Origin of the sequence: Pseudarthrobacter sp. AG30, assembly GCF_003116525.1 — a bacterium.
Taxonomy (GTDB): Bacteria; Actinomycetota; Actinomycetes; order Actinomycetales; family Micrococcaceae; genus Arthrobacter.
This window is the reverse complement of sequence record NZ_QEHL01000002.1, coordinates 54,935-285,620: the sequence shown is the minus strand read 5'-3', so window position 1 is coordinate 285,620 and position 230,686 is coordinate 54,935. Positions and strand designations below refer to the sequence as shown.

214 protein-coding genes, 4 tRNA genes and 2 pseudogenes are annotated in these 230,686 nt (G+C 65.6%); 89 read left to right on the top strand and 131 right to left on the bottom strand.

Annotated elements, in window-relative coordinates; genetic code table 11:
- The first annotated feature begins 763 nt into the window (after positions 1-763).
- Positions 764-1,087 carry a hypothetical protein gene (locus tag DC347_RS22155; RefSeq protein ID WP_368665737.1) on the top strand — a complete coding sequence of 108 codons (324 nt, stop codon included), beginning with the start codon at positions 764-766 and terminating at the stop codon, positions 1,085-1,087.
- Between the two features lie 184 nt (positions 1,088-1,271).
- On the opposite strand, the gene DC347_RS03055 is transcribed toward DC347_RS22155, so the two are convergent.
- The 8 genes from DC347_RS03055 to glmS all read right to left on the bottom strand — a co-directional run bounded on the left by DC347_RS03055 (position 1,272) and on the right by glmS (position 14,149).
- Positions 1,272-2,357, bottom strand: coding sequence for an inositol-3-phosphate synthase (locus DC347_RS03055; RefSeq protein ID WP_109044392.1), 1,086 nt, complete (start codon positions 2,355-2,357; stop codon positions 1,272-1,274).
- A 184-nt stretch (positions 2,358-2,541) separates the two neighbouring features.
- Positions 2,542-3,582, bottom strand: a complete 1,041-nt coding sequence (mgrA, locus tag DC347_RS03050; protein WP_109044391.1) for an L-glyceraldehyde 3-phosphate reductase — start codon at positions 3,580-3,582, stop codon at positions 2,542-2,544.
- A gap of 96 nt (positions 3,583-3,678) precedes the next feature.
- Entirely contained in the window at positions 3,679-5,445 is a 1,767-nt protein-coding gene (gene treZ / locus DC347_RS03045) for a malto-oligosyltrehalose trehalohydrolase (RefSeq protein ID WP_109044390.1), read from the bottom strand.
- The gene (gene treY / locus DC347_RS03040) at positions 5,442-7,769 is read right to left on the bottom strand and encodes a malto-oligosyltrehalose synthase (protein ID WP_109044389.1); all 2,328 of its coding nucleotides are present in this window, start codon (positions 7,767-7,769) and stop codon (positions 5,442-5,444) included. The genes treZ and treY overlap by 4 nt, the downstream gene beginning before the upstream one ends.
- The gene (glgX, locus tag DC347_RS03035; RefSeq protein WP_109044388.1) at positions 7,766-10,072 is read right to left on the bottom strand and encodes a glycogen debranching protein GlgX; all 2,307 of its coding nucleotides are present in this window, start codon (positions 10,070-10,072) and stop codon (positions 7,766-7,768) included. Before glgX ends, treY begins: the two co-directional genes overlap by 4 nt.
- Before the next feature lie 69 nt (positions 10,073-10,141).
- A complete protein-coding gene (locus DC347_RS03030) occupies positions 10,142-11,737 on the bottom strand; it encodes an NAD(P)H-hydrate dehydratase (RefSeq protein ID WP_109044387.1) in 1,596 nt (531 codons plus the stop codon).
- Between the two features lie 15 nt (positions 11,738-11,752).
- The gene (locus DC347_RS03025; protein WP_018760400.1) at positions 11,753-12,100 is read right to left on the bottom strand and encodes a holo-ACP synthase; all 348 of its coding nucleotides are present in this window, start codon (positions 12,098-12,100) and stop codon (positions 11,753-11,755) included.
- A 156-nt stretch (positions 12,101-12,256) separates the two neighbouring features.
- Positions 12,257-14,149, bottom strand: coding sequence for a glutamine--fructose-6-phosphate transaminase (isomerizing) (gene glmS, locus DC347_RS03020; RefSeq protein ID WP_109044386.1), 1,893 nt, complete (start codon positions 14,147-14,149; stop codon positions 12,257-12,259).
- A gap of 105 nt (positions 14,150-14,254) precedes the next feature.
- Here glmS and coaA point away from each other — a divergent pair, with 105 nt between their 5' ends.
- The 4 genes from coaA to DC347_RS03000 all read left to right on the top strand — a co-directional run bounded on the left by coaA (position 14,255) and on the right by DC347_RS03000 (position 17,893).
- The gene (coaA, locus tag DC347_RS03015; RefSeq protein ID WP_196803302.1) at positions 14,255-15,250 is read left to right on the top strand and encodes a type I pantothenate kinase; all 996 of its coding nucleotides are present in this window, start codon (positions 14,255-14,257) and stop codon (positions 15,248-15,250) included.
- A gap of 5 nt (positions 15,251-15,255) precedes the next feature.
- A complete protein-coding gene (locus tag DC347_RS03010) occupies positions 15,256-16,116 on the top strand; it encodes a D-alanyl-D-alanine carboxypeptidase family protein (protein WP_109044385.1) in 861 nt (286 codons plus the stop codon).
- A 93-nt stretch (positions 16,117-16,209) separates the two neighbouring features.
- Entirely contained in the window at positions 16,210-16,614 is a 405-nt protein-coding gene (gene mscL / locus DC347_RS03005) for a large conductance mechanosensitive channel protein MscL (protein WP_018760404.1), read from the top strand.
- Positions 16,615-16,723: 109 nt separating this feature from the next.
- Entirely contained in the window at positions 16,724-17,893 is a 1,170-nt protein-coding gene (locus DC347_RS03000) for a glycosyltransferase 87 family protein (RefSeq protein WP_109044384.1), read from the top strand.
- Here the strand turns inward: DC347_RS03000 and glmM are convergent.
- Both glmM and DC347_RS02990 read right to left on the bottom strand, forming a co-directional pair.
- Positions 17,883-19,244 carry a phosphoglucosamine mutase gene (gene glmM / locus DC347_RS02995; protein ID WP_109044383.1) on the bottom strand — a complete coding sequence of 454 codons (1,362 nt, stop codon included), beginning with the start codon at positions 19,242-19,244 and terminating at the stop codon, positions 17,883-17,885. The two genes, DC347_RS03000 and glmM, sit on opposite strands and share 11 nt — an antisense overlap.
- 64 nt (positions 19,245-19,308) lie before the next feature.
- On the bottom strand, positions 19,309-20,445 hold the full coding sequence (locus DC347_RS02990; protein ID WP_109044382.1) for an acyltransferase: 1,137 nt from the start codon (positions 20,443-20,445) through the stop codon (positions 19,309-19,311).
- 158 nt (positions 20,446-20,603) lie between these two features.
- Here DC347_RS02990 and DC347_RS02985 point away from each other — a divergent pair, with 158 nt between their 5' ends.
- The 3 genes from DC347_RS02985 to DC347_RS02975 all read left to right on the top strand — a co-directional run bounded on the left by DC347_RS02985 (position 20,604) and on the right by DC347_RS02975 (position 25,619).
- Entirely contained in the window at positions 20,604-21,842 is a 1,239-nt protein-coding gene (locus tag DC347_RS02985) for a bifunctional glycosyltransferase family 2/GtrA family protein (protein WP_109044381.1), read from the top strand.
- Entirely contained in the window at positions 21,839-23,725 is a 1,887-nt protein-coding gene (locus tag DC347_RS02980; protein ID WP_240617677.1) for a glycosyltransferase family 39 protein, read from the top strand. The genes DC347_RS02985 and DC347_RS02980 overlap by 4 nt, the downstream gene beginning before the upstream one ends.
- A gap of 79 nt (positions 23,726-23,804) precedes the next feature.
- Positions 23,805-25,619, top strand: coding sequence for a glycosyltransferase family 39 protein (locus tag DC347_RS02975; RefSeq protein ID WP_133247068.1), 1,815 nt, complete (start codon positions 23,805-23,807; stop codon positions 25,617-25,619).
- A 130-nt stretch (positions 25,620-25,749) separates the two neighbouring features.
- Here the strand turns inward: DC347_RS02975 and rpsI are convergent, their stop codons facing one another.
- Positions 25,750-26,253, bottom strand: coding sequence for a 30S ribosomal protein S9 (rpsI, locus tag DC347_RS02970; protein WP_018760410.1), 504 nt, complete (start codon positions 26,251-26,253; stop codon positions 25,750-25,752).
- Positions 26,254-26,291: 38 nt separating this feature from the next.
- Positions 26,292-26,735: a 50S ribosomal protein L13 gene (gene rplM, locus DC347_RS02965; RefSeq protein ID WP_015937805.1), complete on the bottom strand. Its 444-nt coding sequence runs from the start codon at positions 26,733-26,735 to the stop codon at positions 26,292-26,294.
- Between the two features lie 293 nt (positions 26,736-27,028).
- Here rplM and DC347_RS02960 point away from each other — a divergent pair, with 293 nt between their 5' ends.
- The 20 genes from DC347_RS02960 to DC347_RS02865 all read left to right on the top strand — a co-directional run bounded on the left by DC347_RS02960 (position 27,029) and on the right by DC347_RS02865 (position 43,434).
- Positions 27,029-27,694, top strand: a complete 666-nt coding sequence (locus DC347_RS02960; RefSeq protein WP_109044379.1) for an A24 family peptidase — start codon at positions 27,029-27,031, stop codon at positions 27,692-27,694.
- A gap of 278 nt (positions 27,695-27,972) precedes the next feature.
- Positions 27,973-28,173, top strand: coding sequence for a Flp family type IVb pilin (locus tag DC347_RS02955; RefSeq protein ID WP_109044378.1), 201 nt, complete (start codon positions 27,973-27,975; stop codon positions 28,171-28,173).
- Positions 28,174-28,330: 157 nt separating this feature from the next.
- A complete protein-coding gene (locus DC347_RS02950) occupies positions 28,331-28,531 on the top strand; it encodes a Flp family type IVb pilin (RefSeq protein ID WP_109044377.1) in 201 nt (66 codons plus the stop codon).
- A gap of 127 nt (positions 28,532-28,658) precedes the next feature.
- Positions 28,659-28,997 (top strand): TadE family protein, encoded by a 339-nt coding sequence (locus DC347_RS02945; protein ID WP_255414760.1) that lies wholly within the window; start codon positions 28,659-28,661, stop codon positions 28,995-28,997.
- A complete protein-coding gene (locus DC347_RS02940; protein ID WP_018760415.1) occupies positions 28,985-30,001 on the top strand; it encodes a pilus assembly protein TadG-related protein in 1,017 nt (338 codons plus the stop codon). Before DC347_RS02945 ends, DC347_RS02940 begins: the two co-directional genes overlap by 13 nt.
- A 22-nt stretch (positions 30,002-30,023) precedes the next feature.
- A complete protein-coding gene (locus tag DC347_RS02935; RefSeq protein ID WP_240617676.1) occupies positions 30,024-30,803 on the top strand; it encodes a Flp pilus assembly protein CpaB in 780 nt (259 codons plus the stop codon).
- Positions 30,800-32,005, top strand: coding sequence for an AAA family ATPase (locus DC347_RS02930; protein ID WP_109044375.1), 1,206 nt, complete (start codon positions 30,800-30,802; stop codon positions 32,003-32,005). Before DC347_RS02935 ends, DC347_RS02930 begins: the two co-directional genes overlap by 4 nt.
- Entirely contained in the window at positions 32,002-33,483 is a 1,482-nt protein-coding gene (locus tag DC347_RS02925; RefSeq protein WP_109044374.1) for a CpaF family protein, read from the top strand. Before DC347_RS02930 ends, DC347_RS02925 begins: the two co-directional genes overlap by 4 nt.
- 2 nt (positions 33,484-33,485) lie before the next feature.
- Complete coding sequence (locus DC347_RS02920) at positions 33,486-34,436, top strand: type II secretion system F family protein (protein WP_109044373.1); 951 nt, start codon at positions 33,486-33,488, stop codon at positions 34,434-34,436.
- A gap of 9 nt (positions 34,437-34,445) precedes the next feature.
- Positions 34,446-35,321 (top strand): type II secretion system F family protein, encoded by an 876-nt coding sequence (locus tag DC347_RS02915; protein WP_109044372.1) that lies wholly within the window; start codon positions 34,446-34,448, stop codon positions 35,319-35,321.
- A 9-nt stretch (positions 35,322-35,330) separates the two neighbouring features.
- The gene (locus DC347_RS02910) at positions 35,331-35,546 is read left to right on the top strand and encodes a Flp family type IVb pilin (RefSeq protein ID WP_109044371.1); all 216 of its coding nucleotides are present in this window, start codon (positions 35,331-35,333) and stop codon (positions 35,544-35,546) included.
- A gap of 165 nt (positions 35,547-35,711) precedes the next feature.
- On the top strand, positions 35,712-36,041 hold the full coding sequence (locus DC347_RS02905; RefSeq protein ID WP_240617675.1) for a Flp family type IVb pilin: 330 nt from the start codon (positions 35,712-35,714) through the stop codon (positions 36,039-36,041).
- Positions 36,042-36,084: 43 nt separating this feature from the next.
- Entirely contained in the window at positions 36,085-36,537 is a 453-nt protein-coding gene (locus tag DC347_RS02900; RefSeq protein ID WP_368665736.1) for a TadE/TadG family type IV pilus assembly protein, read from the top strand.
- The gene (locus DC347_RS02895) at positions 36,525-37,556 is read left to right on the top strand and encodes a pilus assembly protein TadG-related protein (protein WP_109044368.1); all 1,032 of its coding nucleotides are present in this window, start codon (positions 36,525-36,527) and stop codon (positions 37,554-37,556) included. The genes DC347_RS02900 and DC347_RS02895 overlap by 13 nt, the downstream gene beginning before the upstream one ends.
- A gap of 42 nt (positions 37,557-37,598) precedes the next feature.
- Positions 37,599-38,348, top strand: coding sequence for a Flp pilus assembly protein CpaB (gene cpaB, locus DC347_RS02890; protein ID WP_240617674.1), 750 nt, complete (start codon positions 37,599-37,601; stop codon positions 38,346-38,348).
- Positions 38,345-39,538 (top strand): AAA family ATPase, encoded by a 1,194-nt coding sequence (locus DC347_RS02885; protein ID WP_109044366.1) that lies wholly within the window; start codon positions 38,345-38,347, stop codon positions 39,536-39,538. The genes cpaB and DC347_RS02885 overlap by 4 nt, the downstream gene beginning before the upstream one ends.
- On the top strand, positions 39,538-41,040 hold the full coding sequence (locus DC347_RS02880) for a CpaF family protein (RefSeq protein ID WP_109044365.1): 1,503 nt from the start codon (positions 39,538-39,540) through the stop codon (positions 41,038-41,040). Before DC347_RS02885 ends, DC347_RS02880 begins: the two co-directional genes overlap by 1 nt.
- Positions 41,037-41,969: a type II secretion system F family protein gene (locus tag DC347_RS02875; RefSeq protein ID WP_109044364.1), complete on the top strand. Its 933-nt coding sequence runs from the start codon at positions 41,037-41,039 to the stop codon at positions 41,967-41,969. The genes DC347_RS02880 and DC347_RS02875 overlap by 4 nt, the downstream gene beginning before the upstream one ends.
- A 7-nt stretch (positions 41,970-41,976) precedes the next feature.
- Positions 41,977-42,864, top strand: a complete 888-nt coding sequence (locus DC347_RS02870; RefSeq protein ID WP_109044363.1) for a type II secretion system F family protein — start codon at positions 41,977-41,979, stop codon at positions 42,862-42,864.
- A gap of 93 nt (positions 42,865-42,957) precedes the next feature.
- A complete protein-coding gene (locus DC347_RS02865; RefSeq protein ID WP_109044362.1) occupies positions 42,958-43,434 on the top strand; it encodes an Hpt domain-containing protein in 477 nt (158 codons plus the stop codon).
- 8 nt (positions 43,435-43,442) lie between these two features.
- Here DC347_RS02865 and DC347_RS02860 read toward each other — a convergent pair whose 3' ends face one another.
- Positions 43,443-44,228, bottom strand: a complete 786-nt coding sequence (locus DC347_RS02860; RefSeq protein ID WP_109044361.1) for a response regulator transcription factor — start codon at positions 44,226-44,228, stop codon at positions 43,443-43,445.
- 252 nt (positions 44,229-44,480) lie between these two features.
- Between DC347_RS02860 and DC347_RS02855 the strand changes: the two genes are divergently transcribed.
- Entirely contained in the window at positions 44,481-46,148 is a 1,668-nt protein-coding gene (locus DC347_RS02855; protein ID WP_109044360.1) for a cell wall metabolism sensor histidine kinase WalK, read from the top strand.
- On the opposite strand, the gene DC347_RS02850 is transcribed toward DC347_RS02855, so the two are convergent.
- The 8 genes from DC347_RS02850 to DC347_RS02815 all read right to left on the bottom strand — a co-directional run bounded on the left by DC347_RS02850 (position 46,145) and on the right by DC347_RS02815 (position 51,417).
- On the bottom strand, positions 46,145-47,038 hold the full coding sequence (locus DC347_RS02850) for a tRNA pseudouridine(38-40) synthase TruA (protein ID WP_109044359.1): 894 nt from the start codon (positions 47,036-47,038) through the stop codon (positions 46,145-46,147). The two genes, DC347_RS02855 and DC347_RS02850, sit on opposite strands and share 4 nt — an antisense overlap.
- Positions 47,039-47,070: 32 nt before the next feature.
- Positions 47,071-47,646 carry a 50S ribosomal protein L17 gene (gene rplQ / locus DC347_RS02845; protein WP_109044358.1) on the bottom strand — a complete coding sequence of 192 codons (576 nt, stop codon included), beginning with the start codon at positions 47,644-47,646 and terminating at the stop codon, positions 47,071-47,073.
- Positions 47,647-47,713: 67 nt separating this feature from the next.
- Positions 47,714-48,724, bottom strand: coding sequence for a DNA-directed RNA polymerase subunit alpha (locus DC347_RS02840; protein WP_013601812.1), 1,011 nt, complete (start codon positions 48,722-48,724; stop codon positions 47,714-47,716).
- Positions 48,725-48,854: 130 nt separating this feature from the next.
- Positions 48,855-49,256, bottom strand: coding sequence for a 30S ribosomal protein S11 (gene rpsK, locus DC347_RS02835; RefSeq protein WP_018760435.1), 402 nt, complete (start codon positions 49,254-49,256; stop codon positions 48,855-48,857).
- 54 nt (positions 49,257-49,310) lie between these two features.
- Positions 49,311-49,685, bottom strand: coding sequence for a 30S ribosomal protein S13 (gene rpsM, locus DC347_RS02830; RefSeq protein WP_003803743.1), 375 nt, complete (start codon positions 49,683-49,685; stop codon positions 49,311-49,313).
- A gap of 184 nt (positions 49,686-49,869) precedes the next feature.
- Complete coding sequence (gene rpmJ, locus DC347_RS02825; protein WP_009358722.1) at positions 49,870-49,983, bottom strand: 50S ribosomal protein L36; 114 nt, start codon at positions 49,981-49,983, stop codon at positions 49,870-49,872.
- A 70-nt stretch (positions 49,984-50,053) separates the two neighbouring features.
- Positions 50,054-50,275, bottom strand: coding sequence for a translation initiation factor IF-1 (gene infA / locus DC347_RS02820; protein ID WP_009358723.1), 222 nt, complete (start codon positions 50,273-50,275; stop codon positions 50,054-50,056).
- Between the two features lie 167 nt (positions 50,276-50,442).
- Positions 50,443-51,417: a P1 family peptidase gene (locus DC347_RS02815; protein WP_206073874.1), complete on the bottom strand. Its 975-nt coding sequence runs from the start codon at positions 51,415-51,417 to the stop codon at positions 50,443-50,445.
- Between the two features lie 216 nt (positions 51,418-51,633).
- On the opposite strand from DC347_RS02815, the gene DC347_RS02810 reads away from it, so the two are divergent.
- The 3 genes from DC347_RS02810 to DC347_RS02800 are packed head-to-tail and all read left to right on the top strand — an operon-like array spanning position 51,634 to position 54,918.
- Complete coding sequence (locus DC347_RS02810) at positions 51,634-52,593, top strand: carbohydrate ABC transporter permease (RefSeq protein WP_026264298.1); 960 nt, start codon at positions 51,634-51,636, stop codon at positions 52,591-52,593.
- Complete coding sequence (locus DC347_RS02805; protein WP_109044357.1) at positions 52,590-53,510, top strand: carbohydrate ABC transporter permease; 921 nt, start codon at positions 52,590-52,592, stop codon at positions 53,508-53,510. Before DC347_RS02810 ends, DC347_RS02805 begins: the two co-directional genes overlap by 4 nt.
- 58 nt (positions 53,511-53,568) lie before the next feature.
- Entirely contained in the window at positions 53,569-54,918 is a 1,350-nt protein-coding gene (locus DC347_RS02800; protein WP_109044356.1) for an ABC transporter substrate-binding protein, read from the top strand.
- Between the two features lie 105 nt (positions 54,919-55,023).
- On the opposite strand, the gene map is transcribed toward DC347_RS02800, so the two are convergent.
- From map to rpsJ, 23 genes are all read right to left on the bottom strand, one after another.
- Complete coding sequence (map, locus tag DC347_RS02795) at positions 55,024-55,851, bottom strand: type I methionyl aminopeptidase (RefSeq protein ID WP_018760441.1); 828 nt, start codon at positions 55,849-55,851, stop codon at positions 55,024-55,026.
- A gap of 72 nt (positions 55,852-55,923) precedes the next feature.
- Positions 55,924-56,493 (bottom strand): adenylate kinase, encoded by a 570-nt coding sequence (locus DC347_RS02790; protein WP_018760442.1) that lies wholly within the window; start codon positions 56,491-56,493, stop codon positions 55,924-55,926.
- Between the two features lie 5 nt (positions 56,494-56,498).
- Entirely contained in the window at positions 56,499-57,809 is a 1,311-nt protein-coding gene (secY, locus tag DC347_RS02785; protein WP_026264301.1) for a preprotein translocase subunit SecY, read from the bottom strand.
- Positions 57,810-58,020: 211 nt separating this feature from the next.
- Positions 58,021-58,506 carry a 50S ribosomal protein L15 gene (rplO, locus tag DC347_RS02780; protein WP_013601817.1) on the bottom strand — a complete coding sequence of 162 codons (486 nt, stop codon included), beginning with the start codon at positions 58,504-58,506 and terminating at the stop codon, positions 58,021-58,023.
- Entirely contained in the window at positions 58,507-58,713 is a 207-nt protein-coding gene (gene rpmD / locus DC347_RS02775; RefSeq protein ID WP_018760444.1) for a 50S ribosomal protein L30, read from the bottom strand.
- Positions 58,714-58,715: 2 nt separating this feature from the next.
- Positions 58,716-59,402 carry a 30S ribosomal protein S5 gene (gene rpsE, locus DC347_RS02770; RefSeq protein ID WP_231369818.1) on the bottom strand — a complete coding sequence of 229 codons (687 nt, stop codon included), beginning with the start codon at positions 59,400-59,402 and terminating at the stop codon, positions 58,716-58,718.
- Positions 59,403-59,428: 26 nt separating this feature from the next.
- Positions 59,429-59,812 (bottom strand): 50S ribosomal protein L18, encoded by a 384-nt coding sequence (rplR, locus tag DC347_RS02765; protein WP_018760446.1) that lies wholly within the window; start codon positions 59,810-59,812, stop codon positions 59,429-59,431.
- Positions 59,813-59,814: 2 nt separating this feature from the next.
- On the bottom strand, positions 59,815-60,351 hold the full coding sequence (gene rplF, locus DC347_RS02760; protein WP_018760447.1) for a 50S ribosomal protein L6: 537 nt from the start codon (positions 60,349-60,351) through the stop codon (positions 59,815-59,817).
- An 18-nt stretch (positions 60,352-60,369) separates the two neighbouring features.
- A complete protein-coding gene (rpsH, locus tag DC347_RS02755; protein WP_018760448.1) occupies positions 60,370-60,768 on the bottom strand; it encodes a 30S ribosomal protein S8 in 399 nt (132 codons plus the stop codon).
- Between the two features lie 82 nt (positions 60,769-60,850).
- On the bottom strand, positions 60,851-61,432 hold the full coding sequence (rplE, locus tag DC347_RS02750) for a 50S ribosomal protein L5 (protein WP_018760449.1): 582 nt from the start codon (positions 61,430-61,432) through the stop codon (positions 60,851-60,853).
- Positions 61,432-61,794, bottom strand: coding sequence for a 50S ribosomal protein L24 (gene rplX, locus DC347_RS02745; RefSeq protein ID WP_018760450.1), 363 nt, complete (start codon positions 61,792-61,794; stop codon positions 61,432-61,434). The genes rplE and rplX overlap by 1 nt, the downstream gene beginning before the upstream one ends.
- Positions 61,795-61,797: 3 nt before the next feature.
- On the bottom strand, positions 61,798-62,166 hold the full coding sequence (gene rplN, locus DC347_RS02740) for a 50S ribosomal protein L14 (protein WP_003803789.1): 369 nt from the start codon (positions 62,164-62,166) through the stop codon (positions 61,798-61,800).
- Positions 62,167-62,649: 483 nt separating this feature from the next.
- Entirely contained in the window at positions 62,650-62,955 is a 306-nt protein-coding gene (gene rpsQ, locus DC347_RS02735) for a 30S ribosomal protein S17 (protein WP_018760451.1), read from the bottom strand.
- Entirely contained in the window at positions 62,952-63,281 is a 330-nt protein-coding gene (gene rpmC / locus DC347_RS22125) for a 50S ribosomal protein L29 (protein ID WP_018760452.1), read from the bottom strand. Before rpmC ends, rpsQ begins: the two co-directional genes overlap by 4 nt.
- Positions 63,282-63,283: 2 nt before the next feature.
- Positions 63,284-63,700, bottom strand: coding sequence for a 50S ribosomal protein L16 (gene rplP, locus DC347_RS02725; RefSeq protein WP_015937848.1), 417 nt, complete (start codon positions 63,698-63,700; stop codon positions 63,284-63,286).
- Entirely contained in the window at positions 63,701-64,531 is an 831-nt protein-coding gene (gene rpsC, locus DC347_RS02720; protein WP_018760453.1) for a 30S ribosomal protein S3, read from the bottom strand.
- The gene (gene rplV, locus DC347_RS02715; protein ID WP_009358304.1) at positions 64,532-64,897 is read right to left on the bottom strand and encodes a 50S ribosomal protein L22; all 366 of its coding nucleotides are present in this window, start codon (positions 64,895-64,897) and stop codon (positions 64,532-64,534) included. It lies immediately after the preceding gene.
- 38 nt (positions 64,898-64,935) lie between these two features.
- Positions 64,936-65,217, bottom strand: a complete 282-nt coding sequence (gene rpsS, locus DC347_RS02710; RefSeq protein ID WP_003803803.1) for a 30S ribosomal protein S19 — start codon at positions 65,215-65,217, stop codon at positions 64,936-64,938.
- Positions 65,218-65,229: 12 nt separating this feature from the next.
- Positions 65,230-66,069: a 50S ribosomal protein L2 gene (gene rplB, locus DC347_RS02705; RefSeq protein WP_026264302.1), complete on the bottom strand. Its 840-nt coding sequence runs from the start codon at positions 66,067-66,069 to the stop codon at positions 65,230-65,232.
- Positions 66,070-66,098: 29 nt separating this feature from the next.
- Positions 66,099-66,404 (bottom strand): 50S ribosomal protein L23, encoded by a 306-nt coding sequence (gene rplW / locus DC347_RS02700; RefSeq protein ID WP_011692807.1) that lies wholly within the window; start codon positions 66,402-66,404, stop codon positions 66,099-66,101.
- Entirely contained in the window at positions 66,401-67,021 is a 621-nt protein-coding gene (rplD, locus tag DC347_RS02695; protein ID WP_018760455.1) for a 50S ribosomal protein L4, read from the bottom strand. The genes rplW and rplD overlap by 4 nt, the downstream gene beginning before the upstream one ends.
- A 4-nt stretch (positions 67,022-67,025) precedes the next feature.
- Complete coding sequence (gene rplC / locus DC347_RS02690) at positions 67,026-67,676, bottom strand: 50S ribosomal protein L3 (protein ID WP_013601833.1); 651 nt, start codon at positions 67,674-67,676, stop codon at positions 67,026-67,028.
- A 17-nt stretch (positions 67,677-67,693) separates the two neighbouring features.
- Positions 67,694-68,002 carry a 30S ribosomal protein S10 gene (gene rpsJ / locus DC347_RS02685; RefSeq protein ID WP_003803825.1) on the bottom strand — a complete coding sequence of 103 codons (309 nt, stop codon included), beginning with the start codon at positions 68,000-68,002 and terminating at the stop codon, positions 67,694-67,696.
- Positions 68,003-68,397: 395 nt separating this feature from the next.
- Here rpsJ and DC347_RS02680 point away from each other — a divergent pair, with 395 nt between their 5' ends.
- Positions 68,398-69,834, top strand: coding sequence for a GH1 family beta-glucosidase (locus DC347_RS02680; protein WP_018760456.1), 1,437 nt, complete (start codon positions 68,398-68,400; stop codon positions 69,832-69,834).
- A 21-nt stretch (positions 69,835-69,855) separates the two neighbouring features.
- Here the strand turns inward: DC347_RS02680 and DC347_RS02675 are convergent, their stop codons facing one another.
- From DC347_RS02675 to DC347_RS02635, 10 genes are all read right to left on the bottom strand, one after another.
- A complete protein-coding gene (locus DC347_RS02675) occupies positions 69,856-71,106 on the bottom strand; it encodes an Nramp family divalent metal transporter (protein WP_109044355.1) in 1,251 nt (416 codons plus the stop codon).
- 105 nt (positions 71,107-71,211) lie between these two features.
- On the bottom strand, positions 71,212-71,337 hold the full coding sequence (locus DC347_RS22090) for a hypothetical protein (protein ID WP_255414757.1): 126 nt from the start codon (positions 71,335-71,337) through the stop codon (positions 71,212-71,214).
- A 29-nt stretch (positions 71,338-71,366) separates the two neighbouring features.
- The gene (locus DC347_RS02670) at positions 71,367-75,569 is read right to left on the bottom strand and encodes a hypothetical protein (RefSeq protein ID WP_240617673.1); all 4,203 of its coding nucleotides are present in this window, start codon (positions 75,567-75,569) and stop codon (positions 71,367-71,369) included.
- Positions 75,570-75,718: 149 nt separating this feature from the next.
- Complete coding sequence (tuf, locus tag DC347_RS02665) at positions 75,719-76,909, bottom strand: elongation factor Tu (protein ID WP_018760460.1); 1,191 nt, start codon at positions 76,907-76,909, stop codon at positions 75,719-75,721.
- 264 nt (positions 76,910-77,173) lie between these two features.
- Positions 77,174-79,288: an elongation factor G gene (gene fusA / locus DC347_RS02660; RefSeq protein WP_018760461.1), complete on the bottom strand. Its 2,115-nt coding sequence runs from the start codon at positions 79,286-79,288 to the stop codon at positions 77,174-77,176.
- A 69-nt stretch (positions 79,289-79,357) separates the two neighbouring features.
- Positions 79,358-79,828 carry a 30S ribosomal protein S7 gene (gene rpsG, locus DC347_RS02655; RefSeq protein ID WP_003803829.1) on the bottom strand — a complete coding sequence of 157 codons (471 nt, stop codon included), beginning with the start codon at positions 79,826-79,828 and terminating at the stop codon, positions 79,358-79,360.
- A 1-nt stretch (position 79,829) separates the two neighbouring features.
- Positions 79,830-80,204, bottom strand: a complete 375-nt coding sequence (gene rpsL / locus DC347_RS02650) for a 30S ribosomal protein S12 (RefSeq protein ID WP_009358312.1) — start codon at positions 80,202-80,204, stop codon at positions 79,830-79,832.
- 388 nt (positions 80,205-80,592) lie between these two features.
- A complete protein-coding gene (locus tag DC347_RS02645; protein ID WP_018760462.1) occupies positions 80,593-84,492 on the bottom strand; it encodes a DNA-directed RNA polymerase subunit beta' in 3,900 nt (1,299 codons plus the stop codon).
- Between the two features lie 145 nt (positions 84,493-84,637).
- Positions 84,638-88,147: a DNA-directed RNA polymerase subunit beta gene (rpoB, locus tag DC347_RS02640; protein WP_018760463.1), complete on the bottom strand. Its 3,510-nt coding sequence runs from the start codon at positions 88,145-88,147 to the stop codon at positions 84,638-84,640.
- A 297-nt stretch (positions 88,148-88,444) separates the two neighbouring features.
- Positions 88,445-88,918: a hypothetical protein gene (locus DC347_RS02635; RefSeq protein ID WP_018760464.1), complete on the bottom strand. Its 474-nt coding sequence runs from the start codon at positions 88,916-88,918 to the stop codon at positions 88,445-88,447.
- Positions 88,919-89,184: 266 nt separating this feature from the next.
- On the opposite strand from DC347_RS02635, the gene DC347_RS02630 reads away from it, so the two are divergent.
- Together DC347_RS02630 and DC347_RS02625 are read left to right on the top strand one after the other, a co-directional pair.
- The gene (locus tag DC347_RS02630; protein WP_026264303.1) at positions 89,185-90,384 is read left to right on the top strand and encodes an acetyl-CoA C-acetyltransferase; all 1,200 of its coding nucleotides are present in this window, start codon (positions 89,185-89,187) and stop codon (positions 90,382-90,384) included.
- A complete protein-coding gene (locus DC347_RS02625; protein ID WP_109044353.1) occupies positions 90,384-90,881 on the top strand; it encodes an aminoacyl-tRNA deacylase in 498 nt (165 codons plus the stop codon). Before DC347_RS02630 ends, DC347_RS02625 begins: the two co-directional genes overlap by 1 nt.
- Positions 90,882-90,960: 79 nt before the next feature.
- Here DC347_RS02625 and rplL read toward each other — a convergent pair whose 3' ends face one another.
- From rplL to DC347_RS02580, 9 genes are all read right to left on the bottom strand, one after another.
- On the bottom strand, positions 90,961-91,338 hold the full coding sequence (rplL, locus tag DC347_RS02620) for a 50S ribosomal protein L7/L12 (RefSeq protein WP_018760467.1): 378 nt from the start codon (positions 91,336-91,338) through the stop codon (positions 90,961-90,963).
- Between the two features lie 78 nt (positions 91,339-91,416).
- Positions 91,417-92,010 (bottom strand): 50S ribosomal protein L10, encoded by a 594-nt coding sequence (gene rplJ / locus DC347_RS02615; protein WP_018760468.1) that lies wholly within the window; start codon positions 92,008-92,010, stop codon positions 91,417-91,419.
- A gap of 296 nt (positions 92,011-92,306) precedes the next feature.
- Positions 92,307-93,425: a GNAT family N-acetyltransferase gene (locus tag DC347_RS02610; protein WP_018760469.1), complete on the bottom strand. Its 1,119-nt coding sequence runs from the start codon at positions 93,423-93,425 to the stop codon at positions 92,307-92,309.
- A 7-nt stretch (positions 93,426-93,432) separates the two neighbouring features.
- A complete protein-coding gene (locus DC347_RS02605; RefSeq protein ID WP_018760470.1) occupies positions 93,433-94,572 on the bottom strand; it encodes a GNAT family N-acetyltransferase in 1,140 nt (379 codons plus the stop codon).
- Between the two features lie 115 nt (positions 94,573-94,687).
- The gene (rplA, locus tag DC347_RS02600; protein ID WP_018760471.1) at positions 94,688-95,395 is read right to left on the bottom strand and encodes a 50S ribosomal protein L1; all 708 of its coding nucleotides are present in this window, start codon (positions 95,393-95,395) and stop codon (positions 94,688-94,690) included.
- A gap of 179 nt (positions 95,396-95,574) precedes the next feature.
- Positions 95,575-96,006, bottom strand: a complete 432-nt coding sequence (gene rplK, locus DC347_RS02595; RefSeq protein WP_018760472.1) for a 50S ribosomal protein L11 — start codon at positions 96,004-96,006, stop codon at positions 95,575-95,577.
- Between the two features lie 128 nt (positions 96,007-96,134).
- Entirely contained in the window at positions 96,135-96,968 is an 834-nt protein-coding gene (nusG, locus tag DC347_RS02590) for a transcription termination/antitermination protein NusG (protein WP_109044352.1), read from the bottom strand.
- A gap of 115 nt (positions 96,969-97,083) precedes the next feature.
- Complete coding sequence (gene secE / locus DC347_RS02585; protein ID WP_018760474.1) at positions 97,084-97,368, bottom strand: preprotein translocase subunit SecE; 285 nt, start codon at positions 97,366-97,368, stop codon at positions 97,084-97,086.
- Positions 97,369-97,451: 83 nt separating this feature from the next.
- Positions 97,452-97,524, bottom strand: a tRNA-Trp gene (locus DC347_RS02580).
- 277 nt (positions 97,525-97,801) lie between these two features.
- On the opposite strand from DC347_RS02580, the gene DC347_RS02575 reads away from it, so the two are divergent.
- Positions 97,802-99,019, top strand: coding sequence for a pyridoxal phosphate-dependent aminotransferase (locus DC347_RS02575; RefSeq protein ID WP_109044351.1), 1,218 nt, complete (start codon positions 97,802-97,804; stop codon positions 99,017-99,019).
- Positions 99,020-99,154: 135 nt separating this feature from the next.
- Here the strand turns inward: DC347_RS02575 and DC347_RS02570 are convergent, their stop codons facing one another.
- Positions 99,155-99,844 (bottom strand): response regulator transcription factor, encoded by a 690-nt coding sequence (locus tag DC347_RS02570; RefSeq protein ID WP_206073873.1) that lies wholly within the window; start codon positions 99,842-99,844, stop codon positions 99,155-99,157.
- Positions 99,841-101,175 (bottom strand): ATP-binding protein, encoded by a 1,335-nt coding sequence (locus tag DC347_RS02565; RefSeq protein ID WP_018760477.1) that lies wholly within the window; start codon positions 101,173-101,175, stop codon positions 99,841-99,843. Before DC347_RS02565 ends, DC347_RS02570 begins: the two co-directional genes overlap by 4 nt.
- 125 nt (positions 101,176-101,300) lie before the next feature.
- On the opposite strand from DC347_RS02565, the gene DC347_RS02560 reads away from it, so the two are divergent.
- From DC347_RS02560 to DC347_RS02540, 5 genes are all read left to right on the top strand, one after another.
- On the top strand, positions 101,301-102,839 hold the full coding sequence (locus tag DC347_RS02560; RefSeq protein ID WP_109044350.1) for a PspC domain-containing protein: 1,539 nt from the start codon (positions 101,301-101,303) through the stop codon (positions 102,837-102,839).
- A gap of 1 nt (position 102,840) precedes the next feature.
- On the top strand, positions 102,841-103,095 hold the full coding sequence (locus DC347_RS02555) for a hypothetical protein (RefSeq protein ID WP_018760479.1): 255 nt from the start codon (positions 102,841-102,843) through the stop codon (positions 103,093-103,095).
- A gap of 3 nt (positions 103,096-103,098) precedes the next feature.
- A complete protein-coding gene (locus DC347_RS02550; protein ID WP_018760480.1) occupies positions 103,099-103,362 on the top strand; it encodes a PspC domain-containing protein in 264 nt (87 codons plus the stop codon).
- 212 nt (positions 103,363-103,574) lie between these two features.
- Positions 103,575-104,600 carry an ATP-dependent 6-phosphofructokinase gene (locus DC347_RS02545; RefSeq protein WP_018760481.1) on the top strand — a complete coding sequence of 342 codons (1,026 nt, stop codon included), beginning with the start codon at positions 103,575-103,577 and terminating at the stop codon, positions 104,598-104,600.
- Between the two features lie 27 nt (positions 104,601-104,627).
- Positions 104,628-105,344, top strand: a complete 717-nt coding sequence (locus DC347_RS02540) for a GNAT family N-acetyltransferase (protein WP_109044349.1) — start codon at positions 104,628-104,630, stop codon at positions 105,342-105,344.
- Here the strand turns inward: DC347_RS02540 and DC347_RS02535 are convergent.
- The 6 genes from DC347_RS02535 to DC347_RS02510 form a co-directional block, all read right to left on the bottom strand.
- Complete coding sequence (locus tag DC347_RS02535) at positions 105,306-106,829, bottom strand: DHA2 family efflux MFS transporter permease subunit (RefSeq protein WP_109044348.1); 1,524 nt, start codon at positions 106,827-106,829, stop codon at positions 105,306-105,308. The two genes, DC347_RS02540 and DC347_RS02535, sit on opposite strands and share 39 nt — an antisense overlap.
- Before the next feature lie 53 nt (positions 106,830-106,882).
- Positions 106,883-107,302 (bottom strand): ankyrin repeat domain-containing protein, encoded by a 420-nt coding sequence (locus tag DC347_RS02530; protein WP_109044347.1) that lies wholly within the window; start codon positions 107,300-107,302, stop codon positions 106,883-106,885.
- Positions 107,302-108,384 (bottom strand): folate-binding protein YgfZ, encoded by a 1,083-nt coding sequence (locus tag DC347_RS02525; RefSeq protein WP_165837970.1) that lies wholly within the window; start codon positions 108,382-108,384, stop codon positions 107,302-107,304. The genes DC347_RS02530 and DC347_RS02525 overlap by 1 nt, the downstream gene beginning before the upstream one ends.
- Before the next feature lie 58 nt (positions 108,385-108,442).
- Positions 108,443-109,177, bottom strand: a complete 735-nt coding sequence (locus DC347_RS02520) for a flavodoxin family protein (protein WP_109044346.1) — start codon at positions 109,175-109,177, stop codon at positions 108,443-108,445.
- 17 nt (positions 109,178-109,194) lie between these two features.
- Positions 109,195-109,803, bottom strand: coding sequence for an FABP family protein (locus DC347_RS02515; RefSeq protein ID WP_018760487.1), 609 nt, complete (start codon positions 109,801-109,803; stop codon positions 109,195-109,197).
- A 171-nt stretch (positions 109,804-109,974) separates the two neighbouring features.
- Positions 109,975-110,742 carry a hypothetical protein gene (locus tag DC347_RS02510; RefSeq protein WP_018760489.1) on the bottom strand — a complete coding sequence of 256 codons (768 nt, stop codon included), beginning with the start codon at positions 110,740-110,742 and terminating at the stop codon, positions 109,975-109,977.
- Between the two features lie 340 nt (positions 110,743-111,082).
- Between DC347_RS02510 and DC347_RS02505 the strand changes: the two genes are divergently transcribed.
- The 11 genes from DC347_RS02505 (at position 111,083) to DC347_RS02455 (ending at position 122,486) form a co-directional block, all read left to right on the top strand.
- Positions 111,083-111,781 carry a response regulator transcription factor gene (locus DC347_RS02505; RefSeq protein WP_043456042.1) on the top strand — a complete coding sequence of 233 codons (699 nt, stop codon included), beginning with the start codon at positions 111,083-111,085 and terminating at the stop codon, positions 111,779-111,781.
- Between the two features lie 33 nt (positions 111,782-111,814).
- Positions 111,815-112,783: a mycothiol synthase gene (gene mshD, locus DC347_RS02500; protein ID WP_109044345.1), complete on the top strand. Its 969-nt coding sequence runs from the start codon at positions 111,815-111,817 to the stop codon at positions 112,781-112,783.
- A 132-nt stretch (positions 112,784-112,915) separates the two neighbouring features.
- Positions 112,916-115,165: an RNA degradosome polyphosphate kinase gene (locus tag DC347_RS02495; RefSeq protein WP_018760491.1), complete on the top strand. Its 2,250-nt coding sequence runs from the start codon at positions 112,916-112,918 to the stop codon at positions 115,163-115,165.
- Positions 115,166-115,173: 8 nt separating this feature from the next.
- Positions 115,174-116,142, top strand: a complete 969-nt coding sequence (locus DC347_RS02490) for an NUDIX hydrolase (RefSeq protein ID WP_026264307.1) — start codon at positions 115,174-115,176, stop codon at positions 116,140-116,142.
- 72 nt (positions 116,143-116,214) lie between these two features.
- Positions 116,215-117,597, top strand: coding sequence for a hypothetical protein (locus tag DC347_RS02485; RefSeq protein WP_206073872.1), 1,383 nt, complete (start codon positions 116,215-116,217; stop codon positions 117,595-117,597).
- 228 nt (positions 117,598-117,825) lie between these two features.
- Positions 117,826-118,629 carry a thymidylate synthase gene (locus DC347_RS02480; protein WP_109044344.1) on the top strand — a complete coding sequence of 268 codons (804 nt, stop codon included), beginning with the start codon at positions 117,826-117,828 and terminating at the stop codon, positions 118,627-118,629.
- Positions 118,626-119,210 carry a dihydrofolate reductase gene (locus DC347_RS02475; RefSeq protein WP_018760495.1) on the top strand — a complete coding sequence of 195 codons (585 nt, stop codon included), beginning with the start codon at positions 118,626-118,628 and terminating at the stop codon, positions 119,208-119,210. Before DC347_RS02480 ends, DC347_RS02475 begins: the two co-directional genes overlap by 4 nt.
- 4 nt (positions 119,211-119,214) lie before the next feature.
- Positions 119,215-119,433: an NF038396 family protein gene (locus tag DC347_RS02470; protein ID WP_018760496.1), complete on the top strand. Its 219-nt coding sequence runs from the start codon at positions 119,215-119,217 to the stop codon at positions 119,431-119,433.
- A 199-nt stretch (positions 119,434-119,632) separates the two neighbouring features.
- Positions 119,633-120,049, top strand: coding sequence for a hypothetical protein (locus tag DC347_RS02465; protein WP_109044343.1), 417 nt, complete (start codon positions 119,633-119,635; stop codon positions 120,047-120,049).
- 103 nt (positions 120,050-120,152) lie between these two features.
- On the top strand, positions 120,153-121,295 hold the full coding sequence (asd, locus tag DC347_RS02460; protein WP_109044342.1) for an aspartate-semialdehyde dehydrogenase: 1,143 nt from the start codon (positions 120,153-120,155) through the stop codon (positions 121,293-121,295).
- Between the two features lie 30 nt (positions 121,296-121,325).
- Positions 121,326-122,486 carry a cation:proton antiporter gene (locus tag DC347_RS02455; protein WP_018760501.1) on the top strand — a complete coding sequence of 387 codons (1,161 nt, stop codon included), beginning with the start codon at positions 121,326-121,328 and terminating at the stop codon, positions 122,484-122,486.
- On the opposite strand, the gene DC347_RS02450 is transcribed toward DC347_RS02455, so the two are convergent.
- Both DC347_RS02450 and DC347_RS02445 read right to left on the bottom strand, forming a co-directional pair.
- A complete protein-coding gene (locus tag DC347_RS02450) occupies positions 122,483-123,583 on the bottom strand; it encodes a winged helix DNA-binding domain-containing protein (protein ID WP_109044341.1) in 1,101 nt (366 codons plus the stop codon). The two genes, DC347_RS02455 and DC347_RS02450, sit on opposite strands and share 4 nt — an antisense overlap.
- Positions 123,584-123,631: 48 nt before the next feature.
- Positions 123,632-124,699, bottom strand: a complete 1,068-nt coding sequence (locus DC347_RS02445) for a UDP-N-acetylmuramate dehydrogenase (RefSeq protein ID WP_109044340.1) — start codon at positions 124,697-124,699, stop codon at positions 123,632-123,634.
- A gap of 185 nt (positions 124,700-124,884) precedes the next feature.
- On the opposite strand from DC347_RS02445, the gene DC347_RS02440 reads away from it, so the two are divergent.
- Positions 124,885-125,865, top strand: a complete 981-nt coding sequence (locus tag DC347_RS02440; RefSeq protein WP_109044339.1) for a serine protease — start codon at positions 124,885-124,887, stop codon at positions 125,863-125,865.
- 108 nt (positions 125,866-125,973) lie between these two features.
- On the opposite strand, the gene DC347_RS02435 is transcribed toward DC347_RS02440, so the two are convergent.
- The 7 genes from DC347_RS02435 to DC347_RS02405 all read right to left on the bottom strand — a co-directional run bounded on the left by DC347_RS02435 (position 125,974) and on the right by DC347_RS02405 (position 131,888).
- On the bottom strand, positions 125,974-126,411 hold the full coding sequence (locus DC347_RS02435) for a MaoC family dehydratase (RefSeq protein WP_109044338.1): 438 nt from the start codon (positions 126,409-126,411) through the stop codon (positions 125,974-125,976).
- Positions 126,412-126,413: 2 nt separating this feature from the next.
- Entirely contained in the window at positions 126,414-126,875 is a 462-nt protein-coding gene (locus DC347_RS02430; RefSeq protein WP_018760506.1) for a MaoC family dehydratase N-terminal domain-containing protein, read from the bottom strand.
- A 52-nt stretch (positions 126,876-126,927) separates the two neighbouring features.
- Positions 126,928-127,152: a DUF3188 domain-containing protein gene (locus tag DC347_RS02425; protein ID WP_018760507.1), complete on the bottom strand. Its 225-nt coding sequence runs from the start codon at positions 127,150-127,152 to the stop codon at positions 126,928-126,930.
- Positions 127,153-127,195: 43 nt separating this feature from the next.
- Entirely contained in the window at positions 127,196-128,155 is a 960-nt protein-coding gene (locus DC347_RS02420; protein WP_109044337.1) for a DUF2797 domain-containing protein, read from the bottom strand.
- A gap of 28 nt (positions 128,156-128,183) precedes the next feature.
- Positions 128,184-129,047: a CoA ester lyase gene (locus DC347_RS02415; RefSeq protein WP_018760509.1), complete on the bottom strand. Its 864-nt coding sequence runs from the start codon at positions 129,045-129,047 to the stop codon at positions 128,184-128,186.
- A 155-nt stretch (positions 129,048-129,202) separates the two neighbouring features.
- Positions 129,203-130,144: an aldo/keto reductase family oxidoreductase gene (locus DC347_RS02410; RefSeq protein WP_109044336.1), complete on the bottom strand. Its 942-nt coding sequence runs from the start codon at positions 130,142-130,144 to the stop codon at positions 129,203-129,205.
- 31 nt (positions 130,145-130,175) lie between these two features.
- Entirely contained in the window at positions 130,176-131,888 is a 1,713-nt protein-coding gene (locus DC347_RS02405) for a glycoside hydrolase family 13 protein (protein WP_109044335.1), read from the bottom strand.
- Positions 131,889-131,984: 96 nt separating this feature from the next.
- Between DC347_RS02405 and DC347_RS02400 the strand changes: the two genes are divergently transcribed.
- Positions 131,985-133,193 (top strand): ROK family transcriptional regulator, encoded by a 1,209-nt coding sequence (locus DC347_RS02400; protein ID WP_109044334.1) that lies wholly within the window; start codon positions 131,985-131,987, stop codon positions 133,191-133,193.
- Here DC347_RS02400 and DC347_RS02395 read toward each other — a convergent pair.
- From DC347_RS02395 to DC347_RS02360, 8 genes and pseudogenes are all read right to left on the bottom strand, one after another.
- Positions 133,194-134,766 (bottom strand): annotated as a pseudogene (locus DC347_RS02395) (Na+/H+ antiporter).
- Positions 134,767-134,784: 18 nt separating this feature from the next.
- Positions 134,785-135,441 carry an SDR family oxidoreductase gene (locus DC347_RS02390; protein WP_018760514.1) on the bottom strand — a complete coding sequence of 219 codons (657 nt, stop codon included), beginning with the start codon at positions 135,439-135,441 and terminating at the stop codon, positions 134,785-134,787.
- Positions 135,442-135,457: 16 nt separating this feature from the next.
- Entirely contained in the window at positions 135,458-136,015 is a 558-nt protein-coding gene (locus tag DC347_RS02385; RefSeq protein WP_109044333.1) for a dihydrofolate reductase family protein, read from the bottom strand.
- Positions 136,016-136,037: 22 nt separating this feature from the next.
- On the bottom strand, positions 136,038-136,847 hold the full coding sequence (gene yidC / locus DC347_RS02380; RefSeq protein WP_109044332.1) for a membrane protein insertase YidC: 810 nt from the start codon (positions 136,845-136,847) through the stop codon (positions 136,038-136,040).
- A gap of 81 nt (positions 136,848-136,928) precedes the next feature.
- A tRNA-Met gene (locus DC347_RS02375) sits at positions 136,929-137,002 on the bottom strand.
- A gap of 61 nt (positions 137,003-137,063) precedes the next feature.
- Positions 137,064-137,135: transfer RNA gene (locus DC347_RS02370), tRNA-Thr, on the bottom strand.
- Positions 137,136-137,430: 295 nt separating this feature from the next.
- Positions 137,431-139,524: a DEAD/DEAH box helicase gene (locus tag DC347_RS02365; RefSeq protein WP_109044331.1), complete on the bottom strand. Its 2,094-nt coding sequence runs from the start codon at positions 139,522-139,524 to the stop codon at positions 137,431-137,433.
- Positions 139,525-139,933: 409 nt separating this feature from the next.
- Entirely contained in the window at positions 139,934-140,587 is a 654-nt protein-coding gene (locus tag DC347_RS02360) for an MOSC domain-containing protein (protein WP_109044330.1), read from the bottom strand.
- A 134-nt stretch (positions 140,588-140,721) separates the two neighbouring features.
- Here DC347_RS02360 and DC347_RS02355 point away from each other — a divergent pair, with 134 nt between their 5' ends.
- Genes DC347_RS02355 through DC347_RS02340 form a run of 4 tightly spaced genes read left to right on the top strand, consistent with a single transcriptional unit; the run spans position 140,722 to position 145,209 of the window.
- Entirely contained in the window at positions 140,722-141,315 is a 594-nt protein-coding gene (locus DC347_RS02355) for a Tat pathway signal protein (protein ID WP_109044329.1), read from the top strand.
- 3 nt (positions 141,316-141,318) lie between these two features.
- The gene (locus tag DC347_RS02350; protein ID WP_109044328.1) at positions 141,319-142,530 is read left to right on the top strand and encodes a glutathionylspermidine synthase family protein; all 1,212 of its coding nucleotides are present in this window, start codon (positions 141,319-141,321) and stop codon (positions 142,528-142,530) included.
- 13 nt (positions 142,531-142,543) lie between these two features.
- Entirely contained in the window at positions 142,544-144,037 is a 1,494-nt protein-coding gene (locus DC347_RS02345) for an APC family permease (protein ID WP_109044327.1), read from the top strand.
- A gap of 38 nt (positions 144,038-144,075) precedes the next feature.
- Positions 144,076-145,209 carry an acyl-CoA dehydrogenase family protein gene (locus DC347_RS02340; RefSeq protein WP_240617681.1) on the top strand — a complete coding sequence of 378 codons (1,134 nt, stop codon included), beginning with the start codon at positions 144,076-144,078 and terminating at the stop codon, positions 145,207-145,209.
- Between the two features lie 105 nt (positions 145,210-145,314).
- Here the strand turns inward: DC347_RS02340 and DC347_RS02335 are convergent, their stop codons facing one another.
- The 5 genes from DC347_RS02335 to DC347_RS02315 are packed head-to-tail and all read right to left on the bottom strand — an operon-like array spanning position 145,315 to position 150,605.
- Complete coding sequence (locus tag DC347_RS02335; RefSeq protein ID WP_109044325.1) at positions 145,315-146,085, bottom strand: SDR family oxidoreductase; 771 nt, start codon at positions 146,083-146,085, stop codon at positions 145,315-145,317.
- A 35-nt stretch (positions 146,086-146,120) separates the two neighbouring features.
- Positions 146,121-147,482, bottom strand: coding sequence for an MFS transporter (locus DC347_RS02330; RefSeq protein WP_240617680.1), 1,362 nt, complete (start codon positions 147,480-147,482; stop codon positions 146,121-146,123).
- Between the two features lie 5 nt (positions 147,483-147,487).
- Positions 147,488-147,994, bottom strand: a complete 507-nt coding sequence (locus DC347_RS02325; RefSeq protein ID WP_026264312.1) for a helix-turn-helix domain-containing protein — start codon at positions 147,992-147,994, stop codon at positions 147,488-147,490.
- Positions 147,995-148,045: 51 nt separating this feature from the next.
- Positions 148,046-149,209 (bottom strand): cystathionine gamma-synthase, encoded by a 1,164-nt coding sequence (locus tag DC347_RS02320; RefSeq protein ID WP_018760526.1) that lies wholly within the window; start codon positions 149,207-149,209, stop codon positions 148,046-148,048.
- Between the two features lie 10 nt (positions 149,210-149,219).
- Positions 149,220-150,605, bottom strand: coding sequence for a cystathionine beta-synthase (locus tag DC347_RS02315; RefSeq protein ID WP_109044323.1), 1,386 nt, complete (start codon positions 150,603-150,605; stop codon positions 149,220-149,222).
- Between the two features lie 62 nt (positions 150,606-150,667).
- Here DC347_RS02315 and DC347_RS02310 point away from each other — a divergent pair, with 62 nt between their 5' ends.
- A complete protein-coding gene (locus tag DC347_RS02310; RefSeq protein ID WP_109044322.1) occupies positions 150,668-151,852 on the top strand; it encodes an SLC13 family permease in 1,185 nt (394 codons plus the stop codon).
- A gap of 21 nt (positions 151,853-151,873) precedes the next feature.
- Here DC347_RS02310 and DC347_RS02305 read toward each other — a convergent pair whose 3' ends face one another.
- Positions 151,874-152,287, bottom strand: coding sequence for a VOC family protein (locus DC347_RS02305; protein ID WP_018760529.1), 414 nt, complete (start codon positions 152,285-152,287; stop codon positions 151,874-151,876).
- 136 nt (positions 152,288-152,423) lie between these two features.
- On the opposite strand from DC347_RS02305, the gene DC347_RS02300 reads away from it, so the two are divergent.
- From DC347_RS02300 to DC347_RS02285, 4 genes are all read left to right on the top strand, one after another.
- Entirely contained in the window at positions 152,424-153,407 is a 984-nt protein-coding gene (locus tag DC347_RS02300; RefSeq protein ID WP_109044418.1) for a DNA-3-methyladenine glycosylase, read from the top strand.
- Between the two features lie 105 nt (positions 153,408-153,512).
- Positions 153,513-154,103, top strand: a complete 591-nt coding sequence (locus DC347_RS02295) for a hypothetical protein (protein WP_109044321.1) — start codon at positions 153,513-153,515, stop codon at positions 154,101-154,103.
- Positions 154,104-154,171: 68 nt separating this feature from the next.
- Positions 154,172-155,665 carry a hypothetical protein gene (locus DC347_RS02290; protein WP_109044320.1) on the top strand — a complete coding sequence of 498 codons (1,494 nt, stop codon included), beginning with the start codon at positions 154,172-154,174 and terminating at the stop codon, positions 155,663-155,665.
- Between the two features lie 137 nt (positions 155,666-155,802).
- Entirely contained in the window at positions 155,803-156,120 is a 318-nt protein-coding gene (locus tag DC347_RS02285) for a hypothetical protein (protein WP_109044319.1), read from the top strand.
- On the opposite strand, the gene DC347_RS02280 is transcribed toward DC347_RS02285, so the two are convergent.
- Positions 156,121-157,797, bottom strand: coding sequence for an AMP-binding protein (locus DC347_RS02280; protein WP_109044318.1), 1,677 nt, complete (start codon positions 157,795-157,797; stop codon positions 156,121-156,123).
- 102 nt (positions 157,798-157,899) lie between these two features.
- Here DC347_RS02280 and DC347_RS02275 point away from each other — a divergent pair, with 102 nt between their 5' ends.
- A complete protein-coding gene (locus DC347_RS02275) occupies positions 157,900-158,178 on the top strand; it encodes a putative quinol monooxygenase (protein WP_018760535.1) in 279 nt (92 codons plus the stop codon).
- 62 nt (positions 158,179-158,240) lie between these two features.
- On the opposite strand, the gene trxA is transcribed toward DC347_RS02275, so the two are convergent.
- Positions 158,241-158,678: a thioredoxin gene (trxA, locus tag DC347_RS02270; RefSeq protein WP_018760536.1), complete on the bottom strand. Its 438-nt coding sequence runs from the start codon at positions 158,676-158,678 to the stop codon at positions 158,241-158,243.
- 93 nt (positions 158,679-158,771) lie between these two features.
- Positions 158,772-159,326, bottom strand: coding sequence for an acyl-CoA thioesterase (locus DC347_RS02265; protein ID WP_018760537.1), 555 nt, complete (start codon positions 159,324-159,326; stop codon positions 158,772-158,774).
- Positions 159,327-159,398: 72 nt separating this feature from the next.
- Here DC347_RS02265 and DC347_RS02260 point away from each other — a divergent pair, with 72 nt between their 5' ends.
- Positions 159,399-160,133, top strand: coding sequence for a potassium channel family protein (locus DC347_RS02260; RefSeq protein WP_018760538.1), 735 nt, complete (start codon positions 159,399-159,401; stop codon positions 160,131-160,133).
- Positions 160,134-160,474: 341 nt separating this feature from the next.
- Complete coding sequence (locus DC347_RS02255; protein WP_109044317.1) at positions 160,475-161,506, top strand: LysM domain-containing protein; 1,032 nt, start codon at positions 160,475-160,477, stop codon at positions 161,504-161,506.
- A 255-nt stretch (positions 161,507-161,761) separates the two neighbouring features.
- Here DC347_RS02255 and DC347_RS02250 read toward each other — a convergent pair.
- Both DC347_RS02250 and DC347_RS02245 read right to left on the bottom strand, forming a co-directional pair.
- Positions 161,762-161,843: transfer RNA gene (locus DC347_RS02250), tRNA-Tyr, on the bottom strand.
- A gap of 171 nt (positions 161,844-162,014) precedes the next feature.
- Entirely contained in the window at positions 162,015-162,269 is a 255-nt protein-coding gene (locus DC347_RS02245; protein ID WP_026264315.1) for a hypothetical protein, read from the bottom strand.
- 185 nt (positions 162,270-162,454) lie between these two features.
- Between DC347_RS02245 and DC347_RS02240 the strand changes: the two genes are divergently transcribed.
- On the top strand, positions 162,455-162,946 hold the full coding sequence (locus DC347_RS02240; RefSeq protein WP_018760541.1) for a YajQ family cyclic di-GMP-binding protein: 492 nt from the start codon (positions 162,455-162,457) through the stop codon (positions 162,944-162,946).
- A gap of 47 nt (positions 162,947-162,993) precedes the next feature.
- Here the strand turns inward: DC347_RS02240 and htpX are convergent, their stop codons facing one another.
- The gene (htpX, locus tag DC347_RS02235; protein ID WP_109044316.1) at positions 162,994-163,860 is read right to left on the bottom strand and encodes a zinc metalloprotease HtpX; all 867 of its coding nucleotides are present in this window, start codon (positions 163,858-163,860) and stop codon (positions 162,994-162,996) included.
- A gap of 28 nt (positions 163,861-163,888) precedes the next feature.
- Positions 163,889-165,160 carry an MFS transporter gene (locus DC347_RS02230; RefSeq protein ID WP_109044315.1) on the bottom strand — a complete coding sequence of 424 codons (1,272 nt, stop codon included), beginning with the start codon at positions 165,158-165,160 and terminating at the stop codon, positions 163,889-163,891.
- 106 nt (positions 165,161-165,266) lie between these two features.
- On the opposite strand from DC347_RS02230, the gene DC347_RS02225 reads away from it, so the two are divergent.
- From DC347_RS02225 to DC347_RS02215, 3 genes and pseudogenes are all read left to right on the top strand, one after another.
- Complete coding sequence (locus tag DC347_RS02225; RefSeq protein ID WP_018760544.1) at positions 165,267-165,752, top strand: Fur family transcriptional regulator; 486 nt, start codon at positions 165,267-165,269, stop codon at positions 165,750-165,752.
- Between the two features lie 7 nt (positions 165,753-165,759).
- The gene (locus DC347_RS02220) at positions 165,760-167,256 is read left to right on the top strand and encodes a catalase (protein WP_018760545.1); all 1,497 of its coding nucleotides are present in this window, start codon (positions 165,760-165,762) and stop codon (positions 167,254-167,256) included.
- A gap of 140 nt (positions 167,257-167,396) precedes the next feature.
- Positions 167,397-168,032 (top strand): annotated as a pseudogene (locus DC347_RS02215) (DUF2461 domain-containing protein).
- 11 nt (positions 168,033-168,043) lie between these two features.
- Here DC347_RS02215 and DC347_RS02210 read toward each other — a convergent pair.
- From DC347_RS02210 to DC347_RS02175, 8 genes are all read right to left on the bottom strand, one after another.
- Complete coding sequence (locus DC347_RS02210; RefSeq protein WP_109044314.1) at positions 168,044-168,688, bottom strand: TetR/AcrR family transcriptional regulator; 645 nt, start codon at positions 168,686-168,688, stop codon at positions 168,044-168,046.
- Between the two features lie 78 nt (positions 168,689-168,766).
- Positions 168,767-170,326, bottom strand: coding sequence for an amino acid permease (locus tag DC347_RS02205; RefSeq protein WP_109044313.1), 1,560 nt, complete (start codon positions 170,324-170,326; stop codon positions 168,767-168,769).
- 173 nt (positions 170,327-170,499) lie between these two features.
- Positions 170,500-170,907 carry a DUF779 domain-containing protein gene (locus DC347_RS02200; RefSeq protein WP_018760549.1) on the bottom strand — a complete coding sequence of 136 codons (408 nt, stop codon included), beginning with the start codon at positions 170,905-170,907 and terminating at the stop codon, positions 170,500-170,502.
- On the bottom strand, positions 170,907-171,929 hold the full coding sequence (gene adhP / locus DC347_RS02195) for an alcohol dehydrogenase AdhP (protein ID WP_026264317.1): 1,023 nt from the start codon (positions 171,927-171,929) through the stop codon (positions 170,907-170,909). Before adhP ends, DC347_RS02200 begins: the two co-directional genes overlap by 1 nt.
- A gap of 45 nt (positions 171,930-171,974) precedes the next feature.
- Positions 171,975-173,498: an aldehyde dehydrogenase family protein gene (locus DC347_RS02190; protein ID WP_109044312.1), complete on the bottom strand. Its 1,524-nt coding sequence runs from the start codon at positions 173,496-173,498 to the stop codon at positions 171,975-171,977.
- A gap of 151 nt (positions 173,499-173,649) precedes the next feature.
- Positions 173,650-174,993, bottom strand: a complete 1,344-nt coding sequence (locus DC347_RS02185; RefSeq protein ID WP_109044311.1) for a helix-turn-helix domain-containing protein — start codon at positions 174,991-174,993, stop codon at positions 173,650-173,652.
- 57 nt (positions 174,994-175,050) lie between these two features.
- Complete coding sequence (locus tag DC347_RS02180; RefSeq protein ID WP_109044417.1) at positions 175,051-176,481, bottom strand: FAD-dependent oxidoreductase; 1,431 nt, start codon at positions 176,479-176,481, stop codon at positions 175,051-175,053.
- Positions 176,482-176,550: 69 nt separating this feature from the next.
- Positions 176,551-177,546, bottom strand: a complete 996-nt coding sequence (locus DC347_RS02175) for a DNA topoisomerase IB (RefSeq protein ID WP_018760554.1) — start codon at positions 177,544-177,546, stop codon at positions 176,551-176,553.
- A 104-nt stretch (positions 177,547-177,650) separates the two neighbouring features.
- Between DC347_RS02175 and rarD the strand changes: the two genes are divergently transcribed.
- Positions 177,651-178,676 carry an EamA family transporter RarD gene (gene rarD, locus DC347_RS02170; protein WP_109044310.1) on the top strand — a complete coding sequence of 342 codons (1,026 nt, stop codon included), beginning with the start codon at positions 177,651-177,653 and terminating at the stop codon, positions 178,674-178,676.
- Between the two features lie 81 nt (positions 178,677-178,757).
- Here rarD and gabT read toward each other — a convergent pair whose 3' ends face one another.
- On the bottom strand, positions 178,758-180,128 hold the full coding sequence (gene gabT / locus DC347_RS02165; protein ID WP_018760556.1) for a 4-aminobutyrate--2-oxoglutarate transaminase: 1,371 nt from the start codon (positions 180,126-180,128) through the stop codon (positions 178,758-178,760).
- Positions 180,129-180,202: 74 nt separating this feature from the next.
- Positions 180,203-181,633, bottom strand: coding sequence for an aminobutyraldehyde dehydrogenase (locus DC347_RS02160; RefSeq protein WP_109044309.1), 1,431 nt, complete (start codon positions 181,631-181,633; stop codon positions 180,203-180,205).
- A 168-nt stretch (positions 181,634-181,801) separates the two neighbouring features.
- On the opposite strand from DC347_RS02160, the gene DC347_RS02155 reads away from it, so the two are divergent.
- The 7 genes from DC347_RS02155 to DC347_RS02125 all read left to right on the top strand — a co-directional run bounded on the left by DC347_RS02155 (position 181,802) and on the right by DC347_RS02125 (position 197,061).
- Positions 181,802-183,238, top strand: a complete 1,437-nt coding sequence (locus DC347_RS02155; protein ID WP_018760558.1) for a PucR family transcriptional regulator — start codon at positions 181,802-181,804, stop codon at positions 183,236-183,238.
- A 127-nt stretch (positions 183,239-183,365) separates the two neighbouring features.
- Complete coding sequence (locus tag DC347_RS02150) at positions 183,366-183,656, top strand: hypothetical protein (protein ID WP_133247067.1); 291 nt, start codon at positions 183,366-183,368, stop codon at positions 183,654-183,656.
- Positions 183,657-183,770: 114 nt separating this feature from the next.
- Positions 183,771-194,267: a non-ribosomal peptide synthetase gene (locus tag DC347_RS02145; RefSeq protein WP_109044307.1), complete on the top strand. Its 10,497-nt coding sequence runs from the start codon at positions 183,771-183,773 to the stop codon at positions 194,265-194,267.
- Between the two features lie 64 nt (positions 194,268-194,331).
- Positions 194,332-194,544 (top strand): MbtH family protein, encoded by a 213-nt coding sequence (locus DC347_RS02140; protein WP_109044306.1) that lies wholly within the window; start codon positions 194,332-194,334, stop codon positions 194,542-194,544.
- The gene (locus DC347_RS02135) at positions 194,541-195,518 is read left to right on the top strand and encodes an ATP-binding cassette domain-containing protein (protein ID WP_206073871.1); all 978 of its coding nucleotides are present in this window, start codon (positions 194,541-194,543) and stop codon (positions 195,516-195,518) included. The genes DC347_RS02140 and DC347_RS02135 overlap by 4 nt, the downstream gene beginning before the upstream one ends.
- Entirely contained in the window at positions 195,515-196,315 is an 801-nt protein-coding gene (locus tag DC347_RS02130; RefSeq protein ID WP_109044304.1) for an ABC transporter permease, read from the top strand. Before DC347_RS02135 ends, DC347_RS02130 begins: the two co-directional genes overlap by 4 nt.
- A complete protein-coding gene (locus tag DC347_RS02125; protein ID WP_109044303.1) occupies positions 196,312-197,061 on the top strand; it encodes a 4'-phosphopantetheinyl transferase superfamily protein in 750 nt (249 codons plus the stop codon). The genes DC347_RS02130 and DC347_RS02125 overlap by 4 nt, the downstream gene beginning before the upstream one ends.
- A gap of 21 nt (positions 197,062-197,082) precedes the next feature.
- Here the strand turns inward: DC347_RS02125 and DC347_RS02120 are convergent, their stop codons facing one another.
- A complete protein-coding gene (locus DC347_RS02120; protein ID WP_109044302.1) occupies positions 197,083-198,687 on the bottom strand; it encodes a CYTH and CHAD domain-containing protein in 1,605 nt (534 codons plus the stop codon).
- Positions 198,688-198,822: 135 nt separating this feature from the next.
- Between DC347_RS02120 and DC347_RS02115 the strand changes: the two genes are divergently transcribed.
- Together DC347_RS02115 and DC347_RS02110 are read left to right on the top strand one after the other, a co-directional pair.
- A complete protein-coding gene (locus tag DC347_RS02115; protein WP_109044301.1) occupies positions 198,823-200,088 on the top strand; it encodes a CynX/NimT family MFS transporter in 1,266 nt (421 codons plus the stop codon).
- A gap of 4 nt (positions 200,089-200,092) precedes the next feature.
- A complete protein-coding gene (locus DC347_RS02110; RefSeq protein ID WP_026264320.1) occupies positions 200,093-200,773 on the top strand; it encodes a FadR/GntR family transcriptional regulator in 681 nt (226 codons plus the stop codon).
- Between the two features lie 74 nt (positions 200,774-200,847).
- Here the strand turns inward: DC347_RS02110 and DC347_RS02105 are convergent, their stop codons facing one another.
- Positions 200,848-201,387, bottom strand: a complete 540-nt coding sequence (locus tag DC347_RS02105) for a hypothetical protein (protein WP_026264321.1) — start codon at positions 201,385-201,387, stop codon at positions 200,848-200,850.
- A gap of 160 nt (positions 201,388-201,547) precedes the next feature.
- On the opposite strand from DC347_RS02105, the gene DC347_RS02100 reads away from it, so the two are divergent.
- Genes DC347_RS02100 through DC347_RS02090 form a run of 3 tightly spaced genes read left to right on the top strand, consistent with a single transcriptional unit; the run spans position 201,548 to position 203,145 of the window.
- Complete coding sequence (locus tag DC347_RS02100; RefSeq protein WP_026264322.1) at positions 201,548-201,838, top strand: hypothetical protein; 291 nt, start codon at positions 201,548-201,550, stop codon at positions 201,836-201,838.
- A gap of 3 nt (positions 201,839-201,841) precedes the next feature.
- Complete coding sequence (locus DC347_RS02095; protein WP_109044300.1) at positions 201,842-202,669, top strand: DUF1206 domain-containing protein; 828 nt, start codon at positions 201,842-201,844, stop codon at positions 202,667-202,669.
- A gap of 35 nt (positions 202,670-202,704) precedes the next feature.
- Positions 202,705-203,145 (top strand): SRPBCC family protein, encoded by a 441-nt coding sequence (locus DC347_RS02090; protein WP_018760565.1) that lies wholly within the window; start codon positions 202,705-202,707, stop codon positions 203,143-203,145.
- Between the two features lie 65 nt (positions 203,146-203,210).
- Here DC347_RS02090 and DC347_RS02085 read toward each other — a convergent pair whose 3' ends face one another.
- From DC347_RS02085 to DC347_RS02030, 12 genes are all read right to left on the bottom strand, one after another.
- Positions 203,211-204,677, bottom strand: a complete 1,467-nt coding sequence (locus DC347_RS02085) for an FAD-dependent oxidoreductase (RefSeq protein WP_018760566.1) — start codon at positions 204,675-204,677, stop codon at positions 203,211-203,213.
- A gap of 97 nt (positions 204,678-204,774) precedes the next feature.
- The gene (cobA, locus tag DC347_RS02080; protein ID WP_109044299.1) at positions 204,775-206,037 is read right to left on the bottom strand and encodes a uroporphyrinogen-III C-methyltransferase; all 1,263 of its coding nucleotides are present in this window, start codon (positions 206,035-206,037) and stop codon (positions 204,775-204,777) included.
- 87 nt (positions 206,038-206,124) lie between these two features.
- Positions 206,125-206,571 (bottom strand): SRPBCC family protein, encoded by a 447-nt coding sequence (locus DC347_RS02075; protein WP_109044298.1) that lies wholly within the window; start codon positions 206,569-206,571, stop codon positions 206,125-206,127.
- A gap of 105 nt (positions 206,572-206,676) precedes the next feature.
- On the bottom strand, positions 206,677-207,642 hold the full coding sequence (locus DC347_RS02070) for an ABC transporter permease (protein ID WP_109044297.1): 966 nt from the start codon (positions 207,640-207,642) through the stop codon (positions 206,677-206,679).
- Positions 207,632-208,357, bottom strand: coding sequence for an ABC transporter ATP-binding protein (locus DC347_RS02065; protein ID WP_109044296.1), 726 nt, complete (start codon positions 208,355-208,357; stop codon positions 207,632-207,634). The genes DC347_RS02070 and DC347_RS02065 overlap by 11 nt, the downstream gene beginning before the upstream one ends.
- A 26-nt stretch (positions 208,358-208,383) precedes the next feature.
- Positions 208,384-209,514 carry an ABC transporter substrate-binding protein gene (locus DC347_RS02060; protein WP_109044295.1) on the bottom strand — a complete coding sequence of 377 codons (1,131 nt, stop codon included), beginning with the start codon at positions 209,512-209,514 and terminating at the stop codon, positions 208,384-208,386.
- 130 nt (positions 209,515-209,644) lie between these two features.
- Positions 209,645-210,445, bottom strand: coding sequence for a hypothetical protein (locus tag DC347_RS02055; protein ID WP_109044294.1), 801 nt, complete (start codon positions 210,443-210,445; stop codon positions 209,645-209,647).
- 213 nt (positions 210,446-210,658) lie between these two features.
- The gene (locus DC347_RS02050; RefSeq protein WP_109044293.1) at positions 210,659-212,068 is read right to left on the bottom strand and encodes a sulfate adenylyltransferase subunit 1; all 1,410 of its coding nucleotides are present in this window, start codon (positions 212,066-212,068) and stop codon (positions 210,659-210,661) included.
- Complete coding sequence (gene cysD, locus DC347_RS02045) at positions 212,068-213,012, bottom strand: sulfate adenylyltransferase subunit CysD (protein ID WP_109044292.1); 945 nt, start codon at positions 213,010-213,012, stop codon at positions 212,068-212,070. Before cysD ends, DC347_RS02050 begins: the two co-directional genes overlap by 1 nt.
- Entirely contained in the window at positions 213,009-213,737 is a 729-nt protein-coding gene (locus tag DC347_RS02040) for a phosphoadenylyl-sulfate reductase (RefSeq protein WP_018760575.1), read from the bottom strand. The genes cysD and DC347_RS02040 overlap by 4 nt, the downstream gene beginning before the upstream one ends.
- Positions 213,737-215,482: a nitrite/sulfite reductase gene (locus DC347_RS02035; protein WP_109044291.1), complete on the bottom strand. Its 1,746-nt coding sequence runs from the start codon at positions 215,480-215,482 to the stop codon at positions 213,737-213,739. Before DC347_RS02035 ends, DC347_RS02040 begins: the two co-directional genes overlap by 1 nt.
- A 54-nt stretch (positions 215,483-215,536) precedes the next feature.
- Positions 215,537-216,406, bottom strand: a complete 870-nt coding sequence (locus DC347_RS02030) for a sirohydrochlorin chelatase (RefSeq protein ID WP_109044290.1) — start codon at positions 216,404-216,406, stop codon at positions 215,537-215,539.
- A gap of 60 nt (positions 216,407-216,466) precedes the next feature.
- Between DC347_RS02030 and DC347_RS02025 the strand changes: the two genes are divergently transcribed.
- The gene (locus DC347_RS02025) at positions 216,467-217,120 is read left to right on the top strand and encodes a trimeric intracellular cation channel family protein (protein WP_018760578.1); all 654 of its coding nucleotides are present in this window, start codon (positions 216,467-216,469) and stop codon (positions 217,118-217,120) included.
- Positions 217,121-217,170: 50 nt separating this feature from the next.
- Positions 217,171-217,602: a hypothetical protein gene (locus DC347_RS02020; RefSeq protein WP_018760579.1), complete on the top strand. Its 432-nt coding sequence runs from the start codon at positions 217,171-217,173 to the stop codon at positions 217,600-217,602.
- Positions 217,603-217,725: 123 nt separating this feature from the next.
- Here DC347_RS02020 and DC347_RS02015 read toward each other — a convergent pair whose 3' ends face one another.
- From DC347_RS02015 to DC347_RS02000, 4 genes are all read right to left on the bottom strand, one after another.
- Positions 217,726-218,268: an endonuclease domain-containing protein gene (locus DC347_RS02015; protein ID WP_240617672.1), complete on the bottom strand. Its 543-nt coding sequence runs from the start codon at positions 218,266-218,268 to the stop codon at positions 217,726-217,728.
- 436 nt (positions 218,269-218,704) lie between these two features.
- Positions 218,705-219,805 carry a polyprenyl synthetase family protein gene (locus DC347_RS02010; RefSeq protein ID WP_018760581.1) on the bottom strand — a complete coding sequence of 367 codons (1,101 nt, stop codon included), beginning with the start codon at positions 219,803-219,805 and terminating at the stop codon, positions 218,705-218,707.
- A complete protein-coding gene (locus DC347_RS02005; protein ID WP_109044288.1) occupies positions 219,802-221,133 on the bottom strand; it encodes a geranylgeranyl reductase family protein in 1,332 nt (443 codons plus the stop codon). The genes DC347_RS02010 and DC347_RS02005 overlap by 4 nt, the downstream gene beginning before the upstream one ends.
- A 3-nt stretch (positions 221,134-221,136) precedes the next feature.
- On the bottom strand, positions 221,137-221,910 hold the full coding sequence (locus DC347_RS02000) for a demethylmenaquinone methyltransferase (protein ID WP_231369820.1): 774 nt from the start codon (positions 221,908-221,910) through the stop codon (positions 221,137-221,139).
- A gap of 114 nt (positions 221,911-222,024) precedes the next feature.
- On the opposite strand from DC347_RS02000, the gene DC347_RS01995 reads away from it, so the two are divergent.
- From DC347_RS01995 to DC347_RS01980, 4 genes are all read left to right on the top strand, one after another.
- Positions 222,025-223,422 (top strand): isochorismate synthase MenF, encoded by a 1,398-nt coding sequence (locus tag DC347_RS01995; protein ID WP_109044287.1) that lies wholly within the window; start codon positions 222,025-222,027, stop codon positions 223,420-223,422.
- Between the two features lie 189 nt (positions 223,423-223,611).
- Positions 223,612-224,565 carry an ABC transporter substrate-binding protein gene (locus tag DC347_RS01990; RefSeq protein WP_109044286.1) on the top strand — a complete coding sequence of 318 codons (954 nt, stop codon included), beginning with the start codon at positions 223,612-223,614 and terminating at the stop codon, positions 224,563-224,565.
- Between the two features lie 35 nt (positions 224,566-224,600).
- Positions 224,601-225,560 carry an amino acid ABC transporter permease gene (locus DC347_RS01985; protein ID WP_109044285.1) on the top strand — a complete coding sequence of 320 codons (960 nt, stop codon included), beginning with the start codon at positions 224,601-224,603 and terminating at the stop codon, positions 225,558-225,560.
- Entirely contained in the window at positions 225,557-226,333 is a 777-nt protein-coding gene (locus tag DC347_RS01980) for an amino acid ABC transporter ATP-binding protein (RefSeq protein WP_018760587.1), read from the top strand. The genes DC347_RS01985 and DC347_RS01980 overlap by 4 nt, the downstream gene beginning before the upstream one ends.
- A gap of 124 nt (positions 226,334-226,457) precedes the next feature.
- Here DC347_RS01980 and menD read toward each other — a convergent pair whose 3' ends face one another.
- Together menD and DC347_RS01970 are read right to left on the bottom strand one after the other, a co-directional pair.
- The gene (gene menD / locus DC347_RS01975; RefSeq protein WP_109044416.1) at positions 226,458-228,149 is read right to left on the bottom strand and encodes a 2-succinyl-5-enolpyruvyl-6-hydroxy-3-cyclohexene-1-carboxylic-acid synthase; all 1,692 of its coding nucleotides are present in this window, start codon (positions 228,147-228,149) and stop codon (positions 226,458-226,460) included.
- A gap of 293 nt (positions 228,150-228,442) precedes the next feature.
- The gene (locus DC347_RS01970; protein WP_109044284.1) at positions 228,443-230,509 is read right to left on the bottom strand and encodes a PhoX family phosphatase; all 2,067 of its coding nucleotides are present in this window, start codon (positions 230,507-230,509) and stop codon (positions 228,443-228,445) included.
- Positions 230,510-230,686 lie beyond the last annotated feature (177 nt).

Genomic DNA, 230,686 nt, shown 5'->3' with positions numbered 1-230,686 from the left:
GCCCCTCTCCAACAAACCCCCGCTCACTTCTTACCCCTCTCCAACAAACCCCCGCTCACTTTCGACCAAACCGAATGAGCACCTGTGGATAACTTCCGACGGGCTCCGGCTGCTTGAATAAGAATGCAGTATGCGATCCCAGCCGCCCCTGCCCTCCCACTTGGCAAGCAGTCCGTTCACCCTCGAAAGTTCCAGGCGCGCAGGGCTGCACTACAGCCGCTTACGGCGCGCAGATGTTGAGCATGTAAGCCGTGGGCTTTACCGTCCGGCCGGTTGGGATTTCTGTCTGGAGGAGGCCGCCCGCAGCCTGTCGGAGGCTTCGCCTGGCGCGTGGATTTCCCATGTCACCGCGGCTCGACTCCGGAGTTTCCTCCTTCCGCCTTGGCTGTCAGACTCCAACGAGCTGCACCTCAGTAAACCCAGCGCCCTTCCCGGCGCACGCAGGAGGGGAATCCACGGCCATCGGCTCATTGTGAAGCCTGGCGAGATTGAGTGCGTTGAAGGGATGTGGCTCAGCACCCGTGCCCGGACGTGGCTGGATTTGGCACGGCTACTCCCATTGAACGATTTGGTGGCTGCGGGAGACCAGCTCATCCGGAGACCACGGCCTGACCTCGAAGGCAGAGAGGGCGCGTACTCAACACTTGGGGAACTAAAGGCTTTGGTCGGCCGACATCCAAATCTTCAAGGCGTTGTCCGCGCCCGGCAAGCACTGGACCTTATGCGGGTAGGGGCGGACTCTGCGCCGGAGACATTCCTTCGATTGTCCATGCTGGACGCCGGTCTTCCTGAACCGGAGCTGCAGATAGAACTTCGTCCGGGGGACCCCCGCTCGCCATCGGCCGACCTCGGCTTTCGTCTGCCCAGAGTTGCTATTCAGTACGACGGCGGCCATCACCTTTTTGAACCGCAGCAACAGATCGATCGGCGCAGGAACAAGGCCTTCGAACGAGCCGGCTGGACCGTCATCATCGTCGTAAAGCCCGATCAGGAGGACGGTTTTGCGGGAGCGCTCAAGAGAATCAGGCATGCCCTAAGGAATTCCGCCGCCAATCCTGTGGCCGCCTCGGGCTTCGCCAACGAGTGAAACCCGCTGGATAGAGGATCGCACCCTCAGCTAATCGCGGAAAACACGTCAAACGTGAGCGGGCGTTTCAGGAAAACACGTCAAACGTGAGCGGGCGTTTCAGGAAAACACGTCAAAGGTGAGCGGGCGTGGTTAAGCAGGAACGCTCCCCCACCTGTACGGGTGAGGGAGCGTTCGAGGGGTGCTAGCGTTCGAGGTCGCCGCGGATGAAGGCTTCGACCTTTTCGCGGGCGAGGTCGTCGTTGAACTGCTCCGGCGGGGACTTCATGAAGTAGCTCGACGCCGACAGCAGCGGACCGCCGATGCCACGGTCCAGGCCGATCTTCGCCGCACGGATCGCGTCGATGATCACACCGGCCGAGTTCGGCGAGTCCCAGACCTCGAGCTTGTACTCCAGCGAGACGGGGGCGTCACCGAAGTTCCGGCCCTCCAGGCGCACGAACGCCCACTTGCGGTCATCGAGCCACTGCACGTAGTCCGACGGGCCGATGTGCACGTCCTTCGCAGCCAGTTCCGCCTCAACGTTCGAGGTCACCGCCTGGGTCTTGGAGATCTTCTTCGACTCAAGCCGGTCGCGCTCAAGCATGTTCTTGAAGTCCATGTTCCCGCCGACGTTCAGCTGGTACGTCCGGTCCAGGGTCACGCCGCGGTCCTCGAACAGCTTGGCCATGACGCGGTGCGTGATGGTCGCACCGATCTGGCTCTTGATGTCGTCGCCCACGATCGGCACGCCCGCGGCGGTGAACTTGTCGGCCCACGCCTTGGTGCCGGCGATGAAGACCGGCAGCGCATTGACGAAGGCCACGCCGGCGTCAATGGCGGCCTGCGCGTAGAACTCTGCCGCCTTCTGCGAACCCACGGGCAGGTAGCAGACCAGGACATCCACCTTGGCATCCTTGAGCGCCTGGACAACGTCCACGGGTTCTTCGGTGGATTCCTCGATGGTCTCGAGGTAGTACTTGCCCAGCCCGTCCAGGGTGTGGCCGCGCTGGACCGTCACACCCGTGGGCGGAACGTCAGCGATTTTGATGGTGTTGTTCTCGCTGGCCAGGATGGCGTCGGAGAGGTCAACGCCGACCTTCTTGCCGTCGACGTCAAACGCGGCAACAAATTCAACGTCGCCCACGTGGTAATGGCCAAACTCAACGTGCATCAGGCCCGGAATGGTCTCCGCGGGATCGGCATCCTTGTAGTACTGGACGCCCTGCACCAGCGAAGCGGCGCAGTTGCCCACGCCAACGATTGCAACACGGATCGGATGTGAAGACACAAAACTCCTTTGGGAACAAACGTCAGCCGGCCGGGTATGGCTCCGCAGGAAGTCCGACGGCGGCCGGCTGGCACGGCGCCGCACGGCGCCTTTTCATACTACCCAACGCAGCGGGACCCGGCGCTGCTGCGCCGGGTCCCGCTGCGTAAGAAAGCTTCGTCAGCGCTGTCCGTCGAAGCGGACGTTACGACTCCTGCTTCCAGAGGTTGATATCGGACTCCACGGCGAACTCGTCGATGGCGGTGAGTTCGTCGGCGGAAAACTCGAGGTTGTTGATGGCGGAGAGTGTGTCCTCGAGTTGGCTGACGCTGGAGGCGCCCACCAGGGCAGAGGTGACCGGTGAGCCCTTCGGCTGGTCGCGCAGGATCCAGGCGATGGCCATTTGGGCCAGTGACTGTCCGCGGCCCTCTGCAATTCGCCGCAGCCCGCGGACCCGGTCCAGCTTCTCTTCAGTGATGGAGTCCTCGGAAAGGAACCGGGCCTTGGCGGCACGGGAATCTTCCGGGATGCCATGGAGGTAGCGGTCGGTGAGCATCCCCTGGGCGAGGGGCGAGAATGCGATGGACCCGGCGCCCACCTGGTCCAGCGCCTCGTACAGGTTGGGCGATCCGTCCTCGGTCCAGCGGTTCAGCATGGAGTAGCTGGGCTGGTGGATGAGCAGCGGCGTTCCCATCTCTTTCAGGATCCGGGCTGCCTCAAGCGTCTGCTCAGGAGTGTAGGAGGAGATGCCGGCATAGAGTGCCTTGCCGGACCGGACCGCGTAGTCCAGGGCGCCCATGGTCTCTTCCAGCGGCGTCTCGGGATCGGGCCGGTGGCTGTAGAAGATGTCCACGTAATCAAGGCCCATGCGTTGCAGCGACTGGTCGAGGCTGGAGATCAGGTACTTGCGGGATCCCCATTCGCCGTACGGGCCGGGCCACATGTAATAGCCGGCCTTGGTGGAGATCACCAGTTCGTCCCGGTAGGGCTTGAAGTCGTCCTTGAGGTGGCGGCCGAAGTTGGTTTCGGCGGAGCCGTCAGGCGGCCCGTAGTTGTTGGCGAGGTCGAAGTGGTTCACGCCGAGGTCGAAGGCCCGGCGCAGGATGTCCCGTTGCTCTTCAAAGCGCTTGTCGTCGCCGAAGTTGTGCCAGAGGCCCAGGGAGATGGCAGGGAGTTTGAGTCCGCTGCGGCCGACACGGCGGTAAGGCATGGAGTCGTAGCGGTCGTCCGCTGCTGAATAAGTCATGGGTTCCATCCTGCCAGTTGTGACGCGCTGCACATCATGTGTTAGCGCTCAGCAGAAAAGTTACGCCGCGGATGCCCGCGGCGTAACTTCTCCTTCCTAGGACGCGAGGATGGCCGCGCTCCACGGAGCCAAGGCCAGGTAGCCGCCGTCCAGGCCGGTCCCGTCATCCGTGGCCAGCAGGACGTTCCCCGAAGCGTCGAGGCGTACCTTCGCGTCGGTGAAATTCACCAGCACCTCAACGGAACCGCGGCGGAACCGCAGCCAGCCGGCGTCGTCGTCAAACTTCACCTGCGTGCCGTCAAAGCCAAGGCCTGCCAGCTCCGGATGGGAGCGGCGCAGCGCCGTCAGCGACCGGTACAGCTCCAGCAACCGGGCGTGCTCGCCCGTGGTGGCCTCGGCCCAGTCCAGCGTGGACCGGCGGAAGGTTTCCGGGTCCTGCGGATCGGGCACGACGGCGGGATCCCACCCCATGCGCTCGAACTCCCTGATGCGCCCTTCCGCGGTGGCTTTCCCAAGCTCCGGTTCCGGGTGGGAGGTGAAGAACTGCCACGGCGTGGTGGCACCGTATTCCTCGCCCATGAACAGCATGGGCGTGAATGGCGAGGTCAGGGTGAGCACCGCGGCCACAGCCAGTTGACCGTAGGACAGGGACTGCGAGAGCCTGTCCCCCGTTGCCCGGTTGCCGATCTGGTCGTGGTTCTGGTTGCAGACCACCAGTGCCTCCGGGTGCACCAGGGCACCGTTGATAGGCCGCCCGTGGTGCCGGCCTCGGAAGCTGGAGTAGCTGCCGTCGTGCAGGAACCCGTCCTTCAGCACCTTGGCCAGCACGGCCAAGGACTCGAAGTCGGAGTAGTAGCCGGTGGTCTCGCCACTGACATTGACGTGTACCGCGTGGTGGAAGTCGTCGCTCCACTGGCCGGCCAGGCCGTACCCGTTGGCGTCCCGGGGGTAGATCAGGCGCGGATTGTTCAGGTCCGATTCGGCAATGAGGGTCTTGGGCAGCCCGGTTTCAGCCGAGACAGCGTCGCCCAAAGCGCCCAATTCCTCAAGGATGTGGACTGCGCGCTCATCCCGCAGCGCGTGCACGGCATCGAGGCGGAGTCCGTCCACGTGGTAGTCGCGCAGCCACAGGGCCGCGTTGTCCAGGATGTATTCGCGCACCACATCCGAACCTGGCCCGTCCAGGTTCACCGAGTCGCCCCACGTGTTGGCATCGCCCTGCTTCAGGTACGGGCCGAACTTGGGCAGGTAGTTGCCGCTGGGTCCCAGGTGGTTGTACACCACGTCCTGGATGACGCCGAGCCCGGCGGCATGGGCGGCATCCACGAACCGCTGGTACGCGGCCGGCCCGCCGTAGCCCTCGTGCACCGCGTACCACTGGACGCCGTCGTAGCCCCAGTTGTGCGTTCCGTTGAACCCGTTGACCGGCAACAGCTCCACGAAGTCGATGCCCAGGTCCACCAGGTAGCCCAGCTTGTCCACCGCGGCATCCAGGGTTCCTTCGGGAGTAAAGGTGCCCACGTGGAGTTCGTAGATCACGGAACCCTGCAGGTCCTTGCCGCGCCACCTCGTGTCCTGCCACGCGAAGGAGGCAGGATCGTAGGTGCGGGACAGCTTGTGCACACCGGCGGGCAGGCGGCGCGACCTTGGATCCGGGACGGGAGTGGAGTCCCCGTCCAGCAGGTAGCCGTAGTCCACCTCGCCGCCGGCCGGGGCGTCAGGTGCGGTCCACCATCCCTCGGATCCGGGAGCCGTGTCCATTTTCTGCATGGGGTATGCACGGCCATCGGCCTGCAGGACCACCGATGAAGCGTCCGGCGCCCACACATCGAACCGCCCGGGGCCAGCGTTGACGAGCGTCATTCGTTCCCTCCATCCACGGGGACCAGCAGGGCCACCGGGTAGGTGCCCAGCAGCTCGGCCACGGCAACCGGGCCCGGTCCGTAGCCGGCTCCCGTCAGTTCGTCGCGCATGGCGGTGGAAAGGTCGACGGCGGTGTCCCGCCAGCCGCCGCCGGCTTCCAGTCCGGCCGGGAGCCGGGTAGCAAGCGCCAGCACACCGGAGGAGGCCTCGGTTCCGCGGGAGAACGCGAGCAGGTGATCTGCTGCGGCCCCGGTGGCGGCCACGGGAGCGTAGTCCTGGAACAGCTCGGGCCGGTCCCGCCGCAGGCGCAACGCCCGCGAGGTGACCAGAAGCTTGCTGGCTTCCGTGCCCGCGGCCGGCAACTGTCCGGCGTCGAGCTTTGCCAGCTCCGCCTGCCGGACAGCAAAGTCCACCGGCCGGCGGTTGTCCGGGTCCGTGAGTGACCGTTCCCAGAACTCGCTGCCCTGGTATACATCCGGCACACCCGGCATGGTCAGCTGGACCAGCTTTGCCGACACCGAATTGGCTGCGGAAAAGGCGTCGATGCGGGCCACGAAGTCCGCGACCACCTTGGCAACCTTCGCGTCGTCGAACACCGTATCCACGGCGGCCTTCACCTTGGACTCGAAGTCCTCGTTGGGATCGGTCCACGTGGTGGAGTTGCCCGCCTCCCGGGCGGCCTTTTCCGCATACCCCTGCAACCGCTCACGGCTGGCGGGCCAGGCGCCGATGATTGCCTGCCACAGCAGGTTCTCGTACGGGCCGTCGGGGATCGGCGCCAGGCCACGCAGCGTGTCCAGCGTTTCCGCCCACTCCCGCGGTAGTTCGGCGATGACCGAGATCCGGGCCCTAGCGTCCTCGCTGCGCTTGGTGTCGTGGGTGGACAGGGTGGTCATGGACAGCGGCAGGTCCTGCTGGCGCCGCTGCATCCGCCGGTGGAATTCCTCCGGGGCCACGGCGAATTCGGTGGGTTCGGCGCCCACCTCGGTCAGGGTGCCCAGCCGGGTGTAGCGGTAGAACGCGGTATCCTCCACGCCCTTGGCCATAACCATGCCGGAGGTCTGCTGGAACCGGATGGCGATGGGGTTGGCAGGGTCCAGGAGCAGCGGGAGGAGGGTGCCCACCGCGACGTCCAGCTCCGGCCGGTGCGCTGCGGCGGATTCGCAGGCTTCCTTGAGGACGTCGGCGCCTACCGGCAGGTAGGACCGGTACACCGGGAAGGATGCGATGATCTCGGCGATGGCGTCGGCTGCCTGGTCCACGCTGAGCCCGTACGACCCGGGAACCAGCCGGGCCAGCCGCAGCACCTCCGAACGCAGGATGCCATCGGCAATCATGCGCTTGGTACCGCGGATCATGGCTGCATAGTCCGCCGGTTCCGCGGTACCACGCAGACCGGAATCCAGGGCGTCGAGGCCCTGTTGGCCTGCCGGGTCCACGAAGACCCTGTCCACGTCGGCCAGCGCGTCATAACCGGTGGTGCCCTCGCAGGCGAACTCCTGGGGCAGGACTTCACCCGGTTCCAGGATCTTTTCCACCAGGACGTAGGCACCGCCGCTGAGGTCCTTGAGCCACCGGAGGTAGCCGGCGGGATCCGCGAGGCCGTCCGGATGGTCCACACGGAGCCCGTCCACCAGGCCCTCGGTGAACCAGCGGCCTACCTCCGCATGCGCCTGTTCGAAGACGGAAGGTACCTCGACCCGGATCCCGGCGAGGGTGGTCACCGCGAAGAAGCGCCGATAGTTCAGCTCGGCATCGGCACGGCGCCAGTCCATCAGATGGTAGTGCTGGCGGGCGTGGACGTCCTGCGGGGAGTCCCCTTCGGTGTACGTGCCCTCGGCCAGCGGAAACCGGTGGTCGTAGTAGCGGAGTTCGCCGTCTTTGACCTCAAGTTTGTCCAGGTCGGCGTCCGATCCCAGCATGGGAAGCCGGACTTTTCCGCCGCCCAGTTCCCAGTCGACGTCGAAGGCTTCGGCGTAAGGGGACTCGCGGCCCTCCTTCAGCAGCGACCACCACCACGGGTTCTGTGGCGGTGAGGCCACGCCCACGTGGTTCGGCACAATGTCCACCAGGACGCCCATGCCGTGCTCGCGGGCCGCCATGGAGAGGGCCAGGAGGCCTTCGGGGCCGCCGCGTTCAGGGTCGACGGCAGAGGGGTCGGTTACGTCGTAGCCGTGGTCCGAGCCCTCCTCCGCCGTAAGGATGGGAGACAGGTACACCCAGTCCACGCCGAGGTCCTTCAGGTACGGGACCTTCTCTGCGGCGTCGAAGAGGGTGAAGCTGCTCCGGATTTGGAGCCGGTAGGTGGAAGTCGGCGTCCTCATTTGTCGGTTGCCTTTGTGGCACCCGTTTCGGTTGCCTTTTCGTCAGCTGCGTCGGCGGCTTCGGTGGCTTCGGTTGCCCGCGCCTCGCTCGCCTCCGCTGCCTTGGTCTGGGCCTCCACCATCTCCCCCTGGGCCTCTTCGTGTTCTGCCATGGAGGCCAGGGACGCGGCTGCCGAGGTATCCACTTCAGTCTCGGGGCCTGAGTAGGCGCGCAGTACCACCATCGACTTGGCATCCAGCGCCAGGGTTGCGCCGGCTTTGAGCGGTTCGTAGGCTTCGGCCTGCGCTGCCGTATCGATCAGGACTTCCCAGTACTGGGAGTATTCGTCCGAGGGCAGGCAGAAGTCCACGACGTCGTCGTGGGCGTTGAACGCCATGATGAAGCTGTCGTCGGTGATGCGGCGGCCGCGTGAATCCTGCTCCTGGATGCCGTCGCCGTTGTAGAACACGCCGATGGTCCGGCCGAAGCCGCTTCCCCAGTCTTCGGGCCGCATCTCGGTGCCGTCGGTCTTCAGCCAGACGATGTCCGGGAGCTTTTCGCCCTCACCACGGACTACCGGGCGGCCGTCGAAGAAGCGGCTGCGCCGGAACGTGGGGTGGTCGTGCCGGAGCTTGTTGACGAACGCGGTGAATTCCACCAGCGGCTGGTCCATGGCTTCCCAGTGGACCCAGCTGAGCTCGGAGTCCTGGCAGTAGGTGTTGTTGTTGCCCTGCTGCGTGCGGCCCAGTTCGTCGCCGTGCAGCAGCATGGGCACGCCCTGCGAGAGCATCAGGGTGGCGATGAAGTTCCGCTGCTGCCGGGCCCGCAGGGTCAGGACCTTGTCGTCGTCCGTGTCGCCTTCAACGCCGCAGTTCCAGGACCTGTTGTGCGATTCGCCGTCGTTGTTGCCTTCGCCGTTGGCCTCGTTGTGCTTTTCGTTGTAGGAAACGAGGTCTCGCATGGTGAAGCCGTCGTGGGCGGTGACGAAGTTGATCGACGCCACCGGGCGGCGGGCGGAGCTTTCGTAGAGGTCTGCGGAACCGGTCAGGCGGGATGCGAATTCGCCCAGGGTGGCCGGTTCGCCGCGCCAGAAGTCGCGGACGGTGTCGCGGTACTTACCGTTCCACTCCGTCCACTGCGGCGGGAAGTTGCCCACCTGGTAGCCGCCGGGGCCAACGTCCCACGGCTCGGCGATGAGCTTGACCTGGGAAACGATCGGATCCTGCTGGATGAGTTCGAAGAACGTTGAGAGCTTGTCCACGTCGTAGAACTCGCGGGCCAGGGTGGAGGCGAGGTCGAACCGGAATCCGTCCACGTGCATCTCGGTGACCCAGTAGCGAAGGGAGTCCATCAGCAGCTGGAGGGAGTGCGGGTGGCGTACGTTCAGCGAGTTGCCCGTGCCGGTGTAGTCCATGTAGTGCTTGAGGTCGTTGTCCACCAGGCGGTAGTAGGCCTGGTTGTCGATGCCCTTGAAGGACAGCGTGGGGCCAAGGTGGTTGCCTTCGGCGGTGTGGTTGTAGACGACGTCGAGGATCACTTCGATGCCGGCCCGGTGCAGGTCGCGGACCATGGCCTTGAACTCCTGGACCTGGTGCCCGACGTCGCCGGTGGCGCTGTAGGTGTTCTGCGGGGCGAAGAACCCGATGGTGTTGTAGCCCCAGTAATTGTTCAGCCCCTTCTCCACCAGGGTTCCGTCATTGACGAACTGGTGGACCGGCATGAGCTCAATGGCGGTGACGCCAAGCTTCTTCAGGTGCTCAATCACGGCCGGATGCGCCACGCCGGCGTAGGTGCCGCGCTGCTCTTCGGGAATCTCCGGGTGGAGTTCGGTCAGGCCCTTGACGTGGGCTTCGTAGATCACGGACTGGTGGTAGGGAATCCGCAGCTGGCGGTCGCCGTCCCATTCGAAGAACGGGTTGATGACCACGCCGTGCATGGTGTGCGGGGCGGAGTCGGCGTCGTTGCGGGAGTCCGGGTCGCCAAACTCGTAGGAGAACAGGGCCGGGTCCCAGTCGATCTGGCCCTGGATGGCCTTGGCGTAAGGATCCATCAGCAGTTTGTTCGGGTTGAAACGGTTTCCGCTTGCGGGGTCGTACGGACCATGGACGCGGTAGCCGTACTTCTGGCCGGGCTGGATGTGCGGCAGGTAGCAGTGCCAAACATAGCCGTCCACCTCGGTCAGTTCGATCCGGGTCTCGGTCAGGTCATCAGCCAGGAGGCAGAGTTCGACCCGCTCGGCCCGCTCGCTGAACAGGGCGAAATTGGTGCCGGTGCCATCAAAGGTCGCTCCCAGCGGATAGGCAGTTCCAGGCCAGACTTCCATCGTGCTCCTCATTTTGTGGTCAGCAGCAGAGGGCATCGGAACGCCCCTGCTGCTGGTGCGAACTAATGCCTACCGTAGTGGTTGGCTGTGACTATTACGTTTCCAGGCTCCATATTTACTAAGCATGCTGACTTTACCCCAAATTTCAGGTATACCCTCCGCGATGCGGGCCGCCGTGACGGGTCCGCCCGCCACGGACTCCGACGCGGCCGTCCCGGCGCGCCCATGCAGCGCGGCTCCGAGTGCGGCCAGGGCTGCCCAGCGGTCGTCGTCGTCCAGGCCCAGCTGGCGGAAAGGTTCGACGGCGGACCCCGCCTGGGCGAGCAGCGCGCCGATGACACCGGCCAGGACGTCCCCGCTCCCGGCGGTGGCCAGCCAAGGGGTGCCGTCCGCCTGGCTGAAGGTCTGGCCGGATGGCGAAGCCACCAGCGTGGTGGCGCCCTTGAGCAGGACGGTGGCACCGGTACGGTCGGCAGCGCGGCGGACAGCGTCGAGGGTACCCGCTTCCACGGCCTCCCGGTCTTCGCCGCCACCGAGCCGCTGGAACAGTGAGGCAAGCTCCCCGGCATGCGGGGTCAGCACCACATGCGGCGCCAGCGTGTCCGGGAGGGCAGGCAAGGCGCCGGCGTCAGCCACGACCGGCAGGCCGGACGTGACGGCATCGCCGGCGCGGGCCAGTTGGTCATGGTCCTTTGGGCCCATGCCGGAGCCCACCAGCCAGGCCTGCACGCGGTTTTCCGCGACGCTCCCCGTGCTGCACACGACCTCGGGGCAGGATTGGCGGACCAGGTGGGCCACTGACGGCGGACCCAGGTACCGGACCATGCCCGCGCCTGCGGCCAGCGCCCCACGGCAGGCGAGGACGGCGGCACCGGGATAGTCTTCAGAGCCGGCCACCACTCCCAGCACACCCCGGGAGTACTTGTGGGCGCGCCGGGCGGGGTGCGGCAGCAGGCCTGCCATCTCGGCACCTTCAAGTCTGCGCAGGGACGGCTGCGGAAAGTGCTCTTCAATCCCGATCGGTACCACCAGGACGCGGCCTGCATAGTCGGCTCCGGGATCGGCCATAAGCCCGGACTTCGCTCCCCCGAACGTCACCGTCAGGTCCGCCATGAGCACCTCGCCGGCGGTCTCTCCGCTGTCCGCGTCGACGCCGCTGGGGAGGTCGCAGGCCACCACCAGGCCTTGGGCGCGGCCGGCTGTCCGCGCGCCCGCAAGGGCCTGGACAAAGTCTGCGGCGAGTCCCCGAAGGCCGCCCTTGGCGCCGGTTCCCAGAACGGCGTCTATGACGACGTCGGCGCGCGCGGCTTCCGCCGCCAGCTCCGGAAGTGCCTCTTCAGTGAGGCGGTTCACCCGGCCGCCGGCCCGCTCGAATGCACCGAGCCCACCCGGATGGGCGGCATCCCCGGTGAGTACCGCCGTCGTACGCATTCCCCGGGCGGCGAGGAAGGCAGCAGCGTAGAGCCCGTCTCCACCGTTGTTGCCCGTTCCCGCCAGCACCACCACGCTGGCGCCGTACAGGCGGGCACCGCGTGAACGAAGCTCATGGACGACGCCGGTGGCCAGGCCGTGCGCGGCGCGGAGCATGAGTTCCTCTCCGCGCCCGGCGGCGAGGAGGGGTTCTTCGGCTGCGCGGACCTGGGTTCCGGTATAGGCGGTGATCATGCGGCGGCCGCCGGGTCAGCCTTCGGCCAGTACCGTTGCGGTGGCGATGCCGCCGTCGTGGCTGATGGACAGGTGCCAGCGTTTGACGCCCTTGGCCTCGGCAACCGCCAGAACGGTGCCCTTCACCTGGACAGTGGGCCCGTTCTGGTCCAGGCCGATCCAGCAGTCCTGCCAGTTCATTCCGGCGGGCGCGCCGAGGACCTTGGCCACGGCTTCCTTGGCCGCGAACCGGGCAGCCAGGGACCGGGTGTTCAGTTCCCGCTCCGCGGGGACGAACAAGCGGTCCCTCAGCCCGGGTGTGCGCTCCAGCTGGCGGCCGAACCGCTCAATGTCTACTACGTCTACCCCAATGCCAACGATCATGGGCTCATTCTACGGTGGGACCATCCCCCGCACGCCCGGGTGCAGCACCGTTGGCGCGGGTTCTTTCCGTTGTCCGCCGATAGCGCAATTGCGTGGCTTAACGCTGGAAGCCCCGGGCTTGTGGGCCCGGGGCTTCCAGCGGTTAGGGAGTCACCGCTACTCGACAGTGACGCTCTTGGCCAGGTTGCGGGGCTGGTCCACGTCGTATCCCTTGGCTGCGGCCAGCTCCGCCGCGAAGATCTGCAGCGGAACCGTGGTCAGCAGCGGCATGAGCAAGGTGGGGGTCTCCGGTACGTAGAAGACATACTCGGCGTAGGCCTTGACGGCTTCGTCGCCTTCCTCGGCGATGACCAGGGTGCGGGCGCCGCGGGCACGGACTTCCTGGATGTTGGAGACCACCTTGGCGTGCAACGAATCGCGTCCGCGCGGGGACGGAACCACGACGAACACCGGCTGGCCTTCGTCGATCAGGGCGATGGGGCCGTGCTTGAGCTCACCGGCGGCGAAGCCCTCGGCGTGGATGTAGGCGATCTCCTTGAGCTTCAGCGCACCTTCAAGGGCCACCGGGTAACCCACGTGGCGGCCCAGGAACAGCACGGACTTCTCGTTGGCCATGCTGCGGGCCAGTTCGCGCAGCGGCCCGGCGTTGTCCAGGATCTTTTGGATCTTGGCGGGGATCTTGTTCAGGTCCGCCAGGACGTCCTTGATTTGGCCGGAGAAGATGTTGCCGCGCAGCTGTGCGAGGTACAGGCCCAGCAGGTAGGCGGCGGTGATCTGCGCCAGGAAGGCCTTGGTGGAGGCGACGGCGATTTCCGGCCCGGCGTGCGTGTACAGGACGGCGTCGGATTCACGCGGGATGGTGGAGCCGTTGGTGTTGCAGATGGAGATGGTCTTGGCGCCCTGTTCGCGGGCGTAACGGACCGCCATCAGGGTGTCCATGGTCTCGCCGGACTGGCTGATGGACACCACCAGGGTGTTTTCGTCCAGGATGGGATCGCGGTATCGGAACTCGTGCGCCAGTTCCACCTCGGTGGGAATCCGGCACCAGTTCTCGATGGCGTACTTGGCCACCATCCCCGCATAGGCGGCGGTGCCGCAGGCCAGGACAATGATCTTGTTGACCTGCTTCAACAGCTCCGGGTCGATCCGGAGTTCGTCCAGGGTCAGCTTGCCCTTGATATCCGAGCGTCCCAGCAGGGTCTGGGCCACGGCGTCGGGCTGGTCGTTGATCTCTTTCTCCATGAAGGAGGAGAAGCCGCCTTTTTCCGCCGAGGCCGGGTCCCAGTCGACGTGGTATTCCTTGCCGGAGGCCGGGTTGCCGTAGAAGTCGGTGATGTCCACCGAGTCCGCCGTGATGGTGACGATCTGGTCCTGGCCCAGCTCTACGGCCCGGCGGGTGTAGTCGATGAACCCGGACACGTCCGAGCCCAGGAAGTTCTCGCCGTCGCCCAGGCCCACCACCAGCGGTGAGTTGCGGCGGGCGGCCACGACGACGTCGGGCTGGTCCGCGTGCACGGCCAGCAAGGTGAAGGCGCCTTCGAGGCGCTGGCAGGCCAGCTCCATGGCGTGGGTCAGTCCGCCGTTCGCGGTGTCCCCGCCCAGCTTGTTCCGGAGAATGTCGGCCAGGAGTGCAGCGGCCACCTCGGTGTCCGTTTCGGAGAGGAAGGTGACGCCCTTTTCCAGCAACTCGAGCTTGAGCTCAGCGAAGTTCTCGATGATGCCGTTGTGGATCACGGCCAGCTTGCCGCCATCCGCCAGGTGCGGGTGCGCGTTGCGGTCCGTGGGACCGCCGTGCGTCGCCCAGCGGGTGTGCCCGATCCCGGTCACCGTCTCGGGCAGCGGGCGCGCCTCCAGCTCGGCGATCAGGTTGCTCAGCTTTCCGGACTTCTTCCGCGACTCGATGGCGCCCTCGGACACCACTGCCACACCGGCAGAGTCATAACCGCGGTACTCCAGGCGGCGGAGCCCCTCAAGGACAACGTCCAACGCGCTGTGACCATCAATTGCACCGTCGGTCGAACGGCCTACGTAACCCACGATTCCACACATAGGCACAAGACTATCGGCAGCGTGCCGGTTGCTCTAAACCGGTAAGCGCCGCCGCGCGGCCCAAGTGACGCAGCTCGCCGCGCTGAGCAGGGGCGTCATTTCGCGATGCGCCGGGCGGGGGGCAGAATCTTTAGCGTGACTTCGCAACGCAATGAAGCGAACGGGGAGGGTGCCTCGCCGTTCGTGGAGCTGGACCGGCATACCTGGTCCCGGCTCGCAGCCCAGATGGAACAGCCCCTTAACGAAGAGGATGTGCTGCGCCTTCGCGGGCTCGGCGACCCCTTGGACATGAACGAAGTCCGCGACGTCTACCTGCCCCTCTCGCGGCTCCTGCACCTGTATGTGGAGGCAGCCGGGCAGCTGCATGCCGCCACCACCACCTTCCTGGGTGAGCAGACCCAGCGCACGCCGTTCGTGATCGGGGTGGCCGGTTCAGTGGCGGTAGGCAAGTCCACCATCGCCCGCGTGCTGCGCGAGATGCTGCGCCGCTGGCCCGGTACCCCCAACGTGGAACTGATCACCACCGACGGTTTCCTGTATCCGCTGGCTGAGCTCAAGCGCCGGCAACTGCTGGACCGGAAGGGGTTCCCCGAGTCCTACGACCGCCGGGCGCTCCTCCGCTTCGTGAGCGAAATCAAAGGCGGGGCCGAGGAAGTGCGGGCACCCTGGTACTCGCACGTCACCTACGACATCGTGCCGGAAAAGGAAGTGGTGGTGCGCCGGCCGGACGTGCTGATCGTGGAGGGCCTGAACGTGCTGGCCCCGGCCCGGCCGCGGCATGACGGACGCCAGGGGCTGGCGCTGAGCGACTTCTTCGACTTCTCCATCTATGTCGATGCCAAGACCTCCTACATCGAGGAGTGGTACGTGGACCGGTTCCGGAAGCTGCGGAGCACCGCGTTCGCGCAGCCGGAGTCCTACTTCCACCGTTACGCCACCCTCTCCGATGAGGAAGCCGAGAACACCGCGCGGGACATCTGGAAGCGGATCAACGAGCCCAACCTGGAGGAAAACGTCCTGCCCACAAGGGGCCGGGCGCAACTGGTGCTGACCAAAGAGGCTGACCATTCCATCCGCCGCATGCTCCTGAGGAAGGTCTAGCACACGTGTGCTACGAATGCGGACCGGCCACGCGCCGCAGCTTTGCCCGCTTCCTCGCGGCGGGGGCAGGGCTGACGGTCCTGGCAGCCTGCACGCCGGCGGCACCTCCGGCTGCGCCGGCGTCGTCCGCTGCTCCTTCTGCCGCGCCGCCCTCCCCTGCTGCGGTAACCGCTTCAGCGGGCCCGACGGCGGAAACCGCCACGGTGGGCCAGTCGCCGGAAGCGCAGTCCCCCACACCGTCGCCCTCGGCCACGCTGGCGCGGCAGTTCTCGCTCGACGACCCCGCAAGCCAGTGGGTCATCGTAAACAAGCACCGGCCGCTGGCGCCCGCGGACTATGCGCCGGCTGACTTGGTGCGTCCCGCCGTCGCCATTTCCGCCGCGGGTGAAGGTGCCCTGCTGAACAGCACGACGGCGGCAGCGGCCGAGGCGATGTTCGCGGCTGCGGCGCGGGATGGCGTGGCGATGGTCCTGGCCAGCGGCTACCGCTCGTACAGCACCCAGGTGACCACCTACAACGGGTACGTCGCCGCGCGGGGACAGGCCGACGCCGATACCGCCAGTGCGCGGCCCGGCCACTCGGAGCACCAGACGGGATGGGCCTTCGACATCGGGGACGGCGGCGGGGCCTGCAGCTTCGAGCCATGTTTCGCAGACCAGCCGGCGGCCACCTGGGCGAAAGCGAACGCCTACCGGTACGGCTTCGTCGTGCGGTATCCGTGGATGCTGCACCCCATCACGGGCTACTACTACGAGCCCTGGTACCTTCGGTTCGTAGGGGTTGAGGCTGCCACTGACATGGCGAAGCGCGGCATCGGCACCTTGGAGGAATACTTCGGCCTGGAAGCGGCGCCCGCCTACCCGTGAGGGACGCACCAGGCTCTTGCCGGGCCTGACACGCAGCGGGAATTTACCTCGGCGTCATCCGGAGGCCTGCGGCTGTGGGCTAGCGTGGTTCCCATGCTGACAGGATTCAAGAATTTCATCATGAAAGGCAACGTCGTTGACCTTGCCGTCGCGGTTGTCATGGGTACTGCCTTCGGTGCAGTGGTGACGGCGATGGTGAACAAGGTGCTCATGCCATTCATTTCCGGCCTGGTGGGTGCGCCGAACTTTGACAGCTTTGCGAGGGTTGAACTGAATGGCAACGCGATCGAGTTCGGTGTGCTGCTGACCGCGATCGTCAACTTCCTGCTGATTGCGGGCGCCATCTACTTTGTGGTGGTCATGCCCATGAACCACATGATCGAGCGCCGCAACCGCCGGCTGGGCATCGACAAGAACGTCAAGGAGGAGGCTGCTGAGGATCCGCAGGTTGCGCTCCTGACCGAAATCCGTGACGCACTGAAGGACCGCACCGTCTAGGTCCTTCCTTAAAAGCCAGTGGCCCGCTTCCCTTCCGGGAGGCGGGCCACATTTGGTTGGTTTCCTAATAGCGTTGACATATCGGCGTTCCTCACCAAATGATGGCGCAATGGGGGACGCCATAACCAAGCAAACGGAAGTGCCATCAAAAACTCTGCGCCGGACAACTCCGCCGGCGGTTACGGTCCTGCTCGTCGTCATGGCGCTGGTTGCCCGTGTTCTCTTAGTTCCGTATGAAAGTGAAGATGCCGCCACTTTTCTCCTACCTTGGATGGAACAGTTTCGAGACCACGGCGTCTGGGCTCTCGGCGGGGACTTCTCGAATTACAACTTCCCGTACTTGTTCCTACTGTTCTTGGTCAGCTTCCTTCCAATTGACCCGCTCATCGCGATAAAAATTGTGTCCATCGCGGGCGATGTTTCACTCGCCTTGGCGGTGGCGGCATTGGCAAAGGAGCTCGGTCCATCACGGCTGGCACCGCGCACAGTAGCGGTGATATCGCTTTTGGCACCCACGGTGCTCGTCAACGGCGCGATGTGGGGACAGTGCGACTCCATCTATACCGCGTTCCTTTTGTTGTCGGCACGGAGCCTGCTTCGGAACAACTACAACTGTGCCTGGTCCTTTTGGGGGGTCGCTGTCGCGTTCAAACTCCAGTCTGTATTCTTTCTTCCAGCCTTGGCGGCAATCTCGCTACGCGGGCGCTTCAATATTCGAGGCGTGTTCATGGCTGGCTTCGTTTGGTTGGCGCTGAGCCTGCCGCCTGTGATCTTTGGGCGGTCTTGGGAAAGTACGCTCACTATCTATGTCAGACAAACACAGGACAACCGATTGGTATCCGGGGCAGCCAACATTTTTGCTATGTTCCCAAACCTGGGCATCGCTGAAGGAAGATGGTGGGGCATCATGCTCTGCGCCGTCGCCATCGGGATCGCAGTGTTCGCCTACTGGCGTGGTGAAGACGTTTCGGAGCGTCGCCTTCTCTTATGCATCACGACGGTCGCCGTGTGCCCCCTGCTGCTGCCCCAAATGCATGACCGTTACTTCTTTGCGGCTGAAGTTATGTCGTTGCTTCTCTTGAACTGGTCACGGCTACGTTTGGTTCCTTGCCTACTGGCCACCACAGGAGCGTTTGTCTATTTCTTGTACTTTGCAAAGAACAGCTACGCGTTGCCTCTTTCGATCGCCTTCCTCGTCCAAACCGTAGCCGTCATCCTCCTGTACCGGGCTCTCATGAGGCACAGCGAGAACGCATATAGGGGCTCAGTCATTCACTAACAAGTTCCAGGGCGAGTTCTGCCCGGACAACTTGCGCCAAGTGCTCGGCGATTGACTGGGCAGTTTCCTCGTCGGCGGCCTCGACCATCACCCGGACAACGGGTTCGGTTCCGGAGGGCCGGAGGAGGACGCGGCCGGTATCGCCGAGCGCCGCTTCCGCAGCCCCCACCGCTTGGGCCAGCACGTCGTTGCTGCCAACCTTGCTGCGGTCCACACCCTTGACGTTGATGAGGACCTGCGGGAGCTTGGTCATCACGGTGGCCAACTCCTTGAGCGGCTTCCCGGTGAGGGCCACCTGTGCGGCGAGCTGCAGGCCGGTGAGGAGGCCGTCACCGGTGGTGGCGTAGTCGGAGAAGATCACGTGGCCGGACTGTTCGCCGCCGAGGTTGTAGCCGCCGTCGCGCATGCCTTCGAGGACGTAGCGGTCCCCCACTGCCGTTTCCATGATGGTGATTCCGGCATCGCGGAGTGCGAGCTTGAGTCCCAGGTTGCTCATCACCGTGGCCACCAGGACGTCGTCCTTGAGCTTCCCGGACTTCTTGAGCGCCACCGCGAGGATGGCCATGATCTGGTCGCCGTCCACTTCGTTGCCTTCGTGGTCAACGGCCAGGCAGCGGTCGGCGTCGCCGTCGTGGGCGATTCCCAGGTCTGCCCCGTGCTTGATCACGGCTTCCTTGAGGGGACCCAAGTGGGTGGAGCCGACGCCGTCGTTGATGTTCAGTCCGTCTGGATCGGCGCCGATGACGATGAGGCGCGCGCCGGCGTCCTTGAAAAGCTGGGGTGAGCATCCGCTGGCGGCGCCGTTGGCGCAGTCAAGGACCACCGTGAGGCCGTCCAGGCGGTGCGGCAGCGTACGCAGGAGGTGGACGATGTAGCGGTCCTCCGCGTCGGAGAAGCGCTGGATGCGGCCCACGTCGGCTCCGGTGGGCCGGACAGCTTCCTTGCCCATCTGGGCTTCAATGGCGTCCTCGACCTCGTCCGGCAGCTTTTGCCCGCCGCGGGCGAAGAACTTGATTCCGTTGTCCGGCGCCGGGTTGTGGGACGCGGAAATCATGACGCCGAAGTCCGCATCGAGGTCCGCTACGAGGTAGGCCGCCGCCGGGGTGGGCAGCACACCGGCGTCGTAGACGTCGATGCCCGAGCTGGAAAGTCCGGCTTCCACTGCAGCGGCGATAAATTCGCCGCTGGCGCGCGGGTCGCGTGCCAGCACCGCGCGCGGGCGGGAGCCGTTGGAGTTGCGGTCATGGCCGAGCACGACGGCGGCCGCCTGGGCCAGCTGCAGGGCCAGCTCAGCTGTCAGCAAGCCGTTGGCCAACCCCCGGACACCATCAGTTCCAAATAATCTAGACACCGGTCAAGTGTAGAGGATGGGGCGCGGGGCTATGGGGGCGGGTCCTCCACGGGTGGCGAACTGCCTAGGGCCCGGGCGTCAGAAGCTGCGGCACTCGGCGAACCTTGCTGCCCACAAGATGGCCGACGCGTCCGGCAAGTATGCGGCCCGGCCGTTCGGCGCACCGAAAGAATAATTCGGTCGCAGCCAATGAGGGTGGAACGGCCAAGGCGGTAACGAGCAACGGGTTCGAAATATGGGTGACGAAGCCGATCGAAACCACGATCGGCTCGTGCACCAAATACAGGCTGAAAGATCGGGTGCCAAGCCACTGCAAGGTCCGGTGGTTGCCCGCACTGGCTAGGGGCGGGCAGGCAATGAAAGCGAACACCAATAGTGCACCACCGATGCACGCCATGCATATCACCGTGGGAAGTTGCGGGAACAACCACCGCGACGAAAGCAGCAGCAATGAGGACGCAATGAGGCCACCCCACTTGACTCGACTGAGAGTGCGTCCGAATTGTTCCAACCTGTTTTTCCGCACAGCCATGAGAACACCGATGCCGAACATGGACATGTAAACGATTGCCGGGAGATAGGTAACCGTTCCGACAGCGATCAACGAAAAAAGCGTCAGAAGGCACGGCAGCCAAGCATTCCTAATCCGCAGCGCCAATACCACATAAAGAGGGAGCGCTAAGGAGAACAATATTTCCCATTGCAGTGACCAGAGCGGCGAATTGAGAGAGTCTGCACCACCAAGGAGCACCCCGTCAGCAAGCACATTCGGAGACTCATCATGGATGAGCAGCCACGCGCTAAGATCCGGGCTCCCCGTGCGCGGGACGATCCATGCCAAGAGCAACGCAACGGCCAGAGACGCCCAGACTGGAAGATAGATCCGGACACATCGCTTTGCGTAATAAGCCCGCCAAGTTGGCCGTGAAACTCCCAGGAAGGGAAGCGTGAGAACAAATCCGGAGAGAATAAAAAAGACGTAAACCGCCTCGGTGCCCGCCCATAGCAAATGCGCGGGCGTGAAGGTGGTCCACCATACCCAGGGTTCCGCGTTGCCAGTGTCAACGCGGGCAACGGCAAGGGCCAAGCTCGGGGAAACCAGGAAGCAATGGTGAATCACCACCACTGCGGCGGCCAGTCCCCTTAGACCGTCAAGTGCGCCGTATCTGGTGGTCCCCAGGTTTGCCTTCTCATCCCCCATGCGCACCGACAGTAATGATTCGGTGTGGGCGGGTCCCCAGTAGTAACTACCTGCTTCCGAGCACGGCCGGCCAGGTGTAGTACTTGATTTCTCTGTCGTGTACGTGTCTTTGCCAAAAGCCCTCGCGGCCGCCACAGGCCGGCCCTAATCTCTGATGCATGACACCTAGCTATGGGGGCTTGGCGCTCGAAATTGTAGTACCGGTTTTCAATGAGGAAGCCGTACTCGAACACAGCATCTCAAGACTCTCCGAATATCTCTCACGGGAAATGCCGTCGACATGGAAGATAACCATTGCCGACAATGCGAGCACCGACAGGACTCCGGCTATTGCTGCCCGGCTCAGCGAGCAACTGCCAAATGTCGAGTATCGCCGCCTCGAGGTCAAAGGGCGTGGTTTCGCGCTTCGCGATGCTTGGAGCGCTTCTGAGGCAAAGGTCTTGGCCTACCTGGATGTAGACCTTTCCACGGATCTTGCCGCTCTCCCGCCGCTTATAGCGCCTCTGCTGTCCGGGCATTCGGACATATCCATCGGTACAAGGCTGGGTCAGAGCTCACGCGTCAGCCGCGGTCCGAAACGGGAATTTATCTCCCGCTCCTATAACTTCCTGCTCCGCCGGACGATGCAGGTCCGGTTCTCCGATGCGCAATGCGGATTCAAGGCAATACGGGCCGACGTCGCCAAGCGTTTGCTCCCGCATGTGGAGGACAACGGCTGGTTCTTCGATACTGAGTTGTTGATCATCGCAGAACGTTCGGGGCTGCGGATCCACGAAATCCCGGTCGACTGGATTGATGATCCCGACAGTCGGGTCGACATCAAACAAACAGCCCTGGATGACCTTCGCGGGATGGTTCGAGTGGCTGGTTCCCTGGTGAGAGGTTCGATTCCCGTCCAGGCAATATATGCAGAACTCGGCCGCGGGCCGATAGTCCCACCGGGCCGTCCCAGCTTTTTCGGGCAGGTGGTCCGGTTCGGGCTCGTTGGCGTTATTTCAACCCTCGCTTTCGCATTGTTGTATTTGGTTCTCCAAGGACCCTTTGGCGCACAACAGGCCAACTTCCTTGCCCTGTTGCTGACGGCCGTTGGCAACACTGCCGCGAACAGGCGGTTTACCTTCGGCATCAGCGGCCCGGCGAAACTGTTTACCCAACAATTCCAGGGGCTTGTGGTCTTCATGCTGGCGTGGGCTATAACGTCCTCGGCACTGCTGGTCCTGCATACGGTGAATTTGGACCCAGCCCCAAGCACCGAACTTTTGGTCCTCACCGCCGCCAACGTCTTCGCCACATTGCTGCGGTTCGTGCTTCTTCGCCTCTGGGTGTTCAGGTTTCGCCGTGCTGACGAGCGTTCAGCCATTCTCGCCTTCCGGCCCGTTGGACAGTCAGTTCGTTGAGCATCAAAGAGGCGAACCGGGTTCCTGCCCCCGCCGGCCCGATTGCCCAGAATCACGCGAGGTGGGAGCGGATCGCCTTGGTCGGGTTGTTGGCTGCGACCGCGGCGTCGTTCCTCTGGGGCTTGGACCGCAATGGATGGGCCAATCCTTACTATTCCGCTGCAGCGCTGGCCGGATCCCAAGACTGGAAGGCCTTCTTCTTCGGTTCCCTCGACGCGGGAAACCTCATCACCGTTGACAAGCCGCCGCTGAGCATCTGGATCATGGCGTTGTCGGTCCGGCTTTTTGGCCTCAATTCATGGTCCCTTCTAGTGCCCCAAGCACTGATGGGCATAGCCACCACATGGCTTATCTACAAGATCATCCGCCGAAACCTCGCGGCCGCGCCGGCACTGCTGGGCGGCCTCATTTATGCGACCACGCCGGTAGTCGTCCTCATGTCCAGGTACAACAACCCAGAACCCCTCATGGGCCTGCTGACAGTAGCCACAACGTACTTTGTAGTCCGCGCCATCGAAAGCAACCGCTGGTCATGGTTTCTCCTGTCAGGAGCGGCTCTGGGGCTTGGATTCATGGCGAAACAGATCCAAGCCTTCCTGCCAATTCCTGCCTTTGCCCTGGCGATTGTCCTCTGCGGCGCGGGAACAATCGGATCACGGATACGGCGGCTCCTGGGTTCGCTCGGCGCTCTCATCGTCAGCGGCGGCTGGTGGCTCGTCGTGGTCGACCTCATCCCTGCGGGAAACAGGCCGTACATTGGGGGTTCTGCTACGAACAGCATGCTCGAGCTCACCATCGACTACAACGGACTGGCCAGGTTCCTTCGTTTCAGCACAAATCCTGCAACGGGCGCCGCACCGACTTCTGAAGACCTCTCACCGAGTTCCTATGACGGCGGACTCAGCCGGCTGTTCAATGCAAACTTTGCCCCGGAGGGGGCGTGGCTGCTGTTTACAGCGCTGACGTGCACGCTCGCCTTGGTGATGTTGTGGCGACAGTCGGGCAACGTTTCGAAGTCAAAGACGGGGTTAATGACGATCTCCGTCACCTGGCTGGCAACCACCTATATCGTGTTGAGCTTCATGGGCACCATGACACATACTTACTACGTATTCTCCCTGGCCGCCCCGATAGCGCTGGTCATCCCGATGGGCGTCGCCCTGTTGTGGAAACTCCGTGGGCGGTTGATCCCTCGGACGATGGGCGTTGTCCTGTTGTTGGGAACAGGCTACGTGGCGACTCGGATTTTTGAATACAGTAACGGTTGGGGCAGCTGGCCACTCGGCGCCATCGCGCTAACGCTCTTGGCAGCGGCAGGCTGGCTGTTGGCTGCATCGAGGTTTCAAGTCCGGCTCACGCTGGTGCTCGTCGGGATCGTATTGATTTGGGGTCCGCTGGCAACGGATACGATCACGCTTTCCACGCCCCATTCTGGGACAAATCCCTTGTCCGGGCCTGTGGGCAACAATCCTGGAACCCTCTCAGCACACCTTGACGCCGCCCGCCGTGGCGATCCGCCCCTTGCCCGCCAACTTGGGTTTGGTGCAGAACCATCGCCGGAAGTGACTGCGCTGCTGCAGAACGCGACGGAGTCCGAATGGGCCGCAGCCACCTACACAGCCCAGAACGCAGCGCAATATCAATTGTCTTCGCAGCGCCCGGTAATCGCGCTGGGAGGTTGGCTGGGCACCGACCCCGCTCCGACTCTTGACCAGTTCAAGTCCATGGTATCGAGTAAGCGCATCGCCTATTTCATCTGGCAGCAAGCGATCGTTGACGGGATCCCTCTCGGCAAGGACGCCGCCGCTATCACGGAGTGGGTTCGGTCAAACTTCAAGGGGGAGAACGTTGACGGCGTCACTATCTACAACCTTCGGGGCTGACTATATAGGCGGGGCCACACGGTTTGTTCGTGGAGTGATAAGGGGGCGTCCCCAAGATCCAGTGTGGGAGCGGCCGGCGTTGCTGCTTATTTTGGTGTTGAACGGGATTCTCAACTTTTGGAACCTGGGGATCAACGGCTGGGCTAACTACTTCTATAGTTCTGCAGTCCAGTCCGGCACGCAGGACTTGGGTTCCGCATTTTTCGGATCCTCGGACTGGGGAAATTCCATTACCGTTGACAAGCCACCACTCAGCTTGTGGGTCATGGAGATTTCCACGAAGATGTTCGGATTTACGCCCATCGGAATATTGGCTCCGCAAGCAATTATGGGCGTTATTTCTACATTGCTTATTTACGTTATCATTCGCAAGAATTTCTCGGCGATACCCGCACTTTTTGCTGCCGCCGTATTCTTCACTACGCCCATCGTGGTCTTGATGTCTCGGTATAACAACCCGGACCCTCTCATGCTTCTGCTAATGCTTGTCTCCGTGCATGCGGTCCAGCATGCAATTGAGTCCAACCGGTTGAGGTATCTCATCCTCACAGGAGTCGCGGTGGGTCTGGCTTTCATGACCAAACAACTTCAAGGGCTCTTGGTCCTCCCGAGCGTAAGTGCTGCGTATCTGTTTTGGGGCAACGCGGCCTGGTCAACAAGGCTGAAAAATTCTGCCATTTCAGGTGCTGTGATGGTCTTTACCGGTGGTTTTTGGATGACGGTAGTAGACCTGATCCCTGCGGGAGTACGGCCTTACGTCGGAGGCTCACAGTCCAACAGCATGCTGGAACTGACCTTGGCCTACAACGGGTTGGACCGCATAGTGGGAACCGACGCTAATCCAGTCGCAAACCTAATACCCGAACAGTTCAGGCAGGTGGACTCGGACGCTGGGCTTACGCGGCTTCTTAATGCGAACTACGGCCAAGAAATCGGATGGATGCTGCCCGCGGCGATCATCGGCGCACTTTTGACAGCATTCGGCTGGAAATTGCTGCCCCGGAAAGGAGGGGCGAGGACCTTGGCCTTCATGGCCATCACTTGGTTCCTTGGCACCTACCTCGTCCTGAGCTTTATGGGAAATCAAATCCACACCTACTACACGGAGGCTCTTTCGGCGCCCCTGGCCCTGACCCTCGGCGTTGCCAGCGCAATCTATGTGCAGCACCACCAATTGTTTGTTGTCAGAGCTGTAGCAGCGGCCGGCATCCTGGCCACGGCGATGTGTACTTGGCTCATCTTGAGCAGCGTGGTTGGCTGGCCGGAGTGGCTTGGCAACGGAATCATGCTACTGGGAGCTCTCGGCGCAGCGCTGTCGGTTGTTCGGCCCCCGGCCCGCTGGCTTGAGGTGGGGGCGGCAAGCGTAGCAGTGGTCGCAATGTTGGCGGGCCCCCTCCTCACTTCCGCCCTCAATACAGCACTCCCACAGAACGGTTCCAACCCCGTTTCCGGGCAACTGACCAAGAGCCCTACGAGCATCAATCGGTTCTTGGATGACATGAAACATGGGAACCCCGCATGGGCGTATGACGTTGCCTTTGGCCAAAAGCCAAACACCGCCATTCTCGACAGACTCACGACCGCTTCGAGAACATGTCTTTGGGCGGCTGCCACTTCGGCCTCGCAGACAGCCGCACGACTCCAGCTTGAGGTTGCCCGGCCCGTCATGCCGCTTGGTGGGTTCGCTGGTTCCGACCCGTCCCCCACCCTCCAAGCCTTCAAAGACAAGGTCGCTGGCGGACAGATTTGCTATTTTCTTCCCCAGGATGAGTTTCTGGCAACCCAGCCAAAGGCAAGCACCGTCGCTGAAATTTCCGACTGGGTGAAGACGCACTTTCAGCTCGAGATGGTAGGTGGGCAAGGCATCTACGACTTATCAAAACCGATTGCGTGAGCCTGGGGGCCACTGTGGACACTCGTGTAGCGGCTATTGGAGGCGTGTCCGACGATTCCCCTTTAGGGAATTCCTGCACGCAAAAAGCCCGCCCCGCCAAAAGGCGGGACGGGCTTCTGTGCAAGCGGGTTTAGCGCTTGGAGTACTGCTGGGCCTTGCGGGCCTTCTTGAGACCGGCCTTCTTACGCTCGATGACACGGGCGTCGCGGGACAGGTAACCGGCCTTCTTCAGGGTCGGGCGGTTGTTTTCGACGTCGATCTCGTTCAGCGAACGGGCGATGCCGAGGCGCAGGGCGCCTGCCTGGCCGGAGATGCCGCCACCGTGGATACGGGCGATGACGTCGTAGGCGCCTTCCAGATCAAGGATCTTGAAGGGCTCGTTGACGTCCTGCTGGTGCAGCTTGTTGGGGAAGTAGTTCGCCAGCTCGCGGCCGTTGATGGTCCACTTGCCGGAGCCGGGCACAACGCGCACGCGTGCAACGGCTTCCTTGCGGCGGCCAACAGCTGCGCCGGCAACCGTCAGGGCCGGGCGTTCCTTCTTGGGAGCAGCTTCGGAAGCTGAGCTCTCAGAGGTGTAGCTGGTCAGGTTTTCCTCGGCCTCGACGGCCTCGGTGGTCTCTTCGTTCTGAGCCACGATTCTCCTTGTATAGATAAGTTGTTTGGTGGCCAGGACTACTGGGCGACCTGGGTGATTTCGAAAGTCTTGGGCTGCTGGGCGGCGTGCGGGTGCTCAGCACCGCGGTACACCTTCAGCTTGCCCAGCTGCTGTGCAGCGAGGGAGTTCTTGGGGAGCATGCCCTTGATGGCCTTCTCAACGGCGCGGACCGGGTTGGATTCCAGCAGTTCCGCGTAGTTGACGGAGGTCAGGCCGCCCGGGTAGCCGGAGTGGCGGTATGCGCGCTTCTGCTCCAGCTTGGCGCCGGTGAGGGCAACCTTTTCAGCGTTGATGATGATGACGAAGTCGCCCATGTCCATGTGGGACGCGAAAGTGGCCTTGTGCTTGCCGCGCAGCAGGATTGCGGTCTGGCTTGCAAGACGACCAAGGACAACGTCGGTGGCGTCAATGACGTGCCACTGGCGGTTGATATCGCCGGGCTTCGGGGTGTACGTACGCACGGTGTTTGCCTCGTTCTTGTTCTGGCGTTCTTGTTTAGGTGTCGCTAGCTCGCGCACCTACTGTCTGCGCGCTACCGGAACAGAGGTGAGGGCTCCATGTAACCAGTCATCCTGAAGTTCCGAATGTGCACGTTGAGTAGTTATCCTGCAACCGGATTCTCAAGCGGGCACGCACCATCGGAATAGGACACGCACAACGACTACCTAGATTAGCGCGTCAGGTGGTTCAGGGTCAAAATGGGGTAGCGGAGGTTGGCTCGTCATGCGCCAACCCAACCAATGCAGGGGGCGCAGTGGTATCAGCAGAGGGCGGAGGGTCGGCCGGTTGGCTCCTTGTCGTTGTCATAGGCCTGCTGGGATGTTTCCTCTCCCCCACGACTGAGATCCTGATTGCGCGGACGCTGCCGCGGCTGGGTGCCCTGCCGGCGCCGCGGGTTCGGATGACGACGGCGGCCGTCACCGGCGCCGCGTGCGCCGCCTTCGTCTTGCGCTTTGGCAATATGCCGGGCCTGCCGGCCCTAATCCTCCTGGCAGTGCTAGGCGTTCAACTTTCAAGGGTGGACATCGCCATGCATTTATTGCCCAACCAGCTCGTATTTATTCTCTTAGTCGCCGGCATTGTCCTGTTGGCAGCTCCGCTGATATTTGGTCAGCAAGCTGACGATTTCATCAGAGCTCTCGTTGGCGCGGTCATTTTGTTCGCTGCCTACCTTATTTTGGCGTTGATTTCGCCTGGCGGCATCGGAATGGGCGATGTGAAGCTGGCCGCGCCCGTCGGCCTTTACCTGGGGTACCTAGGTTGGAGCCAGCTGCTCTACGGTGGCCTCCTGGGCTTTATCGTGAATGGAATCACAACAGCAGTGCTCCTCGGTGGAAAACGCCGGAATATGGCCAAGGAAGTGCCACACGGCCCCGCCATGCTTGGCGCTTTGGCCCTCACTGCACTGCTCATCCAGTAGCGCGAACTGCAGCCGAGAGACTCCTTGCGCTCGGGTTGAAGCGCGCCCATCCAAGTAGTCGCTGGAGCGGGCTGATCGCGCCCTAGGTACCTTTCCGAGTATTCGAGTACGTCCTTTCAGCGCGCCGCCTAAAAGTCGAGTACCACTACGCATTGTTGCCCATCGGCGTAAATGACAATCTCTTCTTAGCGAAGTCCAGCCGCTAAGGATTTATGGGGGCAGCTGGAAATTCGTTGAAATAAACATCAATTCAATTTCACCGAATTAAGGAAAATACAATGACTTCTCTCATGGTCTCGATGATGGCATTCGTTGCCGGCGTCAAGGATCGCTTCTCTTCCGAAAAGGGCGCCACTGCCACTGAGTACTCGCTTCTCGTGGCCTTCATCGCCCTGCTTATCATCGTCGGCGTCACGGCCTTCGGCGGCGCTCTTAACACCTGGTTCTCCAGCCTCGGCTCCCGGGTCGGCACCTGGTAGGTGACAGTCTCCCGAGTGCGCCGCGTCCTTGCAGTCCAGCAGGCGCGGCGCACTTCGTGGCAGCGACAGACCATTCAAAGCTGCCAGTCAGTGATCGCCTGGGGCGACCAGCCGGCGCATGAGCGACCGTGCCAAATCAAAAAAATTAGGGACAGAAATGACTTCATTCATGGTCTCCGTGCTCGCCTTTGTGGCGGGCTGCAAGGAGCGCATCTCCTCGGAAAAGGGTGCAACCGCGACAGAGTACTCGCTCCTCGTGGCCTTCATCGCACTCCTGATCATCATCGGCGTCACTGCCTTCGGCACGGCGCTGAACACCTGGTTCTCCAGCCTGGGCTCGACAGTCGGCACCTGGTAGCCAACCCACTTTCGGTTGTGCCGCGCACCAACCGCGGCACAACCGAAAAACGCAATCAACCTCGGGGGATCCGTTGAAAAAGATCCGCAAAGCAAACACGGAACACAAGAGCCGCGGCGCAGTAGCTGTGGAGTTTGCACTGGTGGCTCCCATCCTTCTGTCCGTAGTCGTAGGAATCGTCGAGTTCGCGAACGCCTACAACGCCCAAATTTCCGTGACCCAGGCAGCCAGGGAGGCCGCTCGGACCATGGCCGTCAAGAACAGCCAGACCGATGCGAAAGCCGCAGCAGTCGCCGGTGCCCCCGGAGTCAACTCCGCAGCTTTCGCCTACACCTTCAGCCCCGCGGCTTGCGCGCCAGACACCACGGAAAAGGTAACCATCACCTATTCCGCGACGACTCTGACAGGGCTTTTTGGTAGTTCCGTAACCGTCACCGGAGTGGGAGCAATGCGATGCAACGGCTGACGCGGCGAACCACCGACCGCGACCGCGAGCGCGGGGCCGCTGGCGTCATGGTTGCCGTCATGATGGTGGTGCTCATCGGTGCAGGCGCCCTGGCTGTCGATACCGGACAAATCTACGCAGAGCGGGCCCAGTTGCAGAATGCTGCAGACGCGGGAGCACTTGCAGGCGCGGACATGTGCTCCGCTACCGGCGGCTGCACCCAGGCCGCCGTGAATAGCGTTGCCTCGACCCTGGCGAACAACAACTCCAACGACAACAAATCCACGGTTGAGTCAGTCGATCTCTCGGTCCCGGGCCAAGTGTCTGTGACTACGTCCACGAAGGACGGTGTCACCAACGCCGGTTTCCTGACCAAGATGTTCGCCAGCGCCTTGAACGCACCGCCGGCCAAAGTGGGTGCTACGGCCACGGCGAAGTGGTTGTACCCCACGAAGGGAGTTACCGTTCTCCCGCTGACTTTTGCCCCCTGTGAATTCAAGGATGACGGTCTGCCTCACAAAATCCTCATCCAGGGTGGCGCGCAGGACTGCAATGGGCAGAATCCTTCAAATCAGATCATCCCCGGCGGCTTCGCCTGGCTCAAGCCAGACGGAAACACTGGCTGCAAGGTTACAGCCGAAGTTGGACAGTGGAGCATGACGAGCACAGGTGCCTCAGTCCCAACGGGATGCATCGATCTCTTCAACCCGACACTCAATCCATCACTGCCGAATTCCACGGTGGCGCTTCCGGTTTACAAGTACACGTGCGCCGGGATGTCAACGGCACAATTCGGTTCATGCAGCGGCAGTTCCGTGCAGTACTTCATCGAAAAGTGGGCCGGCTTCAAGATTCAGGCATGGAACCTCGGCGGCCAGGCCAAATACGACCCAACCAACGTGTTCACGTCAAGCGAGAAGGGCCTGTACGGAACCTTCGTCGGTTATTCCGCAGATCCCAGCCTCTTCACCGGAGGCACAACAACGTCCACAGGCAACGTCGTTGTCCTTGGGCTGATCAAATAAAAATCACCTAAAGGGGAAGAAAGTGAAAGCACGCCTACTGGGAGGCATCGCCGCGCTAGTCATCGCGATAACCGGCACCGTCCTTCTTATTACATACGTACAGAGCGCGGATGCCCGTGCCATGGCCGGAACCGAAACATCGGAAGTTTTTGTGGTTCAGTCCGCCGTTCCAGCGGGGACAGCAGTCAGCGATTTGGGAGGGTCGGTAGCCAAGAAGCCGCTCCCCAAGTCAGCGCTCACCGCTGACAGCGTGACCGACCTGAACTCCCTGGGGTCTAAGGTCACAGCCGTTGCCCTGGTTCCCGGTGAGCAGCTGCTGTCGAGCCGACTGGTGGAAAAGGAATCGTTCCTTGGACCGTCACGAGTCGCCGTTCCCGATGGAATGCAGGAGATCTCCCTCAAGCTCCCCATCGAACGCGTAGTTGGCGGAAAGATCTCCGCCGGCGACACGGTGGGCATCTTCATCTCCCTCACCGAGTCATCCACCAACGGGGCAGGGCAGACGGCTACGCAGTCTGCGGGCACCCAGCTGACCTTCCACAAAGTACTTGTCACCGCCACCCAGTTGAGCAACGGCAGCCCGGCCCAGCAGGATTCGACCCAAAAGTCGGATGGATCTCTCAGCTCCGGCAGCAATGCACAGAGCGACGGGAACTACCTGATCACAGTGGCCCGGAACTCGGTTGACGCCGAACGCCTGGTTTACGCAGCGGAATTCGGCAAGATCTACATGTCGAAAGAGCCCACCGGGGCTACGGAAGGCACCACTGGTGTCGTGGACAAGACGAAGGTATTCCGATGAGCCGCTTTGTCCTGATCACTCCAATCACGGAGTTCGAGCGCAAAGTTCGTCTGGCCACGGCCGCCATGCCGGGGACCCTTCAATACTTCCAGGCTGACTATCTTCCCCAGGGTCCCGAGGAAGTCCTGACGCAGCTCCTCGGCGAACCGCCGGAAGTTTTCGTCCTCGGGCCCGGGCTCCCGGCCGACGAGACACTGAAGTTCGCCGCGGTCATGGATCTGCAGTATCCGGAGATCAGCATGATCCTGGTGACCGATGAATCTTCCGAAGTGGCAATCCAGGCCATGCGGGCGGGCATCCGGGATCTCTTGGATCCGGCCGCAGAAGTTGACCACATCCGCATCATCGTCGAGCGGGCAAGCCTTGCCTCCGCCGGACGGCGGCGCGGCCTGTCCCCAAGCAGCTCCGAACATCATGAGCACGCCGCGGGGGGCCGGATCATCGCCGTCATCTCACCCAAGGGAGGAGTAGGCAAGACTACCGTGGCGACGAACCTGGCCGTGGGGCTGGGAAAGATCGCCCCAATGGGGGTGGTCATCGTGGACCTGGACCTGCAGTTTGGAGACGTCGCCAGCGGGCTGATGCTGGAACCTGACCACACCATCACGGACGCCGTTGTGGGTGCCGCGAGCCAGGACTCCATGGTCCTCAAGACGTATTTGACCGTGCACCCTGCCGGCATTTATGCCCTGTGCGCCCCAAAGAACCCGGTGGAAATGGACCGGATCACGGGAGAAAACGTCAGCCACCTGCTTACCCAGCTGCGGCAGGAGTTCCAGTACGTCGTCGTGGATACGGCGCCGGGGCTCGGCGAACATGTACTGGCGACTCTTGACCTGGCTTCGGACGCCGTTTGGATCTGCGGCATGGATGTTCCGAGCATCCGGGGCCTTCGCTCCGGAAACCAGATTCTCTCCGAACTGAACCTCTTGCCAGAAGTCCGCCACGTGGTCCTCAACATGGCGGACCGCCGCAGCGGGCTGACGCTCCAGGATGTTGAAGCCACCATCGGGGCCCCGGTGGATGTGGTGCTCCCCCGCTCGCGGACCCTTCCGTTCTCAACCAATAAGGGGATCCCGCTCCTGCAGGACGGCAGCCGGGATCCCGCGCAAAAAGGTCTCCGACAACTGGTGAAGCGGTTCGAACCCAACTGGGAAGCAAGACCCCACAAGAAGTTGCACAGAAGGGCGGTAGTCCAGTGAACCTCTCACGCAGGCTTGAAAAGGCACGCGGCACCGAGCCGAGCTTGGCAGTCGTCGAAGAAAAGCACGATCCGTTCGTGTTGGCCAAGGATGCTGCTGAACCAGCCACGTTGGGCCGCATCCACGACGTCAAGACCGCCGAAACAGCGCAAGCGGCCGAAGTCATCGAGCTGAGCCCCACTGCGGCTGCGGCGAGTGGCGCGCTGAGCGCACTCAAAGAGCGCGCCAGTACGGCCCTCTACGAGCGGCTTGGTGCCCGCATCACTGACTCTTCCCTCGAAGAGACCGAGCTCCACCAATTCGTCAAGGACGAGTTGAAGCTCGTCGTCGACGAGGAACAGGTTCCGCTGACTTCGTCCGAGCGCCAACGCCTTATCCGCGAAATCATTGATGACGTCCTTGGCCATGGTCCAATCCAGCGGTTCCTGGACGATCCGTCCGTCACCGAAGTGATGGTCAATCGTTTCGACCAGGTTTATGTGGAACGGGCTGGCAAGTTGACGTTGACAGACACCAAGTTCGCCTCCGACGACGCACTGAGGAGGGTGATCGAGCGCATCGTGTCGAAGGTTGGACGCCGCATCGACGAGTCCTCTCCTCTCGTGGATGCACGTCTCGCGGACGGATCGCGCGTTAACGCCATCATCCCGCCGCTTGCTGTCAACGGCCCCGCGCTGACTATCCGAAAGTTCGGCGGTGATGCCCTCACGGTACAAAAGCTCATTGCCTTCGGCAGCCTCTCCCCCGAGATGGCCGAATTGCTTCAAGCCTGCGTCCTGGCCAGGATGAACATCATCGTTTCCGGCGGTACAGGCACCGGCAAGACGACGCTTCTCAATGCCTTGTCTTCCTTCATTCCCGCATCGGACCGCATCGTCACGATTGAGGACGCGGTGGAACTCCAGCTTCAGCAGGACCATGTGGTGAGGCTGGAAAGTCGGCCGGCGAACATTGAAGGAAAAGGCGAGATCGCCATTCGCGACCTCGTGCGAAACTCGCTCCGCATGCGGCCCGATCGCATAGTAGTCGGCGAAGTCCGCGGCGGCGAATGCCTTGACATGTTGCAGGCCATGAACACCGGCCACGACGGCTCCCTCTCCACAGTCCACGCCAATTCCCCCCGCGATGCCATAGCCCGCCTTGAGACCCTGGTATTGATGGCCGGGATGGATCTGCCGCTCCGCGCTGTACGCGAGCAGGTGGCCTCCGCGGTGAACCTTATTGTTCATATCTCCAGGCTGAGGGACGGCACCCGACGCGTGACGCACATCACCGAGGTTCAGGGCATGGAGGGCGATATCGTCACCCTCCAGGATGCGTTTATCTTCGATTTTGCTGCGGGAGTCGACTCGAACGGAAGGTTCCTTGGTAAGCCAGTGCCAACTGGTGTTCGGCCACGGTTCACGGACCGGTTCGCGGACCTTGGCATCCACGTTTCGCCGCACATCTTTGGCGCTGAAACGGGCCGAGGTAGATAGCCATGACGCCGTCTGTGCCAGTCGCCCTCTTCATGACGGGCCTGTTCCTGGTCTACACGTCGCTCGCGCTACTTTTCGTATTCGTTTGGAAGGGACGCCCAGGCGTCCCCCTTTCCAGGCGACGCCCCGAGATCGCGCAACAATCCTCCAACCTGACACGCCTGACCAATCAAGCCGTCGGCGCCCTGAACCGCGGCCTGAAGAAGCGCCCCACGTCGATCTTCAACCGCGAAAAGTTGGAGCAGGCAGGCCTTAACAAGGAGCCTGGGGATTACCTCCTGATCGCCGGAACAGTCACTTTGGTGGCAACGGTGGCGGCATTCCTCCTCGGCGGCCTCGGCATGAGCATCCTGGCCCTGGTTGTCACGCCTTTCCTCCTTTATCTGGGCCTAAACTTCCTTATCTCCCGGCGCAGAAAGGCCTTCGACGCACAGGTTCCGGACACGCTGCAAATGTTCTCCGGCGGTCTCCGGGCGGGCCACAGCCTCTTGAGGGCTATCGACGCAGCAGCGCAGGAAAATGATGGACCGATGGCGGCGGAGCTCACCCGAATCGTCAACGAAACCAGGATCGGGCGCGATTTGGGTGAATCGATGGCGGATGTCTCCCGGAGGACAGCAAGCGAGGACTTTTACTGGATAGCACAAGCCATTGAGATCCACCGCGAAGTTGGTGGGGACCTGGCAGAAGTCCTGGACCACGTGGGTGAGACCATCCGCGACCGAAACCAAGTTAAAGGCCAGGTCAGGGCACTCAGCGCAGAAGGGCGTATCTCGGCATTGGTCCTCATGGCCCTGCCGATCCTGATGTTCATCGGCCTCGTGCTGTTCAACCCAACCTACTCGCGGGTGTTTACCACGACATTCGTCGGATTCGCGATGTTGGGTGCGGCGATCATCCTCTTGTCCGTTGGCGGGCTCTGGCTCAGCCGCATCATCAAACCGAAGTACTAGGGGGATGACATGCAACCCATCGCATTAGCAGCAATATTGGCCATCGTCGTGCCGACTTCGGGCATGGTTTGGTTGTCGTTCACAGGCGACCGGGCTGCCCTGCGTCGCATCAAGGCCAACCTGGGCGGCCGTTCCGCGCAGGCATCACAGTCACTCAACATCAGCCAACAATTCTCGAGCCTGTCCAAGCGGATTACACCCCGCGGCTACGAGGGCTGGCTTGACAAACAATTGTCGGGCGCGGGTCGACCAAAACAATGGCCGCTGTCCCGGATCCTTATGATCAAGCCAATGCTGGCTTTCGGCGGCGCCCTCCTGGGCCTTCTGGTCTTCATGGGCGCACCCTCGGCTGGGAGGTTCTTCATTGCCTTTGTGATTGTCGCACTGGCCTATTTCCTTCCAGACATCCTCTTGCGGAACTTTGCCCAAAAGCGCCGGGAAGCAATCAGGTTGGAGCTCCCGAATGCCTTGGACCAAATGCTGATTTCGGTTCAGGCGGGCCTCGGATTCGAAACCGCCATGGGACGTGCCGGTGAGAATGGCAGGGGGCCTCTTGCGGATGAACTAATCAGGACTCTTCAAGACATTCAGGTAGGACGCTCCCGCAAGGAGGCGTACCTGGCTCTCTCGGAACGAGTTGACGTTCCCGCAGTGCGGACGTTCGTTCGGGCCGTGGTACAGGCCGATACCTACGGCATTGCCATCGCCGGAGTGTTGAAGGCACAGGCGAAAGACATGCGCATCAAACGCAGGCAGATGGCCGAAGAACACGCCATGAAGATGCCGGTCAAGATGCTCTTCCCGCTGATCTTCTTCATCCTGCCGACGCTCTTCATCATTTTGCTGGGGCCTGCTGTCCTTCAGATCATGGCAGTTTTCTCTTAGGGGGCAGCCATGTTGAATTGGTTCCCTGGTTTTATAACCCGACGCGCCGAAGCTCTGCGTACGTTGATGATGGACCAGCGCGGAGCGACAGCCACCGAATACGGGATATTGGTCGCATTCCTTGCAATGGCTCTGGTTATCGGCATCACCGCTTTTGGCCAGGCCCTGAACCTCCACTACCAGAACCTCGCGACAACATTGAGCTCGGCTCTGGGAATCCCCTGATCCCTCCACCAACAGCGCAGCTTGCGCCCATAGTCCGGACCCCCTCGGCACCCAGAACCGAGGGGGTCCGTTTTTGTGTGTTGACGTCCCTGAATCCCACCGCCAACCGAGTAAAAGCCCAGCATTTGCGCAGGACGCAGGCATCAGGGAAAGGCTTTGCGCAGGATGTTGCAAGATCCGGTCAAGACGGCAAAACCCGTTGCTAACTTCAATTCAGTGCTGGTGCAGGGCCAGCCAATCCGTCTCGCTCAGGAGTCAAAAATGCTTTCTCTCTACACCAACCTCATGATTCGCGTTCGCAGCGAAGAGAAGGGCGCAACTGCCGTCGAGTACGGCATCATGGTCGCCCTTATTGCCGTCGTCATCATCGCCGCTGTCACGCTTCTGGGCGGAACACTGAGCGACACCTTCAACAACATCAAGTGCAACGTTTCCGGCGCTGGCAACTACGTTCCCGGTACAGGTGGCGCTGCAGGGGCTTGCGTGAAGCCCTAGGGGATTCCTCGTCAACGAACGCGCTCAGTACGACAGACGTGACATGGGTGGTGACGGCGCGAAGACCGTCATCGCTCATGTCACGCACCAACTGAAAGGCACAGTCATGGGTCGGGAATCCGAGGGTGGCGCTGCTGCCGTCGAGTTCGCGATCGTGGTGCCTCTCCTCGTCATGTTGCTGCTGGGGATTATGGAGTTCAGCCGGGTTTACAACGCCCAGGCTGAGCTTTCGGCAGCTGCACGCGAGGGCGTGCGTGTACTGGCAGTGACCGGCAATCAAACAACGGCGCGGTCCGCAGCGAAGAACACCGCGGTTTCCATGAATCCGGCCTTGCAGGACACCAACATCAGCTTTGGCACACCATGCCCTTCAACGGTCAGCGCTGGAACCAGTCCCCAAGCCACGGTCACGATCACCTACTCCTTGTCCACCTTGACGGGAATAGCGGGACCATTCACGATGACCGGCAAGGGAACAATGCTATGCGGCGGCTGAAGCCGACCATGGGAAAGAACGACGGCGAGCGCGGCGCCGTGAGCGTCATCGTGGCGCTGACGCTGGTGGTCTTGCTTGGCTTTGGCGCCATGGCCGTGGACGTCGCGATGATGTTCTCGGAACGAACCCAACTTCGCAACGGAGCGGATGCAGCGGCCCTTGCCATCGCCCAGAAATGCGCCAAGAATCCCAGTGACGCGGACTGTTCCAGCACGTCGTCCCTGGCAAAAACATTGGCGAACAACAACGCCAATGACGGTCTCAGTAACCTCAAGTCCGTAGTCCTGGACAAGACCAACCGCAAGGTGACAGTGACTGTGGGTTCGCAGGAAGCAGGCCACACGGCAAACCAAGTGTCCCTCTTCTTCGCCCGCGCCCTGGGTATAAATACCGCCGAGGTCAATGCCCCGGCTGCCGTCCAGTGGGGCAGTCCAACCAAGGGTTTGGCAGCCTTCCCGATCACTATTTCAATCTGCCAGGTCCGCGGACAATACGGGGTTATGCAACTCCTGCAGATGCATGGAAGCGGAGCCAACCCCGGGTGTAACTATGGGCCGTCTGGCGCCGCCGTGGAAGGCGGTTTTGGCGGTCTCAAGCAGGACCCCTCTGTTTGTGGCGCCACCATCGACATCTCGAAAAGCACCGCTGGCGGTGACACCGGCAACAACCCCCCGTCCTACTGCGACAGTCTTCTGAATTCATGGGCGGCCGACATAACGGCTGGAAAGGACGTCATTGTGCTGATCCCCATCTTCAACGCAGTCACCGGTACCGGCAATAATGCCGTTTTCGGTCTGACAACCTTCGCCGCTTTCAAGGTTGCGGGCTGGAAGTTTGGGCCCACCGGCCTGCCCTACACCTTCCACAACAGGACGCCGGACGTACCGGCTGCGCTGCAATGCCGCGAACCATGCAAAGGAATCATCGGCACGTTCGTCAAATACGTGTCGCTGGCCAACGGCTACACCCTGGGCCCGGTGAATCCGGACGGCGCTACCATCGTCGCCCTCAGCAGCTAGCCTCCACCATCTAGTGGTTCGTGAAAGCAACAGGAGCAGTCAGTGAAGTCACGTATGTTGGCCGGTGTATCAGCAGTGGTGCTGGCCATCATCGGAGCGGTCCTCATCATCACGTACGCGCAGGGCGCCGATGCCCGCGCCATGAAGGACATGGATCCCACCGGGGTTCTCGTGGTGACCAAGGCGGTACCGGCCGGCTCCTCCTTCGACATTGTGCAGGCGTCAGTCGCGGTGCAGCAGGTTCCAGCAACGGCCGTTTCGAAGACTGCCCTGAAGAACCTCGACGATTCGGCCGGCAAGGTCGCCGCCGTAGACCTCGTTCCCGGCGAGCAGTTGCTCGCCGAACGGCTCGTTGACCCGGTAGATGCAAAGTCCAGCGGCTCCGTTAAGGTGCCCGCAGGCATGCAGGAAGTCACCTTCGAACTGGAAGCCAAACGCGTGGTGGGCGGCCGGATCCAAGCCGGAGACCACGTTGGCATTGGATTCAGCTTCGCCGCAGGCGCCGACAAGACCAAGACAGGCGAAGCCACAACCCAACTCACCCTCCGCAAAATCCTGGTGACCGCCGTCCAGCGTGCCCCGCAACCAAGTGCAAAGCCCACGGACGGCGACAACCCGCAGGACACCACCCTCCCGCAGGGATCGTTCATGGTCACCGTTGCGGTCAGCGACATCGACGCCACCAAGATCATCTATTCCTCAAACAACGGCGATCTCTGGCTCACCAAGGAACCCCTCGACGCCCAGGACAATGGCGGCTTCATCGCCAGGAAGGACACGGTGTACAAGTGAGCCGCTTCGTCCTCCTCTCCCCCAACGGCGACTTCGACCAGAAGCTGCGCGCCGCCGTCGCCAACGGCCTGCGCGGCACCGTCCAGACCATCTCGAGCGATATCCTCCCGGCGGGCCCGGCGGAACTGTTCGCCCTCCTCAACCAGGAGCAGCCCGAGGTGCTCATCATCGGCCCGGATGTCCCGTACGAGGAAGCACTCCGGTTCGCCAAGGTCTTCGACGTCCAGCTGCCCGGCCTCAGCCTGGTCCTCGTCAGCGACGTTGACCCTGCCGGCCTGCTGCACGCCATGCGGGCGGGTATCCGCGACATCCTCAGCCCCTTGGCGGACGCCGCCGAAATCCGGGTACTGCTGGAACGCGCCTGCCAGTCGTTCGCCACCCGCCACCGCGGCCCCGAGGCGCAGCAGCCGGGAGACGGCAAGGGCCTGGTCATCGGCGTCTTCTCCCCCAAGGGCGGCGTCGGCAAGACCACCCTGGCCACCAACATTGCCATCGGCCTGGGCCAGGTGGCACCCATGAGCGTGGTCATCGTGGACCTTGACCTGCAGTTCGGCGACGTCGCCTCCGGCCTCTACCTCAACCCCGAACACACCGTCACGGACGCCGTCACCCCGGCCGCCGCCCAGGACTCCCTGGTCCTCAAGGCCTTCCTCACCGTGCACCCGGCCGGCATCTACGCCCTGTGCGCCCCACCCAACCCGGTGGACGCGGACCATATCACCCCGGACCAAGTCAGCCACCTGCTGGACCAGCTGGCCCAGGAATTCCAGTACGTGGTGCTGGACACCGCCCCCGGCATGCCGGAAATCGGGCTGGCCGCCATGGAAAAATGCACTGACGTGGTCTGGGTCAGCGCCATGGACATCCCCAGCCTGCGCGGCCTCCGTTCCGGCCTGGAAGTCCTCCGCCAACTGGACATCATGCCCGAATCCCGCCACGTGGTCCTGAACATGGCCGACGCCAAAGCAGGCCTGAACGTCCGCGACGTCGAATCCACCATCGGCGCCCCCGTGGACGTCAGCGTCCCCCGCTCCCGGGCAGTGGCACTGTCCACCAACCGCGGCATCCCCGTCCTCCAGGACTCCAAGAAGGACCCGGCCGTCAAAAGCCTCCGCCAACTCGTCCAGCGCTTCAACCCGGCATGGCGCACGCAGGCCCAGCGGAAGCTTCACCGAAGAGTGGTTATCTGATGAAACTCTCCGAACGCATCAACGCGGCCCAGGGCCGTCCCCCGGCACCGGCCGGCACCGCGCTGCTGGAGCCTCCAAACCCTGCCCCCGCGCCCGCCCCGGCCGCCCCCGACGGTACGGACAAACGCCTTCCCGCCCACGCCGCCGTCGTGCCTTCAACGCACGACGCCGGCACCTCCTTTGTGCCCAAGGCACCTGGCGTGGACGTCTTCGCAGCCATGAAGGACAGGGCGGCCACCGCCCTGTTCGAACGCATGGGAGCCCGCTTCAACGACGCCGCCGTCACCGAGCAGGAACTGCGGAGCACCGCCAAGGATGAGCTCACCCGCATCATCGATGCAGAGCAGGTTCCGCTCAGCGCGGAGGAACGCGCCCGCCTGGTCCGCGACGTGGCCGACGACGTGCTGGGCTACGGCCCCCTGCAGCGACTGCTGGACGACCCCGCCGTCACCGAAATCATGGTCAACCGGATGGACCAGATCTACGTCGAGCGAAAGGGCAAGCTGACACTTACCGAATCCCGCTTCAGCTCCGAGGAACACCTCCGCAAGGTCATCGAACGGATCGTATCCAAGGTGGGCCGCCGCATCGACGAGTCTTCCCCCCTTGTGGACGCACGCCTGGAAGACGGCTCCCGCGTCAACGCCGTCATCCCCCCGCTGGCCGTGGGCGGCTCCTCGCTGACCATCCGGAAGTTCTCCAAGACCCCGTTGACGGTCCGCAACCTCATTGACTTCGGCACGCTCACCCCGGAAATGGCCGAGCTGCTCAACGCTTGCGTCAAAGCCAAGCTCAATATCATCGTTTCGGGCGGCACGGGTACGGGCAAAACCACCCTCCTGAACGTGTTGTCCTCCTTCCTGCCGCACGATGAACGGATCGTCACCATCGAGGACGCCGTGGAACTGCAGATCCAGCAGGACCACGTGGTCCGGCTGGAAAGCCGGCCGCCCAATACCGAAGGCAAGGGCGAGGTGACCATCCGTGAGCTCCTCCGCAACTCGCTCCGTATGCGTCCGGACCGGATCGTGGTGGGCGAGGTCCGTGGCGGCGAATCGCTGGACATGCTGCAGGCAATGAACACCGGCCACGACGGTTCACTGTCCACGGTGCACTCCAACTCGCCCCGCGACGCCGTTGCCCGCCTCGAAACCCTGGTGCTGATGGCCGGCATGGACCTTCCGTTGCGGGCCATCCGTGAACAGATCGCCTCCGCCGTTAACCTGATCGTGCAGATCTCCAGGCTCCGCGACGGGTCCCGCCGCATTACCCATGTCACCGAGGTCCAGGGGATGGAAGGCGACATCGTCACCCTCCAGGACGCGTTCGTCTTCGACTACTCCGCAGGCGTGGACGCCCAGGGCAGCTTCATGGGCAAGCCCGTAGCCACCGGCATCCGTCCCCGGTTCATCGACCGGTTCGAGGACCTTGGCATCCATGTCTCGCCGGGAGTTTTCGCCGGTCCGCTGTCACCGGGCGCGAAGCAGGGGCAACACTCATGATCATCGGCATTGGAGCCGTCATCCTGCTGGCGGCCATCTGCCTGCTCGGCGTCGCAGTCCTCCTGCCGGGCGCCCCCTCGGTGCCGCTGGACCGCCGTCGCCCCTTTGAACCCCAGCCGCCGTCCTCCCTGACGCGGCTGGCCCTCTCCGGGGTCAAGTCCTTCGAACGGCTGCTCGCCGGCAGGAACGTGAAACTCTTCTCCCGGGCAGAACTGGAGAACGCGGGGCTGCGGCTGAGCCAGGCGGAATTCTTCCTGCTGGTGGGGATCGGCGCCTGCGTGGGAATGCTGGTGGGCATCGTCACCGTGGGACCCCTGGCAGGGCTGCTCCTTGCGCTCCTGGCACCGTTCGTCGGTAAGCTTGTCCTCGGGTTCCTGGCCGGAAAGCGACGCGCTGCGTTCGACGGCCAGCTCGGCGACACCCTTCAACTTCTCTCCGGCGGCCTGCGCGCCGGACACAGCATCCTGCGCGCCATCGACGCCGCGGCCATGGAATCGCAAAAACCCACCTCGGAAGAGATGCGCCGCGTGATCACCGAGACAAGCCTGGGCCGCGACCTTTTGGCAGCACTGAACGACACCGCCGAACGGATGAAGAACGAGGACTTTGTGTGGATCTCGCAAGCCATCCAGATCAACCGTGAGGTGGGCGGCAACCTGGCCGAAGTGCTGGACCAGGTGAACGAGACCATCCGCGAGCGCGCGGAGATCAAGGGCCACATCAAGGCATTGGCCGCCGAAGGCAAGTTCTCGGCCTACATCCTCATCGCCATGCCGTTCGGCATCGTGGCGATGCTGCTGGCCGTCAGCCCCAACTACATGAATTCAATGTTCACCCACCCCCTGGGCTGGGTGATGATCGGTGCCTCGTTCGTCCTGATGACCATCGGCGCGCTGTGGATGCGCAAGATTATCGACCTGAAGTTCTGAGGAAGCCATGAACCTGACCGTCGTACTCTCGATCCTGCTGATCTGCCTGCCCCTGGGCGCATTAACCTGGTCCGTCCTGACCGTGGACAAGCAGGGCCGGATCGCCGCCGCCGAACTGCTCTCGCGTGGCGCACCGCCCCCAGCCGCCGCCCCCGCCGGAACAGGGCCGGGACTCCTCGAGGTGTTGGGCAGGCGCCTGACTCCCCCCGCTTACGTTGCCTTCCTTGACCGGCTCCTGGCCTTGGCCGGCCGGCCCACCTCCATGCCGCCCGGAAAGGTGCTGGGGTCCAAGCTCGGACTTGGCGTGGCCGGCGCGGCCGTTGGCCTGTACCTGACCTCGATCGGCAGCTCACCGATCATGAAGCTTGCCGGCCTCTTCATCCTGGTTCTTGGCTACTTCATCCCGGACCTCATGCTCTACAGCAAAGGGTCGGAACGGCAGAAGGCCATGCAGCTGGAACTTGCCAACACCCTGGACCAGATGCTCATTTCGGTGGAAGCCGGGCTGGGCTTCGAGGGCGCCATGGCACGGGCCGGTGAGAACGGCAAGGGCCCCCTTGCCGAGGAACTGGTGCGCACCCTGCAGGACATGCAGGTGGGGCGCAGCCGTCGGGAGTCCTACATCGCCCTGGCGGAGCGGACCAGCATTCCCGAACTGCGCAGCTTCGTGCAGGCCGTGGTGCAGGCCGACACGTATGGAATCGCCATCAGCCGGGTACTGCGTGTCCAGGCCAAGGTCATGCGCGTCAAGCGGCGCCAGCGGGCCGAGGAAAAGGCCATGAAACTGCCCGTAATGATCCTTTTCCCGCTGTTGTTCTTTATATTTCCGGTGCTCTTTATTGCCATTTTGGGACCGGCGGTCATTAATACCATCGCCACCTTTACTGGCCAGTAGGGTTGCTCAGCATGGCGGCAAGGTTGCCTCAAGGTTTACACAGAATCATCCGAAACAGGTCACTGAAGGATTTCCAGGAAGTAGCCTTGGACAATGCACAATCCCGATCCCGGCTCCAGCGGAAACAGCCCCGCTGCGGATGTGCCGCCGGCCGGGATCGCGCCGCCGTCCATTCCAGCCGCAGGTGCGGCCCATTCGCTGAAGGCGGCCTCTCTCTTGCCTCTCATTGATGCATCCGTGCTGGATGAACTCGACGACGAACTCGCAGGGTCCGGGCTGGCCCGGCGCTTCGCACGGGACTACGCCGCCATGTGGGACACGCGCCTGGCCCGGCTGGGAACAGCCGTGGACAGCCAGGACGAGGCCTCAGCCCTTGACGCGGTAATCAGCCTCAAAATCAGTTCCGCAATGGTGGGCGGTATCCGGCTGGCCAAGCTCGCCGAGGTCCTCGAAGCCCTGATCCGGCAAGGCGACTTCGTCCAGGGGCAGGCCATGATGGCCGGCGTTGCCCATGACGGCGCGCGGACGGTGTCCGAGCTCCAGTCAACCTTCATCCTCGATCAGGGGTAGCGGTCCGGTCAGGCGTCGTCGGGCCGCCGCGGCGCGAGCCTGTACCCCACCCCGCGGACCGTCTGCAGCCAGCGTGGCGCCAGCTGGTCCTCCTTGAGCTTGCGCCTCAGGTTTCCCACATGGACTTCGACGGCCCGCTCGTCCGCTTCGCTGATGTAGGTGTCATGGTCGTAGAACTCCCCGCGGACCGCCCGCACCAGGTCAGCCCTGGTACACACGGCGCCGCCACCTTTCAGCAGCACATGGAGCAGGTCGAATTCGCTGCGCGTCAGGCCCAGCGGCTCCCCCCTGACTTCCACGGTGCGCGTCCGGTGGTTCAGGCGAAGCCCGTTGTGCTGCAGGATTCCGGACTCGGCGGGCGCGGCGGCAGGAGCCGCTGCTTGGCCCCACGCGGCAGGTGACGGGCGCGGCCCGTTGACCTCCTGGCGTGGCCTGCGCATCATTGCCGCCACCCGGGCACGGAGCTCCCTGGGCCTGAACGGCTTGGCTATGTAGTCATCAGCCCCGGTGTTCAGGGCTGACAAGAGGTCCGGTTCCTCAGTCCTCCCCGTCAGCATCACCACGTAGGCGTTGCTGAAGGTCCGGATCCGCCGCAAGACCTCGAACCCGTCAATGTCCGGCAGCCCAATATCGAGAGTCACAACGTTGGCCTGCTTGCTGCGGACCACCTCTACCCCGGACCGCCCATCATCAGCTGTATGCACTTCAAAGCCCGCCTGGGTCAAAACACCTTCAAGGAGGTTCCGCACATCGGCGTCATCTTCGATGACCACAGCTACACCAAGATCGTCCATTGCTATCCCTGCGCCAGGCGGAGATGGCCCCCCATTGGCCCAGCGCCAATGCCATACCCGCTCCAACCATTTATACGCTACTAGTAAGCCCTGCTGATGACATCCGCAACAGCCCTAAAAATTGAAAAGTCAATTATTATGACAAGACATGTGCAATATGGGCGGAAAGGGGTACCTGCCCGGTATGGGAGCCGTAAAGAAAGCCTCCCTCGCACTTTGCTTTCCACAGGTAAAGGGGTACGAGTCAGAAACATGGCTGAGCCATTGTTCCACCGGGGACCCGGCCGTATCTTCCGCAGGCTGGGAACCCGCGCCCAAGTGGCGCTGTGCCAACTCCCCATCACGGTCATTGTGGCCATCATTGCCATAGCCACACCCTTCGCCTGGCCATCGCTCACGCACAGCACCCTGTACCTGGCCGGCATTGCGTTGCACGGGATCCTCTTCCTTGCCTGTTTCCTGGTCCCTTGGGAACGCCTGGCGCACCGGGCCTACCTGCTCATCCCCGTCCTGGACTTCGCGGCCATCGGGTTCCTTCGCAACGGTGCCGCACCGCTGCTCCCTGGCCTGGCCGTGCTGGTGGTCTTCCCGGTGATCTGGCTGTCCGCCTCAGGAATGCTGACCCGGACCAGCCTGGTGCTCAGCTTTGTGGGCCCTTTCCTGATCATGGTCCCGCCAACCGTGACCCACCTCCCGTCCGTCACAGCCTCGGACCTCACCACCGTGGTCCTCTTCCCCCTCATGATGCTCGCCGTTTCCCTGGCCATCCGCTTCGCGAGCGTGAACCTGCGGCTGCAGCAACGCGAACTCGCCGAAAAGGACCGGGAACTCCGTGAGCTGCTGGCCGCAAGCCGGGAACGGGAGAAGCTGCTGGAAACGGTGCTGGACGCCACCGACGTCGGCATAGCCGCCGTCGACCGCTCAGGCCACTTCCTGGTCTCCAACAGCCGGCAGCGCAACTTCCGCCGGGTCACAGGCGCCGACGACGAAGTCCCCGGCCAGGGTCACCAGCTGATCTACGGCCAGGACCGGCGGACCCTGCTTCCCCCGGACCGGCGTCCCATCAGCCGGGCGATGGCCGGGGAATCATTTGCCGACTACCTGGTGTGGGCGGGCGAGGGCCCGGAACAGCGGGCAGTCTCCACCGCGGCCCGTCCCTTGGTAAGCGAAGACGGCAAGCTCACCGGCGCCGTGGTGGTGTACAGCGATGTGACGGGCTGGGTCGAGTCGCTGGCGGCAAACCAGGACCTGGTGTCCAACGTGTCGCATGAATTCAAGAACCCGCTGAACTCGATCATCGGCAACGTGGACCTGGTGCTCGACGACGTCGCCGACCTGCCGCCGCACGCAGCCAAACGCCTGCTGGTGGTGCAGCGCAACGCGGAGCGGATGATCGACCTCGTGGCTGACCTGACGGCCTCCGCATCCACCACCATGAACGTCCACCCGAAACGGACCGACCTCGCCAGCCTGGTGGAGACCAGCCTCGGTTCGGCGCAGGCGTCGGCGCAGCGGTCCCACGTGGAGTTCGCCGCGGACGTCCCTTCACCGCTCTGGGCCTACGCGGATCCGCTCCGGATCGGCCAGGTACTGGACAACCTGGTGTCCAACGCCATCAAATACTCGCCCGACGGCGGCACGGTGAGCATCAGCGCCGAAGCGGACGCCCAGTGGGTCTCACTCAGCGTCAAGGACACCGGCATGGGGATGTCAGCGGAGGACGCCGCCAGGGTGTTCAACAGATTCTTCCGCGCCGAATCCGCGCGTCAGGCAGCCATACCCGGTGCCGGGCTCGGCCTGTCCATCACCCGAATGATCGTGGAGCGGCATGGCGGCACCATCACGTGCCAGAGCGGCGAAGGCCAAGGCAGCACCTTCACGGTGACGTTGCCGGCCGAGGGCCCACCGCCGTCGTTCTAATGTTGGCGCAGGGCCCGTGTCTGTTCGGCGCGGGCCAGCAAATCATCGTCGGACGGGTACGCCACTTCCTCCAGCACCAGCGGGTGCGGCGCGGCCAAAACTGACTTGGCGTCCCGTTTCTGCAGGAGCAACCGTTCGTGCAGCCAGCCCGGTTCCACGGTGCCCTCCCCCACGTAAAGGGCCGAACCCACCAAGGCCCGGACCATGTTGTGGCAGAACGCATCGGCCTGCACGGTGGCCACGATGACGCCGTCGTCACCGCGGGCGAACTCGAAGCGCTGCAGCTCCCTGATGGTGGTGGCACCTTCGCGCGGCTTGCAGAACGACAGGAAATTTTGCAGGCCCAGCAGCTGCGAGGCACCCTGGTTGAGCAGGCCAACATCCAGCGGATTCTTGTGCCACAGCGTGAAGTAGCGTGCCAGCGGATCCCAGAGGGCTGGTCCGTCCGCGATCCGGTAGCTGTAGCGCCGCCAGAGGGCCGAGAAGCGGGCGTCGAAGCCCACAGGCGCCAGGGCGATGTCATGGACTTCGACGGCGCCGTGGAGATCGCCCAGGGCACGGTTCAGCGCGCCACGGAGCCGGCGCAGCAGGGCGACGGCGGGATCGAGCTCGTGCCCGCGCGGCAGTGCCAGCCATTCAGCTTCAGTGAGGTCCAGGTGGACCACCTGGCCGCGGGCGTGAACGCCGGCATCGGTACGGCCGGCCACGGTGACCCGGACCGCGCGGCGCACCACCAGCTCGATCGCTTCCTCAACGACTCCCTGGACAGTCCGCAGGCCCGGCTGCAGCGCCCACCCGCTGAAGGGACCGCCGTCGTACGAAAGATCGAGCCGGAGACGCAAAAACCCGCCGCCCCCTAAGACGGGGGCCGCGGGTTTTTGGTGGTTCACAGACCTAAGTCTATGCGAAGCAGGTCAGCGAATTACTTCGCGTCCTTCTCCTCGGCAGCCGGAGCTTCCTCAGCGGCCGGAGCCTCTTCGGTTGCGGCGTCCTCGGCAGCAGGTGCTTCTTCGGTTGCGGCAGCTTCCTCAGCGGCGGGAGCCTCTTCGGCAGCCGGAGCGGCAGCGGCAGCTTCCTTCTTGTCGGCGTCGCGCTTGGCGGCAGAGGTAGCCTCGGCTACTACGGCCTGCTTGGCGGAAACCGGCTCCAGGACCAGTTCGATGACAGCCATGGGAGCGTTGTCGCCCTTGCGGTTGCCGATCTTGGTGATGCGGGTGTAGCCGCCGTCACGGTTCTCCACTGCCTGGGCGATGTCGGTGAACAGCTCGTGGACGACGCCCTTGTTGCTGATCAGGCCGAGAACGCGGCGGCGGGAAGCGAGGTCGCCACGCTTGGCGAAGGTCACCAGGCGCTCTGCGTAGGGCTTCAGGCGCTTGGCCTTGGTCACCGTGGTGGTGATCCGCTTGTGCTCGAACAGGGATGCTGCCAGGTTCGCGAGCATGAGGCGCTCGTGAGCCGGGCCGCCTCCGAGGCGCGGACCCTTAGTGGGGGTAGGCATAATTGTTTCTCCTCATGTGGAAGCCGTGGGCGGCACACCATGGTGCTGCCCGCGGCCAAGATCTGGTTTAGAGTTCGTCGTCGCCGAAGGCGGCGTCGTCCTCTTCGATTGCTGCGGCGCGTGCTGCGAGGTCAAAACCGGGAGGCGAGTCCTTGAGGGACAGGCCCAGTTCAACCAGCTTTGCCTTGACCTCGTCAATGGACTTTGCACCGAAGTTGCGGATGTCCATCAGGTCGGCCTCGGAGCGGGCAACGAGTTCACCCACGGTGTGGATGCCCTCACGCTTGAGGCAGTTGTAGGAACGGACGGTGAGGTCCAGATCCTCGATCGGCAGTGCCATGTCGGCTGCCAGGGCAGCGTCGGTGGGCGACGGGCCGATCTCGATACCTTCAGCTGCGGTGTTCAGCTCACGGGCCAAACCGAACAGTTCCACCAGGGTGGTGCCTGCGGAAGCGACGGCATCGCGCGGGGCGATGGCCTGCTTGGTCTCGACGTCGACAATCAGCTTGTCGAAGTCGGTGCGCTGCTCAACACGGGTTGCTTCCACGCGGAAAGTAACCTTCAGGACCGGCGAGTAGATGGAGTCGACCGGGATACGGCCGATCTCTGCGTCGCCGGACTTGTTCTGAGCTGCCGAAACGTAGCCGCGGCCGCGCTCGATGGTCAGTTCGAGTTCGAACTTGCCCTTCGAGTTCAGCGTGGCGATGTGCAGATCCGGGTTGTGGAATTCGACGCCGGCCGGCGGAGCGATGTCCGCGGCGGTGACGACTCCGGGGCCCTGCTTGCGCAGGTAAGCCACGACGGGCTCGTCGTGCTCGGAGGAAACCGACAGGCTCTTGATGTTGAGGATGATCTCGGTGACATCTTCCTTGACACCCGGAACCGTGGTGAACTCGTGCAGCACACCATCGATCCGGATGCTGGTTACGGCAGCACCGGGGATGGAGGAGAGCAGGGTACGGCGGAGGGAGTTTCCGAGGGTGTAGCCGAAGCCCGGTTCCAGCGGTTCGATGATGAACCGCGAACGGTTTTCGGAGACTACCTCTTCGGAGAGGGTGGGGCGCTGTGCAATGAGCACTTAGGTTTCCTTTCGGCGAGCATCCGCTATATGACGCAACACAGGTGGTGGAAATTCGGTCTGAAGACTTAACGCGCTGGGCTTGCCCGGGCCATCACTGGTCCGGGCAAGCTCCTGCTGCGGAAAAGAATTAGACGCGGCGGCGCTTCGGCGGGCGGCAGCCGTTGTGCGCTGCGGGGGTGACGTCCTGGATGGAGCCAACCTCGAGGCCTGCGGCCTGCAGCGAACGGATTGCGGTTTCGCGCCCGGAACCCGGTCCCTTGACGAAAACGTCAACCTTGCGCATGCCGTGCTCCTGCGCACGCTTGGCAGCGGCTTCGGCAGCCATCTGGGCAGCGAACGGGGTGGACTTGCGCGAGCCCTTGAAGCCAACCTCGCCAGAGGAAGCCCAGGAAATAACAGCACCGGAGGGATCCGTGATGGAAACGATGGTGTTGTTAAAGGTGCTCTTGATGTGCGCCTGGCCAAGCGCGATATTCTTCTTGTCCTTCTTACGCGGCTTGCGAACCGCGCCACGAGTCTTCGGGGGCATTTTTTCTCCTACAGAAAGTTATTGGGGAAAGTCCGTAAATCCCGAGCGGGGATTTTAACGGGCCTTCTTCTTGCCGGCGACGGTACGCTTCGGGCCCTTGCGGGTACGTGCGTTGGTCTTCGTACGCTGACCGCGTACGGGCAGGCCCTTGCGGTGGCGCAGGCCTTCGTAGCTGCCGATTTCAACCTTGCGGCGGATATCTGCTGCTACTTCGCGGCGAAGGTCACCCTCAACCTTGTAGTTGCCTTCAATGTAGTCACGCAGCTCAACCAGCTGGGCGTCAGTCAAGTCCTTGACGCGAACGTCAGCGCTGATGCCCGTGGCAGCCAGGGTTTCGTGTGCACGGGTCTTGCCCACGCCGTAGATGTAAGTAAGCGCAATTTCCAGCCGCTTTTCGCGGGGAATGTCTACGCCAGCGAGACGAGCCATAGTGGCAGTACTCCTTGATAAACCGGAGGTCGTAGGCAGTACACCCGCACATTCCGTACGGCCCCAGCCTCCGACCGGGGGTTAGCTGTCCGGACTCTTTCGAGCTCAATGTTCCAGATCAGCTTGTGCTGCCTTTATTTACTTGCGTGGGTTAGCAACCCAGGATTTCCTTCAGGGAAGGAAATTAGCCCTGGCGCTGCTTGTGGCGCGGGTTCTCGCAGATCACCATGACCCGGCCGTTACGGCGGATCACTTTGCACTTTTCGCAGATCTGCTTGACGCTCGGCTTGACCTTCATGGCGTTCCTTTGCGTGTAACAGTTGGTCAGCTGGAGCAGCAGTCAGCATGCGCTGCAGCTGCCCAGCAATTTACTTGTAGCGGTAGACGATACGACCACGGGTGAGGTCGTACGGGCTCAGCTCCACCACTACGCGGTCCTCGGGGAGGATCCGGATGTAGTGCTGACGCATCTTTCCAGAGATGTGTGCCAGAACGATGTGCTTGTTGGTGAGCTCAACGCGAAACATCGCGTTAGGCAGCGCCTCGGTCACAACGCCTTCGATCTCAATGACCCCGTCCTTCTTGGCCATACCCTCCGCTAACTGTTGTTGCCGCAGCCCCGCCGGATTGCACCGGACATGACTACGAACGTTTTTGTTGGATCGATTGCCATCTCCAAGCCCAAAAGGGCGCGGCAGTCCAGACAACCAACAGACAACATTACGCCATCTGGCGGCGAAAGTTAAATCCAGCCATGCTAGCGCATCCGGTCGCCGTATGCACCATACGCACCCGCAGGAGTGGTCACGGCCTCCGCGCTGGCCACGCCGTCCAGAACGGCCAGGCGGACGACGTCGGCTGCCGCGCTTTGCAGCGAAATGAGGCTGGTTTGCCGGGCGGCTTCGTCCGTGCGGTCCAGCGCCAGGGCGCCGGACGCGAGGCAGAATACGGTATCCCCGTCGGCGAGGGTGTGGCTCGGATTCAGGGCCCGGGCAATCCCGGCGTGTGAGGCAGATGCCGTGCGCTTGCACTCCGCCGCATCCAGCACGGCATTGGTGGCCACGACGACCAGGGTGGTGTTCAACGGCGCCGGACGTCCCGGCTTGTCCTCCCGGTGATGGAGCCTGTCGGAATCCAGGGTTCGGTTCTCGACAAGCCCACCCACGGGGAGCCCGAGTGCGTTGACTATGGCCAGCGCACCCACAACTACGCCGTTCTCCAGCATGACCGATGCTGTTCCCACGCCACCTTTGAACTGTCCCCTGCCGATGAGGGCTCCGGTGCCGGCACCGACGTTGCCGCGCTCGACGTCGTGCCCCTCCGGTTGTGCCGACGCGGCGGCGGCTGCCGCGAAGCCCATGTCCGGCGTCGGCCGTGCGGCGAAGTCGCCACCCCTGCCAAGGTCGAAGATCGCGGCTGCCGGAACGATGGGCACGACTCCCCCGGGCACGGCGAACCCGCGGCCGTTGGCCTCGCACCAGGCTTGGGCGCCGGCGGCGGCGGCAAGCCCGTAGGCGCTGCCACCGGCCAAGACCACCGCATCCACGGTGCTGACCAGCGTGGTGGGGTCGAGCGCATCCGTTTCGTGGGTGGCGGGGCCGCCGCCCTGGACGTCCACCGACCCCTTGGTGCCCGGCGGCGGCAGGACCACCGTGACTCCGGTCAGCCAGCCATCGCCGGTCCGCTGGTAGTGGCCTACCCGGACGCCCGGGACGTCTGCAATGGTTCCCATGCCCCTATTCTCCACGTCGCGGGCGCGCCCCTGCCGCAAGGGCAAACTTTATGCGAGACTGCATCCAACACAGCGTTAACGGGCGACGAAGCCTCGGATAACAGTCCTTCGAGAAGGGCAAATGCGGGCTTCAGCCCACTGACGGTCTGGTGTAGTTAGTCCCTAGATTCAGCCAGTGCCCGCCACGAGCAGGCTCCCGACCCGGGAGAGACACGCATGACCCGTCAACTCGCCCCGCATCCGTCCGCCAAGCCCAAGCGGCCGCCAGGACCCGCAGCGAAAATTCCGCACCGGCGGTGGACCGCAAGGAACCGCCGGGACTTCTTTGTTTTCCTTGCCATGGCGCTGCCCAACCTGGTGCTGATTGCCGTCTTCACCTACCGTCCGCTGATCAGCAACATGTACTACTCCACGCTGGACTGGACGCTGGGTTCCCCCACCGCCACCGTCGTGGGCCTGGCCAACTACGCCACCTTCTTCACCAGCAATGACGCCCCCAAGGTCCTGGGGACCACCGCCGTGTTCACCGTGGTGACGGTGGGCGGATCCATGCTGCTGGGCCTGCTGGTGGCGGTGGCGCTGAACGGGAAGATCCGTGGCACCACGTTTGCCCGGTCCGCCGTGTTTGCGCCCTACGTGCTCTCCGGCGTGGGCGTAGGCCTGGTGTGGCTGTTCATCTTCGACCCCGGCTACGGCGTCCTCGCCTGGCTGCTGCGCGGCATCGGCCAGCAGAGCCCACAGTGGATCAACGACCCCCAGTTGTCGCTGGTCATGGTGATCCTGGTGTACGTCTGGAAGAACCTTGGCTATTGCGCCGTGGTGTACCTTGCCGGGCTGCAGTCCCTGCCGAAGGACGTCATGGAAGCTGCATCCCTCGACGGTGCGAACGGGTTCCGGCGTTTCCTGAGCATCTCGCTGCCGCTGTTGTCCCCCACCACGTTCTTCCTCCTCATCACCACCATGCTCAGCTCGTTGCAGGCCTTTGACCTCATCCGCATCATGACGCCGCTGGGCACCGGCACCAGCACCCTGATCTACGAGGCTTACCTCCAAGCGTTCGGGGCGTACAACCGGGCCGGCTATTCGGCAGCCATTTCCGTGGTGCTGTTTGCCATCCTCCTGGTGATCACCGTGCTGCAGCTGCGCTTCGTGGAACGAAAGGTGCACTACTCGTGACGTCCCTATCACCGGTCAACCCGGACCCGGCGGCCCCGGCGGTGTCGACGCCGGATCCGGCCCTCCGCCCCGACCGCCCTTTTTCGCGCCGAAACCTTGTCCAGACGATTGTTGGCGGCTACCTGCCGCTGCTCATTGCCACGCTGGTGGTGTTCCTGCCCCTGCTCTGGATGGTCCTCAGCTCCTTCAAGTCCTCCGGCGAGATTGTCACCACGGACCTGAAGATCCTCCCGGAGAGCCTGAACCTGGAGAACTATCGGACCGCCATGACCACCGTCCCGTTTGGACAGTTCTTCGTGAACAGCACCATCGTTACCCTGGCGGGGGCCACCATCAAGGTGCTGCTCGCGATCCTGACGGCGTACGCGCTGGTCTTTGTCCGCTTCCCGTTCCGGAACTTCATCTTCCTGTTGATCCTGGTGGCCCTCATGGTGCCGCCGCAGGTCTCCATCCTGCCCAACTTCATCCTGATCGCCGGGATAGGCGGAAAGAACACCCTGTGGGGCATCATCCTGCCGGGCCTCGGCACCGCGTTCGGTACCTTCCTGCTGCGCCAACACTTCCGGACCCTGCCCGCCTCCATCCTGGAATCGGCGGAAATGGACGGGGCCGGGCACTGGCGCCGGCTGTGGCAGATCGTGGTTCCGGTCTCGGTCCCCTCCATTGCCACGGTGGCACTGGTGACCATCGTGACCGAATGGAACGACTACATCTGGCCGCTGATCATCACAGACCGGCCGGAGACCATGACCCTCCCGGTGGGCCTGACGCTGTTGCAAAACAGTGAGAGCAACGCCGCCGGCTGGGGCGTGCTCATGGCCGGCGCCGTCTTGGTCATCGTGCCCATCCTGATCATCTTCGCGGCCCTGCAGCGCTACATCGTGGCGGGCCTCACCCAAGGCAGCGTGACCGGCTAAGCTGCCGGCCGCCGTCGAACTTCCACCTTCCACAAGGCAACAACCGAAAGGAACTCTCATGGCATTGCATCTGGACCGGAGGCATTTCCTGGGCCTGGCAGGGGCTACCGCCTCCGCGGCCGCCCTGGCAGCATGCGGCGGCCCCTCAACCACCGGCGGCGGCCAGGCCACGTCCCAAGCGGCCGACATCGACTTCAGCGGGTTAAAGCCTGCGGCCAAGATCGACTTCTGGTCCAGCCACCCTGGCCAGTCCCAGGACGTCGAAAAGAGCCTGATCGACAAATTCCACGCCCAGAACCCGGACATCACGGTCAACCTGGTTACGGCCGGCGCCAACTATGAGGAGATCGCCCAGAAATTCCAGACCGCGCAGGCGGCCAAGTCGGGCCTCCCCGGCGTCGTGGTCCTGTCCGACGTCTGGTGGTTCCGCTATTACACCAACGGCAGCATCATCCCCGTCGACAGCCTCACCAAGCAGCTGGACATGAAGATGGACGATTTCCAGAAGTCCTTGGTGGACGACTACAAATACGACGGCAAGCAGTGGGCCCTCCCCTACGGCCGCTCAACGCCCCTGTTCTACTACAACAAGGATCACTTCGCCGCCGCGGGCCTGCCCGACCGCGCCCCCAAGACCTGGGACGAGTTCGGGGAATGGGCACCCAAGCTGAAGGCGAGCTCCGGCGCCCAGTACGCCTACATCTACCCGGCCCTGGCCGGCTATGCGGGGTGGACGCTGCAGAACATGCTGTGGGGCTGGGGCGGCGGCTGGTCCAACGAATGGGACATCACGTGCGACTCAACCGAGTCCGTGGCGGCGCTGCAGTGGGCCCAGGACTCGATCTACAAGGACAAGTGGGCGGGCGTCTCCTCCAAGGAAGCCGCTGACGATTTCTCCGCCGGCCTGACCTCCACCACTATTTCCTCCACCGGCTCGCTGCTGGGAATCCTTAAGTCCGCCAAGTTCAATGTGGGCGTAGGCTTCCTGCCGGGCGGCCCGAAGGCGCAGTCCAACGTATGCCCCACCGGCGGCGCCGGCCTGGGCATTCCGAGCGGGATCACCAAGGAGGAACAGCTGGCCGCGGGTACGTTCCTGAAGTTCATCACGCAGCCGGAGAGCACCGCGGAGTTCTCTGCCGCCACCGGCTACATGCCCACCCGCAAGTCTGCCGACATGACGGCGGTCCTGGCCAAGACGCCGCAGATCAAGACGGCCATGGACCAACTGGCCGTCACGAAGGTCCAGGACAACGCCCGGGTGTTCCTGCCGGGCGCAGACCAGGAGATGGCCAAGGCTGCCGCGAAAATCCTCACCCAGCAGGGCGACGTCAAGTCCTCCATGACGGACCTGAAGAGCACCCTGCAGGGAATCTACGACCGGGATGTGAAGCCGAAGCTGAAGGCTTAACGCTTTTCGACACGCCAAAGCCCTGGCGAACCCCGTTTTGGGTTCGCCAGGGCTTTTGCGTGTCGCTGAGGAAGACACGCGTCGTACCGCTCTTGGCGGGTCGGGCTAAGGGATGGGGACGGGTGTGACGCCCAGCGGCACCAGGTGCTCCGCGCCGCCGTCGGGGGCCGAAAGCACCCAGATGCCCTTCTCATGCACAGCAACCGAATGCTCCCACTGGCAGGACCGCTTGCCGTCGGTGGTGACCACGGTCCAGTCGTCCTCAAGAACCGCGGTGTCGATGCCGCCACGGACCAGCATGGGTTCGATGGCAAGGCACAGGCCTGGCTTGATCTTCGGTCCCCGGTGGTTGGTGCGGTAGTTCAGCACGTCCGGGGCCATGTGCATCTCGGAGCCAATGCCGTGGCCCACGTAGTCCTCCAGGATGCCCAGGGGCTTGCCCGGAACGGAAGAGACATAATCGTCGATGGCGGCACCGATATCGCCCACATGGCTTCCCGTGGCCAGCGCCGCGATGCCACGCCACATGGCCGCCTCGGTGACATCGGAGAGCCGCTGGTCTTCCGGATCCGCTGTGCCCACGATCACGGACCGCGCGGAATCGGAGTGCCAGCCGTCGACGATGGCCCCGCCGTCGATGGAAATGATGTCACCGTCCTGCAGGACCCGGCTGCCCGGGATACCGTGGACCACTTCCTCGTTCACGGACGTGCAGATGGTGGCCGGGAAGCCGTGGTAGCCCAGGAAGTTGGATTTCGCGCCCGCTTCGTTGAGGACCGCTGCGAAGACGTCGTCCAGGTGCTTGGTGGTGACGCCGGGCACGGCGGCGGCGACGGCGGCATCCAGCGCCCGGCTGAGGACCAGTCCTGCTTCATGCATGGTGCGCATCTGGGCGTTGTTCTTGAATTCGATGCGGGGTTGGCCGAAGGCCATGGTGTGTCCTTTCAAATGGCTGAGGCTCCTCCCGGATTCCGGGAGGAGCCTCGATAACCGTGGCGCCTTGGGTCAGGCTGCCTGTGCGGCCTTGATGGCCTGCATCACGCGGTTGGTTACTTCGTCGATGGGACCGATCCCGTCCACCTGGGTCAGGATGCCACGCTCGGCATACTTCGCCACCACTGCCTCCGTCTGCTCGTGGTAGAGGTCAAGGCGGTGGCGGATGACGGCTTCGTTGTCGTCGCTCCGGCCCGTTTCCTTGGCCCGGCCCAGGAGGCGGTGAACCAGTTCCTCGTCGTCGGCCGTCAGCTGCAGCACCACGTCGAGCTTCTCGTCGCCGTCGGCGAGGATCTCGTCAAGGTAGTCCACCTGCGCGGTGGTGCGCGGGTAGCCGTCCAGCAGGAAGCCGTTTTCGACGTCGGATTCGCCCAGGCGGTCGCGGACCATCTTGTTGGTCACGCTGTCCGGAACGAAGTCACCGTTGTCCATGTACTTCTTCGCCTCGATGCCGAGCGGGGTTTCGCCCTTCACGTTGGCACGGAAGATATCGCCGGTGGAGATGGCCACAACGCCAAGGCGTTCTGAAATCCGCTCCGCCTGCGTTCCTTTTCCGGAACCGGGAGGTCCAATAATCAGCATTCTCGTCATCGCAAAAGCCCTTCGTAGTGACGTTGTTGTAGCTGCGCATCAATCTGCTTGACGGTCTCCAGGCCAACGCCCACCATGATCAGGATCGAGGTGCCACCGAACGGGAAGTTCTGGTTTGCGTTGATCAGTACCAGTGCCACCAGTGGAATCAGTGCCACGAAACCCAGGTAGAGGGCGCCGGGCAGCGTGATCCGCGAGAGCACGTACTGCAGGTAGTCCGCGGTCGGCCGGCCGGCGCGGATACCTGGAATGAAGCCGCCGTACTTCTTCATGTTGTCCGAGACTTCTTCAGGGTTGAAGGTAATCGCGACGTAGAAGTAGGTGAAGAACACGATCAGGAGGAAGTAAACCGCCATGTAGATCGGGTGGTCACCGCGGGTCAGGTTGTTGTTGATCCATTCAACCCACGGCTGGAGCTGCTCGCCGTTCCGAGGCTGGTTGAACTGTGCGATCAGCCCTGGAATGTAAAGCATGGAGGAAGCGAAGATCACCGGAATGACGCCGGCCATGTTCACTTTGATGGGAATGTAGGTGCTGGTTCCGCCCACGGTCCGGCGGCCGATCATCCGCTTGGCGTACTGGACCGGAACGCGCCGCTGGGACTGTTCCACGAAGACCACCAGGGCAACCGTGAGAAGGCCCACCACCAGGACGAGGAAGAAAGTCCCCGGTCCCTGGGAGGTCCAGATCGCGCCGAGCGAGGTGGGGAACTGCGCTGCGATGGAGGTGAAGATCAGCAGCGACATGCCGTTGCCCACACCCTTTTCGGTGACGAGCTCGCCCATCCACATGATCAGGCCGGTGCCGGCCGTGAGGGTGATGATGATCAGGATGGTGGTGATGATGCTCGTGTCCGGGATCACCGGGAGCTGGCAGCCCGGCAGAAGCTGGCCGGAGCGGGCCAGGGACACCAAAGTGGTGGCGTTGAGCAGGCCCAGGGCGATGGTGAGGTAGCGGGTGTACTGGGTCAGCTTGGACTGGCCCGATGCGCCCTCGTCGTAGAGCTGCTGGAACCGGGGAATGACCACCCGGAGCAGCTGGACGATGATGCTGGCCGTGATGTACGGCATGATGCCCAGGGCGAAGATGGACACCTGGAGCAACGCGCCGCCGCTGAAAAGGTTGACGAGCTGGTACAGCCCGCCGGCAGTCTGACCGTTATGCAAGCATTGCTGGACATTCTGGTAGTTCACACCGGGCGAGGGAATGAAAGCACCCAAGCGGAAGATGGTGATGATTCCCAGCGTGAACAACAACTTGCGTCGCAGATCAGGCGTGCGAAAGGCCCGGCCAAATGCGCTAAGCAAGCGTCCTCCTGTGGTGTCAATAAGAGTGGGGTTGCGGAACTTGATAAATCCCGACAACCGAGTCTAACGGTTGGATGCGCGATGCGAACAATCCATCCCCGCCGGGGTGCGCCGGAAGGCAGGAAAAATTCGCCCGGCGGATATGGAAAACTCCCGGTATCCGGGGCCAAAGCCCGCGGATACCGGGAGTTCAACAGCTGGCGCCGTCCCTTTAGAGGGCGGTGGTGCTTCCGCCTGCTGCGGCAATCTTTTCTGCGGCACTGGCCGAGAATGCGTGGGCGGTGACGTCAACCTTGACGGTGATGTCGCCGGTGCCCAGCACCTTGACGGGCTGGTTCTTGCGAACGGCACCCTTTTCGACCAGGTTCTCCACGGTGACTGCGCCACCTTCCGGGAACAGCTCGTTGAGCTTGTCCAGGTTTACAACCTGGAACTCAACCCGGAACGGGTTCTTGAAGCCGCGCAGCTTCGGCAGGCGCATGTGCAGCGGCAACTGGCCGCCGGCAAAGCCAGCCTTCACCTGGTAGCGGGCAGCCGTACCCTTGGTACCGCGGCCGGCGGTCTTACCCTTGGATGCCTCACCACGACCAACACGGGTCTTGGCGGTCTTGGCACCCGGAGCGGGACGCAGGTGGTGAACCTTCAGGGCGTTCTGCTTCTCAGCAGCCTGTGCCTTATCAGCAGTGTTCTCTGCCATTTACTTCGCCTCCTCTACCTTTACCAGGTGCGGAACCGTGTTGATCATCCCGACGGTCACGGCGTCGGCGGTGCGGACAACGGTGTGTCCGATCCGCTTCAGGCCGAGCGACCGCAGGGTGTCGCGCTGGTTCTGCTTGCCGCCAATGGCGGACTTGATCTGAGTGATCTCCAACTGAGCGTCGGAGGGGACCAGGTTCTTAGCCATGACTAGGCACCTGCCTTCGGGGCGAGAAGGGCCTTCACCAGTGCCTGGGGAGCAACCTCGTCCAGCGGCAGGCCGCGGCGTGCTGCCACGGATGCCGGCTCTTCGAGGCGCTTCAGGGCATCAACGGTCGCGTGAACGATGTTGATGGCGTTGGAGGAACCGAGCGACTTGGAGAGGATGTCGTGGATACCCACGCACTCCAGTACTGCACGGACCGGACCACCGGCGATAACACCGGTACCGGCGGAGGCCGGACGCAGCATTACGACGCCGGCAGCGGCTTCACCCTGAACACGGTGCGGGATGGTGCTGCCGACGCGGGGAACGCGGAAGAAGGACTTCTTGGCCTCTTCAACGCCCTTGGCGATAGCAGCGGGAACTTCCTTGGCCTTGCCGTAGCCGACGCCGACCATGCCGTTACCGTCACCAACGACCACCAGGGCGGTGAAGCTGAAGCGACGACCACCCTTGACGACCTTGGAAACGCGGTTGATGGTGACAACGCGCTCTACGAACTGGTTCTTTTCGGCTTCACGGCCACCGTCGCGGCCGCCACGGCCACCGCGGTCGCCGCGGCCCTGGCCACGGTCTCCACGCTCGCCGCGACGGGCGCCACCACGGCGGTCCTCGGCAGCGGGGGCAGTGGTCTCAGCAGCTGCGGCTTCGGGCGCCTTCTGATCTGCAGACACAGTGTCCTTTTCCTTGTTTGCTTCGGTCACAGTGACAGCCCACCTTCGCGTGCACCGTCGGCGACGGCGGCGATCCGGCCGTGGTACTTGTTACCACCACGGTCGAATACGACAGCCTCGACACCGGCAGCCTTGGCACGTTCGGCAACGAGCTCGCCGACGCGCTTGGCCTTGGCAGTCTTGTCACCGTCGAATGCACGAAGGTCAGCTTCCAGAGTGGACGCGCTTGCTACGGTCTGGCCAATGCTGTCATCGACAACCTGGACAAATACGTGGCGTGCGGAGCGGTTAACCACCAAACGGGGGCGGGCAGCCGTACCGGCAATGCGCTTGCGGATACGAAGCTGGCGGCGGCTGCGTGCAGCTGCCTTGCTCTTGTTCGTACGCTTCTTGTTAATGGCGATGGCCATGGTTACTTACCAGCCTTTCCGACCTTGCGGCGGATGACTTCGCCGGCGTAACGGATGCCCTTGCCCTTGTAGGGGTCAGGCTTGCGCAGCTTGCGAATGTTGGCAGCAACTTCGCCGACCTGCTGCTTGTTGATGCCTGAGACAGAGAGCTTGGTCGGACCCTCTACTGCAAAGGTGATGCCGGCCGGAGCGGAAACGCTGACCGGGTGGCTGAAGCCGAGAGCGAACTCAAGGTCAGATCCCTTGGCCTGAACGCGGTAACCGGTACCGACGATTTCAAGCTTCTTCTCGTAGCCTGCGGTGACGCCCTGGATCATGTTGGCGATCAGGGTGCGGGTCAGGCCGTGGAGTGAACGGGAGGCGCGCTCATCGTTCGGGCGGGTAACGGTCAGGGTGTTCTCGTCCAGGGCAACCTCGATGGGGCTGGCCACAGTGTGGCTAAGCTCCCCCTTGGAACCCTTGACGCTGACGACAGAGCCGTCAACCTTGACCTCAACGCCGGCAGGAACGGTGATGGGGAGACGTCCAATACGTGACATTATTCTCTTCCTTTCCCGTTACCAGACGTACGCGAGGACTTCGCCGCCCACGCCCTTCTTGCCGGCCTGCTTGTCAGTCAGGAGGCCGGAAGAGGTGGACAGGATTGCGATACCCAGGCCACCGAGCACGTGCGGGAGGTTGGTGGACTTCGCGTAAACGCGGAGACCCGGCTTGGAGATCCGGCGTACACCGGCGATGGAACGCTCGCGGTTCGGACCGAACTTGAGTTCGAGGGTCAGCTTCTTGCCAACCTCTGCGTCCTCTTCCTTCCAGCCGGCGATGAAACCTTCGGCCTTGAGGATGTCGGCAACGCGTGCCTTGAGCTTGCTGTACGGCATAGTCACGGAGTCGTGGTACGCCGAGTTTGCGTTACGCAGGCGCGTAAGCATATCTGCGACAGGATCTGTCATTGTCATGTGGGCTCATGCCCTTCCTCATAACGGTTTCCGCCGTTCCGTCCCCTGGGGAGCGGAGCAGCCGGACCTTTTACGTAGTTAATTAAGCTTCGGTTTTGAACGGGAAACCAAGCGCCTTGAGCAGCGCACGGCCTTCGTCGTCGGTCTTCGCAGTGGTGACAACCGTGATGTCCATACCGCGGACGCGGTCGATCTTGTCCTGGTCGATTTCGTGGAACATAACCTGCTCGGTAAGACCGAAGGTGTAGTTGCCATTGCCATCGAACTGCTTGCCACTGAGGCCGCGGAAGTCGCGGATACGGGGCAGGGCCAGGCTGACCAGGCGGTCCACGAATTCCCACATGCGGTCGCCACGCAGGGTTGCGTGTGCACCGATGGGCATGCCTTCGCGCAGCTTGAACTGTGCGATCGACTTGCGGGCCTTGGTAACCTGCGGCTTCTGGCCGGTGATCTGGGTGAGGTCGCGGACAGCGCCGTCGATCAGCTTGGAGTCCTTGGCGGCATCTCCAACACCCATGTTCACAACAACCTTCACCAGACGGGGTACCTGGTTCACGTTCGAGTACTTGAATTCATCCTGCAGCGCAGCCTTGATGGATTCGGCGTACTTGGTCTTCAGACGAGGAACGATCTTCGTTGCCGGGGTCTCGATAGTCTCGGTCATTAGATGTCCTTCCCGGTGCTCTTGGACACGCGGATGCGGACGGTCTTCTTGACGCCGTTCTTCTCCACAGTGTCGAGGCGGAAGCCCACGCGGGTCGGCTTCTTGGTCGACGGGTCAACCAGGGCCACGTTGGAAACGTGAATCGGGGCCTCTACAACCTCGATGCCGCCGGTCTTGGTGCCGCGCTGCGACTGTCCAACCCGAGTGTGCTTGGTGACGCGGTTAACGCCCTCAACCAGCACGCGGTTGGTGTCGGTGAAAACGCGCAGAACCTTGCCCTGCTTGCCACGGTCGCCGCCGCGCTCAGCCTTGGCGCCAGTGATGACCTGAACCAGGTCACCCTTCTTGATCTTTGCAGCCATGGACTAGAGCACCTCCGGAGCCAGAGAAACGATCTTCATGAACTTCTTGTCACGCAGTTCACGACCAACCGGTCCGAAGATACGGGTACCGCGGGGGTCACCGTCGTTCTTCAGGATCACAGCTGCGTTCTCGTCAAACTTGATGTAGGAACCATCCGCACGGCGGCGTTCCTTCTTGGTACGGACGATGACGGCCTTGACCACATCGCCCTTCTTTACGTTGCCGCCCGGGATTGCATCCTTGACGGTGGCGACGATGACGTCGCCGATGCCTGCGTAGCGACGGCCGGATCCACCGAGAACGCGAATGGTAAGGATTTCCTTAGCACCCGTGTTGTCGGCGACCTTCAGTCGCGACTCCTGCTGAATCACTATTTACTCCTTGCGTCGCGCCGGTTCTCAGGCCGTGGTCTTGCTACGGAATGAGCCTTGCGGAACGGTTGATCGGGGTGTCTCTTGACCTGCCTGGATTTTGCCAGACCAGGCCTAAACGCCCGTGCCAGAAGCAGTTGCTCCCATCCGGTCCGGGACGGATCCCGGGCGCACAGGGGCACTATGCTGTGGCACGCTTGTTTACGAGGTTGATGACGGCGCACAGAAGGCGCCATACAAACTCAATATCCTAGCACGTTTTCCGCCAGTCCCCATATCACCCCTCGCATCCGCACCGCAAGACGGACGACGGCGTCACGCACGGCAGCCTTTCGGCCCACCCATGGTGCCTGTCCCCCGCCGGCCCAGGCGCCGGCGTCGTCCGCGGCGTCCGAAGGGTGCCTGGCGTGACACTGCCGGCCCTTTAAACGAGGAAGCCCCCACTCCCGGAAGGGAGCAGGGGCAACAGCTAAGCAGCAGGTGCTACTTGGCCTTCTCGAGGATTTCCACGAGCCGCCAGTTCTTGGTGGCGGACAGCGGACGGGTCTCGGCGATGACAACGAGGTCGCCGATACCGGCGGTGTTCTCTTCGTCGTGTGCCTTGACCTTGGAGGTACGGCGGATAACCTTGCCGTACAGGGCGTGCTTTACGCGGTCCTCAACCTCAACAACGATGGTCTTTTCCATCTTGTCGGAGACCACGTAGCCGCGACGCGTCTTGCGGTAACCGCGCTCCCCAGCCTTGGCGGCGGTAGCAGTTTCCGTCACGTTCTCGTCCTTTTCACTCACTTGGCATCCTCCTCGGTCTCAACCGTTTCAGCCTTTTCGGCCTTCTTGGTTGCAGCCTTCTTGGACTTCTTTTCTTCCTTGGCTTCCACAACCGGTGCGGCAACCTCGGCACGAATGCCCAGCTCGCGTTCGCGGAGAACGGTGTAGATGCGGGCAATGTCCTTCTTTACTGCACGCAGGCGACCGTGGTTCTCCAGCTGTCCGGTGGCGGACTGGAAGCGCAGGTTGAACAGCTCTTCCTTGGCCTTGCGGAGTTCTTCAACGAGACGCTCGTTGTCGAAACCGTCCAGCTGTGCGGGAGCCAGATCCTTGGATCCTACTGCCATTTCTACTCACCACCTTCGCGACGCACAATGCGTGCCTTCAACGGCAGCTTGTGGATTGCCAGGCGCAGGGCCTCGCGAGCTACCTCTTCATTGACACCGGAGAGTTCGAACAGAACCCGGCCCGGCTTGACGTTGGCGACCCACCATTCCGGCGAACCCTTACCGGAACCCATGCGGGTTTCGGCAGGCTTCTTGGTCAGGGGACGGTCCGGGTAGATGTTGATCCAGACCTTACCGCCACGCTTGATGTGGCGGGTCATCGCGATACGGGCAGATTCGATCTGGCGGTTGGTGACGTATGCCGGGCTCAGAGCCTGGATACCCCACTCACCGAACGAGACCTCGGTGCCGCCCGTTGCAGCGCCGGAACGACCCGGGTGGTGCTGCTTACGGTGCTTGACTCGACGTGGGATAAGCATTTAAGCCTGTCCTCCTTCTGCTGCTGCAGGTGCAGCTTCAGCTGCCGGAGCTTCAGCAGCAGGAGCTGCGTCAGCGGCCGGGCGGTCGTTGCGACGGCGGCGGTCACCGCGGTCGGCGCCACCCGGACGGCCGGGACGGTCGCCACGGTTGCCGCGGGACGGTGCCGAGGCAGCCTGGGCGGCCAGTTCCTTGGCAGTGACGTCGCCCTTGTAGATCCAGACCTTCACACCAATGCGGCCGAAGGTGGTCTTGGCTTCGTAGAAGCCGTAGTCGATGTTCGCGCGGAGGGTATGCAGGGGCACACGGCCTTCGCGGTAGAACTCCGAGCGGGACATTTCAGCGCCACCGAGGCGGCCCGAGCAGGCGATACGGATGCCCTTGGCACCTGCACGCTGTGCGGACTGCATGGCCTTCTTCATCGCACGGCGGAATGCCACGCGGGAAGTCAGCTGCTCTGCAACGCCCTGGGCCACAAGCTGGGCTTCCATCTCGGGGTTCTTGACCTCGAGGATGTTCAGCTGGACCTGCTTGCCGGTGAGCTTTTCGAGCTCGCCGCGGATGCGGTCTGCTTCTGCTCCACGGCGGCCGATGACGATGCCGGGACGGGCCGTGTGGATATCCACGCGGACACGGTCACGGGTGCGCTCGATCTCGACCTTGGCGATACCGGCGCGCTCCATGCCCGTGGACATGAGCTGGCGGATGCGGATGTCTTCGCGAACGAAGTCCTTGTACCGCTGGCCGGCCTTGGTGCTGTCAGCGAACCAGTGCGATACGTGATCGGTGGTGATGCCGAGTCGGAACCCGTGCGGGTTTACTTTCTGTCCCACTTAGCGAGCCTCCTCTTTCTCCGGGGTAGCGACTACCACGGTGATGTGGCTGGTGCGCTTCTTGATCTGAAATGCACGACCCTGGGCACGCGGCTGGAACCGCTTCATGGTCGGGCCTTCATCAACAAACGCTTCGCTGATGATGAGGTCACCTTCGTCAAACGCCACGCCGTCGCGGTCCGCGAGGACCCGGGCGTTGGAGATTGCCGACTGAACTACCTTGAATACCGGCTCCGAAGCTGCCTGGGGGGCAAACTTCAGAATTGCCAGAGCCTCATTCGCTTGCAATCCACGAACAAGGTTGACGACGCGCCGGGCCTTCATAGGCGTTACGCGGATGTGGCGCGCAATTGCCTTGGCTTCCATTGCTTTCCTTCTCTCGTCTTTGACGTAAACGCAGGCGCCTAGCGGCGCTTGCCCTTACGGTCGTCCTTGACATGGCCGCGGAATGTCCGCGTGGGAGCGAATTCGCCGAGCTTGTGCCCGACCATCGACTCAGTGACAAACACCGGGATGTGCTTGCGTCCGTCGTGTACGGCGATCGTGTGCCCGAGCATGTCGGGGATGATCATCGAACGGCGGGACCAGGTCTTGATGACGTTCTTGGTGCCCTTTTCGTTTTCCCTGGCGACCTTCACAAAGAGGTGCTGGTCAACGAAAGGACCTTTTTTCAGGCTGCGTGGCATGTGTCCAGGCTCCTATCGCTTGTTCTTGCCAGTACGACGGCGACGCACAATAAGCTTGTCGCTCTCTTTGTTCGGGCGGCGGGTGCGGCCTTCACGCTTACCGTTCGGGTTGACGGGGTTACGTCCACCGGACGTCTTACCCTCACCACCACCGTGCGGGTGGTCAACCGGGTTCATGGCGACACCACGGACGGTCGGGCGGACGCCCTTCCACCGCATACGGCCGGCCTTGCCCCAGTTGATGTTCGACTGCTCGGCGTTGCCGACCTCGCCGACGGTTGCGCGGCAGCGCACGTCAACGTTGCGGATTTCGCCGGAAGGCAGGCGCAGCTGGGCGAAACGGCCTTCTTTGGCAACGAGCTGGATGGATGCACCGGCGGAGCGGCCCATCTTGGCGCCGCCGCCCGGGCGCAGTTCAACTGCGTGGATGACGGTACCCACCGGGATGTTGAGCAGGGGCAGGTTGTTACCGGGCTTGATGTCTGCACCGGCACCTGCCTCCACAACGTCACCCTGGGAGAGCTTGTTGGGGGCGATGATGTAACGCTTGGTGCCATCAACGTAGTGCAGGAGGGCGATGCGAGCCGTGCGGTTCGGATCGTACTCGATTTCGGCAACGCGGGCGTTGACGCCGTCCTTGTCGTGGCGACGGAAGTCGATCAGACGGTACTGGCGCTTGTGTCCACCACCCTTGTGGCGGGTGGTGATCTTACCGGTGTTGTTACGGCCGCCCTTCTTGGGCAGCGGACGTACCAACGACTTTTCCGGCGTCGACCGCGTGATTTCGATAAAGTCCGCTACGCTCGAGCCACGACGGCCCGGGGTAGTCGGCTTGTACTTACGGATTCCCATAATTTATTTCCTCGTTAAAGTGGTCTCCGCTACGCGAGCGGACCGCCGAAGATGTCGATGGTGCCTTCTTTGAGGGTGACAATCGCACGCTTGGTGTTCTTGCGGGTACCCCATCCGAATTTGGTGCGCTTGCGCTTACCGGCACGGTTGATGGTGTTGATCGATTCGACCTTGACGGAGAAGATCTTCTCCACGGCCAGCTTGATCTCGGTCTTGTTCGAACGGGGGTCCACCAGGAAGGTGTACTTGCCCTCGTCGATCAGGCCGTAGCTCTTTTCCGACACGACGGGTGCAAGCACGACGTCGCGGGGATCCTTGATGGTGGCTGCACTCACTTGGCATCCTCCTCGTTCTTAGCTGCCTTGGCGGCTACGAATGCTTCGTAGGCTGCCTTGGTGAAGACAACGTCATCGGAGACGAGAACGTCGTAGGTGTTCAGCTGGTCTGCGTACAGAACGTGAACGCCGGCGAGGTTGCGCACGGACAGTGCGGCAACGTCGTTGTCGCGCTCGATGACGACCAGCAGGTTCTTGCGGTCGGAAACACCGCGGAGCGTTGCCAGTGCGGTCTTGGCGGAAGGCTTGGTGCCTTCAACCAGTTCAGCGACAACGTGGATGCGTCCGTTGCGGGCCCGGTCGGAGAGTGCGCCGCGCAGTGCAGCAGCAATCATCTTCTTGGGGGTCCGCTGGCTGTAGTCACGCGGGGTGGGACCGTGGACAACGCCACCGCCGGTCATGTGGGGAGCACGGATGGAACCCTGACGGGCGCGGCCGGTGCCCTTCTGCTTGAACGGCTTGCGTCCTGCACCGGAAACTTCAGCGCGGGTCTTGGTCTTGTGGGTTCCCTGGCGGGCAGCAGCGAGCTGGGCAACGACAACCTGGTGCAGCAGCGGCACGTTGGTCTGAACGTCGAAGATCTCTGCAGGCAGGTCAACCTGGACAGTGTTAGCCATTGAACTAGGCTCCCTTCACGGCGGTACGTACGAGGACGACCTGGCCGCGGGCACCGGGAACGGCACCCTTGATCAGGAGCAGCGACTTCTCGACGTCAACCGCGTGAACGGTGAGGTTCAGCGTGGTGTGACGAACGGCGCCCATGCGGCCGGCCATTTTCATGCCCTTGAAGACGCGGCTCGGGGTGGATGCGCCACCGATTGAACCGGGCTTACGGTGGTTCTTGTGGGCACCGTGGGAAGCTCCAACGCCGTGGAAGCCGTGACGCTTCATAACACCGGCGAAGCCCTTACCCTTGGTGGTGCCGATGACGTCGATCTTCTGGCCGGCTTCGAAGACCTCTACGGAGAGCTCCTGGCCCAGCTCGTACTCGGCAGCATCTGCGGTACGGAGTTCGACGACGTGGCGGCGAGGCGTGACGCCTGCCTTTTCAAAGTGACCAGCCAGCGGCTTGGTGACCTTGCGGGGATCGATCTGGCCGTAGCCGATCTGGACGGCGACGTAGCCATCGGCCTCAGCGTTGCGCAGCTGGGTGATGACGTTCGAATCTGCCTGGACCACAGTGACGGGGATGAGCTTGTTGTTCTCGTCCCAGACCTGGGTCATGCCGAGCTTCGTGCCCAGCAGGCCCTTTACGTTACGGGTTGCGGTCATAGTTTCTCAGCACCTCCCTACAGCTTGATTTCGATGTTCACGTCAGCCGGCAGGTCGAGACGCATGAGCGAGTCGACGGCCTTCGGCGTGGGATCGATGATGTCGATAAGACGCTTGTGCGTGCGCATTTCAAAGTGCTCGCGGCTGTCCTTGTACTTGTGCGGAGAGCGAATCACGCAGTACACGTTCTTCTCCGTCGGCAGCGGCACGGGGCCGACTACCGTTGCGCCTGCGCGCGTGACCGTCTCAACGATCTTCCGTGCTGAAACGTCAATGACCTCGTGGTCGTATGACTTCAGCCGGATGCGGATTTTTTGTCCCGCCATGTCGCCTGACTCTCTTTCAGTCTGTGCTTCCCCGGTTTAGGGCTGCCCTGTTCACTTACCTGTTGTATGGCTGCCGAAGCATTTGAGGTCGTAACCACCATCCGCCGCACAAACTGAATCCGGATAAATCCGGGTTCCTCACCTTGCCGGCGTAACCGACCCCCGCGGTCGGGCGTGTCGCGCTGGGCGCGCATATGAATCCGCAGTTCCATGGGGGTGGGTTATGTTTGGTCTTCAGCTTGGACCCTGCACCCGGCATTATCCGGATCGGGACGCGAAGAAGCGCTTGAACAACTCATCTAGTATGCCGGAAAACCCTGCCAGATGCGAATCGCCGCTTTTCAGCCCCATGAACTGCCATTGCCGTGGACCGGAAGCCACTGGATGATAGGGGCATGACCATGGAAGGCACGGAATCGGTGACCGAACTGGCCGGGCGGGTGCCGCCGTCGTTCACCCTGGGTGTTGCGGCTGCGGCGTTCCAGATCGAAGGCTCCCTCAAGGCGGATGGCCGGGGACCCTCCGGGTGGGACGCCTTCGCCGAAAAGCCCGGGGCAATCCTGGACGGCCACTCCCCCGCCGTCGCCTGCGACCACTACAACAGGTTGCCCGAAGATGTGGCGCTGCTCAAGGAGCTCGGCGTTGGCTCGTACCGCTTCTCGCTCTCCTGGCCCCGCATCCAGCCCGACGGCCAGGGCAGCTTCAACGCCCAGGGACTGGATTTCTACGACCGGCTGATCGACGAACTCCTCGAGGCCGGCATCTCCCCCATGGCCACTCTCTACCACTGGGACACTCCTTTGCCGCTCGAGCACAGGGGCGGCTGGCTGAACCGGGACACGGCGCATCGCTTCGCCGAGTACGCCAGGGCGGCCGGCGAGCGGTTCGGGGACCGGGTGCCGCAGTGGGTCACCCTCAATGAGCCCGTATCGGTAACCCTGAACGGCTATGCCTTAGGGGTGCATGCACCTGGACGCCGCCTGATGTTCGATGCCTTGCCCGCCATCCACAACCAGCTCCTGGCGCACGGGTTGGGGGTCCAGGCGCTGCGGGCCGCCGGAGTTGTTGGCGGCATCGGCCTGACGAACCTGCACTCACCGGTCAGGCCAGCGTCCCGGAAGATCGGCGACCGGATGGTCGCCCACCTGTACGACCTGCTGATGAACCGGCTGTATGCCGACCCCGTCCTGCTGGGCCGCTACCCGTCCCTGCCGTTGTATGCCAGGCCGTGGTTGCGTTCCATCGGCAGGATCTCCGACGCAGACCTGAAGACCATCCACCAGCCGCTGGATTTCTATGGGCTCAACTACTATTTCCCGGTCAAGGTGGCGCTGGGGCCCGGCATTACGCCCCTGCCGGCGGACATGCACCAGGAACTGGCGAAGCTTCCCTTCCACGAAGTGGGGTATCCGGAGTACGGCAGCACCGGTTTCGGCTGGCCGGTGGCACCACACCACTTGGGGATCCTGCTGCAGGAAATGCGGGACCGTTACGGTGACGCCCTGCCGCCGGTGTACATCACCGAGGGCGGGGCCAGCTTCCCCGAGCCCGACCGCGTGTCCGAGACTTTGGACGACGCCGACCGGGTGGACTACTTGGCGACGCACCTGGGAACTGCGCTGGAGGCCACGGCGCCCGGCGGTATTGCGGAGGGCGTGGACCTGCGCGGCTACTACGTGTGGACCCTGATGGACAACTTCGAGTGGGCAGCCGGCTACTCGCAGCGCTTCGGCCTGGTTCATGTGGACTTTGAGACCCTTGAACGGACCCCCAAGAAGTCCTTCTACTGGTACCAGGCCCTCTCGCGGGCCCGGGCACGCCGGGACAGCTAGCGCAGGGCTGCCGGCGCCGGCTCAGCTATGTCCGGACACCGTGAGGACGATCAGGACACAGTTCAGTCCGACGATCAGCGCGGCACTGGTCCAACCGGCAAGCCGCAGCGGCTTGGAATCCACATGGATGCCCATCACTTCGCGGCTGCCGGTGAGCCGGATCAGGGGGATCAGCGCGAATGGAATCCCGAAGCTGAGGAGCACCTGGCTCAAGACGAGGGCAAGCGTCGGCTCTATCCCGGCACCCAGGACCACCAGCGCAGGGATCAAGGTGATGATCCGCCGGACCAGGAGGGGCACCCTCACCTTCAGGAGGCCGCCCATGATCGTGGCTCCGGCGTAGCAGCCAACCGAGGTGGAGGCCAGGCCGGAGGCAAGGAGGCCTACGGCAAAGACGACGCCGATCACCGGCCCGAGTGCCGACGTCACAGCAGCATGCGCCCCGGCAATGGTATCGGTTCCTTCCACCCCCCGGAGGCTGGTGGCGGCCAGCAGCAGCATGGCGATATTGACGATTCCGGCAAGAAGCAGGGCACCGGCGACGTCAACGCGCGTTGCCCGGATGAGCCTGGACCGGACCCCGGGATCAGGCGAGAAGCCATGGCGGTCCCGCGCCAGGGCCGAGTGCAGGTAGATCGCGTGCGGCATGACCGTTGCCCCGAGCATGCTGGCGGCCAGCAGAACCGTGTCTGTCCCCTCGAACCGCGGGACAAGGCCGGCCAGCGCACCGCCCGCGTCAGGCGGGCTGACGAACAGGCCCGAGACGAACCCCACCGCTATCACGCCCAGGAGCGTCAGGATGGCGATCTCGAAGGACTTCTGGCTGCGGTGCGATTGAAGGGCCAGCAACAGCATGGAGGCAACACCAATGATGAATCCACCGGCCAGCAGGGGCACTCCGAAAAGGAGGTTCAGCGCCACAGCGCCACCGATCACTTCGGCCATGTCCGTAGCCCCGGCCACAAGCTCTGCCTGGGCCCAGTAGGCGCGGCGGCGCCGGGTACCCAGGCGCTTGCCCAGGATTTCCGGCAGGCTCATGCCGGTGGCGAGACCAAGCTTCGCGGATTGGTACTGGATCAGCACCGCCATGGCGTTGGCGGCCACGAGCACCCACACCAGCAGGTACCCAAAGTTGGCCCCGGCCGTCAGGTTTGCGGCCACATTGCCCGGGTCCACGTACGCGATGGCCGCCACAAAGGCGGGTCCGAGCAGCAGGAGCCGGGACCAGGCCTTGGGGCCTACAGGTCCGGCCGTCAGTGTGGGAGCAGCCATTACGTGTCCTCATCGTTGCGGGCATCTACAAGACGAGGATAGCGCGAATTTAGGTATACCGAAAAGAAGGACTACGGTGTACCAGCGAATCTGCTCAGCACGGTGTTACTGGTTCTTGTTGGACCTGTTGATCCGTTTGGCGCGATCGATCTCGTGCCGGAAATACCTTTTGGCCCAATACGCCCCGGCGACGACGACAACCGCGATGATCAGGAAAATAAGCCACCCCATGATGGACTCCTTTCAGTGCTGAAACAGTATCAGGGCGCGTTCCCGGCCTTGTCCGCACCAGCGTTGCCACGGTTGAGGCGCCAGACCGCAAAAGCAATAAGGCCGACGGCCACCACGGTCAGGAGCGCAAACGTGTACTGCCGCATTGCCCAAAGGACGCAGACGGCAATCCCCGCGGCGCCCCACCTGACAAAGAGCCTGTCACCAAGGACCAGCCCGGCGACCAGAAGCACGGCGAGCCAGACCAGTACCCACAACTGCTGTGACGCTTCACCCCCGAACACCGTGCCCGCCCCTGACAGGCTGAGCAGCGCCGCGGCGGCACACACATAGCGCCGGCCGATGGTGCGACTGTTCGCCAGGTATCGCAGGCCAGCCAGCACGGAGGCCAGCAGCATGTACCACTGCGCCACCCAGAAGGGGTCCGCGTGGGAATCGGCTGGCCACGGCAGGAGTCCTTGGACCGCGCTGAACTCGAACAGGGCGGCCCGCTGGACAGCAGCCACGATCGCGAATGCCGCCAGCTCCGCTGCAGGCCGGCGCATGCGGGGTGTCGCTTCGGCGACAGCAACAGCGGCGGCGGCAACGAGGACGCCCACACCGGTCCAGGAAGTTCCATCACGGTAGAGGCCCGCAAGCGCTGCCAGGAGAAGGCCGGCAAAAGCGCCGCCGGCCAAGGACCAGCGCCGGAACGGATCATCCGTTAGGGCCCTGGACCGTGCCCGGCGCACGGCGTAGAGCCCCGCTGCCGCCACGCCTGGCCCTGCCAGCCATGGCAGGTACTGTGCCCACTCCCCCGGGCGATTGCCCTCGGATTCTCCCAGCCAGGCGGCCGCCAGCATGAAGGCTCCGCCGAGCACGGCGGCCGCAGCCGGCGGATAGAGGAGCGGCCTCGCTTCCACATGGGACGCCGTCAGCAGGACCGTTGCAACGGCAAGCACGGAAGCGCCCGGAACCCAGTGGGAAGCCTGGGGCGACACAGCCAACGCCGCAGCGGTGAACGTTCCTGCTGCGGCGAGCCACAGGCGGCGCTCCGGGCCCGTAGAGACACTGCGGCGCTGCCACTCCGGACCGGCGGCGGCTGCCGCAAGGCCCAGGAGCAGAAGCACAACGGCTGTCCCGGTGAAGCTGAAGGCAGCCACGTCCCGGAAAGCAACCACCGGGCTGAGGGACAATACGCCGAAGAGCAGCCCGTAAACGCCGAAGTACAGCGCACCCCGGGCAACGAACAGCCTGCGGGCCACGGCGGCCGACACCACCAGCAGCCCGAGCTCTAGAAGCAACACCCAACGGCCGGCGCCGTCCACCCCGGTTCCACCGCCCGGCAGCGGAGCACCAAGGGTCGGGCCAAGCCGCAACGCCCCGTGCTGCACGGCGTACACCAAGGGCAGCAGAGCCTGGCCTGCAAGGGTGATCCACACGGCGGCCTGCTGGAAGGGCACGGCAGCGAGCCGGAAACGCATCAACCAGCGAATGACATGCTGGGCAGCAAGGACGAGCGCAAACGTTACGGAAACAGCGGTGGGTGACGCCGTCACGTCGTCGCTGAGCACCAAGGCAAGGACGGCAGTCAGGACGCGCGCGGCAACGAAGTACCACCCTTTGCTCCGAGGCCGGGGCACCGCTGCCACCATGACGCCGGCAAACACCGCGAAGACACCCAGCAGAACCTCCATTGCCCGGGCATTTCCGAGCGACAGGCCCGCGAGAACAATGAAGGACACAGGGGCAAAGACTCCAGCGGCCGGCTCCGTCCGCAGGACGTAGGCAGTCAGTGCGGCGGAAACTGCAGCTCCGGACACGGCAGCAAGGTGCTGCCAGCTCCCGGATGCCTGGAGCGCCAGGACAGCACAGGCGGCGAGCTGCAGCACGATGACACCGGCAGCGTCGAAAACTACGCCCGACGGGGCCCGTCGCAGGATCTTCGCGCCCAACGGCAGGGACATCTGGGCAAAGAGGGCGGCGACGAGAACGGTGGCCGGATGCAGCGCCTCCCCTCCGACAACGAGGCTGCCGGTGCTGTGCTGCAACTGGGAGGACGCCGTCAACACCAAAACGGTTCCTGTCGCCCGGGCGGCCCACCAATAAGCCCACCTGTGCCCCAGCGCCGGGAGCCTGGACGCAGAAGCCACCAGGTACGCCAGCAACAGCAAGAGGACCACGTTCCCGGCCCCCTCCGTCAGCCTGCCAAACGCGAACGCCGCAAGCATCGCGCCCACCACCGGCGCCAGTACCTCTCCGGCGCCGGGCCGCCAGTTGCGCCAGTCCGCAGGTTTGCCGGTCAGCAAGAAGCCGGTCACGAGAGCAGCCGTGAGCAGGATCAGCGCTGACGCCCACACCAGCCCCTGGGACCCGAGGCCCGCGACTGACGAGAGGCTGGCGATGCTCCCGAGGCCGAGGAGCGTGAAGCCGACCAGGCTCATGCTGGGCGCCAGGGCCCTTATTCCGAAACGCTGCATCGCCGCAGAGAGAAGTTGCTGCACAGCCGCCGCGATCAGCAACGTGAACCACACGGCCCGGTTCTGCCCGGCGCCTTCGGTCAGGGCTGCTGCCAGCGCAGGAGCCAGCACCGTGCAGGCCAGGCGCGCGTTGAGCACCATGCGGTGCCGCAGTGCCCCGTCCGCCACGTAGGCCCGGACTGCCCAAAAGACGCAGGCCAGGAACAGCATCAGCGCAAACACGCCCTCACCGAGGTGATGGCTGACGAGGGCTGCCAGCAACAGTGCCGGGAGTGGCGCGATCTCCGCGCGGCCGCGAAGCCTGGCAGCCAGCGCGAAGCCTGTGACAAGGCTCAGCAGGACTGGAAGCCACAGTGGCACAGGACTTGCAGATATCCGGGCCGGCAGGAAGTAGCCCGCGACGACGACGGCCAGCGCGTAGCCGGCCGTGGCCGCGAACTGGATGCCGAACGTGACGAACGCGTCACGCCGCCAGCGTGCCGTGCCCGCCTGCGGGCCGGCGTCGACCGTCCGTTGGTGCCCGCCGGACCCGCTTGCTGCCCGCGTGATCCAGCCTTCAAGGTGTCCGCCCATGAATGCCACTGCCACTGCCTGGGCGCCGACCACAACGGCAAGGGTGAACAGGGCGACCGTCCCGCGTCCTGACACGTGCCAGATCCCCACCGTGGCCGCGATTGTCAGAGCCACTCTCGCGGCCCTGAAATACGCCACCCGCAGACCAGCCGTCGTCACTGCAAACACGGCGAAGTATGCCCCGCAGGCGCCGACGACCAGCGCATACTCGGCCTTGGTCAATCCCGGGCCACCGGGCAGGAACGGCGATAACGTGGCCGCAACCGCGACACCTGGCACCACATAGGGGTGCAGTGCGGCAAGCGGCCCGGCGAAAATAGGCGGCAGCCAAGACGGGCGCCGATGCGACAACAACGTGAAGGCTACGGCCACGCTGATCATGGCCGCGAAATAACAAACGAGTGCTCCTCCGAGGACAGCAACCCCCGACCACGCCGTCGACACCACAAACGTCAACGAGAGGTAGGTCAGGACTTTACTGTCCAGCCTGATGGCGGCCGCCACATAGGCAGCGGTCCCCAGCAGGGACGTCAGCAACCAGGTGGCCGGCCCGTTGTGCCAGGCAAAGTTGTACAGTGCCAGGCCCGAAACCGGCACCAGCGCCAGCCCGGTGCCGGTGAAGGCAACGGCGGCCGGCCTCAACCGGGCGATCTTTGCATGCAGCCCGAAGCCCAGACAGTAGAACGTTGCGGTGACGGCTCCAACACCGGCGAAGCGCAGCATCGGGGGCAAACTGCTCCCGACGAAGAGTGCCGCAGCCGCCACCAGGAGCATGCTTGCGACGTAGAGCGTGATGTTGATGTTTTGCCGGTCCCGGCGTTCCCGGCGCGCCTGGCGCTCGGCCGGCGTGACGGCACGCGGCACGGCACGGGCACCCGATGGGACTGGCGCGGGGGGCCGCGGCGGTACCGCCCGTCCGGGGCCGGAGACGATTCCCAACCGGTCGGCGTCGGCCTGCCGGGTCAGTGCGGAGGATGCCGGTGCGGGCTGCCCGAAAGCGGCTGCCGCGGCGAGCGTTCCGGCAACTGGCGGAAGCACAGGAGGAGCCGCGTCCACAGAGACCCGCGCCGGGTTCACTTCCTGCGCCGCGGGTTGGTCCGCACTGGCCGGACGTCGCATTTGGTCTACTTGAGCCATGGCGTCCAGCCACCCCTGCAGATGACCGGCGCGGTAGCCTGCGGCATACGACTCGTCCCTCATGTCGGGCCTTCTTCCATAAGACAACGGTCCCCATTTATTTATCAAACGACTGGATAAATGGTAGCAAAAGAAAACCCCGCTGCACTGGGCAGCGGGGTTTCCTGTGGATTACCGAATCAAGGATTCGGATGGTCCGTGATCAGCAGAAACTACTTGATGATCTTGGTGACACGTCCCGAACCAACGGTGCGGCCGCCTTCACGGATTGCGAAGCCGAGGCCCTCTTCCATTGCGATGGGCTGGATGAGCGCAACGGTCATCTCAGTGTTGTCGCCGGGCATAACCATTTCCGTGCCCTCGGGCAGGGTGATAACGCCGGTTACGTCCGTGGTGCGGAAGTAGAACTGCGGGCGGTAGTTGGAGTAGAACGGGTTGTGACGTCCGCCTTCGTCCTTGGAGAGGATGTAGACGTTGGCCTCGAAGTCGGTGTGCGGGGTGATGGAACCCGGCTTGACGACAACCTGGCCACGCTCGACATCGTCGCGCTTCAGACCGCGGAGCAGGAGGCCACAGTTCTCGCCGGCCCATGCTTCGTCGAGCTGCTTGTGGAACATCTCGATACCGGTAACCGTGGTCTTCTGGACCGGGCGGATGCCGACGATCTCGACCTCGGAGTTGATGGCGAGGGTTCCACGCTCGGCGCGGCCCGTAACAACGGTGCCACGACCGGTGATGGTGAAGACGTCTTCGATCGGCATCAGGAACGGCTTGTCGCGGTCACGTACGGGGTCCGGAACGGACTCGTCGACTGCAGCCATCAGGTCCTCAACGGACTTGACCCACTCGGGGTCGCCTTCCAGGGCCTTCAGGCCGGAGACGCGGACAACCGGAGCGTTGTCGCCATCGAAGCCCTGCGAGCTCAGGAGCTCGCGAACTTCCATTTCGACGAGGTCGAGGAGCTCTTCGTCGTCAACCATGTCGGCCTTGTTCAGCGCGACCAGCAGGTAGGGAACACCAACCTGGCGGGCCAGCAGAACGTGCTCGCGGGTCTGAGCCATCGGGCCGTCGGTGGCGGCAACCACGAGGATTGCGCCGTCCATCTGGGCAGCACCGGTGATCATGTTCTTGATGTAGTCAGCGTGGCCGGGGGCGTCAACGTGTGCGTAGTGACGCTTCTCGGTCTGGTACTCCACGTGGGAGATGTTGATGGTAATACCGCGCTGACGCTCTTCGGGTGCAGAGTCGATCGACGCGAAGTCACGCTTCTCGTTGAGAGTCGGGTACTTGTCGTACAGCACCTTGGAAATGGCGGCCGTCAGCGTCGTCTTACCGTGGTCAACGTGACCAATGGTGCCGATGTTGACGTGCGGCTTAGTCCGCTCGAACTTTGCCTTTGCCACAGGTTCCTCCTAGAACGTTTTCAAATGACATACCCTCCTGCCGCTCTTGTCGCGGCAGAAACTCAGGTAAGTCTACTTGGGGGGCTTTGGATTGGTGAAATTGCAGATTCAGGAACTAATACTAGTCCCTAGAGCCTGTTCGTGCAGATGGCCGGGAACCGGCTTGACCGGACGAATCCGACCGTGCCCCGGCCACCTGCACCGGCTGTGCTTTCCGTAACCGGCAAGCGCACCCGAGTTTTTCGCTGCGAAAAGTCCGAAGGACTACTCGCCGCGGGTCTTCTGGATGATCTCGTCGGCAACTGCCTTCGGGACCTCGGCGTAGCTGTTGAACGTCATGGAGTACACAGCACGGCCCTGGGTCTTCGAGCGCAGGTCACCGATGTAGCCGAACATGCCGGACAGCGGAACGTGCGCACGGATGACCTTGACGCCCTGTGCATCTTCCATGGACTGCATCTGGCCACGGCGGGAGTTGAGGTCACCGATAACTTCACCCATGTATTCCTCAGGGGTGCGGACCTCGACATCCATCAGCGGTTCAAGCAGAACCGGGTTCGCCTTGCGCGCAGCTTCCTTGAAAGCCATGCGGCCGGCGATCTTGAACGCCATTTCCGAAGAGTCAACATCGTGGTACGCGCCGTCAATCAGCGTGGCCTTGATGCCGACAACCGGGTAGCCGGCCAGGACGCCGTCGTTCAGCGCATCCTGGATGCCCGCGTCAACGGACGGGATGTACTCGCGGGGAACGCGGCCACCGGTGACCTTGTTCTCAAACTCGTACAGCTCGCCCTCGGCGGTGTCCAGCGGCTCGATCGCGATCTGGATCTTTGCGAACTGGCCCGAACCACCGGTCTGCTTCTTGTGCGTGTAGTCGTGGCGTTCGACGGCGCGCTTGATGGTTTCGCGGTAAGCAACCTGGGGCTTGCCCACGTTGGCCTCGACCTTGAATTCGCGGCGCATGCGGTCCACCAGGATGTCCAGGTGGAGCTCGCCCATGCCGGCGATGATGGTCTGGCCGGTGTCTTCGTTGAGGGACACCTGGAAGGTGGGGTCCTCAGCGGAGAGCTTCTGGATGGCCGTGGAGAGCTTCTCCTGGTCACCCTTGGTGTTCGGCTCGATGGCAACCGAGATCACGGGCTCCGGGAAGCTCATGGACTCGAGCACGATCTGGTTGTTGGCATCGCACAGGGTGTCGCCCGTGGTGGTGTCCTTCAGACCGATGGCTGCATAGATGTGGCCGGCGGTAGCACCCTCGACGGGCATTTCCTTGTTAGCGTGCATCTGGAACAGCTTGCCGATGCGCTCCTTCTTGCCCTTGGTGGAGTTGACCACCTGGGCGCCTGCTTCCACGTGACCGGAGTACACGCGGATGAAGGTGAGCTGGCCGAAGAAGGGGTGGGCCGCAATCTTGAAGGCCAGAGCCGAGAAGGGCTCTTCCGAGGAAGGCTTGCGGGTCAGTTCCTTCTCTTCGTCGCGAGGATCGTGGCCGACCATCGGGGGGACGTCGAGCGGGTTCGGCAGGTAGTCCACCACGGCATCGAGCATCGGCTGGACGCCGCGGTTCTTGAAGGCGGAGCCACAGAAGATCGGGTACAGCTCGGAGTTGATGGTCATCTTGCGGATGCCGGCCTTGAGCTCGTCGATCGAGATCTCTTCGCCCTCGAGGTACTTCTCCATGAGTTCCTCAGAGGACTCGGCGACCGTCTCAACGAGGTTCGCGCGGTACTCTTCAGCCTTTTCCTGCAGGTCGGCAGGGATCTCGCGGATTTCGTACTTGGCACCCATGGTCACGTCGCCCTTGGCGTCGCCCGGCCAAACCAGGGCACGCATGTAAAGCAGGTCGACGACGCCGATGAAGTCGTTCTCGGCACCGATGGGCAGCTGCATGACCAGCGGCTTGGCACCGAGGCGGCTGATGATGGTGTCTACGGTGAAGTAGAAGTCAGCACCGAGCTTGTCCATCTTGTTGACGAAGCAAATACGCGGAACGTTGTACTTGTCAGCCTGGCGCCAAACGGTTTCCGACTGCGGCTCAACGCCTTCCTTGCCATCAAAGACGGCAACTGCACCGTCGAGGACGCGCAGGGAGCGCTCAACCTCAACCGTGAAGTCAACGTGGCCGGGGGTGTCGATGATGTTGATCTGGTTGTTCTCCCAGAAGCAGGTCACGGCGGCAGACGTGATGGTGATGCCGCGTTCCTTTTCCTGTTCCATCCAGTCAGTGGTCGAAGCGCCGTCGTGCGTTTCGCCGATCTTGTGGTTCACACCCGTGTAGAACAGGATGCGCTCGGTTGTGGTGGTCTTGCCGGCATCAATGTGGGCCATGATGCCGATGTTGCGGACCTTACTAAGGTCGGTAAGCACGTCCTGTGCCACGGGGTCTCCTTTTGGGATGGACTACACGTTCGCCGCCGGCTCTGTTGAGCCGGCGGCGCCCGGGGAGTATTACCAGCGGTAGTGTGCGAAGGCCTTGTTGGACTCGGCCATCTTGTGGGTGTCTTCGCGACGCTTCACAGCGGCACCGAGACCGTTGGACGCATCCAGGATTTCGTTCTGGAGGCGCTCGGTCATCGTCTTTTCGCGGCGGGCCTTGGAGTAGCCAACCAGCCAGCGCAGGGCGAGTGCGGTGGAGCGGCCCGGCTTGACCTCAACCGGGACCTGGTAGGTGGCGCCACCGACGCGGCGGGAGCGAACTTCAAGCGAAGGCTTGACGTTGTCCATGGCCTTCTTCAGCGCTGCGACGGGGTCGCCACCGGACTTGGCGCGCGCGCCTTCGAGGGCACCGTAGACGATGCGCTCTGCAGTGGACTTCTTGCCGTCAACAAGCACCTTGTTGATGAGCTGGGTTACCAGCGGGGAGCCGTAAACCGGATCCGAAACGAGCGGCCGCTTGGGGGCCGGACCCTTGCGAGGCATATTACTTCTTCTCCATCTTTGCGCCGTAGCGGCTGCGGGCCTGCTTACGGTTCTTCACGCCCTGGGTATCAAGGGCGCCACGGACGATCTTGTAGCGGACACCGGGGAGGTCCTTAACACGACCACCGCGGACGAGCACAATGGAGTGCTCCTGCAGGTTGTGGCCAACACCGGGGATGTAGGCGGTGACTTCCACGCCGCCATTGAGGCGAACACGCGCCACCTTACGCAGAGCCGAGTTCGGCTTCTTCGGGGTGGTGGTGTAAACGCGGGTGCAAACACCGCGGCGCATGGGGCTGCCCTTAAGCGCGGGAGCCTTGGTCTTTGAGACCTTAGGCGTGCGGCCCTTGCGGACCAGCTGGTTAATCGTAGGCACTCTCGTGTTCTCCGTTTTATCCGGAGTGGCTGTTTCCGGCCACTCTCTTGTTGCGTTGCCCCGCCGCCCGAGCCCTGAAGAGGATCTTCATGGCGGCGAAGGCGAAGCCTTTAATAGTCGGATCGCATACCGGGAAGGAGCTTGCGATCCCATCAGTCCCTAGGCATGCAAAAATGTGGCATACGTTGCACAAGAACCCTGCAAACCGGAAACGTCGCTCTGGTCCAGCCTTTCAGCTGATACCGGCGCACTCATCCACTGCCACAATAACAATTGGTAACCAGTCTACCACGGACAGTGTCCAGGCCTTAATCGACGGGTTAAAGGGGGATGGTCCCCCACCGTGCGGTGCGGGACCATCCCTTTCGGCTAAGCCGGCTTCTGCTGGTTAGCGGAAGTCGTTGCCGAGGTCGTAGTCATCCAGCGGGATGGCGTGGAACTCGGGAGCTCCGTCACCGCCCAGGGTGTCGTACGAGAAATCGCTGAATGCGCTGGGGCCGGTGAACAGGTTGGCCTTCGCTTCTTCAGTAGGCTCGACCGTGACCTCCGTGTAGCGCGGGAGGCCCGTGCCGGCGGGGATCAGCTTACCGATGATGACGTTCTCCTTCAGGCCAAGCAGCGGATCGCTCTTGCCTTCCATGGCCGCCTGCGTCAGGACGCGGGTGGTCTCCTGGAAGGAAGCGGCCGAGAGCCAGGACTCGGTGGCCAGCGACGCCTTGGTGATGCCCATGAGCTCAGGACGTCCGGAAGCCGGAGTCTTACCCTCGGACACAACGCGGCGGTTGGCCTCCTCGAACCGGCTCCGCTCGGCGAGCTCGCCGGGCAGCAAGTCCGATTCACCGGACTCGATGACCGTGACGCGCCGCAGCATCTGGCGGACGATAACCTCGACGTGCTTGTCGTGGATACCGATGCCCTGGCTGCGGTAGACGCCCTGGACCTCGTCCACCAGGAACTTCTGGGCGGCACGCGGACCCATGATGCGCAGGACCTGCTTGGGGTCCACGGGACCGTTGATCAGCTTCTGGCCAACGGTGACGTGGTCACCGTCTTCGATGAGCAGGCGTGAACGGCGCAGGACCGGGTAAGCGATCTCTTCCGTTCCGTCATCCGGGGTGATGACCAGGCGCATCTGGCGCTCGGACTCTTCGATGGTGATGCGGCCGGCTGCTTCGGCAATCGGCGCGACACCCTTCGGAGTACGGGCTTCGAAGAGCTCCTGGATACGGGGCAGACCCTGGGTGATGTCGTCGCCACCGCCGGCGGAAACTGCACCACCGGTGTGGAACGTACGCATGGTCAGCTGGGTACCGGGTTCACCGATGGACTGTGCGGCAATGATGCCCACGGCCTCGCCGATGTCCACAGTCTTGCCGGTGGCCAGCGAACGGCCGTAGCACAGGGCGCAGGTGCCGACGCTGGACTCACAGGTGAGGACCGAGCGGACCTTGACCTCGGTGATGCCTGCCTTGAAGAGTTCCGCGATGACGACGTCGCCGCAGTCGGTGCCGGCGGCTGCGAGGACATTGCCCTCGGAGTCCACGACGTCGACGGCCAGCGTACGGGCGTAGGCGCTGTTCTCGACGTTCTCGTCCAGGACGAGCTCACCGTTGGAATCGGCGACGGCGATGGGCGTGACCAAGCCGCGCTCGGTGCCGCAGTCTTCTTCACGGACGATGACATCCTGCGAGACGTCCACCAGGCGACGGGTCAGGTAACCCGAGTTGGCGGTACGCAGGGCGGTATCGGCCAGGCCCTTACGGGCACCGTGCGTGGCGATGAAATATTCCAGCACCGACAGGCCCTCACGGTAGGAGGACTTGATGGGGCGCGGGATGATCTCACCCTTCGGGTTGGCCACCAGGCCACGGATACCCGCGATCTGGCGGACCTGCATCCAGTTACCACGTGCACCGGAGGACACCATGCGGTTGATGGTGTTCATCGGTGAGAGGCTCTCGCGCATCACCGAGGCGATGTCGTTGGTGGCCTTGTTCCAGATCTCGATCAGTTCCTGGCGACGCTCGTCGTCGTCGATCAGGCCCTTGTCGTACTGGCCCTGGATCTTGGCGGCCCGTTCCTCGTAACCGGCAAGGATTTCCGGCTTGGCAGCCGGGACCTCGATGTCGGAGATGGCAACCGTGACGCCTGAGCGGGTGGCCCAGTAGAAACCGGCGTCCTTCAGGTTGTCCAGCGTTGCCGCGGTGACGACCTTCGGGTAGCGCTCGGCGAGGTCGTTGACGATCCGGGACAGCTCGCCCTTGTCGGCAACAGCCTCGACCCAGGGGTAGTCCTCGGGCAGGGTCTCGTTGAAGAGGACCTGGCCCAGGGAGGTCTGGACGAGAGCGGGCTGACCCTGCTCCCAGCCTTCCGGAGCTTCCCAGCCGGCGTAGGGCACGAAGCCTTCGAGCCGGATCTTGACCTGCGAGTTCAGGTGCAGCTCGCGGGCGTCGAACGCCATGATGGCTTCCGAAACCGAACCGAAGATGCGGCCTTCACCGGCTGAACCCTTGCGCTTGGTGGTCAGGTGGTAGAGGCCGATGATCATATCCTGCGAGGGCAGGGTGACCGGGCGTCCGTCGGAGGGCTTCAGGATGTTGTTCGAGGACAGCATCAGGATGCGGGCCTCAGCCTGCGCCTCGGGGCTCAGCGGCAGGTGGACTGCCATCTGGTCACCGTCGAAGTCTGCGTTGAACGCGCCACAAACCAGCGGGTGCAGCTGGATTGCCTTGCCTTCAACAAGCTGCGGCTCGAACGCCTGGATGCCCAGGCGGTGCAGGGTAGGTGCACGGTTGAGCAGCACCGGGTGTTCGGTGATGATCTCTTCGAGAACGTCCCAGACCTGCGGGCGGTAGCGCTCCACCATCCGCTTGGCCGACTTGATGTTCTGGGCGTGGTTGAGGTCAACCAGGCGCTTCATCACGAACGGCTTGAAGAGCTCCAGGGCCATCTGCTTGGGCAGGCCGCACTGGTGCAGCTTCAGCTGCGGGCCGACGACGATGACCGAACGGCCGGAGTAGTCGACGCGCTTGCCGAGGAGGTTCTGGCGGAAACGGCCCTGCTTGCCCTTGAGCATGTCGCTCAAGGACTTCAGCGGACGGTTGCCCGGTCCGGTGACCGGACGGCCGCGGCGGCCGTTGTCGAAGAGGCTGTCAACAGCTTCCTGAAGCATGCGCTTCTCGTTGTTGACGATGATCTCCGGAGCACCAAGGTCAAGCAGGCGCTTGAGGCGGTTGTTCCGGTTGATCACGCGGCGGTAGAGGTCGTTCAGGTCAGAGGTCGCGAAGCGGCCACCGTCCAGCTGGACCATCGGGCGCAGTTCCGGCGGGATCACCGGGACGGCGTCGAGCACCATGCCGAGCGGGCTGTTGTTGGTGGTCAGGAACGCGTTGACCACCTTCAGGCGCTTGAGGGCGCGGGTCTTGCGCTGGCCCTTGCCGTTGGCGATGATGTCGCGCAGCAGGTCGGACTCAGCCTGCATGTCGAAGTTCTCAAGACGCTTCTTGATGGCCTCGGCACCCATGGAGCCTTCGAAGTACATGCCGTAGCGGTCGCGCAGTTCGCGGTACAGGCCTTCGTCACCTTCGAGGTCCGCGACCTTGAGGTTCTTGAAGCGGTCCCAGACCTGCTCGAGGCGCTCGATGTCGGCGTCGGCGCGCTTGCGCACGTTGGCCATCTGGCGGTCGGCGGAGTCGCGGGCCTTCTTCTTGTCAGCTGCCTTGGCGCCTTCGCCCTCGAGGCGTGCGATTTCGCCTTCGAGGTCGCGGGCGATCGCCGCGATGTCGGCGTCGCGGTTGTCGATCAGCTGCTTCTTCTCGATGTCGTGCTCAACCTGCAGGTTGGGCAGTTCCTCGTGGCGGGCGGCCTCGTCGACGCTGGTGATCATGTAGGCGGCGAAGTAGATGACCTTTTCGAGGTCCTTCGGAGCCAGGTCAAGGAGGTAGCCCAGGCGGGACGGAACACCCTTGAAGTACCAGATGTGCGTGACGGGAGCGGCCAGCTCGATGTGGCCCATGCGCTCACGGCGGACCTTGGCGCGGGTGACTTCGACGCCACAGCGCTCACAGATGATGCCCTTGAAGCGCACGCGCTTGTACTTGCCGCAGTAGCACTCCCAGTCCCGGGACGGGCCGAAGATCTTCTCGCAGAAGAGGCCGTCCTTCTCGGGCTTGAGCGTGCGGTAGTTGATGGTTTCCGGCTTCTTAACCTCGCCGTACGACCAGCCGCGGATGTCTTCCGCGGTGGCGAGGCCGATCTGCATGAGGCCGAAGGAGGATTCGCTGGACATATGGTCCCTGTTCTCTCTTGTTCTCTAAATTCTGAAGTCTTGACGGCGCCGGGGTTTCGACAGCTCAACCACCGGGCGCCCTGGGTGCGGGAGGAGGGAGGGGGCGTACGACGGCGGGTGGTCACCCGCCGTCGTCAGCCTCCTGCTAGACCTCTTCTACGGAGCTGGGCTCTGCGCGAGACAGATCGATGCCCAGTTCTTCCGCAGCCGTGAAGACTGCGTCATCAGAGTCACGCATTTCAATTGTGGTTCCGTCCGTGGAAAGCACTTCCACGTTCAGGCACAGCGACTGCATTTCCTTGATCAAGACCTTGAAGGATTCGGGAACACCCGGTTCGGGGATGTTCTCGCCCTTGACGATCGCTTCGTAGACCTTCACGCGGCCGTGGATGTCATCCGACTTGATCGTGAGGAGCTCCTGGAGCGTGTAGGCGGCGCCATAAGCTTCGAGCGCCCACACTTCCATTTCACCGAAGCGCTGGCCACCGAACTGTGCCTTACCACCCAGCGGCTGCTGCGTGATCATGGAGTACGGGCCGGTGGAGCGCGCGTGGATCTTGTCGTCCACCAGGTGGTGGAGCTTCAGGATGTACATGTAGCCGACCGAGATCGGATCCGGGAACGGTTCGCCGGAGCGGCCGTCAAACAGGCGGGTCTTGCCCGAGGAGTTGATCAGGCGGTCACCGTCACGGGTCACGTTGGTGGAATCCAGCAGGCCCGTAATTTCCTCCTCGCGGGCACCGTCGAACACCGGCGTGGCAACAGTGGTGGGGCCACTCTCGCGCGGCAGGTTCGGCAGCTGCTTGACCCACTCGGGCTCGCCTTCAATCTTCCAGCCGGTCTTGGCAACCCAGCCGAGGTGCGTTTCGAGCACCTGGCCCACGTTCATGCGGCCCGGAACACCCAGCGGGTTCAGGACGATGTCAACGGGGGTGCCGTCGGCAAGGAAGGGCATGTCCTCGACCGGGAGGATCTTGGAGATAACGCCCTTGTTGCCGTGGCGGCCGGCGAGCTTGTCGCCGTCGGTGATCTTGCGCTTGGCGGCCACGTAGACGCGGACCAGCTGGTTCACGCCCGGGGGCAGCTCGTCGTCGTTGTCGCGGTCGAAGACGCGGACGCCGATGACGGTGCCGGACTCGCCGTGCGGCACCTTCAGGGAGGTGTCGCGCACTTCGCGTGACTTCTCACCGAAGATGGCGCGCAGCAGGCGCTCTTCCGGGGTCAGTTCGGTTTCACCCTTCGGGGTGACCTTACCGACCAGGATGTCGCCTGCTTCAACCTCGGCACCGATGTGGATGATGCCGCGCTCGTCCAGGCCGGCCAGGACTTCCTCGGACACGTTGGGGATGTCACGGGTGATCTCCTCGGCACCAAGCTTGGTGTCGCGGGCATCGATCTCGTGCTCCTCGATGTGGATGGAGGAAAGGACGTCCTCGGCAACGATGCGCTGCGAGAGGATGATGGCGTCCTCGAAGTTGTGGCCTTCCCAGGACATGAATGCCACGAGCAGGTTCTTGCCGAGCGCAAGTTCACCCTGGTCCGTTGCCGGGCCGTCAGCGATGATGCCGCCGACTTCCAGGCGCTGGCCTTCGTTCACCAGGACGCGGTGGTTGTAGCAGTTGCCCTGGTTGGAGCGGGCGAACTTGTTGATGCGGTAGTTAGTCTCGGTGCCGTCGTCGTTGAGCATGATGACGAGCTCGGCGGAAACCTCGGTGACCACACCGGCCTTCTTGGCGATGACAACGTCACCTGCGTCGACGGCGGCGGCGCGTTCCATGCCGGTACCCACGAACGGGGCCTCGGAACGGACCAGCGGCACGGCCTGGCGCTGCATGTTGGCACCCATGAGTGCACGGTTGGCGTCGTCGTGCTCCAGGAACGGAATCAGGGCGGTTGCCACGGACACCATCTGGCGCGGGGAGACGTCCATGAACTCGACGTCGGCGGCGGGAACCAGGACGGGCTCGCCTCCACCACCACGGGCACGGACCAGGACAGTGTCCTCGGCGAACTTGTTGTTCTCGTCCAGCGGGGCGTTGGCCTGCGCGATCAGCACCTCGGCCTCGTCGTCGGCCGTCAGGTACTGGACGTCGTCGGACACGACGCCGTCCTTGACCAGCCGGTACGGGGTTTCGATGAAACCGAACGGGTTGATCCGGCCGTAGGACGCCAGCGAACCGATCAGGCCGATGTTCGGGCCTTCAGGAGTTTCGATGGGGCACATACGTCCGTAGTGGGACGGGTGCACGTCACGGACTTCCATGCCGGCACGGTCACGGGACAGACCACCCGGGCCAAGCGCGGACAGGCGGCGCTTGTGGGTCAGGCCCGAGAGCGGGTTGTTCTGGTCCATGAACTGGGACAGCTGGGACGTTCCGAAGAACTCCTTGATGGCTGCAACCACAGGGCGGATGTTGATCAGGGTCTGCGGCGTGATGGCCTCGACATCCTGGGTGGTCATACGCTCGCGGACGACGCGCTCCATGCGGGACAGGCCGGTGCGGACCTGGTTCTCGATAAGCTCGCCGACGGCGCGGATGCGGCGGTTGCCGAAGTGGTCGATATCGTCGATTTCGACGCGCAGGTCCACTTCCTGGCCATCGCGGGTGCCCTTGATGGTCTTCTCGCCGGCGTGCAGCGCGACGAGGAACTTGATCATGGCAACGATGTCTTCAACGTGCAGGACCGAGGCTTCCTTGTCGCCAAGGGAGCGGTCGATGCCGAGCTTGCGGTTGATCTTGTAGCGGCCAACCTTGGCCAGATCGTAGCGCTTGGAGTTGAAGTACAGGTTGTCCAGCAGGGACTGGGCAGCCTCGACGGTGGGCGGCTCGCCCGGACGCAGCTTGCGGTAGATGTCCAGCAGGGCGTCTTCGCGGGTCTCGGTGGCGTCCTTCTCCAGGGTTGCCCGCATGGAGTCGTACTGGCCGAACTCTTCGAGGATCTGGCCTTCGGTCCAGCCGAGGGCCTTCAGCAGGACGGTGACGGACTGCTTGCGCTTGCGGTCGAGGCGGACACCTACCTGGTCGCGCTTGTCGATCTCGAGCTCGAACCAGGCACCGCGGGACGGGATGATCTTGGCGGTGAAGATGTCCTTGTCGCTGGTCTTGTCAGCGGCGCGCTCGAAGTAGGCGCCCGGCGAACGGACCAGCTGTGAGACGACGACACGCTCGGTGCCGTTGACCACGAAGGTACCCTTCTCGGTCATCAGCGGGAAGTCGCCCATGAACACGGTCTGCTGCTTGATTTCGCCCGTGTTGTTGTTCATGAACTCGGCCTTCACGTACAGCGGAGCCGAGTACGTTGCGTCCCGGTCCTTACACTCGGCCATTGTGTACTTGGGGTCAGCGAACTCCGGATCGGAGAAGCTCAGGGACATGGTGCCCTGGAAGTCCTCAATCGGGGAGATCTCTTCAAAGATGTCCGACAGGCCGGACGTGGTGGCGACGCTGAGATCGTTTTCTTCGACAGCCTTTGCCACGCGTGCCTGCCAGCGCTCATTGCCGACCAGCCAGTCGAAGCTGTCTGTCTGCAGGGCAAGCAGATTCGGAACGTCAAGAGGTTCGTGAATCTTTGCGAATGAGAGCCGGCGAGTGGCACCATCAGTGCTGTCGGCGGTGTTAGCGGTTTCGTTATTAGAGGTGCTCGAGGCGACCAAGAGGGATCCTTCCACAGACCTTCAGGCGTTTTCAGATCTCCCCCGCTGTGCACCCTGCGGAGTGACTCCGCAGCGCTACCATCCGGTTCCGCTATATGACCCGGGACCCGCGCTGACGATGCTGTGACGTTGTCACGGCACGTTTATTGCCAGCTGCCAGGCAAAGCCCACCGCTATATGAAGGCTGAAGGTAAACAGGGAAGACGCAAATATCTACGATACGGCAAAACAACCTACGTGTCTACCCCACATCCGGCCGGATTGCAAGCACCTGTTTCACGCTGTGCACCGGGCACCCTACAGGCGCAGCGTGACGCCTTCCGCCGTGCAGGTTCCCGAGTTGGCGAAGACGGCGTCACGCACGGCGTCCTTGGACTCCTGGGCGGGCGTGCCGCCGGACTCAGCGGCAGCCGAGTGGTCGATCGCAAGCAGGCTGAGCGAGGCGAAGAGTCCCTCAAGGTCGCCGGAAACCGTGGCTTTGGCATCTTGGGCCTTCAGGTAGACGTCCTCGTAGCCTTTTGCATCGGTGGGGGAAACGGCAGCATAGTCCGCGAACAATGTGTTGAAGAGCTCACAGGCTTCCTTGGTACCCGCAGCCGCGTTGCCGGCGCCTGTTGACGTTGCTGACGCACGGGGCGTGCTGCCATCGCTGGACCGGACCGAGGGCGAAGCGGACGGCTGAGTTGAGTCCGCCGGCGACGGTGTCGATACCGAGCAGCCGGTGAGCGCGGCAACGGCGGCAAGGGCTGCTGCGGCAAATGTCGTCTTCATGTTCTCGCTCCGTCCGTCACGGCCCCGGAACCGGTGTCCCCCTGGAAAGCCTCGCCCACCACCCTACGCAAGCCGCCGCCGTCGTGCACAATGCCGGGATGGGGACCTCTCCCCCGCCTGCCGCGGCCTCCCGCCCGGAGGGGAGGATTCCTGCCGCAACCGGGACGCCGGAATGCACACAGACGATTCGGCGTTTGAGTATATGGGTGACCAGGCTCACGATAGCCTTGGTGGCTTACACCTGAACCGGATTGAAAGTGATGACCATGGGCAACTCTCCTGACAACAGTGACGTTGTCATCCTTGCAGCAGCGCGGACCCCGCAGGGCCGCATCAACGGCCAACTGTCCAGCCTGACGGCGGTGGACCTCGGCGCCCACGCCATCAGGGCTGCCTTGGCGGCCAGCGGCATTGATGCAGCCGACGTGGAAGCCGTGATCATGGGCCAGGTACTGCAGGCGGGTGCCGGCCAAAACCCTGCGCGGCAAAGCTCCATCGGCGCCGGGATCGGCTGGAACGTCCCCGCCGTGACGGTCAATAAGGTATGCCTCTCCGGGCTCACCGCCGTGATCGACGCCGCCCGCATGATCCGGGCCGGCGAAGCAGCCGTGGTGGTGGCCGGCGGCCAGGAATCCATGAGCCGGGCACCGCACCTGCTCCCCGGGTCCCGCCAGGGATGGACCTACGGCTCCATCCAGGCACTGGACGCAGCCGCCCACGACGGTTTGACCGACGCCTTCGACGGCGAGTCCATGGGGTTGTCCACCGAGACGCGCAACCTCACCCTGGGCATCGACCGGACCTCCCAGGACAACGTGGCCGCACAGTCCCACCAACGCGCGGCCCTCGCGGCAAAGAACGGAACGTTCGACGGCGAAATCGCCCCGGTCAGCGTGAAGCAGCGGAAGGGCGATCCACTGGTGGTGGACACCGACGAGGGCGTGCGCCCCAACACCTCCGTGGAGTCGCTCGCCGGGCTGCGCGCCGCATTCGTTACGGACGGAACCATCACGGCCGGCAACTCTTCTCCCCTGTCCGACGGCGCCACCGCACTGGTGCTCGCTTCCCGCGCCTACGCCGACGAACACGGCCTGGAGTACCTGGCCGTCGTCGGGAAGCCGGGCCAGGTTGCCGGACCGGACAACTCCCTGCATTCACAGCCTTCGCACGCGATCATGAATGCCCTCGGCAAAGCCGGCTGGGGCACGGCCGACCTGGACTTCATCGAGATCAACGAGGCCTTCGGTTCCGTTGCCGTGCAGTCGCTCAAGGATTTGGACTACCCCCTGGAAAAGTGCAACATCCATGGCGGGGCGATCGCCCTGGGACATCCGATCGGGGCTTCCGGGGCGCGGCTGGCCGCGCACGCCGCCCATGAGCTGAAGCGCCGCGGTACAGGCAAGGCCGCGGTGGCACTGTGCGGCGGAGGGGGGCAGGGCGAAGCGCTCCTGCTCTACCGCGACTAATGGCGGGCCTGACCGCAAACGGAACGGACGGCGTCGGGCGGGAACGTTTCCTGGCCGACGTCGCCGCGCGCGGCCTGCACGTTGACGTCGTGGAACGTCCGCAGGCACGCAGCCTCGCGGAAGCGGCCGATATCCTGGGCATCCCGCCGGCCGACATTGTGAAGTCACTGGTGGTCAAGCACAAGGACGGTTCATTCCTGTTCGCGCTGGTTCCGGGCGACCGGCAGATTTCCTGGCCGAAACTCCGGTCCCTGCTGGGCGTCAACAAGCTCTCGCTGCCACCGGCAGACGTTGCCCTGGAAGTGACCGGCTACGAGCGTGGCACCATCACGCCGCTGGGCAGCACCACGGCATGGCCTGTCTATGCCGACGCCACGATCACCGGGCGCAGGATCTCCATGGGCGCCGGAGCCCACGGCTACAGTGCGTTCGTTGACGCCGACTCGCTGACCGCAGCCCTGGATGCCGTAGTCGCCGACATCTCAGATCCCGGCTGACCCTTCGGCCCCGCTTAAAGCAGGAAACCCCGCCCAACTGGCTCGCAGTGGGGCGGGGTTTCCCGAGGAAAAGGCGTTGTTACTTGAGGGTAACGGTGGCGCCTGCAGCCTCGAGCTGCTCCTTGGCCTTCTCGGCAGCTTCCTTGTTGGCGCCTTCGAGAACAGCCTTGGGGGCGCTGTCAACCAGGTCCTTGGCTTCCTTGAGGCCGAGGGAGGTGATGGCGCGAACTTCCTTGATGACGGCGATCTTCTTGTCACCGGCAGATTCGAGGATGACGTCGAAGTCGGTCTTCTCTTCAACCTCTTCAGCAGCTCCGCCACCGGCGGGGCCGGCAACTGCAACAGCAGCGGCGGTAACTTCGAAGGTCTCTTCGAAGAGCTTGACGAACTCGGAGAGCTCGATGATGGTCAGTTCCTTGAAAGCTTCAATGAGCTCTTCGTTGCTGAGCTTCGCCATGGTTGGCGTCCTTCCTGTTGTGGTGTCCGAGCGGCGCGGAGCCGGGCCTGACACCGGAGTCTGGTGGGGTAAAGAGAATTAGTTCTCTTCGGCAGCGGCAGCTTCGGCGGGTGCCTCGGCTACTGCTTCAGCTGAAGAGTCAGCAGATTCTTCAGCGGCAGGCGCTTCGGCAGCTGCCGGTGCACCGTTCTCTTCTTCAAGCTTGAGGCGCAGTGCGTCGATGATGCGTGCAGCTGCGGCGGCGGGTGCCTTGAGGACGCCCGCAACCTTGGCGAGCTGCAGCTCACGGGACTCGAGGGCAGCCAGGGCTGCAACCTCGGTGGCGTCCAATGCCTTGCCCTCGAAGTAACCGGTCTTGATGACCAGCTGCTTGTTGGCCTTGGCAAAATCCGTCAGGCTCTTGGCAGCGGCAACTGCGTCACCCTTGATGAACGCGATTGCAGTGGGGCCGGCAAGCTGGCCGTCGAATGCTTCGACGCCGGCTTCCTTGGCTGCAATGGCGGTCAGGGTGTTCTTGACGACCGCGAACTTGGTGTCCTGGCCGAGAGAAACACGCAGCTGCTTGAGCTGTGCAACGGTGAGCCCGCGGTATTCGGTCAGGACAGCGGCGTTCGATTCCTTGAAATCGTTAGTGATCTCAGCTACTGCTGAAACCTTGGTAGGCGTTGCCATAACCCTCCTTCCGGGGATAGTGCCGGTATTCGACGGTCCCCGCTCAAGAGAGCTAAAACTAAAAACGCCCCGCGCAGATGCACGGGGCTTGGCTCAACACGGCTGAGCCGTGGAGCTTTGCTTCGTTCACCTGCGCCGGCCGCCCTGCGTTGAGGGTCCTTCGTCCGGAAACCTACTGTGGCCTCCGGCGCACAACTGCAGAGTTGAGCCATGAACAGGAGAGTGGATTTCCAACAACCGACGGTCTTTGGTACTCCCAGCTTACGTGAGGGAGCACCGGTCCGCCAAATCGGGCGTCAGCTGGTGCTGGTCCGCAAGGTGGGAAGTTCCTTTTGCCAGATACCCGTCACCCCTGCCGTCTGGAACCCAAGCTGCTTGTTGACCGTCAGCAGGTACCGGTTCTCGGGGGCATTCCAGGTGTAGATGATGCGGGCATCCGGGAACTGCTCGCTGAGCCGCTCCATGTTGGCCACTTTGATCAGCAGGCCCAGCTTGTTGCCGCGGTGCTCCTGCAGGACCAAGGTATCGTCCTGGAAAACGACGTCGGCGCGGTGGGCCAGCACGGTGATGGTGGTCAGTCCCACCAGCGATCCCGTGGCGATGTGCTCGACGGCGGTGACCACCGTCCGCCTTCCCTGCGCGATGGCGACGTCTTCGGCCTCACGCAGGATCCCGCCGTCGAACACCATGTCCTGCTCAACCGGCACGTCCAGGGAGGGGTCGACGTCGGCACCCGCCTGGTTCTCCAAGACCGCCACGGCCTCCAGCCACTGGTCCGGGCAGCGGTCCGTCCAATGGTGCAGCCGGTACCGGCCGCCATTGGCTTCCTCGGCCTCAGCCTGGAGGTCGGCCACCAGCTTCGTGTCGAGGGGAAGCAGGCAGGAACTGAACTGCTCAATGTGCTGGAGTGTGTACCCGGTCCGCTGCGCGAACTCCACCTCCCGGCTTTCCAAGGGAACGAACCCCTGGCCGGTGCCCGGGACCAACTGGGCCTGACCAAATTCGTGGAGTGATGCGCCGGGGTGGTTGGTGTCCACCAGGATCATGGTGCGTCCCTCGCCGCGAGCCAGCTGTTCGGCCGCCTCAAGCAGGCGCCGGCCCACGCCCTGGCGCTGGAACTCGGGCAGGATGTCCAGGGTGAGTTCGGCAAGGTCCAGGTGGTCCGTCAGCGGCAGCGCGATGTCCACAGTGCCCACGATGTCTCCGTCCACCTTGGCGACGAGGATCAGCTGCCGCTCATAGGGATCAGCGAACTCGAGCAGTTTTTCCAGCGGACCGTAGGCGAGATCGTCACTCCCCCAGGTCTGCATCCGCACCTTGCGCCCCACCTCGACGGCGGCCAGGAAGTCGGCTGCGTCCGGGGTGTCCAGGGAATCCGGAATCCACAGCTGTTCGATCTTTACGTCTATCGCCATTCGGGCATCATCCCAGCCGTTTCTGCCACTCACCTTCATAGCCGGCAGGCTTGAATCCAAGTGCGGTATTAATCGCCAGCATATGCTGGTTTTCGCTGGCATTCCATGTCAGGACCGAGCGCGCCGGAAGCCACTTTTCCTGCGCGCGGCGGAGGTTGGCCACCTTGACCAGCATGCCCAGCCGATGCCCGCGATGCTCTGCCGACACCAAGGTGTCTTGCTGGATCAGCGACTCCGGCACCTCGGGGCGCCAGGTGAGGACCGTGTACGCCACCAGCTCGCCAGTGGGCCGGTGCACGGCGGCCGCCACGGAAGACTGGACGCCACTGCGGACAAGGGCCGATTCGTCCCCCCGGACCCGGGCCGCATCCCAGTCCTCGCGTTCCCAGTCCATGCCCGCGGTAGGCGCATCCGTGCTCATCCGCTCCTTGAGCCGGGCAAAGGCGGCAACAAGCTCTTCCGGGCAACGATCATCCCAGGCCGTCAGCGTGTAGCACTCTGCACGCGCGATCCCTTCCGCTTCGAGCCGGGCCAGCCGGTCACCAGCCACGGGCAGGGCCAGCCGGCTGGAGCGTTCCACCTGTTCCAGCTGGTAGCCGGCGGACAGGGCAAAAGCGCTAGCGGGGTGGTCCAGTGGCAAGTGCCCGGCCCCGGACTTCGCGGCCAGCCTGCCGGCGCCATGTCCCGAAGCGTCCAGGGGTATTTCATGGAAGCCGCCAAGGGATGACCGACCCCGGGAGTGGGCCACGGCCTCGACATGGCCCAGCAGCGCACGCCCGATCCCCTGGCGGCGCCAGCGGGGAACCACCAGGACCTCAATGCCCGCCGTGGCCGTGTTGTCCCGCAGCGGGAAGGTGACCGAGCACAGGCCCACCGGTTCGCTGCCGATCCGGGCCAGGAAGAGCTGCCGTTCTTCATAGGGGTTGCCACGCCAGTACTCAAGCGCCTCCTTGTCGGTCAGGCAGCGCTCCAGGCTTCCCCACACAGCCATGTCCTCCGCTGCCCGCATGGACTGGCACTCCCGGAAGTCCACCAACGTACCGGAGGGACCTTGGCCGCTTCCGGCGGCAGGGATCGCGACGGCGGCAATCACCAGTACGTCACGTGCCGGCAGAGGCGGGACGCCAGCGGGGTCCGGATTATCCATGCAGCCAGCTTAGGCAAATACGCCGGACAACAAAGGAGCCCGCCCCGGCGCATGCGCGTCGGGGCGGGCTCCTGATGCTCCGGGCTCAGCCCGGGGCAGGAACTTTCATCAAGGACTAGGCCTCGGTGAGCACCTTGGTGACGTTGGGGTCGACAGAGATGCCGGGACCGAACGTGGTGGCAACGGTGGCCTTCTGGATGTAGCGGCCCTTGGCAGCGGACGGCTTCAGGCGAAGGACCTCTTCCAGGGCTGCTGCGTAGTTCTCGGCCAGCTTGATGGCGTCGAACGACACCTTGCCGATGATGAAGTGCAGGTTGGAGTGCTTGTCGACGCGGAAGTCGATCTTTCCACCCTTGATGTCGTTGACGGCCTTGGTGACATCGGGGGTCACGGTGCCCGTCTTCGGGTTCGGCATCAGGTTACGCGGACCAAGGACCTTACCGAGGCGGCCAACCTTGCCCATGAGGTCAGGGGTGGCAACGGCTGCGTCGAAGTCGGTCCAGCCGGCGGCGATCTTTTCGATCAGGTCGTCGGAACCAACGAAGTCGGCGCCGGCTGCGATTGCTGCCTCAGCCTTGTCGCCCGTGGCGAAGACCAGGACGCGGGCGGTCTTACCGGTGCCGTGGGGCAGGTTGACCGTACCGCGGACCATCTGGTCGGCCTTGCGGGGGTCAACGCCCAGGCGGAAAGCCACCTCGACGGTTGCGTCGAACTTGGACGGGTTGGTGTCCTTGGCCAGCGTTACTGCCTCGAACGGTGCGTAGTGCTTCTCCGCGTCGATCTTGGCGGCTGCTGCCTCATATGCTTTGCTGCGCTTTGCCATGCTGCTTATTTCTCCTTGTGCAGTTGTGGTCTGCGGACCGCGCTGGGCCCTGCCACAGTCGGTGGTCCGGTTCGTTATCCGGCCCGGATGCCCGACATTTCATTGTGTTTGGTGCCGGTGTCCCGGCGGTGCCGCCCGTCGTCGTCAATTACCTTGACGCTGGACAGCGGGAAGGGTGGTTAGCCCTCGACGGTGATACCCATGGAGCGGGCGGTGCCGGCGATGATCTTGGCTGCGCCTTCGAGGCTGGTGGCGTTGAGGTCTTCCATCTTGGTGGAGGCGATCTCGTTGACCTGGGCCTGGGTCAGCTTGGCAACCTTGACGGTGTGCGGGGTGGATGAACCCTTGGCAACGCCTGCAGCCTTCTTGATGAGCTCTGCAGCCGGCGGGGTCTTGGTGATGAACGTGAAGGAACGGTCCTCGTAGACCGTGATTTCCACGGGGATGACGTTTCCGCGCTGGGCTTCCGTCGCAGCGTTGTACGCCTTGCAGAATTCCATGATGTTGACACCGTGCTGGCCAAGCGCGGGACCGATCGGCGGGGCCGGGTTGGCGGCACCTGCCTGGATCTGCAGCTTGATGAGGCCGGTGACCTTCTTCTTGGGAGCCAATGTAGGGTCCTTCTCTCAATAACGTCCTGGGGCACAGGAGCGTGCCTCAGGTTTGTGGCCGCCATGGCAAGGCGGCCGGCCGTTCCGGCGCCGCTAAGCGGGCGGTGCCGGAACGAATTCTCGGTTGGTCAGATCTTGGTGACCTGGTTGAACGCCAGGGTGACGGGCGTTTCGCGCTCGAAGATGGAGACCAGCACCACGAGGGTCTGGGACTCGGGCTTGATCTCGGAGATCGTGGCGGGAAGGGTCTCGAACGGGCCTTCCTTGACGATGACGGACTCGCCGACCTCGAAGTCGACGGCCACGGGAGCCTGGTTCTGCTTGTTGACCGGCTTGCCCTTCTCGGCCTGCTCTTCCTCGAAGACCGGGGCGAGCATGGAGAAGACCTCGTCCAGGCGCAGCGGGACCGGGTTGTGGGCGTTGCCCACGAAGCCGGTTACGCCGGGGGTGTGGCGGACGGCGCCCCAGGAGGCGTCGGTCAGGTCCATGCGGACCAGGACGTAACCGGGGATGCGGACGCGGTTGATCACCTTGCGCTGGGCGTTCTTGATCTCCACGACTTCTTCCATGGGCACCTGGATTTCGAAGATGTAATCTTCCATGTCCAGGGTCTGGATGCGGGTTTCAAGGTTGGCCTTCACGCGGTTCTCGTAACCTGCGTAGGAGTGGATGACGTACCAGTCACCCTCCTGGCGGCGCAGTTTGGCCTTGAACTCCTCGGCGGGATCAGCGGCTGCGGCGGCCGCTGCGGCGGCCGCTGCGGCGGCGAGGGCGTCGGCGGACTCGTCGTCGCCGTCTTCCGTGGCGTCGGCTTCTTCACCGGCGGCACCGTCAGCATCGGAGCCGGCGTCGTCGGATTCGGGCGCGAAGGACTCAACCTCGGACTCTTCACCGGCTTCTGCCGCGACGTCCTGGGACTCTTCCAGCCCAGACTCGGTTACCTCGAGCTCCTGCTCAGACACTTGGTCTCCTGCTTCCTCATTGCCTAACATGCCTATTTAAATGGCTCAATTCCGCACACCGGCGCTTCCCTTCCGGTTTCCCGGACGAAACACGCGGCCTGCGGACCATCCAGCCTTAGCTGTCCGTCGAGCCGGTACCGCCGAAGATCCAGCTGACAGCGGTTCCGAAACCAATGTCCAGCAGGCTGACGATGACCATCATGATGGCCACGAACACCAGCACCACGAGCGTGTAGTTGATCAGTTCCTTGCGGGTGGGGGCCACAACCTTCTTGAGTTCGCCAATGATCTGGCGGACAAAGAGAGCAATGCGGGCGAAGAAGCTTGCCTTGGCTTCCTTCTTAGCTGGGCGGCCCTTGGAGCTGCTGGCAGCTGTTTCGGTCACCTGGTCCTCGCTCATCTTTGCAATGGTGGATTACCCGGCCCTGATCAGAACCATGGTTGCTGCGCCTGCCCCGGGCTTTCGCCCGGAGACAGCTTGCGCAGGGCAGACAGGACTCGAACCTGCAACCTGCGGTTTTGGAGACCGCTGCGCTACCAATTGCGCCACTACCCTATGGAGTGAATGCCACTCTTTGACGACCCATGCACCAGTTTGAACTGGGGCGCACGCCATCATCCGTGTTTCAACACCGGTGAACCAGTCTACGCAAGAAGTCCGCGTAGGTAAAACCGGCCCGACCCGGCCCATCCGCCGGCCGGTCCGACTTGTGCAGCAGTCAGCAGTCACAAAACCAAACCGGCTCCCCGGAGGGTCCGCTGAACAGCTTAGAGTAGAACTCGTCGAAACCCACATTCCAGCCTTCAGGCTGCAAGCGAAGAACGGACCTGCCATGTCTGCCGCCCGCGTTTCCAAGCGCATATCCGCAATTGCCGAATCCGCAACCCTTGCCGTTGATGCCAAGGCGAAGGCGCTCAAGGCAGCAGGCCGGCCGGTTATTGGCTTCGGCGCGGGCGAACCCGACTTCCCCACCCCGGACTACATTGTCCAGGCCGCCATCGAAGCGGCCGGCCAGCCCAAGTACCACCGCTATTCCCCTGCGGGCGGCTTGCCGGAGCTGAAGAAGGCCATTGCCGAAAAGACCCTCCGGGACTCGGGCTATACCGTTGACCCCTCGCAGGTGCTGGTCACCAACGGCGGCAAGCAGGCTGTGTACAACACGTTCGCCACCTTGGTGGATCCGGGCGACGAAGTGATCGTGCCCACCCCGTTCTGGACCACCTACCCCGAGGCGATCCGCCTGGCCGGCGGCGTGCCCGTGGAAGTTTTCGCAGGGCCCGAGCAGGAGTACCTGGTAACCGTCGAGCAGTTGGAAGCGGCTGTCACGGACAAGACGAAGATCCTGTTGTTCGTCTCGCCGTCGAACCCCACCGGCGCTGTCTACTCGCCGGAGCAGGTGGCTGAGATCGGCAAGTGGGCCGCAGCAAAGGGCCTCTGGGTTGTCACGGACGAGATCTACGAGCACCTCACCTACGACGGCGTCCCCTTCACCTCCATCGCCACTGCAGCCCCCGAACTTGGCGACAAGGTGGTCATCCTCAACGGCGTCGCCAAGACGTACGCGATGACCGGCTGGCGCGTTGGCTGGATGATCGGCCCCGCCGACGTCATCAAGGCCGCCACCAACCTGCAGTCGCACGCCACGTCCAACGTCTCCAACATCATGCAGATTGCGGCCCTCGCCGCCGTGTCCGGTCCGCTGACCGCGGTCGATGAGATGAAGGTGGCCTTCGACCGCCGCCGCAAGGCCATCGTCGCCGGCCTGAACGCCATTGACGGCGTGGAATGCCCGACGCCGAAGGGCGCCTTCTACGTCTACGCGGACGTCCGGGGGCTGCTGGGCAAGGAATTCCCCACCGCGTCAGGCACCGCCACGCCTCAGACGTCTGCCGAGCTGGCCGCCCTGATCCTGGATGAGGTAGAGGTGGCTGTGGTCCCCGGCGAGGCGTTCGGCCCGTCCGGATTCGTGCGCCTCTCCTACGCACTGGGCGATGACGACCTCGCCACCGGCGTCCAGCGCCTGCAGGACTTCCTGGGCAAGGCCCAGTAGACGCCCGCTCACTTCCGGCCGGTTAGACACCGACGCCCGCTCACTTTCCTTGAGGAAGTGAGCGGGCGTCGGTGTTTAAGGCGTCAAAGGTGAGCGGGCGTCGGTGATTAAGGCGTCAAAGGTGAGCGGGCGTTGTTAGAGGAGGCGGCGCTCGGCGGCCCACTTGGTCAGCTCATGCCGGCTGGAAAGCTGCAGCTTCCGGAGCACCGCGGACACGTGGGTTTCCACCGTCTTGATGCTGATGAAGAGTTCCTTGGCCACTTCCTTGTAGCTGTAGCCCCGGGCGATGAGCCGCATGACCTCCAGTTCGCGTGCCGAGAGCTTGTCCAGCTCGTCGTCGGCAATGTCCGCGGGAGCGGTTCCGAATGCGTCCAGGACGAACCCGGCCAGGCGCGGAGAGAACACGGCGTCGCCGCCGGCCACCCGGAACACGGCATCAGTGATCTCGGCGCCGGAAATTGTCTTGGTGACATAGCCCCTGGCCCCGGCGCGGATCACCGCCACCACGTCCTCCGCTGCGTCGGAAACGCTCAAGGCCAGGAAGCGGGTGGCGGAGAGGAGGGGTGCGGAGCCGGCGATGACTTCCCGGCCGCCGCCGCCCAGCCCACCGGGCAGGTGCACGTCCAGGAGGACGACGTCGGGCCGCTGCTCGGCGATCACGGCGATGGCCTGTTCCACGGTGGCGGCTTCCCCCACCACGTGGATGCTGGCGTCGAGGTCGGCCATCAACCCGGAGCGGAAGATCGCGTGATCGTCCACGATCACCACCCGCACGGATTTGGCCGGCCGGGCGGCTGCGCCCCCTGTTCCCTGGATGGTGCTCATGGTTTCCCTTCCGCGTTCTCCGCTGCCGGCAGCCTCAGCCGAACCTCGGTGCCGTCATCCGTACTGAGGATGGCAGCCGAGCCGCCATGCCTTTTCATTCTGCCGATGATCGATTCCCGGACGCCAAGCCTGTCCGAGGGAACGTTCCCCAGCTCAAAACCGGGGCCCCTGTCCTTGATGAAGATCTCGGCTTGCCCGTCCGAAGCCTCAAGATAAACGGACACCGTTCCGCCGCCGTGCCGGGAGGCATTAAGCATCGCCTCACGGCTGGCCTGGACCAAGGCTTCGTGAGCCTCCGTCATGGCGGCGTCACCCACCGTGACCACCTCCACAGCGTTGCCGAGCAGGTCCTCCACCTCGGCGGCTGCGGCCTTGATCCGGTCCGACAATTGGCCGCTTTCCCGTCCGTGGTCCTGAAAGAGCCAGCCACGCAACTCACGCTCCTGCGCGCGGGCCAGGCGGACGACGTCGTGCTCGTTGCCCGCCCGCCGCTGGATCAAGGCGAGCGTCTGCAGCACTGAGTCGTGCAGGTGGGCCGCGATCTCCGCGCGTTCCGTTTCCCGGATGCGGCCCGCACGCTCGGCTTCGAGGTCCCGCCAGAATTTCAAGGCCCACGGCAGCAGGACCAGCACCACGCCGCCCAGGACCGCCACGGAAGCCAGCAGCGCAAGCCACGTCTGTTCCCAGGAACCCGAGCCGGACACCATCACCAGGACACCGGCAACCACCAGCGCCAGCCCCGCTGCGAGCCGGCCCCAGCCGCCGGCCTGGTCCGCCTTGGTCTTGTCCACCAGTCCCGCCCGGCGGGTCTCGTCCAGTTGCATCCAGGCGATCGAGGCGCCACCCAGGACAGCGGCGGCGGGGATGAGGGTGCCCAGGGACACATCAACACCCAGCAACTGGGCGATCATGATCCCGGCGACCAGCAGGAGCCCGCAGCCGAGCAGGATCTCCTTGCCGTAGCGCATGCCCCGCACCCGGAACCAGGGAGCGCCAGGGGTTGCGCCCGTGCCGGCCGGGCCGGAGCCCGCGGCACCCGTGGGACTTCCGTCGTCGTCCGTTGTTGCGGCGGCGGGCCGGCTCACCGCCGGGGCAATGGGCGACGCCGGGCGGCGGGTATTGCGCCGGGCAGCCTCATCCGCGGTGGGAACCATGATCCAGAGCCACGCGTAAAACACCAGGCCGGCCCCGCCTGCGAAGGACGCGAGGACCATGCCCCAGCGGACGGTCTTCACGGGCCACCCGAGGTGCAGGGCCAGGCCGGAGCACACGCCGGCGATGACCCGGTCACTGCTCCGGGCCAGGGGCGGCCGCGCGGGGAGGGTTGTCATGGATCAATCCAAGCATGGATCAGGGTAGCCCGGACCGGGTTGTGCGCTTTCCCGGGGGTGGCTCAGGGACCGTTCAGGGTTTCCCCCAGTAGAGCGGCGACGGGCTTGGACGGGAGGATCGAAGTATGAACTCGCAGACCCCTTCCCCCGACGACGAACACCCAACCGGGCCGTTGCCCGGCTCCGGCAACCAGCGGCCCACCGAGCCGCTGCCGGCCTCCGACGCGATTCCTCCGGGCCCGGCGTCGGGCCCCGCCCAGGGCGGCCCCGGCGGTTCGCAGGATGGCCCCACCGCTCCCCCAGCTTCCGACCCGGCACAGGGCTATGCCTTCCACGCCGGCCCCACCCCGCCAGCAGCCTCAAGCGACTTCTTCGGCTGGATCCGCAGCCAGGGCATCTCCCGGGGCAGCGACCGCTGGATCGGCGGCGTCTGCAGCGGCATAGCCCACCGGCTCGGCGTGGACCCCATCATCATCCGCGGCGCCCTTATAGTCCTGACCCTCCTGGCAGGCATCGGCGTACTGCTCTACGGCCTGGCCTGGGCCTTCCTCCCGGAACCGGACGGCCGGATCCACGTCCAGGAAGCCGGCGCGGGCCGCTGGTCCAGTGGCATGACGGGCGCACTGATCGCCACCGTCCTCGGATTCACCGGCCTGGGCGGAGGGTTCTGGGGGTGGAGCCACAACGGCTTGAGCGGCCTCCTCTGGACCGTGTTCTGGGTGGCCGGCGCGATCTTCCTGATCTACCACCTCTCCCAGCGCAACAAAGCACGTCCCACCATGGCGGGCCATGCTCCGGCGGCTCCGGGTGCGCCATACACGGCGGGACGGCCAGGTTCCGAACACACGTCGTCCTTCTCCGCGGCCACCACGTCCGGCCCCGCCCAGGCGTTCCCTCCAGCGCCCGCCTATGGCGGCGGCACCGCCGGCGGGCCCGCAGGGAATGGCCCGGGAGCATTCGGAGGGACCGGCGGCCCGGGCGGTTCCGGCGGGGACGGATACCCGGCGCCGTGGGTTCCGCCGCGGCCGCCCAAGCCCCGGCCGGCCGGCCCGGGTGCCCCCGCCGTCGCCATCGCCACCGGCTCTGCCCTGCTGGTGGGCGGAGGCCTCAAGGCACTGGACGCCGGGCATGTCATCGACCTTGGCGGCTCCGGCAACGCGATTGTCTGGGCCAGCGCCGCGGCAGTCCTTGGCCTGGGCATCCTCGTGGCGGGACTGCGCGGCCGGACCTCGGGGATCCTGAGCCTGTTCGCCGTGATCGCCCTGGTTACCGGCGGCGTCTACAACGTGGCGAACGACGGCAGGATGCGTTTCCAGCAGGTGGACTGGAACCCCGCCAGCATCGAGGAGGCGCGCGGCGGCATCGACATCACCGCCGGACGGGGAACCGTGAACCTCACGGACCTGTCCCCCTTAGCCCCCCTGACCTCCGACGTCGTGGTTCCGCTCGATATCACGGCCAGCAACGTCACCGTGGTGATCCCGCAGAACGTGCCCGTGGATATCAAGGCGGACATGACCATGGGCAACCTGAACGAGGCCACAGGCCAGCGCGGCGGGACCACCACCCGCGAGAGCAGCTACAACGCGGACAAACCCGGCAACCACCTGGTGGTGCGGATCGATGGCACCTTCAGCAACGTCACAATCCAGGAAGGCAACTGACATGGACAGCAACATTCCGACGACGGCGGGCCACGAGCCTGCCGATGCGGCGCCGGCCAGGGTGGGAACCGTGGTGTGGGGCCTGATCGTCCTGGCTTTGGCCGCGCTGATCATCGTGGCGCAACTGGGCATCGTCACCCTCAACGGGACCTACGTCCTGATCGGCCTCATGATCGGCGCCGGAGTGGCCCTGGTGGCCGGCGGCCTGCTCTCTGCCCGCAAACGTGACAACGACCCACTGAAAAGGAAGTCTTGAACCATGGATAAGTTCTTCAGCATTGTCAGGGGCCTTGGCCTGAAGCGCGGCCCGCAGCGCTGGCTCGGCGGGGTGCTGGGCGGCATCGCGGCCAAGCTGAACGTGGACGTGGCCTACGTGCGCATCGCGTTCCTGCTGTTCTGCCTCCTCCCGGGACCCGCCGTCGTCTTCTACCTGCTGGCCTGGGTGGTGCTTCCGGACCAGCGCGACGAGATCCCGCTGCAAACCTTCCTGGAGCGCCGCTCGACCAACGGCCCACGGATGTAGCTACGGAAGGTGCCTCCCCCACTGGGGGACCAGGCCCCCGCCCTCGTGAACGGATCACGGATGCGGGGGCTTTTTCCTGCCCGCGGCCACCCGCCGGGAAAGCGCACCGCATGTAACCGGTTTGTGTCGTACCCCACACACCCCACTACACTTCTAGGTGAGCTCAGCGTGGCGCTCTGCCTGTAAACCTTCTCCCAGGATTTGAGCTGAACATGAAAATTGGAATCCTTACCAGTGGTGGCGACTGCCCCGGCTTGAACGCCGTGATCCGCGGCGCCGTGCTGAAGGGCATCGCCATCCACGGCCACGAATTCGTCGGATTCCTCGATGGCTGGCGCGGCGTGGTGGAGGGCGACATCATCGACATCCCCCGCACCATGGTCCGCGGCATCGCGAAACAGGGTGGCACCATCCTGGGCACCTCCCGCACCAACCCGTTCGAAAACGGCGGCGGCCCCGAGGCCATCAAGGCCCACATGGACCGGCTGGGCATCGACGCCATCATCGCTATCGGCGGTGAGGGAACGCTCGCCGCCGCCAAGCGCCTGACCGACGCCGGGCTGAAGATTGTCGGTGTCCCCAAGACCGTGGACAACGACCTCGACGCCACCGACTACACCTTCGGCTTCGATACCGCCGTCCAGATCGCCACCGAAGCGATTGACCGGCTCCGCACCACCGGCGAGTCCCACCACCGCTGCATGATCGCCGAAGTCATGGGCCGGCACGTGGGCTGGATCGCCCTGCACGCCGGCATGGCCGCGGGTGCGCACGCCATCCTCATCCCGGAGCAGAAAGTCAGCATCGAGCAGATCACCGAGTGGGTCAATGAAGCCCACGCCCGCGGCCGCGCGCCGCTGGTGGTGGTGGCTGAGGGCTTTGTCCCGGAGCACATGGAGAGCCCGCACTCCGAGCGCGGCCTGGACACGTTCGGCCGGCCCCGGCTGGGCGGCATCGCCGACCAGCTCGCGCCCGAGCTGGAGGCCCGGACCGGCATCGAAACCCGGGCAACCATCCTGGGCCACATCCAGCGCGGCGGCGTACCGTCCGCCTTCGACCGCGTCCTGGCCACCCGGCTGGGCATGGCCGCCATCGATTCCGTGGTGGAGGGGTACTGGGGCACCATGGTGGCGCTGAAGGGAACCGATATCCACCACGTCGCGTTCCAGGAAGCCCTCGGCCAGCTGAAGACCGTTCCGCAGAACCGGTACGACGAAGCGGCTGTCCTGTTCGGATAAGCCGCAAGGCCGCCCTAGGCTGGGACCATGACACTCGACCCCGGCTCTGCTGCCATCATCCAGTTGGCGTGGGCACGCCGGCTGGGCCTTGACGACGACGCATTCGGGACCGGACTCGCCTCGGCCGAACGGATTGTGCGGGCCGACGAGTCAGTCCGGACCGTTGAGTTCGTGCGGCTTTTCGGAAGTTCGGTGCTGGTGGGGCCGCAGAGCGTGATCGACGCCGCCGCCGGCATCCCGGATGAGGAAATGGCCCAGCACGTGACCCTCCTGACCCTCACCAGGGACCGAGGCGGTCACGGCCTCGGTGCCGCGGCACTGTTCTTCGCGGACGACCTGCCCCTGCAGCAGCCCTCCGACGAGCTCACCGTGTCCCACGGCAACCCCGAGGCCATCGAGTTGGAGGGCCGCTGCCCGCCGGATGACGTCAACGAAGTTGGCCTCTCCGAGCTGGAAAACCGGTACACAATCGTCCACGAGCAGGATGGCCGGCGCGTGTCCTTGGCCTGCGGGGCCTACGGCGAGTGGGAAGGCCTGCTGGCGAACATGGGGGTCTTGGTCGACCCGGAGTGGCGCCGGCGCGGCCTTGGTTCCCTGGCGGGCTCCATCGCGGCCCACGAAGCACTCGCAGCGGGACTGACGCTGCAGTGGCGCGCGGACGTCAGCAACACGGGCTGCCTGGCGTTGGCCCGGAAGCTTGGCCTCTCAGCCGGCGGAATCCAGACCAGCGTCCACCTTCGCTGACGGCTGGCCTTGGACCGGCGCTCCCCAACCCTGGACGGGCTGCGGCTTTGCGAAGAACAACGCGACGGCTGCCCCCACCAGGATCACCCCGGCGGGAAGCAGGATGGACTGGCCCATCGCCGTCGAAAATCCGCCGTGCAGGAATTCGGGCAGCGAGCCGCCCATCGCCAAGCCTTCGCCGGCGGATCCGCCGGGGCCTCCCGCAGGCAGTTCGGCCGCGAGCCGCGACTGGATGAGCACCGCGATGGCGGCACTGCCCAGGACTGCGCCGATCTGGCGGGTGGTGTTGTAAACGCCCGAACCCGCCCCTGCCTGCCGTGGCGGTAGGTTCCTGGTGGCCGTAGTGCTCAACGGGGCCCAGATGCCTGCGTTGGCGAAGCCCAGGACAGCGCTGGGCAGCAGGAACATCAGGATGGGTGTGTCCGGTTGCATCAGGGCTGAGTTCCAGAGCAGCGCCACAGCCATCAGCACGAGCCCGGTGGCGGTGATGTATTTGGGGTTGACGCGGTCCACCAGCTTGCCCACGACGGGCGCGAGTCCGCCGGATATCAGGGCCATGGGCACCATCATCAGGGCGGACTGGGTGGGAGTCAGGCCCCGGACCAGCTGGTAGTAGAAGATCAGCGGCAGGCTGAAGGCGGTCACGGTGAAGCCCACCGTGGTGATCCCGATGTTGGCGAGCGAAAAATTCCGGTCCTTGAACAGCGCCAAGGGAAGCAGCGGTTCACCCTTGTTGAAGCGCTGCCACGCCACGAAGGCCGCCAGCACCACGATGCCGGCGATGATCAGGCCCCATACGCTGATGGGTCCGGTGATGGTGCCCCAGTTGTAGGTCTCGCCTTCCTGGATGCCAAAAACCAGCAGGAACAGGCCGACGGCGCTGAGCAGGACCCCGGGGATATCGAACTTGTGCGGGTGCGTGCTCAGTGCCGGCACGTTGCGCCACGCCAGGATGAACCCGACCAAGCCAACCGGGACGTTGATGAAGAAGATCCATTCCCAGCCGAGCCCGTCCACCAGGACGCCGCCGAGGATGGGCCCGACGAGGGTCGCCATACCGGCGGTTGCGCCCCAGACTGCCATCGCGGAGCCGCGGCGGTCCGGCGGGAAGATCCGGGTGATGACAGCCATGGTCTGGGGAGTCATCATGGCGGCGCCGAGGCCTTGGAGCACGCGGGCCGCGATCAGGACCCGGACGTCGCCGGACAGGCCGCACCACAGCGAGGCCAGCGTAAAGACCACCAGGCCGGAGAGGTACAGCTTCTTGGGCCCGAACCTGTCGCCGAGGCGGCCGGTGATGAGCAGCGGGACAGCGTAGGCCAGCAGGTAGGCGCTGGTCACCCAGATGACCGAGTTGATGTCCGCGTCCAGGCCTTCCATGATCCGGGGGTTGGCCACGGACACGATGGTGGTGTCGATCAGGATCATGAAGAACCCGATCACCAGGGACCACAGGGCCGGCCAGGGCTTCGCTACGTTTTCCACTCGATCATCCTTTGAAATTTTGGTGTTGGTGCCGGGCGGACCCGGCGAAAGCGCTAGCCCAGCAGATCCAGGATCTCTGCGCGGGCGAACATTTGGGCAGCGGCCCGTGCCGACGGCGCTCCGGCATCCGGATCGGCTCCGGCGTCGAGCAGGACACGGGCCACGTCCGGGTAGCCCTTGAAGGCTGCCCCGGCAAGCGGGGTCTGGCCACGGTCGTTGGCAGTGTTGGCGTCGGCGCCGTGCTTAAGGAGCAACTCCACCGTATCGGCGTGGCCGTGGTACGCGGCCAGCATCAGCAGGGAGTCTCCTGTGGCGTTGGTCATGGTTGCCGGCGCCCCGGCTTCAAGGTAGGCGCCAAGCAAGGCGTCGTTGCCGTCGCGGGCCGCCTGGAACAGCGAGTGCGCCAGCGCCACCGCGGCATCATTGTCCTGCGTGGCCTCCGGCGCAACACCCGGTGCGGTGTGGTCTGTCATCAGCGGGGCCCTCTCAGGAATCCGGTCTGCCGCCCAACAACCTGGCCGGCGTCCGGGGCGACAATGAGCTCCTGGACGGCCGGATACGGTTCATCGCCGTCCAGGACCGTCAGTATTTCATCCGGCGCCACGGAACGCTTTATGACCGCCAGCGCCACGGGACCCATCTCGTGGTGTTGCGCAACGGACGTCACCGTGCCCACTTTGCGTTCCCCTGCCATGACCGGGCTGCCGGCCGCGGGCAGTGTGTGCTGCGAACCGTCCAACTGCAGGAACACCAGCCGCCGCGGCGGGTGGCCAAGGTTGTGCACGCGGGCGACGGTTTCCTGTCCCTTGTAGCAGCCCTTGGCCAAGTGCACCGCGGTGCGCAGGAGGTCGAGTTCGTGCGGGATGGTCTTGTCATCGGTTTCTGCGCCGATCCTGGGCCGCCAGGCAGCGACGCGGAGGGCTTCGGCCGCGAGCACTCCGGCCAGCGGGCGGCCGGAGACGGCGGCCTCGAGTTCCTCGGCGGGGATGAGGTATTCGAACCAGGGACGTTCAAGGCCCGGGTGGTTTTCCTCGGACACAGTGGCGTACGAGTACCCGCCCGCCGAGACATGCGGCCAGGGATCCTGCCAGGCAAGGCGTCCGGCCCATTCGGGAACTGCCGTGGTGCTGCCCACCACGGCCCAATCGGCGGAGACGTCGGCGATCTCCACCCGCAGCATGAACTTCATCCGGTTCAAGTACTCGGCCAGCGGTGCAGCCTCGGCGGCCTCCACGATCAGCCAGGTGGTCCCGCCGTCGTCAACAACCCTGGCATCAAAGTCGATGCGCCCTTGGACGCTGAGCAGCAACAGTTCGCTGGACTCACCCGGCGCCAGCGCTGCCACCTGCTGGGACGAGAGGGTGTTGAGCCAGCTCAACCGGTCCGGTCCGGTGACGGTGACCACACCGCGGTGTGACAGGTCGACGACGGCGGTTCCGGCAGCGAGTGCGCGCTGCTCGCGCAACGGCTCGCCGTAGTGGGCGGCGACACCGGCGTCGGGGCCGGCGGCCTCAACGGCGCCGGGACGCGACAACAAAGGGCTGGGCGTACTCATATTGGCGGCAACGTCCTTTAGCAGCGGGGTATTCCGGGTTGTGAAGGTTCAGCCAACGCTAGCGGTATTCCGGGTTCTCAAAATCGAACCGCGTACCGGCCTCCCATTCACCGGGCAGGTTGCCGTAGGCCGGGTAGCCTCCGGCATCCTTGAGGATCCTGGCCAGGTGCAGGAGGTTCCAGGTCATGAACGTCGTGTTCCGGTTGGTGAAGTCTGTCTCCGGGCCGCCGGAGCCCTCGTCCAGGTAGCTGGGGCCGGGCCCTACCGGCCCGATCCACCCGGCGTCGGCCTGCGGCGGGATGCTGAATCCGATGTGCTGGAGGCTGTAGAGGACGTTCATGGCGCAGTGCTTGATGCCGTCCTCGTTTCCGGTGATGAGGCAGCCGCCGACCTTCGGGTAGAACGCCCACTGGCCCTGGCTGTTGAGCTGGCCGGAGTGGGCGTAGAGGCGCTCGATCAGCTTCTTGGTCTGGGACGAGTTGTCGCCCAGCCAGATGGGGCCGGCCACCACCACGATGTCCGCTTCCTGGACGGCGGGGTAGATCTCCGGCCATTCATCGGTGGCCCAGCCGTGCTCGGTCATGTCCGGGTAGACGCCCGTGGCGATGTCGTGATCGACAGTGCGGATGAGCCTGGTGCTGACGCCCTGCTTCTCCATGATCCGGCGGCTGATGGTAATCAGCCCTTCGGTGTTGGAGGTCTGGGGTGACTTCTTCAGGGTGCCGTTGAAGAAGACGGCCTTGAGGTCGCTGTAGCTGGTGGGCTTGCCTGCGTGTTCCGTTCCGTCTTCCATGGCGGGGCCTTTCCGGGTCAGGAAACTCTTTTCAGGAATGCAGAGGCGTGGGCCTCCAGCCCTTTTCCGGCCTCTCCACCCGTTGCCACGTCCCACCGCCACAAAAGGTTCCCGTCCACCAGTCCGAAGATCCGGGTGGCGGCACTGTAGTCCTTGGAATGGCTGCCGCGCATCACCATGTCGGTGGTCAGCTGGATCTGCGGTCCCTTGATCTGGCCGTAGTACAGCTCCGTGATGCCGCCAGGGTGGGCGATGGATACGGAGATGTCGAAGCCGCCGTCCTTGTTGCGCAGCGCTTCCACCTCGTCGGCGCTTTTCAACACGGGAACGATGTCGGCCGGCACCAGCCCCGGGCCGCCGTCGGCGTCCAGCTGTTTGCGCTCCAGCGCCCAGAAGCCGGTCTCGACGGTGAGCGGCCGCAGCCGCGTGCCGTCGTCGTCGGTCAACCAGCTTTCGGCGCGGTACTGGAGGTACGGCAGCCCGTTGTGGGTGAAGGACACGTGCTGCAGGAAGTGCTCGGAATCCTCGTCACCGCTGCCCAGCCGGCCGCGTCCTTCCCACTCACCTATGAGCCAGGATAGGGGGACGAGTTCGGGAGTCAGGTCTGTGGGAATCTCAATGGGCACTGTCTATTACCTCGAGATACGGCGGTGGGAAAGGATGTGGCTACTTCTGGCCTTTGAAGAGGCGGTAGACCACGAAACCGGCAAACCAGGCCATGGAAACGCTCGCGATACCGAGCAGGACGAGGAAGAAGATTTCAAATGCAAGTACGGACATGGTGCAATCCTAACCCGTTAGTAGATGAGTAGTTTGTCGATGAAGTACGCCAGGGATCCTACGGCTGAGACCGGGGCCAGGCCCATGCTCAAGGCTGCCGGCATATTCAACGGTGCGCCGCGCAGTGTCGCGAGCCTGCGGAAGCTGGCCAGGACCGCACCGACGATGACGCCGAAGACGGCCGCGGGCAGGACAGCAATGTCCGACAGGACCAGGCCGGCGAGCGGACCGGCCAGGCCGGCCAGCACAACGCCCAGGGGCGCGACGATGCTGTCCGGCCATTGGATGAGTCCGGCAAGGAGCGCTACGGCGGCGCTGATCGCGGCCACCAGGAGCATTTCGCGGACGCCGTTGAACCGGGCGCCGGCTATCCAGCCGGCGCCGAGGCAGGACAGGAGGACACCGACACAGCACCCGAGGGTGGATTCCAGCCGTTGCGCCTGGCCGGTGCCGCGGATGAGCTGCACCACGAAGACGGCCATCATGCCCAGGGCGACGAAGGCGGGCGTCCAGTCGAGGTAGCCGGGGGGCGGGGCCACGGAGGCGCAGACCGCGGCGGCGGCTCCCGGCAGGGCGATCACGGCGGCCAAGGTCTTCTTCGCCGGAATGCGGAGGAAGTGCGGCCACCCGATGCCCACGGCTGCGGCGATCAGGATGCCGACGGCGGCCAGGGCTTCCGGGGAGGAATAGACGCCGGCGATGATGGCAATGAGCCCGGCGATCCCGACGACCCCGATGGTCCAGGAGCCAAGTGACCGCACAGGTGACTGCAGTTCCGCCGTCATCCGGGGCCCGGCCTGTGCTTTGTCGGTGCACTCACTGCGCTGATTTCCCATCCTGGCGTCGGCTGGAAGGCTGGTCCGCCCCCTCGTGGCAGGGCTGGTCCGCCCTGCTCCAATCCTGCCCTATATGAACCGCTTATGTCGCAAAACGTACCTGTCCAGGGCCCCAATCTGTGGCTTGGAAGGGGGTGCCGGGTATACTCAAGGTTCAGCTACGCTCCCTGCTGAGGTGGCTGGCCGGCGGCGCGCTGACGGTCCACAAACCTCCCGCAGGAAGCCCGTACCGGCCGGTGAGAATCCGGTTCAGTCGCCCAAAGATGCGCGGACGGCCCTTGGAGGAACAATGTCGCACATCCTGTTACTGACGAACAGCACCGGTTCTTCGGTGGACATCCTGCCTGCCCTTGAGCTGCTGAACCACCGGGTCCATATCCTGCCCGCGGAACCCACTGCCCTGCTGGAGACTGACCCGTGCGACATCGTCCTGCTGGATGCGCGCAAAGACCTCGTGGGTGCCCGTTCCCTCACCCAGCTGCTGAAGGCCACCGGACTGAGCGCCCCCCTCGTCCTGATCCTGACAGAGGGCGGCATGGCCGCAGTTTCCTCGGCATGGGCCGTTGACGACATCGTCCTCGATTCTGCCGGACCCGCCGAGGTGGAAGCCCGCATCCGGCTGTCCGTAGCAAGGGCCGTCCCGGAGCAGGAGGACACGCCGAGCGAGATCCGGGCCGCCGGTGTGATCATCGACGAAGCAAGCTACACGGCACGCGTCAACGGGGCACCGTTGAACCTGACCTTCAAGGAATTCGAGCTCCTGAAGTACCTGGCGCAGCACCCCGGCCGCGTCTTCACCCGCCAGCAGCTGCTCACGGAAGTCTGGGGCTACGACTACTACGGCGGCACCCGCACTGTGGATGTCCACGTCCGCCGGCTTCGCGCGAAGCTCGGCGCGGACCACGAGAACCTGATCAGCACGGTCCGTAACGTGGGCTACCGCCTCACCCTGGTCAGGCAGCAGGAAGACGAACTCACCGAAGCCTGAGCCCTGCGCGCCTTCGCCGTATAGCCTTGGCTCATGACTCCAGCGCATCCGCAGAAGTGGCCCGTCCATGTTGTCCGGGGCGGCGTTGACCAGCAACTCCTGAAAGACTGCCGCGACCTCCTCGCGGCGGCCGAGGAATCGGACGGCAATCCCTCGATCTCCGAACAGACCCTGGTGGCCATGCGCGCCGGCGACTCGCCGGACCACACCCTGCTGACGCTGGCCCTGTACGCGCCGGATGAGGACTCCGACCCCGCCACCGGCCAGGACCTGGCCGGGTTCGCCGTGGTGGTGGACGAGACGGACGGCAACGGCGTCCTGGAAATCGCCGTGCACCCCTCCTACCGGAACCAGGGCGTGGCGGACCGGCTGGTGGGTGCGCTCAGGGAGGTGCGGGGCTTCGACGGGCTGAAAGCCTGGTCCCACGGGAACCATGAGGCTGCCGCGGACCTCGCGGCCCGCTACGGCTACGCGCCGGTGCGCGAATTGTGGAAGATGCGGATGACGACGGCGGGCGCGGAACTGCCCGACGCCGGCCTGCCGGACGGGGTGGCCATCCGCGCCTTCGTGCCCGGCAAGGATGACGAGGCCTGGCTGGCGGCGAACCGGGCGGCGTTCGCACACCACCCCGAGCAAGGAAACCTGACCCGCGCGGACCTGGACGCCCGGATGGCGGAGGACTGGTTCGATCCAGCCGGGTTCTTCTTAGCCGAGGACCGTGAAGGCCATTTGCTCGGCTACCACTGGACCAAGGTCCACCCGCGCCACGGAGAGCATCCGGCCATCGGCGAGGTGTACGTGGTGGGTGTTGCGCCGGAGGCGCAGGGCCTGGGCTTGGGCAAAGCCCTGACGATCGCCGGCATCAAGCACCTGCGCGACTCCGGCCTCAACGGGGTCATGCTGTACGTAGATGCGGACAATACGGCGGCAGTTGCCCTGTACCGGCGGTTAGGGTTCACCCGGTGGGACATGGACGTCATGTATGGCCCGGCTGCAGGCTAGATTACGGGCCCCGGGACAAAGCCCGGCGGTGCGTTAAACAGGGCCGTGGGGCCGGTGAATGCTTGTAAGGTTGGAATGGAGCCGCGCGGGGCGGAAGCGCCGGCACCACAGCGCCAGCCATAAGGAGAAGCCATGAACCCGGAACCCTCCGGAACAGCCACGTCCCAGGATGTTGCGTTGCCTGCCCGGGCGCGCTTCGGCTCCTCCGAGGTCCCCGCGGCACGGGCCACCCAGGACCGCATCGACATCCCGGAATTCGCGCCCAACCTGCAGCCTGAGGGCGACATCCGGCCGGACCGATTCCTGGACCGCGAACTGAGCTGGCTCGCATTCAATTCCAGGGTGCTGGAGCTGGCCGAAGACCCCACCCTTCACCTCCTTGAACGCGTCAGCTTCCTGTCCATCTTCGCCTCCAACCTGGACGAATTTTTCATGGTCCGCGTGGCCGGCCTCAAGCGGCGCATCGCCACCGGCCTCGCCGTTCCGTCGCCCGCCGGACTCAGCCCGGTGGAGGTGCTGGAGCGGATCAGCGACGAAGCCCACCGGCTGCAGGAGCGGCACGCCCAGGTTTTCGCCGACCAGATCCGCCCGGCACTGGCGTACGAGCACATCCACGTCATGCAGTGGGGCGAGCTGGACGACGCCGCCCAGCAGCAACTCAGCGTGATGTTTGCCGAGAAGGTCTTCCCCATCCTCACGCCGCTGGCAGTGGACCCGGCGCACCCGTTCCCGTACATCTCCGGGCTGTCACTGAACCTTGCCGTCGTGGTCCGGAACCCGGTCAGCGACAAGGAGCTCTTCGCCCGCGTCAAAGTGCCTGACCAGCTTCCCCGCCTGATTTCCATCGACGGTCCACGGGCCGGTGCAGTTCCCGGGCGGGTGGCACGGTTCATCGCCCTTGAGGAAGTCATTGCCGTCCACCTGGACAAGCTGTTCCCCGGCATGGAAGTGCTGGAGCACCACACCTTCCGCGTTACCCGCAACGAGGACGTGGAGGTGGAGGAGGACGACGCCGAGAACCTCCTGCAGGCGCTGGAGAAGGAACTGCTGCGCCGCCGCTTCGGCCCTCCGGTGCGGCTTGAGGTGACCACGGACATCAACCCGAACATCCGTGCACTCCTGATCCGCGAACTGGGGGTGGAGGAATCCGAGGTGTATTCCGTCCCCGCGCCGCTGGACATGCGTGGCCTGTCCGTCATTGCCGGAATCGACCGCGCCGACCTGCACTACCCCAAGCACATGCCGCACACGTCGCGGTACCTTAACGAGTCCGAAACCTCCAAGGCCGCCAACGTCTTTGCTGCCATGCGGCGCCGGGACATCCTGCTGCACCACCCGTACGATTCCTTTTCCACCTCGGTGCAGGCGTTCCTGGAGCAGGCGGCGTCGGATCCAAAGGTCCAGGCGATCAAGCAGACCCTCTACCGCACGTCCGGGGACTCCCCCATTGTCGATGCCCTGATCGACGCCGCGGAGGCAGGCAAGCAGGTCCTGGCCCTGGTGGAAATCAAGGCACGCTTCGATGAGCAGGCCAACATTTCCTGGGCCCGGAAGCTGGAGCAGGCAGGTGTCCATGTGGTGTACGGCATCGTCGGCCTGAAGACGCACTGCAAGCTTTCGCTGGTGGTGCGCCAGGAGGTTGACGGGCTGCGCCGCTACTGCCACATCGGCACCGGCAACTACCACCCCCGGACCGCCCGGTACTACGAGGACCTGGGCCTCCTGACCGCGAACGACCAGGTAGGCGAGGACCTTTCCAAGCTGTTCAACCAGCTCTCCGGCTACGCCCCCAAGTCCACCTTCAAGCGTCTGCTCGTGGCGCCCCGGTCCGTCCGCTCGGGACTCATCGACCGGATCGAGACGGAGATCCGCAATGCGCGGGCGGGCGTTCCCGGCCTGGTGCAGATCAAGGTGAACTCGATGGTGGACGAGGCCATCATCGATTCGCTGTACCGTGCTTCGCAGGCCGGCGTAAAAGTGGACGTCATCGTCCGCGGCATCTGCTCGCTGCGCCCGGGCGTCCCGGGCCTGAGCGAGAACATCACCGTGCGCTCCATCCTGGGCAGGTTCCTTGAGCACTCGCGGGTCTTCGCCTTTGCCAATGGCGGCGACCCCGTGGTGTACATCGGTTCGGCGGACATGATGCACCGCAACCTGGACCGCCGGGTGGAGGCACTGGTCCAGTTGAGCAGTGCGGACGACATCACCTATGTCCTTGACCTCCTGCAGCGCTACATGGACCCGGAAACGTCCAGCTGGCACTTGGACAACGAGGGCCGCTGGACCCGGCACCACCTTTCCGACGACGGCAAGCCGCTTGAGGATGTCCAGTCCTGGTTGCTGGCGTCCCGGCCGCGGCAGCGCAGCCTGAGCCGGCGCTAGGCAGCGCATTGTCGAGCGATGCACTCGTAGCCGACCAGACTGACCACCCGGGGGAACCCGTAGCCGTGACGGCTGCGGGTGCCATCCCATGGCGGGTCAACAAAGACCGGCTGGAAGTCCTGTTGATCCACCGGCCGCGCTATGACGACTGGTCATGGCCCAAGGGAAAGATCGACGACGGCGAGACGGTCCCGGAATGCGCCGTCCGGGAGGTGCGCGAGGAGATCGGCCTCGACGCGCCGCTGGGAATTCCCTTGCCGCCCATCCACTACCACGTCGCCTCCGGCCTCAAGAAGGTCCACTACTGGGCGGTCAAGGTCAACGGAAATGGGCTTGTTCCGGACGGCAAGGAGGTGGACAGCGTGATGTGGTGCGGCCCCGACAAGGCAGCCCGCCTGCTGTCCAACCCGTCCGACGTCGTCCCTTTGGAGTACCTGCGGGACGCGCATGGCCGCGGCAGCCTGGACACGTGGCCCCTGGTGGTACTCCGCCACGCCAAGGCCAAACCCCGTTCGTCCTGGAGCAAGGCCGAGGGCGAGCGGCCGCTGGCTGCCACCGGGACCCGGCAGGCGCAGGCCGTGGGCAGGCTCCTGCAGGCATGGAAGCCGATGCGGGTGGTCACCAGCCCGTGGCTGCGCTGCGTTGCCACCGTTGCTCCTTACGCACGGGCCACCGGGGCGAAGGTGAAGCTCGCCGAAGGCCTCACCGAGCACAGGCACCAGCGGAGCCCGCGCAAAACGGCGGCCGTGATCGAATCGCTCTTCGACAAGCAGCGGCCGGTGGTTGCCTGCACCCACCGGCCGGCCCTGCCGACAGTCCTCAAGCAGCTTGCCGGCCACATGCCTTCGCACCTGGCGAAATTGTTGCCCGCGGACGAGCCCTTCCTCTCCCCCGGCGAGCTGGTGGTGTGCCATGTAACCCATGGCGGGAAGAAGCGGATCGTGGCTGTGGAACAGTTCAAGCCGTTCGACGATTAACCGGGCACCGGCTTGACCGAGGGCTCCAGTCCGTCTTGACTGGGGGACCACGCACTGTTCTGGGGGGATAACGTGCACGCTGCCACCATTGCTGTTTTCGACGACGTTCCACCGCTGGCCCTGCTTTGGCCCCTTGTCCTGGCCGGTGGAGTGTACTGGCTCCTCTCGTGGGTCATCCGGGGAGCGAGGGAGGGCAGCCCCAGGGCGTCGGCGTCGCGCCACGCCTTCCTGGCGGGGCTGGTCGGGTGGCTTGCCAGTTCCCTGGTGCCCGCCGCGAACGCAGGGATCATTCCCCTCCCCCACTCAGCGGCCATCCCGGCAGCCATCCTTCCTGCCCTTGCCTGGCCGGTCCTCGGTTGCTTGGCTGCGCATGTCCTTGGGCAACTGAGTTATCCCCGCCGGCAGTCGCCTCCGGACACTCCAGGCGGACCCCGGCGGCGGATCCGTGACATCGTTCCGCGCCGCCTTGGATGGACGGTGGCGGCCATCTTCGCGGGAGCCGCCGCGCTCATCGCGTGGATGTCCGCGCTGCCGGGTTTTCCTTCCCGCGCCTACGAGTCACGGCCCGACGGCCATGGGGGTTTCACCACTTTCGGTGGGGAAGGGCGCATCCCGGGCCAGGAGCTGGCACCGTACCTGGGCGGCTCCCTGATCGTCCTGGCGGCAGGGACGTTGTTCGTCCTGGCCTTGGCCGCCCGCCGGCCGCCTCTCACCGGCCTGACTCCGAGGGAGGATCACCTGCTGCGGATGATCGCCGGCAACCGCCTCCTCCGGACGGTGGCAACTGTGGCGTCCGGGCTGGGGGCGATCGCCGGAAACCACGCAGCGCGTCCCGATCCGGCCGCCGGAACCAACAGTTGGGCCAATCCTGCCGGTGCCCTGAACCTGGTGGTCCTGGTGGTGATGCTCCTCTGGCGCCCGCCTGCCCTCCCGGGCCAACGGCCACCCCTCAAGTCCGCCCAGGTCACTGCCCGGCCCGAGACGATGCTGGCTGTATCAGTGGGACCGGCCATGGGGCTCGCGGCGTTCGTTCCCGTGCCGGTGGCCATTTTCGTCCCGTGGGCGGTGACAGGGCATGCCGCCCCGGTGGCGGCCGTGTCAGCGGCTGCGGTGCCGGCCGTTGTTTCACTCGGTGAATTGGTGATGCACCGCAATCACGGCTGGGCTGGCGCGCCCCGGCATTGGCCCCGGCAGCCCGTGCATCCCGCCCTGATGGTGGCTCTTGTGGCTGCGGCAGCTCTCCAGACGGTGGTGATCGCCTGTGTCGCGGGCCGGCAGGCTGAACTCGGGGTGCAGGCCGCGTGGGAGGTGACAGTATGGGCCAGCGCAGGCACAGCGCTCCTCTCTGCCGTCCCCCTCGCGCTCGCGAGGCGGACGGCAGTGTTGCGCCCGGGGTTCCGGGACTCGACGCAGCCCTCCGGGCCATCACGGTATACCGTGTGGCGCGGACGCTGACAGCCTTCTTCGCTGCCCAAGCGGGGGTGCTCCTGATGAGCGCGGGGCCCACCCTTGGGCGGCCGGCGGCTTCCGGTCCAGGCCCATGGGACGCGGTGTGGCAGGGGGCATCCGGCCTCGGCGCCTTGTTGACCGCCACCGCCGTACTGATCGCAGTGGCCCCGGTCTCCGTCATTGCCCGGGGCCCGAAGCCAGCCTTTCGTTGGGACCACCCAGTAGACTTGGGGCGTGAGCATCCCTACGCCTTATGAAGACCTCCTGCGCGATGTCCTGGCCACCGGCACCCATAAATCAGACCGTACCGGCACCGGAACCACCAGCGTTTTCGGCCGCCAGATGCGCTTTGACCTCTCCAGGAGCTTCCCGCTGATCACCACCAAGCGGGTCCACTTCAAGTCGGTCGCCGTTGAACTCCTGTGGTTCCTGCGCGGCGAGACCAACATCAAGTGGATGACGGACCAAGGCGTCACCATCTGGAACGAATGGGCCGACGAAGACGGCGACCTGGGCCCGGTGTACGGCGTGCAGTGGCGTTCCTGGCCCACCCCCGACGGCGGCCACATCGACCAGATCGCCGAACTCATCGAGAACCTGAAATCGAACCCGGACTCCCGCCGGCACCTTGTGTCCGCCTGGAACGTCTCCGAGCTCAACGACATGGCGCTCCCGCCCTGCCATGCGTTCTTCCAGTTCTACGTGGCGAACGGCAAGCTCTCCTGCCAGCTCTACCAGCGCTCGGCTGACATGTTCCTGGGCGTGCCGTTCAACATCGCCTCCTACGCATTGCTCACCTGCATGATCGCCCAGCAGGTGGGGCTCGAACCCGGCGAGTTTGTCTGGACCGGCGGAGACGTCCACATCTACGAAAACCACATGGACCAGGTCCTCAAGCAGCTCGAACGCGAGCCCTACGAGTATCCACAGCTGACGATCACCCGGAAGCCCGCGTCGATCTTCGACTACACGCTGGAGGACTTCGACGTGGTGGGCTACCAGCACCACCCCACCATCAAGGCGCCGATCGCGGTATGAGCACCGAAAACTTCACCGATCCGCAGTCCTTCACGGAGGAACTGGCCGCCTCCATCACCGGCGTGGGCCTGGTCTGGGCCCAGACCTCTGACGGGGTCATCGGGATGGACGGAGACATGCCCTGGCACCTGCCGGAGGACCTCAAGCACTTCAACCGGCTGACCACCGGGCACCCGGTCATCATGGGCCGCAAGACCTGGCTGTCCTTCCCGGACAAGTACCGTCCGCTGCCGGGGCGCACCAACATCGTCATCACCCGGCAGAAAAGCTGGGCCGGCACGCCGGAGGCGGAGGGCGCCGTGGTGGTTCCCTCCCTGGATGACGCGCTCCTTGAGTCGCAGTTCGTCGACGGCGGCGAGACAGTCTGGATCCTGGGCGGCGGCGATGTTTTCCGCCAGTCCACGGACCTCGCCAACGTCGCGGTGGTCACCACCATCGATGTGAAAGCCGACGGCGACACGTTCGCCCCGGAGCTTGGCCCCAGTTGGGAGGCCACGGCCTCCGTCCCGCCGGACGGCTGGCTGACTGCCGCCAACGGCACACGCTACCGATTCACCAAATGGTCACGGACCGAGGGCTAGGAACATGCTGAAGAAACCCGAAACCCTGTTCGTCCTGGGCTACATGCTGCTGCCCCTGCTGGCCTTGCTGTCCGCGATCGTGGGGCTGACCATGATCCTGGGCGGCAACAAGATCGCCGGGGCCATCGTGCTGGTGGTGGTCACTCAGGTGTTCACCTTCGGCGCGTTCTTTGCGCTGCGCGCCCGGAAAGCTGCCGTGCTGGAGCAGTCGGACCAAAGCTAGCGCTTACGGCAGCGGCATGGGGAGGCCACCCCATCGCGGGTAGCCCGGTCCTGGCCTAGGCTGGGAACGCGGCACTCTGGGGGCTGTCGAATTAAATATTGGGGGGAATCCTGGTGGCAGGAACTTTGTGGGGCGACGACATCGAGCAAACGAGGGCCCTCGCGCAGCATTTCAGCACGACGGCGGACGTGCTGCAGCAGTGACCTTCGACAGTGACCGTGAGCGTCGCAACGATGCCGTCCACGCCGAACACAAGGCCGCGCTTGCACGCGGTGAAAAGCGGGTGCTGCGCACCACCAGCACCGGCGAATTGCACAGTTACCCCGCCGACGAAATTGGGTTTTCCCCAGGCCGTGGCCACGTACAGGTCCAAACCTGGTGGGGTATGGGGATCCTGACCGGCGTCATGGTGCTCTTGACCCTCCTTTCCCTCGTCATACTGCTCAGGCCCCTGCCGGACGGCGGCCAGCCGTTCTGGGGCGCCCTGGTCCTCACTGCATTCGGCATTTTTGGAGCCTGGTATACCTTCGGCATGGCGAGGGACGAGTACCGGGCCAAGAAACTGCGGAAGGAAAGGCATGCGCCGGAACCCGGAGCAGGACCCCTCAGTGAATGAACCGCATGGCCGCACGAGGCGCCCGCCACCTCGACGGGGAGGGCCCGGCCGGGCGTGACGTAACCGACTGCGCCCGGCTGGTTCCGAAGTCTAAACTGGTCGAATGACTACAGCAGCTACCCCTTCCGTCGGCCTGGTCGGATGGCGCGGCATGGTCGGCTCCGTCCTCATGCAGCGCATGCAGGACGAGGACGACTTCGCCAACATCAACCCGGTGTTCTTCTCCACCTCCAACGCCGGAGGTGCCGCGCCGTCGATTGCCGGAACAGCAGGAGGCAGCGCCGGCAAGCTCGAGAACGCGTTCGACGTCGACACGCTGGCCAAGCTGCCCATTATCGTCACCGCCCAGGGCGGTGACTACACCAAGCAGGTCCACGGCGAACTGCGCAGCCGTGGCTGGGACGGCCTTTGGATCGACGCCGCTTCCACCCTGCGCATGAGCGACGACTCCATCATTGTCCTGGACCCCATCAACCGCGACGTCATCGACAAGGGCCTGGTCAACGGCACCAAGGACTTCATTGGCGGCAACTGCACCGTGTCCTGCATGCTCATGGGCCTGGGCGGCCTGTTCAAGAACGGGCTGGTGGAGTGGGGCACCTCCATGACCTACCAGGCTGCCTCCGGCGGCGGAGCCCGGCACATGCGTGAATTGCTCAGCCAGTTCGGCACGCTCAACGCCGAGGTGAGCACGGAGCTGGACGACCCCGCATCGGCCATCCTGGACATCGACCGCAAGGTCCTCGCCCACCAGCGCACGGACATCGACGCCACCCAGTTCGGCGTCCCCCTGGCCGGCTCCCTGATCCCCTGGATCGACGCTGACCTGGGCAACGGGCAGTCCAAGGAAGAGTGGAAGGCCGGGGTTGAAACCAACAAGATCCTGGGCACCTCCGACGAAAACCGGGTGATCATGGACGGGCTCTGCGTCCGTATCGGCGCCATGCGTTCCCACTCCCAGGCACTGACCCTCAAGCTCCGCGAGGACCTGTCCGTGGCCGAGATCGAGAAGCTGCTGGACGAGGACAACCAGTGGGCCAAGGTGGTTCCCAACACCAAGGAAGCCTCCATGGCGGACCTGACCCCCGTCGCCGCCTCCGGAACCCTGGACATCCCGGTGGGCCGCATCCGCAAGATGGAAATGGGCCCGCAGTACATCAGCGCCTTCACCGTGGGCGACCAGCTCCTCTGGGGGGCCGCTGAGCCGCTGCGCCGCATGCTCAACATCGCCACCGGCAACCTGTAACAGCCGGCCCGGCCGCCGCGCAGGCAGATCATGGCATTCCTGGTCCTCGCCCTGATCACCGTGGTTGCCATGGCCGGCCCGTTGCTGGCGCTGCCTGCCAAATGGCGGGTTCCAGTGGTGGCCGGCGAACTGTTCGCCGGCGTCGCCATTGGCCGTAGCGGGCTGAACCTGGTCGACGCCTCCGACCCCACGCTGCGGCTCCTGTCCGACGTCGGCTTTGCGCTGCTGATGTTTGTCGTCGGTACCCATGTGCCCGTCAGGGACGCCAGGATCCGGGCAGCCCTCGGCCACGGTGCGGTGCAGGCCGGGGTGGCTGCGGTCCTGGCTGCCGCCACCGGCGTTGCCGTGGCGGCGGCCTTCGGTACCGGCCATGCCCCGCTCTACGCGGTCCTGCTCGCTTCCTCCTCGGCGGCGATGGTCCTGCCGATCGTTGACTCCCTGGGCCTCAGCGGCCCTCCCGTGCTGGCCATGACGGCACAGGTGGCCATCGCCGATGTCGCCTGCATCGTGGCGCTCCCCCTTGCCCTGGACCCCGTGAACGCCGGCCGGGCCGCGGTAGGCTCCCTCGCCGTCGCGCTTTGCTCAGTGGTGCTGTTCCTGCTGCTGCGGCGCGCCGAGCAGTCAGGCGCCCGGGCCAGGCTGCATAGACTGTCGGAAAACCGGAGGTTCGCCCTGGAACTCCGGATCCAATTGGCAATCCTCTTCGCCCTGGCCGGACTGGCCGTGCTGAACAACGTATCCATCATGTTGGCCGGCTTCGCCTTCGGCCTGGTGGTGGCGGCCGTGGGTGAGCCCCGGCGCCTTGCCCACCAGTTGTTCGCGGTCAGCGACGGGTTCCTGGGCCCTGTCTTCTTTGTGTGCCTGGGCGCCTCACTGAACCTAAGCGAGCTGGCGGCGCACCCTGGCATGATCCTGCTGGGACTGTGCCTCGGTGGCGGATCACTGCTCATCCATGTGGTCCTCCGCCTGCTGGGCGTGCCGGCCATCCTCGGCGTCCTGTCCGCTGCCCAGCTTGGCATCCCGGTGGCCGCGGCCAGCATCGGAACCCGGACGGGAGTCCTGCTGCCCGGGGAGGGCGCCGCAGTGCTGCTCGGGGCCTTGGTCACGATCGCCGCGAGTGCCTTTGCAGGGCAGCGTGCCGCCCGGCGGTGGACGCCACCGGCAGCTGCGAAGCCGCTTCCGACAACCTAGCGGGCCAGGAACTCCAGATACTCCCGCGCGGCCTTGGCAAGCGCTCTTTGGGCTGCCGGGCCGAACGCCGCGGCTGCGTCGAACATTTCGGGAACGACGACGGCGCTCCGGCCGGTGCCCCGGACCCTCCAGGTGCCAGCCACCATTCCCGCGGCCACCAGGGTCTTCTTGAAGACGCCGTTGCCGCCCGGAACGATCAGGTCGAAGTGCTCCGGCGCCAGGACGGGCGTGCGGTCAGTGTAGCCGAGGACGAACTCGTCGAACCCGGGCAGCAGGTGCACGGACCGGGCGCCCGGCAGGCCGGTATCGATGAGGGACGCCGTCTCGGGCGACATCCAGTATGTGGTCCCCTCCCATTCCAGCTGAGCGAGTTGCGCACTGACCTCCATGAGCGCGGACCTCACCTCGGTCAGCGGCAGCTGCGTCCACCAGGCGAAGTCCCGGAGCGTGGCCGGGCCGTGGCTGCGGAGGTAGCGCAGCAGGAATTCCGCCAGTGCCTCCTCCCGGTCCAGGCGGCGGGACGAGGGTATCCACTGGTCGAACGCGGCGATCAGCTGCTGGTTCCCGGCCAGGGGGCCCAGCACCAGCCAGCCGTGCCGGCAGAGCGAGCCCAGGAGGTGGACGCCCCGCTGCCCTTGGGTCGGCTGGCCGCCAGCGTCGAATTCCCGGAACAATTCCGGGCGGCTGATGGGGCCATCCGCCAGGATCCGGTCAAGGGCGATGTCCCGCGCCTTCTCAACGTCCGCCCACGCAATGTCCAGCTGGCGGTGCCGGGCAGCGATGCTACGGGTGAGCCGCTCGGCCGTTAGGTCGAGCATCCAGCGCAGGTCTTCGGGGGCCACCAGATGAAGCGTTCCGCGCATCGGCCAGGACCGCACCACCGCGCCGGTGTTGATGGCGGCACGCACGTCCGTGAGTCCGGCACCCGGCACCCGCACTCCCACCGCCCACAGGGCTGCGGGCAGGTCCTGCGCCTGCAAGGCTGTCATCCACCGGACCAGTTCCGGCACCGTGCCGCCTCCGCCCGCAAGCCGTTGCGACGCGAGCCGCAGCCTGCCTATCATCCTGCGGTCGCGCAGGGCACCTCGTGCAGCCATGGCCCCATCCTAGGCCGGGGACGGCTGCCCGGAGCTACACCCGGTCCCTTAGAGTTCCAGTCCGATAAGCAGCGGCTCGGGGTGCAGCAGGATCCCAAAACGGCGTTCGACGCCGGTGCGCACCTCCCGCGCCACGGCCACCATGTCCGCCGCGCTGGCTGAGCCGCGGTTGGTGACGGCGAGCGTGTGCTTGGTGGACAGGGAGGCGCGGCCCGCGGATACGCTTCCCGGTTCCAGCCCGAACCCCTTGCCGAACCCGGCCTGGTCAATCAGCCACGCTGCCGAGAGTTTCACCAGTCCGTCCCCTCCTGCCGGATAGCGGGGAGCCGATTCGGGCAGCGTGTCGGCCACGTCCGCCGGGACGATGGGGTTGGTGAAGAACGACCCGGTGGAATAGGTATCCCTGTCGGCGGCGTCCCACACCATCCCCTTGGAGGCGCGCAGGCGCAGCACTTCCCGGCGGACGTCATTGGCGTAAGCGCGCTTGCCCACCTCGACGCCGAGGGAGCGGGCCAGCTCGGTGTACCGGATGGGCGCGCTCATGCGGCCCAGCGGCAGCTGGAATTCAACAGTGAGGACAACGTACCGGGGGGAACCGTCAACGGTGGTCCGCTTCAGGATGGAGTCACGGTAGCCGAATTCAAGTTCGGAATTGGTAAACGTCTGCACCGCGTTCCGTTCCCGGTCCCAGGTGCGGACGGCGGCGATGGTCTGGGATACCTCGGCACCGTACGCTCCCACATTTTGGACGGGCGTGGCCCCGGTGGAGCCAGGGATACCGGACAAGGCCTCTATCCCCGACCAGGCATGGCGAACGGCGTACTCCACCAACCGGTCCCAATTGTGGCCTGCCTGCACCACGACGGCCACGCCGCCGCACGAGTCCTCCGCATTCACGGTGAAGCCCTCCGAGGCGATCTTGACCACGGTCCCGGGGTACCCGTCGTCGGACACCAGGAGGTTGGAGCCGCCGCTGATGATCAGGACCTGCTCGCCGGCGGCATCCGCCGACCTGACGGCGTCGATAATCTCGCCCTCGGTCCGGGCCTCGATGAAGGTGCCGGCGGGGCCGCCGACGGCGGACGTGGTCAGCTGGGAAAGCTTGGTGGCAGTCACCCGTCAACAATACTAGGGAACGCCCAAGGTGCCCCGGCCAAGCGCCGCCGTGCAAGGAGTAACAGAATCAACAATTAACTAACAAGCTCAGTGTTGAATATTTACAAAGTTGTCATATGTGCGTATTTTCGAGCCAGCGGATCACAGACCTGGGTCCGCTTTCCCCGATACCGCATAGGACTGCTATGACCATTACCAGGACTCTGGCCACGAGCCTCATGAGCCTATCGACAGCCGCAGTGTTCGCTTTCTCCTCGGCCGGCGGCGCAACAGCGGCACCCTCCGCCCCCGGGAACGACGCAACTCCCGGGATCAGCAGCACCAGGACAACCGGTGACGCCGCGGACTACTGGACGCCGGAGCGGATGCGGGCAGCCGTCCCGGGCGATGCGCTCGCCAAGAAGGCACTGCAGCGGCAAAAGGGCAATGCTGCCCCGCTGGGGGAAACGCCCAGTAATGGCACCGAAACCAAAATCAAGGGATCGGATCCAACGGTCCAGCCGATGGCGAACGCCAGCGAAAGCCCCGTCCCGCATATCGGCAAGGTGTTCTTCACCCTGGGCGGAACCGACTATGTGTGCTCGGCCAACTCGGTGGCCGCCGCGAACCGGAGCACTGTGTCCACTGCGGGCCACTGCATCAACGAGGGCCCCGGCGCCTTCGCCACCCGGTTCACGTTCGTCCCCGCCTACCTCAACGGATCAGCCCCGTACGGCAAGTGGACGGCCCGTGCCCTCTACGCCCCCACCCAGTGGAGCTCCTCGGGCAACATGCAGTACGACACCGGTTTCGCCGTCATGTCGCCGCTGAACGGCCGCAACCTCGCGGACGTCGTGGGCGCCTCCGGGGTCCGGTTCAATGCCGCCCGCGGCCTCGCCTACAAGGCATTCGGCTACCCGGCCGCGCCGCCTTTCAACGGCGAATCCCTCAAGAGCTGCTCGGGGACGGCCACCAACGATCCCTATAACCCGCAGTTCAACACCCAAGGCATCCCGTGCAACATGACCGGCGGTTCGTCGGGCGGTCCCTGGTTCATTGGCACCTCCGCGGGCGGTTACCAGAACTCGGTCAACAGCTATGGCTACGGCAGCAACTCCACCACCATGTACGGCCCGTATTGGGGCTCGGTCATCCAGTCGGCCTACAACGCCGCCGCCGCTTCCTGACACACACGTGCCAAAAAGGTTGAGGGAGGATGCCCGCGGGGCGTCCTCCCTCAACCGCATTAGACAGCCGCACCCGTGAAAACGGCCGGGCTGGATGCCAGCGCCCGGTCAGGCCAGCTTGACCAGTGCCTGGGCCTTCATCAACACCTTCTGCCCCGCGGCCACAACCGTGAGGTCAATCCGTGCGGTGTTGGCCTCGGCATCGAGCTTTCCGATGGTGCCGCTGACCTCCACGGTGGCGCCGGGTTCCGTGGTGCCTGTGGTATCGGTGACCAGGACGGGCTTGGTGAAGCGGGTCTGGAAATCGACGACGGCGGCAGGGTCGCCCGCCCAATCGGTGACCAGCTGGACGGCAGAGCCCATGGTGAACATGCCATGCGCGATGACACCGGGCAGTTCCACGCTGGTGGCGAAAGCCTCGTTCCAGTGGATGGGGTTGAAGTCCCCGGAGGCGCCGGCATATTTGACCAGGTCCGTGCGGGTCACCTCGATGGTGCGGTTGCCGATGTCCTGGCCGGGGCTGAGTTCAGTGAGGCTGGGGCGCATGGTTACTGTCCCTCTCCGCGGACCAGGATGGATGATGTGGTGGTGGTGACCTGCTCGCGGGAATCCCCGTCGCCGAGGGCAAAGATCTCTGAGCGGGTGGTGATCATGGCGCCGCCGCCCATGGCCCGGACACCGTCGACGTGCAGCTCCGCGACGAGGCGGTCTCCGGCCACGATGGCGCGGTGGTGGGTGAACCGCTGGTCGGCGTGGACCACGCGGGAGAAGTCGATTCCGGCTTCCGGATCCTCAATGAGCTGGGCATCGGCCCGCTGGGCGATGATGATGGCGAACGTGGGTGGGGCCACGAGATCGCGGTGGCCCAACGCCTTTGCTGCCTCAACGTCGAAGTGTGCAGCGTGCGTGGCCTTCACGGCGCGGGCGAACTCGCGGATTTTCTCCCGGCCAACGTCGTACACCTCTGCGGCAGGGTAGCTGCGGCCCTGCAGGTCCGGATTGATAGTCATGGATTCCAGCCTATCCTCAGCGCGTTGGCGGCAGGAAACGTGCGCCGAAACGCTACCGGCGGAGGTTCTTCCGGATGGACTGGCCGCGGACCACCATGCCGACGACGTGCAGCACCAGGCCCAGCCCGATCAGGGGCAGGGAAGCCATGGCCAGGCCCTGGTTGCCGCCGGTGTTGCCGATGAGGTTGAGGACAATGCCGACGGCAATCAGTCCCATCGCGCTGAAGACCAGGACTTTGTAGCGGGTTGGCGCGGTGGCCCAGAATTCGTTCAGCACCGTCCAAGTCTACCGAGCCCGGGGGCCCGGCAAACCCGGCGGGTCAGAACAGGGCTTCCTGAAGTGCCGGCACTGGTGAGGCGTACTCCCCCAGCACGATGGTCCTGGCGGCCAGTTGGGACAGGTTGACCACGAACCCGGCGTCCGTGCCGTCCAGCCGGGCCAGGGCGTTCGCTCCGCTCAGGGACGCGACGTCGAAGCCGTGGCACCCCCGGTCCAATGCGTGCGGGTACGCGTGGCGTGGCCCGGCCGCATGGAGGGCCCCGGCATGCACCGGCCGTACCCACTGCTCCGACACGGCGTCGAAGCCCTCGACGGCGGTGCGGGCCAGCAGGGCCCGCACCTGACCCGCGGCGCGGGCGTTGACGGCCGTCAATTCGGCGGCCGGAAGGGGGTACAACAGGGCCTCGGCCTTGGCCGCGGACCGGACCTGCTGGGTCAGGCCGGCCTGCTCCGTCACCAGGTCCTCAAGGACACGCACCACCTTTCCGTCCCGTGCCCTGGCGACGTAGGTTGCCGCCGCGGCTCCCTGTTCGGCCAGCCGGTTCCACTTTCGCGGTCCGGAGGCCGTTCCCACCTTCGTGGTGCCGCCTGCGAAGGTGGCCACATACAGCCAGTGTTCCTGCATCAGGTAGTCCCGCAAGCCGGGCGTGACCCGGCCGCCACGATGGAAATCATGCATCAGCCGGGACTCGTCCAGCACGAAGCACCGCTCGCACTGTTTTCCGCGGGCTGCGGCCGCCGCCGAGGCGCAAGGGATATGGTCCCGCCGCGTTGACGAGTGAACCACCGTATGCCCCAGGCAGGATTTCCCGGTAAGGGCCACCTCGAAGCCCAGGCGTGCCCGCGGCGTGAGGCTGAGCTCCCGGAAGTCCCCGTCCGGTGACTGCAGGCGCAAAACCGGGCTGCCGGCGTCGTGCGCTGCTGTGGACGCCTGCGCCGCCGGGGAGGCGGGCACCCCATCCCAAAAGACCCCGTGGACCAGATAGGGGGTATCGGTCAACGGGGTCTCCTGCGGGAACGGGGCGGCGTTAAAGGGCCGGCTGGACCCCGAAGGCTACGGCGAGCTTCATGATCTTCTCGGCGCGGCCCAGGCGGGGCAGGTCGGAGCCGTCACGGATGACGCGGCCGTTGGCTTCGAAGTCGTTCATGAAGTCGGTGGCCCAGGCGACGTCGGACGGGGTGGGGCTGATGACCTCGTTGATCACCGGGGTCTGGTCGATCGCCAGACAGAGCTTGCCGGTCATGCCCATCATCACCGTGATGCCGGTCTGTTCGCGCAGGATGGGGTGGTTGGTGCCCACGGTGGGGCCGTCAATGGGGCCCGGCAGGTTGCCCACCCGGCTGGCGACCACCAGCTTGGCGCGGGGGTAGGCCATGGCCTCCGGGGTGGCGGCCATGCCGGTATCGCGGCGGAAGTCGCCGGAACCGAACGCCAGCCGGAACGCGCCCTGTGCCTTGGCGATGTTGTTGGCTTCCTCGATGCCGACCGCCGATTCCACCAGCGGGATCACGGGGGTCTTGCCGTCCATGCGGTGAAAGCTCTCGGTCACCTGGTCAGCCGACTCGGTCTTGGCGAGCATGACCCCCAGCAGGCCCGGGGTGCCGCGCAGGCCCGCGAGGTCATCGGCCCAGAACGGGCTGGTGGCGTCGTTGATCCGGACCCAGGCCTGGCCGCCGGCGGTCAGCCAGTCCACCACATTGGCCCTGGCCTGGTCCTTCTGCGACGGGTCCACGGCATCTTCAATATCCAGGATGATCGAATCGGCCCGGGACACGGCCGACTGGTCGAAGAGCTCCGGCTTCATGGCATTGACGAGGAGCCACGAACGGGCGATCTCTGCGGGGATATTGCGTTCCGGCCTTACGGTTTCGGCGGCGATGGTAGACGTCATGGTTTCTACAGTATCCGCCCGGGAAGCGGCACGGCGAAGAAAACGGCCGGCTTGTGAGGATCAATACGAACTAAACGCGTTATGACCGGATACGGAAGCGGCGGGCGCCCTGATGACCATGCATCGGGACGCCCGCCGCCACCGCTGCGGAACGGTCAGGGGATGTTGCTGCCGCGCGCCGTCACCCAGAGCCGGTACCAGTCGGCCCGGGTCATGGCACCGGCCACCCTCTCCGCATCCGCACAGGCGAGGATGCGTTCGGGGTTTGCCGTCCCGATCACCGGCGCGATTCCGGATGGGTGCTTCATCAGCCAGCCCAGCAGGACCGCCTCGCCGGTGGTCCCGTACTGCACCGCGAGTTCCGCAACAAGTTCTGCGGTGGCGGCCTCTGCAGAGGCGGGGCTTTCCAGCTCCGCCCCGGTGTAGGCGCCGCGGGCGAGGGACCCGTACGCCTGCAGGGTGATGTTGTTGCGGGCGCAGTACTCCAGCGTGCCGTGCGGGAAGCTGTACTCCAGGTGCTCCGGGTGGTTGACCAGGACCTGGCTTTCCAGCCATGCCCGCTTGAGCAGGCTCATCTCAAGCTGGTTGGCCACCACCGGCGTCTCCAGCCGGTCCTGCAAAGCCTCGATCTGGGCGGCGGACATGTTGGATACGCCCAACTGCCGGACCTTGCCTTCGGCCATCAGCTGCCCGACGGCGGACGCGACCTCCGCCGGGTCCGCCAGCGGATCCGGGCGGTGCAGCAGCAGGACGTCCACGAAGTCCGTCCGAAGCCTCCCGAGGCTGCCGTTGACCCGCTCCAGGATGCCTTCCCGGCTGAGGTCGTAGTGGGTCTGCAGGCCGCGTTCATTGAGCCGGATGCCGCACTTGGTCTGCAGCCGGATCCGCTCCCGCAGGCCCGGGGTGGCCGCCAGCACCTCGCCGAAAACTGCTTCCGACTTGCCCCGCCGGTAGATGTCCGCGTGATCGAACAGGGTGATCCCGGCGTCCATCGCCGCCTGGACGGCGGCAGCGGCCTGGTCCACATGCTTGGCTTCATGCGGCTCGTCAGACCAGCTGCCGCCCAGTCCCATGCACCCGTAGATGAGTTCCTGCATCAGGGGCACCCGGTCCCACGGCTGCCGTGCATCAGCGCAGCCACGCGGTGGTGTTCGCCGGCAGCTTGCCATCCTCCAGCGGCGAGCTGCTGACCAGCACTTCACCGGCGGGAAGGTCCACAGCCGTGGTCCCGAAGTTGGTCACCGACTGCCAGCCGTTGGGGCGCTTGAAGTGCAGCACATCCGGTGCGCCGGACTCGATCCACTCCAACTCTTCACCCGTGAGCAGTTCCCGGCGCAGCTTCAGGGCCTTGCGGTAGAGCTCCAGGGTGGAGCCGTCGGTGCCGTCCTGTGCCTCGACGGCGTACTTGCTGAACCAGTCCGGCTGCGGCAGGTGCGAGCCGCCGTCACCAAAGCCGAACGAGGTTCCCTCAACCTTCCACGGCAGCGGCACGCGGCAGCCGTCGCGGCCGATTTCCACGCCCTTGTTGCGGAAGTAGGACGGATCCTGGCGTTCCGATTCCGGGATGTCAGCCACTTCCTGCAGGCCCAGTTCCTCGCCCTGGTAGAGGTAGGCGGAGCCGGGAACTGCGAGCATCAGCAAGGTGGCGGCACGGGCCCGGCGTTCGCCGAGTTCCACGTCCAACTGGTCCTGTGGTCCGCCGGCGAGCAGCCAGTCCTTGCCGTCCTGGCCCTTGGCACCGGCCTTCTCCTTGGCCACCTGCGGCAGGCCGTAACGGGTGGCGTGCCTGACGACGTCGTGGTTGGAGAACACCCAGGTGGAGGAGGCACCGGTGGCAGCGGCCTCGGCAAGGTTGCGGGTGATGATCTCCTTGTACTCGGCGGCGTCGAAGTCGGCCTGCAGCAGGTCGAAGTTGAACGCCTGGCCCAGTCCCTGCGGACTGGCGTAGCGGGCGCGCCGGGTGGCGTGCACCCAGGCTTCGGCCACGGCGGTGCGCGGCGGGTTGTACTCGTTGAACACCTCACGCCATTCGGCGTAGATTTCGTGGACTTCGTCGCGGTCCCAGAACGGGTGCGAGCCGTCGTCGAATCCGTCCACACCGGTGTTGGCCGCGCTCAGTTCCAGCTTGGACAGCAGGGGCTCGGTGAGGTCCTTGGTCAGCGCGTGCGCCACGTCGACACGGAAGCCGTCCACGCCGCGGTCGGACCAGAAGCGCAGGGTCTTCAGGAAGTCGTCGCGGATCTCGCGGTTGGACCAGTTCAGGTCCGGCTGCTCCTTGGCGAAGATGTGCATGTACCACTGGCCGGGCGTGCCGTCCGGTTCGGTGATCCGCTCCCAGGCCGGTCCGCCGAACACCGAGTCCCAGTCCGACGGCGGGAACTCCCCGTTGGGGCCCTTGCCGTCGCGGAAGATGTAGCGGTCGCGGGCCGGGGATCCCTTGGGTGCGGCCAGCGCCTCCTGGAACCACCGGTGCCGGTTGGAGGAGTGGTTGGGGACGATGTCGGCGATCAGCTTGATGCCGGCGTCGTGAAGGGCCTTGGCCATCTCGTCGAAGTCCGCCAGCGTTCCGAGCTTGGGGTCGACGTCGCGGTAGTCGTCCACGTCGTAGCCGCCGTCAGCGAGCGCGGAGGGGTAGAACGGGCTCAGCCAGACGGCGTCGATTCCCAGCGATTTCAGGTACGGCACCTTGGCGGTGATGCCCTTCAGGTCACCGATGCCGTCGCCGTTGGAATCCGCGAAGCTGCGCGGGTAGATCTGGTAGACGGAAGCCTGGCGCCACCAGTTGGGGTCGGCAAGGCGGTCGGAGTCGGACAGGGTTGCCAGCGTGGCGGTGGTGGACAAGGAACGGTCCTTTTCGTCGGTGCGGGTATATTTATATTGAATCTAAATTTACTTCCCCAAGTATTATCTGGTGCATTGTGCAGGAAGGTCAACAGCATGCCTGAGCTGGTTCCGGCGACTCCCCAACTGCTGCGGCGGGTCAGCGCCGGCGCGGTCCTTGAGTTCATGCGCTCCGCTGCGGCAGTGACCGTCACGGACGTCATGGCAGCCACCGGCCTGACCCGCGCCACCACCATTGCCGTCTGCGAGGATTTGGTCCGGCGGGGCTGGATCCTGGAGCGGGAGAACCAGCGCGAGTTCGGGGGCTACCAGAAGGGCCGGCCTGCCCGCCGGTTCGAACTCAACGACCGCGCCGGCGTAGTGCTGGGCATGGACATCGGATACGCCAAGGTCACCGTGGCGGTCTCGGACCTTCGGGGCACAACCATTGGACGCGCCAGCCAGCCGTTCCAGGCCAGCGAGGTGGGATCCGCGGAACGCATTGCGTTCATTGATGGCGTTGCCACGGCCGCACTGCGCTCCGCCGCAGCGGCACCGGACCAGGTCCTGGCGGTCTGCGCCGGCGTGGCCGCGCCGGTGGACCGGCACGGGGAGGTGCTGGCAACGCAGGAATTCTGGGGCCTGTTCGATCTGGGACTGCGGCCGGCTTTGAAGGAGGCCCGGGGGTGGACTGTCCTGCTCGAGAACGACGCCAACCTGGCCGCTCTGGGCGAGCGGTGGCTGGGCTCGGCCGCCGGGATCGATGACGTCGTGGTGATCCTTGCGAGCGAACGGCTGGGATCCGGAATCGTGGAAGGGGGCCGGCTGGTTCACGGCAACCGCGGCAGCGCCGGCGAGCTCGCCTACCTGGATTTGGTGGACGGGGTGGGCGACACCTACGGGATCGCCCACCTGGCCCGGACCTGGGCCGCGGAAGCCCTGGCCGGGTCCGCCCCCACCGCACTCAGGGCCTTCCAGCCGGGCCGGGTCGAGGCCGAGCAGGTGTTCTCGGCCGCCGCGGACGGTGACGCCGTGGCCCGGGACATCCTGGACCGGCTGGCGGACAGGATGGCCCGGGTGGTGGGGACCGTGGCCACCTTGCTCAATCCGGAGCTCGTGGTGATCGGCGGCGGCGTGGCCAATTCCGCGGACGTGCTGCTGGGCCCCATCACCGCACGGCTAAAGAACTTTACCGCCACCCCCGCGCGGGTGTCCGTCTCCCCGCTGGGGGACTCGATCGTGACGGTGGGTGCGGTGCGCTGCGCCCTGGACTACGTGGAGAAGCATTCGCTCGACCTTGAGTTGGCTCTGCCGGCGCAGGCGTAGCTATTCCGGCATGATCATGGTGCGCAGGTCCAGTTGCCGCAGCACCCGGTCCGCCACCTCCGGATCCATGTCCGGTTCGTTGCGGGCCGCCACCACTTCCTGCCGCGCGGCATCCAACGCAATCGTCTGGACCGCGACGGCTCAGTTCCCGCCCGCGCTTCCGTTTATCCGCCAAGGGCTCATCCGGCAGGTTGCCGCCCGCCAGCTCGACCTGCAGGCGGCGCATCCGCTCCTTGACCAGGGCCACCTTTTCCTGCGGCAGGTCCTTCATCAGGTGGTGCTGCTTCAGGGCCGCGACGGCGGCGGCCTGGGCGCGAGCGGCGAGTACCCGGACGGCGTCGCGTTCGGCCGTCCCGTCCTCGGAGGCTTTCAGGACGCGCATCAGCCACGGCAGCGTCAGGCCGGGAAGGACCAGCGTGGCCAGCAGCACCGCACAGGCAATCACCAGCAGGTAGTCCCGGCCGGGGAACGGCGCACCGTCTGCCAGGGTCAGGGGCAGTGCCAGGGCCAGTGCCAGGGTGGCGAGCCCGCGCATCCCGCACCACGTCAGGATGAGGACTTCCTTCCACGACGTGGGCTGGAGGACGTTCTTGCGCTTCCGGGCACCCGCGGCGAGGATGGCCAGCCACAGGAACCGGACAGCGAAGACCAGGATGCACACCACGGCGGCCACACCGGTCATGCCAAAAATATCGGCACCCTCATCCCGGATGACGTGCCGGATCTCCAGCCCCACCAGGCCGAAGGCCAGCCCCGTGACCAGCAGTTCCACCACGTCCCAGAAGGCGTTCCGCGTGACGCGCTCGGCGGCGTCCTGGGGGCGGGCGTGGCGCTGCATCTCGAGTGCGGTGACCACGACGGCGATCACACCGGATGCGTGCACCTCCTCCGCCAGGATGTAGGCGGCGAACGGCACCACCAGGGTCACTGCGCTCCGGGCGACCATGGACGTGACCAGCCTGGTGACCAGGGCGATGACCCACCCCATGGCGACACCGACCACCACGGCAAGCGCGGCGCCCAGGAGGAAGTTCAGGACGACGTCGGACCCCACCTTGGTGCCGCCCACGGCGGCGGCGACGGCCGCCTGGAAAATGACGATGGCGGCCGCGTCATTGAACAGGCCTTCGCTCTGCAGCACGGTAATCATGCGCCGCGGCATGTGCACCCGGCCGGCCACGGACTCCACCGCCACGGGATCCGGAGGGGCCACCATGGCGCCGAGCGCGATGGCGGCTGGAACTCCGATGCCGGGAATCATCAGCCAGGCTGCTCCGGCCACCGCAGCGGTACTGATCACCACCAGGGCCACGGCCAGCATGATCAACGTGCGCCAGCGGACCCGGAACACCGCCCACGAGCTGCGCTGGGCGGTTGCGAACAGCAGCGGCGGCAGGAAGATGGGAAGAATCAGCTCGGGTGGAATCTCGAGATCCGGAAATCCTGGAATGAACGTCAACGCCACGGCCAGGAGCAGCATCAGGACCGGGTATGGCAGCCTCAACCGGTCGCCCAATCCGACGGCCACCACCGTGGCAAGCAGCAGGCCAATGATGAGGGCGAGCTGATCCATCCGGCTTCTGCCCGGCGCCTAGGCGCGCGGTCCCAGGGCGGCGGAGACCGGAAGGGTGCCGTCGCGGAACTCGATGGTCCGCCCAGCGGTCTGGGGCAGGTCCAGCACCGCCGCCGCAACGATCGCCGTGTTGGACCGCGATGTGTCGCGGTCCCCGTCAGGTGACGGGTCGACGTCGATCAGGCCGGTTCCGGGCTTGTCAGTCAAGGCACCCGGGCCCAGGATGGTCCACTCCAGCGCGGTACCGCGCAGGTACTCGTCCGCGGCGGCCTTGGCCTCCGCATAGGCGAAGAAGCTGTTGCTTTCGGGGACCCCGTGGTCCTTGCCTGCGCCGAAGTAGGACACCATGACGTAGCGGTTGACGCCCGCCTGGCCGGCGGCGTCGATGGAGCGGATGGCAGCGTCCCGGTCAACGGCGTAGGTCCGGTCAGGGTTGCCGCCGCCGGCACCCGCGGACCAGACCACGGCGTCATGGCCCTGGAGTGCGCCGGCGATGTCCGCCGTGGTGGCATTCTCGACGTCCAGGACCACCGGCGTGGCGCCGGTCTCCTGAACGTCCGCTGCATGGTCGGGATTCCTGATGAACGAGGTGACGCTGTGGCCCTCCCCGGTCAGGAGGGCGGACAGGAGGAGGGCCACTTTCCCGTGGCCGCCAATGATGGCGATGCGTGTCATGCCCCCATTCTGCCTGCTAGGTCAGACATCTGTAACGCAGGTACACCGTGCCCGCCTCGAAGCGGCGCTCATCGACGAGCTCCAGCCCGGACTCCAGGCCGTCCGGCAGGAAACGCAGGCCGCCACCCACGGCCACCGGGGTGATGAACAGCCGGTACTCGTCCACGAGGCCGGCATTCAGGGCGTGCGCCGCGAGCGTGGGCCCGCCAATGGCGATGTCCTTGCCGCTGGCGGACTTCAGGCTGCGCACATCCTCCGGCCGGAACTGGCGTTCCACCCGGGTCCTGGGTGTCGCCGCGGCGTCAAGAGTCGTCGAGTACACCACCTTGTCCGCCCCCTTCCAGATCCGCGCATAGTCCTGGATCACGGCCGGTTCATCCGATGTGTCCCACGTTTCCCAGGCCGACATGACCTCATACATCCTGCGGCCGAAAAGGTACGTACCCACCTCCCGTTCGAGGTCGTTAATGAAGGCATGGACTTCCTCGTCGGGGGCGGACCAGGAAAAGTTGCCGTCCCGGCCCGCGGTGTAGCCGTCGAGGGACATGATTCCGGAATAGATCAGCTGCGCCATGGGCCCATTCTGCACGTGGAACTCATGCAGGCCCAGGACTTCGTGCCACCAGGTACTGCTGCCCCAAAGTCCAGAGGTTGGAGACGGTCCAGTAGGCCAGCACGCCGATGGGGAAGAAAATGCCGCCCACGCCAAAAACCAGCGGCAGCACATACAGCAGGATCTTCTGCTGCCGGACCAGCGGGCTCCCCGGGTCCTGCGTGCCCATGGCCCGTGCAGCCACGAGCCTCTGGGTCAGGAACTGGCATCCGATCATCAACAGGATCATGGCGACAGCGAGCACGGCCACGGTGGCGGGATCGCCCCCGCCGTGAACCAGGGACGCGGACAGGGGTGCCCCGAAAATGCTGGCCGAGTCGAATTGGGCCACCTGCGCCGGGCCCATGGCGCCGATGCCGGTCCCCTGCTGCGAGGCGTTTGAGACCCCTGACAGGACCTGGAACAGGGCCAGGAAGAACGGCGCCTGGATCAGCAGGGGCAGGCACGCGGAGAAGGGATTGGTGCCGTGCTTCCGGTACAGGGCCATCTGCTCCTGGGCCATGGCCTGCCGTGAAGCCTGGTCTGTCCTGCCCTTGTACCTGTCCTGCAGTTCCTTCAGGTCCGGCTGCAGGCGGCTCATCCTGCGCTGGGCCCGGACCTGGGCCAGGAACACCGGAATAAGGGCGGCACGGATCACCAGGACCAGGCCCACGATGGCCAGGGTCCACGTTAGGCCGGCCGCCGGAGGCATTCCCGCCGAACTGAGCCCGTCGTGGAAAGCCACCATGATGACGGACACCAGCCACCGGAACGGCTCCAGGACCGCAGCAACAACATCCACCGAATCACCCATCCGCCAGTCGCTGCAAAGCTACTGCCGATCCGGGAAACAGAAAAGCCCCCGGATCCTTGCGGACTCCGGGGGCTTAGCCTGTAGCGGTGGGGAGGCTCGATCTCCCGACCTCACGATTATGAGTCGTGCGCTCTAACCAACTGAGCTACACCGCCACGAATGAGAAAAACCTGCGTCAAGCCGGTCAAAACCGCCTTGACGCAGGCCCTCATTCAGAGCCCCCCACCGGAATCGATCCGGTGACCTCGTTCTTACCAAGAACGCGCTCTACCACTGAGCTAGGGGGGCAACGAGTAAATACTCTACCGGAAGATTTCCGCACCAACAAATCGGCGCCTGGAGCCCCTCCCGGACGGTTGGACAGGCTCTTTGGAGGTCCGCGAAAGGTTGTTTTTCCCCGGATTTCCGGGGCTGCAGGGGCAAAGGGCAGCAAGGAGGACGACGGCGGCAGCGGTCTTTTCGGGCCCTCTGCCCAGCGCTCCGGGGCACGAATGTGGCGAGTCCCACACCCGTGCGCTTAAACGCCGATGGGCCGGCTCGAAAGCCGGCCCATCGCCGTCGTCAATTCCTCAACGCGGGGCGTTTACCACTTGCCCTTGCGGTTGAAGTCGCGGTGTCCGCTGTCGCCGCCGTGGCGGGGCTTGCGGGAGCCGTCGCCGTGGCCACCGAAGCGCGAGTCGCCGGCCTGGCCCCGGTCGCTGAAGGACCGCTCCGACCGCTCGGTGTAAGAACGTCCGCCGCGCTCAGCAGAGGACCGTTCGCCGTCGTTCTTCCGGAATTCCTTCTTGAACCCGCCGTTGCCCTTGAAGTTGCCTCCGCGGTTGCCCTGGTAGCTGGGACGGTCGCCGGAAGGCCTGCGGCCGTTGTCCAGCTCGAGGTGGATCAGCTCGCCACCGATCCGGGTACGGGACAAGGCGCGCAGCTGCTCGGGGCTCAGGTCTGCGGGCAGCTCCACCAGGGAGTGGTCCGAGCGGATGTCGATCCCGCCGATCTGCGCGGACGAGATGCCGCCTTCGTTGGCAATGGCGCCCACGATGGAGCCGGGCATGACGCGCTGGCGGCGTCCCACGGCGATCCGGTAGGTGGCATTGCCCTCGGTCAGCGCGCGGGTGGGCCCGCGGGAACCGAAGCCGTCCTTGGAGCGCTCGCGCTTCTGGAATTCAGGAGCGGCGGGCAGCTCCTTGACCAGGAGCGGCTGGCCGCCCTGCGCCATCACGGCAAGGGCCGCAGCGATCTCTGCTGCCGGGACGTTGTGCTCTTCCTCGTAGGAGGCGATGAGGTCGCGGAACGCCGCGACGTCCTCGGAGGCGAGGGTCTCGGTGATGCGCTCGGCGAACTTGCCCAGGCGCAGCGTGTTCACGGTCTCGGCCGTGGGCAGGTGCATCTGTTCCACCGGCTGGCGGGTGGCCTTTTCGATGGAACGCAGCAGGTACTTCTCCCGCGGCGTCATGAACAGGATCGCTTCGCCGGAACGGCCGGCACGGCCGGTGCGGCCGATGCGGTGCACGTAGGACTCGGTGTCATGCGGGATGTCGTAGTTGATGACGTGGCTGATCCGCTCGACGTCAAGGCCACGGGCGGCGACGTCGGTGGCCACCAGGATGTCGATCCGGCCTTCCTTCAGCGCGTCAACGGTGCGCTCGCGCTGCTGCTGCGGGATGTCGCCGTTGATGGCGGCAGCCTGGAATCCGCGGGACTTCAGCTTGTCGGCCAGGTCCTCGGTGGCCATCTTGGTCCGCACGAAGGCGATGACGCCGTCGAAGTCTTCGACCTCAAGGATGCGGGTCAGCGCGTCCAGCTTCTGCGGGCCCATGATCTGCAGGTAGCGCTGCCGGGTGTTGGCACCGGTGGTGGTCTTGGACTTGACCTGGACCTCGGCCGGATTGTTGAGGTACTGCTTGGACATCCGGCGGATCTGGCCCGGCATGGTGGCCGAGAACAGCGCCACCTGGCGGTCCTCCGGGGTCTGCTGGAAGATCTGCTCCACGTCTTCGGCGAAGCCCATCCGCAGCATCTCGTCGGCCTCGTCCAGCACCAGGTACTGGAGTTCGGACAGGTCCAGGGAACCCTTGGAGATGTGGTCGATCACGCGGCCGGGGGTACCCACAACCACCTGGGCGCCGCGGCGGAGGCCGGCGAGCTGGGGGCCGTAGGCGGACCCGCCGTAGACCGGCAGCACGGTGAAGTCATCGATGTGCTTGGCGTAGGAGGTGAACGCTTCGGCGACCTGGAGCGCCAGCTCGCGGGTGGGAGCCAGGACCAGGGCCTGGGTCTTCCGGGAGGGGCCGTTGAGGTCGTGGAGTTCGGCCAGGCGGGACAGTGCCGGTACTGCGAATGCTGCAGTCTTACCGGTGCCGGTCTGGGCCAGGCCCACGACGTCGCGGCCTTCAAGCAGCAGCGGGATGGTGGCTGCCTGGATGGGGGACGGCTTTTCGTACCCGACGTCCTGCAGGGCGGCCAGGACGCGGCCATCGATGCCAAGATCGGCGAACTTGACGGTGTTTTCGTCTTCGTCCGCAGCAGGGGTGGCCCCGGCGGGGGCCTCGGCAGCAGGCGCTTCAACAGCGGGGGCCTCGGGAGCAGGCGCTTCAACAGCGGGGGCTGCGGAGGGAGCGGTTACGGGAGCCTCGGCGGCGTCCTCGACAACAGCGGTGGTTTCGTTCTGATTTTCGGGCATAGGGAGATATTCCTCATCCATAGGGGGCCAGGCGGCACAACCCGAGGTGAGCGGAGCCGCAGTACACGTGCCGATGGTGCCGGGCAGACGTTGACCGGCCGGTCACAGAAGTCCGGCGCTTTCGCAATCCCGTGGCAGGACTTCGCGCTGCATCTCTTGGCTGCTATCCCAGCAGTCTGTACAGCGTTTTCTTTAGCCGGCTCTCCCTATGAAAATGCCCGCATCGCTTGCGCGGGCCCCAACACTTGCCAGTCCTGCCTCAAAAATTGGGCAGGAATAAGGGATTTCCGGAGTGGGGGATATTTCAAGTGTAAGGGACGGACACCGCCTGCGGGAAATCAAGGGCCCGACGACGGCGGTGAGCTTGCGCACACGGCCGGGGAACAGCGCGCAACGGGGCTTGTGGCGGCTACTCCCCCAGCCTCCGCATCAGTGCCTCGAACCTGGTGTGGTATTCCTCCTGGAGCCTGATTTCGCCGTCGGCCTCGGCATCGCGGAGGGCCTCGACGGCCTCCGCGTCGGGCGCACTGAACCACCGGCCGATGGTGACTCCATGGCGCGGCACGAATGTTTGGTGGATGTAATCGCCCGCCTGGATGGTGCCGGTGCGGATGACGCGCAGGTAGGCGCCCACCCGCCCTTCCTCGGTGAAGCGCTTCACCCATTGGGGTTCCTTCATCCGGCGTTGGAAGGTGGCGCAAGGGACGCGCGGAGAGGTGACCTCAAGGACGACGTCGGCGCCCACCTGCCAGCGCTCCCCGATCACCGCGTTGGTTGGTTCGATGCCGGAGACCCGCAGGTTCTCCCCAAAGATTCCCGGCGGCAGCTCGCGTCCGAGCGTCCCGGCCCAGAAGTCCGCGTCCGACTGCGAGTAGGCGTAGATGGCCTGGTCCTCGCCGCCGTGGTGGACCCGGTTGGCCTGGATGTCCCCGTGCACGCCCAACTTGTGCACCTTCACGGGACCTTCGGACGGGCGTTTGTCGATCGCGGTGACACCAACGTTTCCCTGGTCTCCCTGGAGCTGGTGGACGCGGCAGACGGCGAGGACAGAAGCTGGTTCCATGGCTTCAGTCTAGGGTTCCTGCCGGTGGTGCCAATCTCGTCAACTCACTGTTGCAGGGACTACGCTGGGTCGAGACTTGCAGGTGGGGGTGCAGTGCTGCGCCCAAATAGTGTTGACAACCGAGGGGGACGGCCGTGGACTCGAACGAAAAAGACCCGAAAGAGGACCCGGAGAAGGCACCTCCGGAGGGAGGCGGAAGCGTCAAGCCGCCGCCTTGGCAGGTCCCCAAGCCGGAGCTGCGCCCCGACCTCCTCAACGAGCCCGTCCCACCAGTGGATCCGTTTGCCCGCGAGCGCGAAAAGCAGCTCAACGCCGCTGCGGCGCGGAAGAAGCGTTCCCAGCGACGGACGGTGGTGGTGGGCCTGGGCGTCACGGCCCTCCTGGCGGGAACCATCACGGCGGTGGTGGCCAGCAACGAGGATGACCCCGAATACGCGCAGGTCTGCTTCAACGACGACACCGGCGAGCGCGTCGAGGACACCAACTGCGACAGCTCCGCCGGCCGCAGCGGCGGCGTCTACGCCTGGTATTTCTACTCCCGCGGTGCCAGCGTTCCGCCGGTGGGCCAGAACAGGTCCACGGCGCCGGCTTACACGCGGACTATCCCCAGCGGGGCAAAGGCCTCCACGGGGTACAGCAGCAAGGGCGGCACGGTCAGCCGCGGCGGGTTTGGTTCCAGCGCCAAGAGCGGCTCGAGTGGCGGCGGCGGCAAGGTCTCGGGAGGCTGAGCGGTGAAGAGACTGACATCCCAACCACGGCCCGGCTGGAAGCAGAAGATCGAAGAGCAGGGCCTGGTCTTCTCCACCACCACCATGGACGACGGACGCCGGATCGAGTACTGGAACGAATCGGCGTATTACGAGTTCAGCATGGACGAGGTGGAGACCCTTGAGGTCGCGGCCGAGGACATGCACCGAATGTGCCTGGAGGCGGCGAAGTTCCTGGCCACCGGGGCCATGGGGAGCATCGGCATCGGCCCCCAGGCCTTGGAGCTGGCGGCTGAATCCCTGCAGGCCGCCGACGTGGACGTCTACGGCCGGTTCGACTTCATCTACGACGGCCGGGGCGGCCCGGCCAAGATGCTCGAATACAACGCCGACACCCCCACCGGACTCATCGAGGCCTCCGTGGCGCAGTGGTTCTGGCTGCAGGACGTGTTCCCGGAGAAGGACCAGTGGAACGGCATCCACGAGGCCCTGATCCGGCAGTGGAAGAAGTTCCAGTACCGCACCGGCATGAGCACCCTCCACGTGGCCCACTCCGAGGTGGAGGAATCCGGCGAGGACTGGATGACCGCCGCGTACATGCGCGACGTCGCCAGCCAGGCGGGATGGACCACCATCGGGATCAACATGTCGGATATCGGTTGGGACCCCAACCTGAACCGGTTCGTGGACCTGGACAACTTCATGATCAGCACCATCTTCAAGCTGTACCCGTGGGAGCTGATGATGAAGGAAGAGTTCGGGCCCCGCCTCCTGGAACGTGCCCATAATCCGCGATGGGTTGAGCCGGCCTGGAAAATGCTGCTCTCCAACAAAGCCCTGCTGGCCGCCTTGTGGCACCTCTACCCGGACCACCCCAACCTGCTGCCCGCGTACCTCACGGACCCGGGGCCGCTGAAGGAATGGGTGGCCAAGCCCCTGCACGGCCGCGAAGGCGACAACATCCGGATCCACGCGGACGGCCTCACCGTGGAACAGCCCGGCGGTTACGGCCGCGAGGGCTGGTGCTACCAGCAGTACCATGCCCTTCCCGACTTCGACGGCAACCGTCCCGTGCTGGGCCTTTGGGTGGTGGACGGCGAATCCGTGGGCTGCGGCATCCGGGAATCCGACGGCCCGGTCACGGACTACTTCTGCCGCTTCGTACCCAACACCATCGACGCACCGGCACCGCTTTCGGCCGTGGCCAACTCCAGCAAGGCAGGTATCGTCCTATGAACCCGGAGACAGCATGAGCACGGATATCACGACGACGGGAGGCCCCGGCAGCGGGCCCGGCGCCCCGGTGCCGGGCAAGGGATTGCGGGCCGGGATCCTGGACCTGGGCGACTCGGTAATGCTGGGGCTGGCCTCCACTGCCCCGGTGTACTCGCTGGCCGCCACCTTGGGCCTGATCGTTGCCGTGAACGGCAACTACACTCCCCTGATCCTGCTGTTGGGATTCGTCCCGGTCCTGTTCATCGCCTACGCCTTCCGCGAGCTCAACAGTGCAATCCCGGACTGCGGCACCACTTTCACCTGGTCCCGCCAGGCTTTCGGCCCGTGGGCGGGCTGGTTGGGCGGCTGGGGAGTGGCACTGGCCGGGATCGTGGTCCTGGCCAACCTTGCCCAGGTGGCCGGCCAGTATGTGTGGCTGCTGGTGGGTGATGGATCGCTTGCGCAGAACAAGGTGGTGGTCACCGCCACGGGCCTGCTGTTCATCGTCCTGATGACCCTGGTGAATTACCGCGGTATCCGGTTGGGCGAGCACGTCCAGCGGGTGCTGACCTATGTCCAGTACATCGCCCTGGGCGTCTTCGCCCTTGCCCTGGTGGCGCGGATCGTGGGCGGCGCCCCGGAGGGCCAGGCCTTCGACTTCGAGTGGTTCAACCCGGCGGGAGCCTTCGCCGATCCCGGAGCCGTGGTGCATGGAACCCTCCTTGCCCTGTTCATCTACTGGGGCTGGGACACCTGCCTTGCCGTGAACGAGGAGACCGAGAACCCCGCCAGTACGCCCGGCCGCGGGGCCGTGATCTCGGCGTTCGTCCTGATGGCGATCTACGTTTCGGTGGCACTGCTGGTGATGATGTACGCCACCGTGGGCTCCGAGGGCATCGGCCTGGGCAACGAGGCAAACAAGGACGATGTCTTCCTCGCCATGAAGGACGTGGTCCTGGGACCCTGGGGCTGGCTGATCGTCGTCGCGGTCCTGGCTTCCGTCCTGTCCTCCACCCAGACCACCATCCTGCCAACGGCCCGCGGCACCCTGTCCATGGGTGTCCACGGGGCCCTTCCGGCGAAATTCGCGGAGGTCCACGAGCGGAACCAGACGCCCGGTTTCTCCACCCAGGTGATGGGCGGGGCGGCTGCTGCCTACTACGTGGCCATGAGCTTCCTGAGCGAGAACCTGCTGGCTGACTCCATCAGCGCCATCAGCCTGTTCATCGCGTTCTACTACGCCCTCACCGGGTACGCCTGCTTCTGGTACTTCCGGACCACCTTGCGGGACTCAGCACGGAACCTCTGGTTCCGCGGCATCCTTCCCCTCCTCGGGGCGGTGCTGCTGACTGCTGCGTTCTTCGTCTCCGCCGTGCAGATGTGGGACCCGGCGTACGGGAATACCCGGATCCTCGGCGTTGGCGGTGCCTTTGTCAGCGGCGTGGTGCTGCTGGCGCTGGGCGTGGTCCTGGCCGCCGTGTGCAGGTTCCTGCCGGCCACCCGAGGCTACTTCGAGGTGAAGCGTTGAGCGCCGGCCCGTCCGATGTCCTGGACCTCGACTCCCTGATGTCAGCAGACGAACTGGAACTCCGCGAGCACATCCGGGACTACACCCGCCAACGGATCAAACCGGATATCGCCCGCTGGTACGAGGACGCGGTGTTCCCGCTGGAACTGGCCACCGAACTCGGCGAGCTGGGCGTCCTGGGGATGCACCTGGAAGGCTATGGCTGCCCGGGCCGGACCGCCGTCGAATACGGACTCGCGGCCATGGAACTGGAAGCGGGCGACTCCGGAATCCGCACGTTCGTGTCCGTCCAGGGTTCGCTGGCCATGACCGCCATCCACACCTGGGGCTCGGAGGAGCAGAAGCAGGAGTGGCTGCCGCGGATGGCCGCCGGCGAGGTGATCGGCTGCTTCGCCCTGACCGAACCCAGCGCTGGTTCAGATCCTGCCGCCATGGCCACCTTCGCCGAGCGGGACGGCAGCGGGGATGACGCCGGGTGGGTGCTGAACGGCGCCAAGCGCTGGATCGGCCTGGCCTCGGTGGCCGGGGTGATGGTGGTCTGGGCCATGACGGACGACGGCGTCCACGGTTTCCTGGTGCCGGCCGGAACCCCCGGCGTGACGGCAACGCCCATCCGGCAGAAGCTGTCCATGCGCGCGTCCATCCAGTGCGACGTGGTGTTCGACGACGTCCGGCTGGGTCCGGAGTCGCTGCTGCCTGCGGCCCGCGGGCTGCGCGGCCCGTTCACCTGCCTGAACGAGGCGCGGTACGGCATCGCCTGGGGCGCGATGGGCGCCGCCCGCGACTCGTACGAGGCCGCGCTGGCCTATTCGCTGGACCGCCTGCAGTTCGGCAAACCGCTGGCCGGCTACCAGCTTACGCAGGAGAAGCTGGTGAACATGCTGCTGGAGATCCAGAAGGGCACCCTCCTGGCACTGCACCTGGGCCGCCTGAAGGACGCCGGGGCCCTCCGGCCGGAGCAGGTTTCGCTGGCCAAGCTGAACAACGTCCGCGAGGCCATCGCCGTGGCGCGCGAAGCCCGGACCATCCTGGGTGGCAACGGCATTACCGGCGACTACTCACCGCTCCGGCACGCCGCGAACCTCGAGTCGGTCCGGACCTACGAAGGCACCGACGAGGTCCACACCCTGATCCTGGGCAGGCATATCACCGGGTTGGGCGCCTTCCACTGACCCTTCTTCCCAACCAGGTCGCAGTTGTTGTCGTTTTGGCGGTCCACAAAGGCATCTAGTGCGAGCCAGTTGGGAGGGCGCGGGGCGAACGGGGCCGCAGGGAGCTCAGGCGGAGAAGCCGCCGTCGGCCTTGATCAGCTGCCCGGAGACCCAGCGCCCGGCGGGCGAGAGCAGGAACGCCACCGTTCCGGCGACGTCTGCAGGGGTGCCGAGGCGGCCGGTGGGCTGCTGGGCGGTGAGCTCTTCCTTTAGGTCGGGAGTCATCCAGCCCGTATCGATGGGCCCGGGGTTCAGGACGTTCGCCGAGATGCGCTGTGGACCCAGCTCGCGTGCGGCGGCAATGACGATCCGGTCCAGGGCACCCTTGGAGGCGCCGTAGGGAAGGTTGAACGCGGTGTGGTCGCTGGTCAGTGCCACGATCGCGCCGCCGTCGTCCGGGGCCTGGCGGGCGAACGCGGCGATCAGCTGCCAGCTGGCGCGCGTGTTCACGGCGAAGTGCCGGTCGAAGGAATTTACAGTAGTGTCCAGCACGCCCGAATCCACCGATTCGGCATGGCTGAGCACGAGGCCCCGCAGCGGACCAGCAAGCTCCACGGCCTCGGCCACCAGCCTGTCCGGCACACCGGGGTCCTGCAGGTCTGCGGGAACGGCGTGGACCGTGGCGCCGATGGCTTCGAGCTCGGCGGTAAGGCGGAGGACATCGTCCGGCTCACTCCCCCACGGCATCCGGGCGTCATAGCCCGCCCAGTACGAGAGGACGAGGTCCCAGCCATCGGCGGCCAGCTGCCGGGTGATGCCGGCACCGATGTTCCCGGTGCGCCCGGCGCCGGTGACCAGGGCAACGGGGCGGGCAGCGGCGGGTGCGTCTGATTCCATCCGACCAGCCTAGCGCCGCCTTGTGGGGCGCTGGTTCAGGCCGCAGCCGGCTCCGCTTCCCGCGAACTCCGGTCCCGGCGGATGGTGGCGCTGATGACCGCAGCGATGGTGCACATGGCCGCCGCACCCAGCCAGGCGTAGGTGTAGTGCCCGGTGGCATCCCGCAGGGCTCCGGCGGCGATGGCCGCCGCGGCGGCGCCGAGCTGGTGGGCCGCGAACACCCAGCCGAAGACCACGCTGCCGTCCGCACCAAACGTTTCGCGGCAGATGGCGGCCGTGGGGGGAACGGTGGCTACCCAGTCCAGGCCGTAGATCACCACGAAGACGATCATGCTGGGCTGGACCTCGGCGTTCAGCAGCAATGGAAGCACCAGCAGGCCGATGCCTCGGAACTGGTAGTAGACGGCCAGCAGGACGCGGGGATTGAACCTGTCGGTCAGCCAGCCGGAGGCGATGGTGCCGATGATGTCGAAGATCCCGACGACGGCGAGCAGTCCTGCGGCCGTCGTTTCGGGCATGCCGTGGTCGTGCGCGGAGGGGATGAAGTGGGTGCCGATCAGCCCGTTGGTGGTGGCTCCGCAGATGGCGAAACCTGCCGCCAGCGCCCAGAACGTCCGGACTTTGATGGCCCGGCGGAGGACCTGGAGGGCGCGGACGGCGGCGTTGGCGCGGGGCCCGTCCGCGGCTGCGGGGACTTTGGCTCCGTCCGGCATCACGGTGTCCGCGGGCACCGGGGGCAGGGCGCCGTACGGCAACACCCCGACGTCGGCGGGCGAGTTTTTGAGGAACTTTAGCACCAGCGGGACCACGGCGAGGGCGCCCGCGGCGATCAGCAGGGATGCCTGCCGCCAGCCGGGGTCCTGTGCCAGGAGGGCGATGAACGGCAGGAAGACGAGCTGGCCGGCGGCGCTGCCGGCGGTCAGGATGCCGATGACCAGCCCCCGGTTTTTGGTGAACCAGGTGTTGGCGATGGTGGCCGCGAAGACCAAGGCCATGGAACCGGTGCCGAGGCCGATCAGCAGGCCCCAGGTCAGCAGGATCTGCCAGGACTGGTTCACCAGCACCGTCAAGGCGCTGCCGAGGCCGATCAGGACCAGGGCTGTTGCCGTGATGGCGCGGATGCCGAACCGTTCCATCAAGGCGGCGGCGAACGGTGCGGTCAGGCCGAACAGGACAAGGTTGATGCTGACCGCAGCCGACAGGACCGTGGTGGACCAGCCGAACTCCTGCTGGAGCGGGACCATGAGCACCCCGGGGGCCGCCCGGAATCCAGCCGCCCCGACCAGCGCAAGGAACGCCACGGCGGCGACGATCCATGCCGGGTGCAGCCGGCGGCGCCGGACCGTGTCCGGCCCGGCGGCGGCTTCGGCGGGTAATTCGGCTGCTTCCTCGGGCAGGGTGCTCACGCGGCCGTTCCCTCCCGGGCTGCGGTGGACAACCGGATGGGCTGCTCGGACCGTGACCGGCTGTGCCAGCTGGTGTTCGCGGCGGTGAGCCGTTCCCCGCACCTCGTGCAGGTGTCGGCCGAGGTGGTGGGTTTCCCGCAGCCCGAATGGATGACGTACAGGTGGGCCTGCTCCGAGGGCGCGGGCAGGTGCTTCTCCGCCCAGATGGTGACCGCGTTCAGGACCGGGAGTGCGTCTTCACCCATGGCGGTGAGCACGTATTCCTGGCGGGTACGGCCGCCGTCGTCGTACGGCTTCTTCTCCAGCAGCCCGGACTCAACCAAACCCGCGAGCCGCTTGGTGAGGACCGAGTCGGCCACTTCGAGGCGGGCCTTCATGGGGTCGAACCGGCCGTTCCCGAAGAAGACCTCGCGCAGGACCAGGACGGACCAGGGGTCGCCCAGGATGTCCAGGCCGCGGGCCATGCTGCAGGTGCGTTGGGACCAGTCTGATCGGAGGGGCATACGGAACCCTAGCTGACTTTCTTCAAGAAAGCCAGGGTTCCCCTGCCGCCGCTACGGTATTGCGGAAAAGGCCTGGTCGAGGTCGGCGATGAGGTCCTCGACGTCCTCGATGCCGCAGGACAGGCGCAGCAGGTTGACCGGAACTGCCAGCTCGGTACCTTTCACCGAGGCGTGGGTCATCTCTGACGGGTAGTTCATGAGCGATTCGATGCCGCCGAGCGATTCGGCCAGGGTGAACACGGTGGTGGACTCCGCCACCTTCCGGGCCGCGGCTTCACCGCCCTTGAACTGCACGGACACCATGCCGCCGAACTTGCGCATCTGCGTCCTGGCGAGTTCGTGGCCGGGGTGCGTCGGCAGGCCCGGGTACAGCACAGCCTCCACTTCGGGACGCTCCAGCAGCCACTCGGCCACCGCCTGGCCGTTCTCGCTGTGCCGGTCCATGCGCACGCCAAGCGTCTTCAGCCCCCGGGTGGTCAGGAAGGCGTCCATCGGCCCGGACACCGCACCTACCGCGAACTGCACGAAACCGATCTTCTCCGCCAGCTCCGCGTCCTTGACCACCACGGCGCCGCCCACCACATCCGAGTGTCCGCCAATGTACTTGGTGGTGGAGTGGACCACGACGTCGGCACCGAGGGCCAGCGGGTTCTGCAGGTAGGGCGAGGCGAAGGTGTTGTCCACCACCAGCAGGGCGCCGGCGGCGTGGGCGATATCCGCGAGCGCGGCGATGTCCGTGATCTTCATCAGCGGGTTGGAGGGGGTCTCCACCCACACGAAGCGCGTCTTGTTGGCGGCGACGGCGCTGCGGACGGTGTCCAGGTTGGCCATGTCCACCGGGGTGTTGCCGATCCCCCAATCGCCCAGCACGCGGCTGATCAGCCGGTAGGTGCCGCCGTACGCGTCGTTGCCGAGCACGATGTGGTCGCCCGGGCGGGTGAGGGCACGGATAAGGGCGTCCTCCGCGGCCAGGCCGGAGCTGAAGCTGTAGGCATGCGTCCCGAGTTCCAGGGCGGCAAGCTGTTCCTGCAGCGCGTCCCGGGTGGGGTTGCCGCCGCGGCCGTACTCGTAACCGCTGCGCAGGCCGCCGATGCCGTCCTGGGCGTAGGTGGAACTGAAGTGCAACGGGGGGACCACGGCGCCGGTACGGGGCTCGAAAGCCTGGCCGGCGTGGACGGCCCGGGTGTTGAAGCCTTGGTTCTCAGAGGCAGTCATGGGTGCTCCTTTAGTTGCTCAGGTAGGCCAGCAGGTCGTGCCGGGTGAGGATTCCCACGGGCGCGCCCACAAACGTGACCATCAGGGTATCCGTGTCCGAGAGCAGCTCCTTGGCGGCGGAGATGGTTTCCAGCGACCCGATCACGGGCAGCTTGGGGCCCATGTGTTCGGAAATCTTGTCCGTCAGCTTCGCTTCGCCGCGGAACAGCTTGGCGGTCAGCGTTCGTTCGTCCACGGCACCCAGGACCTCGCCCATGACCACGGGCGGTTCCTGCGAGAGGACCGGGATGTGGCTGACGCCGAACTCCGTCATGATGTTGATGACGTCCCGCACGGATTCGTTGGGGTGGATGTGTACCAGGTCCGGCAGTTCGCCGGTCTTGGACTTGATGACCTCACCCACCGACGTTTCCTCGCCCCCGGAGAGGAAGCCGTAGGAGCGCATCCACTGGTCGTTGAAGATCTTCGCCAGGTATCCGCGGCCCGAGTCGGGCAGGATGACCACGACGACGGCACTTTCGGGCAGGTCCCGCGCCGCCTTGAGCGCTGCCACCACCGCCATGCCGGAGGAACCGCCCACCAGCAGGCCTTCCTCCCGCGCCAGGCGCCGGGTCATGGCGAAGGAGTCGGCGTCGCTGACGGCGATCACGTCGTCGGGGATGGACTTGTCGTAGTTGCCGGGCCACATGTCCTCGCCCACGCCCTCGACGAAGTAGGGCCGCCCGGTGCCGCCCGAGTAGACCGAGCCCTCGGGGTCGGCGCCGATGATCCGGACCACGCCGCCGTCGGACTCCGGCCGGTCAGCCGAAACTTCCTTCAAATAGCGGCCGGTCCCGGTGATGGTGCCGCCGGTGCCGGCACCGATGACGCAGTGCGTGATCCTGCCGTCGGTATCACGCCAGATCTCCGGGCCGGTGGTCTTGTAGTGGCTGCCCGGAGCGGCGGGGTTGGAGAACTGGTCCGGCTTGTAGGCACCGGGTGTCTCCCGGGTGATCCGGTCCGAGACGCCGTAGTAGCTTTGCGGGCTCTCCGGCGGGACCGACGTGGGCGTGACCACTACTTCGGCGCCGTAGGCCTGCAGCACGGCCCGCTTGTCCTCGCCCACCTTGTCCGGGACCACGAAGATGCATTTGTAGCCCTTTTGCTGCGCCACCAGGGCCAGGCCCACGCCGGTGTTGCCGGACGTCGGCTCCACGATGGTGCCGCCCGGCATCAGCTTGCCTTCGCGTTCGGCATCCTCGATCATCTGCGCCGCGATGCGGTCTTTGATGGAACCGCCGGGGTTCAGGTACTCCAGTTTGACCAAAATGGTGGCTTTGATGCCCTCGGTCACGTGGTTGAGTTTGATGAGCGGCGTATTGCCGATGAGGTCCAGGATGGACTGGGCGTACTTCATAGATACAAAGCTACCGCTTCCTGCAGGCCGTTCCCCGCCCGGGATGCGAGGATAGCCCGGTGATGCAGTTCGCATGGCTGAAAGCCACCCGCAGCTACCTGCTGCCCGGCGCAACCCTGGCGGCAGGCCTGGCCACCCTCGCCGTCGGCGCCCTCCCCGTCCCGGCCTTCGGCGAACTGGCCGGACGCACCATTCCCATCCTGGCTTTCGTGCTGGCCATGTCCCTGGTGACCGAACTGGTGGACGAGGCAGGACTTTTCCGCGTGGTGACGGACCGGTTGGCGGCGCTGGGCAGGGGCCGCGTTTTCACCCTGTGGCTGTTGGTGGTGGCCGTGGCCACGGTGGCCACGGTGTTCCTGTCCCTGGACACCACCGCCGTGCTGGTGACACCCGTGGTAGTCCTCCTGGCTGTCCACGCCCGGATCCCTCCCCTGCCGTTCGCGCTGACCAGCATCTGGCTGGCGAATACGGCCTCACTCCTGCTGCCCGTCTCCAACCTGACCAACCTCCTGGCCCAGGACCGGCTTGGCCTGAGCCCCTGGCGCTTCGCGGGACTGGTCTGGGCGCCCGCCGTCGTGGGACTGCTGGTCCCCCTCGTCCTGCTCTGGTTGGCGTTCCGGCGGGACTTGCGCGGAACCTACGGGCCGCAGCCAACGCATCCCGTCCGTGACCGCACCCTGTTGAAGGCCGCCGCCGTGACGCTCCTGGTCCTGTTCCCGGCCCTGGTCTCAGGCGTCCCGGTCCAGTACCCCGCCCTTGCCGCGGCGGCGGTCCTGCTGGCGGTCTTCCTGCGCCGCAGGCCCTCGGCCCTGCGGTGGTCCATGGTCCCGTGGCGGCCGCTGATGCTGACAGTGGGCCTGTTCATGCTGATGGAAACGCTGCACGCACACGGGCTGACCACGCTGCTGGCAGGCATCGCCGGATCGGGCGACGGACTGCCGGCACTCCTGCAACTGGCCGGGCTGGGCGCGGGGGCGGCCAACGCCGCGAACAACCTTCCCGCCTACCTGGCCCTGGAGCCGGTGGCCGGATCTCCGGCCAGGCTGGCCGCCCTGCTCATCGGCGTGAACCTGGGCCCGTTGGTGAGCCCCTGGGCTTCGCTGGCCACGCTGCTGTGGCATGAGCGCCTGCGGGTACTGAACGTCCCTGTCAGGTGGGGCGGGTTTGCGGTGGCCGGGCTGGTGGCAGTCCTGCTGACGGTGCCGCTGGCCGTGCTGGCGCTGTGGCTGGTTTCCGGGATGCCCTGACGGCTCGTCTTTCCAGGGTGCTCAGGCGCCGTCCGGGGTCCCGGTGGCCTGCGGCGCGAGGTTCTGCCAGAGCCCCATCACGTTGCCCTCGGAATCCTGGAAGTATGCCGTGTAGCCCATGCCGGGGATCTCGTTCCTGGGCATGACCACTGCACCGCCCAGCTCCTCCACCGTCTTCAGTGTGGCGTTGATGTCCGGAACATCCACGGTGATGACGGGAGCGGTGATCCGTCCTTCCCTGGCCATCATTCCGCCGTTGATCGCCCCGGGCGTGGTTGGCTGCCCGGTGGCCGCATCCATGTCCGTGGTGATGACCATGGTGTAGTCCATCCCCGGCACCGGTTCCATCCGCCACCCCAGGGCTTCCTGGTAGAACTTCATTGCCCGCTCAGGGTCGTCCGCGGGAATCTCAAAATGCACTGCTCCGCCCACCATGGCCTCCTGATTCTCGACGGCACGGCTTATGGGCAGCCGCTGCCCGTGCGCCAGCAGTGATCCTAGTCCCGGGCTGCGACGCGGAGAAGGGCCGATGGTCCCGCCGGTGTCGGTGGGCCGTGGGACCATGGAAGACATGACGATCGCAGAGGCACCTCCCCGGCTGGCGGCCGCCGCGGACGTGTCCCTGCGCTGGTATCCGGAGGCGCCCTACAGCTTGTCCCGGACCCTTGGACCGCTGCTGCGGGGCAACAGCGATCCGTCTTTCTGCGTCCAGGGCGACGTGATCTGGAATGCCTTTACGTCCCCCACCGGCCCGGCCACCCTGCGGCTGTCCCCCGCGGGCGGCGAAGCGGGCGGCCCCTGGGTGGACGTCCAGGCATGGGGCCCGGGTGCTGCGGCCGCGGTCCAGGCAGCACCCCGGCTGTTGGGGGCCGACGACGACTGGCGGGATTTCGACGAACCCGCCTTCCATGCCACGCTGCCCCGCATGGTCCGGGAGGCACGCCGGCGCAGCCAGGCGCTGCGCCTGCCCGCGAGCGGCCGCATGGTGGACCAGATGGTGCCCATCATCCTGGAACAAAAGGTGACGGTGGTGGAGGCCCGGCGCGCCTACCGGTACCTGGTCCACCGCTACGGGACGCCGGCCCCGAGCGCGGGGGCCTCCACTCCGGCAGGACTCATTGTGGCGCCAACAGCGGCCCAATGGCTGCAGGTCCCCAGTTGGGAGTGGCACAAGGCCGGCGTGGGTCCCCAGCGTTCCGCCACCGTCATGCGGGCGCTGCGCTCCGCCGCCGCCCTGGAGCGGCTGGCAGCGTCGCCGGCCGCGGAAGCCGCAGAAAAAATGCAGGTGATTCCCGGGATTGGAGTCTGGACCGCCGCCGAGGTGGTGCAGCGCACCCACGGCTGCCCGGACTCCATCGCCGTGGGCGACTACCACCTGGCGGCCTACATCGGGGCCGCGCTCACGGGGCGCAGGACCGACGACGCCGGCATGATCCAACTGCTGGAACCCTGGCGCGGGCACCGGCAGCGGGTGGTGCGGATGATCCAGAGCACCGGTTACCGCAAGCCCACTTTTGGCCCGCGCATGACTATCCAGGACCACCGCCGGCACTGAAACCCTCCGCGGCAGGTCAACCGGTGCTTGATCCGGACCGGGATGGGTAAGGCTAGGGTGTGGCGTCCGGCCAGGCACGGCCGGACCACGAGTGAGAGGAACCCCATGAGCTCCGATCCAGGACGCACCAACCACGCCGGCGGAGAACCCCTGGACGTGGATCCAACCGGGCAAGACCCCGCGGTGGTGGACCCGGAGGCGCACGATCCGGACGGGGAGGCCAAACTGAAGCTGCAACTGGCCATCTTCGACGTGATTCGCCGCGGGGCCACGGGCAAGAGCCTTGACGAAATCCGGGAGATGCTGCTGACCGCGTTCGCAGCGCGGGACGTTGCCCCACCACCGTTCACCTGGGTGGAGTCGGCGGCGTCCTCTGCGTTTTACGGTGAGCCCTACATCATCGACTACCCAACTGCCATCGCCGCCGACGATCTGGAGGCTGCCCCCGATGAGGCGGTGCGGGAGCGGCTGGCCGCCCGACGGAAACTGCGCGAGACCCAACTGCCGCAGGGAATCCTTCCGGCACCGTCGGAGTGGCAGATTCCCGCCAACGAGGTGACCGGCGGCGGGACGCGGCAGGCCACCCGGGCCGGAAGGAACGGGGCAGCGGTCCTGGCCTTGGTCGCACTGGCGGCGGGCGCCGTCGCCGTTGTGGCGCTACGGCTGTCCCGCCGCCCAACCGGCCGCAGTAGCTAGCGGGCAGTTCTCCCCATGCCTCCGGCGGGGCGCCTCGCGTAAGCTTGCGCCTGGATATTGGGGGAATAATGGCAGGCATTTACGGGGCGGACGTCGCCCAACTTCGCGCCCTGGGGAAGGCCCTTACCGCCTCCTCCGCGCGCTTGATGTCCACTGCCACGGCGCTGTCGAGGAACGTGGGCGAGCCAGGCACCTGGAAAGGGGCCGACGCCGAGGGGTTCCGGAACGACTGGAATGGCACGCACAGCCTCCTGCTGGGCCGCGTCATTGAGGCCCTTGCGGACGCAGGGAAGGCAGCCGCACGGCACGCGGACGAGCAGGAACGCGCCAGCGGCGCCGGTGGCGCGGCGGGCCGGACCAGTTCGGCCGGGGGCCCTCCCGGCACGGCCGCCGGGGATGCGACGTCCGATTACCTGACCGGCGGGGAGCATTCCGTGGTGCGCCACCCCGACCGCGGCGAAGCGAACCTTTCGGCGCCCGAACTGGACAGGCTCCGGGGCCTGGTCAGGGACGCTGCGTCGGGCGACAACTTCTTTGTGGGCAACGATTCGGACGTCAACAAGCTCCGTGACGCCTTGACCGGGCTCAAACCTGCCCAGCTGAACCAGTTGCTGGAGTCGTTAACCGATGATGAGCTCCGAAGCCTGGGCAGCGGCGCGGCGGCCGACGGCAAGGGACTGTTCAACTGGGAGGGAACCACGCCTTTCGAACGTCAGCAACTGCTGGACCAGTTCCTGTCCAAGGCGTCAGCAGAGCAGGTGGGGCGCCTGAAGGACCTCATCCCGTGGGCCCAGCCGGACGGGCAGGCCATGGGAGATGCAGCGAGGCCTGATGGCCCTGAGGCCAGCAGCACGGACCGGTGGATGGAACCCAAGTGGCCGGTGATCGGACAACGCCCGGGCACTGGCGACATCAGGCAGGGGCAGTACGGGGACTGCGTGGTTTTGGCCGCCGCCGGGGCCATGGTCAATGCCGATCCGGGCTGGGCCCGCGAGCACGTAACGGATAACGGCAACGGCACGGTTTCCGTCCTGCTGTTCGACAAGAACGGAGAGGAGCAGTGGGTGACCGTCACCTCGGACCTGCCGGCAAACAGCAATGGCGCACAGATGGGAGCCAAAGCAGGGTTTGGCGGCAACTGGCCTGCCTATGTTGAGAAAGCGCTGGCCCAGGTTTACACCGAGGACGACAGAAACGACGGGACAGCGGAAGGGGCGCCCCCGGACCAGGCGTACCCGCCAGGGAACTACCGCGCCATTGAAGGCAACTGGGGTCCCGACGCATTCCAGTATTTGGCGGGACCGGACGTGGAACGCACCGATGACGCCGGGAAGCTGTGGGAAGCGGCCCGCAGGGGACGCCCGGCCTTGGTCACAACACTGGGTGAAACGCCGGAGGAGGCGCCCAACGGATACCATGCCGGCCACGCCTATTTCGTGACCGGAGTTGACGAGCGGGGGAACATCGTCCTTCAAAATCCATGGGGCCCTTCCGAGCCGCGCATGCAGATCTCGCAGGACGAATTCAGCAGGCTCTTCAGCGATGCCACGGTGGCGGGCTGATGCCGCGTCCCGCCCTGCGGCTTCGCAGCCGCGTTCGCGCCTGCACGGTTTTGCCTCTGGCACTCACTCTGAGCGGCTGCTCCACCTCCGCGGAGCCGTCCCAACCGCACTCATCCCAAGCCTCAAAGGAGCCGACCATGACGTCAACGGCAAGCTGCACCCACGCTGGAACTTACCGGATCATCCCGTCTGCAAATGGCTCTTTTCCGCTTCTGCCGGACTCCCCGCGGGGCCCGGATGCCACACCGCTCGTGCGACTGTCCAGCACACACCTGAAGAATGACCCGCCGACGGCGGACCTGTCGATAGCCTTGTTCGAGGTCAGCAGCCCGGCATCGAAGGACTTTCCAGGATTGGCACTCGGGCAGGAAGCCACCTTTGACGGCTACACCGTCCGGATCACCTCGATCTGCGAGGGCGAAGTCCGATTCGACCTGGTGCAGCAGCCCGGCTAGTCAGAGCCCCAGCCGCGCCACCGCTTCCTCCCGCATCTGGACTTTGCGGATCTTCCCGGAGACCGTCATGGGGAAGTTCTCCCGGACCTCCACATAGCGGGGAATCTTGAAGTGCGCCAGCCGGCCGCGGCAGAACTCAGCCACTGCCGCGGCGTCCAGTGGCTCCGCTCCGGGTTTGAGGATGATGCAGGCCATCAGTTCCTCGCCATATTTCGGATCCGGGACCCCGATGACCTGGACGTCCTGGATGGACGGGTGGGAATACAGGAACTCCTCAATCTCGCGCGGGTAGATATTCTCGCCCCCGCGGATCACCATGTCCTTGATCCGGCCTTCCACCACCACATAGCCGTCGTCGTCCATGCGGGCCAGGTCGCCGGTGTGCATCCAACCTTCCGCGTCGATGGCCTCGGCGGTCTTGTCCGGCTGGTTCCAGTATCCAGCCATGACGGCGTAACCGCGGGTGCAGAGTTCTCCGATCTGCCCGCGTTCAAGGTCTTCACCGGTGGCAGGATCCACGATCTTGCTTTCAAGTTGCGGCATGGTGCGGCCCACGGTCTCGGTGCGCTGGTGCAGCGTGTCGCCCTTGCGCGTCATGGTGGACACCGGGGACGTTTCGGTCATGCCGTAGCAGATGGCCACATCCACCATGTTCATCTCGGAAATCACCCGGTTCATCACCTCGATGGGGCACAGGGAGCCGGCCATCACCCCGGTCCGGAGCGTCGAAAGGTCATAGGAGCCGAAGTCCGGGAGTGCCAGCTCGGCGATGAACATGGTGGGCACCCCGTACAGCGACGTGCCGGTAAAGTCCTGCACGGCCTCGAGTGCGGCGGCAGGCGAGAAACCGCGCCCGGGGATGATGGTGGCGGCCCCGTGGCTGAGCGCGTTCAGGTTGCCGATCACCATGCCGAAGCAGTGATAGAACGGCACGGGGATGACCACCCGGTCGTGCTCGGTGTACCCCAGCAACTCGCCGATCGCGTAGCCGTTGTTGAGGATGTTGTGGTGGGTCAGCGTGGCGCCTTTGGGGAATCCCGTGGTACCGGAGGTGTATTGCAGGTTGATGGGATCATGCGGGCTGAGCTCAGCCATCCGGGCCTTCAGGGCAGCGTGCCCGACGTCGTCCGCCCGCTTGAGCAGTTCAGCGTACGTGAGTTCCGCGCCGCCTTGGGGGCTGCCGGCCGACAGCCCGTCCAGGCCATGGTCCGGCAGGAAGACGAGTTCCTTCAGGTCCGGGCACGCGGCCAGGGCCTGGCGGGCCATGCCGACATAGTCGCTGTTGCTGTCCGATGGCGCCGTGACCAGCATGCGCATGCCGTTTTGCTTGACGACGAATTCGAGTTCGTGGCTGCGGTAGGCGGGGTTGACGTTGACCAGGATCACGCCGGCTTTGGCGGTGGCGTACTGCAGGAGCGTCCATTCGGCGCAGTTGGGGCTCCAGATGCCCACCCGCTCCCCCTTGGCGACACCCAGGGCGAGGAGCGCACGCGCCAGTCGGTCGACGTCGTCGTTCATCTTGGTGTAGCTCCAGCGCCGGGCATCGGCGCCGGGCACGGGCGCGGCCTCGATCAGCGCGTCATGCAGCGGAAAGTGCGCGGCGACGCGCTCGAAATTCGCGCCAATGGTTTCTTCCAGGAGCGGGACGTCAGTGTCCCCGGCTGTATATGCACGCATGGTGGAACGCTACCAACAGGATCCCGGCGGGAGAAGGAAGGCGGGGCCGGACTCGGCCGCAACGCACGAGACGGACCGGCGGCGCCCGGTATTGTGAAAACCATGAGTGCACCCATTGACCTGATAGCAACGTTCATTCCCAACGACGGCGAGTTCTTCCGCGTCAAACTTGCCCTGGAAATCGCCATCGATGAGGTGGTGAATGAACCGGGCTGCATCCGTTACGAGCTGACCGAAGCCACGGAGGAGAAGCTGGTGCTGACCGAGCAGTGGGCGTCCCAGGAAGAGCTGGACAAGCACTCCAAGGGCACCGCGGTGCAGGACCTGAACGAATCGCTGAGCGCACTGCTGGCCGAACCGGTCAAGGTGGAACGCGTCTAGGGACGTATTAACGCACACTGCGGGACCCCGGACGGGGTCCCGCAGTGTGCGTTAACGAGGGTCTAGAAGTCGGGAATCTGGGTGCCGTCCTGTGGACCGCCCTGGGTGCCGGCGGGCTTCCCGGCCGCGGCAGCGGCTTCTTCCCGCTGGCGGGCCACATGCGCGTGGACCTCCTCCATGTCCAAGGCCTTAACCGCGTCCACCACCTGCTCCAGCTGCTGGGCGTTCAGGGCGCCGGGCTGCGAGAACACCAGCACCTTTTCACGGAAGGCCATCAGCGTGGGGATGGAGGTGATGCCTGCCTCCGCCGCCAGCTGCTGCTCTGCTTCGGTGTCCACCTTGGTGAACACGACGTCAGGGTGCTTCTCGGAAACGGCGGCGTAGGTGGGGCCGAACTGCTTGCAGGGGCCGCACCATTCTGCCCAGAAATCCACCAGGACAATGTCGTTGCCTTCGATCGTGGATGCGAACTGTTCACCTGTGATGTCAAGGGTAGCCATGCGACTACGCTACGCGCCCGTGGCTGTCCGTGTCGCGGGTGTTCGCTCCCCGCGTCATCGGGAATACCCAGCGTACGACGACGACACAACGGTTCAGCGGTAGGCATCCCACAGGTGCGGGGCGGGGGTGCGGCTGCCGGGGAGGGCGCTGGTAGCGCGCCATTCGTGGATCCATTCGGGAAGCACCAGGTCCGCCGGCGGGGCACCAAACTCCGCGATGATGTCTTCCTGGCTGACCGGGCCTCCTTTGGTGACCAGCCGGGTGGCGATGTAGGCACGTGCGTAAATCTCGCCGTCGGCCACCATGCGCTGCTCGAAGAAGATCGCCTTGGTGTCCAGCCCGATGACGCGGGTCTCGATGGTGTAGTCCTGCCACAGCTGCAGCGACTTGCGGAAGGCGATGGTTTCCGCGGAAACCACCGGGCTCCAGCCACGGCGGCGCATCCGCTTCCAGACGCCGCTGCGCACCATGAGGTCGAACCGGCCGAGGTCCATGAGGGAGAGGTACATGCCGTTGTTCACGTGCATGGCGATGTCGATGTCCGTGGGCAGGACCCGAAGCGGCAGCGACGAGGACTCCCACACGGAGACGGGCGCGCGCCGGGCGGAACGGAACAGCAGGAGGATGGTTCTCAGGAGCAGGTGCATGCCCCAATGCTACCCGCGGGTAACATGCTGGGCACCTGCTGTTGGCTGGGGCATCACCGTAGGATTTCCTGCATGACGCAGCAACGCTATCGCGATCTGGCGGAGTGGCCCCTGATGGCAACGGCACTGGTGTTCCTGGCAGCCTACGCGTGGCAGGTCATCGGCCGGCTTGAGGGCAGCGGCGCGGACTGGCTGGAAATGGTCATGTGGGTGACGTGGTGCGTGTTCGTGCTGGACTACGCGGCGAACCTGTGGCTGGCGGAGAACCGCCGGCAGTGGTTCATCCGCAACCTCCACGAGCTGGTCATCGTGGCGCTGCCGTTCTTCCGGCCGCTGCGCCTGCTGCGGCTGGTGACCCTGTTGTCAGTCCTGCACCGGACAGTGGGCGAAACGCTGCGCGGCCGGGTGGTTACCTATGTGGCCGGCTCCGCCGCCCTGCTGGTCTTCGTGGGCGCGCTGGCAGTCCTGGACGTGGAACAGTGGGCGCCGGACGCCAAGATCCTCACGTTCGGCGACGCCCTGTGGTGGGCCACGTCCACCATCACCACGGTTGGCTACGGGGACATGTATCCGGTCACGCCCATTGGCCGGCTGGTGGCGACCGCGCTGATGATGAGCGGGATTGCCGTGCTGGGCGTGGTAACGGCCTCCATCGCATCGTGGCTGGTCCAGCGGGTGGAGGACACAGCGGAATCGGTTGCCGAAGCCGTTGAAGAACCCATGCGGGTGGAAGTGGCGGAACTGGTGGCTGAGATCGCCCTGCTGCGCCGGGAAATCGCGGAACTGCGGGACCGCCGGGCGCCGTAGCAGCAAGTACCGCACGCTCCCGGCCTGAGTAGGGGCGCTGCCGGGGACGAGTACCGGTGCCGAAAACTCGGGTAATTCCTACTGGTGCCCGCTCGGTGGCCGGATTCCTAGACTCGGGATTCCTAGGACCACCACGCACCGGCAGGTGCACCGGGTTGCTTCCGGACGTTCCTGCCATCACGCGGAGCTCCGCATTTTCTGGGTATGCGGATGCCTCCATCTTGCGCCGCACGCGGCCTCCGGCACCCGCCGGGGCCAGCGGTGCAACGGCATCGCGATCCGTCCTTGACCGTGGGCATGCACCGCATGTCCTGGCGGGACCGAACCCAGATGGGCCCCCCATGAACCAGCCTCTCCCCCCTTCCGACGGCACCAGCAGAAGCTTTGTCACCGACGAACCCCGGACGGACCTCACCACCGGACGTCCGGTCATCAGCAACAAGTTATGGGCCGGCATGGCCACGGCGGCCGTTGTGGCCGCGATGGGCATCGGCGCCATGGCTGCGCCGCCTGCGTCCCTCAGCGGAGGCACACCTGCGGCGGCGGTCCAGGTGGCGGCGGCCGCCGTTCCGTCGCCGGCTCCCGACGTTGACTCCGGCGAGGCAGCAGACTCCTCCGGAGAAAACGCACCCGATACTCCGGCCGCTGCGGCCGCGCCTGTGGCCGCGCCAGCTGCGGACGCAGCCCCGGCACCAGCAGCAGCCCCCGAACCGGCACCAGCCCCCGAACCGGCTCCAGCGCCGGCTCCAGCTCCGGCTCCAGCTCCCGAACCGGCGGGTGACCCCAACGTCTACACCGTGGTCTCTGGCGACACGGTGGGCGGGATTGCTGCCAGCCACGGCGTGGACATGAATGCCATGCTCGCGGCCAACGGCCTGGGCGCGTACAGCATCATCTACCCGGGCCAGACACTGGTGCTGACCGGCCCTGCCATAGCGGTGGCCGCCCCGGCTCCGGCTCCAGCCGCCGCGCCTGCCCCGGCAGCAGCCCCGGCCCCCGCCGCGGCTCCCGCACCTGCGCCGGCACCGGCACCGGCAGCACCCGCTGTCCGCACCATCTATGTGGCAGGGTCGGGCGGCCAGTCAATGGTGGACGCGTGCATCGGCCCCATCCACTTCACCCCGAACGACGGGTACTCGCTGTTCATCACCGAGCACGACTTCTGCGGCGGCTGGGCGCGGTTCTCCGGAATTGGGGTGGGTGAGACCGTCAGCATCCCCGGCTACGGCACCTACACCGTGACCGGCCGCGGCACCGTCCCCAACCCCGGAACCACCAACGACGTGATTGCTGTCTTCGGCGGGTTCCCGCGGGCCATCCTGCAAACCTGCATCCCGGGCACCAGCACGATGCTCCTGATCGCGTTGAACTGACTGCACGTAAACCACGGCGCGCGGCGCTGAACCGGGATTTCAGAAGCTTGTCCGCGGGTCCGAACCTTAACCGGCAGGATCCGCGGACAAGGCCATGGCGCTTCGCCGGAGGGTGAGTTCGGCGTCCTTCATTGGCGGCCCGGCCGTTGCGTCGTGTCGACGACGGTCCGGCGCCGCTTCCGGGCGTCCTCCGGACCTGCCCGGAGACACGAAAAAGCCTCCGGAACCTGAAGGTTCCGGAGGCTTTTCCAAGGGTGGCAGATGAGGGATTCGAACCCCCGTAGGCGTTGCCAGCTGATTTACAGTCAGCCCCCTTTGGCCGCTCGGGTAATCTGCCGAACTTCAAAAGAAGTACCCGCCGATGCAGTGTTCGGAGCGTCCGTTTCCGGTCCGTTCCGCTTCCAGTAACCGCGGGCAAGACAACTTTACAGAACTTCCGGCGAAGAATCGAATCGGGCCCTGCAGCACCCATAATCCCCTGGAATGACGGGAAAAGACGCCCCCCCGGTCAGGCCTCACCCAGGATGCGCCCTGCGAGCTTGGCTTCGAAACTGAGCGCCTGCTCTGCGGTGATCTGGTTCAACTGCACCGCCCGCTGGAGGTCGGCCCGCACGCCGTCCATCCGCGAGGACGCGTCCGCCACCGGGCTCAAAACGATCGAGGCCGCCACCGCCGCAGCGGCCACCGAGGTTGCTGCCGTTGCCACCGCCCCGGCTGCTGCTGAGGTGGTCCGGGTGACGTAACGGGCGGCTTTGCGGTGCATGGTGTTCCCTTCGAGCATTTACAACTGCTCCAACTCTCGCCAGGGCGCCTTCGTTCCCGCGGTGCGTCCGCTGAGAGGGAACTGTGAATTCATCACCACCCCCGGGTGGGGCATCCGTATTAGGCTTGATGCCAGTGATCCCGGCCCTGTTACGCGCAGGGCTCCCATCAGGCAAAAGGAGAGTCATGGCAGGCGAGTCAACGTTCGACGTCGTAAGCAAAGTGGACAAGCAGGAAGTGGCCAACGCCCTCAACCAGGCCCAGAAGGAACTCACGCAGCGCTACGACTTCAAGGGCGTCGGCGCGGAGGTGGACTTCAGCGGCGAGAAGATCCTCATGAAGGCCAATTCGGAGGAGCGCGTGCTGGCCGTCCTGGACGTGCTGCAGTCCAAGCTGATCCGCCGGGGCATCTCACTGAAGTCGCTGGACACCGGCGAGCCCTACGCCTCCGGCAAGGAATTCCGCCTGGAAGCCTCCATCAAGGAGGGCATCGCCCAGGACCTGGCCAAGAAGATCAACAAGCTGATCCGCGACGAAGCCCCCAAGTCGGTCAAGTCGCAAATCCAGGGCGATGAGCTGCGCGTCTCCTCCAAGTCCCGTGACGATCTCCAGGCCACCATGGCACTCCTGAAGGACTTCGAGGAAGCCGATCTGCAGTTCGTGAACTTCCGCAGCTAGGCTGCCGCCGCAGGCGTTCCCTGCGCGCACATGCGTGCAGGGAGCGGCTACAGCTGACGGCCGGCCATCCGCTCGAGCCGGGCGATCCGGTCCCGCATGGGCGGGTGGGTGGCGAACAGCTTGTTCATGGCGCCCCCACGGAACGGGTTGGCGATCATCAGGTGCGAGGCGTTGACCAGGCGCTGGTCCTGCGGCAGCGGAGCAATGCTGACGCCGCGCTCAATCTTGGCCAGGGCTGAGGCAAGCGCCAGCGGATCGCCGGTCAGCTGCGAACCGTCCTCGTCGGCGTCGTATTCCCTGGTTCGGGAGATGGCCATCTGGATCAGTGACGCCGCGAAGGGCGCCAGCAAAGCCATGGCGATCATGGCCAGCGGGTTGGCGTTCCGCCGGTCTCCCCCGCCGAAGAACAGGAGCATCTGCCCCACCGAGGTGATGACGCCGGCGACGGCGGCAGCCACCGAGGAGGTGAGGATGTCGCGGTTGTACACGTGCATGAGTTCGTGCCCCAGCACACCCCGGAGCTCGCGGGCATCCAGGAGCTGAAGGATGCCCTCGGTGCAGCAGACGGCCGCGTTGCGCGGGTTGCGTCCGGTGGCGAACGCGTTGGGGTTCATGGTGGGCGAGACGTAGATGCGCGGCATGGGCTGGTTGGCGCGGGCCGAGAGCTCCCGGACAATCTGGTAAAGCTGCGGGGCCTGCGCTTCGGTGACCGGAAAAGCCTGCATGGACCGGATGGCGATCTTGTCGCTGTTCCAGTACCCGTAGAAGGTGGTGCCGACGCCGATCAGGGCCATGATCCAGATGGGGGCCGAGCTGCGCGTTCCCACCCCGATCAGGCCGCCGAGACCCAGCAGCACCGCCCACAGGACGCCAAACAGGGCCGCAGTCTTCAAGCCGTTGTGATGATTGTGCACGTTTCCTCCTCACTAAGGGAACGGTCCGCTAAGGTACCGGGTTCCGGGCGTCATACCGGCGGAATCCCGGCTGCAGCTGAGCCGCCAGCCAGGCGCCCGCGATGCACAACAGACCGCCGAGCAGCAGGACCCAGCCCTCATTCAAAATCCTAGTCGCGCCGCCGGCCAGCAGGTCGCCGATCCGCGGTCCGCCGGCCACCACCACGATGAAGACCCCTTGAAGCCGCCCGCGCAGGTGGTCCGGGGCGGCCGCCTGGAGAATGGTGTTGCGGAAGACGCTGCTGATGGAGTCCGCGATGCCGGCCAGGGCGCAGCAGACGGCAGCCGGCACCAACCACAGGGTGGCGCCGCCGCCCGGCGCCCGGCCGGCCAGCAGAACCACCAGCCCGAAGGCCCCGATGGATGCGCCCCAGCCCATGACGGAAACCACGACGGCGGTCCCCTGGCGGCGCACGCTGCCCAGCGGGCCGGAGAACAGCCCGGCAAGAAAGGCGCCGACGGCGGTGCATGCCAGCAGGATGCCCACGGTTGCCTCTCCGCCGCCGATCATCACGGCGGCAACGGCGGGCAGCAGCGCCCGCGGCTGGGCAAGGATCATGGCGATGAGGTCGATGATGAACGTCATGCGGAGGTTGGGCCGGGTGCCAAGGAACCGGAATCCCTCCACCACGGAGCGGATCCCCGCCTTGCGCTGGCCCCCGGTGGGCGCCATGGGCGGCAACCGGTACACAGCCCACAGCACAAACGCGAAGCTCACGAAATCGATGGTGTACGTCCAGCCGAAGCCCAGCCACGCGACAAGGAGGCCGGCCAGCAGGGGCCCGGCGGTCATGGCAAGGCCCAGGGAGAGCATGCTCAGGGCGTTGGCGGCAGGCAGGAGTTCCTTGCGGATGAGCATGGGGATGATGGCGCTGCGGGCCGGCTGGTTGATGGCCTGCGCCCCGCTCTGCAGTGCCACCAGCAGGTACAGCACCCACACGTTGCCCAGCTGCACCCAGGCCTGCAGGGCAATCAGGCCGGTGGTCAACCAGAGCACCGCAGTGGCCAGCAGGGCGATGCGCCGGCGGTCGTGCGCGTCCGCAATGGAGCCGCCCATGAGCCCGCCCACCACCAGCGGAACCAGCGCAAAGACGCCCAGCAGGCCAACATAAAAGCTGTCCTGGGTGAGCCGGTACACCTCGAGGCTTACGGCCACCAAGGTGAGTTGGCTGCCGACGGCGGATACCGCCGAGCCGAGCCAGAGCCGGCGGAATGCGGGGCTCTCCTTGAGCGGCGTCATGTCAGCAAGCAGTTTCCCCACCCTGCAACCCTAATGTCACCTGGACCGCCTGCCGTTCACCAGGAATTGGCGGGAGGTTAGCCGCGCCTTATTGCGATAAATTCAAAATAAGTGTTTGAATGGAGCCATGACGGAGCACTTTGACGGCCAGGACGCTTGGGCTGCGGCCCTGCGCGCCCACGGCCGCAGGGTGACCAAGCAGCGGCTCGCTGTGCTGGCCGCCGTCGAACGCCACCCGCATTCACCTGCCGAAAGCATCCTGGCCGCCGCCCGGGCCGAACTGCCCGAGCTGACGGCTCAGTCTGTCTACGTGGTCCTGGGCGACCTGACGGACCTGCACATGCTGCGCCGCTTCGAGCCCCCGCACTCCCCCGCGCTGTACGAGACACGCGTGGGCGACAACCACCACCACGCCATCTGCATCAGCTGCGGGCGGGTGGAGGACGTGGACTGCGCCGTCGGCCATGCCCCGTGCCTCACGCCCCACTGGAACCCTGACGCCAAGCCCATGACCATCCAGATCGCGGACGTCATGTACCAGGGCATCTGCCAGGACTGCCAGCGGGCCCAGCAACTTCCTCCCCATAGTCCCTCGCAAGAAAAAGAGAAATAGGAGAACAATGACTGCCGTTTCCACAACCCAGTCAGGTGCGCCGGTTACGTCCGACGCTCACTCGAAGTCAGTTGGTGCCGACGGTGCCATCATCCTGACCGACCACTACCTCATCGAAAAGCTTGCCCAGTTCAACCGCGAACGGGTTCCGGAGCGTGTAGTGCACGCCAAGGGCGGCGGCGCATTCGGCACGTTCAAGGCCACTGAGGACATCTCCAAGTACACCAAGGCCGCGTTCCTGCAGCCGGGCGCCGAGACCGAGATGCTGATCCGCTTCTCCTCCGTCGCCGGCGAGAACGGTTCACCGGACACCTGGCGCGATCCCCGCGGATTTGCCGTGAAGTTCTACACCACCGAGGGCAACTACGACCTCGTGGGCAATAACACCCCCGTCTTCTTCATCCGCGACGGCATCAAGTTCCCGGACTTCATCCACTCGCAGAAGCGCCTCCCGGGCACGCACCTGCGCGACGCCGACATGCAGTGGGACTTCTGGACCCTGTCCCCCGAGTCCGCACACCAGGTCACCTGGCTCATGGGTGACCGCGGCCTGCCTGCCTCGTGGCGCGAAATGCAGGGCTACGGCTCACACACCTACCAGTGGATCAACGCCGCAGGCGAGCGCTTCTGGGTCAAGTACCACTTCAAGTCCAACCAGGGCGTGAACTCCATGACCAGCGAGCAGGCTGAGCAGCTGGCCGGTTCCGACGCGGACTTCTACATCCGCGACCTGTCCGAGAACATCGCCGCCGGCAACTTCCCCTCCTGGGACCTGCACGTCCAGGTGATGCCGTACGAGGACGCCAAGACCTACCGGTTCAACCCCTTCGACCTGACCAAGGTGTGGCCGCACGGCGACTACCCGCTGATCAAGGTTGGCACCATGGAACTGAACCGCAATCCGGAGAACTACTTCGCGCAGATCGAGCAGGCCACCTTTGCGCCGTCGAACTTCGTCCCCGGCATTGCCGCCTCGCCGGACAAGATGCTGCAGGCCCGCATCTTCTCCTACGCCGATGCGCACCGCTACCGCGTGGGCACCAACCACGCCCAGATCCCGGTGAACCAGCCCAAGAACCAGGTCAACAACTACAGCCAGGACGGCGCCGGTCGCTACCTGTTCAACGCCCCGTCGGTTCCGGTCTATGCACCGAACTCCGTGGGCGGCCCCGCTGCGGTTGAGCCGCAGAACCCGGCCGGCGGCTGGGAGAACGACGGCGAGCTGACCCTTGCCGCGCACTCCCTCCACGCGGAGGACAGCGACTTCGTGCAGGCCGGTGCGCTGTACCGCGAGGTCTACGACGAGGCCGCCAAGGCCCGGTTCCTGGAGACCATCTCCGGTGCAGTGGGCGGCGTCAAGAGCGCCGACATCAAGGAACGGGCCATCCAGTACTGGACCAACGTCGACGCCGAACTCGGCGCCAAGCTGCGCGCCAACCTCGGCGCAGGGGATGCCCCCTCCGCTCCGACGTCGGCCGCAGAGTCCGCCAACAAGGTCGGCTAGTACCGCCTTCAGGCCCGCGGGCCACAGAACACCCCGTTCCCGGACTGCCGGGAACGGGGTGTTCTGCTGTCCGGCAGGTGTTTTTGCACATACGCCCACGGGATCTGGCCGGTTGCGGCAGGCAGTCCTAGGCTCCCTACATGAGCACTTTCGCAGGCATTCCACCCGAGGCCTTTGGCTTCTACGCGCAGCTGGAAGAGAACAACAACCGCGACTGGTGGCAGGAACACAAGGCGACGTATGAGCAGGCGGTGAAACAGCCGCTCACCGCCCTTCTCTCCGAGCTGGAGCCCGAGTTTGGCCCCGCCAAGCTGTTCCGTCCCAACCGGGACATCCGCTTTTCACTGGACAAGTCGCCGTACAAAACCGCCCAGGGAGCATACGCCGCACGCCAGGAAGGCGTCGGTTTCTATCTCCAGATCAATGCGGACGGACTGTTGATCGGCGGCGGCTAACATTCCCACACCCCTGCCCAGCTGGCCCGGTTCCGATCGGCCGCCGACGCTTCCGCAAGCGGGTCCGCGCTGCAGGACATCGTGGATGCCGTGACCGGAGCAGGTTTTGCCATTGAGGGCGAGAAACTGAAGACCGTCCCGCGGGGTTTCGCGAGAGACCACCCCCGCGCCGAGCTCCTCAAGCACAAATCGCTGTCCGCCGGGGTCGAGGTAGGCCAGCCGGGGTGGGTTTCCACACCGGACGCCAAGGCTGAGATTGAAGAACGGTGGCGGAAACTCCGTCCGCTCGTAGAGTGGGTGGGCCGCTACGCAGCCCCCTGACACCCTCCGGCCTATGGTGCTGCGGGGTGCTGTGCTGCCGGATGCTGTGCTGCGGGGTGCTGTGTTGCGGCTTCGAGGCGCGTCTCGAGGTTGTTGAAGAACACGGCCAGCATGAGTTCGAAGGCTTTGGTGGCGGCATCGGGCTGGTTCATCACCACGAAATCGAACTGCAGGCCGTAGAAGGTGGACGTAAAGAGCCTGGCATCGGTGTCCGCGTACTCTTCGGGAATGCCCTGGACCATCAGCCAGTCGCGGGTCTTGTGGTGCAGCAGGCGGAAATGCTCCTGCGCCGTGCCCCGGGGCGTGGCAGCCACAATGTCCTGCGCCGTGGCCTCGAATTCGAGCCGGGTCAGGTGCCGGTTCCGCTGGGCCATGGTCCACTGCCACGAGTCGAGCAGGAATGCCCGCCACGCGTCCCGGTCAATATCGCGGACATCGGTATTGCGCATCCGGTCCAGGCGCGACTCGATGGACACCACGATGTCGTTGATCAATTGTTCCCGGCTGCCGAAGTGGTACACCAGCGTGTAGGAGCTCATCCCCAGGCCCTCGGCGAGGCCCCGGAAGCTCAGCTCGGCCAGGGTCTTGTCCATCAGGTAGTCAAGGATGGCAGCGAGCAGTTCAGTTTTGCGTTCTGAACGGGAGGGACGTGCCATACCTCCATCCTAGGAGCCGGAAACGCCGCTGCCCGCCCGGCAGGAGCCGGGCGGGCAGTTCTTGCGGGTGAAGGGACCTTAGGTCCGGGACAGCTCGTCCTCGTCATCTGACGCATCAGCTGCCTCTGCGGTGCCGGGACGGCTGTTGACGGCCGCGTTGGCTTCAGCGAAGCGCTCGTTGAGCCGCGAGTGGCGCTGGCCGTAGGCAAAGTAGATGGCCAGGCCGATGACCAGCCAGATGGCAAAGAAGATCCAGGTCTCCACGGCGAGGTTGGTCATGAGGTACAGGCACAGGACGGCGGAGACAACCGGCAGCACCTTGCCGAACGGGACACGGAAGGCCGGCTTCAGGTCCGGGCGCTTCTTGCGGAGCACCAGGATTCCCAGGCTCACCACCACGAACGCGGAGAGCGTACCGATGTTGATCATTTCCTCCAGCAGGTCCACGTTGGTAAGGCCCGCAACAAGGGCTACCGCGGCGCCGCAGATGATCTGGAGGCGCGCCGGCGTCGAACGCTTTTCGCTGGTCTTGGACAGGGCCCGGGGCAGCAGGCCATCGCGGCTCATGGCGAGCACCACGCGGGACAGGCCCATGAGGAGCACCATGATCACGGTGGTCAGGCCCACCAGGGATCCGAAGGCGATGACCTTGGCGGCCGACGTGTCGCCGACCGCCTCGAAGGCGGTGGTGAGGGTGGGGCTCTTGGCCTCGGCCAGCTGGGTGTAGGACACCATCCCGGTCAGCGCCAGTGACACCAGGATGTACAGCAGCGTGACCAGGGCCAGGCCGCCGAAGATGCCCCGGGGAAGGGTCTTCTGCGGGTTCTTGACTTCCTCGGCCGAGGTAGCCACCACGTCGAATCCGATGAAGGCGAAGAACACCAGGGCGGCACCGGCGAAGATGCCCAAGGTGCCGTACTGGGCCGGGGCAGCACCGGTAAGGAAACCGAAGAAGGACTGCTTCAGCACATCCGCGCCGCCGGTGCTTGCGGTGGGCTCTGCCGCGGGAACGAACGGGGTGTAGTTTTCAACCTTGACATAGGTGAAGCCCACCACGATCACGAAGAGCACCACGCCGATCTTGATCATGGTGAAGATGTTGCCAACCCGGGCGGAGAGCTTGGTGCCCAGGACCAGCAGCACGGTGAAGATGGCCACGATCAGGAAGGCACCCCAGTAGAGGTCCACGCCGCCCAGGGAGATGGCGGGCGGAATGTCGGCCCCGGTGAGAGCGAAGACCTTGCTGAGGTAGATGCCCCAGTATTTGGCGATCACGGCGGCGGCGGTGAACAACTCCAGGATCAGGTTCCAGCCGATGATCCAGGCAAGGAGTTCGCCCATGGTGGCATACGTGAAGACATAGGCCGAACCGGCCACGGGGATGGCGGTGGCGAACTCGGCGTAGCACATGATGGCCAGCGCGCAGGTGACGGCGGCGATGGCGAAGGACAGCGTGACGGCGGGGCCGGCGAAGTTCGCGGCAGCCTTGGCGCCAACGGAAAAGATGCCGGCGCCCACTGCAACGGCGACGCCCATGATCATAAGGTCCCAGGTGCTGAGGGAGCGCTTGAGCTTGCGTCCGGGTTCATCGGCGTCAGCGATCGATTGCTCGATTGATTTTGTCCGCAGAAGATTCATTGGGGGTCACAATCCTGGTATGTGATGGAAACAGACCTATCAACGATAGTGTCCATCCACTGGACGGTCCCAATTGTCCCGAATAGTGAGACGGCCAAAAGCCCGAACTATATTCCGCCAACGCATCCGGGGCCCTCCTGATGGAGAGCCCCGGAGCATCTTGGCCGAACTTCCTAGACGGGCCAGTCCATCAGGGTTGAGCGGATCAGGAAGCGTTTGCCCTCGGGCGCCTCCACGGAAAAGCCGCTTCCCCGGCCCGGAACAACGTCGACAGTCAGATGCGTGTGGCTCCAGTAATTGAACTGTTCCCGGGACATCCAGAACTCCAGGGGCAGGGGCTGCACTCCGTCCGACAGGTCGAACAGCCCCAGCAGGACGTCCGAATCCCCGGTGATGAAATCCCCTGCCGGGTAGCACATTGGCGAGGACCCGTCACAGCAGCCGCCCGACTGGTGGAACATGAGCGGACCGTGCCGCTCCCAGAGCATCCGCAGGAGGTCCACGGCCGCGGGTGTGAGCGCCACCCGGGAGAAGTCTTCCCCGGGCAGCGTCACGGCGGCCTCAAGCCCATGGATAGGCATCAGAACTTCAGCACCACGCGGCCGTCGATCTTGGCGTGCTTCATCTCGTCGAACACGGCGTTGACCTCGGAAAGCTCCCGCACGGAGACCGTGGGGTGGATCTTCCCCCGGGCGTAGAAATCCAGGGCTTCCGCCAGATCCTGCCGGGTGCCGACGATCGAGCCGCGGACCGTCAACCCCTTGAGCACAATGTCGAAAATCGGCGCCGGAAAGTCCCCAGGCGGCAGACCGTTGAACACGATGGTGCCACCGCGGCGGGCCATCCCGATCGCCTGCCCGAACGCTGACGGGTGCACCGCAGTAACCAGGACTCCATGGCAGCCTCCTGTTTCCCGTTGGATCACTTCCGCCGGGTCTTCATGCAAGGCGTTCACCGTCACTTCGGCGCCGTGGGTCTTGGCCAAGGCGAGTTTGTCATCGGCGATATCCACCGCGGCGACACGCAGGCCCATGGCCACTGCGTATTGGACGGCGATATGGCCCAGGCCACCGATGCCGGAGATGGTGACCCATTGGCCCGGCGTCGCCTCGGTCATCTTCAGGCCTTTATAAACGGTGACGCCGGCACAGAGCACCGGCGCCACCTCGACGGGGTCGGATCCCGCCGGTATGCGGGCCGCGAAGCGCGAGTCCACGAGCATGTACTCCCCGAAAGAGCCGTCCACGCTGTAGCCGCCGTTCTGTTGCGACTCGCACAGTGTTTCCCAGCCGGTGCGGCAGTACTGGCAGTCGCCGCAGGCGGACCAGAGCCAGGCGTTGCCCACGAGGTCGCCGAGTGCGAGGTCGGTGACGCCCTCGCCCAGGGCCACCACTTCGCCCACACCTTCATGGCCGGGAACGAACGGCGGAGTGGGCTTCACCGGCCAGTCGCCCTCCGCGGCGTGCAGGTCCGTGTGGCAGACGCCGGTGGTGAGCACCTTGACCAGTGCCTGCCCGGGCCCGGGCACCGGAACGTCGATGTCGTGGACGGACAGTTCGGTGCCGAATTCGGTTACTACTGCTGCTTGCATTGTCGTCGTCATTGGCGAAATCCTTGCGTCGTTGTAGTGGAGGTGGTGCGGCTGGGCCTAGAAGAAGCCCAGCTTGTTCTCGTCGTAGCTGACCAGCAGGTTCTTGGTCTGCTGGTAGTGGTCCAGCATCATGGCGTGGTTTTCCCGGCCGATGCCGGAGGACTTGTACCCGCCGAAGGCGGCACCGGCCGGATAGGCGTGGTAGTTGTTGACCCAGACGCGTCCGGCCTGGATTTCCCGGCCGGCGCGGTAGGCCACGTTGCCGTTGCGCGACCATACGCCGGCGCCCAGGCCGTAGAGGGTGTCGTTGGCGATGCCCATGGCGTCGTTGAAGTCGCTGAACCTTGTCACGGCCACGACGGGCCCGAAGATCTCCTCCTGGAAGATCCGCATCCTGTTGTGCCCCTCGAACACGGTGGGCTGGACATAGAAGCCGCCTGCCAGGTCGCCCGGCAGTTCGGCACGGGCGCCGCCGGTGAGGATCTTGGCGCCTTCCTGCTTTCCGATGTCGATGTAGGAGAGGATCTTCTCCAGCTGGTCGTTGGAGGCCTGGGCGCCCACCTGGGTTTCGGTGTCCAGCGGGTTGCCCTGGATCATCTTCTCCACCCGCGCCACGGCATCGGCCATGAAGGACTCGTAGATGTCTTCCTGCACCAGGGCGCGGGACGGGCAGGTGCAGACCTCGCCTTGGTTGAAGGCGAACAGGGCGAAGCCCTCCTGCGCCTTGTCGTAGAAGGCGTCGTTCTCCTGGGCGACGTCGTTGAAGAAGATGTTGGGGCTCTTGCCGCCCAGTTCCAGGGTGACGGGGATCAGGTTCTGGCTGGCGTACTGGCTGATGAGCCGCCCGGTGGTGGTTTCACCGGTGAACGCGATCTTGCGGATCCGGGAGCTGGAAGCCAGCGGCTTGCCGGCCTCCACCCCGAAGCCGTTGACCACGTTGATCACGCCCGCGGGCAGGAGGTCGCCGATGAGTTCCATCAGGACCAGGATGGAGCTCGGTGTCTGCTCGGCGGGCTTGAGCACCACGGTGTTGCCGGCCGCGAGCGCGGGGGCCAGCTTCCAGACGGCCATCAGGATGGGGAAGTTCCAGGGGATGATCTGGCCCACCACGCCGAGCGGTTCGTGGAAGTGGTAGGCGGTGGTGTTGTCATCCAGCTGGGACAGGCTGCCTTCCTGGGCCCGGACGGCCGAGGCGAAGTACCGGAAGTGGTCCGAGGCCAGCGGAAGGTCTGCGTTGAGGGTTTCGCGAACCGGCTTGCCGTTGTCCCAGGTTTCGGCGACGGCGAGCATTTCGAGGTTTTCGTCGATGCGGTCCGCGATCTTGTTCAGGATGGCGGCCCGTTCTGCCACGGAGGTCTTGCCCCAGGATGGTGCCGCCTTGTGGGCCGCGTCCAGCGCCAGCTCGATGTCTTCGGCGGTGCCGCGGGCCACCTCGCAGAAGGCCCTGCCCGTGACCGGGGTGATGTTTTCGAAGTACTGGCCCTTCACCGGGGCAACCCATTCGCCACCAATCCAGTTCTCGTACCGGTCCTTGAAGGTGACCTTCGAACCGTCGGTTCCTGGCTGTGCGTAAACGGTCATTGCTTAGCTCCTTTGCTGTGCAGGAGGCCGGCCCGCTGGGGGCCCGCCGATGCCTACAGCGTAGGAGCCGGGAGGTTGCAGCCAGGTTGCAACGGTGGTTGAGGTTGCCGAACCCCGGTTTCGACGAGCTCAACCATCGGGTGGCCGGGTTTCAGGCGCGGAGCTCGGCTTCCAGCCGTTCAAGATCAGCGACGACGGCGGCCCGCTTGGGTGAGCGCGGCGGCAGGAGGCGGAGTGCGGCACGGCGGATGCCGACGTCGTCAGCTGCCTCGGGAAGCGCGGCGAACTTGAGCAGGGACTCGGCGCTGCCGTCCGTCAGGACCGCCTCACGGAGCAGGGACGACACCTTGTTCCTGAGGTCCACGACACCGGGGGCCTCGGAGCGGGGCAGCACCGCGCCCCGGTAGATCTCCAGCGCAATCCGGTGGGCTCCGCGCTGCAGGCAGCTGAGGACCTGGCCGGTATCGGCCACGATGTCCACCGGAAGCCGGTAGGGACGCGAGCCGGGGACGGCCTCGGGGCTGAGCTGCTGAATCACCTTGCGCAGGCGCACCATCTCGGCCCGGAGCGTCATGGTGGAGCCCTCCCCCGGGTACAGCAAAGAACTGAGTTCCTCGGCGGTGAGCCCGTCCGGATGCATGCACAGCAGGGCAAGGATTTCGCTGTGCCGGGCGGACAGGGCAACCGTCTTTCCTCCGAGGCTGAGGAGTGCCTGGTCGCGGCCCAGCAGCTGCAGGCTGTTCCGGTAGAGGCTGCCTCCCGTGGCACCGCGGCCCTGCCCGGCCGCCGCAGCCGGGCTCCGGCGTCGGACGGGTTTCCTTGCCAGTTCTGCCGCGTGCTGCAGGCGCTCCACCCGCAGTTGCGCCTGCGCGGCCGCTACCGTTGCTTCGACCAGCGACAAGGTGTGCGGCGCCACCGCGGTAGCCGTCCCGGTGATGTCCACGACGCCGAGGACAGCTCCCGAGTCGGGGTCGTGGAACGGAACGGCGGTGCAGCTCCAGGGGTGGACGGCGCGCTGGTAGTGCTCTGCGCCGGAGATCTGGATTCCCCTGCCCAGGGCGAGTGCCGTTCCGGGTGCGCTGGTGCCCACGCTCGCTTCGGACCAGTTGGCGCCGGCGACGAACATCATGCCTTCAGCCCGGCGCTGGAGCGCGGGATCGCCGTCCACCCAGAGGAGCCTGCCCACTTCGTCCCCGACGGCCACCAGGAGCCCGCTGTCGTGGCTGGGTTGCACCAGCAGTTTGTTGATGACCGGCATGATCGCGGCCAAGGGGTGCCGGCGGCGGTAGTCCTCCAGTTCATCCCAGTCGAACGCCAGGGGCGCGGCGGCGTTGTCCGGGTTCGCTTTGAAACGGGCGGACCGCAGCCAGGATTCGCGGATCAGGGCGCGCAAACCGGGTATTTCAGGGGTGGCGTCAGCGAACGCATGGTCCAGGCGCTCGTGTCCGGCCAGCGCGGCACGCTGGCGCGGTTCAGGCTGGATCAGGTTCGTCATCGAACTCCCGGAAAGCGCAGGGGTGTGGCGGCTATTCTAACCCCGCCGGCCGGAGGCTCAGCCGCGGGAGATGCGGATCATTTCCTCGCGCGGGACCACCTTGATGCGTTCGCGCACCACGTGGTCCAGCCCTTCGGGGCCGGTCCAGGCAGCGCCGAGGCCGGCCTCGTGGGCGTCGAGCTTGTTCCAGCCCTCCCACGTGGTGTATTCGACGCCGCGCTCCTCCAGGAGGTCGATAATGGCCTGCGGATCCGGGTTGCGGGCCGCCGGGAGGTTCAACCGGTCCTCCAGCAGGAACCCGATGGTCTCCAGGGCATCGCCCTTGGTGTGCCCGATCAGGCCGACGGGGCCGCGCTTGATCCAGCCGGTGGTGTAGATTCCGGGGACCGGCTTGCCCTCGGCGTCCAGGACACGGCCGCCCTCGTTCGGAATGACTCCGCGCTTGGCGTCATACTCCAATTCGTCAAGCGCTGAGCCGTGGTAGCCGATGGCGCGGTATACGGCCTGGACGGGGTATTCGACATACTCCCCCGTGCCCTTGGCGTTTCCGGTCCCGTCCAGCTGCATCCGCTCGAACTTGATGCCGCCCACCTTGCCCGTGCCGTCGTCGAGCACTTCAACCGGGCTGTGCAGGAAGTGCAGGTGCAGCCTGCGGGAGGACGGGTTCTCGGCTTCGGCGTGCTCTTCCACCAGCCAGTTGGTAAGGGTGTTCACCATGGTCTTGATCTGGTTGTTGCTGCGGATGGCCTCGTCCGAGGCGTCGTCGAATTCGAAATCCTCCGGGTAGAGCACGATGTCGACGTCGTCCATGTGGCTGAGCTCCCGCAACTCCAGCGGGGTGAACTTGACCTGGGCGGGCCCGCGGCGGCCGAAGACGTGGACATCAGTAACGGGAGATGCCTTCAGGCCCTGGTAGACGTTGTCCGGGATTTCGGTACTGAGCAGTTCTTCCGGGTGCTTGACCAGCATGCGGGCCACGTCCAGGGCCACATTGCCGTTGCCGATGACCGCGATCTCCTTGGCGTCCAGGGGCCATTCGCGCGGAACGTCCGGATGCCCGTCGTACCAGGACACGAAGTCCGCTCCGCCAAAGGAACCACGGAGGTTGATACCCGGGATGTCCAGGTCCGCGTCCTTGACCGCGCCGGTGGAAAAGATCACGGCGTCGTAGAAAGCGCGGAAATCGTGCAGGGTGAGGTCGCGGCCGTAGGTCACGTTGCCCAGGAACCGGATGTCGCCGCGGTCCAGGACCTTGTGCAGGGCGTTGACGATGCCTTTGATCCGGGGATGGTCCGGGGCCACGCCATACCGGATCAGCCCGTACGGTGCCGGGTAAGCCTCGAAGAGGTCGATGCTGACCTGGAAGTCGCCGTCCTTGACGCCGCTGGACTTGGTGAGGATGTCCGCAGCATAGACTCCTGCCGGTCCCGCGCCGATGATGGCGACGCGGAGCGGACGGTTGGCGGCGGATTCGCTGTGATTGGTCACCGGGAGCCCTTCTGAACTGGTCCTGCTCATGATTCATGCGCTGCATGGTGCAACGCACAAGGCCCCATTCTAGTTGGCGGCCAGGGGCACCACCTGGCCTTCCCGGTACAGGAGTGCCCGGAGTTCGGCTTCGGCGGAGTCCAGCCGCTTCGGATCTATGGTTTCGCCGTCATGGTAGTGGTCCACCACGCGGGGGTCCACGTAGCTCTTGCGGGCGATCGAGGGGGTGTTTCCCAGGGTCTCCGCGGCCTCCACCATGGCCCGGCTGATGGCGCGCTTCCGCTTGGCGGCCGTGCGCAGGGCGCCGGTGCGTGCCAGGCTGGCCGCTGCGGCAGCCGTTCCCCGCAAGGTCCGGAAGTCCTTGGCCGTGAAGTCGGACCCGGTCCGCTCCTTGACGTAGGCGTTGATGTCCGCGCTGGTCACGGGCCGCCAGGTGCGGCCCTCCTTGTAGGCGAGGAGCCGCGCGTTGGACCCGCGCCGCTTAAGCAGGCGCAAAAGGTCGGCGAGGTCGGGATCGCGGATTTCCGATTCCCAGTCCTTGCCGCTCTTGGCCGGAAAGCTCAGCAGGATCCTGTCTTTGCGCACCCGGACGTGGGCACACAGCAGCGTGGCCAGGCCGCGGCTGCCGTTTTCGTTGGTGTAGCGCTCGGAGCCGACCCGCAGGGATCCGCTGTCAAGCATCCGGAAGGCTGCCGCCAGGACGCGTTCACGGCTGAAACCCTCGCTTCGCAGGTCCATGGTGACCCGGCGCCGGGCCACGGGCAGCGATTCGGCCAGCTGCAGGGACCGGTCGAACTTCACCCGGTCCTTCCGCTCGCGCCACTCAGGATGGTAGATGTACTGGCGCCGCCCCACTGCGTCCAGGCCGGTGGCCTGGATGTGGCCGTTCTCGAACGGGGCGATCCAGACGTCGGTCCACGCAGGGGGAATGCCGATGCTTTCCAGCCGGTCCCGCACGGGTCCGGGCGGCAGGGTGGAACCGTCAAGGTCCCGGTAACTGAAGCCTGTTCCTGCAGCCACCCTGCGGTAGCCGCGGCCGGAGGCGTTGCTGCGCCGGAGTCTCATCGGGCGCCGGATGGCCGGTTAGCGGATGTCATAAAAGAAAGCCTACTGATTGTTTTGCGGTTTGCCCGTGTTCGGGGTGGAATACCTGTCCCGGGACTGCTGTTATGGACATCGTGCCCATTCCAGAACGAACGTCCCACGCCGCCCCACTCACCACGTCCCCGGCCCCAGGGCAGAAGCCCGCGGCCACCACGGGCCCCAAGGCCGTTGCAAAGGACACGACGGCGGGCATGCTCTTCGGCATCGGCGCGTACGTTTTGTGGGGGCTGCTCCCCCTGTACTTCTTCATCCTCATGCCAGCCGGCGCCGTCGAAATCGTGGCCAACCGCGTGCTGTGGTCGCTGTTGTTCTGCGCCCTCCTGATCACGGTGACCCGGACCTGGAGCGTGCTTGCGGCCGCGGTGAGGGATCGGCGGGTGTTCGCTCCGCTCGCGTTGGCGGCGTTCCTGATCGCGATCAACTGGTTGACCTACACCTACGGCGTGACCACCGGGCAGGCAGTGGAAACCTCGCTGGGCTACTTCATCAACCCGCTCGTTTCCGTTTTGCTGGGCGTGTTCGTGCTAAAGGAACGCCTCCGGCCGCTCCAGTGGGCCGCCGTCGGCGTCGGCTTCATCGCCGTGGGCGTGCTGACCTACTCGTACGGAAAACTTCCCTGGATCGCCCTGACACTGGCATTCAGCTTCGGACTGTACGGGTTCGTCAAGAACCGGGTGGGCTCCAGGGTGGACGCCATTACCAGCCTCAGCGTGGAAACCATGGTCCTGGCCCCGCTGGCCGCTGTGGCGATGGTTGTCCTGGCCGCCGGCGGCACCGCCACGCTGACCACGCAGGGGGCGGGGCACTTCTGGCTGCTGCTGGCCTCCGGCGTCATCACCGCGGTTCCGCTGCTCTTCTTCGGCGCCTCCGCCCGGCGGCTGCCGATGACCACCATCGGCTTGCTGCAATACTTCGCGCCGGTGCTGCAGTTCCTGGTGGCCCTGCTGGTCTTCCGGGAGGCCATGACCGTGGAGCGTTGGATCGGGTTTGGAGTGGTGTGGCTGGCCCTGCTGCTGCTCACGGTGGACATGCTGCGGACGGCACGCCGGAACTCGCTGGTCCGAAGGGCCGCGCTCCGCGCCGCAGCCTGAAAAGGCTGCCCGGGCACAAAGAAGGTGGGCTCCCCAATGGGGAGCCCACCTTCTTTGCGTTGCCGGAGGGAGTCGTTCCGGTTAGGCGTTGGCCTTGATCGCCGCGGCCAGGACATCCAGCCCGTCGTTGAGCAGCTCGTCGGTGATGACCAGCGGGGGCAGCAGGCGGATGACGTTTCCGTAGGTGCCACAGGTGAGGATGATGACGCCTTCCTTGAGGCAGGCGGCGGCCACGGCCTTGGTCAGCTCTGGGTTGGGTTCCGTGGAACCGGCCTGGACGAGCTCGACGGCGAGCATGGCACCGCGGCCACGGACGTCGCCGATGACGGCGGTTCCGGCAGCAGCCAGGTCGGACTGCAGGTCGCGGAGCCGGCCCAGTGCGAGTTCCTCGATGTGGCGGGCACGGCCGTTGAGGTCGTATTCCTCCATGGACCCGATGGACGCCAGCGCCGCGGCGCACGCCACGGGGTTGCCGCCGTAGGTGCCGCCCAGGCCGCCGGGGTGGACGGCGTCGAGGAGGTCGGCGCGGCCGGTGATCGCGGACAGCGGCATGCCGCCGGCGATGCCCTTGGCCATGGTGATGATGTCCGGGACGACGCCCTCGTGATTCACGGCGAACCATTCACCGGTGCGGCAGAAACCGGACTGGACCTCGTCCGCGATGAAGACGATGCCCTTGTCCTTGGCCCAGGCGGCCAGCGCCGGCAGGAAGCCTTCGGCCGGGACGATGAAGCCGCCCTCGCCCTGGATGGGTTCGATGATGATCGCGGCAACCTGGTCCCCGCCGATCTGCTTTTCGATCATGGTGATGGCGCGCTTGGCGGCCTCGGCACCGGTGATGGAGGGGTTCTCCTCGCGGTACGGGTAGCTCATGGGCATCCGGTAGACCTCAGGGGCGAACGGGCCGAAGTTGGTCTTGTACGGCATGGCCTTGGCGGTCAGCGCCATGGTCAGGTTGGTGCGGCCGTGGTAGGCGTGGTCGAAGGCGACGACGGCGTCCCGCCCGGTTGCCAGGCGGGCCACCTTGACGGCGTTCTCCACGGCCTCGGCGCCGGAGTTGAAGAGGACGGTGCGCTTTTCGTGGTCACCCGGGGTGAGGCGGTTCAGCTGCTCGGCGACCGCGACGTAGCCTTCGTACGGGGTGACCATGAAGCAGGTGTGGGTGAAGTGCTCCACCGCTTCCTTGACGGCACCGACGACGGCGGGGTCGGAGGCACCCACGCTGGTCACGGCGATGCCAGAGCCGAGGTCGATGAAGGAGTTGCCGTCGACGTCATGGATGATGCCGCCGTCGGCGTCTGCAACGTAGACCGGGACGCTGGAGGCGACGCCGGCAGCCACCACGGACTTGCGGCGCTCGGTCAATGCCACGGACTTGGGGCCCGGGAAGTCGGCCTGGACGTTGCGCTTCTGCTCGAGCCGGTAGGTGATGTCTGATGCGGTGGTGGTCATTGGGGTTCTTTCTGTGCTGGTGGTTGGGCTTGCCGAAACCGCGGTTTTCGGAGAGCCCAACCCGCGGAAACTGGTCAGGCGTCGAGGGCGGACATGACGTGCTTGATGCGGGTGTAGTCCTCCACGCCGTACATGGAGAGGTCCTTGCCGTAGCCGGACTGCTTGAAGCCGCCGTGGGGCATTTCGGCGGTGAGCAGGATGTGGGTGTTGATCCAAACGGCACCGAAGTCCAGGTCCCGGCTCAGCCGCATGGCGGTACCGTGGTTGGTGGTCCAGACGCTGGAGGCCAGGGCGTATTCGACGTCGTTGGCCAGTTCCACGGCTTCGGCTTCGGTGCTGAATTTCTGCACGGTAATGACCGGGCCGAAGGTTTCCTTCTGCACTACGTCGTCGGTCTGCTTGGCGCCGGTGATGATGGTTGGTTCGAAGAAGAAGCCCTTCTCCCCCGCCCGGTGGCCGCCGGTTTCGATCCGGCAGTTCTCCGGCAGGTTCTCCACCACAGAGGTGACCGCGTTGAAGTGGTTGATGTTGTTCAGCGGGCCGAAGTAGTTGTCCTCGTCGTTCTGCGAGCCCGTGTGCAGGGTCTTGGTGTGCTCCACCATGGCTGCCACGACGTCGTCGTGCACTGACTCCTCCACGAGCACCCTGGTGATGGCGGTGCAGTCCTGGCCGGCGTTGAAGAAGGCAAACTCGGCGATGGCCGCGGCGCTCTTCTTGATGTCCGCGTCCTTGAACACGATGGCCGGAGCCTTCCCGCCCAGCTCCAGGTGCGCGCGCTTGAGCCCCTTGGCGGCACCAGAGGCGACGGCAATGCCGGCGCGCACGGAGCCGGTGATGGACACCAGGCCGGGGACCTTGTGCTCCACCATCATGGCCCCGGTTTCGCCGGTGCCCAGGACAACGTTTAGGACGCCGGCCGGGAAGATCTCTCCGGCGAGGCGGGCCAGCACCAGGGTGGACTCCGGCGTGGTGTCTGAGGGCTTGAGGACCACGGTGTTGCCGGCGGCCAGGGCGGGGCCGATCTTCCAGATGGCCATCAGGAACGGGTAGTTCCACGGCGCCACCTGGGCCACCACGCCGATGGGTTCGCGGCGGACATAGGAGGTGTGGCCCTCGAAGTACTCGCCGGCGGATTTGCCTTCCAGGATGCGGGCGGCACCGGCGAAGAAGCGGAGCTGGTCTGCGCCGGCGGCGATTTCCTCGGAGGCGATCAGGGAGCGCACCTGGCCGGTGTTGCGGTGCTGTGCCTCGACGAGTTCGTCGCTGTTGGCCTCGATGGCGTCGGCGAGCTTGAGCAGCATCAGCTGGCGCTGGCCGGGGGTGACGTGCTTCCAGGTCCGGAATGCGTCCTTCGCGGCAGCCATCGCGGCGTCGACGTCGGCCTGCACGGAAACGGGGGCGTGTGCCACCACTTCGCCGTTGGCGGGGTTGACCACATCCAGCAGGGCGGTGCCGGCCGGCGTGACGAACGTGCCGTTGATGAAGTTTTGCAAGGTCTGGACCACGGTGTGCAACCTCTTTCGTAGGAGCCATCGGCGCCCGGGCGGAGGCCGGGACGGATGGATGGAACTGCATTGAGCCTATGCCAGGGCCCCACCGCGGTGAATAGCCACCTGCACACCCTTACGGAATAGGTTTAGTGCGGTTGCCCAGCTCACGTTTATCCTTGCTTCATGGCCATTTCCCTTGCTGCCCTGGTGGGCGTGACGTCCCTGAAGCTGTCCAAGGCGGGCGTGGCGGAGACTACCTGGAACCAGGACATCAACTGGGTGGCCGTCACCGAGCTTGAGGATCCCCAGCGGTTCCTCAACGGCGGGGAGCTGGTCCTCACCACCGGCCTGCGGCTGCGGTCCGCCCCCGAACAGCGACGTTTTGTCCGCCAGGTGCAGCGGGCCGGCGCCGTGGGCATCGGATTCGGGGTGGGCCTGACGCACGAGGCAGTGCCGCCGGCCTTGCTGGCGGAGGCGAACCGGTGGGGCCTCCCTGTGGTGGAGGTGCCGTACGAGACTCCGTTCATCGCCATTACCAAGCTGGTGGCGGACGCCCAGTCGGCAGACCACTACGCCAAGCTTGAGCGGCTGATCGCCGGACACCAGGTGCTGGCCCGGGCACTTTTGACCGGCGGGGGCCTGGCCGAGTTGTTGAAGAATTTGGGCGGCATGCTGCGCACGGATGTTGCCCTGACCCAGTTCGCCGCGCAGCTGTACAACAGCAGCACGTCCAGTCCGTCCGCGGATGCCTGGTCCAGCTACCCCGTCCCCACCGGGCGGAGGGATGCCTGCACGCTGTGGGTCCGACAGCCGTTCGAGGACACAGGCATCATCGGGTATGCGCAGAACCTGATCAGCGTGGAGCTGAACAACATGGTCAAGCAGCGCCAGGCCCAGCGGGCGCTCTGCGGCCAGGTGCTGGAGGACGTGATCCATGGCGCGCTGGAGACCAGCGAGGCGCAGCGCCGCCTGGCCGGCGTGGGCGTGAACAGCACCCGCAAGAACGTGGTGCTGCTGGCGGTGTCCGCCGCCCATGGCAAGGCCCTGGGAAGCACCTCGGTGCCGCTGGACCTCGAAAAGGCCGTTGCCGCCGTGGTGGGCAAGGACCTGGTGCTGGTGGTCAATGACGACGGCGGGGCGGCGCCGGCGCTGGCACGGAAGCTGAGCGACCACCTCGCCGAGGCCGGGATCCACGCCACGATCGGCATCGGCGGGGCGTACACCAAGCCGAACGGCTTGCGCTGGAGCTACTTCGAGGCCCGCGATGCCGCCAGCCATGGCCTGCCTGTGAACGAGCCGGAGCGGCTGAGCCTGACGTCGCTGCTATTGGCCAGCGAGGACGTGCCGCTGGCGGACATGGCGCATGAGTCGCTGAACCCCTTGCGCGCCTTCGATGCCGCGCACGGCTCGGAGCTGATGACCACGCTGGAGAGCTACCTGAACAACAATGGCTCGGTGGCGGCGGTGGCGGAAGAGCTCACGCTGCACCGCAACACGGTCCGGTACCGGCTGGCCCAGATCACCGAGCTGACCGGCTACGACCCCGCCGTCACCGCGGACCGGGTGCAGCTGTGGCTGGCCCTGGCTGTGGCCCGGTTGTCGGCCCGGCAGGGCAAGTAGGCACCTGCCGGCCAGGTTCGACGACGGCGCACGTGGCCGCCCGCCCATCCGGATATCCATTGGGTCCGAATATTCCTTGACACCAGCACGAGTGTGGAATCTGTTTGCTACCTAACTGGAGATGATCGTGAACAAGACCTCTAAGACCCTGACCCAAACCGCTACCGCCGCCCTTGTGGCCCTCGGTTGCCTGGCCATCAGCAGTTTGCCTGCGCAGGCTGCAGCGGGCCCGGGAGCCAGTGCAGTTGCCGACGAAATCGGAGTGGGGAACGGTTCAACCGTTCTTGACGGTTTGCTGGGCGGATCGATCCTCGGCGGCGGGGTTCTTAGCGGCGGCGTCATCGACGGCCCCCTCATCAACGGCCCCCTGGTGGAGGTGGGCGACGTAGGGCCCTTCCAGTTCGGCCAGTTCCAGTAATCCTTCCGGCTTGACCGTCCGCGCGCCGGGGCCCAACGCCCCGGCGCGCGGCTCTTCGCCATGCCCCGATGTGCCAGCCAGCGGCCCCAGATCGCCTGAATCCCGAGAAGGAATATGTCCCACGATTCCCTGAACTCCCCTGCCCGCAATTCCGCTCCGCGATTGGAACTGACCGCGGCCCAGCGAGGCATCTGGTATGCGCAGAAGCTGGCCCCGGAGAATCCAATGTTCCAGATCGGACAGTTTGTCGAGATCCTTGGCCCGCTGGACCATGACGTCCTTGCGGCCGCGATCAGGCATACAGTCGAGGGCACCCCGGCCCTCACCATGGAATTTGCGGAAGACTCCGAGGGTCCGTTCCAGACGCCCCGCACCCCGCGGGCAGCCCTTGACGTCACCGATCTGGCCGACGCCGCCGATCCGGAAGCCCAGGCACGGGCGCTCATGGATGCTGATCTACGGATTGCCCGGAATCCGGCAACAGACCAGCTCCTCCACACGGAGCTCATCCGGCTCGCGCCCGAACGGCACTTCTTCTACCAGCGGGTGCACCATCTCCTCCTGGACGGCTACTCTGCCGTCCTGGTTCTTCGCCAGGTTGCCGACCTTTACAACCGCCTGTGGGCGGATGACGGCAGGCAGGCGGATGGCGGCCCCGACCTGGGACGGTTCCAGGAACTTTTGGCGGAAGAGGCCGGTTATCCGGAGTCAGCAGCGGCCACTGCCGACCGCACCTTTTGGGACACGGCCCTCGACGGCGCACCGGCAGCCAGCGGACTGGCCGGACGTCCCGACGGAAGTGCGGGCTCACTGGTCCGCGCATCCATGGGGCTTCCCGCCGGCGCGGCCGCCGCCCTGGAGGAAGCCCAGGCCAGCGCGCCCGCCCTGGTGCTGACGGCCGCAGCACTGTACCTGCACCGGATCACCGGTGAACGCAACGTCTCGGTGGCGCTGCCAGTCACCGCACGGCGGGGCCATCTTGCCAAATCAACGCCGTCCATGCTGTCCAACATCGTCCCCATTCGGCTCACGGTCAACCCGGCGGCTACAGTCGCAGACACCGTCGCCGCCGTGGGACGCAGCCTGCGCGGCGCCCTGGTGCACCAACGCTTCCGCTATGAGGACCTGGCCGCCGGAGGCGGATACCTGGGCCCGTCGGTCAACATCCTGCCGGTCCTGGACGATATAAGCTTCGGTGCAGCCAAAGGCACCATGAACATCCTCTCAACGGGGCCGGTGGACGATCTCTCCATCGTGGTCCACGGCCTCGGCGCGGGGGCCGGCGATCAGCTGCCCACGATCCAGTTCGAAGCAAATGCAGGCATGTACACGCAGGAGGTGCTGGCCGGCCACCTGGACCGGTTCGTGCGCCTACTGGCACAGGTTGCCACACCCTCCGGCGCCCTCCTTGCTGACCTGGAGGTCACTACCCCTGCCGAAGAGCAGCAGCTGTTGGCAGCCGGCGAAGCGGAACCCCGGGCGTTGCCCGGCCACACCATCGTGGAGGAATTCCAGCTGAGCGCTGCTGCCCGGCCACATCACACGGCCATCGTGGCATCTGACGGTAGCCTGACCTTCGCAGAACTTGAGAACCGCTCCAACCAGTTGGCGCGGTTCCTTACCGGCCACGGCGCCGGACCCGGCACCACAGTTGCGGTACGGCTGGACCGCGGGCTGCTCCTGCCGGTGGCGCTCCTTGCCGTACTCAAATGCGGCGCAGCCTACCTTCCACTCGATCCCGATTACCCGGCGGACCGGGTGGAAGGCATGATCGAGGATGCCGCACCGGTCCGGATCATCACCTCAACCGCCTTCACAGCAGCGGAGTCAGATGCTGGCAATGCCAAGGACGCCCGGCACGCAGAACTCACAACGCCTGTTCCGGTCACGGTCCTGGATTCACCCCTGATGGAGGCCTGCCTTGCAGCGAAAAGCAGCTCAGCCCTGCAGCCAAGGGCCGGGCAGCAGGACCTTGCCTACGTCATCTTCACCTCCGGATCCACGGGCCGTCCCAAGGGCGTGGGAGTGGAACACCTGGCTCTCCTTAATCTGTTCACCTCCCACCGCGACAGCATCTTCCGGCCGGCCGAAACCCGTTTGGGCCGCAGGCTGAAGGTGGCCCACACCGCGGGCCTCTCTTTTGACGCCTCCTGGGACCCGATCCTGTGGCTGGTGGCCGGACACGAGCTCCACTTGGTGGATAATCAGACCCGCCGGGATCCGGAGGCACTGAACGCCTATCTTTCCGGAGCACGCATCGACTCCATCGAGACCACTCCATCATTTGCCAAGGTCCTGGTGGCCGGAGGACTCTTCGACCATGATCCGCACCCGTCGGTGGTGGCCTTGGGTGGCGAGGCCGTGGACGCCGAACTGTGGGATGACCTGGCCGGCCGCGACGGGGTCGTGGCTTACAACCTTTACGGCCCCACCGAGACAACAGTGGATTCCCTTACGGCCGTCATGGAGCCGGGTACGTCCCCTACGCTTGGCGGCTCGGTGGCAAACACCCGCCACTACATCCTGGACTCCGGCCTAAACCCGGTCCCGGACAATGCCGTGGGTGAACTCTATGTGGCCGGCATCAACCTGGCCCGCGGCTACCTGGACCAGCCCGGGCTCAGTTCCGAACGCTTCGTCGCGGACCCCTTCGCGATGGACGGCTCCCGCATGTACCGGACGGGCGACATCGTGCGCCGGCGCGATGACGGAACCCTTGAATTCCGGGGCCGCCTGGACGCCCAGGTCAAAATCCGCGGTTTCCGCATTGAACCTGCCGAAATCGAGCAGGTCCTGCGTGCCCTGCAGGGAGTTGAGCACGCCGCCGTAACCGTGGGTACCAACCGGGCCGGGTACGACCAGCTTCTCGCCTACGTGACGCCTTCTCCCGCCGCCGGCGGAGAGCCTCGGGAGCAGCTTGATACAGCCGCGTTGCGGCGCGAAGCACGGCGTCACCTGCCCGATTACATGGTCCCTGCCGCCATTATGCAGATCCCGTCCCTGCCCTTGACTCCCAACGGCAAACTGGATACCCGGAGCCTTCCCCTTCCGGAGCAGGACACCACCGCCACGGCCCCCCGCAATGATCGGGAACGGATCGTCGCTGACGCCTTCTGCGAGGTCCTTGGCCTTGAAGCCGTGGGGCTGGAGGATGACTTCTTCGACCTTGGGGGGCACTCATTGCTTGCCACCCGGTTGGCGGCGCTTCTTCGCGAGCGCACCGGCACCGCGCCGGCCCTCCGAACCATTTTTGAGAACACCACGGTGGCAGCCCTGGCCGAAACGCTTGAACTGGGCACGGCCACCAGCCGGCCATTGACCGCGGGGCCACGGCCGGAGGCCCTTCCACTGTCTTTTGCCCAGCGCAGGCTGTGGTTCCTGAATCGGCTCGATCCCGGTTCCGGGGCCTATAACATCCCCGTGGTACTGACATTGCGTGGGCCCCTGCACGTGGCCGCTCTGGATGCTGCGCTTGGACAGCTCGCCGCGCGGCACGAAACCCTCCGGACGATATTCCCGCTGGTGGATGGCGAGCCAACGCAGCGCATTCTGCCAGCGGCAGAGGGGCGACCCGCGATGGTGGCGGTGCAGTGCTCCGCTGCCGACCTGCCGGCAGCGCTGGCCTCAGAAACCGGCCGGGGATTCTCCCTGGACCGTGAACTTCCCCTGCGTGCGGTCCTCTTCCAGTTGGCACGAGACCACCATGTCGTGGCCATCACTCTCCACCACATCGCGGCTGACGGCTGGTCCCTGGCACCACTGGCCCGGGACCTGTCTGCCGGATACAACGCCTTCGCAGCAGGCCGGGAAGTCACCCTGCCTGCGTTGCCTGTGCAGTACGCCGACTACACGCTCTGGCAGCGTGCGGAGCTCGGCAGCGAATCAGACCCCGACAGCGCCATCTCGCGGCAACTGGAGTTCTGGTCCCGCGAACTCCGCGGCCTGCCTGATGAGCTGGTCCTGCCGTTCGACTACCCACGGGGCACCCGGGACGACGCTGCCCTACCAGCCGGCGGCCCGGCGTCGTCCGTGCCCGTAGCCATCCGCCCGGAAACCGCCGGGCAGCTCAACGCCCTGGCACGGGAGCATAACGCCAGCCTTTTCATGGTGCTGCAGGCCACGCTGGCCGCGCTCCTGACCAAATCCGGTGCCGGCGATGATATTCCGCTGGGCACCCCTGTGGCCGGCCGGACTGATACCCAACTGGACAACCTGGTGGGCTTCTTCGTCAACACCCTGGTCCTTCGCACCAATACCTCGGGCAACCCCACGGCCGGTGACCTGGTGGACAGCGTCCGGTACACCAACCTGCATGCCTATGCGAACCAGGATGCGCCGTTCGAGCGCGTGGTGGAGGAGCTCCGTCCTGCCCGTTCCCAGCACCGGCATCCGTTGTTCCAGGTCATGTTGACCTTGCAGAACACCGCCACTGCCGAGCTCGGCATGGACGGCCTGGACGCCACCGCAGACCAGACGCAGGAGGCCGGCGGAGCAAAGTTCGACCTGCTCCTGGACCTGGCCGAACAGTCCGGCGGCATCACCGGCAGCTTGTCCTTCAATCCGGCACTGTTCCGGCATGGCACCGCCGAGAAACTTGCTGAGGGCTTCCTGGCCGTTGTGGAACAGTTCGCCGCCGATCCCGGCGTCACGCTGGACCGGCTGCGCATCCAGTCCGTCGAACAGCATGCCGTGGCCCTTGCCCGGAGTTCCGTCCCCTTCACTGAACTCCCTGAAGAGACCGTGGTGGATGCCTTCCTGGCCACGGCAGCGGGGAAGCCGCTCGCATCCGCCGTGGTGGACTCCGGAGGACGTGCTGCCGGCCTTGACTTCGGCAGCCTGCGGCAGCGCGTGGAGGCTGCGGCCAAGGGTTTGATCGCATTGGGGGTCCAACCGGGAGACAGCGTTGCCGTTGCACTGCCCCGGACCGTTGATGTGGCCACTGCCGCCCTGGCAGTCCTCGCCGCCGGCGCCGTGTACATCCCCGTGGACCTGTCCTACCCTGCAGAGCGGATCGCGATGATCCTCGACGACGGCGCGCCCGCCCTCGTGGTTGGCACGCCGGGGGCATTCGGTCCGGACGGTCACGGTTCCGCGCCCCGCACGGTCACCTTGGACATGCTGCGGGCAGCCGGCACCGGAATCACGGATGCTGCGCTGGCAGGGCGGCATCCGGTTCCCGCCGACCCCGCATACGTTTTGTTCACTTCCGGCTCCACCGGCCGGCCCAAGGGCGTGTCCGTGTCGCACGGTGCCCTCGCCAACCTGTATTCGCATCACTTCCGGACGTTGTACCGCCCGCGTTTCGAAGCCGCCCACGGCGCACCGGTGGCAGTGGCACATATCGCCGGGCTGGGCTTCGACGCGGCTTGGGACCCGATGCTCTGGCTGGTGGCCGGAGCGGAATTGCATATGGTCTCCGATGCCGTCCGCACGGACGCCGAGGCCCTGGCGGCCTACTGCCGCGAACACACCATCGATGTCCTTGAAACAACGCCCTCCTACGCCGCCCAGCTCCTTCAGGTGGGGCTGTTGCCCAATCCCGGAGCGAACGCGGAGCCTTCAGCGCGGCCGCCGCTGCTCCTTTTGCTGGGCGGTGAAGCGGTGCCTCCCGCACTCTGGAACAGCCTGGCCGCGATGCCTGGCGTGGACGCATACAACTTCTATGGTCCTACCGAATTCACCGTGGACTCAGTGACTGCACCCATCCGGGGCACCCGGCCCGCCATCGGTACCGGAATCGCCAACACCGCAACACTGGTGCTGGACCAACACCTCGCCCTGGTCCCGGCAGGTATTCCGGGCGAGCTCTACCTGGCGGGCGCCGGCATGGCCCAGGGCTATCACCGGCGCTCCGCCGAGACCGCCTCACGGTTCGTGGCCAACCCATATGCTGCCGATGGCACCCGCATGTACCGCACGGGAGACATCGTGCGCCGTACCGAAGCGGGGTCCCTTGAGTTCATTGCGCGCAACGACGACCAGGTGAAGGTCCGCGGATTCCGGATCGAACCCGGAGACATTGAATCAGCACTGACGGCACATCCCTCGGTGGACCTTGCCGTGGTCCTTCCCGACGGCCAACCCGCACACCGCCTGGTGGCCTACTACACCGGTACTGCCACCCCGGAGGAGGTACTTGGGCAGGCCGCGGAACGGCTTCCCGATTACATGGTCCCCGCCATCGTCATGCCCATTCCCGAGCTCCCGCTCACAACGCACGGCAAGCTGGACCGCAAAGCGCTGCCCGCCCCGGCGGTCACGGGGACAGGCAGGGGCGATGCACCGCGGACTCCCGATGAGCTCACCATGGCGGCAATCTTCTCGGCTGTCCTCTCAGTAGACAACGTTGCCATGGGAGATGACTTCTTTGCCCTCGGCGGCCATTCGCTGCTGGCCATCGACATCATGGGCAGGATTCGCAAAGCGTTCGGCACCGACCTGCCGCTTCGCACTCTCTTCGACGCTCCCACCCCAGCCGGACTGTTGGCTGCAGCCAGGCCCGCAGCCTCCGGCCAGCAGGACGACAAGACTGCTTCAGCCGACGGGCCCGCAGTATCCTCCGCCGCTCCGCTGGGTGACTGGCTGGCCGGCCCCGGCGCTGTCCGCCCGGACCAGTTGGAACTGTCCCACGCACAGTCCCGGATGTGGTTCCTCAACCAGCTGGACCCGGGCGCCGCGGATTACAACATTTCCCTGGCCGTGGGGCTGAAGGGCGCCCTCAACGAGTCCGCCCTTGCCAAGGCCGTGGAAGCCCTCTTCCACCGCCACGAGGTCCTTCGGACCATCTACCCGGAAATCAACGGTGTGCCCGAGCAACGGATCCTGCCGGCCGGATCTGATGCCACCGCCACAATGGGCCTGCTGCTGGCCACGGCCGTTTCCCAGGAGGACGCCACGGCGCAGCTGACCGTCCAGGCGGGCCGCGGCTTCGATGTCCGTACCGACCTTCCGCTGCGGGCCTGCCTTATCCGGGTGGCGTCCCCAGGCGAGGAAACACACTGGGTGCTGCATCTGGTGCTGCACCACATCGCTGCCGATGGCGCCTCGCTGGCACCGCTGGCCCAGGACCTTTCCGCGGCATATACAGCCGTCCTGGACGCCGAACGCGATGGCAACGGGACTTCTCCGGAACCGGCTCCGCTGCCCCTGCAGTATGCGGATTTCAGCACGTGGCAGCGGCAGCAGTTGGCCGGCCCCGCCCTGGCCGCCAAGCTGGATCACTGGCGCCACGCCCTGGCCGGCATACCCGCGGAACTGACGCTCCCCGCCGACCACCGCCGCCCCCGGGCCCCGCGCCAGCCGGGACGCCAGGTGGGCTTCCAGGTGCCGGCTGAAAGTGTCACGGCGCTCACAAGCGTGGCGTCGTCGTCGAACGCCAGCCTCTTCATGGCGCTGCACGCATCCCTGGCCGCCTACCTGCACCGGGCCGGCGCCGGCGAGGACCTGGTCATCGGCTCGCCCACTGCGGGCCGCCCGGATCCGCTGCTTGCTCCGCTGGTGGGCTTTTTCGTGAACACCCTGCCGCTGCGGGTCAGCACCGGGGGCAGTCCGGACCTGCGCACGCTGCTGACCCGCTCCCGGGCCAGCATCCTGGACGCCTTCGACCATGACGATGTGCCGTTCGAACGGCTGGTGGAGGCCATGGCACCCGAGCGGGAACTGGGCCGGCACCCGTTGTTCCAGACCATGCTCACCGTGGACAGCGAAGCACCGGCAGTGCCACAGCTGCCCGGGGTGGACGTGGCACCCGCGCCCGAAGCCGGTTCCGGCGAGGCCAAGTTCGACCTGTCGTTCACGTTCCGGCCGGCCACGGACGGCGCACTGTCCGGAACGCTGGACTACAACGCTGCCATGTTCGAACCTGAAACCGCCCAACGGCTGGTGGCAGGATTCTGCCGCCTGCTGGACCTCGCAGCCGCTTCCCCCGATGTTCCCGTGCAGGAACTGCCGCTCCTCGACGGTGCCACGGCCCAGTCCCTTGTGGCCGCGACGGCCGGAGCGCGCTCCTCCTCGCCGGAGATGCCCGTTGACCAGGACATCCTGGCCGCCTTCGCGGCGACCGTCCGCACCACACCGGATGCGGTGGCAGTCGTGGCCGGTGGCGCATCGTTGAGTTTCGCAGACCTGGCAGCGTCAGCAGAACGCGTTGCCGGCGGACTCACCGCCACCGGGGCGGAGGGCGACGTGGTATCGGTCATGCTGCCACGGTCCGCCGCCACCGTTCAGGGCCTGTTGGGCGTGCTGCTGTCAGGACGTGCCTACAACCCGATCGACACCGAGTACCCGGACCATCGGGTGGCCGCCATCCTTGAGGACGCACGCCCGGCAGTGGTGCTGACCACGGCCACCGAGCAGCCCCGGCTCGCGGACATCCTCTCCGCGCTGGACGTCCAGCCCAAAGTCCTCCTGGTTGAGGACTTGCTGAAGCTCGACGCCCCGGCGCCGCTGTACGGTGCGGATTCCCGCGGCCTGGCGTCCGTGATGTTCACCTCCGGCTCCACAGGCCGCCCCAAGGGGGTGGAGGTCAGCCACGGCGCCCTGGCGGCGTTGTTGGATTCCCACCGGGAATCCTTGTTGGCCGGTATCAGCCGCAGGAGGGTGGCCCACACCACCGGCGTGGGCTTCGATGCATCGTGGGACCCCATTCTCTGGATGGTGTCCGGGCACGAACTGCATATGCTGGACGACGGCCTTCGCCGGGATGCACCGCGGCTCGCCGCGTACTTCGTGAACCACGGCATTGGCGCCTGGGAGACCACACCGGGCTACCTGCGCCAGCTCCTGGACCAAGCGGAATTTTCCGGCTTCCTGGCCGAGCATCCCGGTGGACCGGATGCCTTCAGCCTTGCGTTGGGCGGCGAGGCGTTCGACGCCGACCTGTGGGCTTCCGTGTCCGACTTGACCGGCGTACGGGCCTGGAACCTTTATGGCCCCACCGAAGCCGCTGTTGACACTGTGGTGGCTTCGGTGGCCAACAGCTCAACGCCTGAGCTGGGCCGGCCAACCCCCGGCACCCGGCTCTACGTCCTGGATGACCGGCTGCAGCACGCCCTTCCCGGTGCGGCCGGTGAGCTCTACATCGGCGGCGCCCAGTTGGCCCGCGGCTACAGGGGACGTCCGGACCTCACAGCCGAACGTTTCGTCCCCGACCCCTTCCGAGGAGGCGGTGAGCGGATGTACCGTACCGGCGACATGGTCTACCGGAGCGGAGATGGCCGGCTGGTGTTTGCCGGGCGGAACGACGGCCAGTTGAAGATCCGCGGTTTCAGGGTGGAGCCCGGCGAAGTGGAAAGCGCCATGCGGACCGCTGAGGGCGTCGGGGTCGCAGTCGTCCGGGCGGTGGGCAATGACGCAGGCACCCGTTTGGTGGGTTACGTGGTCCCCGTCGATGAGCCCGCACATGATCTGGCGGACGCGGTACGGGAGCACGTCAGGGCCATCCTGCCGGACTACATGGTGCCGTCCGCCGTGATGGTGATTCCGGAAGTTCCGCTGACGCCGCACGGCAAGGTGGACACGGCAGCCCTCCCGGATCCCGCCACTGCCACACGCGCCGGCGGCAAGGTCCCCCGGACACCGCAGGAGAAAGCCGTGGCACGGATTTTCGCCGACGTCCTGTCTCTGGACCGGGCTGGTATCGATGAGTCGTTCTTCGAACTCGGCGGCCACTCCTTCCTGGCGCAGCCGCTGATCGCCAGGATCAACGCCGCGCTGGGGACGGACCTGCAGGTCCAGTCGCTCTTCCGGGCCCCCACCGTTGAACGGCTGCTGAAGGAAGCGGCGCAGGGCAGCATCACCAGTACCGCAGAGAGCCTCAAGCAGGTGCTGCCGCTGCGCACGGCCGGATCCAAGCATCCGTTGTTTGCCGTGCATCCGGCCTCCGGCATCAGCTGGGGCTTCGCCTCGATGCTGGGCACGCTCGATCCGGAACGCCCGCTCATCGCGCTGCAAATGCCAGGGATGGAGCCGGGGCGGACCCATCCGGTGAATGCCGGCAGCCTGACCGAACTGGCAGATGACTACATCCAGCAGATCCGCTCCGTCCAGCCCGAGGGTCCCTACCACCTGCTGGGCTGGTCGTTCGGGGGCTACCTGGCCCACCGGCTGGCTACAAGGCTGCAGGAAACTGGCCACGAGGTGGCTTTCCTTGCGATCCTGGATGCCTTCCCGGGCAACCAGGAGCACAACGGCATGCCTGGCCAGGGGCCGGGGCTGTGGGCCAACTACCTGGAAGCCCAGGGCTACGACCTCACCGGGGAAGACCTTTCTGCAGTGGACCTGGACCGCGCGCAGGAGATCCTGCGCGCCAACCACAACCCGCTGGGGACGGTCCCGCCCGACTCGGTGGCCGCAATGGCAGCCAATTTCCCGCCTTTGGCCCGCCTCATCCGGGAAGAGCAGCCCCAGACATTTGCAGGGGATCTGCTGTTCTTCCGTGCCACCGAACAGGTCCCGGAGGGTACTCCAGGCAGCGAGTCGTGGGCCCGGTACGTCACGGGCACCATCACCGATGTTCCCGTTCCGGAGCGCCACTCGGAGCTCCTTAGTGACCGGGCTCTCAGCACGATCATGCCCGCCCTGGCCATCCGGTTGGCCACCGGCAGCGAATAACAAGTGATGCTCCGGTGCTCCCGGGAGCCCTTCTCCTACCCGCCAAAAGACAGGAAAGGTCACCATGACGAACCCGTTCGATGACAAGTCCGCAACCTTCTCCGTACTCGTCAACGATTACCAGCAGCATTCGCTGTGGCCTGAATTCGCAGCCGTACCGGACGGCTGGGTCACCATGTTCGGCCCGGACAGCCGCGAGGCGTGCCTCGACTACGTGTCGCGGACATGGACAGACATGGCACCGCGCAAAGTCGCTGAGCTCGCCGCATCGCAGTGATCCGGATAGAGAACGTCGGCAAGAGCTTTGGAGGCTTCAGAGCCCTGGACGGCCTTTCGCTGCACGCCGGCGAGGGGACCGTCCTAGGCCTGCTGGGACCCAACGGGTCCGGCAAGACCACAACCGTCAAGATTCTCACCACCCTCCTGTCTCCGGACTCCGGCGAAGCCCGGGTGGCGGGCTATTCGGTCCGTACGGCACCGGACATGGTGCGGCGAAACCTCGGGCTCTCCGGACAGTACGCCGCTGTGGACGAGAAACTTACCGCGTTTGAAAACCTGCACATGGTAGGCCGGCTGTACGGCATGAACCGCCGCACCGCCTCAGCGCGGGCCAAGGAACTGTTGTCCAATTTCCGGCTGACCGACGTTGCCCACAAGAGATCCGGAACGTTCTCAGGCGGAATGCGCCGCAGGCTGGATCTCGCGGGCGCCATCGTGGCCAGGCCAAAGGTGGTGGTCCTGGACGAACCCACTACCGGTCTTGACCCTCGGGGCCGCCTGGACACCTGGGACGTTGTGTCCCGGATGGTGTCGGAGGGAACCACCGTGCTGCTCACCACGCAGTACCTTGAGGAGGCCGACAGGCTGGCGGACAACATCGCGGTTATCAACCACGGCAAGGTCATCGCCGAGGGAACGGCCACGGAACTGAAGCAAAGAGCGGGGAGTGAGCGGATCCGCGTGGTCATGCGGCATGCTGCCGACCTGACGGCCGCGGCCACCGTGCTGGACAACGCCGCCGGCCAAGGGGTTCGGCCGGAACTGGACCCGCAGGACCACAGCGTGTCCATTGCCGCCCCCGACGGCCACCGGACCCTGGTCCGCGTCCTCTCGGACCTTGACGCCCGCGCCCTGCCCGTGGAGGAGGCTTCGCTCCGGCGCCCGAGCCTGGACGATGTCTTCCTGACACTGACAGGGCACACCACCGGTCCGTCGTCGCCAGAACCCGAAAAGGAGGCGGTCTCAGCATGAGCACCCTCACTGCAGCAGCCAGGGACAGCTCCGTCATTGCCCGCCGGAATTTGCTCAATGTCCTGCGTACACCTGGGGCATTGGTCACGGGCCTGGTGCAGCCCGTGATGTTCGTTCTCCTGCTGGGCTTCGTGTTTGGCGGCACCTTGGGCGGCGACCAATACCGAAGCTTCCTCATTGGCGGGATCCTTGCGCAGACTCTGACCTTCAACGCCTCCTTTACGGCCGTGTACCTGGCCAAGGACCTGCAGCTGGGACTCATCGACCGGTTCCGCTCACTGCCCATGTCCCGCGGAGCCGTGATCCTGGGGCGCACCACGTCGGACCTGGCTACCAGCATCCTCTCCATAGCAGCCACCATGCTTTGCGGGGTGGCCATTGGCTGGCGGATCACCGGTGGGGCGGGCCAGGCTTTAGCTGCCTTGGCCCTGCTCCTGCTGTTCGCCTTCGCCGTCTCCTGGATCGGCGCGGTGATCGCCTTGACGGCCCGGAGTGTGGAGGTCGCCCAAAGCCTCGGCCTCGTGTGGCTCTTCCCGGTCACCTTCATCTCCGGGGCGTTCGTGTCCGTGGCTTCCCTACCGCAGCCGCTCCGGACCATTGCCGAGTGGAACCCGGTCACGTCGGTGGCTACTGCCGCGCGGGAATTGTTTGGAAACGCTGCCCCTGCGGGGTTTGCCGCCCCCGGCGGTTGGCCGGCGGACAACGCGATGCTGTATTCGGTGCTGTGCAGCCTCGGCATCATCGCCGTCTTCGCGCCGTTGGCCATTTCCCAATACCGGCGCATCAGCAGGCGGTGAGCGGCCCGCATATCCACCGGGCCGGGACGGTGTTCGCTATTGCCCGTTCCAGTGAACTTGAGGAGATCTGCGAACCCACCGGAGGGTTCGGCGCCTATATCTCCGCAGCGGAGGCCGAGTCAGCCCTTCGTTTCACCCGTGCCGGTGACCGCTTGGACTACCTGGCGTCGCACGCGCTCTTCCGGTTGCTCGCCGCGAACCGGCTGGGCCGCCACCCGGGCGACGCCCCAAACATTGAGGTGACCCGCCGGTGCCCCGGGTGCGGAAGTACCGGGCACGGTAAACCGGCAGTGGCGGGAGTCAGCCTCAGCCTGTCACGAAGCCACGGCGCCGTCATGGCTGCCGCGGGGCCCGATGCAGCCGGCGTTGGAGCGGATATCGAAAAATTCCCCGACATCCTGTTCGACGGCTTCGATGAGTACGCGGCGTCCCCTGCCGAGCGCAGCGAACTGCAGCCTGGAGACGTTCCGGCCCGCATCCGGCTGTGGGTGGCCAAGGAAACCGTCCTCAAAGCTGCCGGCCTGGGCTTGGCGGTTGCCCCGTCCACAGTTCACCTGGCACCCGTATGGAGTCTCGATGCCGGTTCCTTCCTGCGCGCCGAGAGCCCGGGGCATCCAGAGGTGCACGGCATGGGAACAGTCCCGGTGGCTGCTCCTCCCGGCTATGCAGCGGCCGTCTCGGTGTCCGCGAACCAGTCACCAACGCGTCTGCCACTGGCCCGCCTGCTGCATACGGCTTCGGCGTAACGCCACCCGGCACGTGACGCGTCAGATGATGCCGCGGCGGAAAAGGTCTCGGGATTTCTTCCGGGCCTTCAGATATTTGGCGTGTGCGGCGAGCATGATCGCATCCTGCTGGCTGAGCAGCTCGGTGTAGACGTCCGCGGTGGGCGGGTCACTGCCGTCACCGGCAAGGGCCGTCAGCAGTTCCCTGGCCACCACGGCGTCCTGGAAGCTGCCCAGGATCTTTTGCTGCCGGCGGGCGGCCTTGGCCACCTTGGCGGCGCGCTTGCCGCGGACCAGGGCGGCTGATTCCGCCACGTAGCGCAGCCGCTTGGCGTCTTTGCGTACGCGGTGCAGGGCAAGTTCCTGGTCCGTGCCGCGGCGGGCGCGCGTGGCAGCCTTGTGCGAGCGCTTCAACTTCCTGGCGCCCTTGTCCACGGCTTTCGCTGCCGCCTTGCGGCCGGAGGTGACGGCGTCGGCGCGCACCGGCGGGTTGTCGCGGAAATCCTCGAGGTTGTCCAGGAGCCGGAAGTAGCGGGCCGAGCCGAGCGCTTCCTGCAGGAGGCGGTAGGCGGCGTCGAAATTTTCACCTGTCCGGTGGTCAACCGCTGCCGTGGCGGCCGCGAGGCCCTCCCCCGGCGGAAGGTCGGCCAGCTGGCTGCGGAGCTGCGCGCGCAGGACTTCGGCGTCGCGCGGTTCGCCGAGCAGCCGGCCCAGCCACTTCAGCTCGCCCCGCAGCCGGCGCACCGGCGATGCCCTGTACAGCTTGCCGTACGCTGCCAGGACCGATCTGATGCGGCGGGCCGAGGAGCGCATGGTGTGCACCGCTTCCGGCTCCTCCAACCGGACGGCGGCGTCGATGGCGAGGATCTCGTCGATCTGCGACGCCACAAAGACGGTGACGACGGCGGCTGCCGGGGCGCGCTTGCCTGCCAGCAGGGCGGGGCTGCTTCCGGCGTCACTGCCGTTTGCATCGTCGTCGGGGGCGGCACCGTTGGAGCGTTTCGGGGCTGACTTGCCGGCGCCCAGGGCGCGCGCCAGCTTTGAGGCGTGACCGGCCGGCCGGGCGCCGGCGGCGGTCAGGAGTTCTTCCACCGGCCCGAAGAGGGCGGGCCCGCCGTGGACCAGTTCCACCTCCCACTCGCGCCACTGCCCGTGCGCGCTGGTTCCCTTGTCCCGGCCGGCCAGCCGCTCGGCGGTGACGTGGTCGTCGGCGAGGTCGGCGAGGTGCACGCCGTCGTCACCATACAGGGGGTAGGTGGTGCGGCGGGTTTCCAGCCGGACCACCGGCACCGGAACGGATCCCCGCAGGTAGGCGTGAAGGTGGGCCAGGAGGCTGTCCGGCACGGCGTCGGGACGGCCAAGGGGCGCGTGCAGCTCCGTCCGCGGCGCGGGACCTTCAGCGGTGGCGGCGGCGGTGGGCGGGAGCTTCAGGTGCCACCCTGCGTCGGTGCCGCCGGTGCGGCGCCGCAGGGTGATCCGGCGGGCCGCCAGGTCGTGGGCGGGGGTGTCGAAGTACACCGCTTCGAGGAGGTCGGTGTGGGGTTTCCCGGTCCGGGCCACCCCGGCGGCTTGTTCCAGCGCCGGCACCGCGGCGTCGTCGTCGACGTCGTACTTCTTCTCGATCTCAAGTCCCCGCGAAGCCTCCACAGCCGTCCTTCCGCACCGCCCGGTCCATGCCAGGCCCTCCGACAGTCCGTTCGCAGTCTATGCCAGCCCCGGCATCGGCGAGAGGTTGCCCACAATATCGCAAACATCAAACGTCTAACCTTTAGGGTGGATGGTATGTCCGCCACTCCCCCCGCGTCCGCGCCGGCAGCAACCGCAACCATCCCGGCCGGCACCGCCGGCGCGGTGCCCGCCAAGCCGCGCTCCGCCGTCGTCTTCGGCGTGATTGCCCTGGTGCTCATCGGGCTGAACCTCCGTGCCGGGATCACCGGCGCCTCGGCCCTGCTGCACGACCTTCAAGCCGTCCTGGGCTACGGGGCACTGGTGGCGGCCATCATCCCGTCCATTCCCACCCTGTGCTTCGCGGTGGCGGGCGCCGCAACTTCCTGGCTCAGCGGCAAGCTGGGCGTGGAGAAGGCCATCCTGCTGTCGCTGGCGCTGCTGGCCGGCGGGCTGCTGCTGCGCGGCGTCCCGGCAACCGGCATGCTGGTGGCCGGCAGCGTGGTGGGCATGTCCGGGCTGGCCATCTGCAATGTGGCCATGCCGTCCTTCATCCGCGAGCACTTCGCCTCCCGGACGTCGCTCATGACCGCCGTTTACACGGTGACAATGACTACCGGCGGCACCCTGACTTCGGTCCTGGTGGTTCCACTGGCACAGGCCCTCGGGTCGCCATCCGCCGCGGTGGGGGCGGTGGGCATCGCGGCCGTGGCGGCATTCCTGGGTTTCCTGCCCGTGGCGCTGCACGCCCACCGCCACACCGTCCGGAGCACCGCAGCCCACATCTCGCCCTGGCCGCTCCTGCGGACCGGGAAAGGCCGGCTCCTCACCGCGATCTTCACCCTCCAGGCACTCCTGGCCTACGCGCTGCTGAGCTGGCTGCCGTACATGCTCACCACCATGGGAATGAGCGCTTCGGACAGCGGACTGATGTTCGGGCTGATGCAGCTCGTGTCCGTCCCGGCGGGCATGGTGCTGATTGCCATCGGATCCCGCCCGCGCATGCTCCGCCCGGCCTTTTACCTGGTGAGCGTCACCATGGCGGCCGGGATCGCGGCGCTGTTGGTGCTTCCTGTGGGACTGGCGGCCATTCCGGCCGTCCTGATCGGTTTCGGCCTGGGCATTTTCCCCCTGGTGATGGTGATGATCAGCCGCAGCGGGTCCAGCACCGCCGAAACCACGGCACTGTCCACCCTGGCCCAGTCCTCGGGGTACCTGCTGGCGACGGCAGGTCCCTTCGGCATGGGCCTGCTGCACAGCGCCACCGGCGGCTGGACCCTGCCGCTGGTGCTGCTGCTGGCACTGGCACTGGTCCAAATCGTGGTGGCCCACCTGATCACGGGGCGCCCGATGTCCGGAACCCGCCCTGCGGAAAGGAAGTAGCACCTTGTCTTTGAGCCCGTCCGTCCGCCAGCCGCTGGCCGCCGAAGTTACCGCCAAGCTGCGGGAGATGGTCCACTCCGGCGAATGGGCGTTGAATCAGCGTATTCCGCCCGAGCCCGAACTCATGGCGCGGCTGGGGGTTTCCCGCGGGACCCTGCGCGAGGCGGTGAAGGCCCTGGCCCACGGGGGCATGCTGGAGGTCCGCCGCGGTGACGGAACCTACGTGCGGGCCACGAATGAGATGTCCGGTGCCGCGCGGCGGCTCTACCAGGACCATACCGAGCAGCACATCCTCGAGGTCCGGCTGGGGTTGGACACCCAGGCTGCCCGGCTCGCCGCGCGCAATGCCACGGACGACGACGTCACGGCCCTGCGCGCCTTCCTCGCCGCCCGGGACCAGGCCTGGAAGATCGGCGACATCGAGGCGTGGGCCGACGCAGACTGGCAGTTCCACCAGGGAGTGGCCCAGGCCTCCGGCAACCCGCTGCTGCATGAGCTGTACGCCAGCTTCGGGACGGCATTCCACCAGGACCTGCTCACGCAACAGCGTCGGCCCGGCTTCAATGGGCTCCCGCGGGACGGCCACGAAACACTGCTGGACGCCATTGAACGGCGGCACGAGGACGACGCCGTCGCCACCGTGAACCGGAACCTGAACTCCTGCGCGGAGTGGCTGGCGGAGTAAATCTCCCCGCGCATGGCGGCGGCCCGGCACTGTGGTGCCGGGCCGCCGTCGTCCGTCCTGTGCCTGCCGGTGAATCAGCTCCGGCGCAGGCCTGCGAGGACGTTCGTGGGGCGCTGCATCTCGCCGTGCTTGGCGCCCAGGATGATCACCAGCGCGGCGAATCCGGGGATGGCCCACTGCAGGAGCTTGAGCTGCTGCTGGGCGGACTTCAGCTCGTCCGATGCCGCCGGCTGCGGCTCGGTGGCTCCCTTGGCCCCCTCATCGGCAAGCTTGTCCACTTTCTTGCCCAGGATGCCCGAGTACAGGGTCACCCCGGCGCCCGCAAGGGTCACGACGGTCTTGATGGCGGTGTCGCGTGCCACGCCGTCCTGCTTGGCGATCCGGCCCTTGTTTTCCCAGGCGATGGCGAGGTCTGCCGCCAGGTGCGCGGCGAACGCCGCGGTCTGGACCGGCGCCCACCGCATCCAGCCGGCGCTGGAAAGCCGGGTGCGTTCGGCGGGATCCTTGGCCTGCGCGGCCGCCCCGTTCAGGCCGATGGCGCCCATCAGCGATCCGCCGAACCATGCTGCCGCCGTCAGGTCGTGAACTGAACGCGCTAAGAGATTTCCTGCCATGATGTGCATTCCTAACGTTGTGAACGGGTTCCGGCGTGCTGCCCTCCGCGGGTGTCGCATGCCGTGTCCTAATCAAGGTATGGTCTGCTCATACTAAGCACACTTACTAATATTACGAAAGCCCGGCCCCCGGCCCCGCCGACCGCGTAATATCAACGCCATGGGAAACACAGGGACATTGTTCGGCTGGGCCTTCGGGAACCCCGCCCGGGAAAGTGACAGCGGCTATGTGGATGCGCTGGAGCGCCAGGCATTGGGGAACGCCCGGGAAACGGCCAAGGCCAAGGGCGTCAGTGTCCTCGCCGGTTCCGAAGTGTTCACCGTCCTCAGCGGGCACGATTCACTGGTGGAACTGGACAACGCCCCCGGCCAGCTGGTGGTCCGCTGCACTGTCCATGTTGAGGGCCCCGGAGCCGAGAACATGCGGGCCGAAGGGCCCATGAACGGCTAGGGCATGTCCGACGGCGATTCCACCCTCAGCCAGGCAGCGGACGCGGTCGAAGACGCGTCCAACCACAAGGTCCTCGATGTCCTGGCCCGCGCGGGATTCGCCGTCATGGCGCTGCTGCATGTGATCGTGGGTGCCATCGCGATCGCCATCGGCTTCGGCCACCAAGGGGACGCCGAGCCAACCGGGGCCATCGCCCGGCTGGCGGACAACCCCTTCGGCACCGTCGTCATGTGGGGGTGCGTGGTGGCCTGCCTGGCCTTGGCTCTCTGGCAGGCCAGCGACGCGACCCTCCGTGCCCGGAGCCTGCCCCGGAAGGAACGGCTGGCCAAACTGGTGTCGTCGGGTTTCCTTGCCATCGCGTACGGCAGCGTGGGCCTCAGCTTTGCCGGATTCGCCGTTGGGCAGCCCAGCGACTCGGGCGACAACACCAGGGATTTCAGTTCCGGCGTGATGGCGCACCCCGCAGGGCCTTGGGTCCTCGTGGCCCTGGGCCTGACCATCCTCGGCATTGGGATCTACTTCATCGTCAAGGGCCTCCGGCGCGGGTTCAAGGAGGAGCTGTTCCACTTTGACGGCACCCGGCGGGGTCGGCTGATCGACAGCCTGGGCGTCACGGGCCATGTGGCCAAGGGCATCGCCCTGGTCCTGACCGGCCTGCTGTTCGTGATCGCCGCAGCCCGGCACCGGCCCGATGAATCCACCGGACTGGACGGCAGCCTCAAGGCCCTCCAGGACCACCCGTTCGGCCCCACCCTGCTGGTGGCCATTGGCGCTGGCTTCATCGCCTACGGGATTTTCGCGATGATCCGGGCCCGGTTCGGCCGCATGTAGCACCGCCTTTTGCCCATGAAGAGAGAAGGAACCCCATGTCCACTGTCTCGCAGCTGTTCACGTGCCCCGCTGCCGACGTCTGGCGGGTCATCGCCGACGGCTGGCTGTATTCCGGCTGGGTGGTGGGCGCCTCCCGGATCAGGGATGTGGATCCCGAATGGCCGGGGCCCGGAGCCCGGCTCCACCACTCCGTAGGAGCGTGGCCGCTGGTGCTCAACGACAGCAGCCGTGTCACCGCGGTGGATCCCGGCCGCTCCCTGGAACTCGTGGCGCGCGGCTGGCCCGTGGGCGAGGCCAAGGTGGACATCAGGCTGGAGGACCGCGGCGGCGAATGCCTGGTGACCATTGCCGAGGACGCCATCCGCGGGCCGGGAAAGCTGATGCCGAAATTCCTCCGGGATCCTGTCATCTCCGCCCGGAACCGCGAGACCCTTCGCCGGCTCGAGCTCATGGCCATCGGCGGCGCGGGAAAATAGCGCAGCAGGGTTAAATGGCGGGAGCCGCGGAACGGTGGTTCCGCGGCTCCTGCAGCAACAGGATCCTAGACCTGGGCGGACACGCCATCACGGGAAATGGACACCATGTCCTCGCGCGGGACCACCTTGATGCGCTCACGCTTGACCTCGACGCCGTGCGAGCCGCCGGCCTCGGTGGCGGCCGCGCCAAGCGCGAGTTCGTGGGCGTCCAGGGCCAGCCAGCCTTCCCAGGACGTGAACTTCACGCCGCGGGCATCGAGGAGCTCGACGACGGCGTCTTCAGCAGGCGCGGAGGCGACCGGGAGGTTTTCGCGGTCTTCCAGCAAGTAGGTCACGGTTTCCAGGGCGTCGCCCTTGGTGTGCCCGATCAAGCCGACGGGGCCACGCTTGATCCAGCCGGTGGCGTAGATACCCGGCACATGGTTGCCTTCGGCGTCCAGGACGCGGCCGCCGTCGTTCGGGATGACGCCCCGCTTGTGGTCGAACTCGATCTCGGGCAGGGCGGAACCGAAGTAGCCGATGGCGCGGTACACGGCCTGGACCGGGTAGTCCACGTACTCGCCGGTGCCGCGGGCGTTGCCCGTGCCGTCCAGCTCGGTGCGCTCGAACTTGATGCCGGCCACTTTGCCCGGAGCTTCGGCGTCGTCGTAGATCTCCACCGGGCTGTGCAGGAAGTGCAGGTGCAGGCGGCGGGAAGCCGTGAGCTCGGAGAGGTCTTCGGGCTGCTCTGCGATCCAGTTGGTGAGCGTGCCCACCATGGTCTTGGTCTGGTTGTTCGTCTGGATCTGGCGGTCCGATTCCTCGTCGAACTCGAAGTCCTCCGGGTACAGGATGATGTCCACGTCCTTGGAGTGGGACAGCTCGCGGAGCTCCAGCGGGGTGAACTTGACCTGGGCAGGCCCGCGGCGGCCGAAGACATGGACGTCCGTGACCGGGGAAGCCTTCAGGCCGGCGTAGACGTTGTCCGGGATTTCGGAAACAAGGAGGTCGTCGGCGTGCTTGGACAGGACGCGGGCCACGTCCAGCGCCACGTTGCCGTTGCCGATCACGGCGATCTCCTTGGCCTCGAGCGGCCATTCACGGGGGACGTCCGGGTGTCCGTCGTACCAGGAGACGAAGTCGGCGCCGCCGTAGGAGCCGTCCAGCTCGATGCCGGGGATGTTCAGGTCCGCGTCCTTGATGGCGCCGGTGGCGAAGATGACGGCGTCGTAGTGGGTGCGCAGGTCCTCGATGGTGAGGTCCGTGCCGTAGTCCACGTTGCCGAAGAAGCGGATGTCGCCGCGGTCCAGGACCTTGTGCAGGGCGTTGACGATGCCCTTGATGCGGGGGTGGTCCGGGGCCACGCCGTAGCGGATCAGGCCGTAGGGCGCCGGGTAGCGGTCGAAGAGGTCGATGCTGACGGTCAGCTCGCCGCTCTTGACGGCCTCGCTCTTGGTGAGGATGTCAGCGGCGTAGACGCCGGCCGGGCCGGAGCCAACGACGGCGACGCGCAGCGGACGCGCAGCAGTTCCTACGGTGGTGCTGGATGACACGGCTGTGTTCCTTTTCTTCGTTCCGGCCCAACTGGCTCGCATTCGTTGCCGTTTTGACGGCTCAGAACGACAACAACTGCCAGTCAGTTGGGTGGGGCTAGGTGGTGAGGACGGTCTTGCGGGGGCTGTTCGGGGTGGTGGTGCCGTAGTCGGCGGTTTTGAAGTGCGGCGGAGCGAACGGGCTCACGCGCACCACGTCACCGATGACGATCACGGCGGGGTTGGCAACACCGGCGGCGTCGGCCTGGTCCGCGATGGAACCGAGCGTGCCGATGGTGACGCGCTGGTCCGGCAGGTAGCCGTTTTCCACGATACCAACAGGGGTGTCCGCCGGCATGCCCGCTTCGCCCAGCGCGGACGCGGATTCCCGGAGCTGGCCGACGCCCATGAGCAGGACGATGGTGTGGTCCGGGCGGGCGGGAACCTCGGAGAGTTCCTCGTGTCCGGTCACCACGCTGAAGCCCTTGGCCAAGCCGCGGTGCGTCACGGGGATGCCTGCGGCGGCCGGGACGGAGGTGGCCGATGTAACGCCGGAAACCACTTCAACCTCCACACCGTGCTGGCGGCAGTATTCGGCTTCCTCGCCGCCGCGGCCCAGCACGTAGGGGTCCCCGCCCTTGAGCCGGACCACGCGGTGGCCCTTCAGCGCTTCTTCGACCAGGATCCGGTTGATCTCCGCCTGCGGCACCGGGTGGTGGCCGGGGGTCTTGCCCACTTCGATGACGCGGACGTCCGGAGCCAGTTCGTTCAGGAGGCCGCGGGGGCCCAGGCGGTCAGCCACGACGACGTCGGCCTGCCCCAGGAGCCGGCGGCCGCGGACCGTGATGAGGCCGGTATCGCCGGGGCCGCCACCAACCAATGCTACGGTTCCCCGGTGTGCGCGGCGGCGGCGCAGCGGGAGGTCGCCGGTTTCGAGGGCGGTGGCGACGGCGTCGCGGACGGCCATGGCGCGGCGCGGGTCTCCCCCGGCGTTCACGGCGATCTTGACGTCATCCACCTCGGCGACGGCGGGCGTCCAGGCGGCGGAGGCTTCGTGGTTGGAGGCATTGACGCACCAAACCCGCTGCGCCTCGGCGTCGGCCGATACCTGGGCATCCACCTCCGGGTCGCCGGTGGCGGTCTGGGCGAACCACGCGCCGTCGACGTCGCTGGAATGGTAGGGCCGCGCTTCCCAGGTGAGCAGGCCGGCGTCGGCCATCTCCTTCAGCGCGGGCGAGGCAACCGGGGCCACGACCGTGACCACTGCACCGGCGTCGAGCAGGCCTTTGGCGCGGCGTGCGGCAACCGGGCCGCCGCCCACCACCAGCACGGGGCGGCCGAGCAGCCGCAGCGCCGTGGGGTATATGTCCTGAATTGCCATGGATCAACGGTAGGGCCGCGTCACATTCGCCAACAAAGGCCGAGCAACACCAGTTCACGCAAGGTAATGCTGCGTCACAAACGATTCCTAGGGCCGCCCGGCGAGGAACCGGCCCCTGCGGATGATCAGGCGCTCCAGGTAGCGGGCCAGGACAAGCCGTTCGACGGCGGTACCCAGGGCCCCGAGCGGGGCGGTGAACTCCACCCGGTCCGTCATCACGCTTCCCGTGGCAGTGGGCGCGAAGTCATGGACATGCCGGAAGGCCTTGAAGGGGCCGCTCAACTGTTCGTCGGTGAAGCTGCGCGGGTAATCCAGATGGGTAATGCGGCTGGTCATGGTGAGCGGGACGCCGAAGTGCCGTGCCCGCCAGGTGACCTCCTGGCCGTGCCCGATCAGCCCGCCCGTGACACCGGCCACCGCGCGCTCCCCGGATGCCTGCTGCGAGTCCACGTGCAGGTCGATGCTGCGTGCCCGGTCGAAGAGCTGCTCCACGGGGAGCGAGGACTCGGTGCGGCATGCGAAGCTGGCTGTCATGGCGCCAGTCTGCCACCTGTTCCCGACCCGAGCGGGCAGGACAGCAGAAAGCCCGACAGCGGGACTCGCCGTCGGGCTCTCTGCAGGGTTGGGTGCCGGCGTGGGCTAGCGGGTACTGCCGGACAGGAGGCCCCGGCTGCGGAGGAGCCGCTTCTCGATGGGGCCGAAGACCAGCAGCTCAATCAGGATGCCCACCGCCAGGATCAGGAGGATGGCAGCCATGACCACGGCCATGTCCGAAAGGGTCCGGCCCTGGTCCAGCAGCGAACCCAGGCCAAAGCCGATGGTGCCGCCCACCGCAATGATTTCAGCGGCCATGAGGGAACGCCAGGAGAAGGCCCAGCCCTGCTTCAGGCCGCCCAGGTACCCCGGCAGCGCGGCCGGAAGGACAATCTGCAACGCCATCTGGAGCCGGGACGCACCCAGCACCGTGCCCACCCTGCGGTACTGCGGCGGGATCTGGTCCACGCCGGAGATGAGCCCGTTGATGATGGAGGGGATGGCTCCCATGAACACCACGAAGTAGACGGTGGCGTCGGTGAGGCCGAACCAGATGATGGCCGCGGGGACCCAGGCCACCGAGGGCAGGACCTGCAGGCCGGAGATCAGCGGGCCGAAAGCGCGCCGCAGAGGCGCCACCTGGGCCAGGAGCAGCCCCACCGGCGTGGCGATGGCCACCGAGATGAGGAAACCCACCACGCCCCGCTGCAGTGACGTCCAGACGGACTCTTGCAGCTTGCCGTCGCTCCAGAGGACGCCCAGCTGGCCGAGGACGTCCAGCGGACCCGGCACCAGGTCGCGGCGCTTGACGCCCAACGAGACGTAAAACTGCCAGACCAGCACCAGGACCACCAGGGCAGCCACGGGCAGGAGGATCCGGCTCCAGTCGATCCGGTGCTTCCGGTCGGCGTCGGACTGCAGGGAATCCAGGCCGGACTCCAGCTCCCGGAGGTCCTCTTTGCCAGTGGAGGTCCTGGTCAGGGCGGCGTGGACGTGACGGGTTTCAGCGGCCGTGGCTTCGACAGGCTCAACCACCGGCTCCTCCTCAACCAGGGGTGGGTTACTTGGCATGGCGGCGAATCTCCTCCCGCAGCCGGGCCGTGATGACCCCGGTCAGCTGGCCGGCGAGCCCGGCGTCGGTTCGGTGTTCCTCGGTGACGGACCATTCCTGGACCACCCGTCCGGGACGGGAGGACAGGAGCAGGACGCGCTGTCCCAGCCGGACGGCCTCGCGGACGTTGTGGGTGACGAAGACGATGGTGCGTCCGGTTTCCTTCCAAATCCGTTCCAGCTCATCGTGCAGCAGGTCACGGGTAATGGCGTCCAACGCGGCGAAGGGCTCGTCCATGAGCAGCAGTTGCCGGTCCTGCGCCAGCGAGCGGGCCAGTGATACTCGCTGCCGCATGCCGCCGGAGAGTTCGTGCGGACGCTTGTCCCCGGCAGAGCCGAGGTGCACGAGGTCCAGGAGTTCCTGGGCCTTGGTGCGGCGCTCGGTTTTGCCCACTCCCCTGAGCTTCAGGGCCAGTTCGATATTTTCCCGGGCCGTGAGCCACGGGAACAGCGCGGCGTCCTGGAACATGAAGGCGGCGCCGTCGCTGGGCACTTCCAGGGCGCCCGACGTCGGCGCTTCCAGTCCCGCGATGATGTTCAGGAGGGTGGACTTGCCGCAGCCGGAGGCACCGAGGAGGGCAACGAACTCGCCCTGCTTGATGTTGGCGTTGACGTCGTCCAGTACCGGGGCGCCGTCGCCGAAGCGTTTGCCCAGGTTTTCCAGTACGACTGGCATGGTGCCGTCCTTAGGTAGTGGGTGGGTCAGTCCTGGCCGAGGCCGGCCGCGGAGATCTTGTCGGCGCCACCGGTGACCTGGTTGAGCGCACGGAGGTCGAAGAGCCCGTTGATGTCGGCCTTCTTGGTGGTTCCCGCATCCACCCCGTCCTGCAGGAGCTTGGGGTAGCTGCCGGCCAGCGGGTCAAGGGTGAAGGTGATGTTTGCCAGCGACCTGGTGAGGACATCGGTGGGCAATGCTGCCCCGGCGGATTCCTGCAGTGCGGCGTTAATGAGGTTCGCCTTCTCGTCAGCAGACGCGGAGTTGAGCCAGGCCACGGATTCGGTGTTGCCTGTCAGCAGCGCCTTGACGGTATCCGGGTGGTCCGCCGCGAACTTCTGGTTCACGATCAGGATGGTGGTGGGAAACTCACCCGGCTTGCCGGTCCCGGTGCCGTCCCACAGGTCCTTTTCATCCACCAGCACCTTGGCGCCGGCCTGGAGCACCAGGCGGGAGGCCCAGGGCTCCGGCAGCCACGCGCCGTCGAGCTTTCCGTCCTGGAACAGCTTGAGGGTCTGGGCGTTCTCGGTGGGGTTGATGGCGACGTCGCCACTGCCATCCACGTTGGTCTTGTAGCCCTGCTTCGAAAGCCAGGCGCGGAGCGCGACGTCCTGGGTTCCGCCCAGCTGGGGCGATGCGAGGGTCTTGCCCTTGAGGTCTGCGGCGGAGTTGATCTCCGGCTTGACCACCAGCTGGGCACCGCCCGCCGCCGCCCCGGCAATCACCCGGACGGACTCGCCCTGGCTCTTGGCGAACGAGTTGATGGCCGGGTTGGGGCCGATGTAGGCGGCATCGATGGCACCGGCGTTCAGGGCTTCGATGGCGGCCGGTCCGGCGTTGAACGTCTGGGTGCTGAGCTTGGTGCTGCCAAGGGCCTGCTGGAGGAATCCTTTTTTGACGCCCACCAGGGCCGGGGCGTGCGTGACGTTGCCGAAGTAGCCCAGCTTCAGCTCGGCCGCGGGGCTGGGCTCTGCGGCCTGGGCCTCGGTGTTGCGGGAGACGTTCGAGGCCACAATGGCTCCGACGGCGATCAGGAAGACCAGCCCGATGGCCAGGGCAGCTTCGATGGCACGCTTGCGCTTGGGAACCGCGCTTTCGCCTGCCACGATGCGGGTCATCCCGGGCTTGGAACTAGTCATTGTTTCACCATAGGGAGTGGCCCAAACCCGTTCAATGACGCGGAAACGGGGGGTCACGCACGTTCATGTAGCGTCACATTAGGCCGCCCCGGGGCCCGGTTTCACAAATTCAGGCGCTGCGGCGTTGACCAACTGCCACGGCATGTGCGCCACCTCGGTGGCGGGGTCCTGCCACGCTCGCCCGGTGGTGGAGCAGGCGGCGCACGTTGAGCCAGCAAAACAAGGCCAGTCCCAGGTACAGGCAGAACTCCATCACTTCGGAATACTCAGAAATTCCGTAATCGGCCGCCGGCCACACCAACAGGCGGAAGAGGCGGTACGCCGCGGCAAGCCCAAAGGCCGGCACCAGGCCCAGGGGCGGAATGAGTAAGTGCAAGGGCGCGGCCTGCTTCCAACGTGCCCGGACCGCCGCCCACACCAGAGGGGCGCACGCGCCGTACAGGCTGGCCAGGAGCATGGCTGCCGGGACCAGTTCCTGCACGCCTCGGATGTTGTGCAGCGTGGTTTCACCCTGCCGGTTGATCTGCTCCATGGATTCGGGAGTCTGCCAGCCAAAGATGCGCTGTCCCCAGGAAATTTCCTCGCCCGCGAGGAACCATGCCGCGGCGCCGACCAGACCGTAAACAACAGCCATGCCCCTCTGTCCGGACGCCGGGAGCCGGGCGGCGATGAACGTCAGGAAGATCGCCGCCGCCAGGAGGCTGAGGAACTGCAGCCACTCCACCAGCGAGTCCTCGGCGAGGAGCCAGATGTACAGCGGGGGGTATACGACCGTGGCCGCAGCCGCCACCGAAATACCGCCGGGGATCAGGGCGAGCGTCACTGCCTGCCGCCGGGTGATCCGCCACTCCCGGGCATCACGGGCACATGCCAGTACCGCTGTGGTCCGCCACCGGTGGATGGTTGGCATCGCGCCTCCCGAACGAATGGCCCGGGCTCGGAACCGCGGGCATCGAGCAAACAATGCCTGAGCTTCCCATGCCACACTTCGTCCCGAAAGATCCGGCGGGCACATTTTGCGGTTAACGTGCGGATTGCCGCATGAACGCGAAAACGCCGGAAACCTGCGGGCTCGCTGTTCAGGAACGGCGAGCCCGCAGTTTTCCGGCGAATCGAAAAAGGACTAGATGCTGTAGCGCTCGTCCTCGTGGTCGCCCGGGTGGTCCTTGACCAGGCCGGCGGCCAGCGTGTTGCCGTCCAGCGGGTCGATGACCAGGAACGCTCCGGTGCGGCGGTGGTGCAGGTAGTTTTCCAGCGGCAACGGGGCGGCGAGCCGGAGCTGCGCGTGGCCGATGTCGTTGAGCTCCAGGTTCGAGGCGGCTTCCAGCTTGAAGGTGGCCAGGTCCAGTTTGCCGGAGACGTTGCGGACCATCGCCTGCACCGTACGGGTGCCGTGCTTGACCAGCACCTTCTGGCCTTCGCGCAGCGGCTTCGGGGACAGCCAGCAGAGGGCGGCGTACAAATCGGCGGAGGCTTCGCGGACGGTTCCTGCGGCGGCGATGGTGTCACCGCGGGCGACGTCGAACTCGTCCGCCAGCCGGATGGCCACAGACTGCGGTGCGGCGGCTTCCTGCAGCGAAGCGCCAGCGAAGTCGATGCCCGCCACGGTGGTGGTGCGCGGAGACTGGCCCGGCGTCAGTACGGAAACCTTGTCTCCCACCTTGACCGAGCCTTCGGTGATCTGGCCGGCGTAGGCGCGGTAGTCGCGGTAGGCCTCCGCGTCCAGGCCGGCGGCGACGGCATCCGGAGCCAGGGCGCCCTGCGGCCGGATCACCAGTTGCACGGGGAAGCGGAAGCTTTCCAGGTGGCTCTCGAGCTCATCGGCGGCGGGGAGGGTTTCGAGGACCTCGAGCAGGGCGGGGCCTGTGTACCAGGGGGTGCGCTCGGAGCGGTCCACCACGTTGTCGCCGTCGAGCGCCGAAACCGGGATGACCAACAGGTCGCTGATGCCGTCCGAGCCGAGGCCCAGTTCGCGGCCCACCTGCTGCACATCGGCTTCGATCCCGCGGAAGACGGATTCGCTGAAGTCCACCAGGTCGATCTTGTTCACGGCCACGATCACGTGCGCCACGCGGAGCAGCTGCAGCACGGACAGGTGCCGGCGGGTCTGCTCCAGCACGCCCTTGCGGGCGTCGATGAGGACGACGACGGCATCCGCGGTGGACGCGCCGGTCACCGTGTTCTTGGTGTACTGCACGTGCCCGGGGCAGTCAGCCAGGATGAAGCTGCGCTGGTCGGTGGCGAAGTAGCGGTAGGCCACGTCGATGGTGATGCCCTGTTCGCGCTCGGCACGCAGGCCGTCGGTCAGCAGGGCCAGGTCGATGCCGCCCTTGTCGCCGCCAAAGCCGCGGTCCGCTGAGGTGCGGGCGACGGCGTCGAGCTGGTCAGCCAGGATCGCCTTGGAATCGTGCAGGAGGCGGCCCACCAAGGTGGACTTGCCGTCGTCGACCGATCCTGCCGTGGCGAACCGGAAGAGGGTGGTGGGCAGGCTGTCGTTGATTGAGCCTGTCGAAATCTCGGAAATCGTGCTCATTAGAAGTACCCGTCCTTCTTGCGGTCTTCCATGGCGGCCTCGGAGATGCGGTCATCTGCGCGGGTGGCGCCACGTTCGGTGAGGGTGGAGGCGGCGACCTCAACCACGACGTCGGACACGGTGTAGGCGTCCGATTCGACGGCGCCCGTGCAGGACATGTCCCCCACGGTGCGGTAGCGGACGGTCTTGGTGATGACGTCCTCACCCTCGCGCGGCTGGGAGACCTCGCCGACTGCCCGCCACATGCCGTCACGGGCGAAGACCTCGCGCTCGTGGGCGTAGTACAGGCCGGGCAGCTCGATGTTCTCGCGCTCGATGTACCGCCAGATGTCCAGCTCGGTCCAGTTGCTGATGGGGAAGGCCCGGACGTGCTGGCCCACGGTGTGTCGGCCGTTGTAGAGGTTCCACAGCTCGGGGCGCTGGTTGCGCGGGTCCCACTGGCCGAACTCGTCGCGGAGGCTCAGGATCCGCTCCTTGGCGCGGGCCTTGTCCTCGTCGCGGCGGCCGCCACCGAAGACGGCGTCGAACTTGTTCTGCTGGATCGCGTCCAGCAGCGGGACGGTCTGCAGCGGGTTGCGGGTGCCGTCGGCGCGCTCGGCCAGCGCGCCGCGGTCGATGAACTCCTGGACGGAGCCGACCACGAGTTTCAGGCCGAGCCGCTCCACGGTGCGGTCGCGGAAGTCGATGACCTCGGGGAAGTTGTGGCCGGTGTCCACGTGCAGCACGGGGAACGGCACCTTGCCGGGCCAGAAAGCCTTGGTGGCCAGGTGCAGCATCACCACGGAGTCCTTGCCGCCGGAGAACAGCAGCGCAGGCTTCTCGAACTCGGCAACAACCTCGCGGATGATGTGGATGGCTTCGGACTCCAGGGTGTCCAGGCTGGACAGGCGCGTGGATACGGCGGCGTCAGTCACCTGGGTCTCCTCGGTAAGTGAAGTGCTCATACGTGTAGTCCGCATTCTGTCTTGTCGGTTCCTGCCCAGCGGCCGGCGCGGGGGTCCTCGCCGGGTGCCACCTTGCGGGTGCAGGGCTGGCAGCCGATGGAGGGGTAGCCCTGGGAAAGCAGCGGGTTGACGGGCAGGAGGTTGTCGTCGGAGTACTGGACCAGCTGGTCGAACGTCCAGGCGGCCATCGGGTTGACCTTGACCAGGCCGTTCTTCTCGTCCCAGCCGATCAGGGGCGTGTTGGTGCGTGTGGGGGCTTCGTCGCGGCGGACCCCGGTGAACCACAGCTCGTAGCCGGCCAGGGTGCGCTGCAGCGGAGCCACCTTGCGGAGGGCGCAGCACTGGGCGGCGTCGCGGGCGAAGAGGTCCTTGCCCAGGAGCCGGTCCTGCTGCTCCACGGTGTTTTCGGGGAGCACGTCCACCACGTTGACGCGGAGGTTTGCGGCCACTTCGTCACGCGTGGCATAGGTTTCCGGGAAGTGGTAGCCGGTCTCCAGGAACAGGACGTCGACGCCGGGCATCTGGTCCGCGACCAGGGCCGGCAGGACGGCGTCAGCCATGGAGCAGGCGACCGCGACGGCGGGCAGGTCGAAGTTGCGCTCCACCCAGGCGATGACGTCGCGGGCGGGGGCGTCCCAGCCGAGCTCGGCTGCGCCGGCTTCAGCCAGTGCCTTGAGCTCCTCGACCGGACGCTTGGCGGGTGCGGGTGCCAGGTGTTTTGCCACTACTGGAGTGCCTCCTCGTCTGCTGCGTGGGCCCATTCGGCGAAGGTCTGGCCTTCGGCACGGTCGGCGACGAACCGGCGCACCACGCGCTCCACGTAATCGGGCAGGTCGTCGACGTACACTTTCAGGCCGCGGACGGTCCGGCCCAGGCCGGCTTCCTCGCGGGTGTTGTTAGCCAGGCCGCCGCCAAGGTGGACCTGGAAACCCGGGGAGGGCTCGCCGTCGGGCGTTGGCAGCATCATGCCCTTGAGGCCGATATCAGCCGTCTGGATCCGGGCGCAGGAGTTGGGGCAGCCGTTGATGTGCAGGGACAGTGCCTGCGGCAGCTGGCCTGATTCGGCGAGGTCGGCCAGGCGGCGTTCCAGTTCGGCCACGGAGGTGGCGGCCGTCATCTTGGTTTCAACGATGGCCAGCTTGCAGTATTCGATGCCGGTGCAGGCGATGGTGCCGCGGCGGAACACCGACGGCCGTGCAGAGAGGCCCAGCGCGTCCAGTTCGGCCACCAGCGGCTCCACCTGGTCCTTGTCGACGTCCAGGACCACGAGCTTCTGGTGCGGGGTGGTGCGCAGCCGGTAGGAGCCGCGTGCCTCCAGGGTGTCGGCGAGCTTGACCAGCGCGGAGCCGGAAAGCCGGCCGGCCAGCGGCGTGGCGCCGATGAAGAATTTGCCGTCCTTCTGCTCGTGCACGCCCACGTGGTCGCCCGGGGTGGCGGGCTTGGGGGCGGCGGGACCGTCCGCCAGCTTGTAGCCGAGGTATTCGTCCTCGAGGATCTGGCGGAACTTCTCCGGCCCCCAGTCGGCCATCAGGAACTTCAGGCGGGCCTTGGTGCGCATGCGGCGGTACCCGTAGTCGCGGAAGATGCTGGTGACGCCGAGCCACACGTCGGCGGCCTGCTCCGGCTTCACGAAGGCGCCCAGGCGCTTGCCCAGCATGGGGTTGGTGGACAAGGCGCCGCCGGCCCACAGGTCGTAGCCGATGCCGAGTTCGGGGTGCTTGACGCCCACGAGCGCGAAGTCGTTGATCTCGTGCACCACGTCCTGGCTGGGGTGGCCGGTGATGGCGGTCTTGTACTTGCGCGGCAGGTTGGACAGCAGCGGGTTGCCGATGAACCGCTCCCCCAGCTCGGCGATGAGCGGGGTGGGGTCGATGATCTCGTCCTTGGCGATGCCGGCCACGGGCGAGCCCAGGATGACGCGGGGAACGTCACCGCAGGCTTCGGTGGTGGACAGGCCCACGGATTCCAGGCGGTTCCAGATCTCGGGGATGTCCTCCACCTGGATCCAGTGCAGCTGGATGTTTTGGCGGTCCGTCAGGTCGGCGGAGTCGCGGGCGAAGTCCACCGAGATCCGGCCGATCACGCGCAGCTGCTCGGTGGTGAGCGCGCCACCGTCGATCCGCACGCGGAGCATGAAGTACTTGTCCTCAAGCTCGTGCGGCTCGAGCGTGGCGGTCTTGCCGCCGTCGATCCCGGGCTTGCGCTGGGTGTACAGGCCCCACCAGCGGAACCGGCCGTGCAGGTCCTGGCTCGGGATGGCGTCGAAGCCTTCCTTGGCGTAGATGGTCTCGATACGCTCGCGGACGTTCAGGCCGTCGTCTTCCTGCTTCCAGGTTTCGTTGGCATTCAGCGGCGTCTTGCCGTCCACCTTCCACTGGCCGTGCGGCTTCGTGGCGGGTCGGGACGGGCGTGCGGGGCGCTTGGGGGCAGCGGAGTCCGCAGACGCTCCGGCTAGAGCTGTATCAGTCATGCAACGACTGTAGGGTGCCCCCGATTTACGTCACAAAGGTCCGGAAATGCTGAGTCACCTAGGGAAATATTTCGTCACGAAACGCCGAACGGCCTTGAAGATGCCACCCTGCTGTGCATCGGCGGGTGCCCCGGGCACTCCCGCCGTCGGTGCTGCGGGCGCGGCTTCCGGGGCAGGTTCGGAGCGGGTTGCGTGCATTGCCGCGACGGCGGCGTCGTACCTGTCCAGCGCGATGTCCGCGAGCGTCGCGGATGGCAGCAGGGGTTCGGTGACGACGTCGGCACCCGCCTTCGCGAGCTGGTCGTGGAAGAAGCCCGGCGCCAGCAGGTAGGAGGCAATCACCACCCGGCCGCCGACGTCGACCGCTCCTGCGGACTCCCCCGCGCCCGCACCTCCTGCCAGCTCCTCCCGAAGCATGGCGACGGCGTCGGGCACCGAGGGCTTGGCCGAGGCGCCGTACGCGGCCACAATCCGGTTGGACCGGAGCTCCCGGAGCTGGCCCAGCAGCTCCTCGACGCTGACGGCGGCGTTGGGATTGGACGAGCCCGCCGCGGCGAGGACGACGACGTCGTTGTCCGTGGTGCCCGCCTCACGCAGCCGCTGGTCCAGCAGGGCGGCAAGCCGGGGGTCCGGGCCCAGCGGAGCGGCGGCGGCGCTGCCGGGGCGGCTCTTCACAGCCCGCGCAATGTCCACCTTCACGTGGTACCCGACACTCAGCAGCAGCGGGACCACCACCGCGGGCTCCCCCTCCGGCAGGCCGGCCACCACGTCCACCAGGTCCGGCTGCTGGACGTCAACATATGCTTCCCGGACCTCCAGGCCCGGCCGCAGTCCAGCGATGGCGGCGCGCAGCGCGTTGACCTCCGCGGCCCCCTGTGTGTTGGACGTCCCATGGGCGCAGGCGATCATGATGGGGCTGTTCATAGGGGCTAGCGTAACGTTGGAGCCGCCCTGTCCGCCCTCTTTGAAATACCGGGACGCCCCATGACATTCGCCTTTGACAACTCCCCGGTATGGCTGGACCTGCTGGGCGTGTTTTTCTTTGCCGTATCGGGGTCATTGCTTGCGGCACGGAAGCAGATCGACATTGTCGGCTCCCTGCTGCTGGCTTCGCTGGTGGGCCTCGGCGGCGGCGTCATCCGGGACATCATCATCGCCGTGGTCCCGGCAGCATTCACCAACCCCGCCTACCTGTTCCCGCCGGTCTTCGCCACGGCGCTCGTGTATTTCCTGTTCTCCAGCGTCCAGCGCTACACGTCGCTGCTGGTCCTCTTCGACGCCGCCGGCCTGGCCCTGTTCTGCATGACCGGCACCCTCAAGGCCCTGGCCACCGGCCTGAACCCGGTGGCGTCTGTGCTGCTGGGCGTGACGACGGCGGTAGGCGGCGGCCTGTTGCGCGACATCACCGCCAACGAGGTGCCGGAACTCTTCAACCCCAAGGACATTTACGCGCTGCCGGCGTTCCTGGGTTCTTCCCTGACCGCCGTGTTGTGGGTGCTGGGCGTCTTCAACGTGCTGACGGCGGCGGCCATCGCGGCATTGGTTTTCACGTTCCGGGTACTGGCCTGGCGGCGGTCGTGGCAGGCGCCGCTTGCCGTCCGCGGGTGGCACCGGCGGGCTGGCGATACGGGGCTGTAGTGGCTGCTCCGTGTCATCTCGGAGGGTCCGGCATTGGCTAGGATATGAGCATGACTGACATGTTCCTCGAGAAGTTCCGCGCGCTTGTTCCGAAGTATCTCGAGGATGAATGGCAGGAAGCAGATGGCCTGACCCCGGAGGAACTGGACAGCGCCCTCGCCGAGCACCAGTTCGAGATCCCGCTGGTCCTGCGCGAGTTCTACCTTGCCCTGGGCGGCTGCGAAGACCTGATGGAGGCCTACCACTACTTCTGGGACCCGGAAGAGCTCGAGGTCGATGACGAGGGCTTCCTGATGTTCCTCGAAGACGAAGAGGAACAGTTCACCTGGGGCTTCCGCGTGGGCGACCTCGGCGTCCCGGACCCCATTGTGTACCGCCGCAACAACGCCCGCGGCCAGTGGAAATCCGAGGAAGGCACCTTCTCCGAGTTCGTGTTCGACATGTTCGAGTGGGCTTTCGAGGACGACGAAGAGGAAGAGTAGGGGCTCCCCACTCCCCTGCTGGGCCGGCCCTCGCTGAATCTCCCCGCCTTTGAGGGGTGCCGACGGCGTGTTCCCCGGTTTTGCCCGCGAGTCCCCGGCTTTGCGGTTGAAAGTTGGGGAATTTCAGCGGATGACCCTGCCCCCGAGCACCTGCCAGACCTCGGCAAGCACCTTCTGCGGGTTGTGGACGACGTCCGCGTACCCGTATCGCAACACCGCATAGCCGCTGAGGGTGCTGGCATTGTTCCGTGAGCGGTCTTTCTTCACCTGTCGCGGCTCCAGGTGGCTGGCGCCGTCGATCTCGACGATCAGGAACCCCTCCAGCAGGAAGTCGACGTAGCCGATTCCGGGCAACCCGACCTGGGTTTGGGTATGGATTCCCGCTGCACGAAAGAGGATGCGGGCCACCACTTCAAGTGGCGAATCCGCGCTGCCGTCGACAAGGTCCAGGACTTGGCGCGCGGCTCCATTCCGGTTTCCCGGCAGCCGTTGATGCAGGTACGGCAAGGTCGTCACGCCTTGCCGCACCGCGGCCACAAAGTCCTGAGGGGCTTCCCGGAGGGCCAGCATCCCGTGCCTGAGGCGGCAGAGTTCACCGGATGCCGCCGCGTTGCGGATGTCCCGGTCGGAGAACCCGGCCTTGAGGATTGTTGCCGTGCGGGCCACAGAACCGGCATGGCGAAGGAAGTGACAAACATCCATGAGGTCAGCCCAGCGGACGGATGCCCCCGCCGGGGAGCCTGATTCGCGCTATGTGGGTAACCCGCGGCGCTGAAACTCCTCACGTTCCGGCTGCCGTCCCGGCGCGCCACTGCAACATGCCGGGGTTGGTCACCCGCCGGCGCTGAAAGGCGGGCAGACTCAGCGGAAAAACTTTTTGACACAGGCAGTTACAGAAGACTTGCGCATTGTGACAAAGCTGTCATAAGCTATTCACGGATCCGCTAAACGCCTCCGGCGGGTCTGATGCGAACGGAGAGATAGCCCCGGTTCACAGCAGCTTCGGTTGTTGAGGACCGGGGCTATCCCGTTAACGCCACAGCCAAAAAAAGAAGCCCGGCACCTGCTGGCTGGACCAGAGGCGCCGGGCTCCCGCAGAAGATCAGCTGGCGCGGTCCACCACGGCCAGCGCAAAGTTGGACAGCGACTCCTTGACCACCCCGTCCGGCAGCGGCGCGAGGGCGGCGATGGCTTCGTCGGCCCAGCGGCGTGCCACTACCCAGGACTCGGCCGTGACGGGGTGCTCCCGCAACCCGGCGACGGCGGCGGCCAGGGCTTCGTCCGAGGTCAGGTCGCCGTCTATCAGCGTCAGGAGCTCGACGGCGGACTGGTCGCCGTCAGCGGCAGCCTTGCGCAGGAGCAACACCGGCAGGGTGGGGACCCCTTCGCGGAGGTCCGTTCCGGGTGACTTGCCGGACTTGACCTTGACACCGGTGACGTCGATGACGTCGTCGGCCAGCTGGAAGGCAACGCCCACCTTCTCGCCGTATTCCACCAGGATGTCCTCGAATGCCTCGTCGGCGCCGGAGAAGATGGCACCGAACTGGCCCGAGGCCGCCACCAGGGAACCCGTCTTGTCCGCGATCACGGACAGGTAGTGCTCCACCGGGTCCTCGTCCGGACGCGGGCCCACGGTCTCGTGCAGCTGGCCCAGGCACAGGCGCTCAAAGGTGCGGGCCTGGATGCCCAGCGCGCGGCCGCCCAGTTCGGACACCAGGATGGATGCCCGGGCGAAGATCAGGTCGCCGGTGAGGACGGCCACGGAGTTGCCCCAGACTTCGTGGGCTGTGGGAGCGCCGCGGCGGAACGGGGCGGAGTCCATGACGTCGTCGTGGTAGAGGGTGGCCAGGTGCGTCAGTTCAACCACGACGGCGGCCTGCACCACGGCGGGCAGGGATGCGTCGCCGAGGTGGGCGCACAGCAGGGTCAGCAGCGGCCGGATGCGCTTGCCCCCGGCTTCCACCAGGTGGCGGGACGTGGCATCGGCCAGGGGGTCCGAGTTGGCGATCGCCTCCCGGAGTTTCTTCTCCACCTTGGCCAGGTTGTTGGTGATGGCCGGGCCAAGCTCGGCATCCTCCGCAATGGCGGCAAAACCGGCCGGCAGCTGGAGTCCCGTGGCAATAGCGGTGGTATTGAGGCTGGGTTCGGAGTCCGGCAGGCCGTGCCCGGCGTGCGTCCAGCTGTGGTCTGCGGATTTGGTCACGGCTTAACCCTAACTTTTTGTTGCGGATACCGCTGATTCGAAGCTGACGGGGTATTGGACGTGGCCGGAACCAGCGATTCCAGGACGCGGATCACCCGGTCCTCGAAGCCCTTGGCTGACGGGTCCGTGAGGTTGGCCAGGAGCCGGACCACGAACCGCATCAGGACGGGGATGGGCATGCCGGTCCGCAGGGCGAGCTTCATCACGGCCGGCTTCCCGATCAATGCGGCGAAGGCCCGGCCGAGGGTGAAGTGCGAACCCCACTGGCCGCGCACGTAGTCCGCGTACCGCGACAGGTGTGCGCCGGCGTCGTACGTTCCGCCCAAGGCAGCCGAACGGGAGGAGGCGTCGATGATGAACTCGGCCGCAAATCGTGCGGACTCCATCGCGTAGGAGATGCCCTCACCGTTGAACGGGGACACCATGCCACCGGCGTCGCCCAGCAGGAGCAGGCCCGGAGAGTAGTGGGGTGTGCGGTTGAAGCCCATGGGCAGCGCGGCGCCGCGGATTTCCCCCACCTGGTTTTCCGGTGTGAAGCCCCAGTCGGCGGGCATCCCGGCGGTCCATTCGCGCAGGACCTGCTTGTAGTCCAGTTTGCCGAATTCCTTGGAGGAGTTCAGGATGCCCAGGCCCACGTTGGAGGTGCCGTCGCCCACGCCGAACACCCAGCCGTAGCCGGGCAGCAGTTTTCCGTCGCGGCCGGGGAGCTCCAGCCAGCCCTCCATCCAGTCGTCGTCGGTGCGCGGCGACGTGAAATAGGTGCGGACGGCAACGCCCAGGGGCCGGTCGTCGCGTTTTTGGATTCCGAGGGACACGGCCGTGCGGGTGGAGTTGCCGTCGGCTGCGAGGACGACGTCGGCAGCAAAGTCACGCGTCTCGCCGGTCTTGCGTCCGTTCCCGTCAAGGAGCGCTGCGCGGACCCCGGTGACGCGGCCGGCGTCGTTCCGGAGGGCATCGGTGACGCTGTGCCGCTCAAGGATGGTGGCACCGGCAGCCTCAGCGTGCCGTGCCAGTTCCTCGTCAAAGCCCAGGCGGGTGCGGATCAGGCCGTACTGCGGGAAGTCGGACACCTCAGGCCAGGGCAGCTCGATGGTGCGGCCACCGGCGATCAGGCGCAGGCCCTTGTTCCTCCGCCAGCCGTCGTTCTCGGGGTGCGGCAGGCCGAGCTTCTGGATTTCGCGGACGGCGCGGGGCGTGTGGCCGTCCCCGCAGACCTTCTCGCGCGGGAACTGCGTCTTCTCCAGGACCGTGACCTCAAGGCCGGCCTTGGCGAGGTAGTACGCGGCGGTGGACCCGGCCGGACCTGCGCCGACAATCAGTACCTTCACAGGTCAGCGGACGATGTTGCGGCGCAGCTTGGCCACCGGGCCTTTGTGCGCGGCGATGGCGGCCGCGGCACCCTCGGGTGCGCCGGCGGGCTTGAAGGCCCTGTGCACGGCCACGATTCCACCGGTGAGGTTGCGGTAGGTGACCTTTTCCCAGCCGCTGTCCTGCAGCCAGGCTGCCAGGTGGTCCTGGTCCGGCCAGGCGCGGATGGACTCGGCCAGGTAGACATAGGCATCCGGGTTGGAGGCGACCTTGACGGCGATGGCCGGGAGGGCACGCATCAGGTATTCGGTGTACATGGTGCGCCACAGCGGGACCACGGGCTGGGAGAACTCGGCGATGACCAGGCGGCCGCCGGGCTTAGTGACGCGCAGCATCTCGGCCAGTGCCTTCTTGGGCTCGTTCACATTGCGCAGGCCGAACGAGATGGTGGTGGCATCAAACGTGTTGTCAGCGAACGGCAGGTTGGTGGCGTCACCGGCGATGAAGTCGATGTCCGGGCGGCGGCGCTTGCCCACCTTGAGCATGCCCAGGGAGAAGTCGCAGGCCACCACGTCTATGCCGGCGTCGGCATATGGTTCGCTGGACGTGCCCGTGCCGGCCGCCAGGTCAAGGACGCGCTGGCCCTTGGAGACTTCCATCGCGTCCACCACGATCTTCCGCCAGCGGCGGGTCTGTCCCATGGAAAGGACATCGTTGACGACGTCGTATTTCGGTGCGACGTCGTCAAACATCGTGGCTACTTCGTCCGGACGCTTATCCAAGGATGCTCGGTTCACCATGACATTGTCTCAAATGTTCGCGGCGGTCCGGACCAGCGCCTCCATCTCCTTTTTGCCCCTCCCTGCACCCGGAGATGGCCCCGGCCTACGCGGGAGTAGTGTTGTCTCATCATGACGAGCACGTTCCGCACCCTGACAGTCCCCCTGGATGGCAAAACATTCCCCGGGGGGCTGCCTTCGTTTCTGGTCCGGGACGACGTCCTGTGCTGGACCCGCCGCGAAGCCGGACTGGCCGGGTTTGGCGAAATTTCACGCTTCACCGCCACGGGTCCGGACCGGTTCCTGGAAGCGGATATCTGGTGGCGGCACCTGGTCCTTGAGGCGGACGTCACGGATGCCGTGGAGCTGCCCGGCACCGGGCCCGTCGCTTTCGGTTCCTTCGCTTTCTCGAAGACCTCGCGGCACGAGTCGCGGCTGATCGTGCCGGAGATCGTGGTGGGCGTCCGGGACAACCAGGTGTGGCTCACCCAGTTAACGTTCGACGACGGCCCGCTCACCGAAGAGACGGCGGTTGCGGCACTGGACCGCTGGCTCGGCAGTGCTGCCGCCGGAAACCCGGACGCTAAGGGCACGACGGCGGCGGACTCCGCCGGGGACGCTCCCCAGGGCGGCGTGCCCGGCAAAGGCCGCGGCGCCGTCGTGCGTCCCCTCCCTCTGGCCGCCGGCGCAACACTGCACACCGGGTCCCTCAGCGAGGAAGCCTGGATGGACGCTGTGGCCGCCGGTGTCGCCGAGATCCGTACCGGAGCGCTGGAGAAGCTGGTGCTGGCGCGGGATGTGGTGGCAACCATTCCTTCCGGCGTACATGCCGCCGATGTATTGCGTGAGCTCGCCGCCAGGTACCGCGAATGCTGGACCTACGGGGTGGATGGCCTGGTGGGCGCCACACCGGAGATGCTGATCCAGGTGGAAGGACGCACCGCCCAGGCCCGGGTGCTCGCCGGCACCCTTGACCGGCGGGACGCCCACGGTGAGGACGGCGCGCCCATGGATTACGCCACCCGTGTCCTGGCGGGTTCGGAAAAGCAGCGCCATGAGCACGAGATCGCCATCCAGTCGCTGACCAAGCAGCTGGCGCCCTTCTCCGAGGCGATGAATGCCCACGACGAGCCGTTCATCCTGGAACTGCCCAATGTCTGGCACCTGGCCTCCGACGTCAAGGCGGAGCTCACCGAGGTGGAAGGGCACGTCCCCACGTGCCTGGCCCTGATCAACGCACTGCACCCCACCGCGGCCGTCTGCGGGACGCCCACCCTCGTGGCGGGCGAGCTGATCCGCAAGCTGGAGCACTTGGACCGTGGACCGTATGCCGGGCCGGTGGGCTGGCTGGACGCCGCGGGTAACGGCGAATGGGGCATCGCGCTGCGCGGCGCCGTCATCGAGTCACCCGACACCGTCAGGCTGTATGCCGGGTGCGGAATTGTTGACGGCTCTTTGCCGGAGGCCGAATTGGCTGAAACCTGGGCTAAATTCCGGCCGATGCTGGAGTCCCTGGGCATCAACAGCTAGTTTCCGGCGGCCCCGAGGCTGGGCCTCGAGTCTGGGATGACAGACAAGTCCTGCTCTGGAAGGCTTGATTTTGCCCCCGCTACAGTTATCCAATAGTGAAACTTAGTTGCGTGTGACGTACCTCTCTTGTTGAGCGTTACACTATAAGCCGCGTTAGTACCTCATAGCCCCTGCAACAAAAGGTAAGAAATGCAGACTCCCCGTACCCTCCTGGGCACCTCCAAGCTGACCGCCGCCACTATGATCGCCATCAGCGCCCTGGCCCTCTCAGCATGCACCAATGCCTCGGAAACGGGTCCTTCCAGCGCGGCTACCTCGTCAGGCAGCGCCAGCGCCAGCTTTGATCCCACCACCGTCAAGAAGGATGACGCCCTGGCCGCCATGGTCCCGGACGCCATCAAGTCCAAGGGCACCATCACCGTTGGTTCTGACACCAGCTACGCCCCCGCCGAATTCCTCGGTCCGGACGGCCAGACTCCCGTGGGCTACGACGTGGACATCGCCAAGGCCATCGGCGCCACCCTGGGCCTCAAGGTCCAGGTCCAGACCGCCGAGTTCACCGGCATCCTCCCGGCCCTCGGCCCCAAGTACGATCTGGGCATCTCCTCGTTCACCATCAACCCGGAACGCCTGGGTGCCGTGAACATGGTCAGCTACTTCAACGCCGGCACCGCCTGGGCAGTACAGAAGGGCAACCCCAAGAAGTTCTCGCTGGACGACGTCTGCGGCAAGTCCATCGGCGTGCAGACCGGCACCGTGCAGGAAGACCCGGACCTCGCCGACCGCAACAAGAAGTGCGCGGCCGACGGCAAGAAGCCCATTGACATCGTCACGCTGAAGAACCAGACCGACGTCACCACGCGCCTGGTGAACGGCAGCATCGACGCCATGGCGGCCGACTCCCCCATCATCGGCTACGCCCTCACCCAGACCAACGGCCAGCTGGAGAAGCTGGGCGACGTCTACGACTCGGCGCCGCAGGGCATCGCCGTGGCCAAGGCCGACACCGCCTGGGCTGACGTCATCCAGAAGGCCGTCACCAAGCTGATGGCAGACGGCTCCTACAAGAAGATCCTGGAAGGCTGGGGCAACGCCGAGGGCGCCATCACCAAGTCCGAGGTCAACCCGGCGGTTAAGTCTTGAGTTTTCGCGTTACCGACGACAAGTCAGGCGTGCACATGGAACACCATCAACAAGGGGACGCACCGGTCCTGAATAAGTCAGTGCCGGTGCGCCACCCCGGCCGGTGGATCAGCGCCGCGATCATCCTCCTCCTGGTGGCCGGGCTCGTGCAGAGCCTGTTCACCAACGCCAACTTCCGCTGGGACGTTGTGGGCACCTACATCCTGGACGTCAAGGTTGTCCAGGGCGTGGGGTGGACGCTCCTTCTAACGGTGGCATCGATGGTCCTGGCCATCGTCCTGGCCATCCTGCTGGCAGTCATGCGGCAGTCCGAGAACCCGGTCTTCCGCTGGTCCAGCTGGGTCTGGGTGTGGTTCTTCCGCGGAACCCCGGTCTACACGCAGCTGGTGTTCTGGGGCCTTGTCACGGTTCTCTACCCGGCCTTCACGCTGGGGATCCCGTTTGGTCCTGAACTGTTCAGCTATGCACTCTCCGATCCCAGCAAAGGCCTGATCCCCGCGATCCTGGGCCTCGGGCTGAACGAGTCGGCCTACCTGGCGGAAATCTTCCGCGCCGGCCTCAAGTCCGTGGACCGTGGCCAGCAGGAGGCCGCGGAGGCGCTCGGCATGTCCAAGGGCAAGATCATGTGGCGGATCATCCTGCCACAGGCCATGCGGATCATCGTCCCGCCCACCGGCAACGAAACCATCGGCATGCTGAAGACCACCTCACTGGTCCTGGCGGTCCCGTTCACCCTTGACCTGACCTTTGCCACCAATGCCCTGGCCAACCGCATCTACCTCCCGATTCCGCTGCTGATCGTTGCCGCGTTCTGGTACCTGCTCGTCACCAGCATCCTCATGGTGGGCCAGCACTACCTCGAGGCGTACTACGGCAAGGGCGTGGACAACCTCGCTCCCGCTGCCGTGAATCCGGCAGCGGCCAAGGCTGCAGGTGCGGGTGCCGACGCCCAGCGGCCCATGAAGACGGACTTCCCCGAGGAGAGTGCACGATGACGGTCACAGCAGAAAAGCCGCTGGTCAAGATCGAGGGGCTGCACAAGTTCTACGGACCCCACCATGTCCTCCGGGGCATCGATATGACGGTGCGGCAAGGCGAAGTGTCGGTGGTGATCGGGCCGTCGGGTTCCGGCAAGTCCACCATGCTGCGCTGCGTGAACCTGCTGGAGTCCATCAGCGCCGGGCGGATTTCCGTGGGCGGCCAGCTGATTGGCTACCGCGAGGTCAACGGCAAGCTCCACGACCTCAAGACCAAGGAAATCGCCGCCCAGCGCCGCGAAATCGGCATGGTCTTCCAGCGGTTCAACCTGTTCCCGCACAAGACCGCGCTGCAGAACGTCATGGAAGCACCCGTGCACGTCAAGGGCCAGTCCAAGGCTGCCGCCCAGAAGCGCGCGCTGGAACTGTTGGACCGGGTGGGCCTGGCGGACCGCTCCGGCCACTACCCGTCCCAGCTCTCAGGCGGCCAGCAGCAGCGCGTTGCCATCGCACGCGCGCTGGCCATGGACCCGGAACTCATGCTCTTCGACGAGCCCACCTCTGCGCTCGACCCGGAGCTCGTGGGCGATGTCCTGAACGTGATGAAGGACCTGGCAAAGTCGGGCATGACCATGATCGTGGTGACCCACGAGATCGGCTTTGCCCGCGAAGTGGGTGACACCCTGACCTTCATGGACGGCGGTGTGGTGGTGGAATCGGGCGACCCCCGGGAGATCATCGCGAACCCGCAGCATGCCCGGACCAAGGAGTTCCTGGGCCGCGTGCTCTGACGCTCCTGCATTTCCCGTTCGATGCGCACATTCCCTGGTGCTGCCAATATTCCGGCAGCACCAGGGAATTTTTGCGTCGCGGGCTGGTTCTCCCGTGGAGTGCCACCAACGCGGCGGGCGGCGCTTACCGGCCCGCGAGGACTCCCGCGACGGCGGCGGACACGGCGTCCTTGATGCGGGCATGGAGCTGCCTGAGCTGCCGGCGGTCCGTGCGGACTTCGACGATGCTGCGCCCCTGCACAGGCTGGCCGAGCGCTTCGGCGAGTCCCGCCGTCGTACTGACCAGTGAATGCCCGACGCCGTACGCCGTGGCAAGTGCCGCGATGTCCACCGAGTGCGGGGTGCCGAAGAGGCGTTCGACGGCGTCCCCGTAGCGTCCGCCCTCTTCCACTCCCCCGTGCTCCAGCAGGCTGAAGATGGCGCCGCCGGAATCGTTGAGGACGACGATCCGCAGGTCCGGCTGTTCCTCGCCCGCGCCGAGGAGGAGGCCGCCGGCGTCGTGCAGGAACGTCACGTCGCCCAGCAGGACCGTGGTTTCCTGCAGCCCGCCCAACGCGATGCCCGTGGCTGTGGAAATGGTGCCGTCGATCCCGGCCAGGCCCCGGTTGGCGTAAACCGTGGCGGCAGGATCCGGGGCCGGCAAACCGGCGAGGTCAACGTCCCGGATGCCGTTGGAGGATCCGAGCAGCAGTTGGCCGCGGGCATTCCTCCACACCAGGGATGCAACGGACGGGCCGGTGGCGGCGGACTCTTCGGAGACCACCTGGTCCAGCGCGTGCTGGGCGGCAGACCCGGCAAGCAGCCAGGTGTCCAGCCAGGCGGAGCTCCCGCGGCCGGCGAAGTCGGCCAGGTCCGCGAGGTTTTCCAGCGGCAGTTCGGTGCGGCGCCCGGGTTCGTACCAGGCGACCGGAACCGGCTGGTACAGGGCTGATTCAACGTCCGCGCGGGCAAGGAGGGAGGCTACGGGGCGCGACAGCGTGGGCCGGCCAAACAGCACCACCCGCTCTATGGGCTGGATGGAACCGGGCCCGAAGTGCTCCAGCAGCAGCCGGTACGGGCCCACCGCGTTGGGTCCGAACCTGGCGTTGGAAGAGGGCTCAGCCAGAAGCGGGAGGTTGTGGGCCCGGGCGAAGGCCTCGGCGACCGGCCCGGCGTCGTGCCCGGCGAGCACCACGGTGCGCCGCTCGGGCAGGTCCTCCGGGGCGGGCGGCAGGTTCATGACCAGCGGCTCGAAACCCACCCGGTAGCGTGGCCGATCCACCGCCTCGGGCAACCCGTCACGTGGCGACGGAACCAGCGGGTCCCGGAACGCGAGGTTGAGCTGGACCGGCCCCGGCGGCAGGTCCGGGAATGCCCCGGTGGCCGCTGACAGCCCGGTTTCCACGGCGCGCTGCGGGCTTGTCCCGGCGGGAATGTCGGCGGCGAACCTGACCTGCTCGCCGAACAGGTCCGGCTGGACGGTGGTTTGGTTGGCGCCGGTCCCGCGCAGTTCCTCCGGCCGGTCCGCCGACAGGACGATCAGCGGCACGGCGGCGTGGTTGGCCTCCATCACCGCCGGCATCAGGTTCCCGACGGCGGTCCCGGACGTGGTGAGGACGGCAGCCGGCGTTCCGGTGGCGAGGGCAAGGCCCAGGGCCGTGAAGCCGGCAGACCGCTCGTCGATCCGCACCAGGAGCTCCACCCGGCCGGCCGCGGACGCCTCTGCCAGGGCATAGGCCATGGGGGCCGACCGGGATCCGGGCGACAGCACCACGTGCCGCACGCCGCCGTCGAGCAGGACGTCGACGGCGATCCGTGCCGCAGCAAGCGCGCCCAACCCGGGCGCGGCGTCGGCAGGGGCGTTGGCGTTCCCGGGATCGGTTTCGGCGGAGGTGTCCGGTGCGGGTTCGTTCGGCAAAGTCACCCAACCAGTCTGCCACCCTCCAACCCCCGCTCATCTATGACAGCGAATCCCCAACCCCCGCTCACCTATGACAACTCAAAAGGAAACGCCCGCTCACCTTATGCGCCCAAGAAGGGCAAAAGTGAGCGGGCGTTGCCACGAAACCCGTCGAAGGTGAGCGGGCGTTACCGGAAATCCCGTCGAAGGTGAGCGGGCGTTGGCGGGCGTTAGCCGCGGAACACCTGGACCACTGCGGGACGGGGCGCACGCACCTTGCCGGGTGCCGGCGTCGTACCTGCCGGGACATAGTCCGGGAAGTAGGAATGCGGCGCCTCGAAAGTGCCTTCCTCGCCCGGGTGCTGAACGGAGACGAAGACGGTGCGCTCGTCGTCGTGGATGACCGGCCCGCAGGTTTCGGCGTCGCGGGGAACGGAGAGGAACTGTTCCACCTTGCCGCGCTCTGCACCGTCCAGGGTGACTTTGAAGAGTCCGTCGTTGTAGCCGATCCCGGATGGGGCGCCGTCGGTGGAGATCCAGAGGTTGCCCACGGAGTCGAAGGCCACGTTGTCCGGGCAGGAGATGGGCGAGACCTTGTCCACCGGGTAGCCGGAGAAGTAGGTGACGTCGCCCTGGGCGGGATCGCCGCAGACCATCAGGAGGGTCCAGTTGAACTTCGTGGACGTCTGGTCCCCGGTTTCGGTGATTTCCACGATGTGCCCGTCGCGGTTCTGCGTGCGCGGGTTTACTTCGGTGGCGCCTTCCTTGGTGCCGGTACCGCGGTCCGAGTTGTTCGTGCAGACGACGTACACCTTGCCGGTGTGCAGGCTGGGCTGGACGTCCTCGCAACGGTCCATCTTGGTGGGTCCCACTTTGTCCGCGGCCAGGCGGGTGTAGACCAGGACCTCCTCCACGGACATGCCGGGGACGGCGGACTTGCCGCCGACCACAAGGGGCAGCCATTCGCCAGTGCCGTCGAACGCGCCGTCGGCGGGAAGCGCCCCGGTGCCAGTGATTTCCGACGCGGGAGAGTTTCCGGTGAACTTGGCGACATACAGGTCGCCCTCGGAGAGCAGGTTCATGTTGTTCCTGCGGTCGCCCTCGCGGTATTTCCCTGCCGAGACGAACTTGTAGAGGTAGTCGAACTTCTCGTCGTCACCCATGTAGGCCACCACATGGCCCGATTCGGCCACGATCACGTTGGCGCCCTCGTGCTTGAAGCGGCCCATCGCGGAGCGCTTCTTGGGGGTGGAGGTGGGGTCGAACGGGTCGACTTCGACGATCCAGCCGAACCGGTTGGTTTCGTTTTCGTAGCCGGCATTGCGGGTATCGAAGCGGGGATCGTCCAACTCCCACTGGCGGGCGGTGGGCTTGGCGGTGAGGCCGTAGCGCTTGTCGCTGGCGGAGGTGCCGCCGGAGACAAAGTAGCCGTTGAAGTTCTCCTCGCCGGAGAGGATGGTGCCCCAGGGGGTGGTGCCGCCGGAGCAGTTGCCGAACGTTCCCTTGATGGCGCGGCCGGAGGGGTCGGCGACGGTCTTGACCAAGGCCGACCCGGCAACGGGGCCGGTCAGTTCGTAGGTGGTGTCGGAGAGGTAGCGGCGGTTCAGCGGCGCGCCCTTGACGTAGGACCACGGCTTGGTGGTGTTCTTGCGCTCAAGTTCCACCACGGCCAGGCCATGGGCGGCACGTCCGATGGCGCGGGTTTCCTTGGCATCGTAGCCGGCGGGAACCATGATGTTCTCGTTGGTGTACTCGTGGTTGGTGAACAGCACCGCGCGGCGGCCCTTGCTGTCCGGGATCTCCACGATGTCCGTGTAGTCGTTGTTGTAGCCGAACTGCCGGGCCTGCGCTGCCGCGGTCTGGTTGTTCAGGTCGAAGTCCGGGGAATCGTTGAACAGCGGGTCACCCCAGCGGATGATGGGCTGCCAGGTGAATCCGTCCGGGACGGTGAAGGCATCAACGGCCTTGTCCACCGGCTTGATGGCGGTGAACTGCAGCTTGGACTTGCCGAAGCCCTCCTTGGCAGCCTTGGACAGGCCTGCGGCGGAGGCGGGTTCGGCGGAGTTCACCGCGGAACCGAGGACGACGGCGAGCGCACCGGCGGCGCCCAGGCCCAGGGCGGCACGGCGGGACAGGGTGGCGGAGGCAATGTCGCGGAAGTAGCTGTTGGAGCTGGTGTTGCAGACCTCGCCGGCGCAGGCGTTGTCGCATTTGAGTGCACATGTGACCGGGCTGCGCTTGCCCTTCGTATGGCCGAGCATGGGCAGCAGGGTGAACTTGCGGGCAGTTTCAGACATGGGGAGCCTTCCGAAGGAATGTCTCTGGGGTGCCCGCCCACCCTTCCAGCCCGTTCCTACAGGAAACCGTCCATTTGATGAAGTTATGGTTAACCGCCCGTGACCTGCAGGGACGTTGCCAAAAGTGAACGGGCGTGCCAAGAAAAACCGCCAAAAGTAAGCGGGCGTGCCAGGAAA

Coding starts and splice junctions, on each gene's coding strand:
- mgrA (WP_109044391.1), bottom strand. CDS start 3,582: ATGACTTATTCAGCAGCGGACGACCGCTACGACTCCATGCCTTACCGC.
- treZ (WP_109044390.1), bottom strand. CDS start 5,445: ATGACGCTCGTCAACGCTGGCCCCGGGCGGTTCGATGTGTGGGCGCCG.
- treY (WP_109044389.1), bottom strand. CDS start 7,769: ATGAGGACGCCGACTTCCACCTACCGGCTCCAAATCCGGAGCAGCTTC.
- glgX (WP_109044388.1), bottom strand. CDS start 10,072: ATGGAAGTCTGGCCTGGAACTGCCTATCCGCTGGGAGCGACCTTTGAT.
- DC347_RS03030 (WP_109044387.1), bottom strand. CDS start 11,737: ATGATCACCGCCTATACCGGAACCCAGGTCCGCGCAGCCGAAGAACCC.
- DC347_RS03025 (WP_018760400.1), bottom strand. CDS start 12,100: ATGATCGTTGGCATTGGGGTAGACGTAGTAGACATTGAGCGGTTCGGC.
- glmS (WP_109044386.1), bottom strand. CDS start 14,149: ATGTGTGGAATCGTGGGTTACGTAGGCCGTTCGACCGACGGTGCAATT.
- coaA (WP_196803302.1), top strand. CDS start 14,255: ATGCGCCGGGCGGGGGGCAGAATCTTTAGCGTGACTTCGCAACGCAAT.
- mscL (WP_018760404.1), top strand. CDS start 16,210: ATGCTGACAGGATTCAAGAATTTCATCATGAAAGGCAACGTCGTTGAC.
- DC347_RS03000 (WP_109044384.1), top strand. CDS start 16,724: ATGGGGGACGCCATAACCAAGCAAACGGAAGTGCCATCAAAAACTCTG.
- DC347_RS02990 (WP_109044382.1), bottom strand. CDS start 20,445: ATGGGGGATGAGAAGGCAAACCTGGGGACCACCAGATACGGCGCACTT.
- DC347_RS02985 (WP_109044381.1), top strand. CDS start 20,604: ATGACACCTAGCTATGGGGGCTTGGCGCTCGAAATTGTAGTACCGGTT.
- DC347_RS02955 (WP_109044378.1), top strand. CDS start 27,973: ATGACTTCTCTCATGGTCTCGATGATGGCATTCGTTGCCGGCGTCAAG.
- DC347_RS02950 (WP_109044377.1), top strand. CDS start 28,331: ATGACTTCATTCATGGTCTCCGTGCTCGCCTTTGTGGCGGGCTGCAAG.
- DC347_RS02940 (WP_018760415.1), top strand. CDS start 28,985: ATGCAACGGCTGACGCGGCGAACCACCGACCGCGACCGCGAGCGCGGG.
- DC347_RS02930 (WP_109044375.1), top strand. CDS start 30,800: ATGAGCCGCTTTGTCCTGATCACTCCAATCACGGAGTTCGAGCGCAAA.
- DC347_RS02920 (WP_109044373.1), top strand. CDS start 33,486: ATGACGCCGTCTGTGCCAGTCGCCCTCTTCATGACGGGCCTGTTCCTG.
- DC347_RS02915 (WP_109044372.1), top strand. CDS start 34,446: ATGCAACCCATCGCATTAGCAGCAATATTGGCCATCGTCGTGCCGACT.
- DC347_RS02910 (WP_109044371.1), top strand. CDS start 35,331: ATGTTGAATTGGTTCCCTGGTTTTATAACCCGACGCGCCGAAGCTCTG.
- DC347_RS02905 (WP_240617675.1), top strand. CDS start 35,712: ATGTTGCAAGATCCGGTCAAGACGGCAAAACCCGTTGCTAACTTCAAT.
- DC347_RS02900 (WP_368665736.1), top strand. CDS start 36,085: ATGGGTGGTGACGGCGCGAAGACCGTCATCGCTCATGTCACGCACCAA.
- DC347_RS02895 (WP_109044368.1), top strand. CDS start 36,525: ATGCGGCGGCTGAAGCCGACCATGGGAAAGAACGACGGCGAGCGCGGC.
- DC347_RS02880 (WP_109044365.1), top strand. CDS start 39,538: ATGAAACTCTCCGAACGCATCAACGCGGCCCAGGGCCGTCCCCCGGCA.
- DC347_RS02875 (WP_109044364.1), top strand. CDS start 41,037: ATGATCATCGGCATTGGAGCCGTCATCCTGCTGGCGGCCATCTGCCTG.
- DC347_RS02870 (WP_109044363.1), top strand. CDS start 41,977: ATGAACCTGACCGTCGTACTCTCGATCCTGCTGATCTGCCTGCCCCTG.
- DC347_RS02865 (WP_109044362.1), top strand. CDS start 42,958: ATGCACAATCCCGATCCCGGCTCCAGCGGAAACAGCCCCGCTGCGGAT.
- DC347_RS02860 (WP_109044361.1), bottom strand. CDS start 44,228: ATGGACGATCTTGGTGTAGCTGTGGTCATCGAAGATGACGCCGATGTG.
- DC347_RS02855 (WP_109044360.1), top strand. CDS start 44,481: ATGGCTGAGCCATTGTTCCACCGGGGACCCGGCCGTATCTTCCGCAGG.
- rplQ (WP_109044358.1), bottom strand. CDS start 47,646: ATGCCTACCCCCACTAAGGGTCCGCGCCTCGGAGGCGGCCCGGCTCAC.
- rpsK (WP_018760435.1), bottom strand. CDS start 49,256: ATGCCCCCGAAGACTCGTGGCGCGGTTCGCAAGCCGCGTAAGAAGGAC.
- rpsM (WP_003803743.1), bottom strand. CDS start 49,685: ATGGCTCGTCTCGCTGGCGTAGACATTCCCCGCGAAAAGCGGCTGGAA.
- rpmJ (WP_009358722.1), bottom strand. CDS start 49,983: ATGAAGGTCAAGCCGAGCGTCAAGCAGATCTGCGAAAAGTGCAAAGTG.
- infA (WP_009358723.1), bottom strand. CDS start 50,275: ATGGCCAAGAAGGACGGGGTCATTGAGATCGAAGGCGTTGTGACCGAG.
- DC347_RS02815 (WP_206073874.1), bottom strand. CDS start 51,417: ATGGGAACCATTGCAGACGTCCCGGGCGTCCGGGTAGGCCACTACCAG.
- DC347_RS02810 (WP_026264298.1), top strand. CDS start 51,634: ATGACCCGTCAACTCGCCCCGCATCCGTCCGCCAAGCCCAAGCGGCCG.
- DC347_RS02800 (WP_109044356.1), top strand. CDS start 53,569: ATGGCATTGCATCTGGACCGGAGGCATTTCCTGGGCCTGGCAGGGGCT.
- map (WP_018760441.1), bottom strand. CDS start 55,851: ATGGCCTTCGGCCAACCCCGCATCGAATTCAAGAACAACGCCCAGATG.
- DC347_RS02790 (WP_018760442.1), bottom strand. CDS start 56,493: ATGCTGATTATTGGACCTCCCGGTTCCGGAAAAGGAACGCAGGCGGAG.
- rplO (WP_013601817.1), bottom strand. CDS start 58,506: ATGGCAGAGAACACTGCTGATAAGGCACAGGCTGCTGAGAAGCAGAAC.
- rpmD (WP_018760444.1), bottom strand. CDS start 58,713: ATGGCTAAGAACCTGGTCCCCTCCGACGCTCAGTTGGAGATCACTCAG.
- rplR (WP_018760446.1), bottom strand. CDS start 59,812: ATGGCCATCGCCATTAACAAGAAGCGTACGAACAAGAGCAAGGCAGCT.
- rplF (WP_018760447.1), bottom strand. CDS start 60,351: ATGTCACGTATTGGACGTCTCCCCATCACCGTTCCTGCCGGCGTTGAG.
- rpsH (WP_018760448.1), bottom strand. CDS start 60,768: ATGACAATGACAGATCCTGTCGCAGATATGCTTACGCGCCTGCGTAAC.
- rplE (WP_018760449.1), bottom strand. CDS start 61,432: ATGACCGAGACTATCGAGACCCCGGCAACGAAGATCGTTCCTCGTCTG.
- rplX (WP_018760450.1), bottom strand. CDS start 61,794: ATGGCTGCAAAGATCAAGAAGGGTGACCTGGTTCAGGTCATCACTGGC.
- rpmC (WP_018760452.1), bottom strand. CDS start 63,281: ATGGCAGTAGGATCCAAGGATCTGGCTCCCGCACAGCTGGACGGTTTC.
- rplP (WP_015937848.1), bottom strand. CDS start 63,700: ATGCTTATCCCACGTCGAGTCAAGCACCGTAAGCAGCACCACCCGGGT.
- rplV (WP_009358304.1), bottom strand. CDS start 64,897: ATGGAAGCCAAGGCAATTGCGCGCCACATCCGCGTAACGCCTATGAAG.
- rpsS (WP_003803803.1), bottom strand. CDS start 65,217: ATGCCACGCAGCCTGAAAAAAGGTCCTTTCGTTGACCAGCACCTCTTT.
- rplB (WP_026264302.1), bottom strand. CDS start 66,069: ATGGGAATCCGTAAGTACAAGCCGACTACCCCGGGCCGTCGTGGCTCG.
- rplD (WP_018760455.1), bottom strand. CDS start 67,021: ATGGCTAACACTGTCCAGGTTGACCTGCCTGCAGAGATCTTCGACGTT.
- rplC (WP_013601833.1), bottom strand. CDS start 67,676: ATGACCGCAACCCGTAACGTAAAGGGCCTGCTGGGCACGAAGCTCGGC.
- rpsJ (WP_003803825.1), bottom strand. CDS start 68,002: ATGGCGGGACAAAAAATCCGCATCCGGCTGAAGTCATACGACCACGAG.
- DC347_RS02680 (WP_018760456.1), top strand. CDS start 68,398: ATGACCATGGAAGGCACGGAATCGGTGACCGAACTGGCCGGGCGGGTG.
- DC347_RS02675 (WP_109044355.1), bottom strand. CDS start 71,106: ATGGCTGCTCCCACACTGACGGCCGGACCTGTAGGCCCCAAGGCCTGG.
- DC347_RS22090 (WP_255414757.1), bottom strand. CDS start 71,337: ATGGGGTGGCTTATTTTCCTGATCATCGCGGTTGTCGTCGTCGCCGGG.
- DC347_RS02670 (WP_240617673.1), bottom strand. CDS start 75,569: ATGAGGGACGAGTCGTATGCCGCAGGCTACCGCGCCGGTCATCTGCAG.
- rpsG (WP_003803829.1), bottom strand. CDS start 79,828: ATGCCTCGCAAGGGTCCGGCCCCCAAGCGGCCGCTCGTTTCGGATCCG.
- DC347_RS02645 (WP_018760462.1), bottom strand. CDS start 84,492: ATGTCCAGCGAATCCTCCTTCGGCCTCATGCAGATCGGCCTCGCCACC.
- DC347_RS02635 (WP_018760464.1), bottom strand. CDS start 88,918: ATGAAGACGACATTTGCCGCAGCAGCCCTTGCCGCCGTTGCCGCGCTC.
- DC347_RS02630 (WP_026264303.1), top strand. CDS start 89,185: ATGGGCAACTCTCCTGACAACAGTGACGTTGTCATCCTTGCAGCAGCG.
- DC347_RS02625 (WP_109044353.1), top strand. CDS start 90,384: ATGGCGGGCCTGACCGCAAACGGAACGGACGGCGTCGGGCGGGAACGT.
- rplL (WP_018760467.1), bottom strand. CDS start 91,338: ATGGCGAAGCTCAGCAACGAAGAGCTCATTGAAGCTTTCAAGGAACTG.
- rplJ (WP_018760468.1), bottom strand. CDS start 92,010: ATGGCAACGCCTACCAAGGTTTCAGCAGTAGCTGAGATCACTAACGAT.
- DC347_RS02610 (WP_018760469.1), bottom strand. CDS start 93,425: ATGGCGATAGACGTAAAGATCGAACAGCTGTGGATTCCGGATTCCCTG.
- DC347_RS02605 (WP_018760470.1), bottom strand. CDS start 94,572: ATGGATAATCCGGACCCCGCTGGCGTCCCGCCTCTGCCGGCACGTGAC.
- rplA (WP_018760471.1), bottom strand. CDS start 95,395: ATGGCAAAGCGCAGCAAAGCATATGAGGCAGCAGCCGCCAAGATCGAC.
- secE (WP_018760474.1), bottom strand. CDS start 97,368: ATGAGCGAGGACCAGGTGACCGAAACAGCTGCCAGCAGCTCCAAGGGC.
- DC347_RS02575 (WP_109044351.1), top strand. CDS start 97,802: ATGTCTGCCGCCCGCGTTTCCAAGCGCATATCCGCAATTGCCGAATCC.
- DC347_RS02570 (WP_206073873.1), bottom strand. CDS start 99,844: ATGAGCACCATCCAGGGAACAGGGGGCGCAGCCGCCCGGCCGGCCAAA.
- DC347_RS02565 (WP_018760477.1), bottom strand. CDS start 101,175: ATGACAACCCTCCCCGCGCGGCCGCCCCTGGCCCGGAGCAGTGACCGG.
- DC347_RS02560 (WP_109044350.1), top strand. CDS start 101,301: ATGAACTCGCAGACCCCTTCCCCCGACGACGAACACCCAACCGGGCCG.
- DC347_RS02555 (WP_018760479.1), top strand. CDS start 102,841: ATGGACAGCAACATTCCGACGACGGCGGGCCACGAGCCTGCCGATGCG.
- DC347_RS02550 (WP_018760480.1), top strand. CDS start 103,099: ATGGATAAGTTCTTCAGCATTGTCAGGGGCCTTGGCCTGAAGCGCGGC.
- DC347_RS02545 (WP_018760481.1), top strand. CDS start 103,575: ATGAAAATTGGAATCCTTACCAGTGGTGGCGACTGCCCCGGCTTGAAC.
- DC347_RS02540 (WP_109044349.1), top strand. CDS start 104,628: ATGACACTCGACCCCGGCTCTGCTGCCATCATCCAGTTGGCGTGGGCA.
- DC347_RS02530 (WP_109044347.1), bottom strand. CDS start 107,302: ATGACAGACCACACCGCACCGGGTGTTGCGCCGGAGGCCACGCAGGAC.
- DC347_RS02525 (WP_165837970.1), bottom strand. CDS start 108,384: ATGAGTACGCCCAGCCCTTTGTTGTCGCGTCCCGGCGCCGTTGAGGCC.
- DC347_RS02520 (WP_109044346.1), bottom strand. CDS start 109,177: ATGGAAGACGGAACGGAACACGCAGGCAAGCCCACCAGCTACAGCGAC.
- DC347_RS02510 (WP_018760489.1), bottom strand. CDS start 110,742: ATGACGGCGGAACTGCAGTCACCTGTGCGGTCACTTGGCTCCTGGACC.
- DC347_RS02505 (WP_043456042.1), top strand. CDS start 111,083: ATGTCGCACATCCTGTTACTGACGAACAGCACCGGTTCTTCGGTGGAC.
- mshD (WP_109044345.1), top strand. CDS start 111,815: ATGACTCCAGCGCATCCGCAGAAGTGGCCCGTCCATGTTGTCCGGGGC.
- DC347_RS02495 (WP_018760491.1), top strand. CDS start 112,916: ATGAACCCGGAACCCTCCGGAACAGCCACGTCCCAGGATGTTGCGTTG.
- DC347_RS02475 (WP_018760495.1), top strand. CDS start 118,626: ATGAGCACCGAAAACTTCACCGATCCGCAGTCCTTCACGGAGGAACTG.
- DC347_RS02470 (WP_018760496.1), top strand. CDS start 119,215: ATGCTGAAGAAACCCGAAACCCTGTTCGTCCTGGGCTACATGCTGCTG.
- asd (WP_109044342.1), top strand. CDS start 120,153: ATGACTACAGCAGCTACCCCTTCCGTCGGCCTGGTCGGATGGCGCGGC.
- DC347_RS02455 (WP_018760501.1), top strand. CDS start 121,326: ATGGCATTCCTGGTCCTCGCCCTGATCACCGTGGTTGCCATGGCCGGC.
- DC347_RS02450 (WP_109044341.1), bottom strand. CDS start 123,583: ATGGCTGCACGAGGTGCCCTGCGCGACCGCAGGATGATAGGCAGGCTG.
- DC347_RS02440 (WP_109044339.1), top strand. CDS start 124,885: ATGACCATTACCAGGACTCTGGCCACGAGCCTCATGAGCCTATCGACA.
- DC347_RS02435 (WP_109044338.1), bottom strand. CDS start 126,411: ATGCGCCCCAGCCTCACTGAACTCAGCCCCGGCCAGGACATCGGCAAC.
- DC347_RS02430 (WP_018760506.1), bottom strand. CDS start 126,875: ATGACTATCAATCCGGACCTGCAGGGCCGCAGCTACCCTGCCGCAGAG.
- DC347_RS02415 (WP_018760509.1), bottom strand. CDS start 129,047: ATGACGTCTACCATCGCCGCCGAAACCGTAAGGCCGGAACGCAATATC.
- DC347_RS02410 (WP_109044336.1), bottom strand. CDS start 130,144: ATGCAGGAACTCATCTACGGGTGCATGGGACTGGGCGGCAGCTGGTCT.
- DC347_RS02400 (WP_109044334.1), top strand. CDS start 131,985: ATGCCTGAGCTGGTTCCGGCGACTCCCCAACTGCTGCGGCGGGTCAGC.
- DC347_RS02390 (WP_018760514.1), bottom strand. CDS start 135,441: ATGACACGCATCGCCATCATTGGCGGCCACGGGAAAGTGGCCCTCCTC.
- DC347_RS02385 (WP_109044333.1), bottom strand. CDS start 136,015: ATGGCGCAGCTGATCTATTCCGGAATCATGTCCCTCGACGGCTACACC.
- yidC (WP_109044332.1), bottom strand. CDS start 136,847: ATGGGTGATTCGGTGGATGTTGTTGCTGCGGTCCTGGAGCCGTTCCGG.
- DC347_RS02365 (WP_109044331.1), bottom strand. CDS start 139,524: ATGCCCGAAAATCAGAACGAAACCACCGCTGTTGTCGAGGACGCCGCC.
- DC347_RS02360 (WP_109044330.1), bottom strand. CDS start 140,587: ATGGAACCAGCTTCTGTCCTCGCCGTCTGCCGCGTCCACCAGCTCCAG.
- DC347_RS02345 (WP_109044327.1), top strand. CDS start 142,544: ATGAGCACGGATATCACGACGACGGGAGGCCCCGGCAGCGGGCCCGGC.
- DC347_RS02340 (WP_240617681.1), top strand. CDS start 144,076: ATGTCAGCAGACGAACTGGAACTCCGCGAGCACATCCGGGACTACACC.
- DC347_RS02335 (WP_109044325.1), bottom strand. CDS start 146,085: ATGGAATCAGACGCACCCGCCGCTGCCCGCCCCGTTGCCCTGGTCACC.
- DC347_RS02325 (WP_026264312.1), bottom strand. CDS start 147,994: ATGCCCCTCCGATCAGACTGGTCCCAACGCACCTGCAGCATGGCCCGC.
- DC347_RS02320 (WP_018760526.1), bottom strand. CDS start 149,209: ATGACTGCCTCTGAGAACCAAGGCTTCAACACCCGGGCCGTCCACGCC.
- DC347_RS02315 (WP_109044323.1), bottom strand. CDS start 150,605: ATGAAGTACGCCCAGTCCATCCTGGACCTCATCGGCAATACGCCGCTC.
- DC347_RS02310 (WP_109044322.1), top strand. CDS start 150,668: ATGCAGTTCGCATGGCTGAAAGCCACCCGCAGCTACCTGCTGCCCGGC.
- DC347_RS02305 (WP_018760529.1), bottom strand. CDS start 152,287: ATGGTGGGCGGAGCAGTGCATTTTGAGATTCCCGCGGACGACCCTGAG.
- DC347_RS02300 (WP_109044418.1), top strand. CDS start 152,424: ATGACGATCGCAGAGGCACCTCCCCGGCTGGCGGCCGCCGCGGACGTG.
- DC347_RS02295 (WP_109044321.1), top strand. CDS start 153,513: ATGAGCTCCGATCCAGGACGCACCAACCACGCCGGCGGAGAACCCCTG.
- DC347_RS02290 (WP_109044320.1), top strand. CDS start 154,172: ATGGCAGGCATTTACGGGGCGGACGTCGCCCAACTTCGCGCCCTGGGG.
- DC347_RS02285 (WP_109044319.1), top strand. CDS start 155,803: ATGACGTCAACGGCAAGCTGCACCCACGCTGGAACTTACCGGATCATC.
- DC347_RS02280 (WP_109044318.1), bottom strand. CDS start 157,797: ATGCGTGCATATACAGCCGGGGACACTGACGTCCCGCTCCTGGAAGAA.
- DC347_RS02275 (WP_018760535.1), top strand. CDS start 157,900: ATGAGTGCACCCATTGACCTGATAGCAACGTTCATTCCCAACGACGGC.
- trxA (WP_018760536.1), bottom strand. CDS start 158,678: ATGGCTACCCTTGACATCACAGGTGAACAGTTCGCATCCACGATCGAA.
- DC347_RS02265 (WP_018760537.1), bottom strand. CDS start 159,326: ATGCACCTGCTCCTGAGAACCATCCTCCTGCTGTTCCGTTCCGCCCGG.
- DC347_RS02260 (WP_018760538.1), top strand. CDS start 159,399: ATGACGCAGCAACGCTATCGCGATCTGGCGGAGTGGCCCCTGATGGCA.
- DC347_RS02255 (WP_109044317.1), top strand. CDS start 160,475: ATGAACCAGCCTCTCCCCCCTTCCGACGGCACCAGCAGAAGCTTTGTC.
- DC347_RS02245 (WP_026264315.1), bottom strand. CDS start 162,269: ATGCACCGCAAAGCCGCCCGTTACGTCACCCGGACCACCTCAGCAGCA.
- DC347_RS02240 (WP_018760541.1), top strand. CDS start 162,455: ATGGCAGGCGAGTCAACGTTCGACGTCGTAAGCAAAGTGGACAAGCAG.
- DC347_RS02225 (WP_018760544.1), top strand. CDS start 165,267: ATGACGGAGCACTTTGACGGCCAGGACGCTTGGGCTGCGGCCCTGCGC.
- DC347_RS02220 (WP_018760545.1), top strand. CDS start 165,760: ATGACTGCCGTTTCCACAACCCAGTCAGGTGCGCCGGTTACGTCCGAC.
- DC347_RS02210 (WP_109044314.1), bottom strand. CDS start 168,688: ATGGCACGTCCCTCCCGTTCAGAACGCAAAACTGAACTGCTCGCTGCC.
- DC347_RS02205 (WP_109044313.1), bottom strand. CDS start 170,326: ATGAATCTTCTGCGGACAAAATCAATCGAGCAATCGATCGCTGACGCC.
- DC347_RS02200 (WP_018760549.1), bottom strand. CDS start 170,907: ATGCCTATCCATGGGCTTGAGGCCGCCGTGACGCTGCCCGGGGAAGAC.
- adhP (WP_026264317.1), bottom strand. CDS start 171,929: ATGACGACGACAATGCAAGCAGCAGTAGTAACCGAATTCGGCACCGAA.
- DC347_RS02190 (WP_109044312.1), bottom strand. CDS start 173,498: ATGACCGTTTACGCACAGCCAGGAACCGACGGTTCGAAGGTCACCTTC.
- DC347_RS02185 (WP_109044311.1), bottom strand. CDS start 174,993: ATGACGAACCTGATCCAGCCTGAACCGCGCCAGCGTGCCGCGCTGGCC.
- DC347_RS02175 (WP_018760554.1), bottom strand. CDS start 177,546: ATGAGACTCCGGCGCAGCAACGCCTCCGGCCGCGGCTACCGCAGGGTG.
- rarD (WP_109044310.1), top strand. CDS start 177,651: ATGGACATCGTGCCCATTCCAGAACGAACGTCCCACGCCGCCCCACTC.
- gabT (WP_018760556.1), bottom strand. CDS start 180,128: ATGACCACCACCGCATCAGACATCACCTACCGGCTCGAGCAGAAGCGC.
- DC347_RS02155 (WP_018760558.1), top strand. CDS start 181,802: ATGGCCATTTCCCTTGCTGCCCTGGTGGGCGTGACGTCCCTGAAGCTG.
- DC347_RS02145 (WP_109044307.1), top strand. CDS start 183,771: ATGTCCCACGATTCCCTGAACTCCCCTGCCCGCAATTCCGCTCCGCGA.
- DC347_RS02140 (WP_109044306.1), top strand. CDS start 194,332: ATGACGAACCCGTTCGATGACAAGTCCGCAACCTTCTCCGTACTCGTC.
- DC347_RS02130 (WP_109044304.1), top strand. CDS start 195,515: ATGAGCACCCTCACTGCAGCAGCCAGGGACAGCTCCGTCATTGCCCGC.
- DC347_RS02115 (WP_109044301.1), top strand. CDS start 198,823: ATGTCCGCCACTCCCCCCGCGTCCGCGCCGGCAGCAACCGCAACCATC.
- DC347_RS02105 (WP_026264321.1), bottom strand. CDS start 201,387: ATGGCAGGAAATCTCTTAGCGCGTTCAGTTCACGACCTGACGGCGGCA.
- DC347_RS02100 (WP_026264322.1), top strand. CDS start 201,548: ATGGGAAACACAGGGACATTGTTCGGCTGGGCCTTCGGGAACCCCGCC.
- DC347_RS02095 (WP_109044300.1), top strand. CDS start 201,842: ATGTCCGACGGCGATTCCACCCTCAGCCAGGCAGCGGACGCGGTCGAA.
- DC347_RS02090 (WP_018760565.1), top strand. CDS start 202,705: ATGTCCACTGTCTCGCAGCTGTTCACGTGCCCCGCTGCCGACGTCTGG.
- cobA (WP_109044299.1), bottom strand. CDS start 206,037: ATGGCAATTCAGGACATATACCCCACGGCGCTGCGGCTGCTCGGCCGC.
- DC347_RS02075 (WP_109044298.1), bottom strand. CDS start 206,571: ATGACAGCCAGCTTCGCATGCCGCACCGAGTCCTCGCTCCCCGTGGAG.
- DC347_RS02070 (WP_109044297.1), bottom strand. CDS start 207,642: ATGCCAAGTAACCCACCCCTGGTTGAGGAGGAGCCGGTGGTTGAGCCT.
- DC347_RS02065 (WP_109044296.1), bottom strand. CDS start 208,357: ATGCCAGTCGTACTGGAAAACCTGGGCAAACGCTTCGGCGACGGCGCC.
- DC347_RS02060 (WP_109044295.1), bottom strand. CDS start 209,514: ATGACCCGCATCGTGGCAGGCGAAAGCGCGGTTCCCAAGCGCAAGCGT.
- DC347_RS02055 (WP_109044294.1), bottom strand. CDS start 210,445: ATGCCAACCATCCACCGGTGGCGGACCACAGCGGTACTGGCATGTGCC.
- DC347_RS02050 (WP_109044293.1), bottom strand. CDS start 212,068: ATGAGCACGATTTCCGAGATTTCGACAGGCTCAATCAACGACAGCCTG.
- cysD (WP_109044292.1), bottom strand. CDS start 213,012: ATGAGCACTTCACTTACCGAGGAGACCCAGGTGACTGACGCCGCCGTA.
- DC347_RS02035 (WP_109044291.1), bottom strand. CDS start 215,482: ATGACTGATACAGCTCTAGCCGGAGCGTCTGCGGACTCCGCTGCCCCC.
- DC347_RS02030 (WP_109044290.1), bottom strand. CDS start 216,406: ATGAACAGCCCCATCATGATCGCCTGCGCCCATGGGACGTCCAACACA.
- DC347_RS02025 (WP_018760578.1), top strand. CDS start 216,467: ATGACATTCGCCTTTGACAACTCCCCGGTATGGCTGGACCTGCTGGGC.
- DC347_RS02020 (WP_018760579.1), top strand. CDS start 217,171: ATGACTGACATGTTCCTCGAGAAGTTCCGCGCGCTTGTTCCGAAGTAT.
- DC347_RS01995 (WP_109044287.1), top strand. CDS start 222,025: ATGACGAGCACGTTCCGCACCCTGACAGTCCCCCTGGATGGCAAAACA.
- DC347_RS01990 (WP_109044286.1), top strand. CDS start 223,612: ATGCAGACTCCCCGTACCCTCCTGGGCACCTCCAAGCTGACCGCCGCC.
- DC347_RS01985 (WP_109044285.1), top strand. CDS start 224,601: ATGGAACACCATCAACAAGGGGACGCACCGGTCCTGAATAAGTCAGTG.
- DC347_RS01980 (WP_018760587.1), top strand. CDS start 225,557: ATGACGGTCACAGCAGAAAAGCCGCTGGTCAAGATCGAGGGGCTGCAC.
- DC347_RS01970 (WP_109044284.1), bottom strand. CDS start 230,509: ATGTCTGAAACTGCCCGCAAGTTCACCCTGCTGCCCATGCTCGGCCAT.